Here is a 228,359-nt window from a genome sequence, read left to right as displayed (position 1 = left end):
CCAGCCGCGGTGGCCGCCGGGTCGGTCTACCTGGTTCTCATGAAGACGGTTCTCGGGCTGCCGGCGAAGTCACTGCCGCAGTCCGGTCCGGCGCTTCCCGCACCGGTACCTGCACCGAAGGTCTGAGAACACCCACGTCCATAACCGATGAGAGAAGGGCCGGGAACCGGCCCTTCTCTCATCGCGTCGTCGGCTGGACTGAATCAGGTCACCGTGCCGGAGATCCGCCTGCCTCATCCGGGAATCGGCCCATGCTGTACTCGGCCCAGATGGCCCGGTCTGGTGGTCCCCATACGACGATGAGCCGCAACGAGCCCTCGCCGACGTTGCGGACATCGTGCTCGGCTCCGACCTTGGCCAGCAGCGCATCCCCGGCGCCCATCCGGGTGATGCGGCCGTCGATCATCACCTCGGCGTCACCCTCGACGACGATGTACAGCTCTTCGAGAGGGCGCCCGGGGTGATGAACATGCGCACCCTCAGACGCCCCGGGCGCGATAGTCCACGCCTGAACAGCGACGGGCAGCTCGGTCTGTTTCCGGAAATACCACTGAACTGGGACCGTCCCGCCCGCGTACACCGGCCAGTCGAAGGTGCCGTCGTCGCGTCGCTCGATCATCTCTGCTCCCGTCACCCGCAATCCGTCACCGAGCGATGTAGTACAGCCGCTTGTTCGTGAACTCATCGATGCCGAGCGCACCCAACTCCCGACCGAACCCCGACGCCTTGGCACCGCCGAACGGCATGTCGGCTGCCTCGGCCGAGTAGGTGTTGACATGGGTCATGCCGACGTCAAGACGTTCCGCGACCGCCGCGGCACGCTTCTCGTCGGTCGCAAACACCGAACCGCCGAGACCGAACCGCGTATCGTTCGCCAGTCGCACGGCGTCATCGTCACTGTCGACCGCGTAGACCACGGCGACCGGGCCGAAGACTTCCTCGTGGTAGATCTCCATGTCTCGGGTCACGCCGGAAATGACCGCAGGGGCGATGTAAGCGCCCGGGCCGTCGATGACAGTGCCGCCCACGTGAAGTGTTGCGCCCTTGTTGACGGCGTCAGAGATCTGGTCCGCGATGGTGAGCGCTGCTGCGCGCGACACCACCGGGGCGAACTCGTCGGCCCCGAGGTTTGTCGGGTCTCCGGGCTTCAGCCCAGTCGCCGCGTCGATCAGCGCGGCCAGGAATTCATCGTAGGAGTCTCGCCCCACGATGAGCCGCTTGTTCGAATTGCAGGCCTGGCCCATGTTGGACATCCGGATGCGCCACGCGGCTCGGGCCGCAGCTGCGGGGTCTTCGGCGTCCAGAACCACGTAGGGATCCGAGCCGCCGAGTTCCAGCACGACCCGGGTGAGGTGCTGTCCGGCCTGGGCTGCCACGGCTGCACCGGCTCGCTCGGAGCCGGTGACCGAGACCCCCTGAATGCGAGAATCTGCGATAAGTGCGCCGACTTGTTCGAAACTGGCGTACAGGTTCGTATACGCCCCCGCGGGGAGTCCGGCTTCACTGAGCAGAGCAGCGATCGCAGCTGACGACCACGGGCAGTTCTCTGCGTGTTTGACCAGCACCGTGTTGCCGACGAGCAGATTCGGTGCCGCAAACCGCGCCACCTGGTAATAGGGATAGTTCCACGGCATGACACCGAGGACGACGCCGATCGGGCGCTGCTGGATCACGGCTTGGTCGTCGCCGGGTGCCACGATCGGCTGGTCGGCAAGCAGGGCAGGCCCTTCGGCGGCGTAGTAGCGGAAGATCGCGGAAGCGAAGCGTGCCTCGCCCTCGGCGGAGCTGATCTTCTTGCCCATTTCCGTGGTCACCAGCTTGGCGAGCTCGTCGGCCTTGGCGTCGAAGTAGTCCGCGGCGGCGGCCAGGACCCGGGCGCGCTCGTCGATCGACGTTGCGGCCCAGGCGTTTTGCGCATCAACTGCGGACAGGAGCGCCTGCTCGACGTCGGCATCGGTGGCAGTGGGAATGGTGGCGAGGAGTTCCCCGGTTGCGGGATTCGTCACCTGATACGGCGGTTGGTGTGACACGAATATGACCTCTCTGCGGCGGTTGTTTCGAGTGGGACGGATGTGGGGGTGTGGCTGCCGAGGTCAGCCGGGCGGGAGCACCGGGCCCAACAGGCGGATGCGCTCAGCGGTCCGGCCGGTGCGGTCTTCGTGGCGGTCGGCTCCGTTGAGAATCCGGACGATTGCCGTTGCCGCCAGATACCGCAGGGGTTCGGGCTCCCACCGTCGACTGCGGTGCCCAACCCACGCGGCCGCGCTGTAGTCGGTGTGGTGTCCGGTGACGAGGTCGGCGAGCCCTCGACCGGCAGCGTAGGCGGCGACGATGCCATGCCCCCCGTACCCGCCGGCAGTGCCGACGCGCGTGTCCGGATTCCAGGCGACCGACATACTCCAATCTCGCGGCACCGCCAGTGCCCCGCCCCATCGATGGGTTATGGCAGCGCCGCGGACCTGCGGAAAATGCGCCCTCAGTGTCTCTTCGAGGCGTCGCCACACCGGGCGGTCACGCTCACTGAACTCGGCTAGGGGGTCGCGGAGGCGGTAGGGCGCACCGCGGCCGCCGATCGCAATGCGGTCGTCCGCGGTGCGTTGGGCGTAGAAGAACAGATGGCGCCGGTCACGGATGGTCAGCCCGTGTGGCCAGCCCAGCTCGTCCCAGACGGTGCTGGGCAGTGGCTCGGTGGCGATCATCATGGACGTGAGGGGGAGATACGGCGCTCCACTTCGTGGCAGCTGGCCAGTCCAGGCTTCGGTGGCGCGCAGCACGGTGTCGGCACGCACCGCGCCGAGCTGCGTGCGGGCCAGCCCCGACTCGATCGACGTGACCGAGCTTTGTTCGTGAATCACCACTCCGCGACGTACACATGCTTCGGCGAGCCCACGAACCAACCTGGCGGGCTGGAATCGTGCGCAATGGGGTGTGAAGAGTCCCCCAGAGACGCTCGGAGTGCGAACCATCGCCCGTACCTCGTCTGCAGACAAGAGCCGCGCTCCGGGCTCGGCGAGGCCGGAGCGCACCGCTGCGGCGTGGCTGTTCTGGAGTCTGGCCCACTGAGGTTCGGTCGTGGCGACGACGAGCGTGCCGCCTTTGACGAAGTCAGCGGCAATGCCCTCTTCGTCGATGACGCGGCCGATTTCGTCGATCGCGGTCTCGAAGAGCCGTGCACCGTCGAGTGTCCGTTTCCAGCCCGCGCTCTTTGCGTAGAGTTTCGCGCTGCCCGCGAGGCCGGCACCGCACCAGCCGCCGTTGCGGCCTGCGGCGCCGAAACCGACGACGTGCCGCTCGAGTACGACGATCCGAGCGTCCTGACGCCTCTTGGCCAGATGCAGGGCGGTCCACAGACCGGTGAACCCGCCGCCGATGATGACGATATCGGCGGTCGTGTTACCGGTCAGCGGTGGCCGGGGCGCGATATCGCCCAGCTGATCAAGCCACAACGACCGTGACCGGATGTCGAAGGATTCGCCGGCGCCCGTGGTGATCTGTGCACCGGTCATGGGATGTCCACCACGATGCGGCCGGAGGTGGCGCCGGCAGCCATGCTGGCGAATGCCTCGTTGATGTCGGTCAGAGCGACGCGGTCACCGATCAGTCGATCCAGGGGGAGCAACTGACGTGCATACATGTCGAGGATGCGCTGGAAGTCGATCGATGGACGCGCCGAGCCGTAGTTGCTGCCGGTGAGGGTCAACTCACGGCCCGACATCCGCATCGGATCGATCGAGATCCGCTCGCCCGAGGCGACTTGGCCGACCACCACCGCGGTCCCGCCGGGGGTCAGGCACTCGTAGGCCTGTTCCACCGCCCGCGCACGGCCCGTCGCCTCGTAGGCCACCTCGACTCCGCGACCGTTGGTGATGTCGCCAACGGCATCGACCACGTCGTGTTCGCTGGCGTTGATCGTGTGAGTTGCGCCCAGCTCCTTGGCGAGATCGAGCTTGTCCTGGGCGAGGTCGACGACGATGAGACTGCCCGGCGACTGCAGCCGCGCGCCCATCACCACCGACAGTCCCACCCCGCCGGCCCCGATGACCAATACATTGTCCGAGGCTTCGGGGGAGTGGGTGTTGATGGCCGCTCCCACGCCGGTGGTCACTGCGCACCCGACAAGGGCGGCGACGCCGGGATCGACATCACCGGCGATCTTGATGGCGCCGTACGCGGGCACCACGGCGTACTCGGCGAATGATCCGACCGACAGATAGCTGTGGACGTTCTCGCCGGCGCTGGAGCGTATCCGAGTGCTGCCGTCGGGCAGGACGTTGCGGTAGGCGGTCGACGCGGCGACCTGGCAGAGCTGAGGTCGACCCGAGGCGCAGTAGCGGCAGAGGCCGCATGACGGAGTCCAGGACAGGACGACGTTGTCACCCGGCGCGAGGGTGGTGACTCCGGACCCGACAGACTCGACGACACCGGCGCCCTCGTGACCGAGTACGACGGGCGGGTTGGCACTCCAATCACCGGTGAGCACGCGGTAGTCGCTGTGACAGACGCCTGCGGCGCTGATCTTCACCCGAACTTCTCCGTCGTCCGGCTCGGCGAGGTCGACTTCTTCGAAAGTGAGCGGCGCGGAGGGCGATCTGAACACTGCGGCTTTCATCTGCATGGCACCGAACCTAGGTTCGCGTGATCCATGCCTCCATAGGGTCTTCCGGCGCCGACACGGTAGGACCCCTCCCGGCAGCTGCCGTCACCGTGATCAGAGGAACTGGACTGCCTGCGTTCGGCTGGTCACGCCTAGCTTCCGGTAGATGGAGGTGAGGTGATTCTGGAGCGTCTTTGGGGAGATTCCGAGGTTGGCCGCGATCTCCCGATTCGAGGTGCCCAAAGTGAGCCCTTCGAGCACGCGACGCTCACGCGGAGTGAGCGACTGTACGGTCGGCCGCGCGAGCGCGATGGGCAGGACGATGCGTGTACCCGGGTTCCCGGCCGAGTCCACCGCTTGTTCGAGCGTGCCTGAAAGGCCGCGGACCGTCACAGCGGTGTCGGCGGGTAGCTCAGTGAGTGTGTCGGCAGATGGCGCGCGGGGCCGGTCGTCGCACACTTGAATCCACATATGGTCGCCGCGACGACCGAGGTGCAGGGTGACCTCACCCTCCGCGGCGAGGACGGCGGACTGTACTAGCGCGTGCATCAGTAGATAGAGGCGCGTCGTGAGCTCCAGCGGCAGGCTGGTGGGCCACTCAGCGACTTCGAAATGGATCTGCTTTCCGGCATGTTGGGCAAACCGCTCCGTGATGGCCTCACGAACCAGTGGAACCATGTCGACCCATTCCACAGTGGACTCTTCGAGCTCACTCGCGAGCGCCCGGAGCCGGTCGCCGAACTCTCTTCCGGGTTCGCCGGGCTGCTCGGCTTGCTCGCGGAGCAGGCGGGCGACCTCGCGGCGTTGGGTGTCTGCGGCAGTAAGTGCCTGAGTGGTCCACTGACGAAGTACCTGAGCCCGTTCCTCACGCAGAAAACGCAGTTCATCGACCATCAGAAGGCTCTCGACGACCGAACTGACGAACGACGCGATCAATTCGATCGATTCGACTTCAGACACCGAGAATGTGCGTGGCTCCTTGTCGAAGACCTCGATGATCCCGAGGCGCCGCTGGCCGCGGAGCAGCGGCACGCACACGTATCCGCGAAGGTGCTCCTCACGTACGACGCTCCTCGGGACCTCGCGGCTGGCGCTGAGATCGGTGACGGTCAGCGGCTCACGCAAACCGAAAGCCTGACCGGCGAGCCCCTCGTGCAGCGACCAGGTGGTGATGCCTTCCACGTAGGTCTCGGACAGCCCACGACTGGCTGCGAGGACGTAGCGTTGCGTCGACAGATCCGCGTAGGAGAGCGCCCCGATCCGGGCGTCCACCATCTCCAGCGCGGTGTCGAGCGCGGCGCTGAGACTGGTGCCGGCGTCCCCCGCGTAGCGCAGCAGATGAGCGAGCCGGCGCAGAATCCGATAGTTGCGGGAGTCGTCTTGCATGCTCAGGAGAGTCTAGGACTTGGCGGGCGGGATGTGCCTGAGGTCGCCGGCAGCCATGATGGTCCGCAGGTACGCCGGATCGATTCCGGCCAACCCGTCGACGACGGCTCCGTTCACGTCGGTGTCGAGCACGTGGTCATTGGGTGCAGCGAGTACCCGGCAACCGGCGGCGGCGGCGCTGACGATTCCCGTTGTGGAGTCCTCGATCGCCAGGCAGGTGGTCGGCTCAAGTCCCAATGCACGCGCCGCGGCGAGGTAAGGCGCCGGGTGCGGCTTGGGATGGTCGACCTCATCCCCGGTGACCACGACCGCGAAGGTATCCGGCTCGAGGTGCTCCAGCACAGGCTCGACGAGACGGCGATAGGACATGGTCACGAGCGCGCACGGAATGGATTCGGCGCGGATGGCGTCCAGCAGTTCGCGGGCGCCGGCCCGCCAGGGGACGCCTGCGCGGAGCCGGGCAGCCACGCCCGACACCATTTCAGCTACCAGCGCGTGGGTGTCCTCACCGGTGTCGAAGTGCGCGGCGATGACTTGCGCCGTATCGAGCAGGCCCAGCCCCACGAGTTCACGGGTGCGCGCATCGTTCCAGGAACGACCGCGTCGCTCGGCCATCTCGGTCCACGTCGCCGTCCATTGGTCATGACTGTCGACCAGAGTGCCGTCGAAGTCCCAGAGCACCGCCGCCGGGACGCCGGTCACCACGCAGTAGCCAGCTGGCGCGCGGCGTCCAGGCCTGGGCGGCCGGCCGGAAGGTGGTGTGCGACTGCTGTTCCGTCGCGTGGCGAGTACATCTCGTTGAACTCCTCATGGATTTCTGCTGCCGTGGCCCGGTCAGAGTAAGCAGGGCGCGGCATCCACAACCATGGGAGATTCGTGCACGCGTCATCTGGGACCCCTCCTGGGCCATCGGGTCTCGTTGGCCCGACCAACCTGCTGCGCGGTCGGCGTCTCGGTGGATCGAGTGTTGGCTCCACCGCACAGAACTCCGCACATAAGACAATCGCCGCAACCTCTCGAAGAGGTTGCGGCGATTGTTCGAGCTCGACGGCGGGGCCGTCAGTCAGGCTAGGGGAGTGGTCAGTGATGACCGTTGGTCTCCCCGTTGCCGTTTCGCTCCTGCTGTTCGCGCAGAGCGGTCAGGGCCTTGTGCTCGGAGGCGTGTGCAGCCTCGGTGAGCGCGTCGTGCTCGACCGCCGGATCGGCGAACAAGAAGCTGCCGGTGCCGGGCGAGCCGGCCGAACCGAGCTTGTTCATCCGTTTCGGCAGGGCAGCACCCTGGTACTCCAGCGGGATCGGGTGACCGTGATCGTCGACCGGTCCCAGCGGCTGGTGCAGCTCCACGTAGGCACCGTGCGGCAGGCGCTTGATGATGCCGGTCTCGATGCCGTGCTCTAGAACCGCACGGTCGCTGCGCTGCAACGAGATTGCCCATCGGTAAGCGATGAAGTACACGATGCCCGGCAGCACCACCATGCCGATACGGCCGATCCACGTGGTCGCGTTCAGCGAGATGTGGAACTTGAGCGCGATGATGTCGTTCATCGCGGCCAGGGTCAGCACCATGTAGAACGCGATCGCCATGGAACCGATCGCGGTACGCACCGGCACGTCGCGCGGACGCTGCAGCAGGTTGTGGTGTGCGTCGTCGCCGGTGACCTTCCTCTCGATGAAGGGGTAGGCGATCAGCAGACCGAAGACACCGCCCATGATCAACGCGACCCAGACCACCGCGGGGATGGTGTGGCCGAAGGGGTAGAACTCCCAGGCCGGCCAGATACGCGCCAGGCCTTCGGTCCACATCATGTAGAAGTCGGGCTGGCTACCCGCCGAGATCTGAGACGGCTTGTACGGGCCCAGATTCCAGATCGGGTTGATCGTCAGCAGGCCGCCCATGAGGCCGAGCACACCGGTGATCATCGCGAAGAACGCACCGGACTTCACCGCGAACACCGGCATGACGCGCACGCCGACCACGTTGTGCTCGGTGCGGCCGGGGCCGGGGAACTGGGTGTGCTTCTGGAACCACACCAGCGCCATGTGTGCGCCGATGAGGGCCAGGATGATGCCCGGGATCAGCAGGATGTGCAGTGCGTACAGACGCGGGATCAGGATCTCGCCGGGGAAGTCCCCACCGAACAGCGCCCAGTGCAGCCAGGTTCCGATGATCGGCATGCCCAGGGTGATCGAGGACAGCGCGGCGCGCAGGCCGATGCCGGACAGCAGGTCGTCGGGCAGCGAGTAACCGAAGTAACCTTCGAACATCGCCAGGATGAGCAGCAGCGAGCCGATCACCCAGTTGGCCTCACGCGGGCGGCGGAACGCACCGGTGAAGAAGATGCGCGCCATGTGCACCATGATCGACGCGGCGAACATCAGTGCGGCCCAGTGGTGGATCTGGCGGACGAACAACCCGCCGCGCACCTCGAAGCTGATCTGCAGCGCGGACTCGTAGGCCCGCGACATCTGAACGCCCCGAAGCGGTTGGTACACACCGTCGTAGGTGACGTGTGCCATCGACGGATCGAAGAACAACGTCAGCCAGACACCGGTGATCAGCAGCACGATGAAGCTGTACAACGCGATCTCACCCAGCAGGAAGGACCAGTGGGTGGGGAACACCTTGTTCAGCTGGCGGCGTACCGCGGCCGAGGGGTGGTAACGGGAATCGATCGCATCGCCTTGTGCCGCTGCGATCTTGGCAAGGTCAGGGCTCATGATTTGCGCTCCCAGAATGCCGGTCCGACGGGCTCTACGAAGTCGCCGTTGGCGACCAGGTAGCCGTCTTTGTCGATGGTGATGGGCAGCTGCGCCAACGCGCGCGCAGCCGGACCGAATATGGGCTTTGCGAAGTGCAACGCGTCGAACTGCGACTGGTGGCACGGGCAAAGGATGCGGTAGGTCTGCTGCTCGTACAGTGACGAGGGGCAGCCCAGGTGCGAGCAGACCTTGGTGTAGGCGAACAGCTCACCAAAGTTGAAGCTCTCCTGGCCCTTCCGCTTGACCACGCGGGGCATGTCGGCCGGCTTGATGCGGATCAACATGACCGGGTTGCGGACACCCATCGAGATCGTGGTCAGGTGATGCTCGGACTCGACGGTGGTGCCGTCGCCGTCCGACTCCCGCCAGGGGAAGACGGTTTCCATGCCACCGGCGTCGAGATCCTCGGGCCGCATCTTCACGAACGGAGATGAGCCGGGCCGACCCGTCGCGCGGGCCAGGTAGATGGTCTCGCCGTGGAACCGGGGCGTCCACCCCGAGGTCCACAACACGGCCTTCTTGCCGTCGGCGGTGGGCACCACGGGCTTCCACGGGTTCTTGATCAACCCGCCGATGAAGGCCACCAGGGTGCCGGCCCCGAAGGCGCCGAGGCCGATGCCCAGCGACAAGCCGATCAGCTTGCGGCGCTTGACGGTCGAGCCTTCGAGAGCGTCGGTCAGGTTGGCTGCGATGGTCTTGCGGTGCAGCTCGGGGGAGCGCCCGTCATGGCGGTCCTGGACCGAGATCTCCTCGGGGATGAACTTCTTCTGGAACAGCACCGCGCCGATGCCGATCGCCAGGATCGACAGGCCGAAGGTGAGGCCGTACAGCGGGGTGGCCAGCGAGTAGAGGAACTCGCCCTCCGAACCGAAGGGCTGGTACTCCCACGGCCAGAACAGGAAGACCAGCAGCAGCGCCAGGCCCGAGAGCCCGCCGAGGAGGAGCCAGTACGCGACCAGCCGCTCGGTGCGCTTCTCGGCCTTGGTGCCGGGGACCGGCCAGCGCGGCTCCTTGAAGATGGTCTCGACGCCGTCGATCTTGCCGCCGAGCTCAACGAGGTCCTCACGCGACATCGAAGCCAGCTCGTCATCGCTGGGAATCTTCGGTGCGTTGTCGGTCATGCTCGTGCCCCGATCCACATTGCCACGCCGATAGCGGCGACCATTCCGATTATCCACATCGCCATGCCCTCGGGAGCGGGGCCGAAGCCGCCGAGCCCGTAGCCGCCGTAGCTGGGAGTCTCAGCCGACTCGCGGACGTAGGCGACGATGTCGCGCTTCTCTTCCGGCGACAGCTGACGGTCCGAGAACTTGGGCATGTTCTGCGGGCCGGTCTGCATCGCGGTGTAGATCTGGGCCGGCTTGGTGTCGCCGAGGTCCGGCGCGTACTTACCGGAGGACAGGGCGCCGCCCTTGCCGGTGAAGTTGTGGCAGGACGCGCAGTTCAGCCGGAACAGGTCGGCGCCGCGGGCCACGTCGGACCCGATCAGCGACTCCTGGGCAATGGCGCCGTTCGCGTCGCGGATCACCGTCGGGCCGCCGCCGTTGGCCTGAACGAACGCGCCGAGCGCGTCGATCTGGTTCTCGTCGAAGTGCTCGGGCTTGGACGGTGCCTGGGCCTCACCGCGCATCGCGGGCATGCGACCGGTCGAGACCTGGAAGTACACCGCGGCCTCGCCGGTGCCGATCAGGCTGGGCCCGCGGTCGGGCACACCCTGCAGGTTGGCGCCGTGGCATGACACGCACGACGTCTCGAACAGTTGCTTACCCGTGCGCAGCAGTGCCGACTGAGATTCGTCGGCGACTGCGACCTGCGGTGTGGGTGTCAGCGTGGCCGCAACACCACCTGCGACTGACAGGCCGACCAACAGCAGGAGACCTGCTGACAGTCGTCGGCGCAGTCGTCGGCGCGACTTGCTGGTCATCGAACCCCTTCTCATCGAGTCGATCATCGGCCAGCCGATCATCGGACAAAGTAGATGGTGGCGAACAGCGCAATCCAGACGATGTCGACGAAGTGCCAGTAGTACGAGACGACGATCGCTGCGGTGGCCTGCGCGGGCGTGAACTTACTCATCTTGGTGCGGGCCAGCAGCAAGATGAACGCAACTAGTCCGCCGATCACGTGCAGGCCGTGGAAACCGGTCGTCAGATAGAAGACCGATCCGTAGGCACTGCCCGGGATGGTGGTGCCCTCCTTCACCAGGTGGATGTACTCGTACCCCTGGCCCATTACGAAGAACAGGCCCATCAGGAACGTGATCACATACCACCGGCGCAGGCCGAACACGTCGCCGCGCTCGGCGGCGAACACGCCCATCTGGCAGGTGAAGGATGACGCGATCAGAACCAGCGTCACCGGAACAGCAAGGGCCAAATTGAGTTCGGTCGGCTCGGGCGGCCAGTTGCCACCGGCTTGCGCGCGCGCGGTGAAATACATCGCGAAGAGTCCAGCAAAGAACATGAGTTCACTGGAAAGCCACACGATGGTGCCGACACTGACCATATTTGGTCTGTTCAGCGAATGAACGCGCGACGTGATTGCCGTTCCCGAGGTACCTACAGCGCTCGTCACATCCGCAAGTATGACGCTTTGTAGTTGTCGAACTCCACCCGGGTCGAGCAATTGATCTTCAAACGCGTCGCCCTCGGGTCGGCTGCACGGCGCCGGGGCGCCGGTGTCATGGCCGCGCAGCGATAACATTCGGCGGTGGCTCCTGCATCTTCTTCTCAGTTCTCATCCGCGTCCGCCTCGGTGGCGGCGCCGTCGTGGCCGCTCATTCTCGGGCGCCTGACCACTGAGCAGAGCCTGCCCAACGGCTACGCGGGATGGGCCATGGACCAGATCATGACCGGCGTGGCGACCCCGGCTCAGATCGCCGGCTTCGCGGTGGCGATGAAGATGAAACGGCCGACCTCGACCGAAGTTGGGGAGCTGGCCGACATCATGCTGTCGCACGCCCGCCGGGTGCCCACCGATCAGATCGGTCACGAGACCGTCGACATCGTCGGTACCGGCGGCGACGGGGCCAACACGGTGAACCTGTCGACCATGGCGGCCATCGTGGTGGCGGCCTGCGGAGTCCCGGTGATCAAGCACGGCAACCGCGCGGCGTCGTCGCTGTCGGGCGGTGCGGACACCCTGGAGGCGCTCGGGGTGCGGATCGACCTGGGTCCCGACGAGGTGGCCCGCAGTGTCGCCGAGGTCGGCATCGGGTTCGCCTTCGCTCCGCAGTTCCACCCGTCGTACCGGCACGCCTCGGTGGTGCGTCGGGAGATCGGGGTTCCCACGGTCTTCAATCTGCTTGGACCGCTGACCAATCCGGCCGCACCCCGGGCCGGCCTGATCGGCTGTGCGTTCGACGACCTGGCCGAGGTGATGGCCGGGGTGTACGCCGCCCGCGGTTCCAGCGTGTTGGTCGTGCACGGCGACGACGGACTCGACGAACTCACCACCACGACCACCAGCACCATCTGGCGAGTGCAGGCCGGCACGGTGGACCGGTTGAAGTTCGACCCCGCAGCCTTCGGCTTCAAGCGTGCCGACATCAGTGAGTTGGTCGGCGGTGACGCCACGGCCAACGCGGCATCGGCGCGCGCCGTGCTGGGCGGGGCCAAGGGGCCGGTGCGGGACGCGGTGGTGCTCAACGCGGCAGGCGCGATGGTGGCCCATGCCGGTCTAGCCAGCGACGCCAAGTGGGTGCCGGCGTGGGAGGCCGGTCTGGCGCGGGCCACCGAGGCCATCGACTCTGGTGCGGCCGAACAACTGCTCGCGCGTTGGGTGCGGTTCAGCCTGCAGTTCTGAGTTCTGCTGCTGGGCCGCGGCCAATCGGGCCGAGCGGGCCGTGGCCGCCCACTGTGCGTAGCGGCCTGCCGCCCCGATCGGTGTCGTGTATCCGCCGTCGGCGCGCACGATGCGCACTCCGGGTGCTGCCAGCCAGCGGGCGATGAGCGCGGTCTCCTCCACCAGTGCGCCGCCCAATGGTGTTGCGGTGGGCAGGATTACCTGCGCGGCCGCGCAGATCGCCTCGACCACCGGCATCGGCGGCACGCCGCGCCGGGCGGTGCCTGCCCCGGCCAACTGGCCGTAGCGGACCACCGCGAAATGCCAGCCGCCGTTACCGTCGCCGCGTGCGGCCACGAGTTCGGGCAGATCGGCCAGGGCGCGTAACCGCTGGCCCCGCCACAGCGCCTCGATGGCCACCGCGGTGTGATCGCGCAACCGGGCGGCGGTCTCGTACCGGCGGGCCGCGGCAAGTTCTCCGATGTGGGCCAGTGTCGCCGCCAGCGCGGTGTGGTCGGTGCCGTTGATCAGCGCGGTGGCACGTTGGACCGCGGCCGCGTACTGTCCGGCATCGACGTCTTGGGGGGCCGGGCACGGTGAGAGTTCGACTTCGGGGCAGTGGTGGGTCGCCGCCGCGCCGAAGCGGGCCGTGCAGGTGCGCACCCCGGTGAACCGGGCCAGCAGGATTGCCGACTGCACGGCGTCGGACCGGGCCGAGAACGGCCCGAAAGCGGTGCGGCGCCCGGGGTTTCGCACCGCCGACAACCTCGGGAAGGCCTCCTCGGTCAGGGCCACCCACCACCATCGTTGCGGGAACTTGGAACGCCGGTTGTACGGCGGTGCGTGGGCCGCGAGCAGTCGCAGCTCGCGCACCCCGGCCTCCAGATCGTGGGCGCATTCGACGTGGTCGACAACCCGCGCCAGCGAGGCCATCTCCTTCATCCGGGTCCGCGGATCGGCGCCGGTGAAGTACTGCCGGACCCGCCGCCGCAGATCGACCGCGGTGCCCACATAGAGCACTTCGTCAGAGGGGCCGCGGAACAGGTAGACGCCAGGGCTGTTGGGCAGCCGGTCGGCCAGTGAGCGGTTGCGGCGCTGGGCGGGCGTGACGTCGGGCAGGTAGTTCTTGAGGTCGGCGAAGGTGTGGATGCCCTGGTTGCCGACTCGCTCGATCAGTCCGTGTAGGACGTCGACCGTGGCGCGGGCGTCGTCGAGGGCACGGTGGGTGGGCGTGGTGGACGCACCGAACAGCCGGGCCAGTGCCGACAGCTTCACGCTGGGCGCCTCGTCCCGGGTCAGTACGCGGCGCGCGAGTTTCACCGTGCACAGCACCGGGGGCCGCGGCCAGCCGAGCTCCGCCCGCTGAGCGGCCGCGCGCAGGAAGCCGATGTCGAACCCGGCGTTGTGGGCGACGAGCACCGCGCCCCGACAGAACTCCAGGAATGCCGGCAGCACCGACTCGATACGCGGCGCGTCGCGCACCATCGCCGTGGTGATCCCGGTGAGCTCGACGATCTGCGGTGGGATGGCGCGGCCCGGATCGACGAGGGTGGCCAATTCGCCGAGCACTTCGCCGCCACGGATCTTCACCGCACCGATCTCGGTGATGGCGTCGTAACCGTCGCCGGGTGCCTTCGCGGTGGCTCGCCCCCCGGTGGTCTCCAGGTCCACCACGACGAAGGTGGTCTCGGCGAGGGAGAGAGCGACATCGGGGTCGACGCCTGTGCCCAAGCTCAAGGCCAGCTGCCCGGCGTCGGGGATGTTGCGCTGGCCCATGGTGATGACGGTAGGCACTGCCACTGACAACATCAGGCAAGCTCGCCGCCGCTGCGCCCGGGTTTGTCGGGTCGTCGCTCCAATCCGCTGCGCTCTTTGTCGGGTCGTCGCTCCAATCCACTGCGCTCCTTGTCGGTGCCCGGCGTTACGGTGCGCGCAACACCGATCGAGAGGACGGTCAAGATGAGCGGAGTGCGGCAGGACACCTGGTCCTGGGCCGACGAGCCTTGCCCCGACCAGCCGGACACCGGCAGCGTGACCATCGACTGCGACGATTGCGCGGTACGCGGGCCCGGATGCCAGGACTGCGTAGTGAGTGTGTTGCTCGGGGTTCCCGAAACTTTGCTGGATGACGAGCGTCAGGCATTGGAAGTGCTCGCTGACGTGGGCCTTGCGCCGCGGCTGCGACTCGTTCCGATTCACCGGGACGGTAGATCGGGAGTCGCCTGACGACACGCAGCGGTTCGTGCACAGGAAAATATTCAGGGACGGCTGTTAAATTTGCAGCTTCCGTTGGACAAGCCCGATGCCGTTTCGTAACCTATCTGAGACCTAAGAGCAGTTCGAGGCGGCTCGCCATCGCCAGTTGTGAGGACGAATACTTGAGGCACGACCGCGCGCACCGGCCCACAAGTCGTGTCAAGCGACCCATTGCAGGTGCAATAGCGGGCTTGACCTTGATATCCGGACTCCTGGCTACGAGTTCGCACGCCGATCCCGGTGATGATGCCCTGGCAAAGCTCAATGAGCTGTCCCGTCAGGCTGAGCAGACCACCGAGGCGATGCACTCCGCGCAGCTCGACCTGAACAATAAGCTTGTCGCACAGGAGACTGCGGAAAAGAAGCATGCCGACGACACCGCGGCGATCGATCAGGCCAAGTCGCAGCTGGCAATCTTTCAGACTTCGGTCAACAAGGTAGCTGCGGCCCAGTACATGGGGGGCCGCACCTCCGGTGTCGACGCAATCCTGACGGCCAGCTCGCCGCAGCAGTTGATCGAACAACTCGCGGTGCAGCGGGTGATGGCGACCGAGATGTCGGCACAGATGAAGAGCTTCCGCTCGGTGGGCGAGAAGGCCGCTCGGGCTGAGCAGGAGTCGGCGAAATCGGCCGCCGAAGCCAAGACCGCCGCCGAGCAGGCCGCCGCGGTGCGCGCCGATCTGCAATCCAAGCAAAGTCAGCTTCAGGTGCAGATTGCGGTCGTCAAGTCGCAGTACCAGGCCCTGAGCCCGGCCCAGCGGGAAGCGATGACGGCCCTGCCGCCGACGCCGCCGGTGCCTGCGCCCGAGGCGTTGCCGGCGCAGGATCCCGCCGTATTGGCCGACCCGCCGAACGGGATTCCGCCCGGTGATGTCGCCCCGCCGGAAGGCGCCCTCGCGGGTGGGGACAGCGGCCACTCCGGCGCTGTCATCCAGGCGGCGCTGAGCCGCATCGGCTCGCCCTACTCCTGGGGCGCGGCAGGCCCCAGCTCCTTCGACTGCTCGGGTCTGGTGATGTGGGCGTTCCAGCAGGCGGGCATCTCGCTGCCGCATTCGAGCCAGGCGCTGGCCCGCGGTGGTCAGCCGGTCTCGTCGGATTCGATGCAACCGGGTGATCTGGTGACCTACTACTCCGACGCCTCCCATGTGGGCATCTATATCGGTGACGGAATGATGGTGCACGCGTCGACCTACGGCACCCCGGTTCGGGTCGCCCCGGTCAACAATGCGCCGATCTACAACGTCCGTCGGTACTGAGCGTCCCGATAGGGCGGCCAGTTTCACGCTGATCGCCGGCCGGCGGCTGCTGACAGCGGTCTTGCTGGTCGAACTGATTCTGGCGGCGGCCCTGTTGTGGAAGTCGCCGCCGACCCCACCTCCGGATGCGTCGTCCGGCGCCACCGTCGCCTCGACGCTGCGCAAACCCGAACCCGTCACCACGATGGTGTTGCCGGACGGGCGCACCGCCCGGCTGCTGGCCCTGGGCGGATCGCAGTCGCAGGCCCTGTTGGGCCGCCTGGGATCCGAACTCGGTGCGGCGGCCGCCACGGTGACCGCATTCTGGGGTCCGGACTGGCCGAGAGACATCGAGATCGCGGTCGCGGGGTCCGATCAGCAGTTCCGGGTACTGGCCGGCGGAGCCCCCGACATTGCCGCGACCACCACCGCGGCGCGGATCATGTTCGCTCCGGGCGCCGCCGACATGAGTCCTGCCGCGTTACGAATCGTGCTGCGCCACGAGCTGTTCCATTACGCGGCCCGGTCGGCGACCGCGGCCGATGCACCGCGTTGGCTGACCGAGGGCGTGGCCGACTATGTCGGTCGGCCGCCCACCGCGGCACCGGCGCAGGCGGCGGAGCTGGCCCAGCTGCCCACCGATGCGGATCTCGACACACCCGGCGCCGCCCGCAGTCTGGCCTATGACCGGGCGTGGTGGTTCAGCCGCTACGTTGCCGACGCCTACGGGGTTCCGAAGCTGCGTGAGCTGTACCTGCGCGCATGTGGCCCCGGTCATCCGGATGTGGCCACTGCAGTGCGGGAGACGCTGGGCGCCGACCTCGACGGCGTGGTTGCCGGTTGGCGCCGCTGGCTGACCGGATAGCCTGTCGCCGATGGGGAGCAGACGGAGCGCAGACGGGTCGCGCCAGAGCGGTCAACCGCGATGACGCGGGTTTTGTTGGTCACCAACGACTTTCCGCCGCGCCGCGGCGGTATCCAGTCGTACCTGGAGGCGTTCGTCGGTGAGTTGGTGCGCGACCGCTCGCACGAGCTCACGGTGTATGCACCGAAATGGAAGGGCAGCGCAGACTTCGACGACGCGGCCGGGTACCGCGTCGTGCGGCATCCCACCACGCTGATGGTGCCGGAGCCGACCGTGGCGTCCCGTATGCAGCGGTTGATCGCCGAGAACGACATCGAGACGGTGTGGTTTGGGGCGGCCGCGCCGCTGGCGCTGCTGGGCCCGCTGGCCCGGCGAGCCGGAGCCAGGCGCGTGGTGGCGAGCACCCACGGCCACGAGGTCGGCTGGTCGATGCTGCCGGTGGCACGGAGCGCACTGCGCCGCATCGGAGACGACGCCGACGTCGTGACGTTCATCAGCCGCTACACCCGCGGCAGGTTCGCCTCGGCGTTCGGTCCCCGTGCGGCGCTGGAACATCTGCCGCCCGGCGTCGACACCGACCGCTTCGTGCCCGACTCGGTGGCCCGGGCGGAGTTGCGGGCCCGCTACGGGCTGGGGCAGCGCCCGGTGGTGGTGTGCCTGTCCCGACTGGTGCCGCGTAAGGGGCAGGACATGCTCATCCGGGCGTGGCCGGCCATCCGGCGCCGCGTCCCCGATGCGGCGTTGGTCATCGTCGGTGGGGGACCGTATCTGCAGAGCTTGCAACAACTCGCACACACCCACGATGTGGCCGCCGACGTCCACTTCACAGGTGCGGTGCCGAGTGCGGAACTGCCCGCCCACCATGCGATGGCCGACGTGTTCGCCATGCCGTGCCGTACCCGGGGGGCGGGCCTGGATGTCGAGGGACTGGGCATCGTCTACCTGGAGGCGTCGGCCTGCGGCGTACCTGTGATCGCCGGAACCTCTGGCGGGGCACCGGAAACCGTGCTCGACGGTCAGACCGGCACCGTGGTGGACGGCACCGATGTGGCTGCGGTCGCGACGGCCGTGGGCGACGTGCTGGCCGATCCCGGCCGCGCTGCCGCGATGGGCGTGGCAGGACGGCACTGGGCGGTCGACAACTGGCAGTGGCGCTCTCAGGGCGCCCGCCTGACCGGGCTGCTCTCCGGCTGAGCCCGAGGGATCAGCCGTACAGCGCCGCGATGTCGGTGGCGAACTTCTCGGCCACCACCTTGCGCTTGACCTTCAGCGTCGGGGTGAGTTCACCGGTGTCCTCGGTGAAGTCGACGGGCAGGATCCGGAACTTGCGGATCGACTCAGCATGCGACACAGCCTGATTGGCCTCCTTGACCGCCAGGTCGATCTCGGCCAGCAGGTCCGGGTCGTCGGCCAGATCAGCCACCGAGGCGCCCGCGTCCTTCCCGTTGCGCTGCTTCCATCCCGGGAACGCCTCGGGGTCGATGGTGATGAGCGCGGCGATGAACGGCTGCTTATCGCCGACGGCCATCGCCTGGCTGATCAACGGGTGGGCCCGCAGCCGATCCTCGAGCAGTGCGGGTGCGACGTTCTTGCCGCCCGCGGTCACGATGATCTCTTTCTTGCGCCCGACGATGGTCAGGAAGCCGTCGTCGTCGATGGCGCCCAGATCGCCGGTGTGGAACCAGTCGTCGGTGAAGACCGCGTTGGTCTCGGTCTCATTGCCCCAGTAGCCGCTGAACACCACGCCGCCCTTGACGAGCAACTCGCCGTCCTCGGCGAGGCGCATGCTGTTGCCGGGCATCAGCTTGCCGACCGAGCCGACCTTGAGGTCGTTGACCCGGTTCACGGTGATCGCCGCGCTGGTCTCGGTGAGGCCGTAGCCCTCGTAGATGCTCAGTCCCACACCGCGATAGAAGTGGCCGAGCCGCGCGCCCAGTGGTGCGCCGCCGGAGATCGCCGCCCGGCATTCACCGCCCAGGGCCGCCCGGAGCTTGCCGTAGACCAGCTTGTCGAACAGCGCATGCTTGGCCCGCAGCAGCAGCCCGGCGCCGCCCGTGTCCTGGGCCTTGCTCCACTCGATCGCGGTGTCGGCGGCGATCGCGAAGATCTTGCCCTTGCCGTCGTTTCGGGCGTTCTGCTCGGCGGTGTTGTAGACCTTCTCGAACACGCGGGGCACCGAGACCACCAGGGTCGGCTTGAACACGCCGAAGGTCGGGACCAGGCTCTTGATGTCGCTGGTGAAGCCGAGGGTGACCTTGTTGGTGAAGGCGGCGATGGTGATGGCCCGGGCCAGCACGTGGGCCAGCGGCAGGAACACCAGCATCCGTTCGCCCGCGGCCAGCTCAGTGGGGAAGCAGGCCTTGGCTCCCCGGATCTCGTAGAGCAGGTTCGAGTGGGTCAGCTGGCAGCCCTTGGGCTGTCCGGTGGTTCCGGAGGTGTAGATCAGGGTGGCCGGGTCGGCCGAACGGATCCCGGCCAGGCGCGTGTCGATCTCGGCGGCGTCGACCGCTTTACCGGCTTCGGCCATGGCCTCCAGCGCGGGTGTGCCGGTGCCTTCGATCCGCAGCACCTTCTGCAATTCGGGCAACTGGCCGCGGAGCTGTTCCACGGTCTCGGCGTGCGTGTCGGTCTCGGCGAAGACGATCCGCGCCGCGGAGTTGTCGAGGACAAACCGCACCTGTTCGGCCGAGGAGGTCTCGTAGATCGGCACGGTCACCGCGCCGACCGACAGGATCGCGAAGTCGATGATCGGCCATTCGTACCGGGTGGCCGACAGGATCGCCACGCGGTCACCGGGCTGGATGCCCTCGGCGATCAGGCCCAGGGCGACCGAACGAATCTGGTCGGCTGCTTCGGCGCAGGTCACGTCGGTCCAGGTGCCGTTGACCAGGCGCCGGAAGATGACGTGGTCAGGGCTGTCGGCCGCGTGCGCGGCTACCGAACTGACGATGTTGTCGTGCTCGTCGACGGTGAACGACGCGGCAACACTGAACTCACGCACGATCTTGCCCTCCCAGGCTTGTGGTACCGACTTTGCGGGTCAGCCTAGTCCGCGTCAGGCGCTCACCCAGAGCACGGGTTTGGATTCTGTCGTCGTCGATCCGGCCACACCGCCCGGTGCGGTAGCACCCTGATGGCCGGCGCACCGGCCACGAGCGGGGTGGCCGTGCGAAGGGCGATGGTCATCGTTGCTTCTCCCGGCTGTGTGCGGTGGTCATCACACATATGTGAAGCTAGTCCGCATGAACAGCATTCAGATCGCAGACGAGACATTCGTCTGCGCCGATCCTGTCGCGGTCGGCGCCGCGGTTGCCGATCCCGCCAGCTGGCGGCGGTGGTGGCCCGACCTGGTGCTCAACGTCGTCGAGGACCGCGCCGAGAAGGGCCACCGCTGGAACGTGACCGGTGCGTTGACCGGCACGATGGAGGTCTGGCTCGAGGAGGTGATGGACGGTGTGGTGCTGCACTACTTCCTGCATGCCGAACCGTCCGGCGCCACGGCCAAACAGTTGGCCGAGATGGATCTGGCAAAAATGAACCACCAACGCCGCGTGGCGGGCAAGGTGATGTCCTTCGGGATCAAGCAGCGGTTGGAGTCGGCTCGCCCGGTCGGGGTGTCCCGACTGGCCTGACCACGTTTGTTCACGGGAGGGTAGATTTCTCGGCGAGAGCCAGGGCATCCCCGCGGGGCAGGGGAGCACGGCAGCCCCGTGGGGCGGGGAGAAGGGCGACGCGGTGGCCGACAAGACGACACAGACCATCTATATCGACGCAGATCCGGTAACGGTGATGGATGTCATCGCCGATATCGGCTCCTACCCGCAGTGGGTCGCCGAATACAAGGAAGCCGAGGTCCTCGAGACCGACGCGCAGGGCAATCCCAAGACCGCCCGGATGGTGCTCGACGCCGCGGTGCTCAAGGACACCATGGTGCTGACCTATGTGTGGCCCGCCGATCGCACCTCGGTGACCTGGTCATTGGTATCCAGTTCGCTGCTGCGGTCGCTGGAGGGGGCATACCGCTTGGCGCCCAAGGGATCCGGTACCGAGGTGACCTATGAGCTGTCGGTCGATCTCATCATCCCGATGATCGGTCTGCTCAAGCGGAAGGCTGAGCGGCGGCTGACTGACACCGCGCTCAAAGACCTGAAGAAACGAGCAGAGGCTGAGTGACTTCGCCGGACGGGAGCGCACGGACCCCTGCGAGGATCAGCCTGTTCGTCGGCAAGGGCGGCGTAGGTAAGTCGACGCTGGCGACGGCCACCGCGGTTCGTGACGCCGCGTCCGGTCAGCGGGTGCTGATCGTGTCCACCGATCAGGCTCATTCCACGGGCGATGTTCTCGGGATCGCGCTCGCCCCAACCGGTCAACGTGCCCCCACCCGGGTGCTCAGCGATCTGGACGCCGGACTGACGGAAGCGGGTGGGGTGCTGGACGCCCTCGCGCTCGACACGCTGGCCCTACTCGGTGCGCGCTGGGTCGAGACGGCCGGGCCGCTGGCGGCCCGCTTCCCCGAATCGGATCTGGGAGACGTTGCCCCCGAAGAACTTTCGGCGCTTCCGGGGATCCAGGAAGTGCTCGGGCTGCACGAGGTCGGGGAGCTCGCCGATTCCGGACGCTGGGATCACGTGGTGGTGGACTGTGCCTCGACCGCCGATGCCTTGCGGATGCTCACGCTGCCCGAGACCTTCGGCCTGTATCTGGAGCGGGCCTGGCCACGGCACCGCAGGCTGTCGGGCTCACCGGATGCGGTCAGCGCGGCCATCGTCGCCCTGATCGAACGCGTGGATTCGGGCATCCGCAGGCTGGGGACCTTGCTCACCGACGGGTCCCGGGTGAGCGCCCATCTGGTGCTCACCCCCGAACGGGTGGTGGCGGCCGAAGCATCGCGGACGCTGGGATCGCTTGCCCTGATGGGCGTCGAGGTGACCGAGATCATCGTGAATCAGATTTTGGTGCAGGATGATTCGTTCGAGTACCACAACCTTCCGGCCCATCCCGCGTTCGACTGGTACACCGAGCGGATCGCCGAACAGCAGTCGGTGCTCGACGATCTCGATGCCACCATCGGCGATGTGCAGCTGGTGCTCGTACCGCACGTGCCGGGGGAGCCGATCGGCGCCAAGGCGCTGGGGGAGCTGATCGACAGCGCGCGACGCCGTGACGGGTCGCCGCCACCGGGCCCATTGCGGCCCGTCGTCGACCGGGAGTCGGGATCTGGACTCGAAGCCGTGTACCGGTTGAGGCTAGAGTTACCGCAGATCGATTCGGCCGGCCTCACGCTGGGTCGTGTCGATGACGACTTGATCATCGGTGTCGCGGGTATGCGGCGCCGGGTGCGGTTGGCCTCTGTCCTGCGTCGGTGCACCGTGGCAGATGCGCAATTGCGGGGTAGCGAACTGACGGTACGTTTTCGTCCGAATCCGGAGGTGTGGCCGGCATGACGGGGTCTCATCCCGAGTTGGGTTCGGAGTTGCGGCAGTTGGCGCAGGAAATCCTGGACCGGCTGGATCCGGCGGTGCGGTTGGTAGCGGCCAATTTCGCGGCGTCGGCCGATGACAGCCCGGGTAAGTGCCAGCAGGTGTGGTGCCCGGTGTGTGCGTTGGCCGCGGTCGTCAACGGTGAGCAGCATCCGCTGTTGTCGGTGATCGCCGAGCACAGTGTGGCCCTGCTGACGGTGATTCGCGCGATCCTCGATGAGGGGGCCGATGGGTCCGGCGGTGGTGGGGATAGCGGTCCCGGCGGAGGTAGCCCGACGCCGGACGGGGGACCGGATGCACCGCCGCCCGACGATTACCCGCCCCCGCCGCCTCCGGGGCGCTACCAGCACATCCCGGTCACGGTCGAAGACTGAGGCATCGCTGAGACTCAGCAGGCATCCAGGGCTTGCTGTGGTAGCCACAACATGGCCTGGGTACAGTTGTCGCAGAGCATTGCGCGGTGCGCACAAGGTGGAGGGTCCATGTGGTATTGGCTGTTCAAGTACGTCCTGTTGGGCCCCTTGCTGGCCGTCCTCGGCCGGCCCAAAATCACTGGGCTGGAACATCTTCCGACCGACGGTCCGGCCATCCTGGCCAGTAATCACCTGGCGGTGATGGACAGCTTCTACCTGCCGCTGGCGGTCAGCCGCCGAATCACGTTCCTGGCCAAACAGGAATACTTCACCGGTACCGGGATCAAGGGCCGGTTCCTGGCCTGGTTCTACACCGTCGTCGGACAGGTGCCGATCGACCGCACCGATGCGGATTCGGCGCAGGCCGCTCTGACCACCGCCAAGCGCATCCTGGGTGAGGGCAAGCTGCTCGGTATGTATCCCGAGGGCACCCGCTCCCCGGACGGCCGCCTCTACAAGGGCAAGACCGGGTTGGCCAGGTTGGCCCTGGAGACCGGTGTGCCGGTGATCCCGGTGGCCATGGTCGGCACCGATGTGGTCAACCCGCCGGGGTCGAAGGGGCTGCGGTTCGGCCGGGTCGAGGTCAGGTTCGGCAAGCCCATGGACTTCAGCCGGTTCGACGGCCTGGCCGGTAACCGCTTCATCGAGCGCGCGGTGATCGACGAGGTGATGTACGACCTGATGGACCTGTCCGGTCAGGAGTACGTCGACATCTATGCCGCCGCCATCAAGGAGAGCGCGCAGCAGACCAACGGCCAGCCGGTCGACGCGAGCAAGCCCGCGTCCCGGCTGCCGCACGCCGCAGCGGGCTAGGACGTTTCGCCGCCGGTCAACCGGACCAGTGGGGCGGCGGGCTCAGCGGTGGTCTGACCCGCCCGGGCGGCGCACGCGAAGCCGATGACCGCGATGACCGCGAGTGCCCACCACAGGTAGGCGTCACCGGCCAGCTGCCGCATCAGCGACGCGGCGGTCTCGTGGTGGGGCGTCAACAATGCGATGGGCGTCCACACCATCAGGGCGAGTCCGATCAGGGTCACCAGGGCCAGCGACAGCGCGGCCAGGGGGATCTTGCGCATCCGGTAGGCGAGCACACCGGTCACCACCAGGGTCGGCAGGGTCCAGACCCAGTGATGTGACCACGACACCGGTGACACCACCAGGCCGAACATCGCCACACAGATCAGTGCGACCACAGGGGCCTCATCGGTGCCGGAGCGCAGGGCCCGCCGGGCTGCCCAAACCGTGAGGGCCAGCACCGCGAAGCAGAGGGCCACCCACAACAGGAACCGCGGCCCCTCGGACAGGCCGAGCCGGGCCAGCGTGCCCGCGATGTTCTGGTTGGTGTTGAGCGTGGCCGTACCGATCCGGTCGGTGTTGCGCACCGTCTCGGTCCAGTACTCGATCGAATCCGTCCAGGCCAGCACGAATCCGGCGATCGTCGCCACCACTGCGGCCGCGGCGGTCCGTAGCAGGGTGTGGACGTCGCGGCGCAGCAGGAAATACAGAAGGAAGACCGCGGGAGTCAGCTTGAGGGCGATCGCCAGGCCCAGCAGCACACCGCGTGGCCACGGCGTCCGGCGCGGTACGCAATCGGCGACCACCAGCGTCATCAGCACCACGTTGATCTGGCCGAACTCGAAGTTCGACCGGATCGGCTCCAGCCAGAAGACCGCAGGCACCACCAGCGCGGTCGCCAGCCAGCAGCGGCGCAGCCAGACCGGCTCCGAGGTGATCGTGGTCTCCGGCCAGACGTTCAGCCGGGTGAGCACGATGACCAGCGAGACGATCAGGAGCACCAGAGTGGTGGCGGTGATCGCCACACTGGCCGCAGGCAGAGAGAGCCAGGCGAACGGCGCGAACATGATCGCCGCGAGCGGCGGATACGTGAACGGGAGGTCGAGGCCGCCCTGGGTGTGGAAGATGGCGCCGTCGGCGTACAGCGGTTGGTTGTCCAACCAGGCCCGTCCGCCCATCCGGTACACGTCGATGTCGATGCGATAGGGCACGTGGCCCAGCAGCCGCCAGCCGACCAGGATCAACCCGGCCACTGTGAGCAACTGAAAAAGCCGCCACCCGATCGTCGGTGCCCAACCAACTCCGCCGGGCGACTGCCGCTTACTCATGTTCTCAACAGACTATCGGGGGTGACCCGCCGACGGCGCATCCGCTCTCGCGCCGCGCGCCGGTCGGCGTAAGTTCTCTGTGCGTGCACGCGACCGTTCACCTCGATTTCCTCACCCAGGATCGTCTGCCTTTGCTGTGCTGCCTGGTGGCGTTCATTCTCACGTTCTTCGTGACCCGCATCGTGGTGCGTTACATCCGCCGGAATGCCGACAGCGAACGCCCGCCCAAGTGGTGGCAGCCCCGCAACATGGGACACGGTTCCGTGCACATTCACCACATGGTGATCGGGGTCGTGCTCGTGATGGTGTCGGGCGTGACGATGGTGACGTTGGCAGTCAACGGCGGTGTAGCGGAGTTCACCGTTGCCGCGGTGTTCTTCGGCATCGGTGCGGCCCTGGTGCTCGACGAGTTCGCGCTGATCCTGCACCTTTCGGATGTGTACTGGGCCGAGGACGGCCGCACCTCGGTGGATGCGGTGTTCGCGGCCGTGGCGGTCGCGGGGCTGTTGATCCTGGGTTTCAACCCGCTGTCATTCTTTGATATCGGTATCTGGCGCGAGGACCAGTCGTTGGCCATCCGCGTACTCGTGGTCATGGTGGCGGTACTGACTCTGCTGCTGGCGGTGGTGGTCCTGCTCAAAGGCAAGGTGTGGACTGGATTGGTGGGCATGTTCATAACCCCGTTGTTGTTCGTCGGGGCGGTTCGGCTGTCGCGGCCGCACGCACCGTGGGCACGCTGGCGCTACACGAGTCGTCCCCGCAAGATGCACCGCGCGCTGGAACGGGAGCGCTGGCTGCGCCGGCCCGTGGTGCAGGCCAAACTGTGGTTGCAGGACGCGATCACCGGCATGCCGAAGTTCCCCGACGACGCCGCCGTCGACGCGGAGCTCGATCGGGAGATCCACGCGGCCCCCGCCCCGGTCACAGTGCCGGACACGAAGACGGAGCAGATCGCCTGATGCGCTATTTCTACGACACCGAGTTCATCGACGACGGTCGCACCATCGAGTTGATCTCGATCGGCGTAGCCGCCGAGGACGGACGCGAGTACTACGCGATCTCGACCGAGTTCAATCCGGACCGCGCGGGTCGGTGGGTACGCAAGCACGTGCTGCCCAAGCTGCCGTCCCCGTCCTCGCAACTCTGGCGGTCGCGGCGACAGATCCGGTCGGAACTGGAGGATTTCTTCGACATCGACGGTGACGAGCCGATCGAGTTGTGGGCCTGGGTGGGTGCCTATGACCACGTCGTGCTCTGCCAGCTGTGGGGCCCGATGACCGATCTGCCTCCGGCGATGCCGCGATTCACCCGCGAGCTGCGGCAGTTCTGGGAGGACCGCGGATCACCGCGGATGCCACCGCGGCCGACCGAAGCGCATGACGCGCTGGTCGACGCACGGCACAACCTGCACCGGTTCCAGCTGATGACGGGCCTTGGGCCGGCGCCGGCGCGGGAATCCGACACCACGCAACCGGCGAAAACGGCCGTTCACCGGCGGCTACCATGAATGGGTGAACTGGACCGTTGACATCCCCATCGACGAGCTGCCGCCGCTACCACCGCTGAGCGACGAGCTGCGTCAGCGGCTCGAGTCAGCGCTGGCCAAGCCGGCCGTGCAGCAGCCCAGCTGGGACGCGGACGAGGCGAAAGCCATGCGCACCGTGCTGGAGAGCGTGCCGCCGGTCACCGTGCCGTCGGAGATCGAGAAGCTCAAGAGCCTGCTGGCCGACGTCGCGCGGGGCGAGGCGTTCCTGCTGCAGGGTGGCGACTGCGCCGAGACGTTCGTCGACAACACCGAGCCGCACATCCGGGCCAACATCCGCACCCTGCTACAGATGGCGGTCGTGCTGACCTACGGCGCGAGCATGCCGGTGGTCAAGGTGGCCCGGATCGCGGGCCAGTACGCGAAGCCGCGGTCGGCCGATCTGGATTCGCTGGGCCTGAAGTCCTACCGCGGTGACATGATCAACGGGTTCGCCCCGGATGCCGCTGTGCGCGACCATGATCCGTCGCGGCTGGTGCGGGCCTACGCGAATGCCAGCGCCGCCATGAACCTGGTGCGCGCGCTGACCTCGTCCGGGCTGGCGTCATTGCACCTGGTGCACGACTGGAACCGCGAGTTCGTCCGGACCTCGCCCGCCGGGGCCCGCTACGAGGCGTTGGCCGGGGAGATCGACCGCGGCCTGAAGTTCATGTCCGCCTGCGGGGTGGCCGACCGCAATCTGCAGACCGCCGATATCTTCGCCAGCCACGAAGCGCTGGTCATCGACTATGAACGCGCGATGCTGCGCCTGTCCGACCCGGCGGAGAACCCGGACGGACCACCCAAGCTGTACGACCAGTCCGCGCACTACCTGTGGATCGGTGAGCGCACGCGTCAGCTCGACGGTGCCCACGTCGCGCTGGCCGAGGTGATCGCCAACCCGATCGGGATCAAGCTGGGGCCGACCACGACCCCGGAGCAGGCGGTCGAATATGTCGAGCGGCTGGACCCGAACAACGAGCCCGGCCGGCTGACCCTGGTGACGCGGATGGGCAACAACAAGGTGCGCGATCTGCTGCCTGCGATCATCCAGAAGGTCGAGGCCACTGGCCACAAGGTGATCTGGCAGTGCGACCCGATGCACGGCAACACCCACGAGTCGTCGACGGGCTACAAGACCCGGCACTTCGACCGCATCGTCGACGAGGTGCAGGGGTTCTTCGAGGTGCACAACGCTCTGGGCACCCACCCCGGTGGCATCCATGTCGAGATCACCGGCGAGAACGTGACCGAATGTCTCGGTGGGGCACAGGACATCTCGGATTCGGACCTGTCCGGCCGCTACGAGACCGCCTGCGATCCACGGCTCAACACCCAGCAGAGCCTGGAGTTGGCGTTCCTCGTCGCCGAGATGCTGCGCAGCTAGAGCAAAGCGCTGACGTTGCTGCCGATCGTCCAGGCCGCGGCGGCGACAAGGCCGGTCAGCGTGATGATCGCGATCAACCAGAACGCGAGTACCCGTTTGGCGCGGTGGCGGGCCCAGTAGAACTCACTCATCTCGATACCGGCGAATTGTCCTGCGCGGCTCGGCGAGATCATGGACGCGGGTTGCGGCCAGGTGCTGTGCTGACTGCTGCGGAGCGGGCACCCGGAACGCCGGCAGGCCGAGGTCGTCGACGATCGCGTGGAGTTCGGCCCGCATGTCATCGGCGTCGGCGAATCGCTGCGCGGCGTCGCGGGCGGTGGCCCGGCGCACGAACTGGTCGAATTGTGTTGGTACCCCTGCGATTACCGCGCTGGGTGCGGGCACGTCATTGTCCATCCGCTGGTAGGCGACCGTGAGTGCGGAGTCTCCGGTGAACGGTGTGACGCCGGTGAGAAGTTCGTAGGTGAGGATGCCGACCGCGTACACATCGCTGCGCGGGTCGGCGTCACCGGTGCTGACCTGCTCGGGGGACAGGTAGGCCGCGGTGCCCAGGATCACGCTGGTCGATGTGATCTTGGCCTCGGCCACGGCACGTACCAGACCGAAGTCGGCGATCTTGACCTCGCCGTCGTCGGAGATCAGCACGTTCTCGGGCTTGATGTCGCGGTGTACGAGTCCGGCGCGGTGTGCCACCGCCAGCCCGCCGAGCACCGGCTCCAGCACCGCGGCGACCGCATGCGGCGGCATCGGACCACGTTCGGCCAGTAGTTCGCGCAGCGTTCCGCCCTCGACCAGTTCCATCACGAGAAAAGGTGACTGGCCGCCGGGGCCTCCGCCGCCCTGGTCGTACACCGCGACCAACCCGGGATCCTTCAGCCGGGCCACGGCCTTGGCCTCACGGCCGAACCTGGTCAGGAAATGGCTGTCGCCGCTGTAGCGGGAGTCCATCACCTTCAGGGCCACAGGACGGTCCAGGCGGACGTCAAGGCCGCGGTAGACCGTGGACATGCCGCCGGTGGCGATGGGCGTGTCCACGCGATAACGCCCGTCGAGCATCGTGCCGACGAGTGGATCCGATTGCTGCCCCACCGGACACATGTTACGAGTTTCGGCCGAGGTCCTAGAATCGATGCGGTGAGCAGCATTCCAGCGGCCGATGACGTTCTGGCCCCCGACGAGGCCGTCTATGACCTACCCACAGTGTCGGATTTGCTCGGCATCCCGGTCACCAAGGTGCACCAACAGTTGCGCGACGGGCAGCTGATCGCCGTGCGCCGCAACCGCGCCCTGGTGGTGCCGAAGATCTTCTTCGACGGCAACGGTCACGTGGTCAAGCACCTGCCCGGTCTGCTGGTCGTGCTGCGCGACGGCGGCTACCGCGACACCGAGATCGTGCGCTGGTTGTTCACCCCGGACGAGTCGCTGACGATCACCGCCGACGGCCGCACCGAGCAGGTGCCCAATGCCCGCCCGGTCGACGCGCTGCATTCCCACCAGGCACGCGAGGTCCTGCGCCGCGCGCAGGCGCTAGGTTACTGACGGCTGGCCCTGCGCCTCGGGCGTCGTCTCGGGTGTGCGGTAGAGCGAGTACCACGCCACCACTGCGCATGCCGTGGTCAGCAGGACATGTGCCCACGAGTACATGCCGTGTGCCCCATCGGGTTTCCACATCACCATGATCCAGGTGGAGAATCCGGCGACCGCGGCGATGGCCGGCCGGGTCTGGATCAGGGCGGCAGCCACCGCCAGCGGCCAGGTGTAGTACCAGGGCAGGGCGGCCGGAACGAACAGCACGACGACCACCATGGCCAGGGCGATGCCGGTGAGGGCTTCGCGGTCGGTGTGGCGGTAGCGCCACCACAACAGTGGCAGGGCGATCACGATGGTGAGGATGCCGATGATCCGGGCGACCTCGAGCACTGCGTAGAAATTGACCGGAAAGATCAGGCCGCCAATGGCATTGATCAGGTTGGCGGCCGCCGTGGGCACGGTGAGCCAGTTGATGATCTTGACCGACCCGGCCAGCGCCGTCAGCCAGCCGAGGCCGACGCCGGCCAACAACGACGTCACCGCGAACACCGCCACGAAGATCAGCACCGAGGCGGCCGTGGCGAGGGCGAACGCCCGCAGGGCGGGCATGCTTCGCTTTTCCCGTAGTTGGCGCATCCATACCCAGACCAGGAACGGCAACGCAAGCCCGGCGGTCGCTTTGACCGCGACGGCGATCGCGATGAGGCTGACCCCGATCACCGGCCGGCCCGCGAAGGTCAGTGCGATCGCCGCCATCATCAGGCCGACCATCAGCATCTCGTTGTGTACGCCGCCCATCAGGTGCACGATCACCAGCGGATTGAGCACGCAGATCCACAGCGACGCAGCCCCGTTGGCACCGACGTGGCGGGCCACCCGTGGCGCCGCCCAGATCAGCAACAGGAGGCCGGGCAGCATGCACAACCGCAGCAGCATGGTGCCGGCCACCACGTCGTCGCCCACCAGGATCGTGACGAACTTCGCGACCAGGATGAACGCCGGTCCGTACGGTGCGGTGGTCGTCGTCCAGATCGGACTCACGTTGTCCAGCAACGAGTTCGGATTCTCGACCGGGCCCACCACATAGGGGTCGAAGCCGTCGCGCAGCAGGGCGCCCTGGGCGAGGTATGAGTACGTGTCGCGGCTGAACAGCGGCACGCTCAGCAGCAGCGGAGCCAACCAGAACCCGGTGGTGGCCACCATGGTGTATTCGGTGGCGGTGCCGTCGATCACGCGCCGGCCCAGCCACAGCCAGGCGATCAACATCACAGCGACGCCGACCCACAGCAGGATCGAGGACAGCACCAGACCGTGCCCGAACCGCAACCACGACAGGTGCAGGGACTCCAGCAGCGGGTCGTGCAGTCGGGTGCTGCCCGCGCCCAGACCACCGATCGTCAGCAGGGCTGCGCCCAGGCACCCCAGCCGGGCCGGCCGGGCCTCGGCGGACACCGCGAATGCGGCAAAGCGCGAGATATGTTGTGCGACCCCGGTGCTCGGGGTCTCGGTAGGCAAGGGCGTCATGAGGGAGCTGTCATGTCGTGGTGACGGCGTTCTACGCCGACCGGTTCGCCGCGAACCGGGCGATTTCGGCCAGGCCGGTCTTCGCCTGGTCGTGGATCGGTGCGGCCGCCAGCGTATCCAGGGCGCGGTGGGTGAGCAGTTCGATGTGTGCTTCGACCGCGGCCAGCGCGCCGACCGATTCGATGGCCCGGCACAGGTCACCGACCTGTTCATCGGACAGCTCCGTGCCCACCGAGGTGCGCAGCAGCTCGGCGGCGCCGGGATCGGATTTGTCGGCCAGCTCGAGTGCCTCGGCCAGCAACACGGTGCGCTTGCCGGATCGCAGATCGTCACCGGAGGGCTTGCCGGTCACCGCCGGGTCTCCGAACACCCCGAGGACGTCGTCGCGAAGCTGGAAGGCGACGCCGAGATCGTTACCGACCTGGTGGAAGATCTGCTGCACGTCGGGCCGGTCGGCGGCGGCCGCCGCGCCCAGCTGTAGTGGCCGGGCAACCGTGTAGGACGCGGTCTTGTAGGTGTTGACGTTCATCGCCGAGGCCACCGATTCGGCACCGCTGGCTTCGGCGACGATGTCGAGGTACTGGCCGCCGAGCACCTCGGTGCGGATGTGCCGCCAGACCTGCTGGACGCGGCGCTGCGCGTCAGCCGGGATGTCGGCCGCGGCGACGATGTCGTCGGCCCAGGACAGGGCCAGGTCGCCGGCCAGGATGGCCGCCGACAGGCCGAACTGCTTGGACGAGCCGTGCCAGTTGCGGTCGCGGTGCCGGTCGGCGAACAGCCGGTGCACGGTGGGCAGGCCACGCCGGGTGGCTGAATCGTCGATGACGTCGTCGTGAACCAGGGCGCAGGCCTGCAGCATTTCCAGCGCGGCGAACAGCCTCAGCACGTCGGGACCGGCCGGGCGGTCGGCCGGATCGATCACCGCGCGCCAGCCCCAGTAGGCGAAGGCCGGGCGCATCCGCTTGCCGCCACGGAGCACGAACTCCTCGAGGGCCTCGGTCAGCTCGGCGTAGTCGGTTCCGATGTATTCGCAGTCGCGGCGGCGCTCACGCAGGTAGTCGCGCAATTGGTCGGTGACGGCTCCCGCCAGCTCGACGGTTGACGGAGCCGATGTTTGCACGCTCAGCGCCCGCCCCTTTCTGTGTCAACGATGTGTCCCCGAGTGCACTCAGCGTAGAGCGTGCCACGCGTTTTGTACCAAGCGAGTGCGGCGTAGCTGTGAGCTCGGCCGGGACGGTCCGCTCAGTCGCTGCCGGCGACGGGGTCACCCGGCTTGGGCGAGGTGTCGCGGCTCATCCAGGCCAGGGCACCGATCACTCCGGCCACCAGGAACGCGCCGATGACGAGCCAGATGGTCGCGGTGGTGAACGACCGGGCACTCGGGTCGGTGTAGCGCGCCTGGGCGTTCATCGTGCTGACGACGCCCGGCCGCAGTTTCCATTCCACGATCGAGGAGCTCACCTGATCGCCGTTGGTCGAGGTCACTTCGCCGGGGAACGACACGGTCAACAGGACATCGGCTTGTGGATCGGACAGTGAGGTGAGGTCGACCCGGCCCTCCAGGATCACCAGGTCACCGGCGCGGCGCAGGGAGATGTCGACTCCGGCGGCATCGCGGCTCATGCCGGCCAGCTGGGGCAGCTCGGCGAAGGTGAGGTCGGAGAACACCGCCTGGGAGCCGACGAAATCGTCGCGGCTGTATTCCGAGACCGCGACCTTCGTGGCGAACGGGAGGTTGTTCAGCAGCTGGGGGCCCTTGTCGTCGGCGTCCCGGGGTTTTGCCGCGGCGATGATCTGGCCGGACACCCGGTCGTCGGGGGACACCGTGATCGAGGTGCGGACCCGGACACAGCCCACCGCCATGGGCAGGATCAGCAGCAACATCACCAGGGTGAGGACGCGGGTCCGTCGGCTACGTCTGGGAAGGCGGCTCGGTGGTCGGACGTGCACGCTGGTCATCGTGCCAGATGTCACAGCGGCAGTGGGCGACCGAGGATGGCGAATGGCCGGGGATCACCGGCGAAGTGGTATCCGCGGATCACGTCGGTGAAGCCGAGTCGCCGGTACAACCGCCACGCGCGATTGGCCTCGCCGTTGATCTCAGGGGTCGACAACAGCACGTGAGATTCGGCGCGTCCGGCCAACAGTCGCCTGGTCAGGGCCTCGCCGAGGCCCTGACCCTGTGCGCCGGGCGCGATGTGCAGCTCGGTGAGTTCGAAGTAGCTGGCCATCAGGTCGGCGATGTGTCCGGGGCTGGCGCCCACCCGCTGGAGGCCGGAGATGACCTGCTGTTGCCACCATTGATCGGGCGCCCCGCTGTAGCCGTAGGCGATTCCCTGCAGCGGAGCGTCGTTCACGTCGGCGCTGTCGGGCGCGGCCGCCGGGTCGGCGACCTCGACGGCGGCCACGCATTTCCAGCCTGCGCGGCGGGTGTGTTCGAGCCAGAGCGCGGCGCGCTGTTCCTCGGTTCCGCGTGGGTAGCGCATCGCGTCGACGTACACGCGCAGCGCCTCGGGGAGCCGGCGCTTCATGTCGTCCGGCGACAGATCGATGAGATACGTCGCCAATGCCCTCGCCTTTCGCCCGCCCGGTGTCTGCCGAGCTCATTATCTTCAGCATTATCCGGCTGTGAGGCGGTCGGTCCCCTCGACCGGGGTGATCTCGGAACGACCTACAATCGAGGGCGAACAAGGTGGTACGGCTCGGATCGACCTCGTATCATTAGGGTTAGGTGCCCGTGATTGCGGGCATGTGAAATTTTGAAAAGCGACGGCGGCGTCGGCAAGGAGGGACGAATGCCACTCTCCGATCATGAGCAGCGCATGCTCGATCAGATCGAGAGCGCGCTCTATGCCGAGGATCCCAAGTTCGCCTCGAGCGTTCGTGGTGGGACCTTGCGCGCGCCATCGGCTCGGCGCAGGCTGCAGGGCGCGTTTTTGTTCGTACTCGGTTTGGCGTTGTTGGTTGTCGGTGTCGCGGTGAAGTCGCTGTGGCTCGGTGGTTTCCCGGTTCTGTCGGTGTTCGGCTTCGTGGCGATGTTCGCCGGCGTGGTGTTCGCCGTCACAGGCCCGCGTGTCACCGGTGCTCGCGACCGTGCGGCCCAGGGTTCCGGCAACGCGCCGCGTCAGCGTCGTCAGCGCGGCGGCTCGTTCACCACTCGCATGGAAGATCGGTTCCGTCGCCGGTTCGACGACTGAGCCGGTCGACGGTGTCAAGGGGTAGCCCGTAACGGGCTGCCCCTTTTTTTGCGCTTTCCCAGGCCCGGCGTCGGGGTGCCCAGCGACACGCCGAGTAGTTCCTTCGCGCAGCTGCGTGGGGCGGTGTGGGGGAAGGCATCAGATTCTCAGGGATTTTTGCCCCACAACGCCCCACCTTCTCGCTGCGGGGTTCTACCTGCGTTTTTCCGTTTTCCGCTGCCCGGAACCGGCGTTTTCGTGCGCGCTGCGAGCCGTTCTGGGGGGCGCGGGTGGGGAGAAAACCCAAACTGGACGGAGTAAATGGAGCAAAGTGGGGGATCGTGGGGTAAAGTGGCGGCCAACGGGGAAATCGGAGCCCCGTTCGGAGGGCAGAAGGCGAAGCGACCCGGGATCCGAACCGGGTGGCGGGAGGTGTCCAGATGTTTCTGGGTACCTACACGCCCAAGCTCGACGACAAGGGGCGGCTCACGCTGCCCGCCAAGTTCCGCGACGCACTGGCAGGAGGGTTGATGGTCACCAAGGGCCAAGATCACAGCCTTGCCGTGTATCCGCGCGACGAGTTCGAAAAGGTGGCCCGGCGCGCTGCTGACGCATCGCGAAGGAACCCCGACGCTCGGGCGTTCCTGCGTAACTTGGCGGCCGCCACCGATGAGCAGCATCCCGACGCGCAGGGCCGGATCACCCTGTCGGCGGATCACCGTCGCTACGCGAGCCTGTCCAAGGAGTGCGTGGTGATCGGGTCGGTCGACTACCTGGAGATCTGGGACGCCGAAGCATGGGAGTCCTACCAGCAGTCCCACGAAGAGAACTTCTCCGCGGCCACCGATGAAGCTCTACGCGACATCCTCTGATGCGGCCCATCAACCGGCGGCTGGCCTGGACCTAGCCCGTGCAACGAGGCCTCTGCCCGAATTGGCCCTGGCGTACTTCCCCAACGCCAGGTCCGTTAATTCGGACAGAGACCCCGGTGCAGGGGCCATTCCGAGCGGAGGTGTTTCAGCGGTGCCAGATTCCCCAGATCACTCAGACTCCCAGGACCACGGTCATATCCCGGTGCTGCTCGACCGCTGCGTCGAGCTGCTGGCCCCCGCACTGACCCGCCGTCATGACGACGGAACCGGTGCGGTTCTGGTGGATGCCACCCTCGGTGCCGGCGGCCACTCCGAACGCTTTCTGACCGACTTTCCCGGCCTGCAGGTCATCGGCCTGGACCGGGACCCCAATGCGCTCGGCATCGCCGGTGCCCGTCTGGCTCCGTTCGGCGACCGGATGCGGTTGGTGCGGACCCGCTATGACGGAATTGCCGGGGCCATCGCCGAATCCGGCTTCCGCCAGATCGACGGTGCGCTGTTCGACCTCGGGGTGTCGTCGATGCAGCTGGATCAGACCGATCGCGGCTTCTCCTACTCCGCGGACGCACCGCTGGACATGCGGATGGATCCCGATGCGCCGCTGACCGCCGCGGACATCCTCAACACCTACGACGCCAAGTCGATCGCCCGGATCCTGCGCGATTTCGGCGAGGAGCGCTTCGCCAGCCGAATCGCCGACAAGGTCGTCAAACGGCGTGCGCAGCACCCGTTTTCCACCACCGGAGAGCTGGTGGAGCTGCTCTACGAGGCGATCCCGGCGCCGGCGCGGCGCACCGGTGGGCATCCGGGCAAGCGAACATTCCAGGCACTGCGGGTGGCGGTCAACAGCGAACTGGATTCGCTGCGTGCGGCGCTGCCCGCCGCCCTCGCAGCTTTGGTCGACGGTGGACGGATCGTGGTGATGTCCTATCAGTCGCTCGAAGACCGGATCGTCAAGCAGGCGTTCACCGCGGCCACCGCATCGCGGACACCGCCCGGCCTGCCCATCGAGTTGCCCGGCCACGAACCCGAATTCGTCACGCTGACCCGCGGCGCCGAGAAGGCCCGCCAGGCAGAGATCGATCGCAATCCGCGTAGCGCTCCGGTGCGGCTGCGGGCACTGGAAAAGGTGGGGGAAGGGGGCAACTCATGAAGGTGAAGCGACCCGAACAGCTGCGTGAGGCAGATCGCAGGCGTCCGGTGCGTCAACCCGCGCGAGGTGGCGGGCGGCGCGCCGAGCAGGCTCCGCCGCGCAAGCGTCGGCCGGGCGCCGAGCAGCGCCCCGCGCGGACCGCACCGAGTGCCGGACCGATTCAGCGTCCGGGCACCCGGCCGGCCCGGCCCAAGAGCACCAGCCAGGCGAAGGCCCGGGCGAAGGCGCGTAAGGCCAAGGCTCCCAAGGTTGTCCGCCCGCCACTGCGGGTCCGGCTGCGGGAACGTCTTCTGGTCCGGCTGGCCTCGATCGAGCTCAATCCGCGGGTGCTGATCTCCCGGGTCCCGTTCGTCGTTCTGGTGATCGCGGCGCTGGGCGTCGGACTGGCGGTCACCCTGTGGCTGTCCACCGGTTCGGCCGAGCGGTCTTACCAGCTGGGCCACGCTCGCCTGGTGAATCAGGGCCTGCTGCAACAGAAAGAGGCGCTGGAACGCGATGTGCTCGAGGCGCAGGCCGCTCCGGCGCTGGCTGAGTCTGCCCGCAACCTGGGGATGATCCCGTCGCGCGACACCGCACATCTGGTGCAGGATGCGGCCGGTAACTGGACCGTCGTCGGGACCCCCAAGCCTGCCGAAGGCGTGCCGCCGCCTCCGCTGAACACGCCGCTGCCGGAGGAGGCCCCGCCGGCCCCGCCTGCACCTCCGGCGCCGCGGGTGCTCGATCCACGCGAGCTGACAGTACGGACGCCCCGTGCGGGTTCCCCTGCGCTACCGGGTATTCCGGTTCCTCAGGCCGACGCGCCCCACGGGGTGCCGGGTGCCGTGCCGCCGGTGCCCGGGCCCGTCCCGGTGGGCCCGTCGGCCGGTCCCGCACCGGACGTGCTCGCGGCTCCTGCGCCGGCTCCGCTGGCAGCCCCCGCGCCGGGGCCTGTTCCCGCTGACCCGGCGCAGCTCGCACCGCAGGTGGTGACCGATCCGACGCATCTGCCCGCCGCCGGTGTACCGATCCTGCCCGGACCGGCCGCGCCGGCACCGGCCGCACCGGGACCCGCGGTCCCGCTGGAACAGTTCAGCCCGCCGGCGGCGCCGGCGGTGCATGCCCCGGCCGTCGCCGTCAGCGCCCCGGCGCCCGCCGCATGAACCGCCGCCCGGGCCGCCAGGGCCAGTCGCCGAAGCCGCAGCGGGCCAAGAAGGCCTCGCCCGGGCCGGGGCATGAGGCCGGGGTTCGCCGCACCCGGGTTGCCGCACCCGAAACAGGTTTGCGCAGTTCGTCTTTCGTGTTCCGGCACCGTACCGGCAACCTGGTCATGCTTGCGGTGTTGGTGATCGCGGCCGCGCAGTTGTTCAGCCTTCAGGTGCCCAGGGCGGCGGGTCTGCGCGCCGAGGCGGCCAGCCAGCTCAAGGTCACCGATGTGAACCCGGCCATGCGGGGGAGCATCGTCGATCGCAACGATGACAAGCTGGCATTCACCATCGAGGCCAAGGCGCTGACCTTCCAGCCGGTCCGGGTTCGCAAGCAACTCGCCGAGGCCAAGGCCAAATCGAGTGAGGCACCCGATCCGGATCACCGGCTCACCGAGATCGCCAAGGAGATCGCCACCCGGCTGGACAACCGGCCCGATTTCAAGACCGTGCTCAAGAAACTCAGGAGCAACGAAACCTTCGTCTATCTGGCCCGCGCGGTCGATCCCTCGATCGCCGGCGCGATCATGGACAAGTTTCCCGAGGTCGGTGCCGAGCGTCAGGATCTTCGGCAGTACCCGGGCGGTTCGCTGGCTGCCAACATCGTCGGTGGGATCGACTGGGATGGCCACGGTCTGCTCGGGTTGGAGGATTCGCTCGACGCGGTGTTGGCCGGCTCCGACGGTTCGGTCACCTACGACCGCGGTTCGGACGGCGTGGTGATCCCGGGCAGCTACCGCAATCGGCACGACGCGGTCAACGGATCCACGGTGCAGCTGACACTCGACGACGACATCCAGTACTACGTCCAGCAGCAGGTGCAGCAGGCCAAGGACGCCTCCGGGGCGAAGAATGTCTCCGCGGTGGTGCTGGATGCGAAATCCGGTGAGGTGCTGGCGATATCGAACGACAACACGTTCGACCCGAGCCAGGATCTGGGTCGGCAGGAGAGCCGGCAGATGGGCAACCTGCCGGTGTCCTCGCCGTTCGAACCCGGTTCGGTGAACAAGATCATCACCGCCTCCGCGGCGATCGAGTACGGGCTGGCCAATCCGGACGAGGTCCTGCAGGTGCCCGGCTCGATCGACATGGGCGGCGTCACGGTCCGCGACGCGTGGAACCACGGCGTGATGCCGTACACGATGACCGGGGTGTTCGGGAAGTCGTCGAACGTCGGCACCCTGATGCTGGCTCAGCGGGTCGGCCCCGATCGGTTCTACGACATGGTCCGCCGGTTCGGGCTCGGTCAGCGCACCGGTGTCGGTCTGCCCGGTGAGAGCTCGGGCCTGGTACCGCCCATCGACCAGTGGTCGGGCAGCTCATTCTCCAACCTGCCGATCGGGCAGGGTCTTTCGATGACGCTGCTGCAGATGACCGGGATGTATCAAGCCATCGCCAATGACGGGGTGCGGATACCGCCGCGGATCATCAAGTCCACCATCGCGCCGGATGGCACCCGCACCGATGAGGCGCGCCCGGAAGGGGTCCGGGTGGTGACACCTGAGACGGCCCGAACGGTGCGGAACATGTTCCGCGCCATCGTGCAGCGCGACCCGATGGGCTATCAGCAGGGCACCGGCCCGCAGGCCGCGGTCGAGGGTTACCAGATCGCCGGCAAGACGGGTACCGCACAGCAGATCAATCCGGCGTGCGGCTGCTACTACGACGACGTCTACTGGATCACCTTCGCCGGCATGGCGCCTGCGGACGATCCGCGCTACGTCGTCGGCATCATGATGGACGCGCCGCACCGCGCGGCGGACGGCTCGCCGGGATCCTCGGCGGCGCCGCTGTTCCACAACATCGCCTCGTGGCTGCTGCAACGTCACAACGTTCCGTTGTCGGCTGATCCGGGGCCGCGGTTGACCCTGCAGGCGACCTGACCGGGATAGTCGTGGGTGGTGCGGTCGGCGGACCGCAGATGGGTACTGTGGCATGGCCATGAAGCTGCGTCCCAGCCGTCCCGCCGGCCAATACCTCGTGCCGCTCGCCGAACAGGTTCAAGCGGTAGCCGCTACCGGAAATCCCCTACCGGAACTTCGGGTTACAGGAGTGACCCTGCGGGGTCAGGACGCCCAGCCGGGGGATCTTTTCGCCGCGCTGCCAGGTGCGGCGGTGCACGGCGCACGCTATGCGGCCGACGCGGTCACCGCCGGCGCGGTGGCGGTGCTCACCGACGCTGCCGGCGCCGCTGAACTTGGTGGGCTCGACGTCCCGGTCATGATTCACCCTGACCCTCGTTCGGTGCTCGGTGAGGTGGCGGCGGAGGTGTACGGGCGTCCTTCCGAGCGGTTGACGGTCATCGGGGTCACCGGAACCTCGGGAAAGACCACCACGACCTATCTGGTCGAGGCCGGGCTGCGGGCCGCGGGCCGGGTGGCCGGACTGATCGGCACGGTGGGGGTGCGCATCGCCGGACGCGATCTGCCGAGCGCGCTGACCACCCCGGAGGCGCCGGATCTGCAGGCGCTGTTGGCCGTGATGGTCGAAAGCGGCGTCGACACCGTGGTGATGGAAGTGTCGAGCCACGCGCTGACGCTGGGCCGCGTCGACGGGATCGTATTTGCGCTCGGCGGGTTCACGAACCTCTCGCGCGATCACCTGGATTTCCATCCGACGATGCAGGACTACTTCGAGGCCAAGGCCCGGCTGTTCGATGCCGGTTCGCGCAACCACGCCGCGGCGGCGGTGGTCTGTGTCGACGACGACGCGGGCGCGGCGATGGCCCGCCGGGCCGAGAAGGTGACAACCGTCAGCGCCACGGGCGCCGCGGCTGACTGGCAGGCCCGGGACATCACGGCGGTCGGCGTCGGATCTCAGGAGTTCACCCTCGTCGACCCCGCCGGGGTGTCCCACGAGCTTCGGATCGGGCTGACCGGCGGATACAACATCGCCAACGCGGCCCTGGCGGTCGCACTGCTGGACGGGGCCGGGGTGTCGCCCGAACATGCGGCTCCGGGACTGAGTACGGCGACCGTGCCGGGCCGGCTGCAGCCGATCGACCGTGGGCAGCCCTTCCTGGCTCTGGTCGACTACGCGCACAAACCCGGCGCACTGCAGGCAGTGCTGGAGACCCTCCGGGGATCGGGCCCGCAGCGCATCGCGGTGGTGTTCGGGGCCGGGGGCAACCGGGATACCGGCAAGCGCGCGCCGATGGGGCGGGTCGCGGCCGAACTCGCGGATCTCGTCGTCGTCACCGACGACAATCCCCGGGACGAGGACCCCGCACTGATTCGGGCGGCGATCGTGGCCGGCGCGGCCGAAGCAACCGCCGGTGCCGAGATCGTGGAGGTCGGTGACCGGCGCGCGGCGATCGAGCGTGCGGTGGCCTGGGCCGGTCCCGGCGACATCGTGCTGATCGCCGGAAAGGGCCACGAGAGCGGGCAGACCGGTGGCGGCCACACCCGGCCGTTCGATGACCGAGACGAGTTGGCGGCGGCGTTGGAGGCACTCAAGTCAGGGGAGTCGGGCACGTGATCGAGATGACCATCGCCAGGATCGCCGAGATCGTCGGCGGCGAGTTGGCCGACATCACTGCCGAAGAGGCCGCTGCGACCCGCATCACCGGCACCGTCGAATTCGACTCCCGCGCGATCGGCCCGGGCGGATTGTTCCTGGCGTTGCCCGGCGCACGCTCCGACGGCCATGACTTCGCCGCCTCGGCGGTGGCGTCCGGGGCCGCTGCGGTGCTGGCCGCACGCCCGGTCGGGGTGCCTGCCATCATCGTGAAGAAGCCCAGCGGCTCCGCCGGGGGCGTCGATGTTTCTTCGGGCGCTTTGGAATTCGATACCGACGGTTCCGGTGCCGCGGTGCTGGCCGCGCTGGCCAAGCTCGCGGCGGCGGTGGCCGCCGAGCTCGTCGCCGGCGGCCTGACGATCATCGGGGTGACCGGATCCTCCGGCAAGACCTCGACCAAGGATCTACTGGCCGCGGTGCTGGAGCCGCTCGGGCAGGTCATTGCGCCGCCGGGCTCGTTCAACAACGAGCTGGGGCATCCGTGGACGGTGCTGCGCGCCACGCCCGAGACCGATTACCTGATCCTGGAGATGTCGGCCCGGCACCCGGGCAATATCGCCGCCCTGGCCGCGATCGCTCCGCCGCAGATCGCGGTGGTGCTCAACGTGGGCACCGCCCACCTCGGCGAGTTCGGCTCGCGTGAGGCCATTGCGAACACCAAAGCCGAGTTGCCGCAAGCTGTTCCGGCCTCTGGCGTGGTGATCCTCAACGTCGACGACACCGCCGTCGCGGCGATGGCCGGTAAGACCGCGGCCCGCGTGGTGCGGGTGTCGCGTGAGCCCGGCTCCGAGGTCGACGTGTGGGCCGGCCCGGTCGCCCTCGATGCTCTGGCGCGTCCGCGGTTCACCCTGCACGCCGGCGGCGAACAGACCGAAGTGGCACTGGCGGTGCACGGCGATCACCAGGTCGGCAATGCGCTGTGCGCGGCGGCGGTCGCGCTGCAGTGCGGCGCCGGCCTGGATCAGGTGGCCACGGCGCTGGGCGGCGCCGGCCCGGTCTCGCGGCACCGGATGCAGGTCGCCACCCGTGCCGACGGTGTGACGGTGATCAACGATGCCTACAACGCCAACCCGGATTCGATGCGCGCCGGTTTGAAGGCACTGGCGTGGATGGCGCGCCGGCCTGCCGGAGATGCAGCAGGTGAACTCGCCGGTGAGGCGGGTGGGAAGCGCCGCAGCTGGGCAGTGTTGGGCGAGATGGCTGAACTCGGCGACGACGCCATAACCGAGCACGACGCCATCGGACGGTTCGCGGTGCGCTTAGATGTGTCTCGGTTAATCGTCGTCGGAACCGGGAGGACTATGAACGCCATGCACCATGGCGCGGTGATGGAGGGTTCGTGGGGATCTGAGTCCACGATGGTCGACGACGCCGATGCCGCGCTGGCCCTGTTGCAGGCTGAACTGCAGCCGGGGGACGTGGTGCTGGTGAAGGCATCCAACTCGGTGGGATTGGGTGCCCTCGCAGACTCGCTGGTTGCCGCGGCCGGTCCGGACGCAGACGGGGATGCCGCCCTATGAAGCTCATTCTGATTGCCGTCGGCATCGCTCTGACGGTCTCGATCCTGCTGACTCCCGCGTTGATCCGGCTGTTCACCAAGCGTGGGCTCGGCCATGAGATCCGCGAGGACGGTCCCGCCAGTCACGCCAAGAAGCGCGGGACGCCGTCGATGGGTGGCGTGGCCATCGTGGCCGGCATCTGGGCGGGATACCTGGGCACCCATCTGGTCGGGGTGGCGCTGGGCGGCGACGGCCCGTCGGCATCGGGGCTGCTGGTGCTGGGGCTGGCCACGATGCTCGGCCTGGTCGGTTTTGTCGACGACCTGATCAAGCTCCGGCGCTCGCGCAATCTGGGTCTGAACAAGACCGCCAAAACCGTCGGGCAGCTGACCGCGGCGGTGTTGTTCGGCGTGCTGGTGCTGCAGTTCCGCAACGGGAACGGGCTCACCCCGGGCAGCCCGGAACTGTCGTATGTCCGTGAGATCGCCACGGTGACATTGGCGTCGTGGGTGTTCGTGCTGTTCTGCGTGGTGATCGTCAGTGCCTGGTCCAACGCGGTGAACTTCACCGACGGTCTGGACGGACTGGCGGCGGGCGCGATGGCGATGGTCACGGCGGCCTACGTGTTGATCACGTTCTGGCAGTACCGCAACGCCTGCGCGACGGCGCCGGGCCTGGGCTGCTACAACGTGCGCGATCCGCTGGACCTGGCGATCATCGCGGCCGCGACGGCGGGCGCGTGTATCGGCTTCCTGTGGTGGAATGCCGCGCCGGCCAAGATCTTCATGGGCGACACAGGCTCGCTGGCTCTTGGTGGCATCATCGCCGGGCTGTCGGTGACGAGCCGCACCGAGATCCTCGCGGTGGTGCTGGGCGCGCTGTTCGTGGCCGAGGTGACCTCGGTGGTGGTGCAGATCCTGACGTTCCGCACCACGGGCCGCCGGGTGTTCCGGATGGCGCCGTTCCATCACCATTTCGAGTTGGTGGGTTGGGCCGAGACCACGGTCATCATCCGGTTCTGGCTGCTGACGGCGATCGCCTGCGGTCTGGGTGTGGCCCTGTTCTACAGCGAGTGGCTCACCGCAGTCGGGGCCTGACATGGCCGGCCCGATGGACGGTGACGACCAGGGGCTTCCCGCACGCGAGGAGGAAGAGGGGTTGTTGTCGCTGCTGACCCCTGGGGCTCCGGTGTTGGTCGCCGGTGCGGGGGTTACCGGACGCGCCGTATTGACCGCGCTGGCACCGCTGGGGGTCGCTGCGACGTTGTGCGATGACCGTCCCGAGGCCCTGCAGGTGTACGCCGAGCAGGGCACCGCGGTCACTGATCCGGCCGGGGCCATCGCCGGTATCGCCGACTACGCACTCGTGGTGACCAGCCCGGGTTTCCCGCCTACCGCTGCTGTCCTGGCCGCCGCGGCCGAGGCCGGTGTCCCGATCTGGGGCGACGTCGAGCTGGCCTGGCGGTTGGACGCCGCAGGCCGCTACGGTCCGCCCCGGCGTTGGTTGGTGGTCACCGGCACCAACGGCAAGACCACCACCACCTCGATGCTGCACGAGATGCTGCTGGCCGATGGACGACGAAGCCTGTTGTGCGGCAACATCGGTGATCCCGTTCTGGCGGTGCTGGATCAGCCCGCGGAGTTGCTGGCCGTCGAGTTGTCGAGTTTCCAGTTGCACTGGGCGCCCTCGCTGCGCCCGGATGCCGGTGTGGTGCTGAACGTGGCCGAGGACCACCTGGACTGGCACGGTTCGATGGCCGCCTATGCCGCCGACAAGGCCAGGGCGCTTACCGGCCGGGTGGCTGTGGTGGGTCTCGATGATCCGGTGGCGGCCGGACTGCTGCCCACCGCGACGGCCGCGGTTCGGGTCGGATTCCGCCTGGGCGAGCCCGCCGACGGCGAGCTCGGCGTCCGCGCCGGCAAGCTCGTCGACCGCGCTTTCGGTGTCGATGTCGAGTTGGCTGATGCCGCGTCGATCAGCGTGGCCGGGCCGGTCGGCGTGCTCGACGCGCTGGCGGCCGCGGCGCTGGCCCGTGCCGTCGGGGTGGCCCCGGAATCAATTGCCGCCGCGCTGGCGTCGTTCCAGGTCGGCAGGCACCGCGCCGAGTTGGTCGGGGAGGCCGACGGGGTGCGCTACGTCGACGATTCCAAGGCCACCAATCCGCACGCCGCGCAGGCCTCGATCGCCGCGTTCGACCGGGTGGTCTGGATCGCCGGGGGCTTGCTGAAGGGTGCTTCCGTCGATGAGTTGGTGCGCCAGGTGGCGAATCGGCTGGTTGCGGTCGTGCTGATCGGGCGGGATCGGCAAATGGTTGCCGATGCGTTATCGCGACACGCCCCGGATGTCCCGGTCGTCGAGGTTGTGACGGGGGAGGATTCTGGGGTGCTTGAGGCAAATGAGTCTATTGATGATCATGTGACTCGTGTGATCGAAGTCGCAGACCGTCCGGTCTCCGACGCGGTCATGACGGCGGTCGTCGATGTCGCCCGCGGCCTGGCCGCCTCGGGCGACACCGTGTTGCTGGCCCCGGCAGGCGCGTCCTTCGATCAGTTCAGCGGCTACGGCCAGCGCGGCGATGCGTTCGCCGGCGCCGTCCGCGCCGCAATCGGGTAGTCGAGGTGGCCAGCATCCTGGCCCGGTTGCGCCGCCGTGGCGATGACGCAACCGGCGATACCTCCGCTGCCGAGGGCGGATCGGCCGAGGCGAGTTCCACGTCGACGGCCACCGCTCCGCGCACCCGGTTCGGCGCCTGGCTGGGCCGGCCGATGACATCGTTCCACCTGATCATCGCGGTCACCGCGTTGCTCACCACGCTGGGACTGATCATGGTCCTCTCGGCGTCGGGGGTGTACTCCTACGACTTCGACGGGTCACCCTGGGCGGTGTTCGGCCGCCAGGTGATGTGGACGGTTGTCGGACTGATCGCGTTCTACCTGGCCCTGCGGATATCGGTGCGCACCCTGCGCCGGCTGGCGTTCCCTGGGTTCGCCTTCACCATCGTGCTGCTGGTCCTGGTGCTCATCCCCGGAATCGGCAAGGTGGCCAACGGTTCCCGCGGCTGGTTTGTCGTCGCCGGGTTCTCGATGCAGCCCTCGGAGCTGGCCAAGATCGCCTTCGCCATCTGGGGTGCGCACCTGCTGGCGGCCCGGCGCTTGGAGCGGGCCTCGCTGCGCGAGATGTTGATCCCGCTGGTGCCCGCCGCGGTGATCGCGCTGGCGTTGATCGTCGCCCAGCCCGACCTCGGCCAGACCGTCTCGCTGAGCATCATCCTGCTCGGCCTGCTCTGGTACGCGGGCCTGCCGCTGCGGGTGTTCCTGTCCTCCCTGCTGGCGGCGGTGTTGGCGGCCGCGGTGCTGGCGGTCTCCGCGGGCTACCGGTCGGATCGGGTGCAGTCCTGGCTGGACCCGGCGGCCGATGGTCAGGGGATCGGTTATCAGTCCCGGCAGGCCCGGTTCGCCCTGGCCAACGGCGGCATCTTCGGTGACGGGCTCGGCCAGGGCACCGCCAAGTGGAACTATCTGCCCAACGCGCACAACGACTTCATCTTCGCCATCATCGGCGAGGAGCTGGGGTTCGTCGGCGCCCTGGGGCTGCTGGCGCTGTTCGGGCTGTTCGCTTACACGGGAATGCGCATCGCCCGGCGTTCGGCAGATCCGTTCCTGCGCCTGCTCACTGCGACCACCACGCTGTGGATCGTCGGTCAGATGTTCATCAACGTCGGCTATGTGGTGGGTCTGCTGCCGGTCACCGGGCTGCAGTTGCCGCTGATCTCTGCCGGTGGATCTGCGCAAGCCACAACACTTCTGATGATGGGGCTGATCACCAACGCGGCCCGGCACGAGCCGGAGGCGGTGGCGGCGCTGCGCGCCGGGCGCGACGACCGGATGACCCGGCTCCTGCGGCTGCCACTGCCCGAGCCGTACGTCCCGACCCGGTTGGAAGCCGCCCGCAACCGGCTGCACGACCGCCGGAAGTCGCCCTCGGGCAGCGCGGGCAAGCCCAACGGCAAGGCCGGTGCGAAGCCGGCCGGCAAGCAGGCGGGCAAGCAGGCCAGAGCCAAACAAACGGGCGCCAGACAGGCGGCCACGCGCCGCTCGCCGCACGGCGCCGACCGGCCGGTGCGCCGGTCGGGTCGCGCTGCCGGTCAGCAGCCGGCCGGGGGCGGGAGGTCCTCGGTCCGATATCCTGCAGGCCAGCGGAAACAGGGTCAACGGACCCGGACTTTGGAAGGTCAGCGTTACGGGTGAGCGACGGTAAGACGGACCGGTGGATATCTGGTCCTCGGGGGCAGGAGCGTGGCGAGCGCGGGATATCTGGTCCTCGGGGGCAGGAGAGTAGCGACCGGGGGATATCCATCGTTCTCGCCGGTGGCGGCACGGCGGGTCACGTCGAGCCGGCCATGGCGGTGGCCGATGCACTCCGTGAACTCGATCCGCAGGTGCGGATCACCGCACTCGGAACCGCCCGCGGGTTGGAAACCCGGCTGGTGCCACAGCGCGGCTATGACCTCGAGCTGATCACCCCGGTGCCGCTTCCGCGCAAGCCGTCGGGAGACCTCGTGCGGTTGCCGCTGCGCGTGCGCACCGCAATCCGGCAGACCCGTTCGGTCCTGGCCGGTGTCGAGGCCGACGTGGTGATCGGGTTCGGCGGCTACGTCGCGCTGCCGGCGTACCTCGCCGCCCGTGGCGGCTTCGGCCTGCACGGTCGTCGTCGTGCCATCCCGGTGGTGGTCCACGAGGCCAACGCCAGCGCCGGCCTGGCCAACCGCGTCGGCGCGGTATCGGCACGACGTGTGCTCTCGGCGGTGCCCGAGCCCGGACTGCGCAAGGTCGAGGTGGTCGGAGTGCCCGTGCGCGCGGCGATCACCTCACTGGACCGGGCCGCCTTGCGGGCCGAGGCCAGGGCATTCTTCGGATTCACCCCCGACGCCAAGGTGCTGTTGGTGTTCGGTGGGTCGCAGGGGGCGCAGTCGATCAACCGTGCGGTGTCGTCGGCTGCCGAAGCCCTTGGTGCGGCGGGAGTTTCGGTTCTGCACGCGCACGGGCCGAAGAACACGCTCGACCTGCCGCCGGCTGCGGCGGGCGCACCGGCCTACGTCGCGGTGCCGTACCTGGACCGGATGGACCTGGCCTATGCCGCGGCAGATCTGGCGATCTGCCGTTCCGGAGCGATGACGGTGGCTGAGGTGACCGCCGTCGGACTGCCTGCGGTGTACGTCCCGCTGCCGATCGGCAACGGTGAGCAGCGGCTCAACGCGCTACCGGTGGTGTCGGCGGGTGGCGGCATTGTCGTCGACGATGCCCAGCTCACCGGCGGATTCGTGGCCGATACGGTGGCAAGCCTGATGACCGACGACGCGCGGTTGGCTGCGATGACGGCCGCTGCCTCGTTGTCGGGTCATCCCGACGCCGCGAGGCGGGTGGCGCAGGTCGCCCTAGATATCGCCCGTGCTCAACGAAAGAAGCTGCAGTGAACGGTAATTCACTTCCGGCTGAATTGCAGCGGGTGCACATGGTCGGGATCGGGGGAGCCGGGATGTCGGGCGTGGCCCGCATCCTGCTGGACCGGGGTGGCCTGGTGTCCGGCTCGGACGCCAAGGAGTCGCGTGGCGTGGTGGCCCTGCGGGCCCGCGGTGCCGAGATCAGGATCGGCCACGACGCGTCGTCGCTGGATCTGTTGCCCGGCGGGCCGACCGCGGTCGTCACCACCCACGCCGCGATCCCCAAGACCAACCCGGAACTGGTCGAGGCCCGGCGCCGCGGAATCCCGGTGATCCTGCGCCCGGTGGTGCTGGCCAAGCTCATGGCCGGTTACACCACGTTGATGGTGACGGGCACCCACGGTAAGACCACCACCACGTCGATGCTCATCGTGGCGTTGCAGCACAGCGGTTTCGACCCGTCCTTCGCCGTGGGCGGTGAACTGGGCGAGGCAGGCACAAATGCCCATCACGGCAGCGGGAAGTGCTTTGTCGCCGAGGCTGACGAGAGTGACGGCTCGCTGCTGGAGTACACCCCGAATGTCGCGGTGGTCACCAACATCGAGGCCGACCACCTGGATTTCTTCGGCAGTGAGGAGGCCTACACCGCGGTGTTCTCCGCGTTCGTCGACCGCATCGCGCCGGGCGGTGCCCTCGTGGTGTGTACCGATGATCCGGGAGCCGCTGCCCTCGCCGAACACACTGCCTCACTGGGTATCCGGGTGTTGCGGTACGGCAGCACGCCCGCCGACGATCTGGCCGGCACCTTATTGAGCTGGGAGCAGCAGGGGACCGGGGCGGTGGCCCACATCCAGCTCGCCGGTGAGCCGCACCCGCGCGCGATCCGGCTCGCGGTGCCCGGCCGGCACATGGCGCTCAACGCACTCGGTGCGCTGCTGGCCGCCATCGAGGTGGGCGCACCCGCGGAGGCCGTTCTCGACGGACTGGCCGGATTCGAGGGTGTGCGGCGGCGTTTCGAGCTGGTGGGCTCACTCGGCGGTGTCCGGGTCTTTGACGACTATGCGCACCATCCCACCGAGGTGCGGGCCACCCTCGAGGCGGCCCGGACCGTGGTGGACCAGACCGGCGGCCGCGTCCTCGTCGCCTTCCAACCGCATTTGTACTCGCGCACAGCGACTTTCGCGACCGAGTTCGGATCGGCGCTGAGCGCTGCCGACGAGGTCTTCGTGCTCGACGTCTACGGCGCGCGTGAGCAGCCACTGCCCGGCATCAGCGGCGCCACCGTCGCCGAGCATGTCAGCTCGGCGGTCACCTATGTTCCGGATTTCTCGGCGGTCGCCGCCGCGGTGGCGGCTTCCGCGCGCCCCGGTGACGTGGTGCTCACCATGGGTGCCGGCGACGTGACCATGCTGGGCAAGGAGATCCTGACCGAACTCGGCATCAAGGAGAACCGCAGTGCCCCGGGCCGTCCCCCGATGGGTGCGCCGTGACCGAGACGGGTTCTGACGGTCCCGAGGAGGCGACCGACGTTCCCGGCGAGGCTTCGACCGAGGCTTCCGCATCCGGCCCGGCTGGGTCCGATGTGCCGCCCGCGACTGAGACCGATACGCCGCCCGAGGCGGAAGGCGATTTCGAAGGCCCGCGCCGGCGTGCCCGGCGCGAGCGCGCGGAGCGACGAGCCGCGCGGGACCGGGCAGTGGCGATCGAACATGCCCGCCGTGAGGCCAAGCGCAAGGTGGTCGGGCAGTCTGCAGACGCTCCGAATGCTGTGACCCGCAGCACTATTCGTGGCCTGAAGGTGTTGCTGTGGTCTGCGCTGGCGAGTGTGGTCGCGGTGGCGTTGGGTCTGGTTCTGTACTTCACGCCGGTGATGTCGGCGCGGAATGTCGAGGTCAGTGGTGCGGCCGCGGTGCCGCAGGAGCAGGTGCTGGCCGCTGCCGCGGTGGCACCGGGCACGCCGCTGTTGCAGGTCAACACGGACGCGGTCGCCGAGCGGGTGGCCACGATCCGCCGCGTCGCCACGGCACGGGTCCAGCGTGAGTATCCCTCGACGCTGAGGATCACGGTCGTCGAGCGGGTTCCGGTGGTGGTCAAGGACTATCCCGACGGTCCTCACCTGTTCGACCGCGACGGTGTGGATTTCGCCACCGAGCCGCCACCGCCGACGCTGCCGTACCTGGACGCCGACAATCCGGGCCCGACGGATCCGGCGACCAAGGCCGCGCTCGAGGTGATGTTGGCCCTGCCGCCCGATGTCGTGGCACAGGTGGGCCGGATTGCCGCGCCGTCGGTGGCCTCGATCGCGCTGACGCTCGCCGACGGCCGAGTGGTGGTGTGGGGGACCAACGATCGGACCGACGAGAAGGCGCTGAAGCTGGCGGCCCTGCTGACCCAGCCGGGTCATACGTATGACGTGTCCAGCCCGGATCTGCCGACTGTCAAGTAGATCCGCGGAAAATTGCCGCGCGGCGCGTCGGCGCGCCTGCCGCGATCACCGGCGTCGGCCCCCTACCGTTCTGTTTGCGCGGAACTACTTGACATAACTCTAAGCCTATGGTTGAGGTTGAGGGTTTGCAGGAGGAGAGTTCGGCGGCCATGAACACCCGACCTGGGAGGAAGACGATCCATGACCCCCCCGCATAACTACCTAGCGGTAATCAAGGTGGTTGGTATCGGCGGCGGCGGTGTCAACGCCGTCAACCGGATGATCGAACAGGGCCTCAAGGGCGTCGAGTTCATCGCCATCAATACCGACGCACAGGCACTGCTCATGAGCGACGCTGACGTCAAGCTCGACGTCGGCCGCGATTCCACCCGCGGACTCGGCGCCGGGGCGGACCCCGAGGTGGGCCGCAAGGCCGCCGAGGACGCCAAGGACGACATCGAGGAGCTGTTGCGCGGCGCCGACATGGTTTTCGTCACCGCGGGCGAGGGTGGCGGCACCGGAACCGGTGGCGCGCCCGTCGTCGCATCGATCGCGCGCAAGCTCGGCGCGCTGACCGTCGGTGTAGTGACGCGGCCGTTCTCGTTCGAGGGCAAGCGGCGAAGCAACCAGGCCGAGAACGGGATTCAGTCGTTGCGCGAGAGCTGCGACACCCTCATCGTCATCCCCAACGATCGGCTGCTCCAGATGGGCGATGCCGCGGTGTCGTTGATGGACGCGTTCCGCAGCGCCGACGAGGTGCTGCTCAACGGTGTTCAGGGCATCACCGACCTGATCACCACACCCGGCCTGATCAACGTCGACTTCGCCGACGTCAAGGGTGTGATGAGTGGGGCGGGCACGGCGTTGATGGGTATCGGCTCGGCACGCGGCGACGGCCGTGCGCTCAAGGCGGCCGAGATTGCGATCAACTCACCGCTGCTGGAAGCGTCGATGGAAGGTGCGCAGGGCGTGCTGCTGTCGGTGGCCGGCGGTAGCGACCTGGGTCTGTTCGAGATCAACGAGGCCGCCTCGCTGGTGCAGGATGCGGCCCATCCCGAGGCCAACATCATCTTCGGCACGGTGATCGACGATTCGCTCGGCGACGAGGTTCGGGTCACGGTCATCGCGGCCGGCTTCGACAGCGCCGGCCCCAGCCGGAAGCCGGTGGTCAGCCCCAGCGCGGCACAGACCCAGCCGATCGCCTCGGCGCGGGCGGGCAAGGTGACCACGTCGTTGTTCGAGCCGACGGACGCGGTGAGCGTCCCGGCACACACGAATGGCGCCACCGTGAGTGTCGGTGGCGACGGAGACGGCGGGATCGCCGACGACGATGTCGACGTGCCGCCCTTCATGCGGCACTGAGCCGGGCCCGGCGGCGGGTTCGGATACTGGGATTGTGAGTGTTCGTATTCGGCGGGTGACGACAACCCGCGCCGGCGGCGTCTCGGCACCGCCCTTCGATTCCTTCAACCTCGGCGACCACGTCGGCGACGATCCGAGGGCGGTGGCCCAGAACCGGCGACGGCTGGCCGCCGCCGTCGGGGCCGATGCGCTGGTCTGGATGAATCAGGTACACAGCGACCACGTGGTCACCGTGGACGGCCCGCGAGACACGGCGGTCGATAATGCCGACGCATTGGTGACGACGACGCCGCGTTTGGCATTGGTCGTGGTGACCGCCGATTGCGTCCCGGTATTAATGGGCGACGCGCGCGCCGGGGTCATCGCAGCTGTCCATGCCGGGCGGGTCGGCGCCCAGAAGGGCATCGTCGCCCGGACCCTGGAGGCGATGGTGGCCGCCGGTGCGCATCTCGGTGATATCTCGGTGCTGCTCGGCCCTGCGGTCAGCGGCGCCAATTACGAGGTGCCCGAACAGATGGCGGCCGAGGTGGAGGCCGTCCTGCCCGGCTCGCGCACCACCACCTCGCGGGGTACGCCCGGTTTGGACCTCAGAGCCGGAATTGCCCGGCAATTAACGGCTTTGGGTGTCACCGCGATTGGTGTGGACCCGCGGTGCACGGTCGCCGACCGCGCACTGTTCAGCCATCGCCGGGACGCACCGACCGGACGTCTGGCGAGTGTGGTGTGGATGGAGCAGTCCCGATGAACGATCCCAGAATGAACCTGGAGTGAGGGTGAGATGAGCACCGTGCAGCGCGGGCGTGACGCGGATCGGACGGCCGAGTTGACCGCCGCGCTCGGTGCGGCGCGGGCGCGCCTGGCGCGTGCCGCAGAATCGGTCGGGCGAAATGTCAATGAAATTGAATTACTTCCGATTACGAAATACTTTCCGGCCTCCGATGTCATTATTCTCAATCAATTAGGGTGCCTCGCTTTTGGTGAATCCCGCGAACAAGAGGCCGCCGATAAAGTCGGTTCTGTTCGCGCCGAATTGCCGGACGTGCCGATTCGCTGGCACATGGTGGGGCGCATCCAGCGCAAGAAGGCGCGGGCCGTCGCGGGGTGGGCGCACACCGCGCACTCGGTCGACAGCATGCGTCTGTTGACCGCGCTGGACCGGGCCGCAGGGGAGGCGCTGGCCGCTGGTGGGCGGGCGCAGCCTCTGCGGGTCTACATCCAGATCAGTCTCGACGGGGACACCGAGCGGGGTGGTGTCGATGTGAATGCCCCCGATCTCGTCGACGAAATCTGTGGTTCAGCGAACGCCGCCGAGGGGTTGGAGTTCGCCGGTCTGATGGGAATCCCGCCACTGGAATGGGATGCCGACGACGCGTTCGCGCGGCTGGCCGCCGAGCGGGAGCGGGTACAGCGCGACTACCAGCACCGGCTCGAACTGTCGGCGGGGATGTCCGGAGATCTCGAAAGTGCGGTCAAACACGGATCGACGTGTGTGCGTGTCGGTACCGCGCTCATGGGGCAACGCCCGCTAACGTCACCCGCAGTAGTCACTCCAGTCACATCTTCATCACAGACACCACCACCCCCACAGTCCGCAGAAGGGTCGCCGAGATGAGCACACTGCACAAGGTCAAGGCCTACTTCGGCATGGCGCCGATGGAGGACTACGACGACGAGTATTACGAGGACGACGACCGCGGAGCTGCCCGCAGCTACGCCCGGCGCCCCCGTGACGAGCGCTTTGAAGAGGACGGCTACGGCTACGAGGCCCCCGAGTACGACGAGGGCCCGGCCTATCGGGGCGGCTACCCGGGTGGTGGTTTCGCCGACGAGCAGCGGTTCGACGCGCGGATGCGCGCCCCCCGCGAATTCGACCGTCCCGCACCGCGTCTCGGTGCACTATCCGGATCTACCCGCGGCGCGCTGGCAATGGACCCCCGCCGGATGGCGGAGCTGTTCGAAGCGGGCAGCCCGCTGGCGAAGATCACCACGCTGCGGCCCAAGGACTACAGCGAGGCGCGCACCATCGGCGAACGGTTCCGCGACGGCACCCCGGTGATCATGGACCTGGTCTCGATGGACAACGCCGACGCCAAGCGGCTGGTCGACTTCGCCGCCGGTCTGGCGTTCGCGCTGCGCGGCTCCTTCGACAAGGTGGCCACGAAGGTCTTCCTGTTGTCGCCCGCAGACGTCGACGTCAGCGCTGAGCAGCGACGTCGGATCGCCGAGGCCGGCTTCTACGCGTATCAGTAGCGCGGCGACGTCCGTCGCGGCACCGTGACGCCGCTGCGCGTACCGGACGCCCAGATGGGGCCCGGGTAGGCTGGCGGCGTCGCAATATCGGTTGACCACGTCATCTGTGTGAGATGTGTCCGGCCTACGGCGACCTGTATCCAATGTCACACATCCTGCTGTAGTGAGGTCGGCTCAGTTGTCGCTGTTCTTCGAAATTCTCGGTTTCGCGCTGTTCATCTTCTGGCTGCTGCTCATCGCGCGCGTCGTCGTCGAGTTCATCCGGTCCTTCAGCCGCGACTGGCACCCCAAGGGGCTGACCGTCGTGGTGCTGGAGCTCATCATGACCGTGACCGACCCGCCTGTGAAACTTCTGCGGCGGCTCATTCCCCAGCTCACGATAGGCGCCGTGCGGTTCGACCTGTCGATCATGGTGCTGCTGCTCGCGGCGTTCATCGGGATGCAGCTGGCGTTCAACGCGGCGATGTAGACCTTCGATGTACGTGGGTCGGGCAGACGCGATCTCGGCGTTTGCCGAATGGTCCACAATTGCGTAAGAAGATTGAAATTCGTTCTTAAAAATAGGCCTCCACTGCAACCGCCGGGTCTGGTGTGACAGGATGGACTCCAGTTGCGATCAAGCAAGGCTTTACACTTTGAGATCGGTTGACGGTCCAAGACTTCAAGGGGGCAGACAATGCCGCTCACACCAGCGGACGTCCATAACGTCGCGTTCAGCAAGCCGCCCATCGGCAAACGTGGCTACAACGAGGACGAGGTCGATGCCTTTCTCGATCTGGTTGAGAACGAGCTGACTCGGCTCATCGAGGAAAACGCCGACCTCCGGCAGCGGGTGTCCGAGCTCGATCAGGAGCTGGCATCGGCGCGGGCCGGCGGTGGCGCTCAGTCCACCCAGTCCATCCCGCTCTACGAGCCGGAGCCCGAGCCGACCCCGGCGCCCCAGCCGGTGTACGAGGCCCCGCCGGTGCCGGTCGCCCCTGCCGCGCCGCCGAGCGAAGACACCGCCGTACGTGCCGCCCGGGTGCTCAGCCTGGCGCAGGACACCGCCGATCGTCTGACCTCCACGGCCAAGGCCGAGTCGGAGAAGCTGCTCTCGGATGCCCGCGCCCAGGCCGACGCCATGGTCAGCGATGCCCGCAAGACCGCCGAGACCACGGTCTCGGAGGCGCGCACGCGCGCCGACGCCATGCTGGCCGACGCGCAGACCCGCTCGGAGACCCAGCTGCGTCAGGCTCAGGAGAAGGCCGATGCCCTGCAGGCCGACGCCGAGCGTAAGCACTCGGAGATCATGGGCACGATTAATCAGCAGCGCACGGTCCTGGAGGGCCGCCTGGAGCAGCTGCGCACGTTCGAGCGTGAGTACCGGACGCGTCTGAAGACCTACCTGGAGTCTCAGCTGGAAGAGCTGGGCCAGCGCGGTTCGGCCGCGCCGGTTGATTCCAGTGCCAACAACGACTCGGCTGGTGGTTTCAGCCAGTTCAACCGCGGCAATAATTAACCGGCAAGACTGACGTCCTCGCACTGTCGTGAACCGGCCCGATCTCGGGCCCACCACACTTAGGGTTGAACGATGTTGATCATTGCGCTCGTGCTTGCCGTCATCGGCCTGGCCGCGCTGGTGACCGCTGTGGTCACCAGCAATGAGCTGATCGCCTGGGTCTGTATCGGTGCCAGCGTGATCGGTGTGCTGCTGCTGATCATCGACGCATTGCGGGAACGCTCGCGCGGAACGAAGACCGGTGACGACGAAGACGCGGTCGCGGCCGCTGATGAGGCCGGCGCCACCGAGACGACCGAGACCTTCGACGCGGTGGATGCGCCGGTGGATTATCCCGATGACCTGGTCGCCGAGCCTGAGTCAGATGTCGCCGTGGAGTCCGACGCCGCTGATGTGGACGTCGAGGCCGACGATTCCGCCGAGAAGTACAAGAACTAACTCTCGCCTGGTCCCGTGGTGGACTCAGCCAGCAGGCAGCGCACCTCGTCGTCGCTGACCTGGTGGAAATCCACGAACGCTTGACCCACCGCTTCGAACATGGGCGGGGTACTCATGCACACCACGTCGTCGGCCTCATCCCGTAGTTGATTGCTCAGGGTGGGTGGGCCGACCGGTACCGCCACCACGACCCGCCGGGCCGCCCGCACAGCGCGGACCGCGGCCAGCATGGTGGCCCCGGTGGCGATGCCGTCGTCGACCAGGATCACCGTCCTGCCGGGAAGTTCGGGCGCCGGACGTCCTCCGCGATAGGCCTGTTCCCGGCGTTCGATTTCGGCGGTCTCGCGCCGGATGGTCTCGACAATGGTGTCTTCATCGATACCGAGGCGATCCACCAGTCCGTCGTTGATCACCAGACCGCCGCCGGAAGCCACCGCACCCATGGCGAGCTCCGGCCATTGGGGCACGCCCAGCTTGCGGACCACGAAGATATCCAGCGGCGCGTGGAGGTGGGCGGCGACTTCCGCGGCGATCGGGACTCCGCCCCGGGCCAGGCCCAGGACGAGTACGTCGGGTCGGTCCCGATACGACACCAGCTGTTCGGCCAGGACCCGGCCCGCTTCGTGGCGGTCCTGGTAGATGCGATCTCTGCCGGTTCGCAGACTCCAGGCGTTCATCAGCGCTGTTGCCGGCTCTCGAAAAATTCTGCCGGCTAGATGCCAGCCTACGTCGACGGCTGCGCCCGGACCACCCGGTTCAGGAAGCCGCGGACCAGCGTGCGCAGCCGGGCGGCCGCGTCGTCGGTGAATTCCTTTGTTTGCAAGCGCAATTCATCGTGGCTGCGGCCGATGTCGGCCGCGGAGCCCTCGCGGTCGTGGGCCAACCAGACTTCCAACAGCTCCGAATCGAGTTCGGGGTGGAACTGCAGCGCCAGCGCCGTGCCCAGGATGAACGCCTGTGAGGCGTCGGGTGTCCGGGCGATCTCGGTGGCCCCGGGCGGAAGGGTCCAGCGGTCGAAATGCCACTGGAACCACGGGCCACCCGGAACCACCTGATCGTCGTCGCTGGCCACGTCGTACCAGCCGACCTCGGGCGCGGGCGACCTGCCGACCGAACCGCCGAAGGCCTGCGCGATGAGCTGTCCACCGAAGCACACCCCGAGCACGCCGACGCCGGCCTCGACCGCGCTGCGCACCATGGCCATCTGGGCTCCCACCCAGGTGTCGACCAGGGCTTCGTCATAGACCGACCAGCGAGCGCCCAGCGGAACGATCACGTCATAGCGGGTCGGGTCGGGGAGGGTCACCTCGCCGGCGGGGTCGTCGTCCCGCTCGGGGGCCACGACGTCGAACGTGTCGATGTCGAATCCGCATTCGGCGAAGACTGCGGCCAGCATGGCCTCGGTGGCCGTTCGGTCGTTGCGCAGGAACAGAACCTTCGATGTCACGCCGTCATTATCTCGGTACCCCGCCGGCGGTCGTATTTCAGGTCCAGTTTTTGGACCTTCAGGCTGCCTCGAAGGTCACGGGCAGTGAGGCGGGCCCCGTAATCCCGGTCATCGGTTTCCATCGGGCTCGGCCGACACAGCGTGGGTTGTGCAGCTTTCGGGTCAGCACGCGCAATGCCTCGGTGAGTTCGACCCTGGCCAGGTGAACGCCGAGACAGTAATGCAGCCCGCCGCCGAACGTCATCATGGCCGGCGGGCCGATCCGGTTGACGTCGAACCGGTCCGGGTCGTCGTACACCTGTGGATCGCGGTTGGCCGCAGCGAAGTTCACGACCACATGGGTTCCGGCCGGGAAGATGAGGCCGGCCAGTCCGACATCCTCGCGGGCGGTCCGGACGCTGCTCAGGGCGATGGGGGTGTGCCGAAGGAGTTCGTCGACGAAAGTTGGTGCCATGTCAGGATTCTCGGCCAGCAGGAGCCACTGGTCGGGGTAGTCGCACAGCACCTGGACAGCTGCCGCGAGTTGATTGCGGGTGGTATCCGTGCCGGCCAGCAGGACGCCACCGGCCAGCATCTGCAGCTCGGAGTGGGTCAGCCGGTCTCCATCGACCTTGGCCCGGATCAGGTCGGACAACAGATCGTCGGTGAGGGTGGTGCTTCGGTGGGTCACCATGGCGTCGACGTAATCGTCGAGTTGCAGCCAGGCCGTTTCGACCGTGTCGGCGTGGCCGCCGAGATTCCAGCTGAACATCTTGAAGATGTCATCGGCCCATCGGGAGAACAGATGCCAGTCCTGGCGCGGTGCGCCGAGCAGCGCGCAGATCACCGGGATCGGGTATTGCATGGCGATATCGGTCACCACGTCGCACCGCCCCTCGGACAGGCAGGGGTCGGTGAGCTCGGTGACGATGTCGATGCAGGCCTCCCGCAGCTTCTCGGCGCTGCGGGGTGCGAACGCCTTGGCGACCAGTCGGCGCAGCCGAGTATGTGATTCGGCGTCGATGCCCAGCAGGCTGCTGTTGGCGCGGTCCCACAGCGGGCCCGAGGTGATTCCCTGGGCAGCCAGGAACATGCCTCTGGGCACCTCGAATCGTGCGTCGCGCAGCGCGGTGCGCACGAGGTCGTAGGTCAGTAGTTCCGGGCCGTGCGGTCCCATCGCGATCGGGGCGTGGGCGCGGGCCGCTGCGATCAGCCGGTGCACTTCCTCGGGGTCGGTCTCGTGTTCGTAGTCGAGTGTGGGAAGGGCGGCGTTGGTTACCGGGGTCATGACAGCCTCCGCGTGATCGGGCCAGGACCTGCTGATGTCGATGCTGGTCTGTCGGCTGCCGCGGGTCGTGAGTAGCGCGCTACGTCAGTTCCGCGGTTCGGATGCGGTCACCTCGCCCGGTAGCGCCGCGCGGGGCGGCCGGCACCGTACTGCAACCGCAGCTCAAGCGCGCCGGTGCTCAGGTAGTACTCCAGGTAGCGGCGCGCGCTGACCCTTGAAATACCCACCAGTTCAGCGCATTCGGCGGCTGATACCTCGCCCGCGCCGCGAACCGCATCCATGACCAGTCGGCCGGTCTCGGCTCCGAGCCCCTTGGGCAGGACGGCGGCCGGCCCACCGAACAGGGCGTCGATGGTCGATTGATCCGCGCCGCCCTCAGCCGCGAGTGCCTCGGCACGCGCGGCGAAGGCCACCAGTTTCGCCTGCAGCTGATCGAAGTCGAACGGTTTGATCAGGTAGTCGGCGGCCCCGCCGTCCAGCGCGCCGCGCACCGTGTCGAGTTCGCGGGCTGCGGTCACCATGATGACGCCGACGCGGTTGCCCTCGGCGCGCAGCCGTCGCAGCACCTCCAACCCGGTCATGTCCGGCAGGTAGACGTCGAGCAGGATCAGGTCGGGACCAAGTTCGGCCGCGACCGCGAGGGCCTCGGTTCCGTTGTGTGCCACTGACACCGTGCGGTATCCGCCGACGCGGTCGACGAAGCGGCGATGTATTTCGGCGACCATGAAGTCGTCGTCGACGACAAGTACGTCACGCATGGAGCCGCACCACGAACAGCGCGCCGCCGCCTGGGGCGTCGGTCACTTCGACGTCTCCGCCGTGCTGGGCGGTCACCAGGCGTACCAGGGCCAGCCCGATGCCCCTGCCGCCGGGGACGTCGGCCTTGGAAGTGACTCCGCGGGAGAAGATGGTCTCCCGAAGATCTTCGGGCACACCGGGTCCCGAATCCGAGACGGCCAGCAGCAGCCCGGCCGAGTCGTCGATGCGCACAGTCACCTGTGCTGTTGCCGAGCCGACGGATACGTCCACGGCGTTGTCGATCAGATTGCCCAGCAGTGTGATCACGTCGGTCGCCAGGGCCGGGTCGAGCGGGCTGAGATGACTGTCGTGGGTCAGGGCGAGGGCGACCCCGCTCTCGGCGGCCAGCGACGTCTTGGCGATCAGCAGTGCGGCCACCGCGGGATCGGAAACATGTTGAGTGACAGCCGCGTTGATCTCAGCACGGCGCCGGGTCAGGGCGCCCACCAGGTCTCGCACCGCATCGAATTCGGCCAGTTGCACCAGTCCGGAGATGGTGTGCAGCTGATTGGAGAACTCGTGGGTCTGCGCCCGCAGGGTGTCGGTCACGCTTCGGTGTGAGGACAGTTGTGCCTGCAGTGCGGCGAGCTCGGTGCTGTCGCGCATGGTGGTCACGGTACCGATGCTCCTGCCCTGGCTGCGGGCCGCGCGGCGGTTGAGCGCCAGCACCCGGGTCCGGGTGGTGATCACCACGTCCGAATCGTCGGCGCGAGTTCCCTCGCCGGACAACAGGAATGACACCACCGCGGGTTCCAGACCGACCTCGTCGGCACGGCGGCCGACCGCGTCTGCGCCGATGCTCAGTAGATCGGATGCGCTGTCGTTGATCACCGTGATGACTCCCTCGTTGTTCACCGCGACCACGCCCTCACGGATGCTGTGCAACAGGGCTTCCCGGTGATCGGCCAGGCTGGCGATCTCGGCGATGTCCAGACCACGGGTGTGGCGGTTGATGCGACGCGACAACAGCCACGACGCAAGCATCCCGAGCGTCGCGCCCAGTCCGAGGTAGATCAGCAGCCGTTCGCCGGCCCCGCCCAACAACTCCCACATCGACGGGTAGCGCTCGCTGACCGAGACGATCGCCAGCACCGCACCGTCGGCGCCCAGGACGGGCACCTGGCCCACCAGTCGATGCGTGCCGTTGACGTCGGTGTCGCCGGACCAGGCGCGGCCCTCATCGGCGCGGGTGGTGCTCAGGTCGAGTCGTTGCCCGACGCGCGCCGGATCGGACGACACACGCACATTTCCGGCTGGATCGGCGATCTCGGCCAGCTCGGCGCCCGACAGCGCCACCGCGCGGTCGACCTCGGGTGCCAGCACCTGGGTGGCGAACGGGTCGTCATACCGGTCCCGGACGATCGGGGTGGACGCCATGTTCTCGGCGACCGCGATCATCCGCTGCCCGCGGACATCCCGGAACTCCCGGTTGGACTGCGCCACCGACACCGCGGCCACCGCGATCAGTACCACCGCGACGACCAGCAGTTGGAACACCAGGAAGCGCGCGGCCAGGCTGCCGCCCCGCAACAACCGTGACCGCGCGACTGGTGAACGCCCGACCGGTGAACTCAACGAACAAAACTTCCTTTGCGTCCGAATGGGTGACCTGCGTCACTTCAGGGGTCCAGTATTGCTGACCATGAGGTTTCGACGTCTAGGCGCCGCGCTGATGGTGGCCGTGGTCGCACTGATGCTGATGACGGCGTGCGGCGTCACCCGAGGTGACCAATCCCGCGGCCTGCACCGGCTGCGCATGATGGTGCCCAACAGCCCGGGCGGCGGCTATGACCTGACCGCACGCACCGCGGTGAAGATCATGGAAGACACCGATATCACCGGGCGTGTCGAGGTATTCAATGTCATCGGGGCCGGCGGCACCGTGGCGATGGCCCGGCTGATGAACGAAAACGGCAACGACGACCTCATGATGATGATGGGGCTGGGTGTGGTGGGAGCCGTGTACACGAACGGGTCCTCGGCGCGCGCCTCCGACGCCACTGCCCTGGCCAAGATGGTCGAGGAGCAGGAAGGCATTCTGGTGCCCGGGGATTCGCCGTTCCGCACCATCGGCGAGCTGGTTGCGGCATGGAAGGCCGATCCGGCCAAGGTCACGATCGGTGGCGGATCCTCGCCGGGTGGACCGGATCACCTGTTCCCGATGGAAACCGCACGCGCGGTCGGAGTCGACCCGCGCAAGGTTAACTACATCACCTACGACGGCGGCGGTGACCTGCTGACGGCCCTGCTGGGCAAGAAGATCGCGGCGGGCACCACCGGGCTCGGCGAGTTCGTCGACCAGATCGAGGCCGGGCAGGTCCGAGTGCTGGCGGTGTCGGGGGCCAAACGCGTCGAGGGGATCGATGCGCCCACCCTGACCGAGGCCGGTATCGACCTCACGTTCACCAACTGGCGCGGAATACTCGCGCCGCCAGGAATTTCAGATGAGGCGAGGGGTGCGATGGTGCGCGCCCTGACCGATCTGCACGGCACCCAGCAGTGGCGCGACGCGCTGGTGAAGAACGGCTGGAGTGACGCGTTCAGCACCGGCGCGGACTTCGAACAGTTCCTGCGTGATCAGGATAAGCGCGTCTCGACGACGCTGACCGAATTGGGGTTGTTGTGAAGGTCGACAAGGCCCAGTATCTGGTGTGCGCGGTCCTGGTGGCCGTCGGCGGATTCCTGATCTATGACGCGCTCACCTTGACCGGCGGGTTCGCCAAGGTCGATCCCGTTGGGCCGCGGGCATTTCCACTGGGGATCGGGGTCATCCTGATCGCGCTCGCGATAGTCCTCGCGCTCGCGATACCGCGCGGATCGGTCGGTGAGGCGGACGCCGGTGAAGACGTCGACCCGAACATGCCGGGGGACTGGCGCACGGTGGGACTGCTGGTCGGACTGTTCGTGCTGGTGATCGTTCTGGTCAAGCCGTTGGGATGGGCCATCACTGGTGCGCTGCTGTTCGCCGGGGCGGCAACGATTCTCGGCAATCGCCACTACACCCGAAACCTCGCGATCGGCACGGTGCTGTCGGTGGCGAGCTTCTACGCGTTCTACGCCGGGCTCGGAATTCCGCTGCCCGCAGGCATTCTGGACGGGATTCTGTGAATGGGTAACTTCGAATGGTTGCTTCAGGGGTTCGCCGAGGCCGCGACCCCGATGAACCTGATGTACGCCGTGATCGGTGTGCTGCTGGGTACCGCAGTCGGCGTGCTGCCGGGTATCGGTCCGGCCATGACGGTCGCCCTGCTGCTGCCCGTCACCTACAACGTCAGCCCCAGTGCGGCTTTCATCATGTTCGCCGGGATCTTCTACGGCGGCATGTACGGCGGGTCGACCACCTCGATCCTGCTGAACACCCCGGGTGAATCCTCGTCGGTGATCACCGCGATCGAGGGCAACAAGATGGCCAAGGCCGGCCGGGCCGCGCAGGCGCTGGCCACCGCCGCGATCGGCTCCTTCGTCGCAGGAGCGATCGGCACCGCGTTGCTGGCCGCCTTCGCGCCGCCGATCTCGCGGTTCGCGGTAACCCTCGGCGCGCCTTCCTATCTGGCGATCATGTTGTTCGCCCTGGTCGCGGTCACCGCCGTGCTCGGATCTTCCAAGCTGCGCGGCGCGATCTCGCTGTTCCTCGGTCTGGCGATCGGGGTGGTCGGCATCGACTTCCTCACCGGTCAGCCGCGCGCCACCTTCGGCCTGCCGCAGTTGTCCGACGGCATCGACATCGTGGTGATCGCGGTGGCGATCTTCGCACTCGGCGAGGCGCTGTGGGTGGCGGCGCATCTGCGCCGCCGGCCGGCCGACGTGATCCCGGTGGGGCGGCCGTGGATGAGTCGCGAGGATTTCGGCCGGTCGTGGAAGCCGTGGTTGCGTGGCACCGCCTACGGCTTCCCGTTCGGCGCGCTGCCGGCCGGTGGTGCCGAGTTGCCGACGTTCCTGTCCTACATCACCGAGAAGCGGCTGTCGGCGCACCCCGAGGAGTTCGGCAAGGGCGCCATCGAGGGTGTGGCCGGACCCGAGGCAGCCAACAACGCCTCGGCGGCGGGCACCCTCGTGCCGATGCTGTCGCTGGGGCTGCCCACCAACGCCACGGCCGCGGTGATGCTGACCGCGTTCGTGTCCTATGGGATTCAGCCCGGGCCGACGCTTTTCGAGAAGGAACCGCTGCTGATCTGGACCCTGATCGCCAGCCTGTTCATCGGCAACTTCCTGCTGCTGGTGCTCAACCTGCCGCTGGCGCCGCTGTGGGCCAAGCTGCTCCGCACACCCCGGCCATACCTGTACGCGGGCATCCTGTTCTTCGCCACCCTGGGGGCGTTCGCGGTCAACGTGCAACCCCTGGATCTGGTCCTGCTGCTGGTGTTCGGGCTGCTGGGTTTGATGATGCGCCGATTCGGATTGCCGGTGCTGCCGATGATCATCGGGGTGATCCTGGGCCCTCGCATCGAACGGCAATTGCGCCAGAGCCTGCAGCTCGGCGGCGGCGACTGGACCAGCCTGTTCACCGAGCCGGTCGCGATCATCACCTATGTGCTCATGGCCATCCTGTTGTTGATGCCGTTGGTGCTCAAGCTGATGCACCGCAGTGAGGAGACGCTGTTGATCGTCGAGGATGATGCGGATCAGCAGGAGAAGGCGGCCCAGGCATGATCGTCGTCGGCTACACCGCGGACGCCTTCGGCATTGCCGCCGTCGAGCACGGTATCGCCGAGGCCGCCCTGCGGGGCACCAGCCTGCTGGTGATCAACGCGACCTCGGGCGAGGCCTATGTGGATTCCCGGTTCGCCCGATCCGGTCAGGTCCACGATGTCGAGGAACGGTTGCGGGAGAGTGGCGTGCCGTTCGAGTTGCGCCAGCCGGTGGGGGTCGACGCGGCCACCGAACTGCTCGATGCGATGGAGGCCGCCGACGCTGAGTTGCTGGTGATCGGCATCCGGCACCGCAGCCCGGTGGGCAAGTTGTTGCTCGGCAGCGTGTCGCAACAACTGCTGCTGGAATGCCCGAAACCGGTGCTGGCGGTCAAGCCCACACATCACTGATGCACTCTGACCTGGGATGTTGCCCCTCACACGGGGCATCTACGGGTGGTGAGCATCAGTTTTCGTGGCGATAACGTCGCCGGAAAGATCCGACAACACCCTCACCAGATGATGGGGGCATGGCGGACGGCGCGGCCCCGGGTTCGGTCCCGGACAAGACACACCGGACGGCGTGTTCGTACTGTGGCGTCGGATGCGGCATCGAGGTCACTACCAGGGTCGATGACGGCCGCACGGTGATTGCCCGGGTCAGCGGCGACAAGCTGCATCCCACGAATTTCGGCCGGCTGTGCACCAAGGGGGCGATGCACGCCGAGATGATGGCCGCTGACGAAGATCGGCTCCAGTCCGCTTTGCTGCGGCCCACGCGTGCGGATGAACTGATGCCGACACCGGTGGACGACGCGGCAGCCGAGGCGGGACGCCGGCTGCGGGCCATCGTCGACGAGCACGGACCCGATGCAGTCGCGCTCTATGTGTCCGGCCAGATGACGCTGGAGGCGCAGTACCTGGCCACCAAGCTCGCCAAGGGATTCCTGCGTACCGTGCACATCGAATCGAATTCCCGGTTGTGCATGGCGAGTGCGGGCACCGGCTTCAAACAGTCGCTCGGCTCCGACGGGCCGCCGGGCTCCTACACCGACTTCGACCGGGCCGACCTGTTCTTCGTCTCCGGTGCGAATATGGCCGACTGTCATCCGATTCTGTTCCTGCGCATGGCCGATCGGCTCAAGGCCGGAGCCAAGCTGATCGTCGTGGACCCGCGCCGGACGGCGACCGCGGAACGCGCCGACCTGTTCCTGCAGATCAAGCCGGGAACCGATCTGGCGCTGCTCAATGGCCTGCTGCATCTGCTGGTCGAACGAGGCGACGTCGATCATGAGTTCATCGCCGAACACACCACGGGTTGGGACGCGATGCCGGAATTCCTGGCCGGCTACCCACCGGCCCGGGTTGCCGAGATCACCGGAATCCCCGAAGCTGACATCCGCACCGCCGCAGCGATGATCGCCGAGGCCGGGGAGTGGATGAGTTGCTGGACCATGGGTCTCAACCAGAGCACACACGGAACCTGGAACACCAACGCCATCTGCAACCTGCATCTGGCCACCGGCGCGATCTGCCGCCCCGGCAGCGGTCCGATGTCGTTGACCGGTCAGCCCAACGCCATGGGCGGCCGGGAAATGGGTTACATGGGACCGGGTCTGCCCGGCCAGCGGTCTGTGCTCGCGGCCGATGACCGTGCGTTCGTCGAGACCCGGTGGGGTGTCGAACCCGGCACCATCCGCTCCGCGGTGGGCCCGGGCACCATCGGCATGTTCGAACAGATGGAGCAGGGCCAGATCAAGGCCTGCTGGATCATCTGCACGAATCCCGTTGCCACCGTGGCCAACCGGAAGACCGTGATCAACGGCTTGGAGGCCGCCGAGCTGGTCGTCGTCCAGGACGCCTACCGGTCCACGGCGACCAATCACTACGCCGACGTCCTGCTGCCCGCTGCGTTGTGGGCGGAATCCGAAGGCGTCATGGTCAATTCGGAGCGCAACCTGACCCTGCTGTCCCCGTCGGTCGCCCCACTGGGGCAGGCCCGACCGGACTGGCAGCTGATCTGCCAGGTGGCCGCGCATCTCGGGTTCGCCGAACACTTCGCTTACCGGTCCGCGGAAGAGGTCTTCTCGGAGATCCGCGGGTTCGCCAACCCGAAGACCGGATATGACCTGCGCGGCGCCGACTACGAGCGGCTGCGCGAGACCCCGTTGCAGTGGCCGGTCCCACCGGTCGACGGCCCCGGTGGGGAGGACGACCGGCACCCCATCCGCTACCTCAACGACGGCGTGAGCCAGGACCTGTTCGTCGACGCCGACGGTAACCGGCCCCGGCTGGCCTTCCCGACGCCGTCGCGGCGGGCTGTCTTTTTCGCCCGGCCGCACATGGATGCCGCGGAACTGCCCGATGACGATTATCCGATGGTGCTCAACACCGGTCGGCTGCAACATCAATGGCACACCATGACCAAGACCGGCAAGGTGGACAAACTCAACAAGCTCAATCCCGCTCCGTTCGTCGAAATCCACCCGCTGGACGCCCTGGAGCTCGACATCGTGGAGGGGCAGCCGGTCGAGCTGACGTCCCGGCGTGGGCGCGCAGTGCTCCCCGCGATGTTGTCGGATCGGGTGCGGCCGGGCAACTGCTTTGCGCCGTTTCACTGGAACGACGAACACGGCGAGTACCTGACCGTCAATGCCGTGACCAACGATGCTGTCGACCCGGACTCGTTGCAGCCGGAGTTCAAGGTGTGCGCAGTCAGCCTGCGTCCGGTCCTGACGGTCGACGGGACCCCGGCGCTGCATCCGCTGGCGGCCGAGATGGGGTTGAGCGCCGCACACAAGCCGTCCCTGAGTCAGGACGAAAAGATCTATCTGGCCGGATTTTTCACCGGCCTGCCGGACGCCCCCGTGGGCATGCCGGTAGTTCCGGCGGCAGCGCCGCTCAGTGCCAAGGTGCGGCTGTGGGTGGACGGGATGCTGGCCGGACGCTATTCGCGGGCCGGCGGCGGTGCGCCGGGCGAGAGGTCGGTGCCCGGCGGGCCGCTGGTGTTGTGGGCCTCGCAGACCGGCACCGCCGAGGAATTCGCGGCGGGGCTGGCGGGCCGCATCGACGGGGCTTCGTTGGTCAACATGGACGACCTCGCGCTGGCCGACCTTGCCGCCGCACGCGACATCCTGGTGGTCACCAGTACGTTCGGTGACGGGGGCCCACCGGACAACGGCGCCGACTTCTGGAGCCGGCTGCAGGCCCCGGACGCCCCGCAGCTGCACGGTGTCCGCTATGCGGTACTCGGCATCGGTGACAAGTCCTACGACAACTTCTGCGGGCACGCCAAATCCCTGGACCAGCGGCTGGCCGATCTCGGTGCCACCAAGCTGCTCGAGCGCGCCGACTGCGAGGCCTACGATGACGAGCCGTTGCGGCGCTGGGCCGATTCGGTTACCACAGCGCTCGCCGGTGCCACGCCCGTCCCGGCCATCGCCGGCGGAGGTCCCGGCACCGTCATCCGCACCGAGTCTGACGAATTCACCAGGGCCAAGCCGATTTTGGCCGTACTGGCGCGCAACGAGCTGCTGACGACGTCGACCGCGGCCAAGGAGGTCCGTCAGTTCGGCTTCGACATCTCCGAGTACGACGTGAGTTATTCGGTCGGTGACTCACTGGGCGTCTATGCCAGCAACGATCCGGCCGTGGTCGACTCCTGGCTGGCGGCCACCGCACTCAACCCGGACTCGGTGATCGAGGTCGACGGTGTGGAGCAGTCGCTGCGCGATGCCCTCATCTCGTCATACGACATCTGTAGGGTGACGCCGGACCTGTTGCGGTTCGTCGCGGAGTCCTGCACGGACAAGTCCGCGGCCAAGATCCTGCGCAATTCCGGTGAGCGGCGCAGCAATTGGATGCGCAACCGCAACGGCCTCGACGTCGTGAGCGAGTTCGCGGTGCGCGCGGAGCCCGAACAGTGGCAAGAGGTTCTGGTCCGGCTGACCCCGCGCAACTACTCGATCTCGTCGAGCCCGCTGGTCAGTCCGCACGAGGTCCAGCTGACGGTGTCGGTGGTGCGCTACCGCGGTGCCGGCGGCTCGGCCCGGGGCGGAGTGTGTTCCACCTTCCTGGCCGGCCGCGCCGCGGCCGCGCCGGTGTTCCTGCAGCGGTCACCGCATTTCCGGCCGCCCGAGGACGCGGGCACGCCGATGATCATGGTCGGCCCGGGTACCGGCGTGGCGCCCTTCCGGGGATTCCTGCAGGAGCGCCGGGCGCTGGGGCACGGCGGTCGCAACTGGTTGTTCTTCGGCGATCAGCACCGCCGCGAGAACTTCTACTATCGCGACGACCTGGAGGACATGGTCGAGGACGGCTTTCTGAGCCGGCTGGATCTGGCGTTCTCCCGCGATCAGGCCGACCGGGTGTACGTGCAACACAAGATGCTCGACCGTGGGGCCGAGGTATGGCGCTGGCTCGATGACGGTGCCCACTTCTACGTCTGTGGTGACGCCTCCCGGATGGCCAAAGATGTGGACACCACGCTGACCACGATCCTGCGCACCCACGGTGCGATGTCCGAAGACGCCGCGCGCGACTACAAGCGGGAACTGGTCGCCCAGAAGAGGTACGTGCGAGACGTGTATTGAGCTCGCGTCATTGAACTCCAGTTACCGGCCCAGGTCGTTCCAGACGATCTTGGCGAGTTCATCACGGTCGGCCACGCCGAGCTTGATGCAGGCCCGGTAGATGTGTCCCTCCACGGTGCGGACCGAGACGGTGAGCCGTTCGGCGATGTCGCGGTTCGACAATCCCTGGGCCACCAGTCCGGCCACCTCGCGTTCTCGCGCGGTGACCGGCAGCGGGCGCGCGGCCGATCGGATCGCCGGGGTGGCGGCGCCGCCGCACTTGGACGCCAATTGCAGTGCGTGCGCGGCGGATTCGGTGCTGTTGCGGCGATGCCCGGCCTTGTCGTGCAGGGGCACCGCCTGAGCGGCGGCGTCAGCCGCCGACAGCAGCAGACCGACCTCCTCGAACGCGCCGGCCACCTTGTCCAGTTCGCTCGGGTCGGCGGCGGTCACGGCCGCGGCGTGTCGTGCGTAGAGGGCGGGCAGCGGCCCCTCCGTCCGGTCGACCAGGTCCTGCAGGCGGCGGGTCACGCTGCGGTCGCCGAAGCGTGCCGCGCTGTGCAGGGCCTCGGCCTCGACCGCGAACTGGCCGGACGAGTGCGCCGCATCGGCGGCCGCCCGGGCCAGGTCGATCGCCGAGCGGTGTCCGCCCTTGGCTGCGGCCAGCCAGGCCTTGGCGATCATCCGGAGGGGCTCGTGCAGTGCCATGAACTCGCCCGAGTGTTCCTTGGCATCCTCGAGCACCCGCTCGGCCTCGGCGGGGTTGCCCACCCCGGCGTATGCGCGGGCCAGTAGCAACCGGCCGGGCAGCTGCCAGGGCAGGGAGCTCTCGGCGTTCAGCGCGGCCAGGGCCTGTTCGATCGCCAGGATGGCGTCGCGGAACCGGCCGCTGTGCGTGGCCGCCACGCCTTCCATGATCTTGGCGATGGCCCAGCCGGCGAACTGGCCGGCCGAGGAGAATTCGGCGTACTCGGTGGCGCGCTGCTGGGCCAGATCCAACCGGCCGGTGTACGCCAGAGCCAGCACCTCGCCGTAGAACACCATGATCCGGACCATGCCGTCGGTGGTCTTGCGCTCGGTGCGGCACCGCGATGCGATCGGCAGGAAATCGTTGCCGCGACCGATCAACGGCATCGACAGGCCGGCCGCGAACGCCGCGAAATCCACCGCCTGCCGGGGCGCCTCAGGGTTTGCCAGCACCCGTTCGGCGATCTCCAGCCCCTCGGGAATCTTGTTCCGGTGAACGGCCATGCCCGCGCCGGTCGCATCGACGATCAGTCGGAGGGTCGGATGGGTGACCCGCTCCCGCAGGAGAGCCAGCACCTGATCCGCGCGCACCACATCGCCCATTGACCAGAAGAGGTTGGACAGTCGGGGAATGCCCCACTGCACGAGCTCCATCTCGTTGAGGTCGGCAGGGGAGAACTGCTCGAGGATGGCGTCGGCCTGTACCGGGTGGCCCTGCCACAACAGCGCGCGGGACAGTAGTGCAGCTGCGCTCAGGCCACCGCCGTGGGCGAAGGCCGCACGGGCCAGTTTCTCGCCGAGCGGAAGGTTGGACAGGAACACCGCATCCTTGGCGGCCGTGATCAGCAGTTCGATGTCGGTGCCCTGGTCGCTCTCGATGGCCAACTCGGCCAATTTGATTCGGCTGGCGGGCGAATCGAGGTTGCGTTCGTGCAGGATCTTGGCGATCCGGCCCCGCAGCTTGCGGGCCGACGCGGTGCCGACCCGGCGGCGCACCGCCTCGCCGAACAGTGGGTGGCTGAACCGAACATTGATCTGACCGTCGTCGGCGACGATCCGGATCAGGCCGCGCATCTCGGCCGCATCCACCGCTTCCTCCCCGGCCAATTCGGCCAGGGCATCGATGTCCAGGGGTTCGCACAGGGCCAGCAGTTTCAGTGCGTGCAGCACATCCTCACCGGCGTGCGCCAGGCGCTCGTCGAGCAGTTCGACCAGCCCGGACGGGATGACGGTGGGGCCGCGGAACTGCCACACCCCGTTGACCTTGGTCAACGTGCCCGCGTCGACGGCGCCCTCGACCATGTTGCGCAGGAACAGCGGGTTGCCGCCCGAGGTCTCCCACATCACGTCGGCGCTGAGCCCTTCGAGGGTTCCGCCGAGCACGGTTTCGATGAGAGCGATGCTCTGCTGCTTGGTGAACGGGCTGAGTTCGAAGCGCTGGAGGTAACCGTCTTTCCACAGTGAGGTGACGGCGTCGGGTACCGGCTCGCCGGTGCGGACCGTGGCCACCACGTGGCCGGAGCGCTCGACCGCGATCTGGTGCAGCAGCGTCGCCGACAGCTGGTCCAGCAGGTGGGCATCGTCGATTCCGACGATGGTGTCACCGTCGGCCACAAGGGATTCGCGTGCCGATCCGATGAGCGCGATGGGGTCTCGCGATCCCGACGACGACACCCAGTGGGCGAACGCGCCGAGCGGGATGCTGCGCGACGATTCGGTGCATGCGGTCCAGTGCACCTTCCGGCTCAACGATGCGGTGACGGTGCGCGCCAACGTGGTTTTGCCGACTCCGGCAGCTCCGACGAGGACGACTCCGCAGCTGTCCGTCCCGCTGAGGGCGGCCCGAATGGCCTCGTGCTCGGCGGGCCGGTCCAAAAGCTGCCACTGACCAGGCATGAATCCTGAGTCTAGGGGTACCGGGGCCGGATCGCTGCCGAACAAGGGGTCGACGGGGCGGTGTGTGTCGGCGGTGGAGGCGAATGTTCTTCCCATTGCAAGCATTTCCCGTTCGCTGAGGGTCAATCCGGAAGTTCGGCAATGTTGGCCGGCTCGTGCCGGTCGATGTGATTCATCTGGTGCCGGAAGTCGCTCGATGCCTCGTACACCTTGCGCTTCAACCGATTGATGGATCCCAGAGGCCGGTGTGCCTCGAGGCCGCGCCACGAGTTGAAGGACAGCACGTCGTCGCCGTACGCGCGGCGCAATGCGCTGTAGGGGTTCTGCTCGGGGAACACCACCTTGGCGACCGGTAGGTACGGGGATTTCCAGGGCTTCGTGGCGTCCTCGATCGGCATCTCCTTGGTGTCGAGGCACAGCTGCACGCTGAATGTGTATTCCGCGGAGTGCTTTTCGAAGAACGCCATGATCAGATCGCGGTGCTCATCCTGGCCGGGATTACGCGGAAGGGTCTGGTCGGCAAGCGCTTTCACCTCCGGTGAGGTGGGTTCGTATTTGAATCGCGCCACATAGTCGCCATAGCGGATCGGGGCGGAGGAGTAGAACGTCTCGCCCAGGATCGGACGGTTGGGCGCGACGAACACGGCCAGATTGGGCGGTATCGGCAGCCCGATCTTCTGGAGCGCGCCGAGCAGTTCACTGCCTGCCCACAGCGCGCCGTCGGACAACCGGGCCAGCAAGGTGGCGCTCAGCATCCCCAGCGTCCGGTAGGCATGGGCATCGGCGAACAGGAATTCCTCGTGGGTGACGAGCACGAAGTCCTGCGTGACATTCGGTGCATCGCCCATCGCGCGCTCGCCGTGCACGCCGATGGCTTTGATGCCGAGTCCGCGCACGCCGCGGTTCTTGTCGCTGCGCAGTACCCCCGAGGTGGTTGAGATGCGGGCGATCACCGGGAAGCTGCGCGCTTCGGCGAAAATTCCCTGGGCGAGCACCTCCGGCAGATCCGGATTGACGATGAGCTCGCCGCGCAGGATGGCGTGACTCTTGGCATGCGCGTCCCGCAGCCCGTGCTTGAACTTCTTGTACGCCCGTTCGTTGTTCTTGTGCAAGGCCTTGATGATCTTCTCGATGTCCTTGGCTTCGCCGGCCTTGGGTTGCTCGAGACTGTCGCGGTAGCGAACCGGGTCGAGGCTCTCTGCGAGGCGACGTACGTCGGCGGGGGCCATGGCTTCGGTCATGCGGATGCCTTTCTGGTGGGGGAGACGGGGTTCCAGGGGGCGAACGGGTTGGCGACCCCGGCCAGGGCCGGGGATAGTTCGGGAAAGTGGCGCAACAACACCGAGCGCATGTCGTTGTCCCGCACCCAGTTCATGCCGGCGACGGTGTAGGTCTCGTCACGGAAGTCGGTGGTGAAGAAGCGGTCGCTTTCCAGCCGACGGGTGGCCATCAGGATGAACACCCGGAACGCGGTGTCGCTGAAGCCGAATCCGGGCGGTTTGGGCTCGGCGTAGAGGCCGATCATCAGGTCGACGAGGTCCACGTCGTCGTCGTAGACCTCGCGCAGCTCGGCGGCCAGCACCGTCTCACCGGTCAGCTCCTCGAAAGTCTTCACCGGCCTGAGCCGGAACAACTCCCGGAACTGGTTGTAGCGCGGCACACCTCGTTCCCGGGACCGGATCAGGTCGATCGTGGCCAGATCCATCAGGGTGCCGTCGACGCGATGCATATGCTGCAGGTGCCGCGGGAAGTTGTGCAGCGACAACGCCCCGGGGTGGGCGCGACCGAAGGAGTAGAACAGGTCGGCCATCGGGCTTTCGGACAGCCGGGCACGCACATTGAGCACCGACAGTTCAGGAAGCTCGTGCTGAGCGGTGACGTGGTCGTCGGCCAGCGAGCGGAAGGTGAACTCGTCAGGGATCAGCGGGTGCATCCGGTACACCGCGACGAACTCCTCGGTCAACGAATACGGCACGCCGTGATGTGTGGTGGGTGAGCCGGGGATGCCGTGCAGCAGCGGACTGATGCTGATCCGACCGATGCTGTGTCGGAACCGGCGGCCCAACCGCTCGCCCAGCAGCCCGAACCAGTTGACGCGCATGGCCGTCACCGTCGTCGGGTGCGCGATGATGGCCGGCGTCCAGTCCACGGTGTGGATCTTGGCCATCAATGCGGAATTGACCAGGCGGGCCTTGTCGTAGAGCTGTTGGCCGGTGAGATAGGGGTACGCCTGGGCCAGGTGGTCGCAGATGGCGTTGTGCTCGCGCATGAACAGCGAGTGCAGCAGGGCCAGGCCCACCCAGAAGTTTCCCGCGGTGCCGGTCAGGTCGGCCGTCGCCTCGACCTCGGGCGGCGGCAGACCCGCGTCGTCGATACGCAGCTTGCCCTTATCGGGTGCGCGCAGGGCACGGGCGAATGCCGGTGTGGTCCCGTAGATCTGGGAGGCGTCCCACCAATGCGACTCCTGCGTGACGAAGGTTGGCGGCCCGACGGGACTGGGGTGGGGATCGGGCGGCGTGCGTTCGACCCGCATCGGTCGCTGGGGCCACGGGTCGTCGTCGTGCAACGGCACCACCCAGGGCTGGGTGGGGACCGAGCCGTGGGCGAACCAGTCGTGGACCTCGAACTGAATCCACGCCGCGGCCAGGAGATTCAGTGTGGTCGCGGGCTGAAAACTGTCGCGGGTCAGCAGGGTGCGGCTGATCAGCCGCGGGTTGGGTTCGAGCAGTTGCTGGGCGGATTCCGGATAGGAGTATTCGGGTGGGACGTTCCGGCCGAACCGGCAACCCACCGCACCCATCCTCGGGTCGCTGAGGTCGTTGTAGGAACCGTCGCGGGTGCGGGCGCCCAGGTAATTGCCGATGTCGACGGGTCCGCTCGGTGGGATCGGGGCAGGTTCGGCGGCATACAGATTCGACGCCCGCAGCTGGTGCCGCAGTCCGATCAGTACGGCCAGACCGACGATCTTGGGAAGGCGTGCCCAGCCCACCGACTGGTCGATGCCCTGAGCGATCCGTGCCGCGAGTGTGACCGTCACCGATCGGGACCGGGACCAGACCGCGGCGATGAACGCAGGAGCCTGTCTCGCCGTGGTCACCATTCGTTGTTTCCCTCCGGTGAGGATGTGCTGCCTCCCGAAACACGATTGTTGTTCACCGGGACAGGAATGACATGAGTAGTGGGCTACTCGATCCGACCTTGCTGATCGGTGTGCGTTTCGAGTAGTCGAATACGCGTGTATGTGCGGCTCGGCTGAGCGACGATCAATCGACGCAGGAAAACTTGGGGTGGCTGAGTATGCCGAGGAGCGCGGTGAGTTCAACGGGGGAAATCTGGGCAGATCGGGTGCTCAGTGCGCTGGGAGATCTGGAGGCGTCCGGCACCACCGCGGACATGCCGTTGTTGACCGAGACGGTCGCCGCCAAATTCGCTTCGAGATTCACCGAGCGTGACCGACAGTATGAGAACGTCAAACCATACTGGCACAACCGTGTTCATGATGCCGTCGCGGCACTGCGGAGGCGGAAGCTGATCGCGCCCAAGGCAGGGAAAAGCGCGGCGGTGCAATTGACCGAAGCCGGTCGAGGAGCCGTAGCCGATGCCCGCGAACGGGCCGAGGCTGTACCCGGGCCGGCGGTGCGGGCCGCGGCTCCTTCGGACGAACGCGCCCCCGCGCCACAGGTCGGGACTCCCGAACCCCCCAAACGCGACCCGGTTCTGGCCGGCGTCGTGACACCGCCGCTGCGCACGGCGATGGCGCGGGAGAGCAACGACACCCCGATACCGATCATGATCGAGCTCAACTTGACTTTCCAGCCGTCGGTGGCCGCCGCGATCGAAAGGGTAGAGGGGCTCTGGAAGCTGGTCGGCGGGGCGGGGATGCCCGTGCCGCTGGCCGATCAGTTCATGGCCGGGGATCTCACGTCCGACCAGATCAAGTCGATCGTGTCGGCCGATGCCGTCCCGCAGGTCTGGCCGCAGCGCGCGGTCTACCGGATCTGGCCGGACTTCGAAGTGCACCCGCAGATCGATGCCTCCTCGACCACCATCAAAGCCATCGCCGCTCAGCGATCGTTCGACAGCTTCGGTGAGGGAATCGTCTGGGCGGTGGTCGATTCCGGTATCGATGAGAAACACGCCCACTTCGCGGCGTACCACAACCTGAGTGATCCCGCGGTGGCCGATCTGCACCAAGACTTCACCGGCGGCAACGCCCCGCTGACCGACACCGACGGACACGGCACGCACGTGGCCGGGATCATCGCCGGTGGTTTGGTGGACCGTAAGCCCGAGGACATCGTGGTGGTCGAGAAGCGGCTCAACGACCCCGAGTTCGGCGGTGATCCGATCACCGCGCCGCGCACGGTGGCCGATCCGTCGCGGCTGGCGGGTATGGCGCCGAAGGCCAAGCTGGTGAGCCTCAAGGTGCTCGGGCCCGGCGATGACGCGTCGCGGGTGAGCCGGGTGATGCAGGCCCTGGCCTACGTCCGGAAGCTCAACGCCGGCAGCGAGCGGGTGCCCCGGATACATGGCGTGAATCTCAGTCTCGGCTACGAGTTCGACGCCGAGTGGTATGCCTGCGGGCAGAGCCCGATGTGCATCGAGGTCGACAAGACCGTGCGCTCGGGAGTGGTGGTGGTCGTGGCCGCGGGCAATTCCGGCTACGTGTCACTGAATACGGCGTTCAGCAAGGATTCGGTGAAGTTCACCGCCGACATGACGATCAACGATCCGGGTAACACCGAGAGCGCGATCACAGTCGGCTCCACACACCGGAGTTCGCCGCACACCTTCGGCGTCTCGTACTTCTCCTCCCGCGGCCCCACCGGGGACGGGCGGCGCAAACCCGACCTCGTCGCACCCGGCGAGCGCATCACCTCGGCAGCGGCCGGAAGCTTCCGGGACGCCGTGACCAATCAGATCGACGTCGGACCCGACGTCCCGGTGTATGTCGAGGAGAGCGGCACCAGCATGGCGGCGCCGCATGTGTCCGGCGCGATCGCGGCGTTCCTTTCGGTCCAACGCGAATTCGTCAGTGAGCCGGAGGCGATCAAACGCATCTTCGTCGACTCGGCCATCACGCTGAACCGCGACCCGGCGTTCCAGGGCAGCGGCATGGTGGACCTGATGCGTGCTATGCAATCCGTTTGACCTGAAAGGAATCCGATGACCAACGATGTGGCAGAACGGATCTGGCGACTGGTGTTCGACGCCGACGGCGACCCGGATCCGGACGTCCTGGCCGATCTGAAGACCCGGATCGGTGCGGCGGGGTTGACCGATCTGATCATCTTCTCCCACGGCTGGAACAACGACGAAGCGGCAGCGACGTCACTGTACAACCGATGGTTCGGGCTATTGGCTCCGCAACTCGATCCGGCTCACACAGTCGGGTTCGTCGGGCTGCGGTGGCCGTCCGAGCTGTGGCGTGACGAGCCGATCCCCGATTTCCCCGGGCCGGCGGCGCGCGACGCCGGGGGTGCGGCCGCGCTGGGCGACGACGTGGAGGTACCGGCCGGACCGGTGACGATCGATCCGGCTCAACTGGCCGACCTCAAGGACATGTTTCCCGACGGCAAAGAGCAGTTGGACACCATCGCCGGCCTGTTGGCCGCCCCGCCGAGCAACGAACGCCTGCCGGAACTGCTCGATGCATTGCGCGCGTTCAGCGCCGCCACCCAGACCGGGTTCAGCGATGGCGAGGCCGATAGCCCGGAGGCCGGTCCGGGAATGATCGCGCCGGACCAGGACCCGGAGAAGCTGTTCACCACCTTCGCTGACGAATTGGCGGCTGCCGGTGTGGAATTCGACGACGAAGGCGGGGGAGCAGCCGGCCTGGGCGATATCGCGGGCCGATTGTGGCAAGGGGCCAAGGAGGCGCTGCGCCAGCTCAGCTACTGGAAGATGAAGAACCGCGCCGGCGTGGTGGGCCGGCGCGGGCTGGGGCCGGTCATCGACCAGCTCCACGCTGACTTCCTCGACCTGCGGATCCACCTGGTGGGACACAGTTTCGGGGCCCGGGTGGTGTCGTATGCGCTCGCCGGGATGACCGATGTCCAACCCTCACCGGTCAAGGCGGTGACCCTGCTGCAGGGCGCGTACTCCCGGTTCAGCTTCACCGAGCGGCTGCCGTTCCGGAAGGGTGCGGGGGAGCTGGCGGGCATGCTCAATCGCATCGACGGCCCGTTGACGGTCTGCTTCTCCAGCCATGACCGGGCATTGGGGACGTTCTATCCGCTGGCCTCGGCCGCTGCGGGCGACGATGCGGCCGGAGTGGAGGATCCGTTGTTCCGCTGGCGGGCCATGGGCTCGAACGGGGCATACCAGTCGCAGACCCAGAGCCTGGGCGCCACGGGAGCGATTTACCCATTCCAGCCCGGGCAGATCCTGAACCTGGATTCTTCGGGTGTGGTGGCCAAGGATGACGGCCCGTCCGGCGCGCACAGCGACATCTTCCACGAAGAGCTGACCTGGGTTGCAGCCACCGCTGGGAAGTTGAACCCGGCCCGGGTGTGATGGCGGCTTCGCCGCTCATCACACTGCATCGGCTCAGAAATGAAGGCGAGCGTTCATTTCGCTCGCCTTCGTTGTGTGTCCGAGGGGGGACTTGAACCCCCACGCCCGTTAATAGGGCACTAGCACCTCAAGCTAGCGCGTCTGCCATTCCGCCACTCGGACTCGCCAGCCTCTCGGGCTGGGCGCTTAAGGCTAACGGATTGGGTGCCGAAGACCCAAACCGGTGCCCCGGAGGGAATCGGTGGTACCAATGGACTCTGTGACGGTCCCCGACTCCAGCGCGGACGAGGTAGTCGATCTCGTCAGTGCGCTCATCCGATTCGACACCTCCAACACCGGTGATCCGGCCACCCTGAAGCCTGAAGCAGACTGTGCGGAATGGGTAGCCGACCGGCTCCGGGAGGTCGGCTACACGACTGAATACGTCGAGGCGGGGGCTCCGGGGCGGGGCAATGTCTTCGCGCGGCTGCCCGGCGCAGACCCGTCGCGCGGCGCGCTGATGATCCACGGGCACCTCGACGTGGTCCCGGCCGAGCCCGCCGATTGGAGCGTGCACCCGTTCTCCGGTGCGATCAAGGACGGCTACGTCTGGGGCCGCGGCGCGGTGGACATGAAGGACATGGTCGGGATGACCATCGCGGTGGCCCGGCATTTCAAACGGGCCGGCATCGTCCCTCCCCGCGACCTGGTGTTCGCATTTCTCTCCGACGAGGAGCACGGCGGCACGTACGGGGCCAACTGGCTGGTGGACAACCGACCCGACCTGTTCGACGGCGTCACCGAGGCGATCGGTGAGGTGGGCGGGTTCTCCCTGACCGTGCCCCGCAAGGATGGCGGGGAGCGTCGGCTCTACCTGATCGAGACCGCCGAAAAGGGGTTGTCGTGGATGCGGCTGACCGCGCGGGGCCGGGCGGGGCACGGCTCGATGGTGCACGACGACAACGCCGTGACGGCCATCGCCGGTGCTGTTGACCGGCTAGGCCGTCACCAGTTCCCGTTGGTCCTCAATCCGGCCGTGGAACAGTTCCTCACGGCGGTCGCCGAGGAGACCGGCTACGACTTCGACGTGAATTCGCCGGACCTGGACGGCACCATCGCCAAACTCGGCGGCGTGGCCCGGATCGTGTCGGCCACCCTGCGCGACACGGCCAACCCGACCATGCTCAATGCCGGTTACAAGGCCAACGTGATTCCCGCATCGGCGGAGGCCGTGATCGACTGCCGGGTGCTGCCGGGCCGTAAGGAGGCCTTCGAGCGCGAGGTCGACGAGTTGATCGGGCCCGATGTAACCCGCAGCTGGGAGCGGGATCTGCCGTCCTACGAGACGACGTTCGACGGTGATCTGGTGGACGCCATGAACGCGGCGATCCTCGCGCTCGATCCGGAAGCCCGCACCGTGCCCTACATGATGTCGGGCGGAACCGACGCGAAGTCGTTCCAGCGGTTGGGGATTCGATGCTTCGGATTCGCGCCGCTGCGGTTGCCGCCGGAACTGGACTTCGCGGCGCTGTTCCATGGTGTCGACGAGCGGGTGCCGGTGGACGCGCTGCAGTTCGGTGCGGGGGTTCTGGAACACTTTCTGCGGAACTGCTGACCGCACGAGCCGGTTACACGAGCCACGACGAGAGGGAACCATGAGCACATCTCCGTACGACAGCCTGCCGAAGCTGCCGACGTTCACCCTGACCTCCGAATCGGTCACCGACGGACAGCCGCTGGCCAATGATCAGGTCAGCGGGATCATGGGGGCCGGCGGTTCGGACGTCTCGCCGCAGCTGAGCTGGTCGGGCTTCCCGGCCGAGACCAAGAGCTTCGCGGTCACGGTGTACGACCCCGATGCCCCGACCGCCTCGGGTTTCTGGCACTGGGCGGTGGCTGATCTGCCCGCGACGGTGACCGAACTGCCCGCCGGTGCCGGTGACGGTGGCGACCTGCCCGGTGGGGCGGTCACGCTGACCAACGACGCGAGCCTGAAGCGCTACCTCGGTGCGGCCCCGCCGGCCGGTCACGGCCCGCACCGCTACTACATCGCGGTGCACGCCCTGCCGGTCGAGTCGTTGGGGCTGCCCGAGGGTGCCACCCCGGCCTACCTGGGCTTCAACCTCTTCGGCCAGGCCATCGCCCGCGCCGTCATCCACGGCACCTACGAGCAGAACTAGTTCGCGGCGCGCGGTGGGTCAGCGTGCAGCTGAACCCACCGCGTCGGTCAGCGAGGCGAACCCGCCGGCGTGCAGCCGTTCGGCGATGCCGTCGTGAATCTGTTTGGCCCACAACCCGCCGCCGTAGATGAACCCCGTGTAGCCCTGCAGCAGCGTGGCCCCGGAGACGATTCGCTCCCATGCGTCGTCGGCGGTTTCGATGCCGCCGACGCTGATCAGCACGAGCTTGTCGCCCACCCGGCGGTACAACCGGCGCAGCACCTGCAGGGACCGGTGTGCCACCGGGCGCCCCGAGATCCCACCGGTGCCCAGGTCTGCGACACCGGGGGTTGCCAGCCCGTCACGCGAGATGGTGGTGTTGGTGGCGACGATCCCTGCCAGCCCCAATTCGACTGCCAGGTCCGCGATTTCGTCGATATCGGTATCGGAGAGATCGGGGGCGATCTTGACCAGTACGGGCTTGTCGGTCTCGGCCTTGACCGCGGCCAGGATCGGCCGTAGCGATTCGACGGCCTGCAGATCCCGCAACCCGGGGGTGTTGGGTGAGCTCACGTTGACGACGACGTAGGCGGCCAGCGCGCTCACCAACCGGGTGCTCTCGGCGTAGTCGGCTACCGCGTCCTCGGGCGGGGTGAGCTTGGTCTTGCCGATGTTCACCCCGATCGGCACATCGGGGGTGTGCCGGGCCAACCGGATGGCCAGCGCCCCCGCGCCCTCGTTGTTGAACCCCATCCGGTTGAGCAGCGCGTGGTCTTCGGGCAGCCGGAACAGCCGCGGCTCGGGGTTACCCGGCTGTGGCTGCGCCGTGACGGTGCCCACCTCGGCGAACCCGAAGCCGAGTGCACCCCAGGTACCCAGGCCGCGGCCGTCCTTGTCGAAACCCGCGGCCAGGCCCATCGGGCCGGCGAACCGCATCCCGAACACCGTGCTGGCCAACGCCGGATCGGTCGAAGCCAGCCGTCGCGCCAGTGCGCGCCGCAGGATCGTGGGGCCGGTGACCGCGCGCAGCAGGGCGAACACCCACAGGTGAATCCGTTCCGGGGGCACCAGGAACAGCGCCCGCCGCAGAGCCGCGTAGATCACAGCGAAGGCGCCTGGGGTGTGCCCGGCATGGATGACGCGGTCTTCTTGCGGCGCAACAGCACCCGTCGGCTCCCATCTGTATAGGCCCGCACCCGGGTCAGTTCCCAGCCGCGGTACTCGGCCTCGATCGACAAGCGGATCGAGGCGCTGATCCTGGTGACATCCGGCGGTAGCCGCAGCGGTATCCAGTCGTATTCCTCGGAACGATCCTCGGCGACGACCTTGTCCCATCCGGGAGGCATGCGGCCCTGCTGGATAGTGGTCATCGGCGGCCCGACGCGGTGCGGATCACCTGCACACCGGCTCCCGAGCCCGACACCACGTAGAGGGTGTCGGTCTTGTCGTCGTAGGCCAGGGAGTTCGGTTGCTGCACGGTTCGATAACGCACCTTTTCCACCGGTATGCCGGTGGAGAGATCGTAACCAATCACGGTGTTGGCCGCGGTCTGCGACACCCACGCCAGCTCGGCGGATCCGGCCAGGCCGTAGGGGGCGGCGGGTACCGGGTAGCGCTGGCGCATGATCAACGGCTCGGTGCCGAACACCAATAGCTCGTCGCCGCGGGTATCGGCGACCAGGACCCGTCCGCGCGCATCGGCGGCCATGGTGGTGGCACCATCACCGGCCCGCAATGCCTGGGCGGCTTTGGTCCCGCTGGGGTTGACGGCTGTCACCGAGGTTTGCCCGCGGTCCAGAACCACCGCGGTGTTTCCTTGTGTGACAAGAGAATCCACTCGGGCGAAGATCTTGAGGTGGGCGGCCACGGTGTGGTCGCTGCCCAAGGTGTAGACCGCTCCGTCGGAGGTGCCCAGCACCGGATTGCCGTCGGCGCGCAGTGCGATCGCGGTGAACTCCACACCCTGGGCGCCGTCCACGTCGATTTTGCTGGCCTTGGCCGCGGCCACGTCGACCCGGAAGTATCCACCCCGGGTGGATGCCAGGATGTCGCCCTTGCCGTCGACGCCGAGCGCCGTGGCCGCGGGCAGCAGCGTCACGTCGCGCCGCGGCTGGTTTCCGGTCAGCAGGCTCAGTGTCGACTGGCCTTCTGGGCCGGGGGTCAGGACGGCCAGCGTGCCGGTTGCTGGGTCGAATAGGGCGCTCGCGGCGTGCCCGCGTAGTTCCCGGACCTCCCCGTCTGGTTTCGCCGCCACTGGGGGTGAAACGGCGGCCTGAGCGGGCTCGATGGTCGGAGGCGGGGCATCGGCGGGGTTGGACGTGCAGCCCGCGGTGAGCAGCAGGGCCAGCGCAACGAGGCCGGCGCGAACTGGCTGACCTGCAAGGATTGGGCGCAACGGATAGCTCTCGATCGGAAATGGATGGTCGGTGACGTGCAGGAATCCAGTTTAGGCATGGCCATTGGACCGAAATGGTCGCGTCTGCAACCAACGCGGCATAAGTCGAGGTATGGTTCGACCATGACCCTCGCCGCGGACCGGGAATTGGGTAACCGAGAGTTTGCTATGGAGGATATTTCCACTGGTGTACACGCCAGTGGGTTTGGCCAAGTTGGCGATGGCCGGAGTTTTTCTTTCCACATCGAACGTCAGCAGCTCATGATCGAGGTCTACCGCCCGCGGCTGTCGGGCCCGGTTCCGGTCGACGACGACGTAGTGGCCGTGGCCACCCGCAAACTGACCGATATCGACCTGACTGATGAACGCAGTCTGTCGGCAACGGTGCGCGACGCGGTCGCCGGCGCGCAGCCGGTTTCGCGTACCGCTCGCTGACGCATCTCGGCCCGCTCGCCACGGTACGGTCATCGTCGTGACTGACGTCGGTGCCATGTCCTGGCTGCAAGTTGTCGTGCTGTCGATTGTCCAGGGGCTCACCGAGTTTCTGCCGGTCTCGTCCTCGGGACACCTCGCGATCACCTCGCGGGTGTTCTTCGACGACGACGCTGGCGCCTCGTTCACAGCGGTGACTCAGCTGGGGACCGAGCTTGCCGTGCTGGTGTACTTCGCCCGGGACATCGGACGCATCATCAAGGCCTGGTTCAGTGGACTGTTCAACGCGGCGCACCGGTCGGCCGACTACTGGCTGGGCTGGTGGGTGATCATCGGCAGCATTCCGATCGGCGTGTTCGGGCTGCTGTTCAAGGACGAAATCCGTACCGGCGCACGCAATCTGTGGCTGGTGGCCTCGGCGCTCATCGTGTTCTCGGCGGTGATCGCAGCGGCCGAGTACTACGGCAGGCAGGTTCGCCGCGTCGAGCAGCTGACCTGGCGCGATAGCATCATCGTCGGCCTGGCCCAGTGTCTGGCCCTGGTGCCGGGGGTCTCCCGCTCGGGCGCGACCATCAGCGCCGGGCTCTTCCTGGGCATGGAGCGCGAGCTGGCTGCCCGGTTCGGCTTCCTGCTGGCGATCCCCGCGGTGTTCGCCTCGGGCATCTTCTCCCTGCCCGATGCCTTTCACCCGGTCGGGGAGGGGATGAGCGCCAGCGGGGCCCAACTGCTGGTGGCCACCGTGATCGCGTTCGTCGTGGGCTTGGCCGCCATCGCCTGGTTCCTGAAATTCCTGGTGTCGCACAGCATGTACTGGTTCGTCGGCTACCGGGTGGTGCTGGGCGTGGTGGTGCTGGCGCTACTGGGTACCGGGGTGGTCGCCGCGCAATGATCCAGACCGGGAGGGCATGGCCGATGACCGACGAGCGCTCGCACGAGGAGTCGAAATGACCGTGATCCTGCTGCGCCACGGCCGGTCGACGTCGAACACCGCGCATACCCTCGCCGGCCGCAGTGAGGGTGTCGAACTCGACGAGCGCGGCGCCGAACAGGCCGCAGGCCTGGTCGCGCGAATCGGAGAATTACCGGTGACCGCGATCGTGCACTCGCCGCTGTTGCGCTGCGAGCGCACGGTGGCGCCGCTGGCCGAGGCGCTCGCGTTGCAGCCGATCGTCGATGACCGGCTCACCGAGGTGGATTACGGCAGCTGGACCGGCCGTGCCATCGGCGAGCTGGTCAAGGAACCGCTGTGGGCGGTCGTGCAGCAGCAGCCCAGCGCGGCGGTGTTCCCCGACGGTGAGGGATTGGCCCAGGTGCAGGCTCGTGCCGTCGCCGCGGTGCGGGAACGCGACCGCGCGTTGGCCGAACAGCATGGTGCCGACGTGCTTTGGGTCGCCTGCACCCACGGTGACGTGATCAAGGCGGTGCTGGCCGATGCCTTGGGCGTGCATCTGGATGGATTCCAGCGCATCACCGCCGATCCCGCGTCGATGAGCGTGATCCGCTACACCGACCTCCGCCCATTCGTGATGCACATCAACCACACTGGCGCGCAGTTGAGCGCCGGGCTGGCGGCCAAACCCGCCACCGACGCCGTGGTGGGTGGGTCCACCAACTGACCCGCGGTACTGCTACCGGTATTTTGGAAGGTGCCATGGCCCGCGCAATTCATGTTTTCCGTACTCCCGACCGCTTTGTGGCCGGGACTGTCGGCCAACCCGGTAACCGCACCTTCTACCTGCAAGCTGTCCATGACAAGCGAGTGATCTCGGTGATCCTGGAAAAGCAGCAGGTCGCCGTGCTGGCCGAGCGGATCGCCGCCCTGTTGACCGAGATCAACCGCCGCTTCGGCACACCGATCCCGCCGGAAACCGGCGAGGTGAGTGACCTGCTGCCCCTGGTCACCCCGGTCGACGCCGAGTTTCGCGTCGGGACGATGGGCCTGGGCTGGGATTCGGAAGCGCAGACCGTCGTGGTGGAGCTGCTTGCGGTCTCCGAAGGCGAGTTCGACGCGTCGGTGGTCCTCGACGATGCCGAGGACGGCCCCGACGCCGTGCGGGTGTTCCTCACCCCGGAGTCGGCACGGGAGTTCGCCACCCGGTCCAACCGGGTGATCTCGGCCGGACGCCCGCCGTGTCCGCTGTGTGATGAGCCGCTGGATCCCGACGGTCACATCTGTGTGCGTACCAACGGCTATCGGCGCGGTGAGGTGGCCGGGTCCGAAGATGACGCAGAATCCTGACGGAACCCCGGCCCGGTCCAGAACTGATGGCGCGGTGCTGGCCGACGGCGAACTGACGGTGATCGGCCGGATCCGGTCAGCCAGCAACGCCACCTTCCTGTGTGAGGCGACCTCCGGTGAGCGGCAGGTCCATTGCGTGTACAAGCCGATCCGGGGCGAGGCGCCGCTGTGGGATTTCCCCGACGGCACATTGGCGGGCCGCGAGCTGAGTGCATATCTGGTGTCGGCCGCTTTGGGCTGGAACATCGTGCCCCACACCATTATTCGTGACGGGCCGGCCGGGCCGGGCATGCTGCAGCTGTGGGTGGAACAGCCCGGGGATCAGGTGGGCGACGAGCCCGACTCCGGCCCCGATCTGGTGGACCTGGTGCCGGCCGGGAACCTTCCGCCGGGTTTCCTGCCGATCCTGCAGGCCTATGACTACGCCGGCGACGAGGTGACGCTGGTGCACGCCGACGATCGCCGGCTGTTCCGCATGGCGGTGTTCGACGTGCTGATCAACAACGCCGACCGCAAGGGCGGGCACATTCTGGCCGGGCTCGACGGGGGCGTGTACGGCGTGGACCACGGGGTGAGCCTGCATGTCGAGGACAAGCTGCGGACCGTGCTGTGGGGCTGGGCAGGAAAACCCGTCGACGACGAGACCCTGGCCGACGTCGCGGCGCTGCGCGACGGGTTCGGCGGTCTGGCCGAGCAGTTGTGCATACACATCACCGAGGCGGAGATCGCCGCGTTGCGGTCCAGAATCGTTGGGTTACTGCACAATCCGGTGATGCCGACGCCCGATCGGCACCGGCCGATCCCGTGGCCGGCCTTCTAGCGGGTGCGCCCGAACCTCTCGAACGGATTCCAGGACTAGCTGCCCCCTACCGCCAGTTTTTCGGCGGGGTTCTGCGCGGTCATGGACCTCCTACTGCGGCAGGGGCTTTCGCCACTGGGAAACACTGAGCTCGACGCGGCTGCGATGCGATCCCGACCATGAGGTGCCGAGGCCATAGTGGTTGGCCAGCAACACGATTCGTTCACCGACCGCGGTGTCGGTGCGCTCGGTGATTTCGGCGACTGCCGCCTCGTCGCCGGCGGCGGCAGCGCTCAGCAGCGAGTCCGGCAGCGCCGGGTGGGGCCGAAACGAACTGAAACCCAGATACAGGGTCGGCTCGGCGTCGCCCAGTCGCAGCGCATCCTGCTCGTGGAAATACGTGTAAGCCCACTCCCGATAGCGGTACCAGTCCTCGGGGTCCGGATTGGGGGAGCGCTCGTCATCGATGTCGTGGGTCGCGCAGGTGACACAGCAGGAGAAGCACATCCGCGCCAGGATGCCCTCGGATTCGAGCTGGGCGAAGGTGTACTGCAACCGGCCGTAGTCGCCCGTGTCGGCCCAGACGGCCTGCTCGGCCAGGCGCCGGCGCCACATCGAATCCACCAGTTCGACCGCTTCCCCGGGATCGACCACGCCGGAGTCATCGACCCAGGCGCGAGTCATATCGAGGATTTCGTCGTACCCCCAGAACCCGGCGACCAGGTGAGAACGGATTAACGCACTGAGCTCGTCGCGGTCACCGGTTTGCCAGTCGAGGCTGCGCATTGCCCGACCCTACTGGCACAACCGTCCCCGTCAGCGCACCAATCGGACCCGGCCCGGCTACCGCGTCGACGTAGCATTCCGTCCGCGTACCTGCGACACCACCGTGCGGATCGCATCGACGACTGCGTCAGGCCTCTCCAGCTGAATGACATGACTGGAATCGTCGAGCTTGCGATGCGTGCTCCGGGTCGACCAGGTCGCCTCCTCCACCTGCATCTCCCACCACGCCTGTTGCATTCGGTCGAACTGGTCACGGGTCATGCCGGTGCCCGCCCGCTCGGATTCGCTGTAGGCGCTCCAAGGCTTGCCCCGGGAGAGGACGGCCAGGGGCCGGTCACCCAGTTCGCGGAAGGTTCCCGCCTCCCGCAACGTGCTCTCCATCGCTTCGGCTTCGTCGAATGAGGCGGCCAGTGAGACGGGCTGATAGGCACCGATTGCGCGCACGACGTCAGGCGGTAGTTCCTTCACGGTCGGCCCGGGGATGAGCAGCCGCGGCAAGCCCGTCCAAGCCAGATACCGCAGGACTTTGAACAACGCGGGGATGCCGTCTTCCGGGCGTGCGGTCGCGGCCGCCAACCGGTCGGTCTGATCCGGGTGGGCGGCGTCGACGAAGACCAGGCCGGCTACTTCGCTCCCGAAGTACTTGGTGAAGATCATCGTGAAAGGGCCGCCGAGCGATGCCCCGACCATGACGTAGGGCGGCGATTCGTTTGCCGCCCGCAGTGTTCGCTGAAGATCGGTGACAACCGCGACGGGGTCACGTGGCCCGTCGCTGGCAGACTCGCTCCACATGAGTCCGGCGCGATCGTAGGAACACACCCGGGTGAATGTGGCCACTTGTCGATGCACCGGGAACCACAACGCGGACCCGCTCGTGTCGGCACCGGATTCGAGTACCACTGTTGGCGAGCCGTGGCCGCGACAGTCGAGATGAATGGCGCGTCCGCCGATATCGATCATCTTGCCCGGGGCTGGAAACTCCGCGGCGGCGCGGTTTCGTTCGATCTGTTCCCATGCCGCGCCCGACCCGATCACCGCGACCACAGTCGCCAGGACGCACAGCGGGATCACTTTGACGAGTCGCCTCACGCTGCCAAGTTACCGGCGCGCCAGGGCAACCCGGGCCCCGATCCGACGCCCGATGTTCGGGCCATCGATACTGGCTTGATGCACTCGACCGACGCCGACCTGGCCGCCGCAGTGGCCAAGGAGGCCGGTGAGCTGTTGCTGGCGGTGCGCGAGGAGGTCGGTTTCTACGACCCGTACTACCTCGGCGACGAGGGGGACCGGCGATCCAACGCGCTGATCCTCGATCGCCTGGCCCAGGCCCGCCCCGGTGATTCGGTGCTCAGCGAGGAGGCGGTCGACGACCTGGCCCGTGTCGAGGCCGATCGGGTCTGGATCGTCGATCCGGTGGACGGCACGCACGAGTTCTCCTTGCCCGGCCGTGAGGACTGGGCGGTGCACATCGCCCTGTGGCAGCGTTCGGTGGGTGTCGACGGAGGCCTGTCGGATGCGGTGGTGGCCCTGCCCGCCCGGAGTGAGGTGTATCGCAGCGATACGGTCACCCCGCCCGGGCCGCGGCGGCCCGGCCCCCTGTTGATCACCGCGAGTTCGAACCGCCCGCCGGCGGTGCTGTGGCGGATGCGTGAGCAGCTCGATTTCCGGATGGTGCGCATCGGCTCGGCCGGGGCCAAGGCGATGGCCGTGGTGCGCGGTGACGTCGACGCGTACATCCATGCCGGCGGGCAGTGGGAGTGGGATTCGGCTGCACCTGCGGGTGTGGTGCTGGCTGCGGGCCTGCACGCGTCCCGGCTGGACGGCTCGGAGCTGCGCTACAACCGCGCCGACCCGTACCTGCCGGACTTCGTGATGTGCCGCAAAGAGCTGGCACCCATCCTGCTGGAGGCCATCGGGGTGGCCCGGTGAGAGTTCTCCGGTGCCGGCCGAGGCGGGATGCGGGAATGAAACCGTCGGCGGCGTTGTCTGACTTGCTGAACTGTGTGGGACCGACCGGCGGGAGGCCGTCCTGAGCGAGCACCTTAGAGTCGAAGCCATGCAATCGTGGTCGGCACCGTCAATTCCGGTGCTGGAAGGGCGTGGTCCGCAACTGCGGCTGTACGACAGCGCCGACCGGCAGGTACGTCCGGTCACGCCGGGACCGACGGCCACCATGTACGTGTGCGGCATCACCCCCTATGACGCCACCCATCTGGGCCACGCCGCGACCTACCTGACTTTCGATCTGGTGCACCGGCTGTGGCTGGACGCCGGGCACACTGTGCACTACGTGCAGAACGTCACCGATGTGGATGATCCGCTGTTCGAGCGGGCCGACCGCGACGGCATCGACTGGCGGGACCTCGGTGACCGCGAAACCCAACTGTTCCGCGAGGACATGACGGCCCTGCGGGTGCTGCCCCCGCAGGACTACGTGGCCGCCACCGAGACCATCTCCGAGGTGGTCGAGTTGGTGGAGAAGATGCTTGCCTCGGGTGCGGCCTACGTCGTCGACGACGCCGAGTATCCCGACGTGTACTACCGAGCCGACGCCACGGTGCAGTTCGGCTACGAGTCGGGCTATGACCGCGACACCATGCTGCGGCTGTTCGGCGAGCGAGGCGGTGACCCGGACCGCGCCGGCAAGGGTGACGAACTCGACGCCCTGCTGTGGCGGGCTCAGCGGCCCGGTGAGCCCAGCTGGCCCTCGCCCTTCGGGGCGGGCCGGCCCGGCTGGCATGTCGAGTGCTCGGCGATCGCGCTGACCCGCATCGGCTCGGGCCTGGACATCCAGGGTGGCGGCAGCGATCTGATCTTCCCGCACCACGAGTTCTCCGCCGCGCATGCCGAATCCGTCACGGGGGAGCGGCGTTTCGCCCGCCATTACGTGCACGCGGGCATGATCGGCTGGGACGGGCACAAGATGAGCAAGAGCCGGGGCAACCTGGTGCTGGTGTCGCGGCTGCGCGCCCAGGGCGTGGATCCGTCGGCCGTGCGGCTCGGGCTGTTTGCCGGGCACTACCGCAGCGACCGGTCCTGGAGCGATGAGGTGCTTGCCGAGGCCGAGGACCGGCTGGAGCTGTGGCGCGTTGCGACCACGATGCCCGCCGGTCCGGATGCGACCGACGTAGTGGCCCGCGTTCGGCAGTACCTCGCCGACGATCTCGACACGCCGAAAGCCCTTGCGGCGCTGGATGCTTGGTCGAAGGATGCGGTGTCATACCTTGGTCATGACCGGGAGGCGCCGCGCACCGTGGCAACTGCCGTCGACGCACTGTTGGGTATAGAACTCGGGTACCCGCGACGGTATGTTGACGGTGATGGCAACCACATCTTCATCTGACAAAGTCGTCTTCATCACCGGCGGTGCACGCGGCATCGGCGCCGAGGTGGCCCGCAGGCTGCGGCGCAGGGGCGCCAAACTGGTGCTCACCGACCTCGATGAGGCGCCGTTGAGTGCGCTGGCCGCCGAACTCGGCGAGGAGCACGTGCTGACCGCGCTGGCCGACGTGCGCGATCTGGCCGCCATGCAGAAGGCCGCCGATGCGGCCGTCGAGCGGTTCGGCGGCATCGACATCGTGATGGCCAACGCGGGCATCGCCAGCTTCGGTTCGGTCATGCAGGTGGATCCCGAGGCGTTCAAGCGGGTCGTCGACATCAACGTCGTCGGGGTATTCAACACCGTGCGCGCCACCCTGCCGGCAGTCGTCAAGCGGCGCGGGTACGTGCTGGTGGTGTCCTCCCTCGCGGCATTCACCTCGGCACCCGGGCTGGCCGCCTACCACGCCTCCAAGGCCGGCGCCGAGTACTTCGCCAACACGCTGCGCCTGGAGGTGGCCCACCTCGGCGTCGACGTCGGCTCGGCGCACATGAGCTGGATCGACACCCCGCTGGTGCAGGACGCCAAGTCGGACCTGTCGGCGTTCCGGGAGATGCTGTCCAAGCTGCCGCCGCCGCTGAACCGGACCACCACGGTCGACGCCTGTGGCGCCGCCTTCGTCAAGGGCATCGAGGGACGCAAGAATCGCATCTACAGCCCGGAGTGGGTCGGGGTGTTCCGCTGGATCCGGCCGTTCGTCACCACGCCGCTGGCAGAGCGCGACATCCTCAAGTTCACCCCGACACTGCTGCCGAAACTCGACGCGGAGGCAGCCGCACTCGGCCGCTCGACGAGTGCCCGCATCGAGGCCCTGGAGAAGCCGGAGACTTAGCGGTTTCAACGCCGAGCGGCCAGTTATGACACGTGATCCGGCAGTTTCCGTGCACTAGGTGGCCACTCGGCGTGAGCCGGGAAGTTCAGCGGCCTCTGCGCCGCAGGTAGCGCTCAAACTCGGCCGCCAGCGCGTCGCCGTCGATCTTGCCGAGCACCTCGTGCATGTCGACCTCGGCGTCGCCGCGCTGTTCCAACGAGGCGACGTACTCCGCGATCTCCTCGTCTTCGGCGGTCATCTCGGTGACGGCCTGTTCCCATTCCTCGGCGGCGGCGGGCAGGTCGGCGAGTGGTACCTCGACGTCCAGCACGTCCTCGACCCGGCGCAGCAGGGCCACGGTCGCCTTGGGGCTGGGCGGCTGCGACACGTAGTGCGGCACCGCGGCCCAGAAAGTCACTGCCGGGATACCGGCCTGCACGCAGGCGTCCTGGAACACCCCGGCGATCCCGGTCGGGCCTTCGTAGCGGGTCTCTTCCAGGCCGAAGAATTTGGCCGACTCGGCTGAATAGGCCGAGCCCGACACCGGCACGGGCCGGGTGTGCGGGGTGTCGGCCAGTAGCGCGCCCAGGATCACCACGGTCTGCACGTTGAGTTTGTCGGCGATGGCCAGCAACTCGGCGCAGAAGGTGCGCCAGCGCATGTTGGGTTCGACGCCGTGCATCAACACCACGTCATGGTTGCTGCCCGGGGGACGGCAGTGCGAGATCCGCATCGACGGCCAGACCAGCTCCCGCGTGACGCCGTCGACCTGGCGGATCACCGGTCGGTTCACCTGATAGTCGTAGTACGACTCGTCGTCGATCTCGACGATCGGCTGGGCCTCCCAGATCGCATCCAGGTGGTCCAGCGCGTCACTGGCCGCGTCGCCGGCGTCATTCCAGCCCTCGAAGGCGGCCACGATCGTGGCGTCCTTCAGTTCGGGCAGGTTCAAACTCCGGCCGGCGTTCGGATACGACGGTGTCACACCTAGAGGGTAAGCCTTGTCGGGTGCCGATGAGCCCGTTGTGCACGTGGGTCGCCGCCGCGCCGATAGGCGGTGTTTGATAGACCGACTACCCTGTTCATGTGACTGTCGCTGACAAATCTGCCTACGGCACCGACCCGCTCGACACCCGGTCGAAGCGCGTAGTGGCAGGCCGCGGCGCGGTCGAGGTGAAATACGTTCGGCTGCAATCTGGTTAACCCTGGTGCCTACGACATTGCTGACAAGATCGGTGAGCTGTCAATCAAGGGCACCGCGATCGCCACGCGGGTGGGGGTCGATCGTGGCGACGGGTTGGGCGTCCAAACGTCTGTCGGATGACGACGTAGACTCTTCTGGTCGAGAGGCGTTGCAACGGTTCCGGGTTCCTGCCCGTATCCGCCACGCTCGGCAGAGTCAAGGACGCCTTCCGTTATGGAAGGAGTGCACGTGACCGCTGTTGAGTCGACGACCTTTACGCCGAACATCCGCCCTGACTGCACCGACGAACTGACGGCGGCCATGCGCGAGCGGATCATCGTGATCGACGGCGCGATGGGCACCGCGATTCAGCGGGACCGGCCCGACGAGGCCGGCTACCGCGGCGACCGGTTCACGGAGTGGCCAACCGCGCTTCAGGGCAACAATGACCTGCTCAATCTGACGCAGCCGCAGATCATCGAGGGGATCCACCGCGAGTACCTCGAGGCGGGCGCCGACATCCTGGAGACCAACACGTTCAACGCGAACGCGGTCTCGCTCAGCGACTACGACATGGCGGACCTCAGCTACGAGCTGAACTACGCGGGCGCCGCCCTGGCCCGTAAGGCCGCCGACGAGTTCAGCACCCCCGAGAAGCCCCGCTACGTCGCCGGCGCCATCGGGCCGACGACGCGGACCGCGTCGATCTCGCCAGATGTCAACGACCCCGGAGCCCGCAACGTCTCCTACGACCAGCTGGTCGCCGCCTACCTCGAAGCCGCCAACGGCCTGGTCGACGGTGGTGCCGACCTCCTCATCATCGAGACGATCTTCGACTCGCTGAACGCCAAGGCGGCGGTGTTCGCCGTCGAGACGCTGTTCGAGGAGCGCGGCCGCCGGTGGCCGGTGATCATCTCGGGCACCATCACCGATGCTTCCGGCCGGACGTTGTCCGGTCAGGTCACCGAGGCGTTCTGGAATTCGATCAGGCACGCGAAGCCGATCGCCGTTGGCCTCAACTGCGCCCTGGGCGCCCCGGAGATGCGGCCCTACATCGCCGAGATGGCGCGGATCGCGGACACCTACGTCTCCTGCTACCCGAACGCCGGCCTTCCGAACGCCTTCGGCGAGTACGACGAGTCCCCGGAGCATCAGGCCGGCTACATCGCCGAGTTCGCCGAGGCCGGCCTGGTCAACCTGGTCGGTGGTTGCTGCGGAACGGCGCCGGCGCACATCGCCGAGATCGCCAAGGTCGTCGAGGGTAAGCCGCCGCGCGAGCTGCCGGATATCCAGGTGGCCACCCGGCTCGCGGGTCTGGAGCCGCTCAACATCACCGACGACTCCCTGTTCGTGAACATCGGTGAGCGCACCAACATCACCGGCTCCGCCCGGTTCCGCAACCTGATCAAGGCCGAGGACTACGACACCGCGCTGTCGGTCGCGTTGCAGCAGGTCGAGGTCGGGGCGCAGGTCATCGACATCAACATGGACGAGGGCATGATCGACGGCGTCGCCGCGATGGACCGGTTCACCAAGTTGATCGCGGCCGAGCCGGACATCAGCCGCGTCCCGGTGATGATCGACTCCTCCAAATGGGAGGTCATCCAGGCGGGCCTGAAGAACGTGCAGGGCAAGCCGATCGTCAACTCGATCTCCATGAAGGAGGGCGAGGAGAAGTTCATCCGTGAGGCACGGCTGTGCCGCAAGTACGGCGCCGCCGTCGTCGTGATGGCCTTCGACGAGCAGGGCCAGGCGGACAACCTGGAGCGCCGCAAAGAGATCTGCGGGCGCGCCTACCGGATCCTGACCGAAGAGGTCGGCTTCCCGGCCGAGGACATCATCTTCGACCCGAACTGCTTCGCGCTGGCGACCGGTATCGAGGAGCACGCGACGTACGGGATCGACTTCATCGAGGCCTGCGCCTGGATCAAGGAGAACCTGCCCGGGGTGCACATCTCCGGCGGCATCTCGAACGTGTCGTTCTCGTTCCGGGGCAACAACCCCGTGCGCGAGGCGATCCACTCGGTGTTCCTGTTCCACGCCATCAAGGCCGGTCTGGACATGGGCATCGTCAACGCCGGTGCGCTGGTGCCCTACGACTCGATCGACCCCGAATTGCGGGACCGGATCGAGGACGTCGTCCTGAACCGTCGCGAGGACGCGGCGGAGCGGCTCCTGGAAATCGCGGAACGGTTCAACAGCAAGGACAAGGCCGAGGATCCCGCGGCAGCCGAGTGGCGCAGCCTCCCGGTGCGCGAGCGGATCACCCACGCCCTGGTCAAGGGCATCGACGCCCACGTCGACTCCGACACCGAGGAGTTGCGGTCCGACATCGCCGCGGCAGGTGGCCGCCCGATCGAGGTGATCGAGGGCCCGCTGATGGACGGCATGAACGTCGTCGGTGACCTGTTCGGCGCGGGCAAGATGTTCCTGCCCCAGGTGGTGAAGTCGGCCCGGGTGATGAAGAAGGCCGTTGCGTACCTGCTGCCGTACATCGAGGCGGAGAAGCAGCCGGGCGACGCCGACACCACCAACGGCACGATCGTGATGGCCACCGTCAAGGGCGACGTCCACGACATCGGCAAGAACATCGTCGGGGTCGTCCTGCAGTGCAACAACTACACCGTGATCGACCTCGGTGTGATGGTGCCCGCTCAGAAGATCCTGGACGCGGCCAGGGAGCACAACGCCGACATCATCGGGCTGTCCGGCCTGATCACCCCTTCCCTGGACGAGATGGTCAACTTCGCCGTCGAGATGGAACGCGAGGGGCTTCAGATTCCGCTGCTCATCGGTGGCGCGACCACCTCGCGCGCCCACACGGCCGTGAAGGTGGCACCGCGTCGCAGTGGTCCGGTGGTGTGGGTCAAGGACGCTTCCCGTTCGGTGCCGGTCGCTGCCGCGCTTCTGGACGACAAGCAGCGGCCGGCCCTGTTGGAGGCCACCGCGACCGACTACGCCGCCCTTCGCGAACGGCACGCCCAGAAGAACGAGCGGCCGATGCTGACGCTGGAGAAGGCCCGCGCCAACCGGACGCCGATCGAGTGGGACGGCTACACGCCGCCGGTGCCCGCCCAAGGCCTCGGCGTGCGGGAGTTCCATGAGTACGACCTCGCCGAGCTGCGCGAGTACATCGACTGGCAGCCGTTCTTCAACGCCTGGGAGATGAAGGGCCGGTTCCCCGACATCCTCAACAACCCGGTCTCGGGCGAGGCCGCCCGCAAGCTGTACGACGATGCCCAGCAGATGCTCGACACCTTGATCAAAGAGAAGTGGCTCAAGGCCAACGGGGTGATCGGGTTCTTCCCGGCGAACGCGGTCGGCGACGACATCGAGGTCTACACCGACGAGACCAGGACCGAGGTGCTGACCACGTTGCACAACCTGCGCCAGCAGGGCGAGCACCGGGACGGCATCCCGAACCGGTCACTGGGTGACTTCATCGCGCCCAAAGACACCGGCCTGGCCGACTACGTCGGCGCCTTCGCCGTCACCGCGGGGCTCGGCAGCCAGGACAAGATCGTGGAGTTCAAGGCGGCCCTCGACGACTACAGCGCCATCCTGCTGGAGTCGCTCGCCGACCGGCTGGCAGAGGCTTTCGCCGAACGGATGCACCAACGGGTCCGCGAGGAGTTCTGGGGATATCAGCCTGACGAGCAGCTGGACAACGACGCACTCATCGGGGAGAAGTACGTCGGCATCCGCCCCGCCCCCGGCTACCCGGCCTGCCCGGAGCACACCGAGAAGGCGACGCTCTGGGAGCTGATGGACGTCCAGAATCGGACCGGGATCGAGCTGACCGAGTCGATGGCGATGTGGCCCGGTGCTGCCGTCAGTGGCTGGTACTTCTCGCACCCGCAGTCGCAGTACTTCGTGGTCGGCCGGATGGCTCAGGACCAGGTCGCCGACTACGCGAGGCGCAAGGGCTGGACCCTGGCCGAAGCCGAGCGCTGGCTCGCCCCCAACCTCGGGTACAACCCGGAGGACTGAGCACGCCGAAACCGGGTGCGCCCGAACGGTTCACGGACGCACCCGGTCTGGCGGCTAGCCGAACAGGTCCCGATTCCGGGCCGCCCACTGCGCCATCGATTCGGCCGGTGTGCCCGTGAGCCGTTCGACGTTGTCGTTGGCGGCCTGGGGTTGCGGATCGCCCTCGAAAAGGTCGAGGTACCACTGCGCGCCGTCGCCCATGACAGGGCGCAGCAATTCTTCGGCCTCGGCCCGGCCGCACCGCTGCACCTCGACTGATTGGCCGAGCCCCGCTCCGATCTGGCGGGCGATGTCGCCGCGGCACAATGCGACCGGACCGGTGAGTTCGTACATCGCGCCGGGATGGGCGTCCGCCGGTGCCGTCAACAGATGCGCCGCGACCCGGGCGATGTCGTCCATGGATACCGGTGATTCGACGTAATCCGGATTGATGTCACGGACCGTACCGGTCTTGATCTGCGGGGCCCACATCGCGAAGTTCTCGCAGAACTCGCCGGGCCCGAGCTGGGTGTGCGCCAGTCCCGAGGCGGCGACCGCATCGGCGTGTTCGGCCCAGTGTGCACCGCCGGACAGTGCCACCACGTGTTGCACACCCGCCCGCACCATCAGCTCGAGTGTGGGCCCGACGGTGGCCGGGAACGGGGCCAGGTAAACGCGTTCGACGCCTTCGAAGGCAGCCGGCAGCGTCTCCGGCCTACCCAGGAAGCCGGTGATTGCTGTCACAGATTCCGGCAGCGCCGCCTTCGCCGGATTTGTGGTCAGTGCGCGGATGTCGTGGGCGCCCAACGTGATCAGATGATCCACGACGCGCCTGCCGATGTTCCCTGTGGCTCCCGTCACCAATATCGTCATGCTCCCACGCTAGCGACGGGGTCGGACAATGCCAGAATGGCTGTCATGCAGGCGGTGCTGTGGGACATGGACGGCACGCTCGTCGACTCCGAAAAGCTGTGGGACATCGCCATGCAGGCCCTGTATGCGCGGATGGGCGGGGTGCTGACCGCGGAGGTACGGGAATCGACGGTCGGCGGCTCTGCCGAGAGCGTGATGCGAATCGTCTATGACGATCTGGGGCTGGAACCTGACCCTGGCGCCATGGCCGAATCGGCCGATTGGTTGCACGACTACACCGGCGAGTTGTTCGAGCAGGGCCTGCCGTGGCGGCCGGGTGCCCAGGAGATGCTCGACGCTCTCACCGCGGCCCGGGTCCCCATGGCGCTGGTCACCAACACCCGCCGGGATCTCGCCGAACGCGCGTTGAACAGCATTGGCCGCCACTACTTTTCGGTGACCGTCTGCGGTGATGAGGTCGCGAGCGGCAAGCCGTCGCCCGACCCGTATCTGCGGGCGGCGGATCTTCTCGGCGTCTCCGCCGCATCCTGTCTGGCGGTCGAGGATTCAGTCACCGGGACAACATCGGCAGAGGCCGCGGGCTGCCCGGTGCTGGTGGTGCCCAACGATGTCGAGGTTCCCGCGGGCGCTGGGCGCCGGCATGTCCAAACGCTCGGCGCGCTCGATGTCTCCGACCTGCGGACAATCCACGCCGAACTGGCTGCCGGGCCGGGCGTGCGCGGCGCCTGAGGCGCATCGAATTCAGCTGCCGGATATGGCCCTAGCTGCGGGCTCTCTGTGTCAAGGTGATGATGTTCGGTCACGCAATGGCGCGGAGAGGACACGGCATGTCACACGGTCCGGTGAGTGACGGCACACCTTCGGTCCACGACGACGACTACTACTCGTCCGGACGCAGTGCCGTCCGTATCGCCGCGGTCGCCGCACTCGGCGGGTTGTTGTTCGGCTATGACAGCGCGGTGATCAATGGCGCGGTGGACGCCGTGCAGAAGCATTTCGTCATCGACAACAAGATCCTGGGCTTCGCGGTGGCCTCGGCGCTGCTGGGGGCGGCCGTCGGTGCGCTGTCGGCGGGCCGGATCGCCGACCGGATCGGCCGGATCGCGGTGATGAAGATCGCCGCGGTGTTCTTCTTCATCAGTGCCATCGGCACCGGGCTGGCGCCCAGCGTCTGGGTAGTGGTGTTCTTTCGTATCGTCGGCGGAATCGGTGTCGGTATCGCCTCGGTCATTGCCCCGGCCTACATCGCCGAAACCTCGCCGCCGGGGATCCGCGGCCGGCTGGGGTCCCTTCAGCAGTTGGCGATCGTCACCGGCATCTTCCTGTCCCTGAGCATCGACGCGCTGCTGGCGCACATCGCCGGGGACGCCACCAAGGAACTGTGGCTGGGTATGGAGGCGTGGCGGTGGATGTTCCTGTTGATGACGGTTCCCGCCGTGGTGTACGGCCTGCTGACTTTCACGATTCCCGAATCACCCCGGTATCTGGTTGCCACACACCGCATTCCCGAGGCCCGCAAGGTGCTCTCGCGGCTGCTGGGGGAGAAGAACCTGGAGATCACCCTGGGCCGCATCCAGGACACCCTCCAACAGGAGAAGCCGCCGGCCTGGCGTGATCTGCGTAAGCCGGCGGGCGGCGTCTACGGCATCGTGTGGGTGGGCCTCGGGCTGTCGGTCTTTCAGCAGTTCGTCGGCATCAACGTGATCTTCTACTACTCGAATGTGTTGTGGCAGGCCGTCGGATTCGACGAGAGCGCGTCGTTCATCATCACCGTGATCACCTCGGTGACCAACATCCTGACGACGTTGATCGCCATCGCCTTGATCGACCGGGTCGGCCGCAAGCCGCTGCTGCTGATCGGCTCGGTGGGCATGGCGCTGACCTTGGGCACCATGGCCGTGATCTTCGGTACCGCCAAAACGCACGAGGTGCTCAACACTTCGACCGGTCTGATGGAGTCGCAGCCGTTCCTCGGCGGGATCACCGGCCCGGTCGCCCTGGTCGCGGCGAACTTGTTCGTGGTGGCCTTCGGCATGTCGTGGGGCCCGGTGGTGTGGGTCCTGCTCGGCGAGATGTTCCCCAACCGCATCCGGGCGGCCGCGCTGGGCCTGGCCGCCGCCGGCCAGTGGGCGGCGAACTGGCTGATCACCGTGACGTTCCCGGAACTGCGCAATGTGTTGGGCGCGGCGTATGGGTTCTATGCGCTGTGTGCGGTGCTGTCGTTCGTGTTCGTTTGGCGCTGGGTCGAGGAGACCAAGGGCAAGAACCTCGAGGACATGCACGCAAACGCGTTGAGCGCCTAGCGGTGGTCCGGCGGAGGCCGGTAGTCGTCGGCATACGGCGCGCAGCCGACGTTGCGGGCGATCTCGACGGCCGCCTCGACCAGCTTCTCCGGCGAGATGTCCCGGTGGGCCAGATAGACCTCGCAGCGCCCAACGGCCACCCACACGCTGGACAATTGCACCTGCACCAGGGCGAACTCGTCGGGTTCGTCGCGTTGCACCTCGTACGTTCCTCGGGCGGGGTCGGCGCCGTCGCGCAACTCCTCGACCTCGGCGGCAAAGTCGTCGACCGGGTGGATCGACACGGTGAGAATCGGGGACGCGGCCGCGTCGGAGCCCCAGGATGCGGACAGGCAATCGAGCGGGAGGATCGGGTTGGCCAGGCGATTGTTCTGGACCAGGCCATCCATCGTCAGGTATCTGGACAGGATCGCGCGGATCGCCGTGACCCGGGCAGTGTAGGTCCGCAGCTCGTCGCCGACTGGTTCGCTCACCTCTCTATTGCACCCCACAAATCGACCCCCACCGAGCATGAAACAATTCATGCCTGTGAAGACCTTCGAGGCCCTGTTTGCCGAACTCAGCGACAAAGCGCGCACCAGACCTGCCGGTAGCGGCACGGTCGCCGCACTTGACGCCGGCGTCCATGGGCTCGGCAAGAAGATCCTGGAGGAGGCCGGCGAGGTGTGGCTGGCCGCCGAGCACGAGAGCGACGAGTCGCTCGCCGAGGAGGTCAGCCAGTTGCTGTACTGGACCCAGGTGCTGCTGATCTGCCGGGGCCTGACCCTCGACGACGTCTACCGGAAGTTGTGAGCCGTGGCCGATCAGATGTTGCGCGTCGCGGTGCCCAACAAGGGCTCGCTCAGCGAAGCGGCCGGCGAGATCCTCGCCGAGGCCGGGTACCGGCGCCGTCGTGACCCCAAGGATCTGACGGTCGTCGATCCGGTCAACAACGTCGAGTTCTTCTTTCTGCGGCCCAAGGACATCGCGATCTACGTGGGTTCGGGTCAGCTCGACCTGGGCATCACCGGACGGGACCTGGCCGCCGATTCCGACGCCCCGGTGCGGGAGCGCCTGTCGCTGGGCTTCGGTGGCTCCACCTTCCGCTACGCCGCTCCGGCCGGCCGGGAGTGGAGCCCGAATGATCTGGCGGGCAAGCGGATCGCGACGTCGTTTCCGAACCTGGTTCGCAAGGACCTTGCGGCGCAGGGGATCGAGGCTTCGGTCATCCGGCTGGACGGCGCCGTCGAGATCTCGATCCAGCTCGGGGTCGCCGACGTGATCGCCGACGTGGTCGGCTCGGGTCGCACTCTGGGACTGCACGGACTGGTGGCGTTCGGTGCGCCGCTGTGCGAGTCGGAGGCCGTGCTGATCGAACGCGACGGGGCCGAGGGGAATGGCAGTACGTCCGCGCGGGATCAGCTGACGGCGCGCGTGCAGGGCGTGGTGTTCGGCCAGCAGTACCTGATGCTGGATTACGACTGCCCGCGTACGGTTTTGGACCAGGCCACCGCGGTGACGCCGGGACTGGAGTCACCGACCATCGCGCCGCTGGCGGATCCCGATTGGGTGGCGGTGCGGGCTTTGGTACCGCGCCGCGACGTCAACGCCATCATGGATGAGATCGCCGCGATCGGTGCCAAAGCGATACTCGCATCGGATATTCGCTTCTGCCGCTTCTGATCAGCGAGTGCGGCGCTTTATAGCGTGTTAGCGTCCGGGTGATCATTCCAGTCCTCGGAGGTTGCCATGACGCATTTTCTGGTTCTGTTGTTGGCTTTGTTCATCGGTGTGGTGGCGGGATTGCGGGCCCTCACCGCACCGGCCGCGGTGGCGTGGGCCGCAGCATTGAGCTGGATCAACCTCGACGGCACCTGGGCGCAGTGGGTGGCGCACCCGATCACGGTCACCGTGCTGACCATTCTGGCCGTGGTGGAATTGGTCACCGATCAGCTGCCGAGCACTCCGAGCCGTAAAACCCCGGTGCAATTCGTCGCCCGACTGGTCACCGGCGCCTTCGCCGGTGCGGTGATCGGCACCGCGTGGGGCTACACATTCGGCGGGCTGGGCGCGGGTGTGGTCGGCGCGGTGCTGGGAACCCTGGGCGGATACGAGGCACGCAAGCGTCTGGTCGCGGCCAACGGAGGCCATGACCTGCCGATCGCCCTGGTGGAGGATGCCGTTGCGGTACTCGGCGGCTTCGCCATTGCCGCGTTGACCGCAGTCGTCTGACCCATGGCGCCCGCGCAAAGTTTCGACGCAATCGTCATCGGCGCGGGTCAGGCCGGACCGCCGCTGGCCGGTCGGTTGACCGCGGCGGGGCAGACCGTCGCGGTGATCGAACGCAAGCTGGTCGGCGGCACCTGTGTCAACACCGGCTGCATCCCCACCAAAACCCTTGTGGCCAGTGCCCATGCCGCCCACCTCGCTCGGCGCGGTGCCGATTTCGGTATCGGCACAGGTGAAGTCGACGTCGACATGGCCAAGGTCAAAGCCCGCAAGGATGCGATCATGCTGGCCGATCGCCGTGGTGTCGAGGACTGGTTGCAGGGCATGGATGGTGCCAGCCTGATCCGGGGCCATGCCCGTTTTGTCGACCCCCACACCATCGAGGTCGACGGCGAATTGCTGCGGGCCGATCGGATCTTCCTCAATGTCGGTGGCCGCGCCGTGGTTCCGGAATTTCCCGGCCTGGACGGTATCGACTACCTCACCAACGTCGGGATCCTGGACCTGAACCTTGTCCCCGAGCATCTGGTGATCGTGGGCGGCAGTTACATCGCGCTGGAGTTCGCACAGATGTACCGCCGGTTCGGTGCCCGGGTGACGGTGATCGAGAAGGGGCCACGGCTGACCTCGCGTGAGGACGAGGACGTATCCGCCACCATCGCCGAGATCCTCCGGGCCGAGGGGATCGACGTGGTGCTCAATGCCACCGGCATCCGGTTTGCCAAGCGGGACGGCGGTTTCGAGGTGACGCCTCGCGACGGTGCCGATCCGATTGCCGGAACGCACCTGCTGCTCGCGGTGGGGCGGGCGCCCAACACCGACGATCTCGGGTTGGAGAACGCCGGCGTGGACGTCGACGGACGTGGCTATGTCGTGGTCGACGATCAGCTGCGCACCACGGCCGAGCACATCTGGGCGATGGGGGACTGCAACGGCAAGGGCGCCTTCACCCACACGTCCTACAACGACTTCGAGATCGTCGCCGCCAATCTGCTCGACGATGATCCGCGTCGCGTGAGCGATCGCATCGCCACCTACGCGCTCTACATCGATCCGCCCCTGGGCCGGGCCGGGATGACGGTCGATCAGGTCCGGAAGTCCGGCCGAAAAGCGTTGGTGGGCAAGCGTCCGATGACCAGGGTAGGCCGTGCGGTGGAGAAGGGTGAGACACAGGGCTTCATGAAGGTGGTGGTGGATGCCGAGACCGAGGAGATTCTGGGGGCGTCGATCCTCGGTGTCGGCGGCGACGAGGTGGTGCACTCGATCCTCGACGTCATGACGGCGAAACTGCCCTACACCGCGATTTCACGCACGATGCACATCCACCCCACCGTCAGCGAGCTGGTGCCTACGATGCTGCAGGAGCTGAAGCCGCTGGACTGAGCGTGCGGCCGATGTTGAGCTGACGCGTCACCAGCGCGACACGATGCCCGAGGTGGCGGCAGGTCTGGAGATCCGCCGGGTGCATCTGGTCGGGCCCAGCGTCGACATCGGTGGCTGCCGCGGCACCCAGCCAGAACCCGAGTCGGTTCAGGTCATGCTCGCTGCCGCCCGCGCTGTTCCAGCCGGCTCCCAAACCCAGGTTCACCCAATGCATATGGTGCTGGGCGGCGAAGATCGCAAGGGAGTTCAACGTGGCGAGTTTGTCTCCGCTCTTGGCTCCGGAGTTCGTGAACCCGGCCGCGATCTTGTCGCGCCACCTGCCTTCCATGCACCGCCGGCCGGTCTTCTCGGCAAAGGTCTGAAATCCTGCTGACACGTTGCCCATGTAGGTGGGGCTGCCGAAGATCATGGCGTCGATACCGTCCAGCACGTCCCAATCCTGGTCGGTCACGGCCTCGACGTGCATGACGGTGACGTCGGCTCCGGCGTCAGCGGCTCCGGCCGCGACCGCATCGGCCAGGGTCGACGTGTGACCGAACCCGGAGTGGTAGACCACCGCGACTGTGGGTGCGGCGACGTCAGTTCCGTTGCGATGCATGGTCGTTTCCTGTCTCCGGGGTCCATTGGGTTCCGAGTGTTTGAGCGACTTCCTGATAACGCTGGGCCCAGTCGGGCAAGGGTTGCCCGCCGAGATAGGCCTCCAGTCGGTCCAGATAGGCGTGGGTGCCGGGGTGGAATCCCTGACCGTCGGAGACCGTCAGGCCGCGGTGCGTGAATCGGAGCAGGGTGCCCTCGCCATCCGGGATGAGTTCGTAACGCACGACGCCGGATTCGGGGGCGGACAGGACGGGCTGGTTCCACTCGTGTTCGAAAACCCGTGGCGGGTCCCACACCCGGATCCGTCCGGTCATCTTCTTCTGTTGCGCCGGGATCGGCGGAGAGTGCGGAATCATCTCGATCGCGCCGCCTTCGCGGGCGTCGATCATCGTTTCGCCCATCCATTGGTCGCGTTGTGCGGGATCGGTGATGGCGGCCCACACCGCCTCGACCGGATAAGGCAGGCGCCGCTCGAAGTTCAGGGCGGCCCGGTCGCCCTCGACTGTGAGTTTGCCTTCACGGCTGGTCATTTCGTCTCCTTGTGGGTCGCTTTGAGATGACGTTCCAGGGCGTCCAGGTGATCCGACCAGTAGCGGCGGTACCGCTCGATCCACTCGTCGATCTGCACCAGGCCGTCGGCGCGTAAGGCGTAGATGCGGCGCTGTGCGTCGGGTCGCACCTCGACCAGACCGACCTCCCGCAACACCCGCAGGTGCCGTGACACCGTCGGCTGGGTCAGCCCCGGCAGGGTGGCCACCAACTCGCCTGCGGTGCGTTCACCGTCGACGAGGGCGTCGAGCAATGCGCGTCGGCTGGGTTCGGCGACTGCTTCGAACACGTCCATGGGTCGAGTATTGCACTACATCTATATAGACACAAGAGAATATATCTCGGGGTGAAGTGCAATCTCAGCGACACCGCACACGGGTATCGAGGGGTTGAAGCCACCCCCTGGCGCCGGCGATCGGATCCCCCGCTGAACCGATCGGACGTGCCGACGTTCGTACTCCTCAAGGCGGCCCGCCAAGACCTACGCGCAACCCGCTACTGCACGGTCGCGTAGATTCTCTGAGGATCAATCCGAGCACCTAACGCAGCATTCAACGAAGGCCATCATGTCCGAGGACCAGAACGTAGACGTTCCACCGAATCATCTCTCCATCGACCCGCGCAGCCCCTTCTATAGCGAAGAGGTGCTCCGCCGCGACGTGGGTATTCGCTTTAATGGCGTCGAGAAAACCAATGTTCACGAATACAACGTGGCCGAGGGTTGGGTGCGTGTTGAAGTCCCTACCGCGAAGGATCGCCGCGGAAATCCTATGGTCGTCAAGATCAGTGGCACGGTTGAACCTTATTTTCGCTGAGCAAAAGAGCGGGCGCGCTTGGACTTCCGGCGCGGCTGTCGACCGGCCCCGGCGGTCAGCTTGTGGCTCGAGTGGCAGCCATCAGCTACAACGAGTACTGGTTCGCAAAGGCCCAGCGGCTCTTTAGCGCATCCGCGCGAGCCAGGCGAGAATTGAACCAGCCGACGGCCGTTGAGCGGCGAGACTCTCAATGATGGTGTCAACTGCGAAGGCGCCGAGTCCACTGTTTCGTCGGCGCGGCCGGTCGAGGCGCTCAGGTCAGGTTGTGTTGGCGTCGGGCATTCGAGATTGCAGTGACGCTGCATTTGCCGGCTGGTCCGAGGTGATCGAAGAGGGTTGCGGTTCCGACGGCGATGCCGCGGCTGGTGAGTTGGTCGTCGGCGCGTAGGCCAATGCCCTGGCCGGTGGGAAGCCGGGTGAGCGTGAGGGTCATATCGGTGTTGATATATCCCGGTCCGTGGGTGCCCCAATTGCAGATCAGGCTGGTGTTCTCAGCGATCAGGGCGGCGTTCTGAAAGGGGCTGAGGGGTTCGTCGTCGACGAGCGTCGGGAAGAGCTGCCAGATCGTCTTGCGCTCGGCGTTGTTGTGGGCGGAGAAGTCGGTGGTCCAGTCGCTATCGCCGCTGGTGATCATCGGTGGGCCGGCCTCGGTGCGGTCGTCGAACGGGGGTGCGGAGATGGGGTCCGCGCGGTGCCATACCTGTCCGGGTGGGTCTTCGGTCGTTGGGAGGTAGAGGGCGGTCGCGCGTGCTCTAGGCTCTCCCGCTTGCGTCACGGTGGCATCGGTCATGATGATTCGGTTTCCGCGGCGAATGATGGCACTACGCATGGTGAGCGGCTCGGTTCGGACCGGTTTGAAGAGGTCCACCGTCAGTCGGGCCGGTATGAATCCTGGCGCATTGGTGGTCTTTTCGATCTCACGCGCGAGTGCCCCGCAGACGGCGTATCCGCCAATCTGCGTGTCCGACCAAACGCTGACCGAGATGTCTTGCGGTGTCAATGCACCGGTGTCGTCGGAGGTGAAGAATGATGTCACGGCATTAGTCCTCCCGGAGATGACGTTAGCTCAACCCGTTGCATTTGAACGTGCTGCCGGTGGTCTTATGACCATGGGCAGGCCGCGGTGCAGCGGCAAGATGTCGATCAGTTTCGCGAATGTCTGCGGCATCCCCTTCGACCGAAGTGGTGCGGTCCCAAGTGCTTCGTGGGAATCGGGTGGCGTTTAACTCCCGAAGCGAGACATCAGCGCAGTCAGGCCGCGGCGGGGGTTGCAGGCTAGTCGAGCGTGAATTCTCGGCCGTCGCGCAGCAGTGCCCACAGCGCGTCGACAAGGCGCCGCGCCAGGGCGAGCAACGCCTGGCTATGGACGAGGCGTTCACCGCGTTTGCGGTCATAGAACTGCCGAGACGGTCCGCCGGTGCGCAGGATCGACAGCGCCGCCAGATAGAACACCCGCCGCAGGCGGCGGTTGAAGCGTTTCGGCCGGCGAAGATTGCCGCTGACGCGACCCGAATCTTGGGGCACCGGAACCAATCCGGCATACGACGCCAGCCGCCCAGCTGTGGTGAACGATGCCAGGTCGCCGCGGGTTACGACGAGGAATTCAGCCCCAGGTTGGGTCCGAAGCCAGGCGGGGACTCGGTGATCCGGGCGTACGGGTGATCGCGGAAACGCTCAGCGATCGTCTTGTCGAGGTCCTTGATCTCGCGATCCAGCTCGAGCAGCTTGGCCGCGGTCTTGGCGATCCCAGGTGCCCACCCCTTATTGGCAGCCAGGTGAGCCGTGACGCCCTCGGTGCCGGCGGCTCGGATTTCCGCCGGGGTGTATAGCCCGGCCACCAGGATGAGTGGTGTGCGGGCGGAATAGTCGAACACCGCTTCCAAAGCGGGGAAGATCGACCCCCGCAGCGACCGCAGCCGGTTGATGCCGCGGACCCAGTCGGCCATCACGTCGGTGCGGTAGCCGGTCAGCTGGGTCAACTCCACCACCAGATCCTCGGGCATCGTCACGTCGGCGAGATCGGTTCGCATTCGGGCGGTTTGGGCGATCCCCCGGGCGTCCTTGGCGTCAGTCTTGCATTCGCCGCGAAACGCGTTCGTTATGGTGTTCACCACCCGGCCAGGCACGTAGACCACCGACTCGCCGGCAGCCAGCAGCACCGTGATCAGCATCGAAGCGATCGGACTGGTCAGATCGATTGCCCACTGCACCCGCTCGGCAGACTTCTGCGCACGCTCAATCATCGCCTCGATCGCACGCTGTTCATTGGCGAGTTTCTGCGTCCACACCACCTTGCCGGTCTCATCCACCGCGCATGCGTGATGGCCGAGCTTGCCGACGTCGATTCCGATCCACACCTGTGGTCGCACCGTCACCGTTGTTCTCCTGTGCTCGCAGGTCACGCCCGTGGACAGCTCCACCGTCATGTCCCTAAACAGCGACGATTCGCATCAGCTCTCAATCAGCGGTCAGAGCGTCCAGCACGGTGGGGCAGCCAGCCTCGCGAAGCCACACGTCCGGCAACCAGATCTCAGCTACACCCCGCCCTGGGCATCTGAGGCACCAACCCCAGACGTCTACGACCTTAGGGGCAAGATCTGGACAACCGTGTGGTTCTAGGATCCGTCACCGAAAGCGGAATCTGTTGTCCGCCATCATGAGCGGAATTTCGGAAAGTCTCAGGAAGCGGCAATGGGATCCGCCATCTGAAATCGGCACACGCAGCGTGCGGCGGACCCGGATCGAGCCGTGCGGCCATGCCCTGTGGGACTACAGTGGGCAGGGGACGGGGTTACTTGCTCGAGGCTATGCCGGAGGTGGGGTGTGATCCGTTTGAAGAATCTTGGAAAGTTGGCCGTCGGCCTTGGCGTAGTGGCGGTGCCGATCGGGGTCGCGGTTGCCGGGGCGGGGTCGGCATCGGCCGATCCGGGCCTGTGCGTGAGTGGTCCATATGGTTTCGCGCATGCTTGCGTGGACACGCCCGGCTGGTACAACGGTTGGTACGACGGTCCGCGTTGGCGCGGTGATTGGCATGGCGGTGACGGCAACAGCCAGGGCGAGGACGATTAGTCGCCGGTTCGGCTCACCGCTCGCAGCAGGCGCAACTGGCCGATCTCCGCGGCGTTCTTCGTCAGCTCGACGTTCAACCAGAGGACTGTGTCGGCCAGCGAACGGCCGCTATCCGGCCCCCACGGAAACGTCGCGGGGGCAACAAGATCGGTGTCGGTCAACGAGTCCAGCAGGCCGCTCCAGCGTGCGCTGAGCACTCTGATCCGCTGCACCGCGGCCGCGGGGCCGGGCCAGTCGATCTCGGAGCGCGGTGGTGGCGGCCGTCCGTCGACGTGCGCCAGCGCGCTCGTCCACCAGAAGATCATGTGCCAGGTCAGCCAGCCGATGGTCGGAACGGGAATCGGGTCGGGCTCGGTATCCGCCCAGTCCGGCCACCACCGGCCCGACGAATCCTCGTGCACGGTCCATACCGACGGACCCGGTTCCCACAGGTGATCCTCGTCGGCCAGCGCCGACAGGTGCAGGTCGGTCAGCGCCCAGGCCAGGTCGAACTGGCGACGCAATTCGACGATCACGGCACCCGCATCACCAGCAGGGTCTGGGCCGAGGTCCCGATAAACCCTTGGCGGTCAAAGATTTCCGCCGTCGTCACGCCGATACCGTCCGGTCCGATCGAACCACGGGCTCGCACCGCGAAGTCCGACCCCTCCGGAAGCCGGTGCAGATGCACCGCGGTATCGGTGTTCATGAACACGAACTTCTCCGGATCGAGCGCCGCGCCGATGCCGTTCGCCGAATCCACCACCAGCGCCAGGCGCTGCAGGGCCGTCGTCTCCTCGTCGTCGACCACCGGCGTCAACGGACTCATCCAGGCCACCGCGGACTCACCGTCGGTCGCGTTCTGCCGACGCCACGACACGCTTTCCAGATAGCCCGGTGCGCCTTCCCAGTTGTGCGCCACGTCGGCCGCCTCGCCCTCCACCAATGGCGGGAAGCGGTCGGTGACCACGTCGCTGGTGTCGCTGGGAGCCAGCAGCCAGGCGGTGACCCGCGCCACCGCGCGCCAGGTGCCGTCGGGTCGAGCGGCCTCCATCTCGGAGACGACCATCGAGATCCGTGACCCCGGCCGGTCCACCCAGGCCCGAACCCGCACCGGCGCAACGGGAATCGCGCCCAGGATGTCGAGCGTCAGCCGCCCGATCCGCAGGTCTGAGTCGGCGGCCAACTCCTCGATCGCCTTGGTCAACAGCGCCAGCGGCGGCGAGCCGTGCTGGATCGCCGGATCCCAGTTGCTCCGGGTATCGGCGGTGGATTCGAACAGCTGGTACTCACCATCGGAACCAAGCCGATGGTAGTGACACCCGATCATGCAGCTCCTGATTCTGGCCACCCGGGATACGGCGGCGGGGTGCCGCCGAACGCCGGACACAAACTCTGATGTGCGCACCACGAGCACAACTTCGACGGGTTGGGCCGGAAGTCGCCGGTGGCCCCGGCCACCTGGATGGCCTTCCAGATCGCCATCAGCGTGCGCTCGAACCGCAGTAGCTCGTCGTGCTCGGGGGAGTAGTCGAGCACCTGACCGTCGGCCAGATACAACAACCGCAGCCGCGACGGCATCACCCCACGCGAGCGCAGCAACGCCACCGCGTAGAACTTCATCTGGAACATCGCCTTGAACTCGGCCTGCGCCCGCGCCTCGGGCGGGGCCTTGCCCGTCTTGTAATCGACGACGCGTAACTCGCCGGACGGTGCGACATCGATCCGGTCGACGAATCCGCGCAGCACCGTGCCGTCGGTCAGTTCGACCTCGAGCCGGTGCTCGCAGCACTGCGGATCGAACCGGGTCGGATCCTCCAGGCGGTAGTAGCCGGACAACAGCGCCCGGGCCTCGGCGAGCAGCGTGGCCGGATATTCGGTATCGGCCAGCTCGGGCTCGGCGGCGACGACCTGCTCCCAGGCCGGCTCGACCAGCGTCAGCGCGGTGTCATGCACCCGCTCGGCCGCAGGCAGGCCGTAGAGCTGCTCCAACGCGGCATGCACCAGCGATCCACGCAGCTGGGCGGTGGACCGCGGCTCGGGGAGCCGGTCGATGGCGCGGAACCGGTACAGCAGCGGGCACTGTTTGAAATCGCCGGCCCGCGACGGCGACAGCGCCGGGCGGCGCGGCGTCGGGGTCGGTTCTTCGCTCACACCCGTAAGCCTAGGACGGAGCCCCGACAAACTTGCGGAACCCCGGGCACCCGGCCCGGTGGGGCTACTGGCAGGCTGGACGTCCGTGGCAGGGAAGAGACCGACCGGACCGTTTGCCGTTGGCGACCGGGTGCAACTCACCGACGCCAAGGGCCGGCGCTACACGATGGTGCTCAACCCCGGCGGTGAGTTCCACACCCATCGAGGCATCATCGCCTTCGACAACGTGATCGGGCTGCCGGAGGGCAGCGTGGTCAAATCCACCAACGGCGATCAGTTCCTGGTGCTGCGACCGCTGCTGGTCGACTACGTGATGTCGATGCCCCGCGGTGCGCAGGTGATCTATCCCAAGGACGCCGCGCAGATCGTCCACGAGGGTGACATCTTCCCGGGCGCCCGGGTGTTGGAGGCCGGTGCCGGATCCGGTGCGCTGACCTGCTCGCTGCTGCGGGCGGTCGGCCCCGAGGGCCGGGTGACGTCGTACGAGATTCGCGACGATCACGCGCCGACCGCGGAGAAGAACGTGATCACGTTCTTCGGTGAGCGGCCCGACAACTGGGACCTGGTGATCGCGGACCTCGCGGACTACGACGGTCCGGAGATGGACCGCGTGGTCCTGGACATGCTGGCGCCCTGGGAGGTGCTGCCCGCAGTCTCCAAGGCGCTGGTCGCCGGCGGTGTGCTGATGGTCTACGTCGCCACCGTCACCCAGCTGTCGCGGGTCGTGGAGGCGCTTCGCGAGCAGCAGTGCTGGACCGAGCCGCGGGCCTGGGAGAGCATGCAGCGCGGTTGGCACGTGGTGGGCCTGGCGGTACGCCCGGAACACAACATGCGCGGACACACTGCCTTTCTGGTCAGTGCGCGCAAATTGGCGCCGGGCGCGGTGGCGCCGGTCCCGCTGCGCAAGAAACGTCATCTGGCCGTCGAGTCCGCCGTCGAGTCTCAGCCGGGCGCCTGACGGCTCAGTCGTCGGCGTTTTCTACCGCACGGCTGCTCGCCGGCGAGGACTACCGCCCTCCGGTAGAAACCGGTGCGTCCGACTCGGCCTAGTCGTCGCTGTGGTGCAGGCCCCTGCGGGTGGAGAGCAGTTCGAGCTCCGGGTGGCCCGCAACCATCCGTTCGGCGGCATCGAGCACGTCCACCACGTGAGCCCGGTCAGCGGCGACCAGGGCGACGCCGATGCCGGTGCGACGGTGCAGATCCTGGGTCGCGGTCTCGGCTGCCGACACCGCGAGCTTGCGGTGCAGTTCGGCGATCACCGGCCGGATCACCGAACGCTTCTGCTTGAGCGAGTGCACGTCACCGAGCAGCACGTCGAACTCCAACCAGCCGATCCACATGGCGGATCAGCGGGGCGGTGTGGGAGCGTTCGAGGAACCCGCCGCCGATCCCATGACCAGCAGCAGATCGGCGGTGTGCCGGGTCAGCTGCCAGCCGTCGCCGTGCGGGGTGAATTCCATCGGGAAGCTGAAGTTGCGGGCCGAATTCTCGCCGCCCGCGGTGACCTTGACGTTCGCCACCACGTTGTTCGGCTCGGTTTGAGACCAGGCCAGATCGGTGGCCTCGAAGGTCAGCGGGGTGAATCCGTTGTCGGCCAAGGCCCGGCCGAACTTGTCCAGCGCGGCGGCGTCATCGGCGGTGCCCTGTTCGACCAGGACAACCTTGTCGGCGCCGGGCACGTTGACGTCGGCCAGCTGGTCCAGCACGCCGGTCAGAGCTTCGGGGGCCGGTAGCGGTGCGGTGGGCGGTGCGGCCGGTGTCGTGGTGGTCAGCACGCTCGTGGTCGGGTGCGAGCGGTTCGCCGGACGATCTCCGCTGCTGCACCCACAGAGCCCAAGTGCCGCCACGATCGTGGCGGCACTCAGGACTGCGATTCGGGTGCGGTTCAATTACCTACTCAGCCGACAGAGGACAGCAGGGCCATGGCCGATCCCTTGGAGATCTGCCAGCCGGTCGGGCTCGGGCCGGCCACGAACTGGATGTTCTGGGTGGCGGTGCCGCCGGTGGCCGAGGTGGCGGTGACATCGGCAAACGCCACGCCGCCCTGGTCATCGATGTTGGCGATGTTGAAGGTCAGCGGGAACTTCCCTTCAGCGGCGGCCTTGCTGTAGGCGCGGTCGGCGGCGATGCTCTCGATACGGCCGATGCCGCCCTGGATGTAGGGGGCCTTGCCGCTGAACGAGCCACCGTTGGCGAGCGCCTGCAGGGTCTGCACCAGTGGCGACGCCAGGTCCGGTGCCGGCGTGGCCGGCAAAGGCGCGCCGAAGACCACCGGCTGGATGGCCGGCGAGGTCGACATGCCGCTGGATGCAATAGAAGTCACACCCGCCGCTGCTCCGCCCACCACGGCGGCGGCTGCAGCTGCGGTGATAAAGCCGGTAACGAGGGTTTTCAAGGCCACGATTGTCCTTTCGATCGGACCAACTGAACTAAGAGGCTAACAGTGGTGCTGGTGTGTCTCGTTCCTAGAGCGCACACAATGGCTGAATCGCCGGTAGCGTTGAAGTTGTTACTGCACCAACTTGCGGTGCGGGAGGGAGCGCAATATGAGTGAGTCAGAGCGTTCGGAGGGCCACGCCGAGAGCTTCTCGGCGGGCTTCTCGCAGCCCATGTCCAGCGATGATGCCGCCGAGTTGGAATCGCTGCGCCGTGAGGCCGCGGTTCTGCGTGAGCAGCTGGAGAATGCAGTAGGGCCTCAGAGCGGATTGCGCAGTGCCCGAGACGTGCACCAGCTGGAGGCGCGGATCGACTCGCTCGCCTCGCGCAACGCCAAGCTCATGGACACCCTGAAGGAAGCACGTCAGCAACTCCTCGCCCTGCGCGAGGAGGTCGACCGGCTGGGGCAGCCGCCCAGCGGGTACGGCGTGCTACTGGGTACCCATGAGGACGACACCGTCGACGTGTTCACCTCGGGCCGCAAGATGCGACTCACCTGCTCCCCGAACATCGAGACCGCGTTGCTCAAGCAGGGCCAGACGGTTCGGCTCAACGAGGCGCTCACAGTGGTCGAGGCCGGCAACTTCGAGGCGGTCGGCGAGATCAGCACGCTGCGCGAAATCCTGGCCGACGGCCACCGGGCACTGGTGGTCGGGCATGCCGACGAGGAGCGCATCGTCTGGCTGGCCGAGCCACTGGTCGCCGTCGAGGATCTGCCGGAGGATTCCGAAGCCGCTCTCGACGACGACCGTCCGCGCAAACTGCGGCCCGGCGATTCGCTGCTGGTCGACACCAAGGCCGGGTACGCCTTCGAGCGCATCCCCAAGGCCGAGGTCGAGGACTTGGTGCTCGAAGAGGTGCCCGACGTCAGCTACAACGACATCGGTGGATTGGGCCGCCAGATCGAGCAGATACGCGACGCCGTGGAGCTGCCCTTCCTGCACAAGGAGCTCTACCGCGAGTACTCACTGCGGCCGCCCAAGGGTGTGCTGCTCTACGGCCCGCCCGGTTGCGGTAAGACGCTGATCGCCAAGGCGGTGGCGAACTCGCTGGCCAAGAAGATGGCCGAGGTTCGTGGCGACGACGCCCGCGAGGCGAAGAGCTACTTCCTCAACATCAAGGGCCCCGAGCTGCTGAACAAGTTCGTCGGTGAGACCGAACGTCACATCCGGCTGATCTTCCAGCGGGCCCGTGAGAAGGCCTCCGAGGGCACCCCGGTGATCGTGTTCTTCGACGAGATGGACTCGATCTTCCGTACCCGCGGCACCGGTGTCAGCTCCGATGTCGAGACAACCGTTGTGCCGCAGCTGCTTTCGGAGATCGACGGCGTGGAGGGGCTGGAGAACGTCATCGTCATCGGCGCGTCCAACCGTGAGGACATGATCGACCCGGCGATCCTGCGGCCCGGCCGCCTGGACGTCAAGATCAAGATCGAGCGGCCCGACGCCGAGTCGGCACAGGACATCTTCTCGAAGTACCTGACCGAGGCTCTGCCGGTGCACGCCGACGATCTGGCCGAGTTCGGCGGTGACCGGACCCTGACGATCAAGACGATGATCGAAAAGGTCGTGGACCGGATGTACGCCGAGATCGACGACAACCGGTTCCTGGAGGTCACTTACGCGAACGGTGACAAGGAAGTCATGTACTTCAAGGACTTCAACTCCGGCGCCATGATCCAGAATGTCGTCGACCGGGCGAAGAAGAACGCGATCAAGGCCGTGCTGGAGACCGGGCAGCCCGGTTTGCGTATCCAGCACCTGCTGGATTCGATCGTCGACGAGTTCGCCGAGAACGAGGACCTGCCCAACACCACCAATCCTGATGACTGGGCGCGGATCTCGGGCAAGAAGGGCGAGCGGATCGTCTACATCCGCACCCTGGTCACCGGGAAGAGTTCGTCGGCCAGCCGCGCGATTGACACCGAATCGAACCTGGGGCAGTACCTGTAGGCCCTTGGTCGAATCGGCACCCGTCCGGGCGGCGTCGGTGGCAGCATGAAGCTGTGACCACACCGGCGCTGTCCTGGGACGTGGTGTCCGTCGACAAGCCCGACGACCTCAACGTCGTCATCGGGCAGGCGCACTTCATCAAGACGGCGGATGACCTGCACGAGGCGATGGTGGGAGTCAGCCCGTCGTTGCGGTTCGGGCTGGCTTTCTGCGAGGCATCGGGTGCGAGGTTGGTGCGCCGCAGCGGTAACGATCCCGACCTGGTCGAGTTGGCCGTTCGCAATGCGCTGGCGATCGGCGCAGGGCATGTTTTCGTCATCTTCCTGCGGGACGGGTTCCCGGTGAACGTCCTCAACCCGATCAAAGCGGTCCCCGAGGTCTGCTCGATCTACTGCGCCACTGCCAATCCGGTCGACATCGTGGTCGCCGTCACTCAACTTGGCCGCGGCATCGCGGGCGTGATCGACGGGCAGCCGCCGCTGGGCGTCGAATCCGACGATGACGTCACGGCCCGCCGGGATCTGTTGCGCGCGATCGGTTACAAGCTCTGACGCGTCAGGATTCCGCCGTGTGGGTGCGGTAGCGGTCGCGGGCCACCAGTGTGAGTCGCAGATCATCGAGCAGCGGGTCGAGGAACCGGGTCCGCTGCTCGGGGTCGGATACCGCGCGGGCGCTGAGGTACATGAACGTCAGCGCCGCCAGGAACATGGTGGTCTGGATCAGCGCCTGGGGTACCGGGAACGTCATTCCCAGCAGCTGGCCGTCGGGTGATCCATTACGGGTCCAGGCGGCCAGAAGCTCGGGACTGAGCACGATCAGTCCCAGGACGAAGAAGATCAGCGCGGTCACGATCGCCACGGTGAGCACCTGGACGATCTGCGAGAGCACGAGCGCAAACACCACGTTGAGCCGTTCCGGCTTCGACAGCCGGACCCGCCGTGGCCGGTCGGGCATGTCGGCGAACGGCGTACCGGAAAGACGCCCGTCGTCCTCGGGTTCCTTGGCGCCGGGCCGCAGAATCGGCCGCACCCGCTCCAGCGTGCTGGAGACCAGGAACACCGTGGCGACCGCGAAGAGGAACATCAGAGCCAGCCAGAGACGGGTGCGGCTCAAGGTGGATGCCATCAGCCAGACGTAGGTGTTGAAGAACACCAGCACGGTCAGCAGAACTACCGGCAGCGCCCGGACGAAGAGGCTGCCGACCGACGCCAGATTGGAGGTCGTGACTTGGGCTGCAAAACCCAGGATCGATCCGATTCCTGTTGCGGTGCAGACTAATACAGCCGCGATGACGAGCAGTTCGATGATCAGGTTCACGCCGTCCCGGGCAGTCAGTCCGCCGTAGAATCCGCTCACCACGATCACCAGGCAGGCCACCGCCGACGCCGCATCGGCCGCGCGTCCGGTCGGGAGTACCGAGACCGCCCACCCGACCAGAGCGGCAGTCGGCAGCACCAGAAGCAGTACCGCCAGCACGAACCACTCGGTGCGCGTCGGGGTGCCGTCGATGGCGATGGTGTGCTTGCCGGTCAGGCCGACCACCAGCACCGAACTCAACATCACCCATGCGTAGGCGGCCAGAGCCGGCGCCGACCGCGCCCACACCGAACGGACCAGCGCTCCCGGGCGCAACACCGCGGGCAGCCCGTTGGCCAGGAACCAGCGTTCGGCCTCGATGCGGTCAGGGGATCGTGAACTCGCCACGGTTCCTCACCGCCACACCGGTGCCGCGACCAGCGTTGCGTTGCGCCTCACGAGGTTCGTCATCACGTCTACTGCACCAAGCAATCACCGGTACGGCAAGCACCGGGCGTAGTTACCGGGGCAGCGTGTCGTGGCGCACCGCGCGCGGATGTCACGTGAGCGCCGAACTGACCTCCGCGGCGATCGCCCTCAGCTCGTCGAGTACGACGGCCACCGCGGGCCGCGCGGTCGCGCCCGAGCGGGTGACCGCCTCCACCCGCCGGGCCACCGAGATGTCGATGATCGGCAATCGCACCAACTTGCGCGCGAGCCTCACGTAGCGGGGCATCAGGGCAATGCCGGTGCCCGCGTGGACCAGCTCCTCGACCACGCGGAAGTCGTTGATCCGCTGGATTATTCGCGGCTGGACGCCGGACAGTATCGTGATCGAGTTCAGCACGTCGTCGACCATCAATCCGCCTTCGACACCGAGCCAGGGTTCGTCGGCCAGGTCGGCCAGCCGCACTTGAGCGCGGCCGGCGAGGCGATGCCCGGGCGGCAGGATGACATCCAGGGGCTCCCGCAACAGTTCGGTGGATTCGAATCGCGGACCCCACGAGGACGCGTCGCGTTCGTCGCGGTGAACTACCACGACGTCGAAGTCGGCGAGTTGGGCCGGTGCCCGGGACGCAGGCACGTCGATGTCACGCCCGAGCACCTGGACTCCGTGTTCGGCTGCCCGGATGATCAACGGGGCCAGCAACATTGCCGCCCCGGAGGGGAAGAATGACACGCTGACCGTGCCGCGGGGTGTGCTGCGGTAGGCGTCCATCTCGGCCCGGGCGCAGTCCAGTGCCGCCAGCACGGCATCGGCGTGTCCGACCAGCACCTGTCCGGCATCGGTGAGGCGCACCCGCCTGCCGTCGGGTTCGATCAATGTCACACCGGCTTCGCGTTGCAGGATCTTCAGCTGCTGGGAGACGGCCGAGGGTGTCATGGACAGCACCTCAGCCACTGCGGCGACCGTGCCGTGGTCGGCGAGTTCACGCAACATCCGCAGGCGACCCGCATCCATGAAGTAATTCTACATATATAGTGAAAAAAGATTAGCTTGACTGAACTATTGGGTGGGCAACACGCTGGTGGGTATGGCCCAACGATCCACCGACCTCTGTCTGCTCGCCGTCGCTGTGGTGTGGGGATCGAGCTATCTGGCCACCAAAGAGATCGCCGCGCCCGACACGGTTTTCGCCCTTCTGGCGGTGCGGTTCGCCCTCGCCACAGTGGTGCTGGCCGCCGTCCTGTGCCGGCGGCTGACGGGATTGACCCGCGCCGAGGGGATTTCGGGTGTGGTCGGCGGGATCCTTCTGGCCGCGGTCTGTGTTGCCGAAACCTACGGCGTGACCATGACATCGGCATCGAATGCGGGACTGATCATGGCGTTGACCATCGTGGCCACACCCATGATCCAGCGCCATCGGGTGGCGCCCCGCTTCTATTCCGCGGCGGCGCTCGCGGTGGTCGGCTGCGCGTTGCTGACCCAGTCCGGCGGCCTGACCGCCCCGCGGGCGGGGGACATCGTGATCGTGATCGCCGCGCTACTGCGCGCGGTGCACGTCACCGTCATGGCGCGGATGTCAGAGAAAAGTGAGATCGACTCGGCCCGAACCACTTTGGTCCAGCTGGTCACCGTCGCCGGTGTGGCGCTCGCCCTCTGCGGGCCGTCCGGGCAATCCGTGGTGGCGACGACCGCGGCCTACGGGGTGGCGGACTGGGCCGTCATCGGGTATCTGGTGTTGGCCTGCACAGTGTTTGCCTTCCTGGTGCAGTTGCGGGCGCTGAACACAACCAGTCCGGCCCGGGTCAGCCTGCTGGTGGGTACCGAACCGCTGTGGGCCGCCATCATCGGCATCGCCATGGCCGGCGATCGCGTCACCGGCGCCGGAATCGCCGGAGCCGCACTGGTGATCGCCGGAACCACCTGGGGGCGCATGGTGCTGACGCCGCCGGCGTCAGCGTCGCTCCAACTCCAGGTAGGCGTCTCGCCCGGCCAGGCTGACCGCGACGTCCGCGACCACGTTGACCTGTTCGGCGCGTGACAGCGGGGTGCGCCGCGGATGGTGCCCGTCTGGTTTCGGCAGCGGTCGAATCCTGGCTACGGATCGCGTGGTGTTGCCCGTATCGCGATACGGCTGGCTTGCTGGATGAGTTGATTCACGGAAACCCTCCGAGCATATTCGACCGCCTAATGGGGTTGAAACCCGGCCGCGATTATTAGATTTTGATTTGAATTTCTGGGCGCGGAGTATCGGCGGATAAACCAGTGTATGGGGGCGTTCGGCATGCCGAGACAACTGTGGCGGCGGGATAGCTAGTGACTCCGAGGGTGGTACCCGCGCACCAATGTAACGATTGGATAACGGCGCTAACACTTTCCTGAGATTGACGATTGTCGGAGTTATTGCAGGTCAAGTGGGGTGATCGGAGACGAATTGTCGCTCCTCGGGCGGTGTCGGAGCTTGATCCGGGCAGAGCGGTGTGCTTACGTCGAGGGCACCGATGGCCTGAAACTGACGATGTTCGCTGAGAAGTTCGGTGGTGACTTTTAACTCGATATGCGTGTTTTAGAAAGCGTTCCGGGACGCCATTCCCGGGAAGAATTCCTGCGCCCTCCGCGGGGTACCGATGCGATTGGCATCCGCGGCCTTGTGGAAGCCACTGGGGTGCTCGATCTGAATTCCACCTACGCCTATCTGTTGCTGGCAACCGATTTTGCTGCCACGTCAATCGTGGCCGAACGTGACGGTGACCTGCACGGATTCATCACGGGTTACCACCCGCCGCCACGACCGGACGTCCTGTTTGTGTGGCAGGTCGCCGTGGCGCCGTCGGCGCAGGGCGGAGGGTTGGCCAGCACGATGCTCGACGCCCTCGTGCACCGGGTGCGGACGCAGCGCGGCGGGCGCCCGGTCACCGTGGAGGCCACGGTCTCACCCGGCAACACCGCCTCACGCGCATTCTTCGGTGCGTTCGCCCGCCGGCACGGTGTCCCGCTCGTCGAGGACCCGCATTTCGGTTGCGATCTCCTCGACGCCGACGGAGCGCACGAGGACGAGCCGATTCTGCGGATGGGGCCCATCGCCACACCGCTTTCTCGCTGAAATCAGTTATCTGATAACCATTTTGAATTGATTGGAAGGATTATCCCTTGCTGCTCGCTACGACAGCGCCGTTGTCCGAATCTGACCTTCCCGACGTTTTCAGCTCGGTCGAGTCAGAGGTCCGTAGCTATTGCCGCGGCTGGCCCACCGTCATGAACAGCGCCGCTGGCTCCTGGGTGACCGACACCTCGGGGCGTACCTACATCGACTTCTTCGCCGGAGCGGGGGCGCTGAACTACGGCCACAACAACGCCGCCCTGAAGGAACCGTTGCTGGAATACCTTGTCTCCGACGGGATCGTGCACTCGCTGGACATGGCCACCGCGGCCAAACAACGGTTCCTGGAGAGCTTCGAGCGGCTGATCCTGCGGCCGCGCGGGCTCGACTACAAGGTGCAGTTCCCCGGGCCGACCGGGGCCAACTCGGTGGAGTCGGCCCTGAAACTGGCCAGGAAGGTCACCGGACGCGAATCGGTTATCAGCTTTACCAACGCATTTCACGGCATGACACTGGGCGCGCTGTCGGTCACCGGCAACTCGATGAAGCGGGCCGGGGCAGGCATCCCGCTGGTGCACGCCACGCCGATGCCCTATGACAACTATTTCGGCGGGGTCACCGAGGACTTCCACTGGTTCGAGCGCGTGCTCGACGATTCGGGCAGCGGACTCAACCGGCCGGCCGCGGTGATCGTCGAAACCGTCCAGGGCGAAGGCGGTCTCAACGTCGCGCGGATCGAATGGCTGCAGGCCCTCGCCGAGTTGTGCCGCAAACGCGACATCCTGCTGATCGTCGACGATGTCCAGATGGGGTGTGGCCGCACCGGGCCGTTCTTCAGCTTCGAGGCCGCCGGCATCGTGCCCGATATCGTGACGATCTCGAAGTCGGTCAGTGGTTACGGCCTGCCGATGGCGCTCACACTGTTCCGCCGCGAGCTCGACATGTGGACGCCGGGGGAGCACAACGGCACCTTCCGCGGTCACAATCCGGCCTTCATCACCGCGACCGCCGCGATCGAGACATATTGGGAGAATGACCAATTCAGCGTCGACACCGCCGCCAAGGGTGAGCTGATCCGGGCGCGTCTGGAGGAGATCGCCGCTGCCCACGACGGGCTGAGCGCTCGTGGCCGCGGAATGGCCCAGGGGATCAAGTTCGACGAGCCTGACCTGGCCGGAAAGGTCTGCCGGGCCGCCTTCGACCGCGGTGCGCTGATGGAAACCAGCGGACCGTCCGACGAAGTGGTCAAACTGCTGCCGCCGCTGACCACTCTTCCGACCGAATTGTCCGAGGGACTCGACATTCTCGCCGAGTCCGTCGCAGTCACGCTGGCCTGAGGAGGCTTGAAACATGATTGTTCGCACCACAGCTGAGATCACCGGTACGGACCGTGACGTCGCCGACGGCAGCTGGCGATCCAAGCGCATCATCCTTGCCGGCGACGGTGTCGGTTTCTCGTTCCACGAGACCACCATCGAGGCGGGGTCGGTCAACGAGTTCCACTATCAGCATCACGTCGAGGCGGTCTGGGTGATCGAGGGGACCGGCACGCTGATGGATCTGGAGACCGGACAGCAGTACCCGCTCGCTGACGGCACCATGTATCTCCTCAACAACCATGACCGCCACCGCGTTACGTGCGACGAGCAGCTCCGGATGCTGTGCGTGTTCAACCCGCCGGTGACCGGGCGGGAGGTGCATGACGAGAACGGCGTATACCCGGCGCCGCAGTCGGTCGCATGACGGCACAGCGGACCGCCGAAGGCGTATCGCGTGGGAGCACGGTTGTCGAGGATCGCTACCCGACACGGCTCGAGCACGCGATCGAGCCGATACCGCGCCATGAGCCGGTGGTGTGGGGCACTGTGGCCGATGGGCCGCTGAGCCAGCATCATCTCGACGGCTTCTCCGAGTACGGCTACCTGGTCGCGCCCGAGACGGTGTCCGACGATTGGCTGCCGCTGTTGCGGCACGAAATCGACCGGGTGGCAGCGGATCTGGACAAGGACGACCCGCGGGTGATCCGTGAGCCGGGCGGCACGATCCGGTCGATCTTCGAACCGCATCTGCTGAGCGATCTGGTGGCCCAGGTGGTCCGGCTGGACACCGTGCTGCCGGTCGCTCAGCAGTTGCTCGGCGGCGACGTGTACATCCACCAGGCCAGGATCAACCTCATGCCCGGGTTCACCGGGACGGGGTTCTATTGGCATTCGGACTTCGAGACCTGGCATGCCGAGGACGGCATGCCGGCGATCCGCGCCGTCTCCTGCTCGATCGCCCTGACCGAGAATTTCCCCTACAACGGGTCGCTGATGGTGATCCCCGGATCGCACCAGACGTTCTATCCCTGCGTCGGCGCCACACCCGAAGACAACCACGACACCTCACTGGTGGCGCAGAACATCGGCGTGCCCGATCAGACGACCTTGACCAAGGCTGTCGACACCCATGACATCCACCAGTTCACCGGCCCGCCCGGTACCGCACTGTGGTTCGACGCGAATCTGCTGCACGGCTCGGGATCCAACATCACGCCGCTGCCGAGGTCGAACGTCTTCCTGGTGTTCAACTCGGTCGACAACGCGCTGACCGACCCGTTCGCCGCCCCGCGGCCGCGGCCCGAATACCTGGCGGCCCGGGGTACACAGGCCGTCACCTAGGCTGGCCACATGCAACGGATCATCGGAACAGAGGTCGAATACGGCATCTCATCGCCGTCCGATCCGACCGCCAATCCGATCCTGACCTCGACGCAGGCGGTGCTGGCGTACGCGGCGGCCGCCGGTATCCAGCGCGGGAAGCGCACCAGGTGGGATTACGAGGTCGAAAGCCCGCTGCGCGACGCCCGTGGGTTCGATCTGTCCCGGGCCTCCGGGCCGGCTCCGATCGTCGATGCCGACGAGGTCGGCGCGGCCAACATGATCCTCACCAACGGTGCCCGGCTGTATGTGGACCACGCCCACCCGGAGTACTCGGCGCCCGAGTGCACCGATCCGATGGACGCGGTGATCTGGGACAAGGCCGGTGAACGTGTGATGGAGGCCGCGGCCCGCCACGTGGCAAGCGTGCCCGGGGCGGTCAAGCTGCAGCTCTACAAGAACAACGTGGACGGCAAGGGCGCGTCCTACGGGTCGCACGAGAACTACCTGATGAGCCGTCAGACACCGTTCTCCGCGGTGATCGCAGGGTTCACGCCGTTCCTGGTGTCCCGGCAGGTGGTGACCGGTTCGGGCCGGGTCGGCATCGGTCCGTCAGGTGACGATCCCGGCTTCCAGCTGTCCCAGCGGGCCGACTACATCGAGGTCGAGGTCGGCCTGGAGACCACGCTCAAGCGCGGCATCATCAACACCCGCGACGAGCCGCACGCCGACGCCGACAAGTACCGGCGGCTGCACGTCATCATCGGTGATGCCAACCTGGCCGAGACGTCGACGTACCTCAAGGTCGGGACCAGCTCGCTGGTGCTCGATCTGATCGAGGAAGGCCCGCAGTACGGGCTGGACCTGTCCGATCTCGCGCTGGCCCGACCGGTGCACGCGGTGCACGTGATCAGCCGCGATCCGTCGCTGCGGGCCACCGTTGCGCTGGCCGACGGCCGTGAGATGACCGCCCTGGCGATGCAACGGGTCTATCTGGACCGGGTGGCCAAACTGGTCGACATCAGGGACCCCGACCCACGAGCCTCCCACGTCGTCGAGACCTGGGCCCATGTGTTGGACCTGCTGGAACGCGATCCGATGGAATGCGCCGAGATCCTGGACTGGCCGGCCAAGCTGCGGTTGCTGGAAGGGTTCCGTCAGCGCGAGAACCTCAGCTGGCAGGCGCCGCGGCTTCACCTGGTCGACCTGCAGTACTCCGACGTCCGGCTGGACAAGGGTCTGTACAACCGGCTGGTGGCACGCGGTTCGATGAAGCGCCTGGTCACCGAACAGCAGGTGATCGACGCGGTCGACAACCCGCCGACCGACACCCGCGCGTACTTCCGTGGCGAATGCCTTCGCCGGTTCGGTTCCGACATCGCCGCGGCCAGCTGGGACTCGGTGATCTTCGATCTCGGCGGCGATTCGCTCGTCCGGATTCCGACGCTGGAGCCGTTGCGCGGCAGCAAAGCGCACGTCGGCGCCCTGCTGGACTCTGTGGACAGCGCCGCCGAACTCGTCGAGCAACTCACGAACTGACCGTTTCCGGCGGTGAGCTATCCCGGGCAATCCGGGTGCCGACCGGTACTGTGGAAGGACCGGTTGGGCGGTTAGCCCAGCCGATGACAATTGCAGGAGGCAGCGATGGCTCAAGAGCAGACCAAGCGTGGCGGTGGCGGCGGCGAGGATGACGACCTCCCGGGTGCATCTGCCGCCGGCCAGGAGCGTCGCGAGAAGCTGGCCGAGGAGACCGACGATCTGCTCGATGAGATCGACGACGTGCTGGAAGAGAACGCAGAAGACTTCGTGCGCGCGTACGTCCAAAAGGGCGGCCAGTGACCTGGCACGAAAATCTGTCTTCGTCTTTGCCCAAGCCCCATACCGGTATCCCTTCTGTAGCCATGGACCTGTCGTCGTTCTCTGAACTGCTGCGTCGTCAGGCTCCCGAACTGTTGCCGGTCAACCGTGCCGCCGATGGCGCCATCAACCCGACCAACGCGGTGCCGCACGGGACGACCATCGTCGCGATCAAGTACCCCGGCGGGGTGCTGATCGCGGGTGACCGCCGCTCCACCCAGGGCAACATGATTGCCGGGCGCGACGTGCAGAAGGTGTACATCACCGACGACTACACGGCGACCGGCATCGCGGGTACCGCGGCCATCGCCGTCGAGTTCGCCCGCCTCTATGCCGTGGAACTGGAGCACTACGAGAAGCTCGAAGGCGTCGCCCTGACCTTCCGCGGGAAGGTCAACCGGCTGGCCATCATGGTGCGCGGCAATCTCGGTGCGGCACTGCAGGGTTTCGTGGCGCTCCCACTCCTGGTGGGTTACGACGTCGATGCCGCCGATGCCGAGAAAGCGGGCCGCATCGTGTCCTTTGATGCCGCGGGCGGCTGGAACATCGAGGAAGAGGGCTACCAGTCGGTGGGCTCCGGCTCGATCTTCGCCAAGTCGTCGATCAAGAAGCTCTACCCGCACGTGGTGGATGCGGATTCGGCACTGCAGGTGGCCATCGAGTCGCTCTACGACGCGGCCGACGACGACTCCGCCACCGGTGGGCCCGACCTGGTTCGTGGCATCTATCCGACCGCGGTGACCATCGGTGCCGAGGGGGCGGCGGAGATCGCCGAGGAACGCATCGCCGAGCTGGCTCGCGAGGTCATCGCGCGCCGGACCCGGACGGGCGGTGAGGGGTAAATGAGTTTCCCGTATTTCATCTCGCCTGAGCAGGCGATGCGTGAGCGCTCCGAACTGGCGCGCAAGGGCATCGCCCGAGGTCGCAGCGTTGTGACGCTGGCCTACGACAGCGGCGTGCTGTTCGTGGCGGAGAACCCGTCGCGGTCGCTGCAGAAGGTCAGCGAGCTCTACGATCGGGTCGGTTTCGCCGCCGTGGGCCGGTTCAACGAGTTCGACAACCTACGGCGCGGCGGTATCCAGTTCGCAGACACCCGCGGCTACGCCTACGACCGTCGAGACGTGACCGGCCGGCAGCTGGCCAATGTCTACGCGCAGACACTCGGCACGATCTTCACCGAGCAGGCCAAGCCGTACGAGGTCGAGCTGTGCGTCGCCGAGGTGGCGCACTACGGCGAGACGAAGTCGCCTGAGCTGTACCGCATCACCTATGACGGGTCGATCGCCGACGAGCCGCACTTCGTCGTGATGGGCGGTACCACCGAGCCGATCATCACCGCGCTGAACAACTCGTACGCGGAGAACGCCGATCTGGCCGCAGCGGTCAAGATCGCCGTCGAAGCGCTGAGCGCGAGCGGCAACGGTTCCGAGCCGCGCGCGCTGGGCCCGGCCACCCTCGAGGTGGCGGTCCTGGACGCCAACCGTCCTCGCCGGGCGTTCCGCCGGATCACCGGGGCAGCGCTGGAAGCCCTTCTGCCCGAAGCGAAGCCGGCGAAGCCGACCGAAGAGTCGTCGGAAAAGCCGAAGAAGTCAGCAAAGTAGGTGTGCGGGCCGTCATCCCAGGGCGAACCGTAGTTTCGCGACTGCGGTCTGGTTCCACACGCCGGCGGTGATCTCGTGAGGCCGTACGGCATAGGTTTCACCGCGGTGGTCGAGGACCGTCACTGCGATGCGGGACAGCACGTCGTAGCCGGCGTCGTCGTACTGCAGAGCTCCGGTGCCGGACTCGATCCGGCCGAGCACGTCGACGGTGAAGTTGTACACGAGCGTGTCCACCGCCCCGGCCGCCGCGGCGCGGGCGATGTCGCCCAGGTCGGTGGCCACCAGCCCCTTGCTGACGTCGTTGCCGAGCTCCTCGACCCACGCGTTGGCCTGTTCGGCATTCAGGGCGGGCAGCGACTCGCGGATGGCACCGTCGATCTGATCGGGCCGCAGCTCGTCGGCAGCACCGGGCACCGCCACGATCCGGCGTTTGTGGTCGAGCCCGCGGTACATATCGAGCAGCGGGTCGGTCGCGAACAGGTACAGCGGCCGGTTCGATGACGGATCGAGCTGACCCAGTTCGGCGTCCACCGCCTCGGCGACCCGCTTGGCGTACTTCTCGAGCAACACCTTCTTGCCTTCGTCGCCGACCAGGCGGCGTACATGGCCCCGGTCCCGCACGGTGGCGCGATGGGTCGCGTCGGCAACATCGGCCGCGTACTCGCCGGTGAGCTCCAACTCGTTGGCCCGCGTGCTCGCGGTGGCCTGCCACAGGTTCCAGCCGTCGGCCGACAGGGTCAGGGCGTAGGCCTCCTGCGGCGTGGTGACTGCCCGCACCAGCTGGCCGATGTCGAAATAACTGCCCACCTGCGATTGGCTCTCCAGAGCGTTGGGCAGCACGTAGACCTCGTGGAAGTCGTCGGCGATGAAGATGGCCACCGATCTGGAAAGGCTCAGCCACAGGTCCGATTCGGCGATCTCGGTCCAGCGCGACCGCAACTGTTCCTCGACGGCATGCCGTGCCCCGGACTCGCGGATCGTGCGCAGGGCCCGGTCGACTGCGCTCTTCGCGGTCAGCAGGCTCTTTTCCCGCTCGTCGGGTCCCGGTGCGGTTTCGGCGTACACCGTGATGGCGTGCTCATGAGGCTCGCCAAGGCGGATCAGGTCGGCAACATCGGGCAGTTCGTAGCGGGTCATCACCACTCCTTCGTGCGGACTGTGCTGCCAACCTTATGCCGGTGATCGCTGCTGACCAGGGTAAAAAGTCCCAGAAGGTGGCATCGCGCAGCGCGTCGACCGCGGCCTCAATCCCGGTCGGCGTCTGCTTTCACAACCGTCAGTCCGCTCAGCAGTACCGCGATGCCGAATTCGAAGGCGTCGTCGGCGCGGGCGGGCTTGGCGCTGCCGGTGGCCAGGGCGGCGGTCAGTTCCGGGCCCACCTCGGCGCCGGTGCTCCAGGGTTCGTCGGGGGCGGCGACATCCAGGGCCGAGCCCAGCACGAATGAGTCGATCAGGGTGATGGCGCGCAGCGTGTCGGCCGGGTCGAACCCGGCGCGGCTGAAGGTGAGGGCCAGGGTGTTGTACATGGTCAGGGCATGTTCGCTGTTCACCGCGTGTGCGGTGAGCAGCGGGATGAGTCGCGGATAGTGGGCGTAGCTCTGCCGGTAGGACCGCATGATGTCGGCGACCACCTCGGTCCAGGGGCGGGCCGGGTCGTCGTCGGGGAGGGTGACTTCGGACATGGCCCGCTCACGTAGCAGTTCGACGATCTGTTCGCGTCCGGCGACGTGGTTGTAGAGCGAGGACGGCCGGACCTTCAGCGCCCGGGCGAGTCGGGGGACGCTGAATCCGCCGGTTGAGTTCACCAAATCCATTGCCGCACTGGTGATGCGGTCGGGGGAGAGCAGCGGTACCGGCGGGCGTCCCATGGCACATTTCTACTACCTCTTTACAACCGCTGTAAGCGGGGTCACAATAAAACGAACACCATTCGTTTTAGGAGTCGACCGATGATCACCCTGACCGCCACCGCGCCCGAGTCGCTGTCCCGAAGCGCCGAGTCGACGCGCCCTCCGCTGCGGGTCGGGCTGGTGCAGCATCGGTGGCGGCCCGATGCGACGGAACTGGTCAGGGTGCTACGGGACGGTATCGATCGGGCGGCCGGTGCCGGTGCCGCGCTGGTCTGCCTGCCGGAGATCACCCTGCTGCGATACCCCGCGGACACCCCGGCCGGACAGAATCCCGGCGAGTCCGCCGAGGATCTCACCGGAGGCCCGACCTTTGCCCTCGCCGCCGAGGCCGCCCGCGCGAACGGCGTCTTCGTGCATGCTTCGCTGTACCAAAAAGCACCGGCCGAAGACGGATTGGGCTTCAATACGGCGATCCTGGTGACCCCGTCGGGGGAGTTGGCCGGATATACCCGCAAGCTGCACATCCCGATCTCGGCCGGCTACTACGAAGACACCTATTTCCGTCCGGGTCCGGGTCCGGGGCCGTCCGCCGACGGTGACCCCTATCCCGTGTACAACCCAGAGGGCCTGGGTGCCCGTGTCGGCCTGCCGACCTGCTGGGACGAGTGGTTCCCCGAAGTGGCGCGCAGCTACTCACTCGGCGGCGCCGAGATCGTGGTCTACCCGACGGCGATCGGTTCGGAGCCGGTGTTCCCGGCCTTCGACACCCAGCCGCTGTGGCAGCACGTGATCGTCGCCAACGGCATCAGCAGCGGGCTGTTCATGGTGGTGCCCAACCGGATCGGTGACGAGGGCAAGGTCACCTTCTACGGTTCGTCGTTCATCTCCGACCCGTTCGGCCGGGTGCTGGTGCAGGCACCTCGCGACGAAGAAGCCGTGCTGGTCGCCGACCTGGATCTGGATCAGCGCCGGGACTGGCTGGAGCTGTTCCCGTTTCTGCTCACCCGGCGGCCCGACACCTATGCCGCGCTGACCGCGCCGGTCGATGTGGCGCACCCGTACGGAGCCGGCCACGCAGCCACGGCAGTGGTGAAATGACCACTCACCGGATGCCGGCGGAGAGTGCACCTCAGGATCGCGTGTGGATGGCCTTCCCGTCCGCCGGCTATTCGCTGGGCGACTCCGAAGCCGAACACCACGAAGCGCGCACCACCTGGGCGGCGGTGGCGCACGCGGTGTTGGAGTTCGAGCCCGTGACAATGGTGGTGGACCCCGCCGAAATGGCCGCGGCCCGACGCTATCTATCCGCAGCTGTCGACATCGTCGAGGCGCCGTTGAACGACGCGTGGATGCGCGACATCGGCCCCACCTTCGTGCACGCCGAGGACGGTTCGGTGGCTGCGGTGGACTGGGTGTTCAACGGCTGGGGCGCACAGGATTGGGCACGCTGGGATCGTGACTCGAAAATCGCTGCGGCCGTGGCTGATTGGTCCGGAGTGCCGGTGGTCGACTCGAATCTGGTGAACGAAGGGGGCGGCATCCAGGTCGACGGGCTGGGTACCGTCCTGGTCACCGAGACCGTGCAACTGGACCCCGGCCGCAACCCCGGCGCCACCAAGGCGGACGTCGAGGCCGAGCTGGCCCGAACCATCGGTGCCGATCACGCGGTGTGGCTGCCGCGCGGGCTGACCCGTGACTCGCAGCGCTTCGGCACTCGCGGCCATGTCGACATCGTGGCCGCGATAGCGTCGCCCGGCCGTCTGCTGCTGCATGCGCAGGGCGCCGAGGAGCATCCGGATCACGTGGTGTGCAAGGAAATCCGCGCATCGATCGAGCAGTCCCACGACGTCACGGGAAAGCCGTGGGAGATCGTGGAGCTACCGGCGCCGGACCAGTTGACCGACGCCGACGGCTTCGTCGACTACAGCTACATCAACCACCTGGTGGTCAACGGCGGGGTGATCGCCTGTGCCTTCGGTGATCCGCGGGACGCCGACGCGGCGGCGATCCTCGCTGAACAGTATCCGGGCCGCCGTGTGCTCAGCGTCGATGCCCGCCCGCTATTCGAGCGCGGCGGCGGCATTCATTGCATCACCCAACATCAGCCTGCCGCTCTCCAGCGGTGATCAGCCGGCCGATCGCCGCGCTCACCCGGGCGCGGTTGCCGGTCCCGTTGCGCAGCACCCAGGACGTCAGGTGCTCGACCAGCTCGCGTACCTGCAGCAACGCCTGGATGCGCTGCCCCTCATCGCTGCTGCCGGCCAGTTCCGCCGCCCACAGCGCGTCCAGATCGAGGATGTCGCGCACCGTGGCGTAGGCCTGCGCCACCTGCGGCGTGGTCACCGCCAACCGCTCCTGCATGCGGTAGATGGTGCCGGGGCCGACCCGGTTGATCAGCTCGCCGGCCACCGAGGTCGCTACGATCTCACGGCGCAACGGATGGCGGCTGATCTCGGCGCGGGCATGCTGGGCGATCCCAGCGGGGAAGTAGTCCCCGAGGCGGTGCGTGAACACCTCCTGGTCCGGAATGTCGGAGGCAAGCAACTCCTGTGCCACCAGATTCTTGGATTGGGCCAGCAGCACCGCGATCTCAGGTCGGGTGAGTCCCAGTCCCATGGTGCGACGGCGTGCCAGTTCCGGCCCGGCAGGCAGCCCCTCGACTTGGGGGTCGACGCCCGCTTCGTCCCGCAGATTGCCGATCAACCTTATGTGCCGGTCCAGCAGCGAATCCGCTTCGGCGGCGGCCATGCTGATCGCCAGGATCGCCTCGGCGTTGTCGGCCAGCACCCGCGCGGCGACGTCCTCGGTCGCGTCGGAGAGCAGCGTATTGCGTTGTGCAGTATCGATGTTGCCGGAATCCAGGGCGATTTTGATGTTGACCTCGAGGTCTGAGGTCGCGACACCGGCCGCGTTGTCGATGAAGTCGGCGTTGACCCGGCCACCGTTCAGGGCGAATCCGATCCGCGCCTGCTGGGTGAGTCCGAGGTTGCCGCCTTCGCCGATCACCTTGCAGCGCAGCTGCGATGCCGTCACCCGAACGCGGTCGTTTGCCTTGTCCCGGGCGTCGGAGTCGGATTCCCCGTCGGACCTGACGTATGTGCCGACGCCGCCGTTCCACAGCAGGTCGACTGGGGCGCGCAGCACCGCCGAGATCAAGTCGTCCGGGGTGCACTCGGCCGCTTCGATGTCCAGCGCGGTCCGTGCCTGCGGTGACAGCGGTATCGACTTGGCAGTGCGGGGCCACACCCCACCACCGGCCGAGATCAGCGTCGAGTCGTAGTCCTGCCAGCTCGATGCGGGCAGATCGAACAGCCGTGTGCGCTCATCGAAGGACACCTTGGGGTCCGGGTCGGGATCGACGAAGATGTGCCGATGGTCGAACGCCGCGACGAGTTTGATGTTGTGGGACAGCAACATTCCGTTGCCGAACACGTCACCGGACATGTCGCCGATACCGGCGACTGTGAACGGCTCGACATCGATGTCGTGGCCGGCTTCGGCGAAATGCCGCCGTACCGAGAGCCACGCGCCGCGTGCGGTGATGCCCATCGCTTTGTGGTCGTAGCCGGCCGAACCGCCCGAGGCGAAAGCGTCTCCGAGCCAGAAGCCGTACTCGGCGGCAATGGAATTGGCCAGGTCGGAGAACTTCGCGGTGCCCTTGTCGGCGGCGACGACCAGGTAGGCGTCCGTGCCGTCGGGGCACACCGTCCGGTCCGGATGACGGACCGCACCATCGACGATGTTGTCGGTGACGTCGAGCAGCCCGCGGATGAATGTGCGGTAGCCGTCGGCGGGGGCGATATCGGCGTTGCGGAGCACGAACGCGCCTTTGGCGCCGGCCGGCACGATGGGGGCGTTCTTCACGGCCTGTGTCTTCATCAGGCCGAGCACCTCGGTGCGGAAGTCCTCAGGGCGATTCGACCAGCGCAGCCCACCTCGGGCGATGGCGCCGCTGCGCAGGTGTATGCCCTCGACGGTGTCGGAGCACACGTAGATTTCGCGGTAGGGGACCACCGGGCCGGTGTCGGCCAGCTGGGCCGAATCGATCTTGAAGGACAGGTAGTCCTTGGCCTGGCCATCTGGTCCGAGCTGGAACCAGTTGGTACGCAAGGTCGCCCGCACGAAGCTGTGCAGCGCGCGGCGAATACGCTCGTCGTCGAGCGAGGTCGCGGCGTCCACCAGGGCCGCCACGTCGAGATCTGCTTGGGCGGCGTCGGTGCGGTCGGTGCGGTCGGTGCGGTCGGGGTTGAAGCGGGCATCGAACAGCGCCAGCAGTGCGTTGACGAAATCCGGTGCGGCGACCAGCGAGTCGATGATGTAGTCGGACGAGAAACCCAACCCGGTCTGCCGGATGAATCGGGTGGCCGCCCGGATCAGAACTACCCGGCGCCAATCGATTCCGGCTGACGGAATGAGCGCGGCGTATCGGTCGACCTGCCAGCGTCCGGCGATCGCGGCTTCGTAGGCCCGTGCGATCAGATCGAGCGTGGATGTCGGCAGGTCGAGACCGCCGAATTCGTAGTGGTGTCCGGCGTCGCTGGCCCGATAGGAGGCGACACGCAAGCCGAAGTGTTCGAACATGGCGCAGACCTCGGCGAGCAGCGGTGGGGATCCGGTCCACTGCACCTCGGCATGGGTGCCGGCTTCGTCGGCGGCAAAAGACACTCGGGCAGAAGGGTTTTCCACAGGCCGAGTCTCGGCCATGGCGGGCCGAACGACCATCGACATTCTGGTGATCCTTACTGCGCCGGAGGCGCCATTGTGTCGAATGCCTGGCAACGACTGAGGGGTAAGCGATATCGGAGGCGCAGCACTCGGCTGTGTCTGATCGGTGCGGTCGTGACCAGTACCCGGGAATGGCGCCCCGAACACGACAAGTCAGGGGATCGGCGGCGTGTCCATGGTCAGGGTTTCGCCCCGGAAGAATGCCGGCTGGACGAAACGCAGGACGAGCATCAGGACGGCACCGAGCAGCAGAATGCCGAAGCCGAGGTAGAACACCAGGCCGACGCCGCCGATCGACGCGCCGCTGCCGCTGGCCTCCGGGTCCATGCTCACCAGAACCGACTTGACGAAAACCGACAGCAGCATGATGCCGCCGACCGCCGGGAACACCAGCTTGTAGATGATGTTCCTCGGGCTGAGGAACAGTTCTTTGCGGAAGAACCACACGCAGGCGAACGCGGTGATGCCGTAGTACCAGCAGATCATGATGCCAAGGGCGGCAATGGTATCCAGCAGTGTCCGCTCGGAAAGCAGTGTCACGACCGTGTAGAAGCAGGCGGTCACCACACCGGCGACCACGGTGCTGAACACCGGTGACAGGGATCGTGGGTTGACGCTGGCGAACCGCTTGGGGAAGGCGCCGTAGGCGCCCATCGCCAGCATGGTGCGGGCGGCCGGGAGAACGGTCGTCTGCAGGCTGGCGATCGACGATGCGAACACCGCCAGCAGCAGCAGTGGCCCGCCCCAGTCACCCAGCACCGGATAGGCCAGCGCCCCGAACACGTTCTCCGCGATCTCCTCGTTGCCCAGTCCCAGCCCGGTGTCGCCGACCCCGGCGTACATCATCACCGCGACCGCCACCAGAAGGTAGGTCAGCAGGATGGACAGGACACACAGCAATCCGGCGCGGCCGGGCACCTTGGTGGGGTCCTTGCTCTCCTCGCCCAGCGTCAGGCAGGTGTCCCAGCCCCAGAAGGCGAAGATCGAGCCGATCAGCCCAATGACGAAGGCGCTCATCGTGAGTCCGGTGAACGGGTCGAACCATTGGATGTCGAAACTCAAATGCCCCTCGACGCCGCCGGACCGCACGATGGCGACGACCGCGAACGTCAGGAGGACGGTCATCTGGAATCCGACCAGCACATACTGCACCTTCTCGCTGGTGGTGATGCCGCGGCAGGAGATGAAGGTGGCGATGGCGAGTAGCGCGACCGTCGAAACGATGTTGACGCCGACATTGTCGGCGGGGAGCATCGCGAGCGTGTCGTTGTGCAGCACCTTGCCCAGGAACTCGTAGCCGAAGAGGACGCCGATCGAGGCCAGGTTGGACAGCACGATGATGGTGGCGATCACCATGCCCCACCCGCACATCCAGCCGACGTACGGCCCGAAGGCTTTGGTGGACCAGGTGAACGACGCGCCGCAGTCGGGAGCCCGGGAGTTCAGTTCACGGTAGGCGTAGGCGGTCAGGAACATCGGGACGAAGCCGGCGATCAGGATGGCGGGCATCTTGAGCCCGACCGCCGCGACGATGAGCCCGATGCTGGCGGTCAGGGTGTAGCCCGGCGCCACCGTCGAGATGCCGAGGATCGCGCCGGTGAAGGTGCCGATCCGCCCCGGCGCCAGGCCTTTGGCGACCAGGCCCTCCTCGCGCTCGGCCCGTTCCAGTTCGGTGCTGGCCAGTTGCTCAGACATGCTCTGCCCCTTCATCTTTAGGCACCACAAACATCGGGACCTGCAGAACACGCAGCATCTTCGCCGCAGTCGACCCGAGGAACAGGCGGCGCGGCTGGGCCAGCCGGCTCGAACCGACCATGATCATGTCGCCGTCACGCCAGCCCAGTTTGTCGACCGCCTCCTCGACGGTCGGGCCGGTGGCCACCTGTGAGGAGACCGGAACATCATCCGGCAGAAAGTCTTTCGCCTGGTCCAGGGCGCGCTGTGCGTGCTGCTGGGCGGCGTCCAGCCGGCGGGCGTCATCCACGGCGACCAGCGACACCAGGCGAAGGGGCGTCTCGGTGGCCCGGCAGAACCGCAAGGCGGTGTTGAGCAACTGGGTGGCTCCGGGCCGGGTGCCGATGGCGCAGGTGACCTCCCGAATCCGCTCGTTGCGCTGCAATCGGGCGCCGCGCGGTGCGATCACCACCGGTACGGGGGAGGCATGCACCAGGTCGTTGACCACCGAGCCGAGTGACAGAGGACCGGCCATCCCGCCGCCGGCTCCACCGACCACCAGCGCATCGGCGCCCAGGCTCTCGGCCACCGCGATCAGGCCCATGGTGCTGGACTCGTCGTAGCTCAGGTGGGTGGTCACCGGCACGTCGTTGCGCACCCCCGCCGCGGCCGCGGCCAGCCAGCCGTCGGCTTCCCGGTGCAGAACATCGCCGGGGGTGGGGGCCAGCGCCGAGCGGTCACTGGGCAGGACCATGCACAGGTCGAGGCCCGCGCCCAGGGTGCGGGCGATCTGTTCCCCGACCGCGACGGCGTCGTCGCCTCCCGGTGTGGCGATGTAGGCGACGGCGATTCGTGGGCTACTCATCGACTAGTCCTCCGCAGCTGTCCAGCCGACATCCCGCACCGTCCATCTCTTGTAATTCATCAGGTCTCTGGCGGGCCAAGTGTGTCGCGGAACACATCGCAGATCATCCGACAATATGGAGATTCTCTGTGCAGGTTTTCGACACTCTGTACATTCCTGTGGGTGGCGGTCCCGGTGTCGTGGGTGATCGAGCAGTCGGATCTGCATCTGCGTCTGCTCGCCGGCGCGGCCGGTGTCGGGCGCGAGGTGAACCTGGTGCTGACCACCGAACTGGCGAATCCGGCCGAATGGCTGTCCGGCGGCGAGTTGGTGCTGACCACCGGCATCAGCCTGCCCGCAAGCGCGCGAGGTCGCCGACGTTACCTGCAGATGCTCGCCGAAAGTGGCGTCACTGCAGTGGGTTTCGGAATCGGCTTGACGTTCGATGCGGTTCCGGAAGAAGTGGTGGCAGCCGCCGATGAGCTCGGGTTGGCGCTGATCGAGGTCCCGCTTCGGACACCGTTCGCGGCAGTCGTGCAGCGGGTCGGTTCGCGCATTGCCGCGCTCGAGTATGACGCCGTGCTGCGTGCTTCCCGGGCGCAGCCGCGGATCACCCGGGCGGTGGTGAGCGACGGTCCGCGCGGTGTCGCGGCCGAACTGGGCCGCGCGTTGAAGGCCGCCGTGGTGGTGCTGGATCCGACCGGGACGGTGATCGCATCGCACCCGAGCAACCTCAGCGTCACGACGGTCAACCTGGTACGCGACTCGATCGAACCGGGAGCCGCGTCAGGCGTCCGCGTGCTGTCCGATGGCACCACCGTGGCCCAACAGGACATCCGGGTCGGCGGCCGTTCGCACGGTGTACTCGCGGTGGTCGGCCCCGGTGCCCTTAGTCCGGTCGACCAGGTTCTGTTCGGGCACGCAACATCGTTGCTGGCCTTGGACTTTGAGAAGCCGGCCCGGTTGCAGGAGGTGCAGCGGCTGCTCAATGAACAGGCGCTGGGGCTGTTGTTGGCCGGCGAACACGACCTGGATCCGGTGTATGCGCAGCTGGCGCCGGTCGCCGATGTCGAGGGCCGCATTCGGGTCCTGGTCGTCGACTTCGACGGAGAAACGAAGTCCGCGAGTCACCGGAGCCGGGCGCGGGCCGCGGTGGTGCGCGAGCTGGAGGCGGCCGGACATCCGGTGTTCGTGCACGGTGCCGATCGCCGGCTGACCGTGTTGCTGCCGGGCACAGCGACGGTTGAGAGCGCGGCCGGTCTGCTGAGCGGGCTGGACCGTTCGGTGCGCAGGTCGAGCCGCAGCGGGCTCAGCGGGATGCGGCCGTTGGCGCGGTTGATACAGGCCGTCGACGATGCCCGGCTGGCCGCATCGGTGGCCGAACGCGGCTGTTATCCATTGGAATTCGCCGCTCTGGCGGGCAGCGCACTGTTGTCCTCCGGGCCCAGCCGGGAGGTACTGATGGCGCTCGGGGCGGCGGTACTGACTCCGGTGGCCGACCACGACGCGCAGCACGGATCCGGGTTGATGGCGGCACTGCGGGCGTTCCTGGAGGCCAACGGCCAGTGGGAGGCCGCCGCGGCGGCCATCGGCGTGCACCGGCACACGATGCGCAAGCGGATCGAGATCGCCGAGGGGCTGCTGGGGTGTGATCTCGGGGTGGCCCGGGTGCGGGCCGAGCTGCTGTTGGCGATCTTGGCGCGCGGCTGACCGCGCCACTGCGGCCGCGTGCTCAGACGGTGACCGCCGCTTCGTCCGGCGCCGGCTCGCGACGCCAGCCGACGTAGGTCAACCACAAGCCCATTGCGGTCAGGAGCAGGAAGAAGATCCGCGCGACCAGTTGCAGGCCCGGGCTGGTGACCGTCGCGTTCGCCCCGGAGTCGATCGCCGACGGAATCGCCATCATCGCCAGTCCGCGCAGCGCCACGAACCAGCCGAACAGCGAGATGAGCGCCGCCGTCACGCTGTACCAGTACTGGTGGAACGCGATAACGATCAAGCCCATCATCAACATCGCCGCACCGAGGATCCAGGGCAGGACCGCGTTGTCGAAAAGTCCGCCGAGCAACCCGGTGAGGTCGGGCAGGCGAATCGCGATGATCGCGGTCGCGGCCGCGACGAACGGGCCTAGGACGCGGGCGAACGCCCGGGTGCGGCGTCGGGCTTCGGGGGTGGCTTGTGACATCTCTACTCCAATCGATAAACCGACGGACGGTCTATTTTTAGGTTAGGCTCGGGTCCGAGCAGTCGTCAATGGGAGGTGCCCGTGGCCCGTCGGGTCAAACCGGAGGAGTACGCAGCGCGGCGGCGCGAGATCCTCGATGCCGCTCTGGAGCTCATGCATGACAAGGGCTATGAACGCATGACCATCGAGGACGTGCTGTCCAAGGTGCAGATGTCCAAGGGCGCGCTCTATCACTACTTCGGTTCGAAACAGGCGCTCCTGGAAGGAATCGTCGATGCGATGGCGGAAAGTGCGTCGCTGCCCTTGCGGGCCGTGATCGCCGACGGCAGCCTCGACGCCGTCGCCAAGCTCCACGCCTACTTCGGTGCGTCGGCAGCCTGGAAGGCCGAAAACCCGGAGGTCGTGACAACCCTCATGAACCTGTGGCGGGACGAGAACGCGCTGTTCCGCCAAAAGCTGGCCAAGCAGTCGATGCGCACCTCGGTGCCCATGCTCGAAGCCGTCATCCGCCAGGGCTGCGACGAAGGCGTGTTCCACGTCGGGTTCCCGCACGAGGCCGCGATGTTCGTCGCGGGCCTGGACGGCGTGCTCGCCGATGCCTTCGCCGTCGCGATCGAGCAGGACGGATCACCCGGGATCGACGTCAGCGGACCCCGCGCACAACGTGTGATCGGCGCGTATCTACAGGCGATCGAGCGCATCCTCGGATTGCCCGACGGCTCGCTGGCGTCCGGTGCCTAGGGGCTTTCGAGACCTCACACCACGCTGGCGCGCCCGAGATCGGTGATGTCGCTACCGATCAGCTCAAGCATCTGCCCGGCGGTGTACCGCTTGTCGACGATCGCGCGCAGCTCGGCGTCGGTGGCGCCGACGAGCTGAACGAACGTGACCCGGCCATGCGGGGTATCGATCTCACCGGCCGCGTCGAGGGTGGTCAGGAAGCCGGTGAGCGCCGACCGATGCCCGGTGTCGATGCCGGCCGCCTGGCCCGTGTAGACGTACTCGTCCGGCTGGAAGACCTTGCCCGACTCGAACACGTAGCGCGCCAAGCCCTGCAGGTTGACGCAGGCGGTCCGCATCTCCTCGTCCTCGTTGGCCCCGGGTGCGAGCTTCAGCTTCAGCGTCAGCTCGATGCCGAAGCCGCTGTACGTCGGATCGGTGGATTCCTTGGCGTAGAGGTCGGAGAACCCGTATGTGACGAAGTGCATGGCCTCCGGGCTCCGGTAGATGCTGATGCCGTCGAGCGGGTCCGGGCCCCCGAAGCACCACTTGATGAGGGCGGCCATGTGCAGCGGCTCGGGCTGATCGGGATAGAGCGTGTCGAACGCCGCGGTGATCGCGTCCCAGCCAGGTGCGCTGTCGTCGTCGCCAGCAGCGACGTCAGCCGCCGGCTGCTCCGCGGCGCTGTCCTTGTGCTTCCGGCCGAACAGGCCCATGGCTCTCCCAACTCTCCGGGTCCGCCCGATCCGGGACCGACGGGCGTCGTGCCGACGAGTGTGACGGCCACGATGTCCAGATTTTGCCGCACCGTCAGCGCGCGCTTGTCCACCGTTGCGGTGAACCACCCCGTAAGCTCGTTAGCGTGCAGCGACGAATCATGGGCATCGAGACGGAATTCGGTGTGACCTGCACCTTCCATGGCCATCGCCGGCTCAGCCCCGACGAGGTTGCCCGCTATCTGTTCCGGCGGGTGGTGTCGTGGGGCCGCAGTTCCAACGTGTTCCTTCGTAATGGCGCGCGGTTGTATCTCGACGTCGGCAGCCACCCCGAGTACGCGACCGCCGAATGCGACAACCTGACCCAGCTGGTCACCCACGACCGCGCCGGTGAGCGCGTCCTGGAGGACCTGCTGATCGATGCCGAGCAACGGCTGGCCGACGAGGGCATCGGCGGTGACATCTACCTGTTCAAGAACAACACCGACTCGGCGGGCAACTCCTACGGCTGCCACGAGAACTATCTGATCGTGCGGGCTGGTGAGTTCTCCCGGATCTCCGACGTGCTGCTGCCGTTCCTGGTCACCCGCCAGCTCATCTGCGGTGCGGGCAAGGTGCTGCAGACGCCGAAGGCCGCCACCTTCTGCCTGAGCCAGCGCGCCGAGCACATCTGGGAGGGCGTCTCCAGCGCGACGACGCGGTCACGTCCGATCATCAACACCCGCGACGAGCCGCACGCCGACGCCGAGAAGTACCGCCGTTTGCACGTCATCGTCGGTGACTCCAACATGTGTGAGGCCACCACGATGCTCAAGGTGGGCACCGCCTCGCTGGTGCTGGAGATGATCGAGGCCGGCGTCCCGTTCCGTGATTTCTCCTTGGACAACCCGATCCGCGCCATCCGCGAGGTCAGCCACGACCTCACCGGGCGGCGTCCGGTGCGGCTGGCCGGCGGCCGGCAGGCCAGCGCCCTGGACATCCAGCGCGAGTACTACAGCCGGGCCGTCGAGTACCTGCAGACCCGCGAACCGAGCACCCAGATCGAGCAGGTGGTCGACCTGTGGGGCCGCCAGCTCGACGCGGTCGAGAGCCAGGATTTCGCGAAGGTCGACACCGAGATCGACTGGGTGATCAAACGCAAGCTGTTCCAGCGCTACCAGGACCGCTACAGCATGGAGCTGTCCGACCCGAAGATCAGCCAGCTCGACCTCGCCTACCACGACATCAAGCGTGGTCGCGGGGTGTTCGACCTGTTGCAGCGCAAGGGTCTGGCCGCCCGGATCACCACCGACGAGGAGATCGACGCCGCGGTCAACACCCCGCCGCAGACCACCCGGGCCAAGCTGCGCGGCGAGTTCATCAGCGCCGCACAGGAAGCGGGGCGGGACTTCACCGTCGACTGGGTGCACCTCAAGCTCAATGACCAGGCCCAGCGCACCGTGCTGTGCAAGGACCCGTTCCGGTCGGTTGATGAGCGAGTCAAGCGCCTGATCGCCAGCATGTGAGCTCTAAGCTTTCATCTCGTGGCGGTATCCAAAGTCGAGCGGTTGATGAACCTTGTCATCGCACTGCTGTCAACCGATCGTTTTCTGCCGGCAGAAAAGATCCGCAAAATCGTCCAGGGCTACGACGACAGCTCCAGTGACGAGGCGTTCTCGCGAATGTTCGAGCGCGACAAGAACGAATTGCGCGATCTTGGAATCCCGCTGGAGACCGGCCGGGTGTCGAAGTTCGACCCCACCGAGGGGTATCGGATCAACCGTGAGGCCTATGCACTGCCGGCCGTCGAGTTGACCACCGACGAGGCCACCGCCGTCGCGGTGGCCACCCAGCTGTGGCAATCCCCGGAGTTGATCACCGCGACCCAGGGTGCGTTGCTCAAGCTGCGGGCGGCAGGGGTGGACGTCGAAGGCGGCGATTCGTCCGTCGCGATCACCTCCACGACTGTGCTGCCGGGCATCAGGGGTTCGGAGAAGGTCCTGGGAACCCTGTTGTCGGCGATCGACACCGGACGGGTGGTGCAGTTCGAACACCGGTACTCGCGCAGCGATCCGTACACCACCCGCACCGTCGAACCGTGGGGCGTGGTGACGCACCGGGGCCGCTGGTACCTCGTCGGTCATGACCGGCTCCGCGACGACACCCGCACCTTCCGGCTGTCCCGCCTCGGTGACACGGTCACCGCCATCGGAGAAGCCGGTACCGTGCAGAAACCCGACGGTGTCAACTTGCGGGAGGTGGTGCAGCGCGTCGTCGCCGAAGCGCCGACCGGCGAACAGGCCCGGATCTGGGTGGCCGACGGCCGGGCAACTGCCCTGCGACGGCAGGCCATCGGGACCGTACCGCGCACGCTGGGCGGCCGCGCAGGTGAGGAGATCACCGTCGACGTCGGCGGATACGACAGATTGGCCAGGGAGATCGCGAGTTACGGGGCCGACGCCGTGGCGTTGGCGCCGCAGTCGCTGCGCGACGACGTGCTGGCGCGGTTGCGGGCGCAGGCGGACCGCGGCATGAGGGTCAGCGAGGATCGCGCATGAGTCAGGTTTCCACCCGGCTGGTCCGGATGCTGAACATGGTTCCGTACTTCCAGGCCAACCCGAAGGTCACGCGGGCCGAGGCGGCCGGGGCGCTGGGCGTCACCCGCAAGCAGCTTGACGACGACCTGCGGCAGTTGTGGATGTGCGGGTTGCCCGGGTACAGCCCCGGCGACCTCATCGACTTCGATTTCGAAGGCGACACAGTCGAAGTCACGTTCAGTGCGGGTGTGGACCGCGCGCTGCGGCTGACCTCCACCGAAGCAACCGGGATCCTGGTCGCGCTGCGGGCACTGGTCGACGTGCCCGGCATGGTCGATCCGGAAGCCGCGCGCAGCGCGATCGCCAAGATCGAATCTGCCGCGGGCAGCAAGCTGGCGGCCGTCGACGAGCCGGCGCAGACCGAAAGCGTCGCTGCCGCGGCCGTGCGGGCCGCGGTGCGCGACGGCCGGGCGGTGACGGTGGAGTACCACTCGGCGTCGCGGGATTCGCTGAGCCGACGCACGGTCGATCCGATCCGGGTCGCGCTGGTCGGTGACAACAGCTATCTGGAGGCGTGGTGCCGCACCGCCGAGGCGGTGCGGCTGTTCCGCTTCGACCGCATCGTCGACGCGCAGGTGCTCGACGAGACATCGGCACCGCCGCCACCGGCGGTACAGGCCGGCCCCGACATGTCACTGTTCGACGCGGATCCGGCCCTCCCGTCGGCCACCCTGTTGGTCGACGCGACTGCCGCGTGGGCCTTCGACTACTACCCGTTGCGGGTGGTCAACGAGCTGCCCGGCGGGGCCTGCGAAGCTGCGATGACCTACGCCTCCGACGAATGGATGGCCAGGTTCGTACTCGGTTTCGGCTCGGCGGTCACCGTGTTGGCCCCGGAGTCGTTGGCGCAGCGGGTGCGGGACGCGGCCGCCGAGGCCCTGCGTGTCTACGACGCCGACGACGCACGCGGGTAGACTCGGCACCGACGTCTGGAGGTAACCAAATTGGGTGGTCTACAACCCTGGCACTGGATCATTGTCATCGCGGTGTTCGTGCTGCTTTTCGGCGCCAAGAAGCTGCCGGACGCCGCGCGGTCGCTCGGTAAGTCGATGCGGATCTTCAAGTCTGAGATCAAGGAGATGCAGTCGGATTCTGCGGCCTCCCCGGCGGAGGCCCCGCCAGCCAAGCCGATTGCTTCCGAGCGGGTCGACGCTCCGGCTCCCGAGCAGTCCCCGGACCGCCACACGGCCTGACCGGTCCGGCATCCGATCGCGGTCATCGCCCCGCGATGCCGTGCCACGTCTACGACCAGGCCTCTAGAACACGCCAGTGACCTCCGGATTCATCAAGAAGCTCGATCCCCGCCGCCGCCGCTCGCGGGTCAACCCCGACGGCACGATGTCGTTGGTCGATCACCTGCACGAGCTGCGTAACCGTCTGCTGATCAGCGTGCTCGCTGTTCTCGTGACGACGATCTTCGGCTTCCTCTGGTACACCAACGGCTTCTTCGGTCTGCACAGCCTGGGGGAATGGCTGCGTGGCCCGTATTGCTCACTGCCCGCCTCGGCCCGCGCGACCATCGCCCCGGACGGCGAGTGCCGGCTGCTGGCCACCGGCCCGTTCGACCAGTTCATGCTGCGCCTCAAGGTGGCGCTGGCAGCCGGGCTGGTGCTGGCCTGCCCGGTGTGGCTCTATCAGCTGTGGGCGTTCATCACGCCAGGTCTGTACAAGAAGGAACGCCGCTTCGCGATGGCGTTCGTCGGCGTCGGCGCCGTGCTGTTCATCACCGGCGCGATCCTGGCCTACGTGGTCCTGGCCACCGCCCTGGGCTTCCTGCTCACCGTCGGCAGCGACGTGCAGGTCACCGCGCTGTCGGGCGAGCAGTACTTCGGGTTCCTGATCAATCTGCTGCTGGTGTTCGGCATCAGCTTCGAGTTCCCACTCCTGATCATCATGCTCAACCTGATCGGCATGCTCAGCTACGAGCGGCTCAAGGTCTGGCGCCGCGGCCTGATCTTCGGCCTGTTCGTCTTCGCGGCATTCGCCACGCCGGGCTCTGACCCGTTCACGATGCTGGCGCTGGCCTCTGCGCTCAGCCTGCTGCTGGAGTTCGCGATCCAGATCGCGCGGGTCAACGACAGGCGCAAGGCGCGGCGCGAGGCACTGGAGGTGCCCGAGGACGAGGCCGCGCCGATCCCGACAGCGGAACCGATCCAGACGCCGGAACCGGTGAGCGGACCGTCGCGAATCGACATCGACGACGATGCCACCTGATCCTGGTGAGCAACCCGGCGGTGAACTGATCAGGTTCACCGCCGAATATCCGTTCGCCCTCGACGATTTCCAGCTGCGTGCCTGCCGTGCGCTGGAAAGCGGTCACGGCGTCCTGGTGTGTGCACCGACCGGGGCGGGCAAGACCGTGGTCGGCGAATTCGCCGTGCACCTGGCGCTGGCGGCGGGCGGCAAGTGCTTCTACACCACACCGATCAAGGCGCTGAGCAACCAGAAACACAACGATCTGGTGGCCCGCTACGGCGCCGACAAGATCGGGTTGCTCACCGGAGACCAGTCCATCAACGGTGACGCCGACATCGTGGTGATGACCACTGAAGTGCTTCGCAACATGCTGTACGCGAATTCGCCTGCGTTGCATGGGCTTTCCTATGTCGTAATGGACGAGGTGCACTTCCTGGCCGACCGGATGCGCGGTGCGGTGTGGGAGGAGGTCATCCTTCATCTGCCCGAGGACGTACTGCTGGTCAGCCTGTCGGCGACGGTCAGCAATGCCGAGGAGTTCGGCGGCTGGATCCAGACCGTTCGCGGCGACACCACCGTCGTCGTCGACGAGCACCGGCCGGTGCCGCTCTCGCAGCACATGCTCGTCGGCCGGCGGCTGTTCGATCTGTTCGAGGGCACGAACAGCACGCTCGTCGACCCGGATCTGTTACGCCACATCAGCCATCGGCGCGAGGCCGATCGGCTGGCCGACTGGCAACCACGCGGAAGAGGGCGCGGAGGCGGGCGCCCGCAGCTGTACCGGCCGCCCAGCCGGCCCGACGTGATCTCCACCCTGGACGCCGAGGGGCTGCTGCCCGCCATCACCTTCGTGTTCTCGCGGGCCGGATGCGACGCGGCGGTCCAGCAGTGCCTGCGGGCGCCACTGCGGCTGACCACCGACGAGGAACGCAGCCGGATCGCCGAGATCATCGACCGGCGCTGCGCCGACCTGGCCGAATCCGACCTGATCGTCCTCGATTACCACCAATGGCGCGAAGGACTGCTGCGCGGGCTGGCCGCCCACCACGCCGGCATGCTGCCGGTGTTCCGGCACACCGTGGAGGAGCTGTTCACCGCGGGCCTGGTCAAGGCAGTGTTCGCCACCGAGACCCTGGCTCTGGGTATCAACATGCCGGCCCGCACCGTGGTGCTCGAGCGGCTGGTGAAGTTCAACGGCGAGCAGCACGTTCCGTTGACGCCGGGGGAGTACACCCAGCTGACCGGGCGGGCCGGGCGCCGCGGTATCGACGTCGAAGGCCATGCCGTGGTGCTGTGGCGGCCCGACGACAGCAACGCCGAACCCGCGGAGGTCGCCGGCCTGGCCTCGACCCGGACCTTCCCGCTGCGCAGCTCGTTCGCGCCGAGCTACAACATGACCATCAACCTGGTGCAGCAGATGGGGCCCGAACAGGCGCACAAACTGCTGGAACGCTCCTTCGCCCAGTACCAGGCCGACCGGTCGGTGGTCGGGTTGGTGCGCGGGATCGCGCGCGGCGAACGGATGATGAGCGAGCTGGCGGCCGAGTTCGGCGGCAAAGACGCGCCCATCCTCGACTACGTCCGGCTGCGGACCAAGATCGGCGACCGCGAACGCGCGCAGTCGCGGGCATCGCGACTGCAACGGCGCAGGGCCGCCACCGACGCACTGGCCGAGTTGCGCCGCGGCGACATCATCACCATCACCCACGGCCGCCGCGGCGGACTGGCGGTGGTGCTCGAGCCCGCGCAGCGCGACAGCGACGACCCGAGACCGCTGGTGCTCACCGAACACCGTTGGGCAGGCCGGATTTCGTCGGCCGACTACTCGGGTGCGTCGGCCCCGCTGGGTGCGATGACGCTACCCAAGCGGGTCGAACACCGGCAGCCACGGGTGCGTCGGGACCTGGCGTCGGCGTTGCGCTCGGCGGCCGCCGACCTCTCGGTGCCCTCGAAGCGCGCGAGCAGGGGCGCCGCGGCCCCCGAACGCGACGTCGATCCCGAACTGGCCGGCCTGCGTGACGAACTGCGTCATCACCCGGCGCATCAACTACCGGACCGCGAGGCCCAGGCCCGGATCGCCGAACGCTATCTGCGCGTCGAACGTGACAACGCCCAGATCCAGCAGAAGGTGAACGCGGCGACGAACTCGCTGGCCCGCACCTTCGACCGAATCGTGGCGCTGCTCAGTGAACGCGGCTTCATCGAAGCCGACTCTGGTGAACCCAGGGTGACCGACGCCGGTCGCCTGCTGGCCCGGATCTACAGCGAGAGCGATCTGCTGGTGGCCGAATGTCTGCGCGCCGGCCTGTGGGACGGTTTGCAGCCCGCGGAACTGGCCGGCGTGCTCTCGGCAGTGCTGTTCGAATCGCGCGGGGACTCCGCGGGCGGGGTCCTGGGAGTCGACATTCCCACCGAGAGCCTGCGCCGCGCGCTGGCCAAGACCCGTCGCGTGTCGGCGGACCTGCGCGGCGACGAGCAGCGGCACCGGCTCGCGCCGAGCCGTGAACCCGACGAAGGCTTCGTGACCGCCGTCTACCGGTGGGCGACCACCGGCGATCTGGCCGCCGCACTCGCGGCCTCAGATGTCGCTGGTTCGGGTTCTGCGCTGTCGGCGGGGGATTTCGTGCGGTGGTGCCGTCAGGTGCTCGACTTGCTCGACCAGGTGCGCAATGCCGCACCCGCAACTGCCCTGCGCAATACCGCGAAACGCGCTGTCAACGATGTTCGGCGCGGTGTTGTTGCTGTTGATGCGGGGTAATGTGTGGCAGGCGATACCGAACAGGATCAAGGAGAACCATGAGCGGACCGCAGGGATCTGACCAGGGACAGCAGTGGCCCGGTCAGCAGCCTGAGCCCACGGGGGACCAGGCGCAGGGTGCCGAGGCGTGGCAGCCACCCACCCCCGCTTCCGAGGACCCGACGCCTCACGCTCCGGCCTGGCAGCCGCCGGCGTACACGCCGCAGCAGTATCCGTCGTACCAGCCGCCTGCCCAAGGCGTGCAGCAGCCGGATTATTCGCAGCCGCAGCAGCCACAACAGCCGCAGTACCCTGGGGCCGAGCAGTACGGCCAGCCGGCGTACCCCGGCGGCCAGCCGCAGTACGGCCAGGTGCCGGGCTATGGGCAGCAACCGCAGTACGGGCAGCCCGGGCAGCCGCCGCAGTACGGCCAGCCGGGTCAATACCCTCAGCCGGGCCAGTACGGCGCTCCCGGTCAGTTCGGGCCTTACGGTGTGCCGGGCGCTTCGGGGGAATCCAAGCGTTCGCTGGCCGTGATCGGCGGCGTCGTCGGCGGCCTGCTGGCCCTGTTGCTGATCATCCTCGCGGTCACCGCGTTCTGGCTTCCGGGATGGGCGGTGACGACCAAGCTCGACATCAACAAGGCCCAGACCGGCGTCGAGCAGATCCTGACCGACAAGACCAACGGTTACGGTGCCACCAAGGTCACCGGCGTCAAGTGCAACGACGGTGAGAATCCGACGGTCAAAAAGGATTCGACCTTCGACTGCGAGGTCACCATCGACGGCACCAAGCGCAAGGTGACGGTGACCTTCAAGGACGACAAGGGCACCTACGAGGTCGGTCGACCCAAGTAAGTCAGCCCGCCGATATCTACATCAGGGTCGCTTCGCCGCGAGCGAGCGACCCTGATGTAGCGAATGGCGCGGACGGAGTCAGCCGGGCAGTCGGTCGAGGGCTGACTGCAACCGGCTGATCGACGAGGTCACCCCGTACGCCGCGGCCAGCTCGGCGACCCGCGCCGGGTCGCCGGCGGCCAACGGTAGATCGTCGGTCGCAGCAGACAACGTCACCGGGGCATCCGTGGCCACCCGGACCACCGGTTCAGCCGCGGCCATGTAGTCGGCGGCGGCCAGCAGCTTGGCCCGATGTGCTTTGGACAGTGAGGATTTCGGGTCCTCGGCGGCCGCCTGGATACCCAGCAGCGAGCCGTGCCGGGCCAGCAGCGTCGCCGCCGTCTTCTCGCCGATCCCGGCGACCCCGGGCAGCCCGTCGGACGGGTCGCCCCGCAGCAGGGCCAACTCCGCGTACGCCGGTCCGGCCCGGTCGATGGGAACCCCGTACTGTTCGGCGACCTCTTCCGGGCCGAATTTCGTGGCCTTGGCCAGTCCCCGGCCGATGTAGAGCACGCGGACGGCGGGGGCCGGCTCGTCGCGTACCAGTTGCAACAGGTCACGGTCTCCGCTGACCACCACGACCGGATCGTGCTGTTCGCGCGTGGCCAGCGTGCCGAGCACGTCGTCGGCTTCGAACCCGGGCGCCCCGGCCGTCGCGATGCCGAATGCATCGAGCAATTCCATGATCATGTCGACCTGCGGGGTGAGGTCGTCGGGAACCTCCTCGACATCGGGGATGCCGTCAGGTTGCGGCTGTTCCACCCGGTGCGCCTTGTACGACGGCACCAGATCGACGCGCCACTGCGGCCGCCAGTCATCGTCGCGGCACACCACCAGCCGGCGCGGTCGCTCCCGGGTGACCAGCGTGGCAACCGAGTCCAGGAATCCGCGTACCGCGTTCACCGGCCTGCCGTCGGGTGCCTTGATCGACGACGGCACGCCGAAGTAGGACCGGAACCACATGCTGGCGCCGTCGAGCAGCAGAACTGGGTCGCTCATCGGGTTTCCTCCATCGGACCGAATACATAGGACGCAGCCGTGACGGCTTTTCCGCCGGCACCCTCGTCATACAGCGTGGCCCGCACCGCGACGGTGCCACCCGCGCCGGGCAGTACCCGGGTGTCGACCCGGAACGGGCCGGCCTTACCGCGGGCCAGGAACATCACATGCGACGAAAGACCTTGCAGCGTATCGGTTTCTGCGGCACGGGCAGCGGCGTCCGCCGCGGCCGTCTCCAGGATCACGAACTGCGGGCCGATGTGCAGCGCGGCGTCTGGTGAGGCCACCTCGACCGCGAGCTCGGGTAGGGCCCAATGCCCGTTGTCGCGTTTGTGGCCGCCGAACACCTGCCACAGTGGCGGTAGATCCGGACCGTCGACGATGTCGATCGGGTCGACGGGCATTTTCTCCAGGCCCTCCGGGGGCGTACCGATGGAGATGCCCTGCCCCTCGGTGAGCGCGATGACCCGGTCCGGATTGTCGGCATCGACGATCACCGACCGGCTGTACGCGAGTTGCCTGCCCTGCTTGAGCACCTCGGTATCCACCCGGATGCGGGCCACATCGACGGCCGGGTCCAGCACCTGGCACGAGTGGATGACCGGGTTGGGTACGGCTTCCAGATCGCTCACGCCACCGCTGTCCGGGGAGGAGATGCCCAGTACCGCAAGCAGCAATCCGCCCGCCGGGTTTCGCATGTCGCGCCGCAACGTCACCGTGTCGTCGACCGGACCGAGGTCCATCGAGGAATACGAGCGCCCGAGGTACCGGTAACTCAACAGGCCGCCCCAGCGCCTGCGCAGCTCAGCGGCATACGCCTCGGGATCGCCGGTGAGATCGCGGATATCACGCAACATTCCAGCGACAGTAGCGTGAGGTATGACCTTCACCGTCAACCGTATTGACCATGTCGTGGTGAACTGCCGGGACAGCGACGCCACCGTCTCGTTTTACGTGCGGGTGCTGGGCATGCGCAGGGAGGTGTTCGGTGACGGCCGTATCGCGTTGGTGTTCGGCGATCAGAAGCTCAACGTGCGGCCGACCGGTTCGGTCAACTGGGTGACCGGCGCCGTCGACGCACCGGGATCCTTGGATCTGTGCTTCATCGCAGATGTCGAACCGGAGGCCGTCGGTGAGCACCTGAGAGCCTGTGGTGTCGAGATCACCGAGGGCCCGGTTCCCAAGACCGGCGCATTGGGCCCCATGACCTCACACTATTGCCGCGACCCCGACGGCAACCTGATCGAGATCGCCAGTTATCTACCGCACCACTAGCCTCGATGCCATGACGGTCAGCCGATTCAGCACCGATGTGTACGCCCACCGCCTTTCCGCGGCAGCATCAGCTGCAGCAGAAGCCGGTCTGGCCGGACTGGTCATCACCCCCGGCTATGACCTGCGGTACCTGGTCGGCTCACGCGCGCAGACCTTCGAACGGCTCACCGCGCTGGTGCTGCCCGCCGCCGGGGACCCGACCATCGTCGTGCCGCGCCTGGAACTGGCCGCGTTGCGCGAGTCGGCGGTCACCGAACTCGGTGTGGCGGTGCGTGATTGGGTGGACGGGCAGAACCCGTACCAGATGGTCGCCGACGCCCTCGGCGGGCCGGGCAGTGCCGTCGCGGTGACGGATTCCATGCCCGCCCTGCACCTCTTGCCGCTCGCCGACCTGCTCGGTGTGGTCCCGGTACTGGCCACCGATGTACTCCGGCGCCTTCGGATGATCAAGGATCCCGCCGAGATCGACGCGCTGCGTAAGGCCGGAGCGGCGATCGACCGGGTGCACTCCCGGGTGCCCGAGTTCCTGGTGCCCGGCCGCACCGAAGCCGACGTGGCCGCTGACATCGCCGAAGCTATTGTCGCCGAAGGACACTCAGAGGTGGCGTTCATCATTGTCGGCTCCGGTCCCAACGGTGCCGACCCGCACCATGAATGCTCAGAGCGTGAGCTGAGCGCCGGTGACATCGTCGTGGTCGACATCGGCGGGCCGTACGAGCCCGGCTACAACTCCGACTCGACCCGCACCTACAGCATCGGCGAACCGGATCCCGAGGTGGCGCGGCGCTACGCGGTGTTGCAGCGCGCCCAGCAGGCGGCCGTCGCGGCCGTGCGCCCCGGCGTGACCGCCGAGCAGATCGATGCGGCCGCCCGCGACGTGCTGGCGGCCGAAGGGCTGGCCGAGGCATTCGTACACCGCACCGGGCACGGCATCGGGCTGTCGGTGCACGAGGAGCCCTACATCGTGGCCGGCAACGACCTGCCGCTGGAGGCCGGGATGGCATTCAGCGTGGAACCTGGCGTGTATTTCCCGGGGCAGTGGGGCGCCCGGATCGAGGACATCGTCGTCGTCACCGAGGACGGCGCGTTGTCGGTCAACAACCAGCCACACGATCTCGTCGTAGTGCCGGTGAACTAAGGCCCGCCGCTCTGCCGCGTTCGTAGCGTGGTGGCGGTTTTGGACTCGTTTTCCCGCCACTGCGCTACGCACGTGAAGCGGGGCCGGGCCGCCGACCCCGGAATTTAGGCCTCGCTGCGGTCCAGCAGCTCCGAGGAGCCCAGCACGCGCTCGATTCGTACCTCGATCACCACGCGACGGGGGTTCAGCCGCGGGGTGCGGTAGCGCTGGGCGTAACGCAGCTCGGCGTCACGGACGGCGTCCGGCTCGCTGCTCACCGTGGACTTGCCCTCCAGCGACAACCAGCGGGCGCCGTCGACCTGGCTGAGCACAGCGATCCCGCGCTCGTGCGCGTTCACCGCCTTCTGCGAGCCGCCGTTGGTGATGACCCGCGCGATGTGCGTCTTGGGATCGAAGGTGAAACCGACCGCCACGACGTGCGGGGAATTGTCCGAGCGCAACGTCGTGAGCATCGCCAGGTGGCGTTCGGTGAGAAACGCCAGCGCCTCGCTGGTGAGCTTGGTGGTTGCCTTGCCACGAGATGTAGCCATCGGGGTCCACGCTAGCGCAGGACATAATCGCTGCCATGGATGACACGGCTGGCACGGATCCCCGTGTCGTGGTGATTTTCGGGGGCCGCAGCGAGATCGGGATCGAACTCGCGGTTCGGCTCGCGGCCGGGGCGGTCGTCGTGCTGGCCGCACGCCGTGCCGATCAACTCGACGAGCAGGTCGCCGCGGTGCGGGCGGCCGGTGCCGCCGCGGTGCACACCTGCGAGTTCGATGCCGACGACGTCGCCGGCCACACCCGCGTGGTCGAGGCGATCGAAACCGCCCACGGGCGGATCGACACGGCAGTGCTGGCATTCGGGGTGCTGGGGGATCAGGATCGGGCCGAGGCCGATCCGGCCCACGCCGTGGCCGTCGTGCACACCGACTACGTAGCCCAGGTCAGCTTGCTCACGGTGCTGGCGCAGCGTTTGCGCGCAGCGGGCCGGGGCCGGCTGGTGGTGTTCTCCTCGATCGCCGGAGCCCGGGCCCGCCGCGCCAACTACGTCTACGGTTCGGCCAAGGCCGGCCTCGACTCGTTCGCCTCCGGCCTGACCGACGCCCTGCACGGGACCGGTGTGCAACTGTTGATCGTCCGGCCCGGGTTCGTGATCGGCCGGATGACCGAGGGCATGGAACCGGCGCCGTTCTCCAGCACACCGGCTCAGGTGGCCGAGGCTACGGCCAAGGCGCTGGCCCGCGGTAAGCGTGCGGTCTGGGTGCCGTGGGTGATCCGCCCCATGATCTTCGTGACGAGATTCGTGCCGCGGCCGATCTGGCGAAAGATGCCCCGGTGACGGGGACGATCACCGTGGTCGGCATCGGGGCCGACGGGATGGCGGGGTTGTCGCAAGCCTCGCGTGACGAGTTGGCGCGCGCCACCGTGGTGTACGGCTCGCCGCGGCAACTGGAACTGCTCGACGACAGCGTGACGTCGGACCGCCGAGATTGGCCGTCGCCGATGCTGCCGGCCCTGCCGACGCTTTTCGCCGACGGCGATGTGCACGTGGTGGCGAGCGGCGATCCGCTGTTGCACGGCATCGGCGCGACGCTGATCCGGTTGTTCGGCGCGCACCGGGTGCGGGTGCTGCCCCATGTGTCGAGCGTGACGCTGGCCTGCGCGCGGATGGGCTGGACGGTGCCCGACACCGAGGTGATCAGCCTGGTGACCGCCGCGCCGCATACCGCGGTGCGCCGTGGCGGGCGCGCGATCGTGCTGTCTCGCGATGCGCAGACCCCGGCCACGCTGGCGCGGCTGCTGAACGAATCCGGCCGCGGCGATTCGGAATTGACCGTGCTGCAGCAGCTGGGCGGGCCGGGGGAGCGCCGCCACGACGGCACCGCCCGGGACTGGGCGGCGGCCGCCCCGGTCGATATACACGACCTCAACGTGGTGGCGGTGGCCTACCGTCCCGACGAGCGCCGGGCCCAGGCGCTGCCCGACGAGGCGTTCGCCCACGACGGGCAGCTCACCAAGCAGTCCATCCGGGCGGTCACGCTGGCGGCACTGGGGCCACGGCCCGGCGAGTTGTTGTGGGATGTCGGCTCGGGGTCGGGCAGTATCGCGATCGAATGGTCGCGCAGCGTACCGGGTTGCGCCGCGGTGGCATTCGAACGCGACGAGCAGCGACGCGCGCGGATCTTGAGCAACGTCGCGGCTTTCGGGGTCCGGGTGGACGTCCGCGGCGGCGCTCCCGAGTCCCTTGACGGTGCGCCCGAGCCCGCGGTGATCTTCGTCGGCGGTGGCGTCACCCAGCCCGGATTGCTGCAGGCCTGCTTCGATCGCCTGCCCTCAGGTGGGCGGCTGGTGGTCAACGCGGTGACGTTGGAATCAGAAGTCGTTGTAGCACAATGGTATTCGAAGGAAGGCGGCGAGTTGCGGCGTTATCAGCACTACCAGGGTGGTGCGATCGGCGGATTCACCGGTTGGCGGCCGGCGCTGCCGGTGACCCAGTGGGCGGTGGTCAAGCGATGACGGTGTACTTCATCGGGGCGGGCCCGGGTGCGGCCGACCTCATCACCGTGCGCGGTGCGCGACTGCTCGGCAGCTGCCCGGTGTGTCTGTACGCCGGGTCGATCATGCCCGAAGACCTGTTGGCACTGTGTCCCCCCGACGCCAGGGTCGTCGACACCGGGCCGCTGAACCTCGACCAGATCATCGACCAGTTGGTCGCCGCGGATCGTGCGGGTGTCGATGTGGCACGGCTGCATTCCGGTGATCCGTCGATCTACAGTGCGCTCGCCGAGCAGTGCCGTCGGCTCGATGAACTGGGGATCGGCTACGAGATCGTGCCCGGTGTACCGGCATTCGCCGCGGTGGCCGCCGCACTGGGCCGCGAGCTGACCGTCCCCGGCGTCGCTCAGACCGTCACCTTGTCCCGGGTGGCGACGCTGTCCACGGCGATGCCGGACGGCGAGGACCTGCGTACGCTGTCGGCCCCCGGGGCGACGCTGGTGCTGCACCTGGCCGCGGCCCAGATCGACAACATCGTCCCGCAGCTCATCGACGGCGGATACCGCCCCGAAACCCCCTGTGCCGTCGTGGCATTCGCCAGCTGGCCGCAGGAGATCGTGTTGCGTGGCACGCTCGCCGACATCGCCGAGAAGATGCATGCCGCCGCGGTTACCAAGACCGCGGTCATCGTGGTCGGCGATGTGCTCGCCGCCGAGGGATTCTCCGACAGCTACCTGTACTCCTCAGGCCGCCGTCGCGGGGCCACCCACTGATGAAGCTCCTGCTGCTCGGTGGCACGGGTGAGGCCCGTGCCCTGGCCGCGGCTCTGCACCCGCAGGTCGACGTGATCAGCTCGCTGGCCGGGCGGGTACCGGACCCGGCGCTGCCCGTCGGTCCCGTGCGCATCGGCGGGTTCGGCGGCGTGGAGGGGATGAGGCAATGGCTGGTCGATGAGCGGGTCGACGCGGTCGTTGACGCCACCCACCCCTTCGCCGCCACCATCACCGAGCACGCAGCCCGGGTGTGCGCTGAGCTCGGCGTGCCGCATCTGGTGCTGGCCCGGCCGGCCTGGGCGCCGGGCGCCGCGATCATGGTGGCATCCGACCGGGAGGCGGCCGAAACCGTGGCGGGGAACGGTTATTCGCGGGTCTTTCTCACCACCGGGCGGTCCGGCACTCGGGTCTTCAAAGACGTCGACGCCTGGTTCTTGATCCGGGCCGTCACTCCGCCGGATCTCGACACCCTGCCTGCCGATCACCAACTGCTGCTGTCGCGCGGCCCGTACGACTACGACGGGGAGCTGGCCCTGCTGCGCGAGCACCGCATCGACGCGTTGGTGACCAAGAACAGTGGTGGTGCGATGACCGAACCCAAGCTGCGGGCCGCCGAAGCTGCGGGCGTGCCGGTGGTGATGGTGGACCGTCCGCCGCTGCCGCCCGGAGTACACACGGTGGCCACGGTCGAGGAGGCGGCGGATTGGGTTCGGGCCGAAACCGCAGGCTGAAGCCCCCGGCAGCAGTAGGCTCCACACCGTGGCGGAGACGTCATACGCACCGTGCGGCGGTCTGAGTCTCGCCTACCAGGTATTCGGCGACGGACCCGTCGAGCTCGTCTACGCCGGGTCATTCGTCAGCCACCTCGAAGTCTTCTGGACCATGCCCGAGTTCGAGGCCTTCATGGAGCGACTTTCGACGTTCTGCCGCGTCCTGCTGTTCGACAAGGCCGGGGTCGGGTTGTCGGATCCGGTGCCCCAGGTGCGCACGCTCGAGGAACGGGCGGCCGAGCTCGAGGCCGTGATGGATGCCGCAGGATTCGGGCGTGCCGTTCTGTTCGGGTTGAGCGAGGGCGGACCCGCTGCGATGTTGTTCGCGGCGACCCGGCCCGAACGCACGAGGGCATTGATCCTGAGCGGCACGTTCGCGTACTTCGGCATCACCGAGTGGGCTGACTTCGACCGTGACCCGGCCGAGCTGCACGCGCGGATCCTGGCCGAGATCGGCCAGCGCTACACACCGTCGACCGAGCAGCTCGCGCAGTTCCAGGAGTTCGGCCGGGCCAGCGGCTCGGTGTGGGGCACCGGTGCCGCACTCAAGCGTTTGTTCCCGGCGGCCGGGTCGGTGCGCCAACTCGGGATGTTCGAGAGAATGAGCGCCAGTCCCGGAATGGCCCGGGCCACCCTCGAAGCTCTGTTCCGGATCGACGCGCGACCCATTCTGTCGACCATCACGGCGCCGACCCTCATCATCCATGCCACCGGAGACCTGGTTCCGATCCAGGGCGGGCGGTATCTCGCCGACCACATCCCGGGTGCGCAGCTGCTCGAGGTCGACGGCACCGACCACGCACCCTGGATCGCCAATCCCGACGAGATCACCAGCGAGATCGAGGAATTCCTCACCGGCAGCCATGCCGCACCGTCGCAGTCCCACCGGGCCCTGCGCACGGTGCTGTTCACCGACATGGTCGCCTCCACGCAGCACGCCGCGGCCACCGGAGACGAGCGGTGGCGTGCGGTGCTCCATCGGATGGGGGAGATCACCGCAGACCTCACCGGGCGGTTCGGCGGCGTCGTGGTGAAGAGCACCGGAGACGGACACCTGGCCACCTTCGACGGGCCGACCCAGGCGATTCGCTGCGCGGAGGCCCTGCGTGATCAAACCGAGAGCTTGGGCATCGAGATCCGGGCCGGGATCCACACTGGCGAATGTGAACTGATGGACGGCGATATCGGGGGAATAGCGGTCCATATCGCGGCGCGCATCCTCGGCCTGGCCGGTGCGGGGGAAATCCTGGTGTCCAGCACCGTTCGCGATCTGGTGGTGGGCTCGGGAACCGGCTTCGAGGACCGCGGCGACGTCGAGTTGCGTGGAGTGCCGGGCACCTGGCGGCTCCTCGCGGTGGATCGCCACGGCGCGCGGGCGGGAACACCCGAGGCGGAACTGGCATCGGTGCCGACGCCGGGGCCCGGGCCTACGATGCGCCGGTCGGATCACGCCATGGCGGTGATGGCGCGGCGGATGCCGCGGATCGTGCGGGGGATCGCCCGCGTCACCCCGGGCACCCGCGTCACGGGACCGCCGGTCAGGCGCTGATCAGATCGAGTGTTCCGAGTTCCCGGATCGCCCGGCAGCCCCGCTGCGCCATCACCACCATCATGTCGTCGCCGCGCTCGGTGGAGCTGGCGAAAGCGGTGCCGAGCACCGTGATCAGCGGCGCCTGCAGCATGCCCAAACGGTAATCCTGCCAACAGGTTTCGCGATCGTATCCGGTGACGCCGTGCGACAGCAATCGGTCATGATAGGCAGTGACCAGCCCGGCTTCGGCGGCGGCGCGGACAGTCGGATCCAGGCTGGTCGCGGTGAAGTACGACAGGTCGCGCGCGGGCAGGCCTGAGCCGAGAGTCTGCCAGTCCACCACGGTGATCCGGGTGCGGTCCGGGTCGAACAGCATGTTGTCCAGGCGGTAGTCGCCGTGCAGAACGGCGAACCGGTCCGGTTCGGCCAGCAGCCACGGGGTGACGACTGACATGGCCGCGCGCATGGTGTCCTGGTCCTCGGCATCCAGGCGCGCGCCGATCTTGTCCAGGGTGATATCGGCTGCCATCTTGGCGACGTCGCCGAATCCCTTGGCGGAGTCCGGTTCCGGCTTGGGCATCGCGATACCGGGGAAGTTCGCCCACCGCGGGTCGGCCCAGGTCGGCCCGTGTAGATCGGCGAGCGCCCGGACCGCCAGGGTGGCCTCGGCCGGTGTGCACCCGGCGATCTGATCGCCTTGTTCGGCCGGCGCCATGTCCGCCAGGAGCAAGACGAAATCAGCTCCCTCACCGGCGATTTCACAGTGATGGCAGCGGGGGACCGGGATCTGCACGTGGTCGGCCACATTGGTGTAGAAGGCGTGCTCTGAGCGGTAGCCGATGGTGACGCGGTCACGCACGGTGTCGTCCTGCGATGGCAGCTTGACCGCGAACGTGCCCGGCAGGCCGGCGTCGTCGCGGTAGGTGACGGTGACGCGGTAGGTGGCACCGGTCTGGCCCGTGCCGATCGGCGCGGTCTGCACCGAATCCACCTCGGCGCCAAGGACCTGCGACAGCCATGCGGCGGTCACCTCGGCGGGCTTGCCCGGTATGGACTTGGGGATCGACCCTGCGGCGGTCATTGCACTGTCCCGTAGATCGAACCCATCCACATTGCCTCCGCGCCTTCCAATAGTTGTTGTCGCGACAGCGGTCCACCCAGGATGAACCGTTCCAGCAAGCGATCGTTGAATTCCATGAGCAGGCTCGCGAGCACCACCGGGTCGGCACCGTCGGGGGCGCGGCCTGCGGTTCGCTCGGCGGCGATCACCGTCGAGACAGTGGGGACGAAGGACTCTCGCGCGCCGTCCCACAGATCGCGCACGGCGCCGCTGGACCCGCGGGCCTCCAACATGGCCTGCACCAGATAGCGGTGATCCTCGGCGGTCCGTAGTACCGCCTCGATGGTGTCGTGCACACGGTCGCGGGGTGGCCGGGTGGTGTCGGCCAGGATGTTGTTGGCGGCGAACAATGCGTCGTACATCGGCTCGACCAGGGCTGCGACGGCCGCCGCCTTGTTCTCGAAATAGAAGTAGAACGCCGAACGGCCCACCCCGGCCTGCCGCGCCACCTCGGCGATGTTCAGCGCGTCGAAGCCGGTCTTCTGCAGGTGCTCGTTGAGCGCCGCCAGAATCGCGGTGCGCCGCTGATCACTGCGTTGCGGTTGACGTCGGTCGACCGGGGACCGTGCGGGTGCGCCCTGTGGTGCCGTAGGCATGCTGGCCGGCCCTCCCATTTTCAACGGGTGTGACGCCGGACACTATCGATCATTCTGACAGCAGTCAATGAAACTCGACGCGAGTCAGTCTGTTGGTTCAGCCGGGGTAGTGGCGGGGGGTGAACACCCGGTCCTCGGTGGTGTCGCCGGCGGCCGAACCGGTGTACCACTGCGTCTGCGACGAGCCGATGATCAGCATGGTGCGCATGTCCACCTGGGCCGGGTCCAGATCAGCCAGTCGCACCACGGTCACCCGCTCACCGGGGCCGGGCTGCGCACCGGAGACCGCACGCGCGACGATCACCGGGGTGCTCGGATCGCGATACTCCAACAGCAGTTCGCGCATGGCGCCCACCTGCCAGGTCCGGGTCTTGGAGGCCGGGTTGTAGATGGCCAGCGCCAGATCGGCCTTGGCCGCGGCGGTGAGACGCGCCGCGATCACATCCCACGGCTTGAGCCGGTCGGACAGAGAGATCACCGCGTAGTCGTGGCCGAGCGGGGCGCCCACCCGGCTGGCGACCGCCTGCGCCGCCGTCATCGCCGGAATCACCCGGACCTCGACGCCGGGCCACTGCTTGGCTTCTTCGAGCACCGCCGTGGCCATCGCGAACACACCAGGATCACCGGAGGACACCACGGCGACCGTGCGGCCTTCCTGGGCCAGCTTGCAGGCCAGCTGCGCGCGGGCCGGCTCGTCGGTGTTGTCGCTGGGGTGGTGGTGCTGCCCGGCGCGGGCCCCGACGCGATTGAGATACGGTCCGTAGCCGATCAGATCCGTGGCGGCGGAGAGTTCGCGGCGGCTCTGCGGGGTCATCCAGTCCGAGTCGCCCGGCCCGAGGCCCACGACCACGACGCTACCCTGCGGTGCGGTGGACCGGGACCGGCCGGGAACCATCGCCAGTGAGAAGTACGGCACCTTGGCATCCGTGCTGCCTTCGCCGCCCACCTCGCGGGCCGGTGACACCCGCTGCCGGTCCGTGCTGGCCCGCTCGACGTAGTACGCCTCATCCAGCCGTCCGGTCGACTCGAGGGCGTCACGCACCCGGGTGTAGGACCGGCCCAGCTTGAGTACGACGGCGGCGTCGGTGTCGGCCAGGCGGCGCTCCAGCTCCGCCGTGGGCAGGGTGCCCGGCAGGATCGTCAGCACGTCGTCGCCCTGCACCAGCGGGGTGCCGGTAGCGGCCGAGGCCGCGCTCACCGAGGTGACGCCGGGAACGATGACGGCGTCGAAGCGCTGGGTGAGCCGGGTGTGCATGTGCATGTAGGAGCTGTAGAACAGCGGATCGCCCTCGGCCAGCAGGGCCACGTCGCGGCCGGCCTCCAGATGGATGGCGATGCGGTCGGCGGCGGCGGCGTAGAAATCTTCCATCGCACCGACGTAGCCGCCGGGATGCTCGGTGGTTTCCGTGGTGACGGGGTAGACCAGGTGCTCCTCGAGCTGGCCGTCTCGAAGATAGGGCTCGGCGATGCCCCTGGCGATGCTGTGGCCGTGCTTGGCGCTGTGATACGCCACCACGTCAGCCGCACCGATCAGCCGGGCCGCCTTGACCGTCACGAGCTCGGGATCACCCGGGCCCAGCCCGACGCCATAAAGGGTTCCGCGTTTGGACGTCTCGGTGCTCACTCGCGCTCACTCGCAATCGAATTGACGGCGGCCGCGGCCATGGCGCTGCCACCGCGCCGGCCCGTCACCACCAGATAGGACATGCCACGCGGGCGTTCGATCAGTTCGTCTTTGGACTGCGCCGAGCCGACGAACCCGACCGGGCCGCCCAACACCGCGGCCGGGACGGGCGCGCCCTCGTCGAGCAGTTCCAGCAGCCGGAACAGCGCCGTCGGCGCGTTGCCGATCGCGACCACCGCGCCACCGAGGCGGTCGGCCCACAGATCGACCGCGGCCGCCGAGCGGGTGAATCCCAACTTCGCGGCCAACTCCGGGGCCCGCGGATCGGCCACCAACGAGACGACCTCGTTGTCGGCGGGCAGTCGCGAGCGGGTGATCCCGGCCGCGACCATCGACGAGTCGCACAGCACCGGGGCGCCCGCGACGAGTGCGGCATGCGCCCTGGTCACGACGTCGTCGGTGTAGGAGACATGATCGGCGACATCCACCTGGCCGCAGGTATGGATCAGCCTGACCACCACCCGCGACACATCGTCGGGGAAGCGAGACAGGTTCGCCTCGGCGCGGATCGTCGCGAACGACTGCCGGTAGATCTCGGCGGCGTCACGGATGTAGTCGAGCACGCGAACACCCTACGGGGGCGGGATACGCAGCCGGTATCCGTCCTCGGCGGCGATCAGGACCTCTCCGACGGGCGGGCTGCCGCAGGCCCGATCGCAGCCCACGAAATGCCGGTGCGTCTCCGCGGGCGTGTCGACCGCCTCGGCGGCGTCGGCACGCACATCGGCGGCGGACTTGGCGCATCCGGGACGGCCGGTGCAGGCGCTGATCCGCAGCCACGGCGAATTGGCGTCGAACACCAGTCCCAGTGGTGCCAGCACACGCAGGGAGGCGTCCGCGACGCCCTCGGGGACGTCGCACACCAGCACCGAACGCCACGGGGTGATCACCAGTGGGGCCTCGATCGCGGCCAGGAAGTGGGCGACCCGAGCCTGCAGGACCCCCAGCGGCACGGCGGCCCCCACCGCCACCCTGGCGTCCCGCTGTTCTATCCAGCCGACCGGCGGTGTCATCGTCGGCGGCCAGGTGGCGCCGGCCGGAGCGTCGGCGGTCAGACCGTCCAACAGTGCCGAATGATCATCGAGTTCGGTTATCCGCCAGGCCTTTCCGCGGATCTCTACGAACCGTCTGGCCACCTCGATCAAGGTGGCGACCGCATCGCCGGTATCCAGTCGCACCCCGGTGTCGCGCCCGGCCAGCAGCAACGCGCAGGTGCCGTCATCACGGGCGTGTACACCGGCGTCGGCGTCGATCCCGGACACGTCGCCGCGGCCGTCGTCCAGGCTGAACCAGAACCTGCCGGGCAACCCGGCCAGAGCCGGGTCGGCCTGGATGGCGCGGTCGAGGTCGGACACCTTGGGGCGGATGTCGATGACGCCGCCAGAGCGTCCGGACAACGGCGAGGCCACGATGTTGCGGGCCCGCTCATGTGTCGGTGACGGCAGCAACCCGGCGTCGGCCAGCACCGTGGCGGTTGCGTCGGTATCCGTCACCGCCCGGATCTGGATGTTGCCGCGAGAGGTCAGCTCCATTGCGGGAGAACCGAACTGCTCGGCCGCCTCGGCCAGTGCCGTCAACTGGGCCGAGGTGATCATCCCGCCGGGTAGCCGGATCCGCACCAGGGCGCCGTCGGCGGCCTGGTGCACCGTCAATGCGCCGGGGCAGGCGTCCTGGTCGCGGGTTCGGGCCACGGGGTTCATTCTAGAAACCTTGGATTCTCGTCTCGCCGGCCACGTGACGTGCGACGATTGATCGGGCGATGTCCGGTATCGACAAGCCGACACGGCGCGTGGCGATTGTGCTCGCGCTGCTGGTGACAACTGTCCTGGCACTGCGCGGCTACCTGCCCGGGGCCCGGCCCGCACCCCGACGGGCGCCGACCGATCCCACTCTGAGCCTGATCGCCGTCGTCGCGCTGGTGGCGGTGGCGCTGGCGGTGCTCGCGTTCGCGGTGCTGACCCGCCGCCCGTCCGTACCGAGCAGCGCGGAGTACCGGCCGACCGCCCGGCGCGGGGTGCCGGGGGAGCTACGCGCGAAATGGGTGTTGATCGCGCTCGGCGTACTGCTCGGGTGGCTGGTGGTCATCGTGGTGATCTCGCGGCTGGGTGTGCAGACGAGCCAACCGCCGGCAGCGAAGCCGTCGCCGGCCCGCCCGCCGCCTGGCGCGGTCGAGCCCGAACCGCCCGACTCGTTCGGCGTCGACGACCGGCTCCTGCCGTATTTCGTCGCTACGACGTTGGTCCTGCTGCTGATACTCGCAGTCGGGGCCATCGCCCAGGTCAAACGCAGGCAGCCGGCCATCCGCGTCGATGCAGGAAGCGAGCCGCCACAGCGGACCGGACCCCAAACCCTCGTGCGGGCAGCAGAACTCGGGTTGGCCGAAATGGGAGATGCCGGCCGGGACCCCAGGGCTGCGATCATCGCCTGCTACGCGGCGATGGAACGCGGACTCGCGCATGCCCCGGGTGCGGTCCCGCTCGAATCTGACACCCCGTCGGAGGTGCTGGCTCGCGCGGTGGACCATCACGCGGTATCTACCTCGGGTGCAACGGAATTGGTGCAGTTGTTCACCGAGGCGCGCTTCAGCCCCCATGTGATGACCGAGGTCCACCGCGACAGCGCCGTGGCCGCGTTGCAGGACGTTCTCGCTGAACTCCGGGGTGTGTCGTGAAAGCAACCGCCCTGGTGGGATTTCTGGTGATCCTCGTGGTGCAGGGATATGCCGCGCTGGTGGTGCCCGACCGCGCGATGGTGGGCTGGGTTGCGGGCGTGGCGGCGGCCATCGTGTTGGGATCGATGCGTTGGATGCTGCGGGAGGATCGGCAGCAACCAGCGGTGGACTCGGACGACGCCGCGGAGTTGTTGGCGCAGTGGATGACTCAAACCGGGACCCTGGTGCGGCGGGCCGACTCCACCCGGCGGGAGTGGGACCGGCATCTACGTCCCCGGTTGGCCAGGGAGTTCTCCGCAGCCACCGGCCATCGGCAGACCGGTGACCCGGCCGCATTCGCCGCGACCGGCCGCATGTTGTTCGGCCCGCAGCTGTGGCAGTGGGTGGATCCGAACAACGTGAGTGTCGAGAGGGCCGACGAGCCCGGCCCGGGCCGCGAGGTGCTCGCGGAGATCCTGCAACGATTGGAGCGGCTATGACCGGCCACGTGTCGGAGTTGGCGTCGGCGGCCGCCACGGCGCAGGTCGTGCTCGACGAGATCGAGCGGGCCGTCGTCGGCAAGCGGGAGGCGCTCACCCTCATCCTCACGACCCTGCTGGCCCGCGGGCATGTGCTGATCGAAGACCTTCCAGGGCTCGGTAAGACGCTGATCGCACGGTCGTTCGCAGCGGCCCTCGGGTTGAAATTCACCCGCGTGCAGTTCACGCCGGACCTGTTGCCGGCCGACCTGCTCGGTTCGACCGTGTACGACATGCAGTCGGGCCGTTTCGAATTCCGGCCCGGACCGATCTTCACCAACCTGCTGCTGGCCGACGAGATCAACCGCACACCCCCCAAGACCCAGGCCGCGCTGCTCGAAGCGATGGCCGAGCAGCAGGTCAGCATCGACGGCCAGACCCATCCGCTGCCCGCCCCGTTCATCGTGCTGGCCACCGACAATCCGATCGAATACGAGGGCACCTACCCGCTGCCCGAAGCCCAACTGGACCGTTTCGCCGTGCGCCTTGAGCTCAGATACCTGTCCGAACAGGACGAGACCGCGATGCTGCGCCGTCGGCTGGATCGCGGATCGGCCGCGGTGGTGGTGCACCAGGTCGTCGACCGGTCGCAGTTTCTGGCGATGCGCGAAGCCGTCGAACAGGTCACGGTGCATGATGACGTGCTGCACTACGTGGTCGCACTGGCGGCCGCGACCCGCCACCATCCTCAGGTCGCGGTGGGTGCCAGCCCGCGCGCCGAACTGGATCTGGTGCAGCTGGCCCGAGCCCGGGCAGTGCTTCTCGGGCGCGACTACGTCATCCCCGAGGATGTCAAGACCCTGGCCGTCGCGGCCATGGCGCACCGCATCAGTCTGCGGCCCGAGATGTGGGTGCGCAGCATCCACGGATCCGACGTCATGGCCGAACTGTTGCGCCGCCTACCGGTCCCGCGAGCCACCCAGGCGTGACCGTCATGAGTGGCTACGAAGTCCAATATCATTGGCGCCCATCCTCATTGACGAGGGCGCTGGCCACCGTGGTGGCGGTGGCGCTGGCGGCCGCGGCGATCGGTGCACGGTGGCAGCTCATCGTGTTCGTGGCGCCGCTGCTCGGCGTGCTGTGCTCGGTCCACTGGCAGCGGCCCGTGGCGAACGTGCGGGTCAGCTGCGAACCCCACACGGTGCGCTGCTTCGAAGGGGAGACCACCCAGATCACGCTCACCGCGACCGTCGACGGTGCCGGAACCGATTGCCTGCTCACCGTGGACACCGTCGAGGGGCTGAAACTCGACGTTGCCGACGCGGGCCGCACCCGCCTGCACGCGACCGTGTCGGGTGTGGCGCAGCGCTGGGGCCGGTATCCGGCGCGGGCTCGAGTCGACGTCCTGGCACCCGGCGGACTACGCGCGGGCTACGGCGTCGTCGATGCCGCGCAGTTCTATGTCTTCCCGCTCGCCGCCCCTCAAGACACGGCGATCCCGTACACCGAACTGCCCGACCGGCTCGGCGCGCACCTGACCCGGCACACCGGGCCGGGGGTGGAGTACGCCGACGTGCGTCCCTATGTGCCGGGCGACCACCTCCGCACCGTGAACTGGCCGGTGAGCGCCCGGCGCGGTCGCCTGCACGTCACGGAGCGGTTGACCGATCGTGGCGCCGACGTGGTGGTGCTGATCGACACGCACGATCAAGCGCCCGGTCCGGCCACCGAGGCTGGAGAACGCATTGCGAGGGGCGCCGCCCAGGTGGTGCAGAGTGCGCTACGCAACTCCGACCGCGCGGGTGTCGTCGCGCTCGGTGGCCGACAGCCGCGTTGGCTCGGTGTCGACATCGGACGACGGCAGTTCTACCGCGTGCTCGATGCGGTGCTGGCGGCCGGCGGTGGAACCGAGAGTGTCACCGGCACTTTGGCGCCCCGGGCGGCGGTTCCGCCGGGCGCGGTCGTGGTGGCGTTCTCGACACTGTTGAACACCGAGTTCGCCTTGGCGTTGATCGAGCTGTGCAAACGGGGACATCCGGTTGTGGCCGTCGACGTGCTCGACGGCGCTCCGTTCATCGGCGAGCTGGATCCGCTGATCGCGCGCATGTGGGCGCTGGGACGCTCCACGATGTACCGCGACCTCGGGACCGTCGGGATCGACGTGGTGCGGTGGCGCCCCGATACCGGGCTGGCTGACGCGATGCGGCTGATCCCCGATCGGCACCGGAGTCGAGCGTGACGGCCCAACCCGCGCCCCGGATCTTCTCGACCGCGTTCGGGCTGTTGATGGTGGCGTCATCGGCCGCTCCCGCCGACGGACCCGCACTGCTGGCCGCCGCGGTCGGGGCAGTCGCGGTGTTGGGCGCAGTGGCGGTGCGCCCCGCAGCGACCGTCGCCGTGCTCGCCACCGTGGTCGCGCTGGCTTTGTCGGAACCGGCGCCGCTGTACGCGGCCCTGTCGGGATTGTCGGCAGCGGCCTATCTGGTGATCCGGCATGCTGTCGGCGCACCCGGCGTCGTGACGACAACGCGGGCCACCGTGCTGGCCGCGATCGGGTTCACCGTCATCGGATTGGGGGCGGCTTCGGTGCCTGCCCAGGTGCGGTGGCTGCCGTTGCTGGCACCTCTCGCCGTCGCCGGGATCTACCTGTCGGTCATCCGGCCCTTCATGGAAAGCAGCAGGTGGGAAGTCGGACACCCCGGTCGATTGTGACATTCGTCACTGGTCGGGAAAGCTGTTCGCTCTCTTACACATTGACGACTTTCTCGGTGATCCGAAGTACCGTCGGACGCATACCCGGGACCGCTGGTACCGGGTTGATAACGATCGAGGAAGGGGAAGCCCATGGTTGCATTCGGTGCATTCGCTGCGCTCATTCTGGTGCTCGTCGGCGTCACCGGACGGCCCTACCGCCAGACCTGGCACAACCGGTTCGGCGAGATCCGGCCCTGACGCACTTCTGACCCGTACCGCACCGCGCTCACCGCTCAGGTAGCCGGTGCGGTACGAATGGTGCGTGGTCACCTCCAGTCCGACATCCGATCCCGCCCAGCCCCGTCCCACCATTCTTCTGCTGTCGACATCCGACACCGATCTGATCACCGCGCGCGCCAGCGGAGCGGGGTTCCGGTGGGCGAACCCGTCGCGGCTGGTCACCGGTGAACTCGAGGAGCTGCTCGACGGTGCCGACATCGCGGTGATCCGGATCCTGGGCGGCTACCGGGCCTGGCAGGACGGCATCGACACCGTGGTGGCCAGTGGCCTGCCGACGGTCGTGGTCAGCGGCGAGCAGTCGCCTGACGCCGAACTGATGGGTCACTCGACCGCCCCGCAGGGGGCTGCCCTGCAAACCCACATCTATCTGGCGCAGGGTGGTCTGGAAAACCTGGGGAATCTGCATTCCTTCCTGTCCGACACGCTGCTGATGACCGGGTTCGGCTTCGCCGCTCCGGTGGCCACCCCGAGTTGGGGTGTCCTGGAGCGGGCGGCCACCGTCACGGGTGCCGAGGGTCCGACCGTCGCCGTGCTGTACTACCGCGCCCAGCAACTGGCCGGGAACACCGCCTATGTCGAGGCGCTGTGCGACGCCGTCGAGCAGGCCGGCGGCCGCGCGTTGCCGGTGTTCTGCGCATCCCTGCGCACGGCCGAACCTGAACTTCTCGAGCTGCTGGGCACCGCGGACGCGCTGGTCACCACCGTGCTCGCGGCCGGAGGTGCCACCCCGGCAGCGGTCGGCGCGGGAGGGAACGACGATTCCTGGAACGTCGCTCACCTTGCCGCACTGGATATTCCGATCCTGCAGGGGCTCTGCCTGACCAGTTCGCGCGACCAGTGGTCCGACAATGACGACGGGATGTCGCCGTTGGACGTCGCCACCCAGGTAGCCGTTCCCGAGTTCGACGGCCGGATCATCACGGTGCCGTTCTCCTTCAAGGAGATCGACTCCGAAGGGCTGATCTCCTACGTGGCCGACCCCGAGCGCTGCGCGCGGGTGGCCGGCCTGGCGGTACGCCACGCCCGGTTGCGCGCCATACCCGCTGCGGAAAAGCGGGTGGCCGTGGTGTTCTCGGCTTATCCCACCAAGCATGCCCGCATCGGCAACGCCGTCGGCCTGGACACCCCGGCCAGCGCGGTCGCGCTGCTGCGCGCCATGCGCGATGCGGGGTACGACATCGGTGAGGCCGCCGCCCCCGGCGACCTCGCCAAGATCGGCGGATCCGGCGACCTCGCCAAGATCGGCGGATCCGGCGACCTCGCCACAATTGTCGCCTCCGGCGACGGCGACGCACTGATCCACTCCCTGATCGAGCGCGGCGGGCAGGACCCGGACTGGCTGACCGACGAGGCGCTGGCCGCCAATCCGCTTCGGGTTCCGGCCAAGGACTACCGGGCCTGGTTCGCCACACTGCCCGCCGAGCTGGCCGACGCCGTCGTCGAGCACTGGGGCCCGCCACCGGGTGAGCTCTTCGTCGACCGCAGCCGCGATCCCGACGGCGAGATCGTCATCGCGGCCATCCAGGCCGGCAACGTGGTGCTGATCGTGCAGCCGCCGCGCGGGTTCGGGGAGAACCCCGTGGCCATCTATCACGACCCCGACCTGCCGCCCAGCCACCACTACCTGGCCGCGTACCGCTGGCTGGACTCGTCGTTCCCCGGCTCGTTCGGCGCACACGCGGTGGTGCACCTCGGCAAGCACGGCAACCTGGAATGGCTGCCCGGCAAGACGCTCGGCATGAGCGCGGCCTGCGGCACCGACGCCGCCCTCGGCGACCTCCCGCTGATCTATCCGTTCCTGGTCAACGATCCGGGGGAGGGCACCCAGGCCAAGCGCCGGGCGCACGCCACCCTCATCGATCACCTCATCCCGCCGATGGCGCGCGCCGAAACCTACGGCGACATCGCCAAACTCGAGCAGCTGCTCGACGAGCACTCCACCGTCTCGGCGCTGGATCCCGGCAAGCTGCCGGCGATCCGGCAGCAGATCTGGACGCTGATGCGCGCCGCCAAGATGGACCACGATCTCGGCCTGGAGGATCGCCCCGACGAGGAGTCGTTCGACGACATGCTGCTGCACGTCGACGGCTGGCTGTGCGAAATCAAGGATGTCCAGATCCGCGACGGCCTGCATGTGTTGGGTCAGAAGCCCACCGGCGCAGGCGAACTCGACCTGGTGCTGGCAATCCTGCGGGCCCGGCAGCTGTTCGGTGGCGAGCAGACCGTGCCCGGGCTGCGCCAGGCGCTGGGCCTGATCGAGGACGGCAGTGACGACCGCGCGGCGGTCGACGCCGCCGAGGCCGGTGCCCGCGAGCTGGTGGCCGCACTGCAGGAATCCGGTTGGGACACAGGTGCCGTCGAGAAGATCACCGACAACCCCGAGGTGGCCCGCATCCTGCGGTTCGCCGCCTCCGAGGTGGTGCCCCGGCTGGCCGGCACCGCCGGCGAGATCGACCAGGTGCTGCGTGCCCTGGCCGGGGGCTTCATCGCCTCGGGGCCGTCCGGATCGCCGCTGCGCGGCCTGGTCAACGTGCTGCCCACCGGGCGCAACTTCTACTCGGTGGATCCCAAGGCGGTTCCGTCCCGGCTGGCCTGGGAAACCGGTGTGGCGATGGCCGATTCGCTGTTGGACCGCTACCGGACCGACCACGGACGCTGGCCGCAGTCGGTCGGCCTGTCGGTGTGGGGCACGTCGGCCATGCGTACCGCCGGTGACGACATCGCCGAAGTGCTCGCCCTGCTGGGTGTCCGCCCGGTCTGGGATGACGCCTCGCGGCGGGTGGTGAACCTGGAGCCGATCGGCCTCGCCGAGCTCGGCCGGCCGCGCATCGACGTCACCGTGCGGATCTCCGGGTTCTTCCGCGATGCCTTCCCGCACGTGGTCACCATGCTCGATGACGCGGTGGCACTGGTGGCCGGCCTCGACGAATCGGCCGAGGACAATTACGTACGCGCCCACTCCCAGGCCGACCTGGCCGAGCACGGTGACCAAAGACGGTCCACCACGAGGATTTTCGGCTCCAAGCCGGGAACCTACGGTGCGGGCCTGTTGCAGCTGATCGACAGCCGCAACTGGCGTGACGACGCCGACCTGGCCGAGGTGTACACCGCCTGGGGCGGATTCGCCTACGGGCGGGGTCTGGATGGCGCACCTGCCAGTGACGACATGAACCGGGCGTACCGGCGAATCGCGGTGGCGGCCAAGAACACCGACACCCGTGAACATGACATCGCCGACTCCGACGACTATTTCCAGTACCACGGCGGCATGGTCGCCACCGTGCGGGCGTTGACCGGACAGGCCCCGGCCGCTTACATCGGCGACAACACCCGCCCCGACGCGGTCCGCACCCGCACGCTGTCGGAGGAGACGAACCGTGTCTTCCGGGCCCGGGTGGTGAACCCGCGCTGGATCACCGCGATGCGCAGGCACGGCTACAAGGGCGCCTTCGAGATGGCGGCCACCGTCGACTACCTGTTCGGATACGACGCCACCGCACATGTGATGGCCGACTGGATGTACGAACGGCTCTCGGCTGAATACGTGCTCGACGACGAGAACCGCAAGTTCATGTCGGAATCCAACCCGTGGGCGTTGCACGGCATGGCAGAACGGCTGCTGGAGGCCGCCGGCCGGGGGATGTGGGCCGAACCCGAGCAGACGACCCTCGACGGGCTGCGGCAGGTGCTGCTGGAAACCGAAGGTGAGTTGGAAGGCTAGGCAGACAGTTGATTTCCGGTGGGCAGGAGCGCAGCGACCCGGGGCAGTAGATTTGACCCATGGCTCCCACCTTCGCCGATGTCGCCAAGGCCAACTACGTTCTGCTGACCACGTTCACCAAGGACGGCAGGCCCAAGCCGACCGCGATCTGGGCGGTGCCCTCCGGTGACCGGCTGCTGGTCATCACCGAGGCCGATTCGTGGAAGGTCAAGCGGATCCGCAACACCCCGCGGGTGACTGTGGCGATCTGCGATGTGCGGGGCAACCCCAAGAGCGAGCCGGTCGAGGCGCAGGCCGTGGTGCTGGAGCAGTCCCGCAACGGCGAGATCTACGACGGCATCGGAAAGCGCTACGGCCTGATGGGTAAGGGCTTCAATCTGTTCAGCAAGCTGAGGGGCGGCATGCACCGCAATGTCGGCCTGGAGTTGCGGGCCGCGGACTGAAACGGACCGCGGCGGAACCTGACGGGCATCAGCCACGTTGTACTGAACATGGCAAAGCGGCTGTTTCTGATCTACCTCCTGGTAGAGATGGCGGTGATGGTCGCCCTGGTGGCGACCATCGGGTTCGGCTACACCGTGCTGTTGCTGTTGGCCTCGTTCGTGATCGGACTGGCGCTGGCAGGTTCACAGCTCAATCGGCACATCCGCCGGTTGCGCACGGGCCTGTCCGGTGGGCTGTCCGATCCCCAGGGCGCGGTGTCCGACAGCGTGTTGGTGGCGCTGGGCACCGTGCTGGTGGTGATTCCCGGTCTGGCCAGCTCGATCGTGGGCGCGCTGTTGCTGCTGCCACCCACCCGAGCCGCCGCGCGACCGGTGCTCACCGGGCTGGTCGTCCGGCGGATGCCGCTCATCGCCGCGGCGCCTGCCGGTTTCGGTGCACCGACCGGTACCGCCGGTTATCGGCACGGGGCGGGCGACTACATTGACGGCGAAGTAATCGACGTCAATGAGTTCATCGACGTGACCGAAGTCGATCCACACCGCCTGCCTCCCAAGGCCTAACAGCCAGCAGAAACAGCTTGACCACACTTCTGATCAACGGGCGCATCCACAGCCCCAGCTATCCCGACGCGACCGCATTCGCCGTGCGCGACGGCGTAGTGGCGTGGCTCGGTACCGACGAGGTCGGCCGGTCCCAGTTTCCCGAAGCCGAGATCGTCGACCTGGCCGGCGGCTTCGTCGCACCCGCATTTGTCGACAGTCACGTCCACCTGACCGCCACCGGGCTCAACCTGGACGGTCTGGACCTCCGTGCGGCCACCTCACTGCAACACTGCCTGCGTCTGGTGGACGAGTACGCGCGCCGGCATCCGGACGGGCCGGTGTGGGGACACGGCTGGGACGAGTCGGGCTGGCCGGAGCACACCGGCCCGAGCACCGGGGACCTCGACGGGGTCCTGGGGGATCGGCCCGCCTATCTGGCCCGGGTGGACGTGCATTCGGCCGCCGCAACCTCCGCACTGCGCCGGTTGGTGCCCGCACTGGCCGAGGTCGCCGGGTTCGACCCGCAGCGCCCGCTGACCGCCGAGGCACATCACCTGGTGCGCGCTTCGGCGCGTGAACAGCTGACCCCGCAGCAGCGGCACGACGCCCGCGTCGCGGCGCTCGATCATGCCGCCGCGATGGGCATCGCCGCGGTCCATGAATGTGCCGGCCCGCAGATCGGCGGTCTGCTCGACTGGCAGGAGCTGCGCGCCCTGGAGCACGGCGTGGAGGTCGTCGGCTATTGGGGCGAGCCGGCCCGTGACGCCGAGCATGCCCGCCACCTGATTGCCGAGACCGGCGCCCGCGGCCTGGCCGGAGACCTGTTCGTCGACGGTGCCCTCGGCTCGCACACCGCATGGCTGAACGCGCCCTACCACGACGCTCCCGATACGTGCGGCAACTGCTATCTCGACGTCGAGGCCATCACCAGGCATGTGCAGGCCTGCACCGAGGCCGGCATCGCGGCCGGGTTCCATGTGATCGGCGACGCTGCCGTCTCCGCTGTCGTCGAGGGATTCGCCAGCGCGGCACAGCGACTGGGCGGCCCGGCGGTGGCCCGCTGCGGCCACCGTCTCGAGCATCTGGAGATGGTCACCCCCGAACAAGCCGCCCAATTGGGGACCTGGGGCGTGATGGCCAGCATGCAGCCCAACTTCGACGCCCTGTGGGGCGGCGCAGAGGGTATGTACGCCCAACGTCTCGGGCTTGATCGAGTTCACCAGCTCAACCCGTTCGCGCTGTTAGCATCCGAAGGCGTGCCCCTCGCCTTCGGCTCCGATACCCCGGTCACCAGCATGAACCCCTGGCAGACCGTGCGCGCCGCGGTCTTGCACCGGAGCCCGGGCAGTGCCATCTCGGCCCGTGCCGCGTTCGCTGCGGCCACCCGCGGCGGCTGGCGCGCCGGTGGGGTGCGCGACGGCGCCAGCGGGACACTCACACCTGGGGCCCCGGCCAGCTATGCGGTCTGGGAGGCCGACCACCTGGAGGTCAGCGCGCCGGCCAACGCCGTTCAGCGATGGTCCACGGATCCGCGCTCACGGGTGCCCGCATTGCCGCGGTTGACCGCTGATGCGGAGCTGCCGCGTTGCCGTCAGACCGTTCACCGGGGTGTCGTCATCCATGGGCAGTGACCGTCCCAGAGAGCGTTTCGGCCACCCGCGGCCGGGGCCCAACGAGACCACCGACGTGATCCCGGCCATCGAGGACGACGAACTCGCCGAGCTGGACGAGCTCGACGACGATTCCTACGACGAACTGGACGAGGACGTCACCGGCGATCCGGTGGCCGACATCGATCCCGACGAGGAACCCGAGGAGCGTGGGTATCGCCTGACCGCGGCGGGCACCCCCGACCGCTGGTCTGTGGTGGCTGCCTGGGCGTCGCGATTCGGCCGGGCCGCGGCTGTGCGGTGGGCGCAGTTGAGCGCATCGGTCGGCGGCGGGCTCGCGTTGTGCCTGAGCTATCCGCCGACCGGCTGGTGGTGGGCGGCGTTCATCGGGCTGGCGTTGATCGGCTGGGTGCTGACCCTTCGCTCCACCACCCGCGCCGGCGGCTTCGGATACGGATTCCTGTTCGGCCTGGCGTTCTATGTCCCGTTGCTGCCATGGATCAGCGGACTGGTCGGGGCGGTGCCGTGGCTGGCCCTGGCCGCCATGGAAGCACTGTTCTGCGGGATCTTCGGCCTGGCGGCGGTTGTGGTCAGGCGATTGCCCGGGTGGCCGCTGTGGTTCGCCGCGCTGTGGAGCACCCAGGAGTGGCTCAAATCGACCGTGCCCTTCGGCGGATTCCCTTGGGGTGTCCTCGGATTCGGTCAGACCAACGGACCGCTCCTGGCCCTCGCGCGATGGGGTGGCGCGCCGCTGTTGTCGTTCGCGGTGGCGCTGGTCGGCTTCAGCGCCACGCTGTTGGTCCTGGAGATCGTGCAGTGGTGGCATCACGGACACAAGCCGGGTTTCCAGGCGCCCGCGGTCATGCTGCCGGGTCTGAGCATCACGGTGGTGCTGCTGGCCACCGCCGTGCTGTGGCCCCAGGTCCGTTCCTCCGGCACCGGCGCGGGGGATGAGCAGACCGTCACCGTAGCCGCCGTGCAGGGCAACGTGCCCCGGCTCGGCCTGGAGTTCAACGCCCAGCGCCGTGCGGTGCTCGACAACCACGTGAAGCAGACGCAGCGGCTGGCCGACGACGTGCGCGCCGGAAGGGCTCCGCAGCCCATGTTCGTGGTCTGGCCCGAGAACGCCTCTGACATCGATCCACTGACCAACGCCGACGCGGCCGCACAGATCACCGCGGCGGCCGATGCCATCGGCGCGCCGATCCTGGTGGGCACCGTTGTCAAGGCCGACGGCTACACCCCGGACAATCCGGTGGCCAACAACACCGTGATCGTCTGGGATCCTGACCACGGTCCCGGTGAGCGCCACGACAAGAAGATCGTGCAGCCGTTCGGCGAGTACCTGCCGTGGCGCAGTTTCTTCAAACACCTGTCGTCGTATGCGGACCGGGCCGGCTACTTCGTGCCTGGTGAGGGCAACGGCGTCGTGCACGCGGCCGGTGTTCCGATCGGGGTGACCACCTGCTGGGAGGTCATCTTCGACCGGGCTGCGCGGGAATCGGTGCTCAATGGCGCCCAGGTGCTGACGGTGCCCACCAACAACGCGACGTTCGACGAGAACATGAGCGCCCAGCAGTTGGCGTTCGGCAAACTGCGGGCCGTCGAGCATGACCGTTACCTCGTGGTCGCCGGGACCACGGGCATCAGCGCGGTGATCGCCCCGGACGGGCGCGAGATGGCCCGCACCGAGTTCTTCCAGCCCGCCTACCTGGACAGCCAGATCAGGCTGAAGTCAGATGTGACGCCGGCCACCGAGTGGGGGCCGGCCCTGCAGGTGGCGCTGGTCACGCTTGGTATTGGGGCACTGGTTGCCGCGATACTGCACAATGGAGGGTTCGTGCAAAGAATGTTGAGGCGTCGCACCGGCGAAGGCCCGCGACGATGAAGGAGCCACATGACAGTCCCTGGTGACGGAGCGCAGCGGCAGGGGGAATCCAGCCCTCGCCAGGACGGTGAACGCCCGAGTCAGCGCACTCTGGTGATCATTCCCACCTACAACGAGCGGGAGAACCTGCCGCTGATCGTCGGACGTGTGCACCACGCCAGCCCCGAGGTGCACATCCTGGTGGTCGACGACGGCAGTCCCGACGGCACCGGCCAGTTGGCCGATGAGCTGGCCCTGGCCGACCCGGATCGGGTGCACGTGATGCATCGGACCAGCAAAGCGGGCCTCGGTGCGGCCTATCTGGCCGGCTTCGCGTGGGGGCTGGGCCGCGGGTACTCGGTCCTGGTCGAGATGGACGCCGACGGCAGTCACGCACCGGAGGAGCTGAACCGGCTCCTCGATGCGGTCGACGCCGGGGCGGATCTGGCCATCGGTTCGCGGTATGTCTCCGGCGGCACGGTGCGCAACTGGCCGGTTCGACGGCTGGTGCTGTCGAAGACCGCCAACACCTACTCCCGGCTCCTGCTGGGTGTCGGCATCCACGACATCACTGCAGGGTACCGCGCCTACCGTCGCGAGGTGCTGGAGAAGATCGACCTGTCCGCGGTCGATTCGAAGGGCTACTGCTTCCAGATCGACCTGACCTGGCGTGCGATCAACAACGGGTTCAAGGTCGTCGAGGTGCCCATCACGTTCACCGAACGTGAACTCGGGGTCTCCAAGATGAGTGGCTCCAACATCCGCGAGGCGATGTTCAAGGTCGCGGAGTGGGGTATCCGCGGGCGCTTGGACCGCGCCCGGGGTGTGGTCCGCTAACCGGCAGACGAAAAAACCGCGATACGCCCACGGAGGGCGTATCGCGGTTTTTTGTACGGTTCAGCTGCCGCGACGCTTGGTCTTGATCAGGTCGAGGCGCTCCTTGAGCAGCTCCTCGAGTTCCTCGACGGAGCGACGCTCGAGCAGCATGTCCCAGTGGGTGCGCGGCGGCTTGACCTTCTTGGGCTCGGGCACGTCACCGTCGATCAGGGTGCCCTCGAGCCCGTTCTTGCACGGCCAGGTGCCAGGGATCTCGGCGTCGTCGGCGAACGGGACGTCGAACACCTCGCCGTTATCGGTGCGGTAGCGCGCGACCTGACGCGGCGCCAGGTCATGGTTGCGGTCGGTCTCGTAGCTCACGGCTCCGAGGCGACTGCCTCTCAGGACACGATCAGCCATCGTCAACACTCCTTATTTGGCGTTTTGGTCCGGATGTATCAACGCTGCACGGCGTTGCCAAGTTCCCGACTCGACCATTGATGATACGCGGGTCGAGGCGTCGGGCAGTCTACAGTCGTGACCCATGGCGCACCACCGCAGACAAAGCCGTCCCCAGCCGTGTCGGTGGTGCGGTCGTGAGGTCGCCGATGCGCAGATGGGCCGCCGTCGCCAGTACTGCAGGCAGTCCTGCCGGCAGCGGGCCTACGAACAACGCGCCATGGTCAAGGGCACCTCGCTGGCCCCGGATTCGGTGGTACTCAGCGCCGACGAGGCGGCCCAGCTGTCCGACCGGGTGTACCAGGTCAGGTGTGCGGCCGAGGATGTCGCGATCGCGGTCGACGAGGGCGCCGGAATAGACGAACTGCGGCAGTTGTGCGATGCGTTGATAGAGGCCGCGAAGGCGGCCGACGGCTGGCGCTAGCTGCCGGTATCAGGGGTGCGTGGCTCCTGGCCGCGTTCGGCGAAGACCGCCATGACCTCACCCCTGGCCTCTTCGATGTGCGCGGCCATCGCCGCCGCCGCGGCATCCGCATCGCGATTCTTGATGGCGGCGATGACGTCGGCGTGGCCCCGGTTCGACGATTCGTAGATCACTGGGAAGTTGCTGCGGTCCAGTCGGGAGAACACTGACGCCCGGGTGTCCTCGATGACCTGACTCAGCATGGTGTTACCGCTCATCCTGGCGACGGCCAGGTGAAAGTTGGAGTCTGCCCGGCGGAACGCGTGGATGTCGGTGCTCGATTCCAGGGCTTCCTGGCAGGAATCCAGCCATTGCAGATCGGCTGGTGTGCCGCGTTCGGCGGCCAGCCGGGCGGCCATGGTCTCCACCGCCAGACGGACTTCGAAGACTTCAGCGGTCTTGCGGTCGTAGTCGTCGGTGAGGTCAGCCGCCATCACTCCGGGCGACACGGTTGTGCCACTGCTGCCGCGTTTGGTCAGCAGCAGGCCCTCGCCCTGCAGAACTCGCAGGGCCTCCCGCACCGTGACGCGCGAGACCTGCATTCCCTCGGCCAGTGAGCGTTCAGACGGCAGGCGGTCGCCGGGCAGGAGCACCCCGAGGGTGACTGCCCGGCGGATGCGGTCGACGACCGCGGCATAGGCCGGCGGGGCTTCGAGCGGGCGAAGTAAAAAGTCGTCTGACATCCCTTGCAGAGTACTCCGCGTGGCCCTATTGTCCTAAGGTATGAAATCCATACCATGGTGCACCGAATGCGCCCACTGATAGGGATCTGCGGCGTCTCGACCACGGCGACGTGGGGATTCTGGCGCCAGGATGCGGTGCTGGCGGCCCAGACCTACCTCGATGCGGTGGAGTGCTCCGGCGGGCAGTCGCTGGTGCTGGTGCCCTCGCTCAACACCGATGCCGGACGAGTGCTCGACGTGCTGGACGGTGTGCTGCTGGCCGGCGGTACCGACATCGAGCCCGAGTACTACGGCGCAGGAGCCACCGAGCGGATGGAAGAGACCAACTCGATCCGCGATGAATTCGAATTGCGGATCGCCGCAGCGGCTTTGGAGCGTGACATCCCTGTTCTGGGGATCTGTCGGGGCCTGCAGATCCTCAATGTGGCCACCGGGGGCACGCTTCATCAGCACCTGCTGGACGTCGGGTTCGCCGAGCACCGCCCGGCGCCGGGCCGATTGGACCAGGCGACCCATCACGCGATCGAGGTGGACGTCGACTCCCTGCTCGGTCACGCCGGGCTGGCCGGTGTGTCGGAAGTGAATTCGCATCACCATCAGGGTGTGGCCGAGGTGGGTGGCGGAGGGCGCATCACCGCCCGGTCGATACCCGACGGGGTGATCGAGTCGATCGAATGGCCGGATCGGCACTTCGCGCTCGGCGTGCAGTGGCATCCCGAATATCAGCCCATGAAGCAAATTTTCGATTCGTTCGTCGGGGCGGCAGCCCACGCGAACTCGTCACGTATGGAGAGGTTGTGATGAAGGGTCAGGTTCTGGAACCGGCAACCGGTGGGGTGCTCGCAGAGGTACCGTGGGCCACCGCCGCTGAAGTCGACGAGGCAGTGCGCAGAGCCGCACGTGCCCAGCGCGATTGGAGTCGCGCCGATCCCGCCCACCGGGCCGAGGTGTTGCTCGCGATCGCCGACGCGGTACGCGCGGAGGCCGAGGACCTGGCTCGGTTGGAGGCCCGCAATGTCGGGATGCCGATCGCCGACGCGCGCGGTGCGATGGCCGGGGTGGCCGGCACCTTCCGCTATTACTCGGCGACCCCGGAACGTCTGTTGGGCCACACGATCCCGGTCTCGGGCGGGCTGGACATGACCTTCCACGAGCCGTTCGGTGTGGTCGGTTTGATCACTCCCTGGAACTACCCGTTGTCCATCGCGGCGTGGAAGGTCGCTCCGGCGCTCGCGGCCGGGAACGCGGTCGTACTCAAGCCCTCTGAACTCACCCCGCTCACCGCCCTGGAATTGCAGCGCATCGCCGTGGCGGCCGGGCTGCCCGAGGGGTTGCTCAACGTGGTGGTCGGGCCGGGCGACCCGGTCGGCCGGATGCTGGTCGACCACCCTGACATCCGCAAGGTCGGATTCACCGGATCCACTGCGGTCGGCCGCGATATCGCCAGGCGGGCCGGGGACCGGCTCAAGCGGGTGACGCTGGAACTCGGCGGCAAATCGGCCGCCCTGGTGTTCGCCGACGCCGATTTGCAGGCTGCCGCAGCCGGATTGGCCGGAGGTGTCTTCGGCAACTCCGGTCAGGACTGCTGCGCGCGATCGCGAGTGTTCGTCGAACGCCCGGCCATGGAGGAGTTCCTGACCCACCTCAAGGACACCACGACCGCGTTGCGGGTCGGTGATCCACTCGACGAGAACACCCAGATGGGCCCGTTGATCTCGCAGCGCCAACGTGAGCGGGTCGCATCGTATGTCAGTCAGGCGCCGGTGCTGTTCGAGGGAAGCGCCCCGGACGGGCCGGGCTTCTGGTACCCGCCCACGGTGCTGCACCCGGTCGGCGACGAGCACCCGGCGGCCCGTGACGAGATCTTCGGGCCGGTGGTCTGTGTGCTGCCGTTCGATTCCGAGGACGAGGCGGTCCGGCGAGCCAACGACACCCGCTACGGACTGGCCGGATCGGTCTGGTCGCTGGACGGGGCGCGTGCGTTGAGGGTGGCCAGGGCCATGGAAGCCGGTGCGCTGGCGGTCAATTCGTACAGCTCGGTGCGGGTGAACACGCCGTTCGGCGGGTTCAAGGATTCCGGATTGGGCCGCGAACTGGGTCCCGACGCGCCACTGGCCTACACGGAACTGAAGAACATCTTCGTCAAGACCTAATCGCACACCGACCGTTGCCACCGACAAACCACCCTGGAGCGCCGTGACCAATCAGCCCATCGCCCCCTTCAACAACCACCTCCCCGTCCGGATCTCGTTCGGAGAGGGTAAGTCCCACGAACTACCCGATCTACTGCGGGCATCCGGCGCCGGCCGGGTACTCGTGCTGACCGACGAGGACATCGATGCCCACAACCCCGCGGTGGCGGACCTGCTTGCCACTTTGGAGGGCTCGGGACTCGACATCACCCGGATCGACAAGCCCGCCGGTGAACCGACCATCGACATGATCGACGCGGCCACCGCCGCGATGACACGCGCGGGGGCCGAGGCCGTGGTGGCCCTCGGCGGCGGGTCGGTGATCGATACCGCAAAAGCGGCGCGGCTGTGCTACCAGAACGGGATGACCTTCGCTGAATTCCTGGATTCCACACGGGAGTTCGCCGAACCGGCAGTGCCGTTGTTCGCGGTTCCGACCACCGCGGGCACCGGCTCGGAGGTCTCCGGTGGTGCGGTGGTCTCCGACCCGGAGGCGGGCCGCAAGGCCGGCATCGCCCACCCCAACCTGCGCGCCCAATATGCCGTTGTCGACCCCGTGCTGACCTGGAGCATGCCGCCGTCGATGACGGCCAACACCGGGATCGACGCACTGGCGCAGGCCATCGCCGCGGTTGTGGCCAAGGTGCACACGCCGATCGGGGACGCGATCGCCCTCGAGGCGGTCCGGCTGATGGGCACATCGCTACTGCCCGCCTACCGTGACGGCACCGACACGGTAGCCCGGTCCAACATGGCCTGCGGGTCGATGCTGGCCGGGTTGGCAATGAACATCTCCGACTGCGCGGCCGAACACTCATTGGGGCAGGCGATCGGCGGGCTCACCGGCGTGCCCCACGGTCTCACCATCGGACTGGTGCTGGCCGAGACACTGGACCGGGAACGGCGTTTCGTGCCGCAGGCAATGGAACGGGTGGCCGACGCATGGGGACTGCCCGACGACGGCAGCGGAGACGGCAGCCGGGTGGTGGAGGCGGTGCGTTCATTGCTGGCCGATCTGGACTTCCCGGTGCTCGCCGACATCGGGCTGTCCGCATCCGATCTGGACCGGCTCACCGATCTGGCCCTGGCTGACTACTTCATCACCATGGCGCCCGAACCGTGGCAGCGATCAGAGGTTCACGACCTGTTCGCCGCGGCGCTGGGTCTGTCGGCGCGCGAGTTGACCACCGCATAGGGAGAGGAGCGAAATGCATCGCACTGCGGCTTCGGGACCCGATCCCGATGAGCGCTTCGACGTCCTGATCGTCGGGGCCGGGTTCGCCGGTCTGTACATGCTCTACCGCGCCCGCCAACTCGGCATGCGGGCCCGCATCCTGGAACGGGCCGACGACGTCGGCGGCACCTGGTACTGGAACCGCTATCCGGGTGCCCGCTGCGACATCGAGAGCATCGACTACTCGTATTCCTTCGACGAGTCGCTGACCCGGGACTGGCGGTGGAGCGAGCGCTACGCCGCGCAGCCGGAGATCCTGTCCTACATCGGACATGTCGCGGAACGCTTCGACCTGCGTGCCGATATCGAGTTCGACACCACCGTGAGATCGGCGGTATGGGAGGAGGACACCAACGAGTGGGTGCTGTCGTGTGAAACGTCCGCCGGCGGGACCCGGACCGTTCGTGCCACCTTCTGTGTGATGGCCACCGGCTGCCTGTCGGTGGCCAAGGCGCCGGACTTTCCGGGCCTGTCCGACTTCACCGGCGACTGGTATCACACCGGGCAATGGCCACACCGTCCGGTGGATTTCACCGGTCGGACGGTGGCGGTGGTCGGCACCGGATCATCTGGTATCCAAGCTATTCCGAACATCGCGCGCCAGGCCGGTCAGCTCTACGTGCTACAGCGGACCCCGAACTACAGCATGCCGGCGCAGAACCGGTCACTGGGCGAAGGTGAGCTCGAGGCGGCGGTCGTCGAGTTTGCCGAGCGGCGGCAGGTGTGCCGGGAATCCGACGCCGGGACGCCCCATCCGCCACCCACACAGGCCACTTTCGATGTCACCGAGGCCGAACGCGCGGAGCGATATGAAGAGGGCTGGCGCCGCGGCGGGATCAACTCGCTGTCTGCGGCGTTCACCGACTTCTTCACCGACGAGCAGGCCAATCTCGCGGCTCAGGAGTTCGCCCGGGGCAAGATCCGCGAGACCGTCCGTGACCCGGAAACCGCCGAGCTGCTGAGTCCGCGGCATCACATCGGCACCAAACGGACCTGCACCGACATCGGGTATTTCGAAACGTACAACCGTGACAACGTCGAGCTGGTCGATGTGCGCGCAGACCCGATCGAGAACGTCACCGACACCGGTATCCAGCTGCGCGACCGGCACATCCGCGTGGATGCCATCGTGTTCGCGATCGGTTTCGACGCGATCACCGGCGCACTGACCGATGTCGACATCCGCGGTGTCGACGGCGTTCCGCTGAGTGAGAAATGGGCGCACGGTCCGCGCACGCTGCTGGGCCTGCAGTCCGCCGGATACCCCAATCTGTTCATGGTCACCGGTCCGGGAAGCCCATCGGTGCTGAGCAACATGCTCATTTCCATCGAGCAGCACGTCGACTGGATCGCCGATTGCCTCGACCATCTGCGCAGCCACCAGCTGGACCGGATCGAGGCGACCGTGGCGGCGGAGGAGGCGTGGATGTCACATGTCGCCGAGATCGCCGCCGACACCCTGTATCCGAAGGCGCAGTCGTGGTACCTGGGCGCCAACATCCCCGGCAAGCCAAGGATTTTCATGCCTTATGTCGCCGGGTGTGGGCCATACCGGCAGGAATGCGACGCGGTGGTGGCGCGCGGGTACGCCGGATTCGTGCTGGGACACAGCGGAACGGAGCAGGTATGTCAGGGATGACCTCAACGCAGTTGCTGGCCGAACTGCGGGACCGGCAGATCACCACGGTGATCCTCGGCGGGTGTGACACCCATGGTGTCATGCGCGGCAAGCGGATCCCCGTGGCGCAGTTACCCGAATTCCTCGACCACGGCCTGCCGATCTGCGATGTGTTCTGGGTGCTGCACGTCGATGAGTCGGATCTGGTGCAGCGGCCGGCGGGACACACCGGTTACTTTCCCACCGAGCGGCAGGGGTATCCGGACATCCATGCCAAACCGGATCCGTCCACCCTGCACATCGTGCCGTGGCACGCTGATACCGCACTTTTGTTGTGCGACTGGTACCTACCCGACAACACCACGATGGTGCCGATCTCGCCGCGAGGAGTGCTGCGTCAGGTACTCGGTAAAGCCGAAGCGATGGGCTACACCCCGCTCAGCGCACTTGAGCTGGAGTTCTACCTGCTGCGCGAAAAACCGGGCACACCGCACCGCAAGCGTCCCGAGGAACTGACCCCGTTACAGGAGACGACGAGCACCTACGGAGTGGTGTTGGGGTCTCTGCAGGAGGATGTCGGGGCGCTGATCCGCAACCAGATGCTGGATTACGGCCTGCCGATCGAGGCGTGCAACCCCGAAACCGGGCCCGGCCAGTTCGAGATCACGCTGCACTACGGACCCAGCCTGAAGGCCGCTGACGATGCCTTCCTGTTCAAATCCGGGGTCAAGGAGCTGGCGGCGCAGCGCGAGTTGCTGGCCAGCTTCATGGCCAAGCCGAACAGCGAGTGGGCGGGCAACAGCTGCCATGTGCACATCAGCCTGCAGGATCTGGACGGGCGCGGAGTGTTCTTCGATCCGGCTGCGCCGGAGCAGCTTTCGCAAACCATGAGGTACTTCGCCGGGGGCATTCTGAGCACGATGCGCGAATTCAGCGCGTTGATGGCCCCCACGCCGAACTCGTACCGCCGCTACGTGCCGTACTCCTGGGCCGGGACCACCGCCACCTGGGGAGTCGACAACCGGTCGGTGGGGCTGCGCGCGATCCGGGCCGGGGAACACGGAACCCGGCTTGAGCACCGGCAGCCCGGCGGTGACGCGAATCCCTATGTCGTGACCGCGGCCACCCTCGCCGGTGGCCTGCACGGGATCAAACATGCCATCGAGCCCAGCGAACTCGTATGCGGCGATGTGTACGGGATGCCCGACGATCAGGCGGTCGCGCTGCCCGCCAACCTCGGTGAAGCGGTCGACCTGCTGGAGAACAGCGGCGTCGCCCGGGAGTGGTTCGGCGACGACTTCGTCGACCATTTTGTGGCACTGAAACGTGCCGAGCTGCAAGCCCAATCCAAAGCGGTGACCGACTGGGAGGTCGCCCGCTACCTCGAAACCATGTGAGAGGAACCAGGTCAGCATGACTGAACAGATCACCCCCGAGCCGACGCTGCGCCGGGACGCCATCGACTGGAAGCAGGTGGCGATCCTGTCGGTCGCCGGATGCGGACCCGCCTCGGTGATCGCGTTGAACTTGCAGTTCATGGGTCAATTCGCCGGATCTGCACTGGTTTTGGCGTTTCTGTTGGTGTGGCCGGGCATCCTGTTGCTGGTCAATACGTTCGCGGAGTTCTCCAAGCGGCTGCCCACCTCCGGTGGCCTGTACACCTGGAACTCCAAGGCGTGGGGCCCCAGCGTCGGATTCGTCTACGGCTGGATGTTCATCGGCGCGTACATGGTGTTCTCGGCGGCGGGTTTCGCGGTGTTCGGGGGCTGGGTCCAGCAGTGGCTGGATACGCAGTTCGGCGTGCAGGTGCCGTGGTGGGCCTTCACCTTCGCGGCGCTGGCCTACGTCTGTGTGCTGGCCTATCTGGGGATCAGCCAGTCGCTGCACGCCGCCCTCGGGCTGCTGGGCTTCGAGATGGTGGTCCTGCTGGCGTTGGCGTTGTGGATCTTCGTCACCGGACCGCAGTCGGGCAGTGGCTTCGGCACTGCACCGTTCGAGGCGTCTTCGGCCGGCGCAATGGGCTGGGGTGCGGTCGGTCTCGCGATGACCTACGCGGTGTTGTCCCACGTCGGCATCGAGGAGGGCGCGACGTTGGGTTTGGAGGTGCGTGACCCGAAACGCCATATCCCGCGCGGATTGTGGGCCGCTGCCATCGTGGTGCCTGTCTTCTACGTGGTGATCGCGTACGCAATGGTGTACGGCTACGGAATCGACCGGATGACCGAGTTCGGCGAGGATCCGGCGCCGCTGCAGACGATCGCCGAGACTTATTGGGGCAAGCTGGGGCTGACCGTGGTGGTGTTGGCCACCCTCAGCAGCATCCTGGCGTTCAGCCAGACGGCGTTCATCGCGGGTGCCCGGGTGCTCTACACCCTGGGCCGCGAGCGGGTGCTGCCGCGGCGACTCGGCGAGGTGTCGTCACGGCAGACACCGGCCGTGGCGATCGCGGTGATGGGCGTGATCTCGATGGCCCTCGGCGTGCCGCTCGCGTTCCTCGTCGGCCCGTTCAACGTGTGGGGCTACTTCGGCTTCCTGATCTCGATCGCATTCCTGGTGTCCTACATCGTCACCAATTTCGGCATGGTTCGCTACATGATCCGGATCGGCGAGTTTCGCTGGTTCCGGCATGGGGTGCTGGGGCTTGCCGGCTCCCTGGTGTTCCTGTACCCGCTGTACAAGACGGTGTGGCCGCTGCAGAGCGGGATCTACGGCGCATTGCCGTTCGTGTACCTGGCCTGGATCGCACTCGGTGTCGGGTTACTCGTGCACACGCTGCGCCGCAGGCCTGAGGTGATGGATCGGATCGGGTCGTCGCTGGCCGAGGGGGACCACCCGTAACCGCGGATCAATCGGGCGGGCAGCTGAGCTGGCGTCCGACGCCCACAGGCGGCGGGACCGGCTTCAGACAGCCCAGCGGTTCGACGCCGGAGGAGTTCAGCAGCACCCCGGACTGGTGGGCGTAGTTGACGCACACCAGTGAGGTGGCGTCGGCCCGGCACCGGTAGTCACCGAACGCCAGCGACTTGCCCTCGGTCAGTTCGGCGCCGTCGCCGTCGTTGAACGGGCCCGGATCCCCGTGCAGTGAGCCGATATCCACAGTTTCCCCGGTGAAATCCACCCAGCCGGAGATCCACTGGCCCTCCACGTCGGACGGCTTCGACGGCAGGTCGTCGGCCTTGATCAGGCACGCCAATTGACCTTCGGCGTACTTGTTGGTGGCGCAGCGAGCGGTGCCCGAAGGCGCGACGAACGCGATGCCGTCGCCGAGACTCGTGGAATGGCCGTCGCGGGTGGCGGTGTGGAAACCGGACTGATCGGCCGCGGTACCTGCCTCGACCCACTTGATCACCCGGCTCATCGGGGTGCCTGGGGCCGGTGCCGTGGTGGGCAGTGGCGAGGTCGTCGTCGTGGTGGGCGTGGTGGTCTTGGTGTGTGGGGCGCCGGCCGGCATCGACATCCGGGGCTGCGAGCTCGACTGCGACTCGTGTCCCCCTCCCGACGAGCAGGCCGCCACGAGGGCCGCCGAAAGCACAGCAGCCCCAACAGTCACAACGGTGCGCATACCCGCAAGGCTAGCGGGCGCGTGTCAGGCCCACCGCCTGTCCGCCCGCACCGGTGTAGTTCGATACGGTCGGTTCATGCACGAGCGGACTGTCCGGGCAAAGATCAGTACCGGCATCATCGAGGGATTCACGCGCGACGGCGTACATCGTTGGCGTTCGATCCCTTACGCCAAGCCTCCGGTCGGCCGGCTGCGTCTGCGGGCACCCGAACCGGCCGAGCCGTGGCCCGGTGTGCGCTACTGCCACGGGTTCGGTTACTGCGCGCCCCAGCAAAATCGCTACACGCTCGTCGGCCTGGGCAAGCACCAGCCGATGAGCGAGGACTGTCTGACGCTCAATGTGGTCGCGCCGGAGAAGCCTGACTCAGATGGTCCGCTGCCGGTGATGTTCTTCGTACACGGCGGCGGCTACATCCTGGGTAGCTCGGCAACTCCCATCTACGACGGTGCCGCGCTGGCCCGTCGCGGTTGTGTGTTCGTCTCGGTCAACTACCGGCTGGGCATGCTCGGGTGTGTCGAGCTGTCGTCGCTGGCGACGCCGGAGCATCCGATCGACGACAACCTGTTCCTGCGGGATCTGGTGTTGGCGCTGCAATGGGTACGCGACAACATCGCCGTGTTCGGCGGGGACCCCGACAACGTGACGATCTTCGGTGAGAGTGCCGGTGCGCACGCGGTCGCGACCCTGCTCGCCGTGCCCGATGCCGAGGGGTTGTTCGCCCGGGTGATCTCGGAGAGCCCGGCCAGCGGGATGGTCAGCTCCGCGGGTGCTGCCGCTCGTATCGCGGACCAGCTCTCCCAATTGGTCAGTCCCGGTGGGGGATCAGCGGCCGCAGCGCTGATGTCCGCCCGCCCGGCCGAGCTGGGCCGGGCCCTGGAAGAACAGATCATGCGCGGCCAGACCGATATGCCCGGCGCGTTTCCGGTCGGCCCGACCTTCGGTACCGAATACCTGCCGGTCGATCCGGTCACCGCAATGGCCGAGGGCAGTGCACACCGGGTCCCGTTGATCGTCGGCAACAACGCCGACGAGGGGCGGCTGTTCACCCGGTTCCTCCAGTTGCTGCCGACCAACGAGCCGATGATCGAGAAGCTGTTCGCCGGTGCCGACCCCGAGGAGCGCCGCCGGATCGTCGCGGCCTATCCGGACTATCCGAGCAGCGCGGCCTGTGTGCGGCTCGGTGGTGATTTCGCGTTCGCATCGGCCACCTGGCAGATCGCCGAGGCACACAGCCGGCACGCGCCCACCTATGTGTACCGCTACGACTACGCGCCGCGCACCCTGCACTGGGCGGGGCTGGGGGCGACGCACGCGATGGAACTGCTCGCGGTATTCGACACGTACCACACGAGTTACGGCGCGTTGCTGACGGCCGTGGGCGACCGCGCGTCGGCCCGGCGGGTCAGCCGGGACGTGCAGCGGCGATGGCGTGAGTTCAGCCGGACCGGTGAGCCGGGCCCGGGCTGGCCGGCCTATGACAGTTCCGAGCGGGCGGTTTTCGTGTTCGACCGCCGGCCACGCGTGGAGTACGACCCGCGGGCGGTGCGGCGTCAGGCCTGGGAAGGGTTCACGCTCGCCGAGCACTGAGTCGGTCGGAGTTCGGCTGATTCACTCTGGGCGATTTGCTGCACGGAATCCTCCGGTGTGGTTGCGTATTTGGTGTGGACTATCCCTTGGATCCGCTGTCCGCCGACGAGTTTCGCGCGGTGGCAGCGATATTGCGGCGTGAGCACGGGGTCGGGGAGGGCTGGCGGGTCGCCTCGGTGGAACTCGTCGAACCGTCCAAGGCCGAACTGGCGGCATTCGACGGCGGCGGCGCGGCACCGGGCCGCCGCGCGGCTGTCATCTGCCTGGACCGATCGGCGAACGCCACCTACAAGGGCGTGGTGTCGCTTACCGACGACCGGGTCGAGAACTTCGACCATGTGCCGGGAGTCCAGGCCAACTTCACCGTCGACGAGTTCATCGAGTGCGATGAGGTGCTGCGCAGGCATCCCGACGTGATCGCCGCACTCGCCAAACGCGGTATCACCGATCTGGACAACGTGTTCATGGACACCTGGACCTACGGTGACGCGGTCGCGCCGCCCGAGTACCGCGACCGTCGGATCGGCTGGTCGGACACCTGGTACAAGGATGCCCCGGGCGCCAATCCCTATGCCCACCCGGTCAGCGGTCTGCACTGCGTGATCGACATCAACACCATGGAGGTGCTGCGCGTCGAGGATGACGGCAGCTCCGAAAAGCCCGACGTGATGGGCGAATACGTACCGCACCACATCCCCGAACGGATTCGCGCGGCCTCGCGCCGGGAGCCGCTCAAGCCGCTGAACATCACCCAGCCCGATGGTCCGTCGTTCACCTTGGACGGCAACCTGCTGCGCTGGCAGAACTGGTCGTTGCGGGTCGGCTTCAACCACCGCGAGGGGATGACGCTGCACACCGTGCGGTACCGCGACGGCGAGGTGAATCGTTCGGTGGCCCATCGGATGTCGTTCGCCGAGATGGTGGTGCCGTATCGGGACTCCTCGGTCGATCACTACCGGCGGACCGCGTTCGACATCGGCGAGTGGGGTCTGGGGTTCATGACCACGTCGCTGGAGCTCGGCTGCGACTGTCTCGGTGAGATCCGTTATCTGGACGCGGTTCTGCACGACAGCACCGGCGAGCCGTACACCATCACCAATGCGATCTGCATCCACGAGGAAGACAATGCCGTGCTGTGGAAGCACGTCGACCACGATGCCGGCGCCGAGGTGCGCCGGATGCGCAGGCTGACACTGTCATTCCACGTCACCGTCGCGAACTATGAGTATCTGGTGTACTGGCGGCTGTACCAGGACGGCAACATCGAGTGTGAGGTCCGCGCCACCGGGATCATGGTCACCACACCGGTTCCGGCGGGGCGGCCGCATCCCAACGGCACGCTGGTCGACGAGCGCACCTATGCGCCGTTCCATCAGCACTTCCTGATCGCCCGGTTGGACCTGGACGTCGACGGCACCGACAACACGGTCTACATGACGGAGTCGTACGCCGAACCGATCGGTCCCGACAATCCGTACGGGCTGTCGCTGGTGGTGCGCAATCAGGCACTGCGCACCGAGCAGGAGGGCAAGCAGGACGTCAGCTTCGCCACCCAGCGGACCTGGAAGGTGGTCAACACCAACGTCGTCAACGGCCTCGGCGCTCACCCGTCCTACAAGCTGGTGCCCACCGGGGCGATCCCGGCGATGTTCGACCCGTCGTCGCCGGTGCTGCAACGCGCAAATGTCATCGCCCACACGCTGTGGGTGACCCCGAACCGGCCCGACGAACGCTGGCCGGCGGGGGAGTTCGTCAACCAGTCGGCGGCCGACTCCGGGTTGGGGGAGTGGACCAAGGCCGACCGGTCGATCGACAACACCGACGTGGTGCTCTGGTACGTGTTCGGTATCCACCACATCACCCGCCCGGAGGACTGGCCGGTGATGCCCGTGGACGTGGTGTCGTTCTGGCTCAAGCCGTTCGGCTTCTTCGACCGCAACCCGGCCCTGGACGTGCCGCCCACCCCGCCGGACTCCTGCGCGCACGGTCATGCCACGGCGGCACACCATTAGTTGACACCTGTCATATGTGACGCGGAACACTGCTAGGTTGCCTGTGTGCAACCGACTGGGACAGCCGTACTCGACCGCCCTGAAGACCTGACCTGCGACTGGCTGACCGCCGCCCTGGGCGCCGGGCCGGTCAGCGGATTCAGTTTCGAGCGGATCGGAACCGGCCAGATGAGCGAGTGTTATCGCGTCGCGCTGAGCTACACCGGGGAGGCGGACGGGCCGGCGTCGGTCGTGTTGAAGGTGGCCGCCACCGATCCGAACAGCCGCCAGACCGGGCTGGCGCTGGGACTCTACGAGCGCGAGGTGCGGTTCTACACCGACATCGCTCCCGCCCTGGCGCCCGGGCCGGTCGCGCCGTGCTATCACGCCGCGATCGATGTGCAGACCGGTGCTTTCGACCTGTTGCTCGGCGATGCCGTGCCCGCGGTAGTGGGGGACGAGATCCGCGGCGCGACAGCCGAACAGGCCGCGGTGGCGCTCACCGAGTTGGGTCGCATTCACGGGTCGAAGCCCGGCGCCGATGCGCTCGACCGAGCCGAATGGCTCAACCGTGAGGCACCGGTCAACCAGGGGTTGATCGCCGGCCTGTACGCGGCGTTCGTCGACCGCTACGCGGGCGTGATCACGCAGGAACAGCGGCACGTCTGTGAACGGCTCGTCGAGAGTTTCGATGCCTACCTGGCCGACGAGGGCGCGCCCGAGAGGCCGATGGGTCTGGTGCATGGCGACTATCGACTCGACAACATGCTGTTCGGGGACTCCGGTGCCGACCGGGACCTGACCGTGGTCGACTGGCAGACCGTCACCAGGGGACCGGCGTTCACCGACGTCGCTTACTTCATCGGCTGCGCCCTGCCCGTCGAGCAGCGCCGTGCGCACTACGACGGGCTGCTGGCGGCCTATCACGAGGCCCTCGGGCCGGACTCGGCGTTGACGCTCGATCAGGTGCGCGACGGTGTGCGCCGGCAGAGCTTCTTCGGCGTGATGATGGCGATCATCTCCTCGATGCTGGTGGAACGTACCGACCGTGGCGATGCGATGTTCATGACGATGCTCGACCGGCACTGCAGCCATGTGCTGGACACCCAGGCGCTGGATATCCTTGCGCCACTGGCGATCCCGGAGCCGCTGGTACCTGCTGTCGAGGACGAGTACCCGCATACCCCCACGGGCGAAGAACTGTGGAACGAGAGCTGGTATCTCGACTTCGCCGACGCCGACGCGGGTTTCGGTGGCTGGATCCGCCTGGGGCTGATACCCAATCAGGACACCGCGTGGGTCAATGTGCTGTTCTGCGGTCCGGGGATGCCGACCGTGGCGCTCAACGACTTTCACGCGGCACCGGCCGAACCGGCCTTGATCACGGGTGAGGGCGTCGAGCTGAGCCTGCAGCCGGGCGAGCCGCTCAAGACCTACCGGGTGACCGCTTCGGGTACCGGGCAGGCCCATGATGATCCCGCCGCGCTGCTGCGCGGTGAGGCGGGCCGGCCGGTTCCGGTGACCATGGACCTGACCTGGACCACGGTGGGAACGCCGTACCAGTACCGGATCACGCCCCGCTACGAGATTCCGTGCACCGTCTCGGGCACCGTGAGCGTCGGTGAGCAGACCTTCGAGATCAAGGCCGTCGCGGGCCAGCGCGACCACTCGTGGGGTGTGCGGGACTGGTGGTCGATGAACTGGGTGTGGAGTGCGATCCATCTCGACGACGGCACCCATCTGCACGGCGTGGACATCCGGATCCCCGGGATGCCGCCGATCGGTATCGGCTATTCGCAGCGCGCGGGCGAACCGCTCGTCGAATTGCAGTCGGTGACAGCGCAATACACGCTCGGCGACGACGATCTGCCGGTGTCGACGACGCTGACCCTGCAACCGGGTGACATCGAGGCGAGCATCGACATCCAGGGCCATGCGCCGGTGTTGCTGGTGGCCGCGGACGGACGGGTCAGCCAGTTCCCGCGCGCCTGGGCGAAGGTACGCACCACCGATGGGCGCACCGGTATCGGGTGGCTGGAGTGGAACCGCAACGTCAGCTCACCCGAAAACGCTTGAGCCGCGCAGTCGCCCCGGAGATCAACTCCACGCGGCTGCGCGGCACACCCAGATGCTGGGCAAGCAATTTGGTGACGGCGTCGTTGGCCTTGCCGTCGACGGCGCGTTCCTGAACGTAGATGGTGAGCGCGCCGTCGTCAGCGACCTCGACCAGCGGGCCCTTGCGGCTGCCGGGCTTGACGCGGACGACGACGGTTTCGCTCACACCGTCATTTTCTACCGCGCGACGATCACCGAGGAGCCGTGGCCGAACAGGCCCTGGTTCGCGGTCACGCCGACCTTTGCGCCCTCGACCTGACGGCCGGTGGCCTGACCCTTGAGCTGCCAGGTCAACTCGCAGACCTGCGCGATGGCCTGGGCCGGGATGGCCTCGCCGAAGCAGGCCAGACCGCCGGACGCGTTCACCGGGACACGGCCGCCGATGGTCGTCGCACCGGAACGCAGCAGCTGCTCACCTTCACCCTTGGCGCACAGGCCCAGGTGCTCGTACCAGTCGAGTTCCAGTGCGGTGGACAGGTCGTACACCTCGGCCAGGCTGACGTCCTCGGGGCCGATGCCGGCCTCGGCGTACGCCGCGTCGAGGATCTGATCCTTGAACACGCGCTCCGGTGCGGGCACCACGGCGGTGGAATCCGTTGCGATGTCCGGCAATTCGGGCAGGTGCTGCGGGTAGCGCGGCGTCACGGTGGAGATCGCGCGCACCGACGGCACACCCTCCAGCGAGCCCAGGTGCTTCTCGGCGAACGACTTGCTGGCCACGATCAGCGCGGCCGCACCGTCGGAGGTGGCGCAGATGTCGAGCTGGCGCAGCGGGTCGGACACCACCGGGCTGGCCAGCACGTCCTCGATCGAGGATTCCTTGTGGTAGCGGGCATTCGGGTTCTGCAGGCCGTGCCGGGAGTTCTTCACCTTCACCTGGGCGAAGTCCTCGGCGGTGGCACCGTAGAGGTCCATCCGGCGGCGGGCCAGCAGTGCGAAGTACACCGGGTTCATCGCGCCGAGCAGGTGGAATCGCTGCCAGTCCGGATCGTTCTTGCGCTCGCCGCCGACGGGCGCGAATGCACCCTTGGGCGTGGTGTCTGCGCCGATCACCAGCGCGACATCGCAGAAGCCGGCCAGGATCTGGGCGCGGGCGCTCTGCAGCGCCTGTGAACCCGATGCGCAGGCCGCGTAGCTCGACGAGACCGGCACACCGTTCCAGCCCAGTTTCTGGGCGAAGGTCGACCCGGCGATGAAGCCCGGGTAGCCGTTGCGGATGGTGTCGGCGCCGGCGATGAACTGGATCTGCTGCGCGTTCAGGCCGGCTTCGGCCAGGGCCGCGCGGGCGGCGACAACGCCGTACTCGGTGAAGTCGCGTCCCCACTTGCCCCACGGGTGCATGCCCGCGCCGAGGATGTACAGCGGTTCGGGAGTGCTCATGCGATCCTCCAGGCGTGGGTGGTGCGCTCGACGCCCTCGTCGTCGGTGTAGAGCGTCATGGTGGTCAGCTCCATCTCCATACCGACCTTGAGATCGGCGGCGAGGGTGCCTTCGACGACCTTGCCGAGCACGATCAGGCCTTCTTCGGCCAGTTCCACCGCGGCGATCGCGAACGGCTCGAACGGGTCGGTCTTGGGGTACGGCGACGGTGGGAGGTACCGGTTCTCGGTGTAGCTCCACACCTTCCCGCGGCGGGACAGCGGAACCAGGTCAAGGGTGTCGCTGTCGCAGGCCGGGTTGGGGCAGTTGTTCTCGCGCGGCGGGAAGACGTACGTGGCGCACTGGGTGCACTTGCCGCCGATCAGGTGGGTGGCACCGGCGTCGTCGGTGGCGAACCACCCGTCGATCGCGGGTTGCGAAGATGCTGCTGGCACGCGGCCAGCCTAAACGATCAAGACCGCAGAACTGAAACGTGTTGCAGTTTTGTCCCGCGGACCAAGATAATGGGTTGAAGAGTACGAAACGGTTTCGTACTCTTCGGACCATGGTTCGAGGTATGGAGCGTGAGCGGGCCGTGTTGGCCGCGACGGCCGAGTTACTGGTGGAACGGGGATACCAGGCATTGACGATCGATGCCGTGGCCGCGCGGGCCGGCGCCAGCAAGGCGACGATCTACCGCCGGTGGCCGAACAAGGCCCAGCTGGTCCGCGCGACCTTGGACGCCGCGGATGCCGCACGCAATGCGTCCGTACCCGATACCGGGGAGACGCGCAGTGATCTGTTCGCGGTGATGGACGCCGTCGCGGCGAACGTGGCCGACCCGCTGACCCGGGTCACCGCGGAACTCGCGACGCTCATGCGGCACGACGATCAGCTGGCCGAGGCCATCCGCGAACACCTCGACAATGAGGAGCTCTCGCCGTTCCACGATGCGCTGCAACGGGCCATCGCCCGGGGCGAGATTGCCGCCGACGCCGATGTCGAGCTCATCCACGATGTGGCCGAGGCGATGATCCTCCGCCAGGTCCACCTCGACCTGCCGGTCGACACGGCGTTCAGTGCGCGGCTGATCGATGATGTGCTGCTGGTTCTGCTCGGAGGTCCCCGGAAATGACGGTCGTGATCGCAGGCGCCGGGCCGACCGGACTGACCCTGGCCATCGAACTGGCCCGGCGTGGCGTGCCCTGCCGGGTGCTGGACAAGGCCGCGATGTTGTTCCCCGGTTCCCGCGGCAAAGGGCTGCAGCCGCGCACGTTGGAGGTCTTCGACGACCTCGGCGTGATCGGTGCCGTGCTGGCCGCCGGTGAGCCCTTTCCGCCGATGCGGCTGTACCGCGGCGCGGATGTGGTGTGGGAGAGACCGATCTACGACCTGCTCGGACTGCCCGAGTTGGAACCCACGCCGGCGGTGCCGTACCCGTACACCTGGCTGATTCCGCAGTGGCGCACGGATCAGATCCTGGCGGCGCGTTTCGCCGAACTCGGCGGGACCATCGAGTTCGACACCGAGGTAACGGGTTTCACGCAGGTCGATGACGGTGTCACGGTGCATACGCGGAGAGGATCGATCGACGCCGACTACCTGGTCGGCGCCGACGGCGGCCGCAGCACCGTCCGCAAGGCGTCCGGGGTCGACTTCCTCGGCGGTGCCCTCACCGAGGAACAGATCATCGTGGGTGACGTGCGGGCCCGCGGCCTCGATGGCCGGTGCTGTCACCTGCTGACCCGGGACGGCGACCTGTCCACGCGGTTCTCGCTGTGGAACCTGCCGGGCAGTGAGCATTACCAACTGGTGGTGACGATTGCGCCCGGCGTGGAGATTCCCGTGCTGACCCTCGACGGCATGCAGGAAGTGCTGCAGCACAGGTCGGGCCGCCGGGACGTGACACTCTCGGATCTGCGGTGGATCTCGCTGTACCGGGTGAATCTGCTTATGGCCCAACGCTTCCGGATGGGGCGGGTGTTCCTGGCCGGAGATGCCGCCCATGTGCATTCGCCGGCCGGGGGACAGGGCGTCAACACCGGGGTACAGGATGCCTATAACCTCGGCTGGAAACTGGCCGCCGTATCGGCCGGAGCGCCCGACGCCCTGTTGGACAGCTATGAGGCGGAGCGCCTGCCCGTCGCCGCCGAGGTGCTGCACCTCAGTGGTCTGTTGCACCGCCAGGGTTTCGGTGCAACCGGGCCTGCGCCGGCGGCCATCCACCAGTTGGACATCAACTACCGGGGAGGCCCGCTCGCGGTCGACACTGATCCGACCGGTGCGTTGCGGGCCGGCGACCGGGCGCCTGACGGTCTGCTGCCGGACGGCCGCAGACTGTTCGACGTCTTCCGCGGCCCGCACTGGACCGTGGTGCAATTCGGCACCGAGCCGGTCGATTTCGGGATTCCGCAGGTGAGTGTTGGGCCCAACCCCGACTACGACGTACCCGTCGGCTCCTACGTCCTGGTTCGGCCCGATGGCTACATCGCGGCGATCAGCACCCGGCCTGAAGTCATCCGCGATCAACTCGGCCAGGCTGGGGGATGCGAGCTGCTTCGAGCAGGATGCGGACGAGATCACTGTGGTTGTCGCGCATGAGGTTGTGTGCCCCGTGGAGCGAATGTGTAGTCCACGCCGGGTCGGCCCGCAGCCGCTCGTAGGTCGGCGTGAAGGGCGATTCGGTCGGCCAGCGCTGCGCGTAGACGAACGTCCGACGGATGTCCGGCGGTGCGCTGCCGAGCCGGATCGGCTGCATCAGCGACGCGAGCGGATGTGCCGTGGCACGGTTGTCGAAGAACGGCAGCGGCGGTAGTCCGTAGCCAGTGGCATCGACGCCGGCGTACCACCGGCGCTGCTCGTCGGTGGTCAGGGTCCAGCAGGAGTCGCCGTCGCGCGGCACGAACGCGTCCAGATACACCAGCGAATCAACCTGCTCCGGAATACGATCCGCGACGGCGGTGATCACCATGCCGCCGTAGCTGTGTCCGGCGAGAACCGCATGGGTCACCTGCTGGGCCTGCATTTCCGCGATCACATCGGTGATATGGGTTTCCAGGTTGACCCCGGTGTGGGCCAGGTGGGCGCGCTCGGCCACCCCGGTCAGCGTCGGTGTCAACACCCGGTGGCCTTCGGCGCGCAGCGCGGCGGCGAGGTCGTCGAAGCACCAACCGCCGTGGCACGCACCCGGTATCAGGATGAAGGTGGTCATCGGGAACTCCTGTCTGCGAGGGTGTTCCGTCGGTAGTCGGCGGTGACGCGGGCCAGATCCTGTGGATCGCCGGCATGCATCGTGCGATTGGCGTGGACGACGGCCGTGGTCTCCTGGATGCGCCGGGACTCATAGCCGGCGACGCCGCGACCGGCGGCCAGCTCGTCGGCGAGGGCGCGTGCGTCGAGGATGGCCTGTGAGCCGCCGTTGGCGCCGACGGGATACATCGGATGCGCCGCGTCGCCCAGCAACGTGACGCGTCGAGTGCCCCAGTGGGACAACGGCTCCCGGTCGACCATCGGATACTCGAACACTGCCTCGGATCGGCCCACGAGTTCGGCCGGGTCCAGCCAGTCCAGGTGCCAGCCGGACATGCGGGCCGCCACCGCCGCGGGATCGACCCGGGCGTTCCAGTTCGCGTCCCCGGGAAGCGGGCCCGGCGTCGTCTCGGTGACCTGCAGTACCCAGTTGACCTGATCGCCGCCGATCGGGTAGGTGACCAGCTCGACCCCGTCGGGCCCTTTGACGATGGCCATCGTGCGGCCGTCGAGAAACGGCCGAATACCGCTGGCGCCCCGGAACATCCGAACCCCCGACCAGGCCAGCGGGTCGGGGCCGGGATGCAATTGCCGGCGCACCGTCGAGTGCACCCCGTCGGCGCCGACGAACACCTCGGCGGTGAACTCGCCGACGCGGGTGGCCACCCGAACCCGGTCGTCGGATTCCTCGAAATCGGTGACGGCTGCGCCGGTGTGCACCGCGTCGGGGCCCAGCCGGGACCGGACCGCTTCGAGCAGCAGCATCTGCAGCCGGCCTCGGTGCACCGAGCACTGCGGGTAGCCGTATCCGCCTTCGATGCCGCGGGGCTCACGGAACAGCAGAGCGCCGTCGGAGCGGTAGAAATCGATGGCGGCCGGGGTGGCCGAGATGGCCAGCAGGGCCTCACCGAGGCCGAGGTCGGTCAGTTCGCGTACCGCGTGCGGCAGCAGGTTGATGCCCACGCCGAGGGCTCGCAGTTCGTGTGCGCTTTCCAGGATCTGGGCGCGAAAACCTCTGGCGTGCAGGGTGAGTGCGGTGGTCAGGCCGCCGATGCCGGCGCCGGCGATGACGATCGGTCGTGTGGACATGACTCCAGCCTCGTCAGCGCCAAACCATAAGTCCAATACATAGTCAGTCCACAAACTATTGTGATTCCTTATGGAATTGCGCCAGCTCGAATACTTCGTCGCGGTGGCCGAGGAAGCCAACTTCACCCGCGCGGCCGAGCGGGTGCATGTTGCGCAACCCGCCGTCAGCGCCCAGATTCGCCACCTCGAGCGCGAACTCGGTCAGCCACTGTTCGATCGCAGCCGACGTGCGGTCCGGCTGACCGCCGCCGGTGAAGCCGTGCTGCCCCACGCCCGGGCAGCGCTGGCCGCCGTCGCCGACGCCCGTACCGCAGTCGACGAACTCGGCGAGTTGGTGCGGGGCTCGGTGGTGGTGGGCACCGTGACGGCCCACGACTTCGACATGGCGGGCCTGCTCGCTCAGTTCCACGCGGCGTACCCACTGGTCGACATTACGTTGACCACCGATGAGTCTGACGCGCTGCTGGACGGCCTGCATTCGGGACGCCTCGATGCAGTCATCGTGTCGGTGGGTGCCGAACTGCCCGCCGAGTTGGCCGCCGAGGTGGTGACCGATCAGCGCATCGTCGCCGCGGTGGCGGATGCCCATCCGTGGCGTCGACGACGCACCGTCACGCTGCGCGATCTCGCGGACCATCCGGTCATCGCCCTGCCGAGCGGCGCCGGGATCCGCCACCAGTTCGACCGGGCCTGCCGCGCGGCCGGGGTGGCGGCGCGCGTCGCGTTCGAGGCGAGTACCCCGAACGCGTTGGCTGAACTCGCCGAACGTGGGCTCGGCGTGGCGGTGTTACCGGAATCGGTGGCTGTCACCCGTGCCGCGCTGCACCCATTGCCAATCACGCCTGAGCTGCGCGGCCGGTTGGTGTTCGCGTGGCGTGCGCAGGGACCGATGAATCCGGCCGCCAGGGTCTTGATCGAGATGGCTCGTCGCCGTCTGCGCGTCAGTGGCCCCGCATAGAGTGAGGGCCGTGAGCCCCGCGAAGACCGAGACGAAGAACGCGCCGAACCCCACCGCCGATGACAAACCCACACTGATGCTGCTGGATGGCAATTCGTTGGCTTTCCGGGCGTTCTACGCGTTGCCCGCCGAGAACTTCAAGACGCAGGGCGGGCTGACCACCAACGCGGTCTACGGGTTCACCTCGATGTTGATCAACCTGCTGCGGGATGAGCAGCCCAGCCATGTGGCAGCCGCGTTCGACGTGTCGCGCCAGACCTTCCGCAAGGAGAAGTACCCGGAGTACAAGGAGGGCCGGTCCGCGACTCCCGACGAGTTCCGCGGTCAGATCGACATCACCAAAGAGGTCCTCGGCGCGCTGGGCATCACGGCGCTCGCCGAACCCGGCTTCGAGGCCGACGACATCATCGCCACGCTGGCCACGCAGGCCGAGCAGGAGGGCTACCGGGTGCTGGTGGTCACCGGCGACCGTGACTCGCTGCAGTTGGTCAGCGACAACGTCACCGTGCTCTACCCGCGCAAGGGGGTCAGCGAGCTGACCCGGTTCACCCCGGACGCAGTGGTGGAGAAGTATGGGCTGACGCCGACGCAGTATCCGGATTTCGCGGCCCTGCGTGGGGACCCGAGTGACAACCTGCCCGGCATTCCGGGGGTCGGGGAGAAGACCGCGACGAAGTGGATCGTCGAGTACGGCTCGCTGCAGGAGCTCGTCGACAACGTCGAGAAGGTCAAGGGCAAGGTGGGTGACTCGCTGCGGGCCAACCTGTCCGGCGTGGTGCTCAACCGTGAGCTCACCGAGTTGGTCAAAGATGTACCGCTGGCCCAGACGCCGGACACGTTGCGGATGCAACCCTGGAACCGCGACCAGATCCACCGGCTGTTCGACGATCTGGAATTCCGCGTGCTGCGTGACCGGCTGTTCGAGACGCTGGTCGCCTCAGAGCCCGAGGTCGAGCACGGGTTCGACGTGCGTGGCCGGGCATTGGAGCCCGGTGAGCTGGCCGCGTGGCTCGCCGAGCACAGTCTGGGCAACCGGTTCGGACTGGCGGTGGTCGGCACGCATCTGGCCTACGACGCCGACGCCACCGCGCTGGCCATCGTGGCGGGCGACGGCGACGGGCGCTACATCGACACCGCCACGCTGACGCCGGAGGACGAGGAGGCGCTGGCGCGGTGGCTGGGTGATCCCGGCCCGCCGAAGGCGCTGCACGAGGCCAAACTCGCCATGCACGATCTGGCCGGGCGGGGCTGGACGCTGCGCGGGGTCACTTCCGACACGGCGCTGGCGGCCTACCTGGTGCGGCCCGGGCAGCGCAGTTTCGCGCTCGACGACCTGGCGGTGCGCTACCTGCGTCGCGAGTTGCGTGCCGAAGCGGCTGAGCAGCAACAGCTTTCATTGTTGGACGATTCCGACGGGGTCGATGAGCAAGCGGTGCAGACGCTGATCCTGCGCGCCTGCGCGGTGCTGGATCTCGCCGAGGCGCTGGACGAGGAACTGGCCCGCATCGACTCGTCGTCCCTGCTGGGCCGGATGGAACTGCCGGTGCAGCGGGCGCTGGCCGAGATGGAGTCGATCGGCATCGCCGTCGACCTGGACAAACTGCAGGAGCTGCAGAGCGAGTTCGCCGACCAGATCCGCGACGCCGCCGAGGCCGCCTATGCGGTGATCGGCAAGCAGATCAACCTCGGGTCGCCCAAGCAGTTGCAGGCGGTGTTGTTCGACGAGCTCGAGATGCCCAAGACCAAGCGCACCAAGACGGGTTACACCACCGACGCCGATGCGCTGCAGTCACTGTTCGACAAGACCGGGCATCCGTTCCTGCAGCATCTGCTGGCACACCGTGATGCCACCCGGCTCAAGGTCACCGTCGACGGCTTGCTCAACGCGGTGGCGTCCGACGGGCGGATTCACACCACCTTCAACCAGACGATCGCGGCGACCGGCCGGCTGTCCTCGACCGAACCGAACCTGCAGAACATCCCGATTCGCACCGAGGCGGGCCGCCGCATCCGCGACACGTTTGTCGTCGGGGCCGGGCCGGACGGGCCGTATGCCGAGCTGATGACCGCCGACTACAGCCAGATCGAGATGCGGATCATGGCGCACCTGTCGAGAGACGAAGGCCTGATCGAGGCGTTCAACACCGGTGAGGACCTGCACTCGTTCGTGGCGTCGCGGGCGTTCTCGGTGCCGATCGACGAGGTGACCCCGGAGCTGCGCCGGCGGGTGAAGGCGATGTCATACGGTCTGGCCTACGGGTTGAGCGCCTATGGGCTCGCCAGCCAGCTCAAGATCTCCACCGAAGAGGCCAAGGTGCAGATGGAGCAGTACTTCGACCGGTTCGGCGGGGTGCGCGACTATCTCCGTGATGTGGTCGATCAGGCTCGCAAGGACGGGTTCACCTCGACCGTGCTGGGCCGTCGCCGCTACCTGCCCGAGCTGGACAGCACCAACCGCAACGTGCGCGAGGCCGCCGAACGGGCCGCACTCAACGCACCCATTCAGGGCAGTGCCGCCGACATCATCAAGGTGGCGATGATCAACGTCGACGCCGCGATGAAAGAGGCGGGGCTCAAGTCGCGGATGCTCCTGCAGGTTCACGACGAGCTGTTGTTCGAGGTGGCCGATGGCGAGCGCGAGACCTTGGAGGCCCTGGTCCGCGAGCACATGGGCAACGCCTATCCGCTGGACGTGCCGTTGGAGGTGTCGGTCGGGTACGGCCGGAGCTGGGACGCCGCGGCACACTAGCCGCCCTACGGAGGGGTCAGCCGACGGCTAGCCGGCGTCGGCGCCCAGCCCCACGCCCAGCGCCACCAGCGCGGCCCCCATCACGCGTTCGATTCGGCGACGAATATGGGCGCGATTCAGGACGTCGCGTGCGCGATGGGCGGCCAGCACGACGCCGACGCACCACGTGGTGTCCACTACCAACTGGATGACCGCGAGCACCAGCAATGTCGGCAGCACGGGGCCGCTGGTCGGCAGAAACTGGGGGAGCACCACGATGCCGAAGGCCGCCGCCTTTGGGTTGGCGGCGATGGACACCAGTGCCGCGCGAAACGCCGCTGCGGGGGTCCGTCCGCGGGGTGGCAGCGCCACTTCGACGTCGCCGGCACCTTTGGCGCTGCGCCAGGCGCTGATGCCCAGCCAGACCAGGACGGCGGCTCCGATGATGTGCAGCGCCAGTGACAGCATCCGGTTGGCCGTCAGCAGCATCGACAGTCCGCCGCCACCGGCCAGCGTCCATCCGCAGATACCGATCTCGTTGCCCACGACCGCCGCCAGCCCCGCCGTACGGCCGTCCCGCACCGAGCGGTGCAGGAACAGCACCGTCGCCGGTCCGGGCAGCGCGGCGAGAATCACCGCAGCGATCAAGAACGCCGGCAGGACGTCGAGAATGTGGGCGAGCATGCATGGAGTATCGCTGACCAGTGCAAATCGATATCGTCGCGTGCTCGACGGTGGAACGCCGGCTGGTCAGTAGCGGACGGGCGCCTGGTAGTTGGCCAGCCAGTGCAGGATCGGTGCGGCCGACCGCGCGGCGGTCACGGAGTACACCTCTTCCTGTTGCAGCGCATATACCTGTGCATCGCCGAAGCCGCGGTCGATGCGGTCGCGGACGAAGGCAAGTTCGACGACGGCGGCGGCGAATGCCGCGACGGCCTTGCCCGCGGGCCGCCCACCGGCCAGCGTGGCCTGCTTGATCGCGCCGTGGCGGGTCTTCAACGACCCGAGCCAGGTGGCTTCGTTGTGGGTGATCAATCCGGCGGTGACCATGCCCGGCAGTTTGGCGGCCACCACGCGCTGTTCGCGTCGACGGCTGGTGACGGCCACCACGATCATCGTGACGAAGATCGGCACCATCCAGACCGCGTACACGACGAAGTAGGTTCCGGCGCCGACGAGCGAAGAACCGTTCCACAGCCCGTGCATGAACACCGCACCCAGGTAGCCGGCCAGGATGCACAGCGCCTTGGCGCCGGCGCTTCGTCGCTGCAGTGCGAAGTAGACCCCGATCGCGGTCATCGTGGTGAACAGCGAGTGGGCGAACGGCGCCATGATGAGGCGCATCGCCGCGGTGAGCAGCGATCCCGCCAGTGAATCGGCGCTGGAGATGTACATGATGTCTTCCAGCCAGGCGAAGCCGAGACCGACCAGGCCGGCGTACACCAGGCAGTCGGTCAACGAGTTGAGCTCGTTGCGGCGGCGTCCGGTCATCATGATCAGCAGGAACAGGCCCTTGGCGGCCTCTTCGATGAACGGTGCCCGGATCGCCACCGAGGCGAAACTGTGCGCCGATTCAGCCGAGTCGACACCGGGTGCCAACAAGGCATCGGTGAACAGGCTCAGCACGAGGGACAACACGACGGCGACGGCGGCACCCCAGCCGAAGGCCAGCAGCAGGAGGCGGGGTGGTTCCGGCTCCCAGCGGTCCAGCCACAGGTAGGCGAACACCGCGCCGGTCATCACGAGGCTGGACAGCGTGAACCCGATGATCGCGCCGGCCGGGTTGAGTGCGGTGAACAGCAGTACCAGCGCACCGATGACGACGCCGCAGGCGATGATCGCGGCCAGCGGGGCGCCGACCTTGCGGACCGGCCTGGGTAATGGAGCGGTGACCGGAAACCACTGGCGATGGGTCGGTCCGGGGGTCGGGTAGTACGCCACCTGCAGAGCGTAGCCGCGGGCCGGCTCGATTCCTGGCACAAATTCGGACGACGGTCCGGTGAGCCCGACTGCCCGGGCCGCGGGGGCGGTTTGTCCTGCGTGTGCCTGGTCGAGTACCCTCGTTACGTATCTGTGTGCACAGCTTGACACCGTCTGGTCACTGCCACGGATCAGCACGACCGCAATAAATGCTACAAAACTGTCCCTACTAGTAAACCTGTCCGGAGCAACCCACCACATGCCAAGTCCCTCCGTCACGTCCCCGCAAGTTGCCGTCAACGACATCGGCTCCGCGGAGGATTTCCTCGCCGCCATCGACAAGACCATCAAGTACTTCAACGATGGCGACATCGTCGAAGGGACCATCGTCAAGGTGGACCGCGACGAGGTTCTGCTCGATATCGGCTACAAGACCGAAGGTGTCATCCCTTCGCGCGAACTCTCCATCAAGCACGACGTCGACCCCAATGAGGTCGTTTCCGTGGGCGATGAGGTCGAGGCCCTCGTTCTCACCAAGGAGGACAAAGAAGGCCGCTTGATCCTGTCCAAGAAGCGCGCTCAGTACGAGCGCGCCTGGGGCACGATCGAGGAGCTCAAGGAGAAGGACGAGGCCGTCAAGGGCACCGTCATCGAGGTCGTCAAGGGCGGCCTGATCCTCGACATCGGTCTGCGCGGCTTCCTGCCCGCATCGCTGGTCGAGATGCGTCGTGTCCGCGATCTGCAGCCGTACATCGGCAAGGAGATCGAGGCCAAGATCATCGAGCTGGACAAGAACCGCAACAACGTGGTGCTGAGCCGCCGCGCTTGGCTGGAGCAGACCCAGTCCGAGGTCCGCAGCGAGTTCCTCAACCAGCTGCAGAAGGGTGCCATCCGCAAGGGTGTCGTCTCGTCGATCGTCAACTTCGGCGCCTTCGTCGATCTTGGCGGTGTCGACGGCCTGGTGCACGTCTCCGAGCTGTCCTGGAAGCACATCGATCACCCGTCCGAGGTGGTTCAGGTGGGCGACGAGGTCACCGTCGAGGTGCTCGACGTCGACATGGATCGCGAGCGGGTTTCGCTGTCGCTCAAGGCGACTCAGGAAGATCCGTGGCGTCACTTCGCCCGCACTCACGCGATCGGTCAGATCGTGCCGGGCAAGGTCACCAAGCTGGTGCCGTTCGGTGCGTTCGTCCGCGTCGAGGAGGGCATCGAGGGTCTGGTGCACATCTCGGAGCTGTCCGAGCGCCACGTCGAGGTCCCGGACCAGGTGGTCCAGGTCGGCGACGACGCGATGGTCAAGGTCATCGACATCGACCTGGAGCGTCGCCGGATCTCGCTGAGCCTCAAGCAGGCCAACGAGGACTACACCGAGGAGTTCGACCCGTCGAAGTACGGCATGGCCGACAGCTACGACGATCAGGGCAACTACATCTTCCCCGAGGGCTTCGACGCCGAGACCAACGAATGGCTCGAAGGCTTCGACAAGCAGCGGGAGGAGTGGGAGGCTCGCTACGCCGAGGCCGAGCGCCGGCACAAGATGCACACCACTCAGATGGAGAAGTTCGCCGCGGCCGAGGCCGAGGAAGCTGCCCGTCCGGTGTCCAACGGGTCCTCGCGGTCGGAGGAGTCCACCGGTGGCACGCTGGCCAGCGACGCACAGCTGGCCGCTCTGCGTGAGAAGCTCGCAGGCAACGCCTAACAAGTACGACAACGAACGCCCCGGCCCATTGGGTCGGGGCGTTCGTCGTTCCGGGGGCCTGACAGACTGTGGGGCGTGCTTCGCATCGGGTTAACCGGCGGTATCGGCGCCGGGAAGTCAACAGTGTCGGCCACATTCAGCGATCTCGGCGGCATCATCGTCGACGGCGACGTCATCGCACGTGAGGTGGTCGAGCCGGGAACCGAGGGACTGGCCAAGCTGGTCGCGGCGTTCGGCGATGGGATCCTGCTGCCCGAGGGGGCGTTGAACCGTCCTGCTCTGGCCACCGTCGCCTTCAGCGACGACGAGAAGCGGGCCACCTTGAACGGCATCGTGCATCCGCTGGTGGCGCACCGCCGATCGGAGCTCATTGCCGCGGCCCACGAAGACGCGGTGATCGTCGAGGACATCCCGCTGTTGGTGGAATCTCAGATGGCGCCGATGTTCCCGTTGGTCATCGTGGTCAACGCCGACCCGGAGCTACGCGTCAAGCGGCTCATCGAGTACCGCGGATTCACCGAGGAGGACGCCCGCGCCCGAATCGCCGCACAGGCCACCGAGGAGCAGCGCCGTGCCGTTGCCGATGTGTGGCTGGACAACTCGGGCAACCCCGGTGCAGTCGTCGAGCAGGCTCGGGCGCTGTGGCATGAGCGGATCCTGCCGTTCGCGCACAACCTGCAGATCCGACAGCCCGCCCGCCGCCACCCCGCCGTGGTGCCCTACGACCCGACCTGGCCGGACCAGGCCCGCCGGATCGTGGCGCGACTGAACACCGCATGCGGACACCGCGCGGTGCGCATCGACCACATCGGTTCGACCGCCGTGCCCGGGATGGATGCCAAGGATGTCATCGATGTGCAGGTGACGGTCGAGTCCCTCGCGGTCGCCGACGAACTCGCCGAAGCGCTGTTGACGGCCGGCTATCCGGTGGTGCCGGACATCACCGCCGACACCCCGCACGATGACGATCCGGCGGTGTGGCACAAGCGTTTCCACGCCTCGGCGGATCCGGGCCGACCCACCAATGTGCACATCCGGGTGGATGGTTGGCCCAACCAGCGGTTCGCTCTGATGTTTGTCGACTGGCTACGGGCGAACCCGGGTGTGCAGGCCGACTATCTGGCTGCCAAGCATGCCGCGCTCACGACACCGGACTACGCCGTGGCCAAAGAGCCGTGGTTCCTGGATGCCTACCACCGCGCCTGGAAGTGGGCGGACGCGACGGATTGGCGGCCCTAGCGCGGCCAATCCGCCGCGTCCGGTGGTTCAGGACAGCCGGACCCCGATGCGGCGCAGCAGCTTGGTGGCCGCGATGTATGCGGTCGCCCCGAACGGCCATTGCGAGACGATCCGCCCACTGCCGGCCTGGAAGTAGTTGTTGACCTGCGCCCAAACCGTTTTCGACAGCCGGTCCTGGATCCACTCGTTGTAGAGGGCGAATGCGGAGCGGCGGACCTCGATCGTGGTGGCGCCGGTCGCCGCCGCCCGGGCGATCAAGCTGGCAGTGAAGGCGGCCTGTGCCTCGTAGAAGGACACCAGCGGGATGGAGTTCGTGTTGGGTCCGTACATGATGAAGAAGTTGGGGAACTTCGGCACCATCATGCCCAGGAACGCCTCGGGCTCACCCTGCCACTGGTCGTGCAGTTCGGCGCCGCCGCGGCCGTGGACGCGGTAGTTGCCGAGATAGTTCGCGGCGTCGAATCCCGTTGCCAGCACGATGATGTCGAGGTCGTGCTCGTCGCCGTTGGCATCGACAGCTCCGGTCTTGGTGAGACCCTTGACCGCATGGGGGACAAGGGTCACCTTCGGACTGTGCAGCGAGGCGTAGTAGGTGTCGCTGACGACGGTGCGCCGGCCCTCGAAGGGGAACTTCGGGGTGGCCAGCTCCAGTAGATCCGGCCGGTCGCCGAGCTCGCGATTGAGGAACTCCACTGCGGCCTTGTGTTTGCGCCGGTTGGTGTGGCCGGTGGATTTGGCGTGACTGGAGCCGTACTGCCGGACGTCATAGCCCAGGTACAACTTCAGCCGCCGCCATGCGTAGACCGGTGCCAACCGGTTGAGTTGGCGCTGCAGCGGGGTGAAGTCGTGACTGTTCTTGGGCAGCAACCAGTTCGGCTCGATCTGGAAGATCTTGACCTCGGTCCCGACGCGTTCCGCCTCGGTGACCACCTGTACCGCTGACGAGCCGGTGCCGAGCACGCCGATCGACTTGCCGGCCATGTCCAGGCCGTCGATCCAGCGCGAGGTGTGGCAGATCGCGCCACCGAAGTCACCCTGCTCCCGGGCGAAGGGCGGGATCAGCGGGATGTTCAGGAAGCCCACGGCGCTGATCACCGCGGTGAATCGGCCGTGGTCGGTACCCGATTCGGTGCTGAGTGTGTACGTGTGGTCGGTGTCGGACCAGGTGACGTCCTCAACCTTCTCGCTGAACCGGATGCGCCGCGGTAGATCCCACTTCGTCGCGACATGGTTGAGGTACTCGCCGAGTTCTTGCCAGCCCGCATGGGTGCGGGTCCAGTCGTACCGCTCGTAGGAGAACGAGTAGATGTGCGATTCCAGGTCGACCTCGGCACCCGGATAGCGGTTGTGGTACCAGGTACCGCCGAGTGCTGGGGCCTGCTCGAAGATGACGAAGTCCTCGATGCCCTTCTTGCGCAAGGCGATCGCCGCGGCGATGCCGCTGAAGCCGGATCCGATTATTGCGACGCGCGGTTTTGCTGGCCGGCTCATCCTGTCTCCCGTCTAAAGAACTATAGGTCCAGTATTTAGACCAATAATGAGGTTGTCAATGCCCCACGGTCGGTTGGGGCGGTGGGTTTGGTTACTTGATCTGCGCGGTCCAGCCACCGTCGACGACGAGGTCGGTGGCGGTGACGAACGACGCGTCTTCGGACAGCAGAAACGCTATGGCGCCGGCGATTTCGTCGGGCATGCCGAGGCGCCGAAGTGGTGTCCGGTTTTCCATATCGGCCCGGCGGGCCGCATTGTCGACGTAGAGGTAGTCGATCATCGGGGTGAGGATCGCCCCGGGGCAGACCGTGTTGACCCGGATGCCTTCCGGCGCGAGTTGCAGGGCCAGGGCCCGGGTCAGCGACACCACCGCGGCTTTGCTCACCTGGTAGGCGTCCAGCGGGGAGTCCATACCGCGGATACCCGCGGTGCTGGCGACGTTGACGACGCTCTTGCCGGTGCCGCGACGCAGATGCTCGACGGCGGCCCTGGTGACCTTGCGCAGGCCGTGCAGGTTCACCCCGAGGGTGATGTCCCAGACGGACTCGTCGATGTCGAGCATGGAGCCGTCCCGGTCGAACAGGGCCACCCCGGCGGCATTCACCAGGTAGTCCAGCCCCTGACCGTCCAGCCGGCCGAACAACTCTTCTGGATCCCCGTTGAGGAGGTCGAACGCGACGTAGTCGACCTCCGGTGGCAGGGCAGCTGCCCGCTCACCGAGGTCGCTGGCGATGACATGCACCCCGTCGGCCACCAACCGGGCCACGGTGGCCGAGCCCATGCCGCCGCAGGCGCCGGTGACAACCGCGGTGCGCGTCATCGGGCCGGCTGCTCGGTCAGCGCCAGTGCGTCGGCCAGCCGCTGCCCGGCGAAGGTCATGGCGGGGGTGGCGGTCGGGAACACCTCGTCGAGACCGAAGAATCCGTGCACCATGCCCGGTGTCCGGTGACTGCAAACCGCTACCCCGGCGGCACGCAGCGCGCTTTCGTACAGCTCGCCCTGCGGGCGGATCGGATCGCATTCGGCCAGGACGATGGTGGCGGCGGGGAGTCCGGACAGGTCGGCGTCGAGGACGTTGACCCGCGGGTCCGACGCGGCGTCCGCACCGGGCAGGTAATTGTCCTGATGCCATTGCAGCTCATCGCGTTCGAGCATCACGCCGTCGTATTCGGGGTCCATACCGCGGACCAGGTCGGTGGTGGTGACGGGGTAGACCAGCAGCTGATGGCGCAGCACCGGGTCCCCGGCGTCGCGGTAGTGCAGCGCGACCGCCGCCGCGAGATTGCCGCCCGCGCTGTCGCCGGCCACCGCGATCCGGCTGACATCGACGCCGAGTCCGGACTGCGGGTTGCGGGCCCATTCGACGGCGTCGATCGCGTCGTTGACGGCGGTGGGGAAGCGTGCTTCGGGGCCGCGCCGGTAGCCGACCGAAAGCACGGCACTGCCCGAGGCATTGGCCAGCAGCCGGGTGGCGGCGTCATGGGAGTCCACGCTGCCCAGCAGCCAGCCGCCGCCGTGGTAGTACACCGTCAGGGGCAGGTCGGCGGCATCCGTGGGCAGATAGAGCCGGCCGGGGATGCCTACGCCGTCACGGGTTCCGATGGTGAGGTCCACGACGCGGTGCACGGCGGGTTTGGCCAGTGCGGCGAAGGTGTTCTCGAAGTTCTCCCGGGCGGTGGGCACCGGCAGCAGGTGGGCGTTGGGGCGGCCGGAGGCCTTGGAGTCGTCGAGCATCTTCTGGGCGATGGGGTCGATCGGCATGGTTCTCCTGTGTGTCGGTGGGTTGGCGTACTAGACGCGTTCGTAGTAGCGGCGGGACTCCCAATCGGTCACGGTGTGGGAGTCGAAGGCCTCCAATTCGCTTTGGGCAGAGGCCAAGAGGTGCTCGAAGACCTCGTCGCCGAAGGCCGCGCGGGCCATCTTGCTCTCGGCGAACAGGTCGATGGAGCGGTGCAACGAGGTGGGCACGGTGCGGATGTCGTCGCCGGTCCAGGCATTCCCGTTGAAGATCTCGGGAACGGCCATCTCATGATCCAGCCCGTCGAGGCCCGCCGCGATGGTGGCGGCGTAGGCGTAGTAGGGGTTGACGTCGGCGCCCGGGATCCGGTTCTCGACCCGGTACGACGGACCGGAGCCGACCAACCGGAACGCGCACGAACGATTGTCCTCGCCCAGCGCAATGGCGGTCCCGGCGAACTGGTCGGGCTGGAATCGCTTGTAGGAGTTGATGGTCGGCGCGAACATCAGACTGATCTCGGCCGCGTGATGCAACTGGCCCGCGACGAACGAGCCGAACCGTTGCGACATCCCGTGCCGGTCGTCGGCCCAGCACAGCGGCTCGGAGCCGTCGGCGGACCACAGGCTGACGTGGAGGTGACAGGACGAGCCGACCTCGTCGATCTTGGGCTTGGCCATGAAGGTGACCGTCAGATCGGCCGCGTGTGCCAGCTGCTTGACGCCGTACTTGAACAGGACGTGCCGATCGGCCATCTCCAGCGCGTCGCAGTAGTCGAGGGTGACCTCCTGCTGCCCCAAACCCCACTCGGGCTTCGAGGACTCCACGGACACACCGAATTCCGGCATCTGGTTGCGGATCCGCTCGATGAACCAGTCGTCACGCGCGGACTGGATCATCTGATAGTCCGAGCGGTAGTCCGACATCATCTTGAGGTTCTGATAGCCCAGCTCCCAGGCCTGCCTCGGCGGCGTGGCGGCCAGATAGAACTCGAGCTCGGAGGCGAACTTGAACGACAGCCCGTGCTGCCGGGCCCGGGCCAGCTGGTTGCGCAGGATGGTGCGCGGTGCCACGGCGAGCGGCTCGTCGGAGTCCATGGGATAGGCGTCGCAGATCACCAGGGCGGCCGACGGCTCCCACGGGACCCTGCGCAGCGTCGCCAGATCCGGAACCAGCCGGATGTCCACCCAGCCGTTGTCGGCGTTGGACACCGGAAGGTCCAGCGGGTTCATCTCCAGATCGACCCCGAAGATGAAGCTGCTGGCGTTGACGCCGCTGCCCTGCAGGCCCAGGCTCCGGAAGGCCGGAATGGTCAGCCGCTTGCCGACCAGGCGCCCGTAGGGGTCGGGCGCGGCGCAGATCACCGTGGTGATCTCGCCGGCGGCGGCCAGCTCCTCGAACCGGTCGAGGGTCAACACGGATGGCGTGGTGCTCATTGGTGCTCCAGGTGTCGATGCAGTTCCCATGTGGTGATCGTGGTGCGCAACCACTGTTCATAGCGTTCCATCTCGGCTCGCCGGGTGGCGGCGAAGGAGGTGCAGAACGTCTTGCCCAGCAGGTCAGCCGCCCAGGCGGAGTTCTCGAACTGGGCCAGCGCGCTGCCCAGGTCCCCGGGCAGCTCGGCAGGTTCGGCGTCGGGGTCCGGTAGCGGGAGCTCGCTGGTCAGACCGTGCAGACCGGCGGCCAGCAGTGCGGCCCCGACGACATAAGGGTTGGCGTCGGCGCCGGGCCTGCGGTGCTCGACCCGGGCCGATTTCCGGTTGGGAAGCAGAACGCGGGCAGCGGTGCTGCGGTCGTCGTAACCCCAGGTGGCGGCGGTGGGGGTGAACATCTCCGGGTCGATGCGCTTATAGGAGTTGATATTCGGGTTGAGCATGAGCACGGTGTCGGCCATTCCGTCCAGCAGCCCGGCGAGGTAGTGGCTGCCCTCGGCGGACAGTGACCCCGACGGATCGGCGAAGATATTGACCCCGTCGCGGTTCAGGCTGGAATGTACGTGTCCGCCGGCCCCCGACTTGTCGGCGAAGGGCTTGGCCATGAAGCTCGCGTGCATGCCACGCTCGGCGCACAGGTCACGCAGATATTGGCGGGCTCGCACGGCGTTGTCGGCGGCCTGGACAGCGGGTGCGGGGGCCAGGGTGAACTCGAAGAATCCGGGACCGAGTTCGGTGTGGAACATCTCCACTTCGATGCCGACCTGGTCCATCCGGTTGATGAACTCTGTTGCCAGACTGTGTATCTCGGCACCTCGGGTGAGGCTGTAGGCGTTCTCGGTGCGGCCGCGGGGCGTGAAACCGGGCAGCAGGGCCGTGGGGGAGTCGCCGGCCTCGAAGATCCACATCTCGTACTCGAAGCCAAGCACCGGGTCCAGATCAAGGTCGCCGTAGCGGTCGACGAGACTACCCAGCACGGCTCGGGGCGACAGATCGAGCGGCCGGCGGTCGGCGTCGACGAGTTCAGCGATCACCGCGTCGGTCCCGGGTCGCCAGGGCAGCGCGATGCGAGTGGATTCATCGGGGACCAGCAGTGCGTCGGGATAGCCGTTGGCCGCGTTGCTGAACGGGGTATCGGTGACGTCGTCGGTGAGAGACAGCCCGTACACGATCGTGCAGAACGCCAGGCCCGACGAGCCGTAGGTCTTGGTCGAACGGATCAGCTTGCCGCGCAGTCCCAGATCGTAATCGGCGACCTCGAGCTGCGTCGTTGCCACGGTGTCAGTCATGCTGCGTACTCCTGATACTCGTTGTCGGGCTCGGTCGCACCGCTGGGTCGCGGCCGACCCGGCGGTAGACGTGGTCGGGTACGTCGGCGGGATCGTGGTAGACCCACCACGTGCACGAGGTCGCCGGCCGCTCAGGCGTCCATGTCGGCGGGTCGATGACCCGGGTGGGGTAGCCCAGCCGATCGATCGGCATCACCTCGTTCAGCTGGCAGCAGTGCACGCAGTACGAACAGATGCCGACGGTGTTCCAGGCCCAGTCGTGCGGCTCGGTGGTGACGGCGTATTCGAACGGGGCGCCGGACCGCGGGACGCCATCGGTGATGCGGCCGTCCAGCGCCCGGCCGCCCGATCCGCAGGGAGCGAAGCGGAAACCGGTGCGGCCGGGTTCCTCGATCAGCTCGATGTCGCCCTGGCGGCCCGTTCCGGTCAGGTGCGCGTGGAAACCGTCGACAATCGCCACCATCAGCTGGTGCGCCGAGTCAGTCCACGGTTGGTTGTCCAATGAGTAACGGCGGGCATGGATTTCGTACCAGTCACCCATCAGGAAGTCCCACAGCTGCCCGAGAGAGGATTCGCCGACCAGCTTGACCGCGATGTCGACCATGCCGGCCACCCGGTCCACGGCCCGGTCATGGATCTGCTGCCACACCCGTCGCGCGGACTCGATCAGATCGCCGGCGGCGGGATCCTGATCCCGGCAGGCGCCGGCAGCCCGGGCGACGGCGTCGGTGTAGTCCGGCCACTCGGCCCCGATTCCGGCCATCGCCCGAGGCCCGACCAGACCGGCGAGCCGGGCCACCGCGGCATCCAGGTCGGTCTGGGCGACCCGGTGGTCGAGGATCCACTGCGATGTGGCCTCGGGCCAGCGGTCGTAGATGTCGCGCAGTTCGTCGGCTTCGACGGCCGAGACCTCGACGAGTTGCGCCGCGGCCTCCCAATCCTGGCGCTGCACATGCTCGATGGCGGTGCGGAAGGTGCCGCGGGCCAACTCGGCCCAGCTTCCGGCGCGGGCATTGCGGCGAAGCGAGGGTTCGTAGAATACGACCGCCGGTTTCGGGGACGGGGCGTTCACGTCAGTTCGAACCCGCCGTCGACCCGCAGGTCGGACCCGGTGATGTAGGTCGCCTGGTCGCTGAGCAGAAAGGCTGCGGCCGAGGCGATCTCGTCCGGCCTCGCGAATCGGCCGGCCGGCACGCGTGTTGCCAGTGTCGGCGGCAGACTGCTCGTGTCGCCGTGGGTGGCGGCCATCGGCGTCGCCACGAAACCGGGGGAGACGCTGTTTACCCGAACTCCGTCGGCCGCCAGCGCGCGGGCACTGGTCTGGGTGAGCATCCGCAATCCGGCCTTGGATGCGGCGTACTGAGGCGTGGGGTCCGGGTCGGACAGCGCGATCACCCGGTGCGCTTCGATCGAGGTGATGTTGACGACGGCACCGGCGCCGCCGGCCCGCAGCGACGGGGTCAGGGCATCGATCAGGTTGTAGGCACCGATCAGGTTGACCTCCAGACAGCGGGTCCACTGCTCGCGGGTCACCCCGGTGAACCCGGTGTTGTCGATGATGCCCGCACAGTTGACCAGGTAGCTGATGGCTGTGGTGTCGACGCCGCGGGCCTGCAGCACCGCCACCACGCCGGGGTCGCGGACGTCGGCGGCGCAGCAGACCTGTAGGTCCTCGCCGTAGCGCGGGTCCGGGTCGGGTTGGCGGATGTCCAGCCGGATGGTCCGGATCCCGGCGGACATGAGCGTGGCTGCGGTGGCGGCTCCGATGCCTGATGCGGCGCCGGTGACCACCGCGTTGGCGCCGCTGTAGGTCAACGTCGTTGATCTACCGAGAAACGAATCACGCAGGATCCCAGCGCAATTCACCAAACCGGCCACCGTCTCACCATCGGCGATCACCGAACCCACCGCCTCGGCCACACTGCCACGGTCGGAAACATCCATCGCCACCGCGAGGGCGCCGTCGAGGCCCGCCTCGTGGAGGTCGAGTTCGTCGACGGCAGGTTTCAGATCCGCTGCCACGGGCACATAGTCGCTCTGCAGCAGGCGTCGGCAGATCGCTTGTCCGATCACGCCGGCGCCGCCCGTGACGATCACCTTGTTAGTCAATCCACGATCCCTTCGAGTGGTCAGCTGCCCTGGACTGCACCAAGTTTCATGCCAAAAGGCCTAAAGGTCAAGTATTTAGGACTTTAAAAATCCAATGGTCTATTGGGCAAGGCAAATACATTCGGCTGCCGGGGGTGGTGGGGTAGCGTTGGTGCACCAGAAGGGGGTACGCATGTCAGCAACCAAGTCAGCTTTGGGTCCGGTCCGCCAGATTCCGGCCCATGAGCTGGTCGTCGACCAGATGCGCCGGGCCCTGGAGCTCGGGCAGTTCCGTCCTGGTGACCGGTTGCCAACCGAACGTGAACTCTCCGACATGCTCGACGTCTCCCGCACCACCGTGCGCACTGCCGTCGGTGTGCTGGAACGCGAGGGGTTGATCGCGGTCCGGCGCGGACGGGGCGGTGGCTTCACCGTTCAGGCGCCGGTGTACGACCCGGCTGAGATGCGCCGGGAGATGCGCCGCAACAAGCGTGAGGTCCGCGATGCGTTCGACTACCGAATCATCGTCGAGACCGGTGCCACCCGGCTGGCCGCCGACCGCCGTCGTGCCACCGATCTGACCGAGCTCTACAAGCTGCTCAACGGGATGCAGTCCGCACTGCAGACCGCGATGGACGACCAGTCGGCTCAGCACACCACCGACTTCCAAACCCTGGACTCGGCATTTCACCTCGGTATCGCGCAGGCCGCACAGAACGACCGCCTGCTGGACGCCGTCGCGGATGCGCGCCGCAGGATGTGGCTGCCGGTCGGTGCGATCTTCGGACGCCTGGAACCCAACGCCAACGACTATCACGAGTCGATCCTCGAGGCGATCGACAACCGGGACCCGGAGTTGGCCGCCGCACGGATGGAGGCCCACATCAACGACACCCGGCATACCGTCGAGTCGTGGCTCAAGCGCTGACCCGTTCTCTGAGGAATGGGTGCGCTCGGTGCGACCCGATGGAGGGGTGGGTCGCACCGAGCGCTCGCCTGCGTCACCGGGCTGGGGGGCAATCCGGTTCGCAGGCGGGTTCGTGATCGTCGAAGATGGTGCTGCCGATGCGCTCGTACAGCTCCGGACGCGCCTTGCGTAGATACAGGGCCACCGCCATCGACCCGGCGAACAGCCCTACGACGAGATAGGGAATGGCCTTGAAGAACAACGTATCTGAGGCAGCGCCCGCGGCGGCCTGCATGTTCGAGGCCATCAGATAGATCACGTAGACCATGCCGAGGCCACCGATGATCGGGGCCAGTAGGGTCCGCCACCAGCTGGCCGTCTCGGGATGCTGCTTCTTGACGTGGAAGTAGATCACGGTCGCGATCGAACACATGGTCTGCACGATCAGCAACAGCAGCGTGGCCAGGATCGCCACCAGTACGAACAGGTCTGCGTAGGGGTCGGATCGGGTGAGTGAGCAGATGGCCACCAGCACCGCCGCGAACACGGTCTGGGTCAGCGAGGCTATCCACGGCGAGGCATGTTTGGGATGCGCCTCTCCGAGCCGGTGCCAGAACAGACGGTCACGGCCGAATGCGAACAGGTAGCGGGCCGCGGAGTTGTGGATGGCCAAGGCGCAGGCGAACGACCCGCCGACCACCAGCCACTCGAAAACCGTTACCGCCCAGGGGCCCAGATACTGTTCGGTGGGCGCGTAGAGCAGGTCGAACGGGGTTGGCCCGGATGCGAGTTCGACTGCCTTGGCCGGACCGTTGCCGACCACGACGCCCCAGGAGATGAAGGTGTAGAACACGCCGATGCCGATCACGGCGATCATGGTGGCCCTCGGCACGATGCGCTTCGGGTCCTTGGACTCCTCGCCGTAGATGGCCGTCGATTCGAATCCGACCCATGACCAGAACGCCATCAGCAGACCGAGTCCGACCACGCCGCCGGCCACTCCGTTCGTGTTGAGCGCGGTCAGCGGGCTGAGCGAGGTGAAGCTCATGCCGTCGGGATGATGGGCCAGCCCGGCGACGGCGGTGAGCGTCAGCATGCCGATCTCGCACACCAGCACGACACCGAGAACCTTTGCCGCTACCGAGATGTCGAAATGCGACAGCGCCGCGATGGCGATCAGGGCCACCACGGCGTAGATCTCCCACGGCAGGTCGAGCCCGAACTGGGCGGTGAACGCCTGATCCGCGAATGCGGAGAAGATCCCGACGAGGCCGGCCTCCATGGTCATGTAGGTGACCATGGGCATGACGCCGGCGGCCAGGCCGGGAACCTTGGACCAGGCCCTGGACACGAAGGTGTAGAACGCGCCTGCGGCCGTGATGTGACGGGCCAGCGCGACGAACCCGATGCTGAAGATGGACAGGACGATCGTGGCGATCACAAACCCGCCCGGCGCGCCCAGTCCGTTGCCGAATCCTACTGCGACAGGAAGGTTCCCGGTCATCGCCGTGATGGGCGCGGAGAACGCGACCACCATGAACACCACCCCGGCCAGACCGATTGCTCCACGTTTCAACGTGGCCGGCCGCTGCCCGGGCGCGGAGTCTGATGCTCCGGTTCCCTGGTCGTAGCTGACTGCCATCACCACCTGCCTTTCAAATCGATTGTCGGGAGACTATGAGCGAAAAGGTCTAAAGACAAGACCCATAGACCTAAAGTGTTGACGCGTGACATAACGTTTACACGAGCGGATTTCGGCGCGGACCGTTTTGGTCTAAAAAGTAGTGATTTAACTCATCGGCACCCGGCAAGCCCGGGGCAGGAGGTGGTGCATGCCCGCGACGCGACTGTTCCAGGCTTCTGAACAGCAGCTGCGAGAGCACCTGCACGCGGCCCGGATGCACGGGTGCCGAGCCGCGTCGTCCGGAACGGTGAGTCGTCAGGTGCCCGCCCTGGCGGAGGTCTCCGCGACCAGATTCGCGATGGCCGTCGCCACGGTCGACGGCGCCGAGGCTCACGTCGGCGAATCCGGTGTCGGGTTCTCCATCCAGAGCTTGTCGAAGCTGTTCGCGCTGTGCGCGCTGCTGCGGCACGAACCCGACGCCTGGTCTGCGGTGGGTTGGGGCCCGTCGGATGCCGGATACGGCTCGGTCGCCGACCTCGAGCACAACCAGTGGCGGCCGCGGAATCCGTTCGTGAATTCTGGCGCGCTGGTGGTGACCGACCGGCTGTTGATGCACAGCGGCGACGCGGTGGCCGCGACGGTTGAGCTACTCGGCGGCCCAACCGTCGCGGCATCGGACCTTCGGGTCGCGCAGTCCGAGACCGCGACCGATCACCGAAATTCGGCGATCGCCCATGTCCTGGCCGAGCACGGCCGGTTGATCAATCCGATCGATGTGTTGCTGCCGCAGTATTTTGCGCAGTGCGCGATCACCGCGTCGGTGCGGACTCTGGCGCGTGCCGCACTGTTCCTCGCCGACCGGGACGGGGACTCGGCGGTGCTGGATCCGGAGACCGTCCGTCGAGTGAACGCTGTGCTGCTGATGTCCGGGATGTACGGGGCGGCAGGCGATATCGCCTACCGAATCGGCCTACCGGCCAAGAGCGGCATCGGCGGCGGGGTGCTGGCGGTCATGCCTGGCCGTGGCACGGTGTGCGTGTGGAGCCCACCGCTGGACAGCGCCGGAAACTCGGCGGGCGGGGTCGCTGCCATCGAGGAGTTCGCGCGCCGTGCCGGTTGGTCGGTGTTCTGAGCCGTCGGGTCCTAGGTGGCCGGTGGGGCGGGTTCCGCGGGTGGCGGGACTGCGGGGTCTCCCGGCGCCAAATCGGCGGGAGCGGTGCCCGCCGGCGCGGTGTCGATGACATTGCCCGGAACCTGGGTGTTCAACGGGGCGCCACAGGGCAGGCTGCCGTAGTTGGGATCATCCTTCGGGCGGGTCAGCCGCGGTGCGACGAAGGTGTCGGCCTGGGCGACCACCTGGTCGTCCACGAGGATCTCGCAGTGCAGGTTCGCCGAGTACGGCCAGTCGATGCGCACCGCCATTCCGGCCGCCTCCGGATTCGACACCACGCCGGTGGCTTCGAAGATCCGGCCCGGCAGCATGGACGGGTCGGCGGTGTTGATGTTGGCGTCGTCGATCTTGTAGGCGATGGTCGCGTTGCGCGACACCCCGTCGATCCTGGCGCGGTAGGTGACGTTGTGTAGCTGCTGGTCGGGCAGCGGCTCGACCTGAGGCGGTGCCTCCGGGTCGGCCTGTGCCGCAGCGGGAATCAACAGTGCGCCGGTGAGCAGTCCTGCCAGCGCGGGGAGGGCTCCCCAGACGTACTTAGCTGAACTCATGAATCCCGACCTTACGCGCCTCGCCACGTGAGGGCCATTCCGTTGCCGGACAGCCACCGGTCTAGCTCATAGCCGCAGCTCGCCAGCCCCTCGATGGCGGTGGCCGCGGTTTGCACCGCCTGCTCGCCGATCTCCGGGCTCAGCAGACCGTGCCGCACCGCGGTGAGCAACTCGTCGACGTCGCACAGCTCGACGCCGCGTCCGGTGCGGATCACCAGGTCGAGGTAGTGGTCCTCGGAATGCCACCTGGTCGGGCCGGCGGTATAGCTGCCGATGTCGAGGTAGAAGTCCTGGTCACGCTCGTGGCCGGGGTTGAAATGGAACACGGTGGCCCGCAGCCCGAGCGAGGGCAGCAGCCACGATTCCAGGTAGTGGAACTGGGCCCGGCCGGGCGTCGGCCGGGCCATGTACAGGCCCCAGGGCTCGACCGTGTAGACATCGACCGCCCGCACGATGCCTTTTGGGTCGGTGTTCGTGCGGGCGACCAGGTCGAATGTCTCGTGTTTGGGCGGGTGGATGGGCCAAGCCTACGCGGGGAGCGAACGCGGGCGGAAGTTGTCGGTGCGCAGTTCTACGCTGGTGAGCATGGCCTTCGCGACCGAACACCCCGTGCTCGCGCATTCGGAGTACCGGGCTGTCGATGAGATCGTCCGCACCGGTGCCCGGTTCGAGGTGGTCAGTGAGTACGACCCGGCCGGTGACCAGCCGGCCGCGATCGACGAACTGGAGCGCCGGATCAGGGCCGGCGAGCGTGATGTCGTGCTGCTCGGCGCCACCGGCACCGGCAAGTCGGCCACCACCGCATGGCTGATCGAGCGGCTGCAGCGGCCCACGCTGGTGATGGCACCGAACAAGACGCTGGCTGCCCAGCTTGCCAACGAGCTGCGGGAGATGTTGCCGCACAACGCCGTTGAGTACTTCGTCTCGTACTACGACTACTACCAGCCCGAGGCGTACATCGCCCAGACGGATACCTACATCGAGAAGGACAGCTCGATCAACGACGACGTCGAGCGGTTGCGGCACTCGGCGACGTCGAGTCTGCTGTCCCGGCGCGACGTGGTCGTGGTGGCCTCGGTGTCCTGCATCTACGGCCTGGGCACACCGCAGTCCTACCTCGACCGTTCGGTCGAGCTGGAGGTCGGTCAGGAGGTGCCGCGCGACGGGTTGCTGCGGCTGCTGGTGGATGTCCAGTACAACCGCAACGACGTGGCGTTCACCCGTGGCACGTTCCGGGTGCGTGGGGACACCGTCGAGATCATCCCGTCGTACGAGGAGCTCGCGGTGCGCATCGAGTTCTTCGGCGACGAGATCGAGGCGCTGTACTACCTGCACCCGCTGACCGGCGACATCGTCCGCCAGGTCGACTCGCTGCGGATCTTCCCGGCCACGCACTACGTGGCGGGCCCAGAACGGATGGAACACGCGATCTCGACGATCGAGGCCGAGCTTGAGGCGCGGCTGGCGGAGCTGGAGGGGCAGGGCAAGCTGCTGGAGGCCCAGCGGCTGCGCATGCGCACCAACTACGACGTCGAGATGATGAAGCAGGTCGGGTTCTGCTCGGGCATCGAGAACTACTCACGCCACATCGACGCCCGCCCGGCCGGCTCGGCACCCGCGACGCTGATCGACTACTTCCCCGAGGACTTCCTGCTCGTCATCGACGAGTCCCACGTGACGGTGCCCCAGATCGGCGGCATGTACGAAGGGGACATGTCGCGTAAGCGCAACCTGGTGGATTTCGGCTTCCGGCTGCCGTCGGCCGTCGACAACCGGCCGCTGACCTGGGAGGAGTTCGCCGACCGGATCGGGCAGACGGTGTACCTGTCGGCGACCCCGGGCTCGTACGAGATCAGCCAGGCCGGCGGCGAGTTCGTCGAGCAGGTGATCCGCCCGACCGGTCTGGTCGACCCGCAGGTGGTGGTGAAGCCGACGAAGGGCCAGATCGACGACCTGATCGGCGAGATCCGCGCCCGGACCGAGCGCGACGAGCGCGTGTTGGTGACGACGCTGACCAAGAAGATGGCCGAGGACCTCACCGACTATCTGCTGGAGCTCGGCATCAAGGTCCGGTACCTGCATTCAGAGGTCGACACACTGCGACGGGTCGAGTTGCTGCGGCAGCTGCGGCTCGGCGAGTACGACGTGCTGGTCGGTATCAACCTGCTGCGTGAGGGTCTGGATCTTCCCGAGGTGTCGCTGGTGGCGATCCTCGATGCCGACAAGGAAGGTTTCCTGCGCTCCACGCGCAGCCTGATCCAGACCATCGGTCGCGCGGCCCGCAACGTGTCCGGCGAAGTGCACATGTACGCCGACAAGATCACCGACTCGATGCGGGATGCGATCGACGAGACCGAACGCCGTCGCGCCAAGCAGATCGCCTACAACGAGGCCAACGGGATCGACCCGCAGCCGCTGCGGAAGAAGATCGCCGACATCCTCGACCAGGTGTACCGCGAGGCCGACGATACTGAGTCGGTTGAGATCGGTGGCTCGGGACGCAACGCCTCGCGGGGCCGGCGCGCTCAGGGTGAACCCGGGCGCGCGGTCAGTGCCGGCATCGTGGAGGGCCGAGACACCGCCAACATGCCGCGCGCCGAATTGGCCGATCTGATCAAAGATCTGACCGAGCAGATGATGACTGCCGCGCGGGATCTACAGTTCGAGCTGGCGGCGCGGATCCGCGACGAGATCCAGGACCTGAAGAAGGAATTGCGGGGGATGGACGCGGCCGGCCTGAAGTGATCCGGAAGTGCCGCAAGCCGGGTGCGCGAATGATCGCCGGGAGATCAGCCGGCCGACCGCGGGTTGACGAGACCCGATTCGTAGGCGACTACCACGGCCTGGGCGCGGTCGCGCAGTGAGAGTTTCGCAAACACGTTGCCGACGTGCGTCTTCACCGTATGTTCCGTGACGAAAAGGCGATCTGCGATCTCCGTGTTCGACAGCCCTTTGGCGATGAGTTCGAGTACTTCCTGTTCCCGTGGCGTCAGTGTTGACAGCTCCCGGCTCCATGGCCGCGGTGTCGAACGGCGCTGGGCGATGTCGGCGATGAGACGGCGCGTCACGCTCGGCGCGAGGAGCGCGTCGCCGGCATCCACGATTCGCACCGCGCGGATCAGATCGTCGGCGGGTGCGTCCTTCAACAGGAATCCGCTGGCGCCGGCGCCGAGCGCTTCGTACACGTACTCGTCGATGTCGAATGTGGTGAGCATGAGCACTCGCACCGGTGGCGTCACGGTCATCGACAGGATTTCGCGCGCGGCGTCCAGGCCATTCATCTCCGGCATGCGGACGTCCATCAAGACCACATCGGGCCGCAGCCGTTTCACTTCGGAGACAGCGACGCGTCCGTTCGGTGCATCGCCGATCACGCTCATATCAGGCTGTGCAGCCAGCAGTGCCCCAAATCCCTGACGCACCATTGCCTGATCGTCGGCGATGAAGACCTTGATCGTCCGCGTCACAGCGCTCCCGGTGTCGTACGGATAGCCGCAGGAATATGAGCCCGAACCTCGAATCCGCCGTCGGGCCGGGTTTGTGCGTCAACACTGCCACCCATCGCAGCCGCCCGCTCGCGCATGCCGGCGATACCGTGCCCGCCAGAGGAATTCCCGCTTGATCCCGGCACTGCAGCCGGCCCATTGCTCACCGTCACCGCCGTGGCGTCGGGCCCGTGCTCCATCGTCACCGTGACCGGTGCGCCGGGGCAATGTCGGACCGCGTTGGCAAGTGACTCCTGCACAATCCGGTAGACGGCGACCCCGGACAGCTCGGAGATCGGCGGCGGATCCCCGGAAATGTTGAGGGACACATCAACTCCCGCGCTACGGCTGTTTTCGACCAGTTCCGTGACTCCCGCGACTCCGGGCTGCGGGCTCAGTTCTGTCGCGTCATCGTCGCTGCGCAGAACGCCGAGCACGGCCCGTATCTCATTGAGGCTGGCGCGTACGTTGGCCCCGATCGCGTCGAGCTCTGCCTTGGTTTCCTCGGTGACCGAGGTGAGGCGGTACGGTGCGCTCTGCGCCTGCACCACGACAATCGACATGTGGTGTGCGATGACATCGTGCAGGTCGCGTGCGATCCGCGCCCGCTCCTCGAGGACAGAGCGGCGTGCTCGCTCCAACTCGTTGGTCCGGCGTTGACTGGCGAGCTGTCGTCGAGACACCAACAGTCCGCGAATCAGCAACCCGATCAGCACGACCACGGTGATCCCGCCGGCGAAACCCGCACCTGTCTGGCCGGCGGCGTTCACCAGAAGCAGCAGACACGTCGACGACCAGGCCAGCAGGACCGCTGGAAGGCGGCAACGGACGGCTACTGCGAACAGCAAGGCCACCAGCACCAACAGATGAACCATCTGCCAGGGGAAGGCACCGTCGGTCGACGGATACACGAGCGGGATCGCCAACCCGGCCACTGCCGATATCGTCCAACCGAGAACGGGATTTGACCGAATGGCAACCAGCGGAAGTGCTGCCAGCGCGGCAATGACAGGTTGGACACCAGATGACACCGCATAGGTTGCATCAACAGTCGACCAAGCCATGACGAACAGAAACGTCGACATCGCGTACACGATCGCGCTGAGTATCCGATCGAGGCGTGATCGCTTCATGCTTGCCACACCTAGGACTGTAGGAAGTGCGGACCGGTGTGTCCTCATACTCTGGGATGAATCGCGCGGCCTGTTCTCAGTGCCTGGGCCACGTCTCGCGGCGACCGTAGGTGACCCGGCGGAGTGCCCATTCGATCGGACCGTATCGGTGTCGACGCGCCCACATCCGGCTACCGATGAGCTGAAGGCCGTAGACAGCCGCCGCTATGACCAGCACCTGCCAGTTCGTCAGTTGCCCGACCAGGGCGAAGCCGTATCCGGTGAAGATCACCGAGGCGATCACCGATTGGCATATGTAGTTGGTGGCCGCGAACTTCCCCGCCGCCCCGAAAGTACCAACCAGCCTGGGGCTGTTGTGAGCGAGCCGAAGGATCGTCGCCGCATACGCTGCGGCGAGCGGGAGATCGAGAAGTGCGGTGACCCCGGCCAGTTGCGGCTTGTCCACGATCGCCATCAGCAGTGAGACCGGTGCGGCGATGCCGAATCCGATCCATTGAAACCTGCGTAACAGCGGCAGATATCTGTCCGGCGTCTCGAGGAGTCGAGCCTTACCGGCGGCGAAGCCCACGAGGAACAAAGGCAGGACGTTGAGGAGCCCGAAGATCAGAAACAGGTCGAACCGCTCGAAGAAGGCCTCCCATCGATAGGACGCGGCGGTGAGCCAGCCCGCTCGGAGGCTCGCGGCCGCACGATCGTCGACGACTTCAGCCGACGGTGCGAACATGCCGTGCACGGTCAGCGCGAGGGCGAAGGTTCCATACAGGATCACTGCGCACCGGATCGCCCCAGCGGGTCGAATTCTGTTCAGAGTCAACAGGATCAATCCGAGGATCCCGTAGCCGAACAGTACGTCGCCGTCGAAGAAGAAAGCGATGTGGACCAGGCCGATAGCCATCAACGCCAGACAGCGGCGCAGCGTACGCAGTCGAGCGTCGGCGCCGTCGCGTTCGGCCGAGCGAAATTGCAGAGTCAGCGAGTAGCCGAACAGAAATGAGAACAGAACGTAGAACTTGTCGAAGAAGAACGCGGTCAGCAAGGTGCGGACGGGCCCTGCGGAAAGCCCGGAGGGATTCGACATCACCGCGATGTTCACGATGAGTATTCCGCCCAGTGCGAAGCCGCGGAGGACGTCGAGGGCCGCTATCCGTGGCACCACGTCCACGCTTCGTTGGCTGGTCATGGCGCGACGGTAGGACCAGGCAGCCCCGCGACGGATCGCTCCAAGGTCTGACAAGTGGCATTTCGACGCTCCTACCACGGGGTGATGCGTCGATGAGGAAGCTCGGCACCACCCCGGGTTGACCTCAACAGCGGTTCAGCTTCTAGCGTCGTCGATGTGACCGATACCGTGACGCCCGAGACCGGGACCTGGCGGCAATTGTTGGGTGCCCGTCATCTGGGCGCCTCTACCGTGTTGGCCGGCGGTGTGCTGCTGTATGCCACCAACGAATTCCTGACGATCAGCCTGCTTCCCAGTGCGGTGGCCGACATCGGCGGTCAGCGGTTCTACGCCTGGGTGACGACGGTGTACCTGGTCGCCTCGGTGATCGCCGCCACCACGGTCCATTCGACGCTGATGCGGCTGGGGCCCCGGAGGGCATATCTGTTGGGGCTCACGGTGTTCGGTGCCGGAAGCCTGGGCTGCGCGCTGGCGCCGAGCATGGAGGTGCTGCTCGCCGGGCGCACCGTGCAGGGCTTCGCCGGCGGCCTGCTGGCCGGCCTGGGGTATGCGGTGATCAACACCGCGCTGCCGAATACGTTGTGGACCAAGGCCTCTGCGCTGGTATCGGCGATGTGGGGGGTCGGCACCTTGATCGGCCCGGCGGCGGGCGGGCTGTTCGCGCAATTCGGGCACTGGCGGTGGGCCTTCGGCGTGCTCGTTGTGCTGACGGTCGCCATGGCCGCTCTGGTACCCGTCGCGCTTCCTGGCCGCAACGGTGCAGCATCGGCCCCGACACCCGGCATTCCGGTGCGGTCGCTGACCTTGTTGGGCGCGGCGGCCATGGCCGTGAGCGTGGCCGGTATCCCGCACGACTGGCGGGCCACGGCAGCACTGCTCGTGCTCGGGGTGGTGCTGGTGGCCCGGTTCCTGTTCGTCGACCGTCGCGCCGGGGCATCGGTCTTGCCGCCCAGCACATTCGGCCCGGGTCCGCTCAAGTGGATCTACCTGAGCCTCGGCGTGTTGATGGCCGCCACCATGGTCGACATGTACGTGCCGCTGTTCGGTCAACGGCTGGCGCACCTGACGCCGGTGATGGCCGGATTCTTCGCTGCGGTGCTCTCGGTGGGCTGGACGGCGGGGGAGATCGTGAGTGCGTCGCTGCAGAACCGGCGGGTGATCGTGCGCACGGTGGCGTTCGCGCCCGTCGTGATGGCGATCGGCCTGGCGGCCGGGGCGGTGTTGATCCGGGACGGGATGGCGCCGTGGCTGGTGGCCATGTGGGCGGCGGCGCTGGTGGTCACCGGCACCGGTATCGGTATCGCCTGGCCCCATCTGTCCGCGTGGGCGATGAGCAGCGTGGACGATCCAGATGAGGGGCCGGCCGCCGCGGCGGCGATCAACACCGTGCAACTGATCTGCGGGGCGTTCGGAGCGGGTTTGGCGGGGGTCGTCGTCAACCTCAGCGACAGTGCAGATGCGGTGCCGGCGCGTTGGCTTTTCGCCGCATTCGCGGTGCTCGCAGCGGTCGGGGTGGTCGCCTCATTCCGGTCCTTCCGGGTTGATTCACCGCAGGAGCGATGACTTTCGGTGTTGGCGCGGGTCTCACTCGTATAGGACCGACACGAGGAGTGATTCGATGACGCTGACGCTCACTGCCTACCCAGACATCGTCACCCGGGACGAGTGGCTCGAGGCACGCAAGAAACTACTGGCCGCTGAACGCGAGGTGACACACCTGCGCGACGCCGTCAACGCCCAGCGGCGCCGGCTGCCGATGGTGAAGGTGGAGAAGGACTACACCTTCGAAGCGCCCGACGGCGAAGTGCGACTGGTCGACTTGTTCGAGGGTCGCAGCCAGCTCTACATCCATCACTTCATGTGGATCGACGCGATCGATCAGGGTTGTCCGAGTTGCACGGCCGCGGCCGATCTCACGTTCACCGAGCAGGACCGGGCTCTGCTGCATTGCAAGGACGTCACCTTCGCCTGCGTGTCCAGGGCGCCGTACGCGAGCATCGCGGCATACCGAGACGCGCACGGTTGGACGTTCCCGTGGTACTCGTCGCGCGATGGTGACTTCACCTACGACTTCCACGTGACGCTCGACCCGGCCCGTGCGCCAATCGAATACAACTACAAGTCCGCCGATGAGTTGCGCGCCGACGGTTTCAGCGACGACGACCTCCGGGGTGACTGGCCGGGCGCCAGCGTCTTCCTGCGCCGCGGCGACGACGTCTTCCACACCTACTCGGCCTTCGCGCGCGGCCTCGACCACACCGCGGTGGGATATCCCTTCCTCGACCTCACCCCGTACGGGCGGCAGGAACCGTGGGAGGACTCACCGGCCGGATGGCCCCAGGGCGGGGCAGTGGTCGGCAGGCCGGTGGGGGACGCCGACGGTTAGTGATCATTGAGATCGAAACTATGGGCGGGCGCCGGAGTGCCTGGCACAGTAGCCAATCGATGCGGGTGTGTCTGAGTGGCTAGGAAGCGGCCTGCAAAGCCGTTTACACGGGTTCGAATCCCGTCACTCGCTCTGGGATCCGTTCGGAGCCGTGCAGTGTCGTCAGTTTCGACGGCGCGGCATGGCTCCGGATAGGGCAGTCAGTCTCCCCACTGCTTCCTGGTTGCGGCAGCCGGTCCCGTGACGAGCGTGTCGGGTGGAACATCCGACGCAACAACCGCACCGGCACCGACTACCGAGTTCGTGCCCACGGTGACACCGGGCAGAATCGTGACACCGGCGCCGAGCCACACGTTGTCCTCAAGCGCTATCGGCGCAGCCACGATGTACTCTCGCCGTTCTGCAGGCGGTACGGGGTGTCCGGAGGTGATGAGGTGGGTGTTCGGACCGATCATGGTTCCGTCACCGATCCAGATGCCGCCCTGGTCCATGAATCTGCATCCCTGGTTGACGAACACATTTTCGCCGAAGCCGGTGTTGAGCCCATTGTCGGTGAAGAACGGCGGATAGAGCGTGACGGTGTCCGAGAGAGGTTGTCCGAAAACCTCCGCAAGCAGCGCCGCCCGTTCCTCCGCCGCATCGAACGGCAGCAGATTGAGGCGCGATGTGAGTGTTGTGACCTGTTCTATCCGTCGGGCCACTTGAGCCCATTCAGGTGTGTCGATGTACAAGCGGCCAGATGTCAGATGAGGCATGGACAGATCCCAGCAGCGAACGTAGTCGAGCATCAAACAACTGACACGCACGCACGACGCAACCAACGGTGGGGACTGACGGTTGGACCTTGAGGGGGTGCGTACTTTCGTCGTTGCGGCTGAACTAGGCCAATTCCAAGGTGCAGCAGACGAGTTGAGCATCACGCCGCAGGCAGTGTCGAAACGCGTCGCCGCGCTTGAACGCGCGTTGGGCACCGCGTTATTCGTACGTACTGCCCATGGTGTACGCCTGTCTGCCGACGGACAGGCGTTTCTTCCGCAGGCACGTGAGTTGCTTCGCGCCGCCGAGCGCGCATGGCACTCCGTCCGGTCGCAGAAACGGGTTCTGCGCGTTGACGTCACCCATCGCCGCATCGCACCGTCGGTTGTATTCCAAGATTTCCACGTCGCGAATCCCAGCGTGCGGGTCGAAGTGGTGACCTTGCTCGACAACAACCTCAGCGGGGCGTTGTCCGCCGTCCAGTCGGGAACGATCGACGCTTCGTTTCGCGCGGTCACCCTGCCGTCCGACGACCTGCCTCGTGGTGTGGTGGCCGCTCGCGCCATCGACCACGAACTCGAAGTGCTTGTGGGGCCCGAACATTCGCTTGCTGCCGAGGACAGCCTGACGCCGAGCTGTCTACGCGGGTTCCGAATCTGGATTCCGGGTATCGTCCCCGGCGCCGAGTGGGCTGTGTTCTATGACGACCTTGCGAGAGCGTTCGGATTGTCGATTGACAGCCACGGTCCTCATTTCGGTGACGAGGCCTTGTTGGAGCGTCTGCGCGACGACCCGAGTGTGGCAACTCTGGTGGGTAGACGTGACCGCTACTTCTGGCCCGCGCAATACGGACTGCGACGGATACCCTTGCGCGACCCGACACCGATCTACCCGCACTCGTTGATCTGGCTCACGACGAACTCGAACCCCGGCTTGGCCGCGTTGCGTGCCCACCTCGGTGCAGACCGTCGGACCTCGCCGCACGAGCCGAACGTCTGGTTGCCGCGGTGGGCAGCCTCCGTCTCCGAGCTGGGGTCAGACGGTGAGCCCTGACGCTGAACTGCTCAATGGGGCCGACGAGACCCACATCGCCACCCCGTCGCAAACAGCAAGACACCGCATCGAATAATGCTGCCGTGCCCATGCTGCCCCTTGCCGACATCCTGTCCACCCTCGATCTGGTGGAGTCGGATGACGGCACCTACGTCGCCGAACAGCGGGACAACCCCAGCCATCACATCGTGGGTGGGCATATCGCGGCCCAGGCGTTGATGGCGGCCAGTCGCACCGTGCCCGGCCGATCGCCGCACAGCCTGCACGTTTATCTGCTGCGCGCTGGGGACGCCCGGTATCCGGTGCAGATGGAGGTGAACAACCTGCGGGACGGCGGCTCGCTGTCCACCCGCCGGGTCATCGGCCGACAAGGTGGCGAGGTGTTGCTGGAAGCGCTCGTCTCGTTCAGCGTCCCCATGGACGCCGCGGATTATCAGCAACCCCGGCCCGCGGTGCCCGATCCCGAAACCCTGCCCCCGGTCGAGGAACAGTTGCAGGCGTTTGCCGACGAGGCCGACGGGTTCTGGGTGCGCCCGCAGTGGATCGAGCGACGTTACATCGACCCGCCCCCGCGGCTGGCGATCGATCTGCCGGAACCGCCGGAGCGCACCCGGATGTGGTGGCGCATGGGCGAACCGGTCACCGACGATCCGATCATCAACAGCTGTCTGCTGACGTATTTTTCGGGCACCGCATTGTTGGATTCCGCCCTGTCGGCGCGGCGTGGCACCCACGTGACCGTTTTCTCGGCGTTGATCGACCTGGCCGTCTGGTTCCACCGTCCCGCCGATCTGACGGATTGGGTGCTGTCCGACCAGGTTTCACCCAGCGGTGTCAACGGGCGCGGCCTGGCCAGCGCCACCGTCTACAACCGCGGTGGGGAACTCGTGTGCTCGACGACCCAGGAGCTGTACTTCGGCCGCCGCCGCGACTGACTCAGCGCGTGGACTTGACCACCTGGGCGAAGTTGAATTGCCATCGTTCGACGATGTGGAAGCCCATGCTTTCGGGTACCTGATACGCCGGGGCGCGGTCCAGTCGCGGTCCGGGCGCCAGGCGTTGGCCGCTCTGCCTGCTGGGCACCGAAGCGTCGCGTTCGGACACGGTCCACAGCACGGTGCACCGGCGCACCTGGTCGGCGACACCCCAGATCCCGAGGTGGGCATCCCACAACCGATTTCGTTGCCAGGCCCGCTTACCCCGACCGGGGTCGACCAGGTCGGCATAGGCGGCCGGCCGAGCGGCGGTGATGGGGCGGATCGGACCCGGCTTCCACGAGGTGGTGTTGTCGAAGATCACGCAGTCGCCGGGGGATGAGTGCGCCGAGATGACGTCTGCGACCTGGCTGAAGTCCATGCCCTCCTTGGCGTATGGACCGCGTTGCACGGTGATGTAGTTCGGTGTCGCGGCCAGGGCGAACACCGCCAGAGTGGCCGTGATCCATTCCCGGCTGCGGGCCACCGCCACCACACACACGGCGAGCAGCAGCGCCATCGCCGGCGTGGTGAAGGAGAGGTACCGCGGGTAGTAAAGCGGTTGCGCCACAGCTGAATACGCCAACAGGACTGCGGTCGGCCCAACGACCCACGCCGCGGCCACGACCATCAGCCGCCGGGTGCCCTCACCGGTGGGCCGCAGCCGTCGAACCAGCAGGGGTGCGCTCAGAACGGCGGCCGCCAGTAGCGCGAAGGCCACGCTGTGGTCGAAGTACTGCTCCAAGGCGACCTCAGTGACGGTGTGCAGACCCGGCGGGGAGATCCAGCCGACCTGAAAGCTCTGCGAACGGCACCACAGGACGAACGGAACCACGACCAGCACTGCAGCCGCGGTGACCGCGGCCCAGGCGGTTCGAGTGCGACGACGGTTGCAGAGCACTGCGACGGCAACCGCGTGTGGAACCACCATCAACACCACGAAGATGTTCAGCACCGTCGAAACCGCCAGCAGCGCACCGTATGACACCCACAGTGCAGGGCGGTCGCGCCGGATCGCGACGACCAGCAGAACCGTCAGCCACACCGCCGCCAGCGTCGACCACGAATAGGAACGAGCTTCGATACCGGCCCACGTGATCCTTGGCAGCATCGCGAAAAGAACTCCGGCACAGACCGATAACGTCCGGGTGCTGAACTGCCGGCCGAGAACTACGACTCCGCCTGCGGCGCCGCCGACGGCCAGGCAGCTGGAGAACCGGGACCAGAACTCGGTTACCGGGAAGACGGTGAACCAGCCGTGCATGCCGAGGTAATAAAGCCCGTGCACGGCGTCGATATTGCCGATCATGTCCCACAGCTGCGAAACCGATCGGGTAGCCGCCGAGATGGTGGCGGCCTCGTCGAACCACAGTGATGGACGGGCCGCCCCCGCGGCACTCAGCACGACCGCAAATGCGGCCACCGC

General features: G+C 67.3%; 210 protein-coding genes, 2 tRNA genes and 3 pseudogenes (2 of these 215 cut by a window edge). 126 read left to right on the top strand and 89 right to left on the bottom strand.

Annotated elements, in window-relative coordinates; all coding sequences use genetic code 11:
- On the top strand, positions 1-126 hold the end of the coding sequence (locus EYZ64_RS19315) for a cytosine permease (RefSeq protein ID WP_135455778.1). 1,314 nt of this gene lie to the left of the window's left edge; only the last 126 of its 1,440 coding nucleotides appear in the window; its start codon lies beyond the left edge, outside the window; its stop codon occupies positions 124-126.
- Positions 127-208: 82 nt separating this feature from the next.
- Here the strand turns inward: EYZ64_RS19315 and EYZ64_RS19310 are convergent, their stop codons facing one another.
- The 10 genes from EYZ64_RS19310 to ctaE all read right to left on the bottom strand — a co-directional run bounded on the left by EYZ64_RS19310 (position 209) and on the right by ctaE (position 11,314).
- Entirely contained in the window at positions 209-619 is a 411-nt protein-coding gene (locus EYZ64_RS19310) for a cupin domain-containing protein (RefSeq protein WP_167857882.1), read from the bottom strand.
- 25 nt (positions 620-644) lie between these two features.
- Complete coding sequence (locus tag EYZ64_RS19305; protein ID WP_210115675.1) at positions 645-2,036, bottom strand: aldehyde dehydrogenase family protein; 1,392 nt, start codon at positions 2,034-2,036, stop codon at positions 645-647.
- 57 nt (positions 2,037-2,093) lie between these two features.
- Positions 2,094-3,506, bottom strand: coding sequence for an NAD(P)/FAD-dependent oxidoreductase (locus tag EYZ64_RS19300; RefSeq protein ID WP_135455772.1), 1,413 nt, complete (start codon positions 3,504-3,506; stop codon positions 2,094-2,096).
- Positions 3,503-4,615, bottom strand: coding sequence for an alcohol dehydrogenase catalytic domain-containing protein (locus EYZ64_RS19295; RefSeq protein WP_135455770.1), 1,113 nt, complete (start codon positions 4,613-4,615; stop codon positions 3,503-3,505). Before EYZ64_RS19295 ends, EYZ64_RS19300 begins: the two co-directional genes overlap by 4 nt.
- 93 nt (positions 4,616-4,708) lie before the next feature.
- Complete coding sequence (locus tag EYZ64_RS19290) at positions 4,709-5,980, bottom strand: LuxR C-terminal-related transcriptional regulator (RefSeq protein ID WP_135455769.1); 1,272 nt, start codon at positions 5,978-5,980, stop codon at positions 4,709-4,711.
- Between the two features lie 12 nt (positions 5,981-5,992).
- Positions 5,993-6,685, bottom strand: a complete 693-nt coding sequence (locus tag EYZ64_RS19285; protein WP_135455767.1) for an HAD family hydrolase — start codon at positions 6,683-6,685, stop codon at positions 5,993-5,995.
- 375 nt (positions 6,686-7,060) lie between these two features.
- A complete protein-coding gene (gene qcrB, locus EYZ64_RS19280; protein ID WP_135455765.1) occupies positions 7,061-8,698 on the bottom strand; it encodes a cytochrome bc1 complex cytochrome b subunit in 1,638 nt (545 codons plus the stop codon).
- Complete coding sequence (gene qcrA / locus EYZ64_RS19275) at positions 8,695-9,861, bottom strand: cytochrome bc1 complex Rieske iron-sulfur subunit (RefSeq protein ID WP_167857881.1); 1,167 nt, start codon at positions 9,859-9,861, stop codon at positions 8,695-8,697. Before qcrA ends, qcrB begins: the two co-directional genes overlap by 4 nt.
- Positions 9,858-10,691: a cytochrome bc1 complex diheme cytochrome c subunit gene (gene qcrC / locus EYZ64_RS19270; protein WP_210115674.1), complete on the bottom strand. Its 834-nt coding sequence runs from the start codon at positions 10,689-10,691 to the stop codon at positions 9,858-9,860. Before qcrC ends, qcrA begins: the two co-directional genes overlap by 4 nt.
- Before the next feature lie 11 nt (positions 10,692-10,702).
- The gene (ctaE, locus tag EYZ64_RS19265) at positions 10,703-11,314 is read right to left on the bottom strand and encodes an aa3-type cytochrome oxidase subunit III (RefSeq protein WP_135460124.1); all 612 of its coding nucleotides are present in this window, start codon (positions 11,312-11,314) and stop codon (positions 10,703-10,705) included.
- Positions 11,315-11,449: 135 nt separating this feature from the next.
- Between ctaE and trpD the strand changes: the two genes are divergently transcribed.
- A complete protein-coding gene (trpD, locus tag EYZ64_RS19260; RefSeq protein ID WP_286175062.1) occupies positions 11,450-12,544 on the top strand; it encodes an anthranilate phosphoribosyltransferase in 1,095 nt (364 codons plus the stop codon).
- Here the strand turns inward: trpD and EYZ64_RS19255 are convergent.
- Both EYZ64_RS19255 and EYZ64_RS32065 read right to left on the bottom strand, forming a co-directional pair.
- A pseudogene (locus EYZ64_RS19255) lies at positions 12,482-14,299 on the bottom strand (DEDD exonuclease domain-containing protein); the annotation flags it as partial. The gene trpD and the pseudogene EYZ64_RS19255 sit on opposite strands and share 63 nt — an antisense overlap.
- Positions 14,300-14,331: 32 nt before the next feature.
- Positions 14,332-14,562, bottom strand: coding sequence for a hypothetical protein (locus tag EYZ64_RS32065; protein WP_167857645.1), 231 nt, complete (start codon positions 14,560-14,562; stop codon positions 14,332-14,334).
- Here EYZ64_RS32065 and EYZ64_RS19250 point away from each other — a divergent pair.
- The 4 genes from EYZ64_RS19250 to pimB all read left to right on the top strand — a co-directional run bounded on the left by EYZ64_RS19250 (position 14,483) and on the right by pimB (position 18,073).
- Positions 14,483-14,749: a hypothetical protein gene (locus EYZ64_RS19250; protein ID WP_286175061.1), complete on the top strand. Its 267-nt coding sequence runs from the start codon at positions 14,483-14,485 to the stop codon at positions 14,747-14,749. The genes EYZ64_RS32065 and EYZ64_RS19250 overlap by 80 nt on opposite strands.
- Positions 14,750-14,901: 152 nt before the next feature.
- Positions 14,902-16,035, top strand: a complete 1,134-nt coding sequence (ripC, locus tag EYZ64_RS19245; protein ID WP_135455758.1) for a peptidoglycan hydrolase RipC — start codon at positions 14,902-14,904, stop codon at positions 16,033-16,035.
- Positions 16,004-16,879: a peptidase gene (locus tag EYZ64_RS19240; RefSeq protein WP_135455756.1), complete on the top strand. Its 876-nt coding sequence runs from the start codon at positions 16,004-16,006 to the stop codon at positions 16,877-16,879. Before ripC ends, EYZ64_RS19240 begins: the two co-directional genes overlap by 32 nt.
- A 60-nt stretch (positions 16,880-16,939) precedes the next feature.
- Positions 16,940-18,073, top strand: a complete 1,134-nt coding sequence (pimB, locus tag EYZ64_RS19235; RefSeq protein ID WP_135455753.1) for a GDP-mannose-dependent alpha-(1-6)-phosphatidylinositol monomannoside mannosyltransferase — start codon at positions 16,940-16,942, stop codon at positions 18,071-18,073.
- A gap of 10 nt (positions 18,074-18,083) precedes the next feature.
- Here the strand turns inward: pimB and EYZ64_RS19230 are convergent, their stop codons facing one another.
- Positions 18,084-19,880, bottom strand: coding sequence for an AMP-dependent synthetase/ligase (locus EYZ64_RS19230; RefSeq protein WP_135455751.1), 1,797 nt, complete (start codon positions 19,878-19,880; stop codon positions 18,084-18,086).
- Positions 19,881-20,121: 241 nt separating this feature from the next.
- Here EYZ64_RS19230 and EYZ64_RS19225 point away from each other — a divergent pair, with 241 nt between their 5' ends.
- The 5 genes from EYZ64_RS19225 (at position 20,122) to EYZ64_RS19205 (ending at position 23,585) form a co-directional block, all read left to right on the top strand.
- Entirely contained in the window at positions 20,122-20,511 is a 390-nt protein-coding gene (locus tag EYZ64_RS19225) for a polyketide cyclase / dehydrase and lipid transport (protein ID WP_135455749.1), read from the top strand.
- Positions 20,512-20,614: 103 nt separating this feature from the next.
- Positions 20,615-21,052 carry an SRPBCC family protein gene (locus EYZ64_RS19220; RefSeq protein ID WP_135455747.1) on the top strand — a complete coding sequence of 146 codons (438 nt, stop codon included), beginning with the start codon at positions 20,615-20,617 and terminating at the stop codon, positions 21,050-21,052.
- Positions 21,049-22,323: an ArsA family ATPase gene (locus EYZ64_RS19215; protein ID WP_135455745.1), complete on the top strand. Its 1,275-nt coding sequence runs from the start codon at positions 21,049-21,051 to the stop codon at positions 22,321-22,323. The genes EYZ64_RS19220 and EYZ64_RS19215 overlap by 4 nt, the downstream gene beginning before the upstream one ends.
- Entirely contained in the window at positions 22,320-22,733 is a 414-nt protein-coding gene (locus EYZ64_RS19210; RefSeq protein ID WP_135455742.1) for a hypothetical protein, read from the top strand. Before EYZ64_RS19215 ends, EYZ64_RS19210 begins: the two co-directional genes overlap by 4 nt.
- A gap of 108 nt (positions 22,734-22,841) precedes the next feature.
- Positions 22,842-23,585, top strand: coding sequence for a lysophospholipid acyltransferase family protein (locus EYZ64_RS19205; RefSeq protein WP_135455740.1), 744 nt, complete (start codon positions 22,842-22,844; stop codon positions 23,583-23,585).
- Here the strand turns inward: EYZ64_RS19205 and EYZ64_RS19200 are convergent.
- A complete protein-coding gene (locus tag EYZ64_RS19200; RefSeq protein WP_135455738.1) occupies positions 23,582-24,895 on the bottom strand; it encodes a glycosyltransferase 87 family protein in 1,314 nt (437 codons plus the stop codon). The genes EYZ64_RS19205 and EYZ64_RS19200 overlap by 4 nt on opposite strands.
- Positions 24,896-24,978: 83 nt before the next feature.
- Between EYZ64_RS19200 and EYZ64_RS19195 the strand changes: the two genes are divergently transcribed.
- The 3 genes from EYZ64_RS19195 to EYZ64_RS19185 are packed head-to-tail and all read left to right on the top strand — an operon-like array spanning position 24,979 to position 27,804.
- Positions 24,979-25,854 (top strand): hypothetical protein, encoded by an 876-nt coding sequence (locus tag EYZ64_RS19195; RefSeq protein WP_135455736.1) that lies wholly within the window; start codon positions 24,979-24,981, stop codon positions 25,852-25,854.
- On the top strand, positions 25,854-26,402 hold the full coding sequence (locus EYZ64_RS19190; RefSeq protein WP_135455734.1) for a polyadenylate-specific 3'-exoribonuclease AS: 549 nt from the start codon (positions 25,854-25,856) through the stop codon (positions 26,400-26,402). The genes EYZ64_RS19195 and EYZ64_RS19190 overlap by 1 nt, the downstream gene beginning before the upstream one ends.
- Positions 26,403-26,406: 4 nt before the next feature.
- Positions 26,407-27,804 (top strand): class II 3-deoxy-7-phosphoheptulonate synthase, encoded by a 1,398-nt coding sequence (locus tag EYZ64_RS19185; RefSeq protein WP_135455732.1) that lies wholly within the window; start codon positions 26,407-26,409, stop codon positions 27,802-27,804.
- On the opposite strand, the pseudogene EYZ64_RS19180 reads toward EYZ64_RS19185, so the two are convergent.
- A pseudogene (locus tag EYZ64_RS19180) lies at positions 27,801-28,902 on the bottom strand (protein kinase domain-containing protein). The gene EYZ64_RS19185 and the pseudogene EYZ64_RS19180 overlap by 4 nt on opposite strands.
- Positions 28,903-28,938: 36 nt before the next feature.
- Here EYZ64_RS19180 and EYZ64_RS19175 point away from each other — a divergent pair.
- Entirely contained in the window at positions 28,939-29,343 is a 405-nt protein-coding gene (locus tag EYZ64_RS19175) for an Rv2175c family DNA-binding protein (protein WP_135455730.1), read from the top strand.
- On the opposite strand, the gene EYZ64_RS19170 is transcribed toward EYZ64_RS19175, so the two are convergent.
- From EYZ64_RS19170 to EYZ64_RS19155, 4 genes are all read right to left on the bottom strand, one after another.
- Positions 29,332-30,858, bottom strand: coding sequence for an alpha-(1->6)-mannopyranosyltransferase A (locus EYZ64_RS19170; RefSeq protein ID WP_135455728.1), 1,527 nt, complete (start codon positions 30,856-30,858; stop codon positions 29,332-29,334). The genes EYZ64_RS19175 and EYZ64_RS19170 overlap by 12 nt on opposite strands.
- Positions 30,859-30,889: 31 nt before the next feature.
- On the bottom strand, positions 30,890-31,978 hold the full coding sequence (gene idsA2 / locus EYZ64_RS19165; RefSeq protein ID WP_135455725.1) for a bifunctional (2E,6E)-farnesyl/geranyl diphosphate synthase: 1,089 nt from the start codon (positions 31,976-31,978) through the stop codon (positions 30,890-30,892).
- A 122-nt stretch (positions 31,979-32,100) separates the two neighbouring features.
- Positions 32,101-32,817, bottom strand: coding sequence for an LppM family (lipo)protein (locus EYZ64_RS19160; RefSeq protein ID WP_135455723.1), 717 nt, complete (start codon positions 32,815-32,817; stop codon positions 32,101-32,103).
- 11 nt (positions 32,818-32,828) lie between these two features.
- Entirely contained in the window at positions 32,829-33,425 is a 597-nt protein-coding gene (locus tag EYZ64_RS19155) for a GNAT family N-acetyltransferase (protein ID WP_167857880.1), read from the bottom strand.
- 228 nt (positions 33,426-33,653) lie between these two features.
- On the opposite strand from EYZ64_RS19155, the gene EYZ64_RS19150 reads away from it, so the two are divergent.
- From EYZ64_RS19150 to EYZ64_RS19050, 20 genes are all read left to right on the top strand, one after another.
- Positions 33,654-34,055, top strand: a complete 402-nt coding sequence (locus tag EYZ64_RS19150; RefSeq protein ID WP_135455721.1) for an SCO2097 family morphological protein — start codon at positions 33,654-33,656, stop codon at positions 34,053-34,055.
- Between the two features lie 419 nt (positions 34,056-34,474).
- The gene (mraZ, locus tag EYZ64_RS19145) at positions 34,475-34,906 is read left to right on the top strand and encodes a division/cell wall cluster transcriptional repressor MraZ (RefSeq protein ID WP_135455719.1); all 432 of its coding nucleotides are present in this window, start codon (positions 34,475-34,477) and stop codon (positions 34,904-34,906) included.
- Positions 34,881-36,059, top strand: a complete 1,179-nt coding sequence (gene rsmH, locus EYZ64_RS19140) for a 16S rRNA (cytosine(1402)-N(4))-methyltransferase RsmH (protein WP_286175060.1) — start codon at positions 34,881-34,883, stop codon at positions 36,057-36,059. Before mraZ ends, rsmH begins: the two co-directional genes overlap by 26 nt.
- Positions 36,056-37,198 (top strand): cell division protein FtsL, encoded by a 1,143-nt coding sequence (gene ftsL, locus EYZ64_RS19135; protein ID WP_135455714.1) that lies wholly within the window; start codon positions 36,056-36,058, stop codon positions 37,196-37,198. Before rsmH ends, ftsL begins: the two co-directional genes overlap by 4 nt.
- On the top strand, positions 37,195-39,123 hold the full coding sequence (locus EYZ64_RS19130; protein ID WP_167857879.1) for a peptidoglycan D,D-transpeptidase FtsI family protein: 1,929 nt from the start codon (positions 37,195-37,197) through the stop codon (positions 39,121-39,123). The genes ftsL and EYZ64_RS19130 overlap by 4 nt, the downstream gene beginning before the upstream one ends.
- Before the next feature lie 52 nt (positions 39,124-39,175).
- Positions 39,176-40,717 (top strand): UDP-N-acetylmuramoyl-L-alanyl-D-glutamate--2,6-diaminopimelate ligase, encoded by a 1,542-nt coding sequence (locus EYZ64_RS19125; protein ID WP_135455712.1) that lies wholly within the window; start codon positions 39,176-39,178, stop codon positions 40,715-40,717.
- On the top strand, positions 40,714-42,276 hold the full coding sequence (locus EYZ64_RS19120) for a UDP-N-acetylmuramoyl-tripeptide--D-alanyl-D-alanine ligase (protein ID WP_135455710.1): 1,563 nt from the start codon (positions 40,714-40,716) through the stop codon (positions 42,274-42,276). The genes EYZ64_RS19125 and EYZ64_RS19120 overlap by 4 nt, the downstream gene beginning before the upstream one ends.
- On the top strand, positions 42,273-43,352 hold the full coding sequence (mraY, locus tag EYZ64_RS19115) for a phospho-N-acetylmuramoyl-pentapeptide-transferase (RefSeq protein WP_135455708.1): 1,080 nt from the start codon (positions 42,273-42,275) through the stop codon (positions 43,350-43,352). Before EYZ64_RS19120 ends, mraY begins: the two co-directional genes overlap by 4 nt.
- Positions 43,353-43,365: 13 nt before the next feature.
- Positions 43,366-44,868 carry a UDP-N-acetylmuramoyl-L-alanine--D-glutamate ligase gene (murD, locus tag EYZ64_RS19110; RefSeq protein WP_135460119.1) on the top strand — a complete coding sequence of 501 codons (1,503 nt, stop codon included), beginning with the start codon at positions 43,366-43,368 and terminating at the stop codon, positions 44,866-44,868.
- A 14-nt stretch (positions 44,869-44,882) separates the two neighbouring features.
- Positions 44,883-46,502, top strand: a complete 1,620-nt coding sequence (gene ftsW, locus EYZ64_RS19105; RefSeq protein WP_450070793.1) for a putative lipid II flippase FtsW — start codon at positions 44,883-44,885, stop codon at positions 46,500-46,502.
- Between the two features lie 23 nt (positions 46,503-46,525).
- The gene (gene murG / locus EYZ64_RS19100) at positions 46,526-47,728 is read left to right on the top strand and encodes an undecaprenyldiphospho-muramoylpentapeptide beta-N-acetylglucosaminyltransferase (RefSeq protein WP_502703023.1); all 1,203 of its coding nucleotides are present in this window, start codon (positions 46,526-46,528) and stop codon (positions 47,726-47,728) included.
- A 38-nt stretch (positions 47,729-47,766) separates the two neighbouring features.
- Complete coding sequence (murC, locus tag EYZ64_RS19095; protein ID WP_502703022.1) at positions 47,767-49,185, top strand: UDP-N-acetylmuramate--L-alanine ligase; 1,419 nt, start codon at positions 47,767-47,769, stop codon at positions 49,183-49,185.
- Entirely contained in the window at positions 49,182-50,141 is a 960-nt protein-coding gene (locus tag EYZ64_RS19090; protein ID WP_502702977.1) for a cell division protein FtsQ/DivIB, read from the top strand. Before murC ends, EYZ64_RS19090 begins: the two co-directional genes overlap by 4 nt.
- Positions 50,142-50,321: 180 nt before the next feature.
- Positions 50,322-51,482: a cell division protein FtsZ gene (gene ftsZ, locus EYZ64_RS19080; RefSeq protein ID WP_039321525.1), complete on the top strand. Its 1,161-nt coding sequence runs from the start codon at positions 50,322-50,324 to the stop codon at positions 51,480-51,482.
- Positions 51,483-51,516: 34 nt separating this feature from the next.
- Complete coding sequence (gene pgeF, locus EYZ64_RS19075; protein ID WP_135455702.1) at positions 51,517-52,227, top strand: peptidoglycan editing factor PgeF; 711 nt, start codon at positions 51,517-51,519, stop codon at positions 52,225-52,227.
- A 33-nt stretch (positions 52,228-52,260) separates the two neighbouring features.
- Positions 52,261-53,094 carry a YggS family pyridoxal phosphate-dependent enzyme gene (locus EYZ64_RS19070; protein WP_135455700.1) on the top strand — a complete coding sequence of 278 codons (834 nt, stop codon included), beginning with the start codon at positions 52,261-52,263 and terminating at the stop codon, positions 53,092-53,094.
- Complete coding sequence (locus tag EYZ64_RS19065) at positions 53,091-53,732, top strand: cell division protein SepF (RefSeq protein WP_135455698.1); 642 nt, start codon at positions 53,091-53,093, stop codon at positions 53,730-53,732. The genes EYZ64_RS19070 and EYZ64_RS19065 overlap by 4 nt, the downstream gene beginning before the upstream one ends.
- A gap of 178 nt (positions 53,733-53,910) precedes the next feature.
- Positions 53,911-54,201 carry a YggT family protein gene (locus EYZ64_RS19060; protein WP_036449468.1) on the top strand — a complete coding sequence of 97 codons (291 nt, stop codon included), beginning with the start codon at positions 53,911-53,913 and terminating at the stop codon, positions 54,199-54,201.
- A 207-nt stretch (positions 54,202-54,408) separates the two neighbouring features.
- Entirely contained in the window at positions 54,409-55,230 is an 822-nt protein-coding gene (gene wag31, locus EYZ64_RS19055; protein ID WP_135455696.1) for a DivIVA-like cell division protein Wag31, read from the top strand.
- A gap of 72 nt (positions 55,231-55,302) precedes the next feature.
- Positions 55,303-55,668, top strand: a complete 366-nt coding sequence (locus EYZ64_RS19050) for a hypothetical protein (RefSeq protein WP_135455694.1) — start codon at positions 55,303-55,305, stop codon at positions 55,666-55,668.
- On the opposite strand, the gene EYZ64_RS19045 is transcribed toward EYZ64_RS19050, so the two are convergent.
- The 5 genes from EYZ64_RS19045 to EYZ64_RS19025 form a co-directional block, all read right to left on the bottom strand.
- Positions 55,665-56,345 carry a phosphoribosyltransferase gene (locus EYZ64_RS19045; protein ID WP_135455691.1) on the bottom strand — a complete coding sequence of 227 codons (681 nt, stop codon included), beginning with the start codon at positions 56,343-56,345 and terminating at the stop codon, positions 55,665-55,667. The two genes, EYZ64_RS19050 and EYZ64_RS19045, sit on opposite strands and share 4 nt — an antisense overlap.
- 47 nt (positions 56,346-56,392) lie before the next feature.
- The gene (locus EYZ64_RS19040) at positions 56,393-57,115 is read right to left on the bottom strand and encodes a type 1 glutamine amidotransferase (RefSeq protein ID WP_135455689.1); all 723 of its coding nucleotides are present in this window, start codon (positions 57,113-57,115) and stop codon (positions 56,393-56,395) included.
- Between the two features lie 58 nt (positions 57,116-57,173).
- On the bottom strand, positions 57,174-58,382 hold the full coding sequence (locus tag EYZ64_RS19035) for a cytochrome P450 (RefSeq protein ID WP_135455687.1): 1,209 nt from the start codon (positions 58,380-58,382) through the stop codon (positions 57,174-57,176).
- A 107-nt stretch (positions 58,383-58,489) separates the two neighbouring features.
- Positions 58,490-59,140 (bottom strand): response regulator, encoded by a 651-nt coding sequence (locus tag EYZ64_RS19030; RefSeq protein ID WP_135455685.1) that lies wholly within the window; start codon positions 59,138-59,140, stop codon positions 58,490-58,492.
- Positions 59,133-60,755: a sensor histidine kinase gene (locus EYZ64_RS19025; RefSeq protein WP_135455683.1), complete on the bottom strand. Its 1,623-nt coding sequence runs from the start codon at positions 60,753-60,755 to the stop codon at positions 59,133-59,135. Before EYZ64_RS19025 ends, EYZ64_RS19030 begins: the two co-directional genes overlap by 8 nt.
- A 67-nt stretch (positions 60,756-60,822) precedes the next feature.
- On the opposite strand from EYZ64_RS19025, the gene EYZ64_RS19020 reads away from it, so the two are divergent.
- The 5 genes from EYZ64_RS19020 (at position 60,823) to EYZ64_RS19000 (ending at position 68,400) form a co-directional block, all read left to right on the top strand.
- Positions 60,823-61,806 (top strand): Bug family tripartite tricarboxylate transporter substrate binding protein, encoded by a 984-nt coding sequence (locus EYZ64_RS19020; protein ID WP_135455681.1) that lies wholly within the window; start codon positions 60,823-60,825, stop codon positions 61,804-61,806.
- Positions 61,803-62,288 (top strand): tripartite tricarboxylate transporter TctB family protein, encoded by a 486-nt coding sequence (locus EYZ64_RS19015; protein WP_210115536.1) that lies wholly within the window; start codon positions 61,803-61,805, stop codon positions 62,286-62,288. Before EYZ64_RS19020 ends, EYZ64_RS19015 begins: the two co-directional genes overlap by 4 nt.
- Positions 62,289-63,830, top strand: coding sequence for a tripartite tricarboxylate transporter permease (locus EYZ64_RS19010; protein WP_135455677.1), 1,542 nt, complete (start codon positions 62,289-62,291; stop codon positions 63,828-63,830).
- Positions 63,827-64,219 (top strand): universal stress protein, encoded by a 393-nt coding sequence (locus EYZ64_RS19005; protein ID WP_135455675.1) that lies wholly within the window; start codon positions 63,827-63,829, stop codon positions 64,217-64,219. The genes EYZ64_RS19010 and EYZ64_RS19005 overlap by 4 nt, the downstream gene beginning before the upstream one ends.
- A 119-nt stretch (positions 64,220-64,338) precedes the next feature.
- A complete protein-coding gene (locus tag EYZ64_RS19000; protein WP_135455672.1) occupies positions 64,339-68,400 on the top strand; it encodes a bifunctional nitrate reductase/sulfite reductase flavoprotein subunit alpha in 4,062 nt (1,353 codons plus the stop codon).
- 21 nt (positions 68,401-68,421) lie between these two features.
- On the opposite strand, the gene EYZ64_RS18995 is transcribed toward EYZ64_RS19000, so the two are convergent.
- From EYZ64_RS18995 to EYZ64_RS18985, 3 genes are all read right to left on the bottom strand, one after another.
- Positions 68,422-71,022 carry a LuxR C-terminal-related transcriptional regulator gene (locus EYZ64_RS18995; protein WP_135455670.1) on the bottom strand — a complete coding sequence of 867 codons (2,601 nt, stop codon included), beginning with the start codon at positions 71,020-71,022 and terminating at the stop codon, positions 68,422-68,424.
- A 122-nt stretch (positions 71,023-71,144) separates the two neighbouring features.
- Positions 71,145-72,251 (bottom strand): catalase family protein, encoded by a 1,107-nt coding sequence (locus EYZ64_RS18990; RefSeq protein WP_135460117.1) that lies wholly within the window; start codon positions 72,249-72,251, stop codon positions 71,145-71,147.
- 8 nt (positions 72,252-72,259) lie between these two features.
- Positions 72,260-74,122, bottom strand: coding sequence for a peroxidase family protein (locus tag EYZ64_RS18985; protein WP_135455668.1), 1,863 nt, complete (start codon positions 74,120-74,122; stop codon positions 72,260-72,262).
- Between the two features lie 212 nt (positions 74,123-74,334).
- Between EYZ64_RS18985 and EYZ64_RS18980 the strand changes: the two genes are divergently transcribed.
- Positions 74,335-76,173 (top strand): S8 family serine peptidase, encoded by a 1,839-nt coding sequence (locus EYZ64_RS18980; RefSeq protein ID WP_286175058.1) that lies wholly within the window; start codon positions 74,335-74,337, stop codon positions 76,171-76,173.
- Between the two features lie 15 nt (positions 76,174-76,188).
- Complete coding sequence (locus tag EYZ64_RS18975) at positions 76,189-77,538, top strand: alpha/beta fold hydrolase (protein WP_135455664.1); 1,350 nt, start codon at positions 76,189-76,191, stop codon at positions 77,536-77,538.
- A gap of 76 nt (positions 77,539-77,614) precedes the next feature.
- Here the strand turns inward: EYZ64_RS18975 and EYZ64_RS18970 are convergent.
- A tRNA-Leu gene (locus EYZ64_RS18970) sits at positions 77,615-77,700 on the bottom strand.
- A gap of 88 nt (positions 77,701-77,788) precedes the next feature.
- Between EYZ64_RS18970 and EYZ64_RS18965 the strand changes: the two genes are divergently transcribed.
- Both EYZ64_RS18965 and EYZ64_RS18960 read left to right on the top strand, forming a co-directional pair.
- Positions 77,789-79,132 (top strand): M20/M25/M40 family metallo-hydrolase, encoded by a 1,344-nt coding sequence (locus EYZ64_RS18965; protein ID WP_167857878.1) that lies wholly within the window; start codon positions 77,789-77,791, stop codon positions 79,130-79,132.
- Positions 79,133-79,172: 40 nt separating this feature from the next.
- Complete coding sequence (locus tag EYZ64_RS18960; RefSeq protein ID WP_135455663.1) at positions 79,173-79,697, top strand: YbhB/YbcL family Raf kinase inhibitor-like protein; 525 nt, start codon at positions 79,173-79,175, stop codon at positions 79,695-79,697.
- An 18-nt stretch (positions 79,698-79,715) separates the two neighbouring features.
- On the opposite strand, the gene EYZ64_RS18955 is transcribed toward EYZ64_RS18960, so the two are convergent.
- Genes EYZ64_RS18955 through EYZ64_RS18945 form a run of 3 tightly spaced genes read right to left on the bottom strand, consistent with a single transcriptional unit; the run spans position 79,716 to position 82,071 of the window.
- Positions 79,716-80,777 carry a quinone-dependent dihydroorotate dehydrogenase gene (locus EYZ64_RS18955; RefSeq protein ID WP_210115673.1) on the bottom strand — a complete coding sequence of 354 codons (1,062 nt, stop codon included), beginning with the start codon at positions 80,775-80,777 and terminating at the stop codon, positions 79,716-79,718.
- Positions 80,777-81,046 (bottom strand): DUF5703 family protein, encoded by a 270-nt coding sequence (locus tag EYZ64_RS18950; protein WP_077741092.1) that lies wholly within the window; start codon positions 81,044-81,046, stop codon positions 80,777-80,779. The genes EYZ64_RS18955 and EYZ64_RS18950 overlap by 1 nt, the downstream gene beginning before the upstream one ends.
- Complete coding sequence (locus EYZ64_RS18945) at positions 81,043-82,071, bottom strand: YncE family protein (protein WP_135455659.1); 1,029 nt, start codon at positions 82,069-82,071, stop codon at positions 81,043-81,045. The genes EYZ64_RS18950 and EYZ64_RS18945 overlap by 4 nt, the downstream gene beginning before the upstream one ends.
- 123 nt (positions 82,072-82,194) lie before the next feature.
- Here EYZ64_RS18945 and EYZ64_RS18940 point away from each other — a divergent pair, with 123 nt between their 5' ends.
- From EYZ64_RS18940 to EYZ64_RS18920, 5 genes are read left to right on the top strand one after another with little or no spacing between them, the layout of a single operon-like run.
- Complete coding sequence (locus EYZ64_RS18940; protein WP_135455657.1) at positions 82,195-82,506, top strand: hypothetical protein; 312 nt, start codon at positions 82,195-82,197, stop codon at positions 82,504-82,506.
- A gap of 55 nt (positions 82,507-82,561) precedes the next feature.
- Positions 82,562-83,392, top strand: a complete 831-nt coding sequence (locus tag EYZ64_RS18935; RefSeq protein WP_135460115.1) for an undecaprenyl-diphosphate phosphatase — start codon at positions 82,562-82,564, stop codon at positions 83,390-83,392.
- A gap of 55 nt (positions 83,393-83,447) precedes the next feature.
- Positions 83,448-84,119 carry a histidine phosphatase family protein gene (locus EYZ64_RS18930; protein ID WP_135455655.1) on the top strand — a complete coding sequence of 224 codons (672 nt, stop codon included), beginning with the start codon at positions 83,448-83,450 and terminating at the stop codon, positions 84,117-84,119.
- A 35-nt stretch (positions 84,120-84,154) separates the two neighbouring features.
- Positions 84,155-84,742: a DUF3090 domain-containing protein gene (locus EYZ64_RS18925; protein ID WP_135455653.1), complete on the top strand. Its 588-nt coding sequence runs from the start codon at positions 84,155-84,157 to the stop codon at positions 84,740-84,742.
- Complete coding sequence (locus EYZ64_RS18920; protein ID WP_353653681.1) at positions 84,726-85,562, top strand: SCO1664 family protein; 837 nt, start codon at positions 84,726-84,728, stop codon at positions 85,560-85,562. Before EYZ64_RS18925 ends, EYZ64_RS18920 begins: the two co-directional genes overlap by 17 nt.
- 90 nt (positions 85,563-85,652) lie before the next feature.
- Here EYZ64_RS18920 and EYZ64_RS18915 read toward each other — a convergent pair whose 3' ends face one another.
- Together EYZ64_RS18915 and EYZ64_RS18910 are read right to left on the bottom strand one after the other, a co-directional pair.
- The gene (locus EYZ64_RS18915; protein WP_135455651.1) at positions 85,653-86,327 is read right to left on the bottom strand and encodes a DUF6891 domain-containing protein; all 675 of its coding nucleotides are present in this window, start codon (positions 86,325-86,327) and stop codon (positions 85,653-85,655) included.
- Positions 86,328-86,384: 57 nt separating this feature from the next.
- Complete coding sequence (locus tag EYZ64_RS18910; RefSeq protein WP_135455650.1) at positions 86,385-87,416, bottom strand: alpha/beta fold hydrolase; 1,032 nt, start codon at positions 87,414-87,416, stop codon at positions 86,385-86,387.
- 78 nt (positions 87,417-87,494) lie between these two features.
- On the opposite strand from EYZ64_RS18910, the gene EYZ64_RS18905 reads away from it, so the two are divergent.
- The 3 genes from EYZ64_RS18905 to EYZ64_RS18895 all read left to right on the top strand — a co-directional run bounded on the left by EYZ64_RS18905 (position 87,495) and on the right by EYZ64_RS18895 (position 90,538).
- Positions 87,495-88,256, top strand: coding sequence for a 3'(2'),5'-bisphosphate nucleotidase CysQ (locus EYZ64_RS18905; RefSeq protein WP_135455648.1), 762 nt, complete (start codon positions 87,495-87,497; stop codon positions 88,254-88,256).
- Positions 88,257-88,383: 127 nt separating this feature from the next.
- Positions 88,384-89,670: a cysteine--1-D-myo-inosityl 2-amino-2-deoxy-alpha-D-glucopyranoside ligase gene (gene mshC / locus EYZ64_RS18900; protein WP_135455645.1), complete on the top strand. Its 1,287-nt coding sequence runs from the start codon at positions 88,384-88,386 to the stop codon at positions 89,668-89,670.
- Positions 89,648-90,538: an SDR family oxidoreductase gene (locus tag EYZ64_RS18895; RefSeq protein WP_135455642.1), complete on the top strand. Its 891-nt coding sequence runs from the start codon at positions 89,648-89,650 to the stop codon at positions 90,536-90,538. Before mshC ends, EYZ64_RS18895 begins: the two co-directional genes overlap by 23 nt.
- A gap of 85 nt (positions 90,539-90,623) precedes the next feature.
- Here EYZ64_RS18895 and EYZ64_RS18890 read toward each other — a convergent pair whose 3' ends face one another.
- A complete protein-coding gene (locus EYZ64_RS18890; protein WP_135455640.1) occupies positions 90,624-91,502 on the bottom strand; it encodes a PAC2 family protein in 879 nt (292 codons plus the stop codon).
- 432 nt (positions 91,503-91,934) lie between these two features.
- Here EYZ64_RS18890 and metH point away from each other — a divergent pair, with 432 nt between their 5' ends.
- The gene (gene metH / locus EYZ64_RS18885) at positions 91,935-95,690 is read left to right on the top strand and encodes a methionine synthase (RefSeq protein WP_135455638.1); all 3,756 of its coding nucleotides are present in this window, start codon (positions 91,935-91,937) and stop codon (positions 95,688-95,690) included.
- A 54-nt stretch (positions 95,691-95,744) separates the two neighbouring features.
- Here metH and EYZ64_RS18880 read toward each other — a convergent pair whose 3' ends face one another.
- Positions 95,745-96,542 carry an SDR family oxidoreductase gene (locus EYZ64_RS18880; protein WP_135455636.1) on the bottom strand — a complete coding sequence of 266 codons (798 nt, stop codon included), beginning with the start codon at positions 96,540-96,542 and terminating at the stop codon, positions 95,745-95,747.
- Positions 96,543-96,587: 45 nt separating this feature from the next.
- Between EYZ64_RS18880 and EYZ64_RS18875 the strand changes: the two genes are divergently transcribed.
- Positions 96,588-97,271 (top strand): HAD family hydrolase, encoded by a 684-nt coding sequence (locus tag EYZ64_RS18875; protein ID WP_135460113.1) that lies wholly within the window; start codon positions 96,588-96,590, stop codon positions 97,269-97,271.
- A 98-nt stretch (positions 97,272-97,369) separates the two neighbouring features.
- Positions 97,370-98,845, top strand: a complete 1,476-nt coding sequence (locus EYZ64_RS18870; RefSeq protein WP_167857877.1) for a sugar porter family MFS transporter — start codon at positions 97,370-97,372, stop codon at positions 98,843-98,845.
- Here EYZ64_RS18870 and EYZ64_RS18865 read toward each other — a convergent pair.
- Positions 98,842-99,318: a DUF7956 family protein gene (locus EYZ64_RS18865; RefSeq protein WP_135455631.1), complete on the bottom strand. Its 477-nt coding sequence runs from the start codon at positions 99,316-99,318 to the stop codon at positions 98,842-98,844. The two genes, EYZ64_RS18870 and EYZ64_RS18865, sit on opposite strands and share 4 nt — an antisense overlap.
- A 37-nt stretch (positions 99,319-99,355) precedes the next feature.
- Between EYZ64_RS18865 and EYZ64_RS18860 the strand changes: the two genes are divergently transcribed.
- The 4 genes from EYZ64_RS18860 to EYZ64_RS18845 all read left to right on the top strand — a co-directional run bounded on the left by EYZ64_RS18860 (position 99,356) and on the right by EYZ64_RS18845 (position 102,436).
- Positions 99,356-99,637, top strand: a complete 282-nt coding sequence (locus EYZ64_RS18860; protein WP_135455629.1) for a phosphoribosyl-ATP diphosphatase — start codon at positions 99,356-99,358, stop codon at positions 99,635-99,637.
- A 15-nt stretch (positions 99,638-99,652) separates the two neighbouring features.
- Positions 99,653-100,507, top strand: coding sequence for an ATP phosphoribosyltransferase (gene hisG / locus EYZ64_RS18855; protein ID WP_135460112.1), 855 nt, complete (start codon positions 99,653-99,655; stop codon positions 100,505-100,507).
- Positions 100,508-100,573: 66 nt separating this feature from the next.
- The gene (locus EYZ64_RS18850; RefSeq protein ID WP_135455627.1) at positions 100,574-101,056 is read left to right on the top strand and encodes a DUF4126 family protein; all 483 of its coding nucleotides are present in this window, start codon (positions 100,574-100,576) and stop codon (positions 101,054-101,056) included.
- 3 nt (positions 101,057-101,059) lie between these two features.
- On the top strand, positions 101,060-102,436 hold the full coding sequence (locus EYZ64_RS18845) for an FAD-containing oxidoreductase (protein ID WP_135455625.1): 1,377 nt from the start codon (positions 101,060-101,062) through the stop codon (positions 102,434-102,436).
- Here the strand turns inward: EYZ64_RS18845 and EYZ64_RS18840 are convergent.
- Genes EYZ64_RS18840 through EYZ64_RS18830 form a run of 3 tightly spaced genes read right to left on the bottom strand, consistent with a single transcriptional unit; the run spans position 102,402 to position 103,877 of the window.
- Complete coding sequence (locus EYZ64_RS18840) at positions 102,402-103,034, bottom strand: flavodoxin family protein (RefSeq protein ID WP_210115535.1); 633 nt, start codon at positions 103,032-103,034, stop codon at positions 102,402-102,404. The genes EYZ64_RS18845 and EYZ64_RS18840 overlap by 35 nt on opposite strands.
- Positions 103,015-103,563, bottom strand: coding sequence for an SRPBCC family protein (locus EYZ64_RS18835; protein ID WP_135455623.1), 549 nt, complete (start codon positions 103,561-103,563; stop codon positions 103,015-103,017). Before EYZ64_RS18835 ends, EYZ64_RS18840 begins: the two co-directional genes overlap by 20 nt.
- Positions 103,560-103,877: an ArsR/SmtB family transcription factor gene (locus EYZ64_RS18830; RefSeq protein ID WP_054602559.1), complete on the bottom strand. Its 318-nt coding sequence runs from the start codon at positions 103,875-103,877 to the stop codon at positions 103,560-103,562. The genes EYZ64_RS18835 and EYZ64_RS18830 overlap by 4 nt, the downstream gene beginning before the upstream one ends.
- Positions 103,878-104,148: 271 nt before the next feature.
- On the opposite strand from EYZ64_RS18830, the gene EYZ64_RS18825 reads away from it, so the two are divergent.
- Positions 104,149-104,397 carry a DUF3297 family protein gene (locus EYZ64_RS18825; protein ID WP_135455621.1) on the top strand — a complete coding sequence of 83 codons (249 nt, stop codon included), beginning with the start codon at positions 104,149-104,151 and terminating at the stop codon, positions 104,395-104,397.
- A 253-nt stretch (positions 104,398-104,650) separates the two neighbouring features.
- Here the strand turns inward: EYZ64_RS18825 and EYZ64_RS18820 are convergent, their stop codons facing one another.
- Entirely contained in the window at positions 104,651-105,433 is a 783-nt protein-coding gene (locus EYZ64_RS18820; RefSeq protein ID WP_135455619.1) for an acyl-CoA thioesterase domain-containing protein, read from the bottom strand.
- A gap of 239 nt (positions 105,434-105,672) precedes the next feature.
- Positions 105,673-106,772: pseudogene (locus EYZ64_RS18815) on the bottom strand (IS110 family RNA-guided transposase).
- Positions 106,773-107,220: 448 nt separating this feature from the next.
- Between EYZ64_RS18815 and EYZ64_RS18810 the strand changes: the two are divergent.
- On the top strand, positions 107,221-107,466 hold the full coding sequence (locus tag EYZ64_RS18810; RefSeq protein WP_135455617.1) for a hypothetical protein: 246 nt from the start codon (positions 107,221-107,223) through the stop codon (positions 107,464-107,466).
- On the opposite strand, the gene EYZ64_RS18805 is transcribed toward EYZ64_RS18810, so the two are convergent.
- The 3 genes from EYZ64_RS18805 to EYZ64_RS18795 are packed head-to-tail and all read right to left on the bottom strand — an operon-like array spanning position 107,463 to position 109,599.
- Positions 107,463-107,981 (bottom strand): DinB family protein, encoded by a 519-nt coding sequence (locus EYZ64_RS18805; RefSeq protein ID WP_135455615.1) that lies wholly within the window; start codon positions 107,979-107,981, stop codon positions 107,463-107,465. The genes EYZ64_RS18810 and EYZ64_RS18805 overlap by 4 nt on opposite strands.
- On the bottom strand, positions 107,978-108,775 hold the full coding sequence (locus tag EYZ64_RS18800) for a thioesterase family protein (RefSeq protein ID WP_135455614.1): 798 nt from the start codon (positions 108,773-108,775) through the stop codon (positions 107,978-107,980). Before EYZ64_RS18800 ends, EYZ64_RS18805 begins: the two co-directional genes overlap by 4 nt.
- A complete protein-coding gene (locus tag EYZ64_RS18795; RefSeq protein WP_135455611.1) occupies positions 108,772-109,599 on the bottom strand; it encodes a RecB family exonuclease in 828 nt (275 codons plus the stop codon). Before EYZ64_RS18795 ends, EYZ64_RS18800 begins: the two co-directional genes overlap by 4 nt.
- A gap of 85 nt (positions 109,600-109,684) precedes the next feature.
- Between EYZ64_RS18795 and EYZ64_RS18790 the strand changes: the two genes are divergently transcribed.
- Positions 109,685-110,557 carry a tRNA (adenine-N1)-methyltransferase gene (locus EYZ64_RS18790; protein ID WP_135455608.1) on the top strand — a complete coding sequence of 291 codons (873 nt, stop codon included), beginning with the start codon at positions 109,685-109,687 and terminating at the stop codon, positions 110,555-110,557.
- Between the two features lie 88 nt (positions 110,558-110,645).
- Here the strand turns inward: EYZ64_RS18790 and EYZ64_RS18785 are convergent, their stop codons facing one another.
- From EYZ64_RS18785 to EYZ64_RS18775, 3 genes are read right to left on the bottom strand one after another with little or no spacing between them, the layout of a single operon-like run.
- Positions 110,646-110,939: a DUF503 domain-containing protein gene (locus EYZ64_RS18785; protein ID WP_135455606.1), complete on the bottom strand. Its 294-nt coding sequence runs from the start codon at positions 110,937-110,939 to the stop codon at positions 110,646-110,648.
- Between the two features lie 6 nt (positions 110,940-110,945).
- Positions 110,946-111,488 (bottom strand): lipoprotein LppK, encoded by a 543-nt coding sequence (lppK, locus tag EYZ64_RS18780; protein WP_135455604.1) that lies wholly within the window; start codon positions 111,486-111,488, stop codon positions 110,946-110,948.
- Positions 111,489-111,496: 8 nt separating this feature from the next.
- Positions 111,497-112,000 (bottom strand): MTB12 family secreted protein, encoded by a 504-nt coding sequence (locus tag EYZ64_RS18775; protein WP_135455602.1) that lies wholly within the window; start codon positions 111,998-112,000, stop codon positions 111,497-111,499.
- A gap of 145 nt (positions 112,001-112,145) precedes the next feature.
- On the opposite strand from EYZ64_RS18775, the gene arc reads away from it, so the two are divergent.
- Together arc and EYZ64_RS18765 are read left to right on the top strand one after the other, a co-directional pair.
- A complete protein-coding gene (gene arc, locus EYZ64_RS18770; RefSeq protein ID WP_135455600.1) occupies positions 112,146-113,987 on the top strand; it encodes a proteasome ATPase in 1,842 nt (613 codons plus the stop codon).
- A gap of 53 nt (positions 113,988-114,040) precedes the next feature.
- Positions 114,041-114,538, top strand: a complete 498-nt coding sequence (locus tag EYZ64_RS18765; RefSeq protein WP_135455598.1) for an adenosine-specific kinase — start codon at positions 114,041-114,043, stop codon at positions 114,536-114,538.
- Between the two features lie 4 nt (positions 114,539-114,542).
- On the opposite strand, the gene EYZ64_RS18760 is transcribed toward EYZ64_RS18765, so the two are convergent.
- Positions 114,543-115,691 (bottom strand): hypothetical protein, encoded by a 1,149-nt coding sequence (locus EYZ64_RS18760; RefSeq protein WP_135455596.1) that lies wholly within the window; start codon positions 115,689-115,691, stop codon positions 114,543-114,545.
- A 151-nt stretch (positions 115,692-115,842) separates the two neighbouring features.
- Entirely contained in the window at positions 115,843-116,745 is a 903-nt protein-coding gene (locus EYZ64_RS18755; protein WP_135455593.1) for a LysR family transcriptional regulator, read from the bottom strand.
- Positions 116,746-116,818: 73 nt separating this feature from the next.
- Here EYZ64_RS18755 and EYZ64_RS18750 point away from each other — a divergent pair, with 73 nt between their 5' ends.
- From EYZ64_RS18750 to prcA, 9 genes are all read left to right on the top strand, one after another.
- On the top strand, positions 116,819-117,769 hold the full coding sequence (locus EYZ64_RS18750) for a DMT family transporter (protein ID WP_135455591.1): 951 nt from the start codon (positions 116,819-116,821) through the stop codon (positions 117,767-117,769).
- Between the two features lie 516 nt (positions 117,770-118,285).
- Entirely contained in the window at positions 118,286-118,831 is a 546-nt protein-coding gene (gene ectA / locus EYZ64_RS18740) for a diaminobutyrate acetyltransferase (RefSeq protein ID WP_135455587.1), read from the top strand.
- A 47-nt stretch (positions 118,832-118,878) separates the two neighbouring features.
- The gene (gene ectB, locus EYZ64_RS18735) at positions 118,879-120,165 is read left to right on the top strand and encodes a diaminobutyrate--2-oxoglutarate transaminase (protein WP_135455584.1); all 1,287 of its coding nucleotides are present in this window, start codon (positions 118,879-118,881) and stop codon (positions 120,163-120,165) included.
- 13 nt (positions 120,166-120,178) lie between these two features.
- On the top strand, positions 120,179-120,571 hold the full coding sequence (locus EYZ64_RS18730) for an ectoine synthase (RefSeq protein ID WP_135455583.1): 393 nt from the start codon (positions 120,179-120,181) through the stop codon (positions 120,569-120,571).
- On the top strand, positions 120,568-121,488 hold the full coding sequence (thpD, locus tag EYZ64_RS18725) for an ectoine hydroxylase (RefSeq protein WP_135455582.1): 921 nt from the start codon (positions 120,568-120,570) through the stop codon (positions 121,486-121,488). The genes EYZ64_RS18730 and thpD overlap by 4 nt, the downstream gene beginning before the upstream one ends.
- A 9-nt stretch (positions 121,489-121,497) precedes the next feature.
- Entirely contained in the window at positions 121,498-123,006 is a 1,509-nt protein-coding gene (gene dop / locus EYZ64_RS18720; protein WP_135455580.1) for a depupylase/deamidase Dop, read from the top strand.
- A 105-nt stretch (positions 123,007-123,111) separates the two neighbouring features.
- Positions 123,112-123,306: a ubiquitin-like protein Pup gene (locus tag EYZ64_RS18715; protein WP_003880265.1), complete on the top strand. Its 195-nt coding sequence runs from the start codon at positions 123,112-123,114 to the stop codon at positions 123,304-123,306.
- 62 nt (positions 123,307-123,368) lie between these two features.
- Positions 123,369-124,166: a proteasome subunit beta gene (gene prcB, locus EYZ64_RS18710; RefSeq protein ID WP_135455578.1), complete on the top strand. Its 798-nt coding sequence runs from the start codon at positions 123,369-123,371 to the stop codon at positions 124,164-124,166.
- Positions 124,167-124,925: a proteasome subunit alpha gene (gene prcA / locus EYZ64_RS18705; RefSeq protein WP_135455576.1), complete on the top strand. Its 759-nt coding sequence runs from the start codon at positions 124,167-124,169 to the stop codon at positions 124,923-124,925.
- Positions 124,926-124,937: 12 nt separating this feature from the next.
- Here prcA and EYZ64_RS18700 read toward each other — a convergent pair whose 3' ends face one another.
- Together EYZ64_RS18700 and EYZ64_RS18695 are read right to left on the bottom strand one after the other, a co-directional pair.
- Positions 124,938-126,062: a baeRF11 domain-containing protein gene (locus tag EYZ64_RS18700; protein ID WP_135455574.1), complete on the bottom strand. Its 1,125-nt coding sequence runs from the start codon at positions 126,060-126,062 to the stop codon at positions 124,938-124,940.
- 107 nt (positions 126,063-126,169) lie between these two features.
- Positions 126,170-126,793 carry a TetR/AcrR family transcriptional regulator C-terminal domain-containing protein gene (locus EYZ64_RS18695; RefSeq protein ID WP_135455572.1) on the bottom strand — a complete coding sequence of 208 codons (624 nt, stop codon included), beginning with the start codon at positions 126,791-126,793 and terminating at the stop codon, positions 126,170-126,172.
- A gap of 81 nt (positions 126,794-126,874) precedes the next feature.
- Here EYZ64_RS18695 and EYZ64_RS18690 point away from each other — a divergent pair, with 81 nt between their 5' ends.
- Both EYZ64_RS18690 and EYZ64_RS18685 read left to right on the top strand, forming a co-directional pair.
- Positions 126,875-127,873, top strand: a complete 999-nt coding sequence (locus tag EYZ64_RS18690) for a nitrilase-related carbon-nitrogen hydrolase (RefSeq protein WP_135455570.1) — start codon at positions 126,875-126,877, stop codon at positions 127,871-127,873.
- Positions 127,870-128,901 carry an agmatine deiminase family protein gene (locus EYZ64_RS18685; protein WP_135455568.1) on the top strand — a complete coding sequence of 344 codons (1,032 nt, stop codon included), beginning with the start codon at positions 127,870-127,872 and terminating at the stop codon, positions 128,899-128,901. The genes EYZ64_RS18690 and EYZ64_RS18685 overlap by 4 nt, the downstream gene beginning before the upstream one ends.
- Here EYZ64_RS18685 and EYZ64_RS18680 read toward each other — a convergent pair.
- The 3 genes from EYZ64_RS18680 to EYZ64_RS18670 form a co-directional block, all read right to left on the bottom strand.
- Positions 128,867-131,503, bottom strand: coding sequence for an NAD-glutamate dehydrogenase domain-containing protein (locus EYZ64_RS18680; RefSeq protein WP_286175057.1), 2,637 nt, complete (start codon positions 131,501-131,503; stop codon positions 128,867-128,869). The genes EYZ64_RS18685 and EYZ64_RS18680 overlap by 35 nt on opposite strands.
- A gap of 150 nt (positions 131,504-131,653) precedes the next feature.
- Positions 131,654-133,195 carry an APC family permease gene (locus EYZ64_RS18675; protein WP_135455566.1) on the bottom strand — a complete coding sequence of 514 codons (1,542 nt, stop codon included), beginning with the start codon at positions 133,193-133,195 and terminating at the stop codon, positions 131,654-131,656.
- Positions 133,188-134,039 (bottom strand): universal stress protein, encoded by an 852-nt coding sequence (locus EYZ64_RS18670; protein ID WP_135455564.1) that lies wholly within the window; start codon positions 134,037-134,039, stop codon positions 133,188-133,190. Before EYZ64_RS18670 ends, EYZ64_RS18675 begins: the two co-directional genes overlap by 8 nt.
- 174 nt (positions 134,040-134,213) lie before the next feature.
- Here EYZ64_RS18670 and EYZ64_RS18665 point away from each other — a divergent pair, with 174 nt between their 5' ends.
- On the top strand, positions 134,214-135,728 hold the full coding sequence (locus EYZ64_RS18665; RefSeq protein WP_135460109.1) for a PucR family transcriptional regulator: 1,515 nt from the start codon (positions 134,214-134,216) through the stop codon (positions 135,726-135,728).
- A gap of 22 nt (positions 135,729-135,750) precedes the next feature.
- Here EYZ64_RS18665 and EYZ64_RS18660 read toward each other — a convergent pair whose 3' ends face one another.
- A complete protein-coding gene (locus EYZ64_RS18660; protein ID WP_135455562.1) occupies positions 135,751-136,203 on the bottom strand; it encodes a hypothetical protein in 453 nt (150 codons plus the stop codon).
- A gap of 81 nt (positions 136,204-136,284) precedes the next feature.
- On the opposite strand from EYZ64_RS18660, the gene EYZ64_RS18655 reads away from it, so the two are divergent.
- Positions 136,285-136,944, top strand: coding sequence for a TetR/AcrR family transcriptional regulator (locus EYZ64_RS18655; RefSeq protein WP_135455560.1), 660 nt, complete (start codon positions 136,285-136,287; stop codon positions 136,942-136,944).
- Positions 136,945-136,958: 14 nt separating this feature from the next.
- On the opposite strand, the gene EYZ64_RS18650 is transcribed toward EYZ64_RS18655, so the two are convergent.
- Positions 136,959-137,639: a suppressor of fused domain protein gene (locus EYZ64_RS18650; protein WP_135455558.1), complete on the bottom strand. Its 681-nt coding sequence runs from the start codon at positions 137,637-137,639 to the stop codon at positions 136,959-136,961.
- Positions 137,640-137,785: 146 nt separating this feature from the next.
- Between EYZ64_RS18650 and pafA the strand changes: the two genes are divergently transcribed.
- From pafA to EYZ64_RS18615, 7 genes are all read left to right on the top strand, one after another.
- Positions 137,786-139,144: a Pup--protein ligase gene (pafA, locus tag EYZ64_RS18645; RefSeq protein ID WP_135455556.1), complete on the top strand. Its 1,359-nt coding sequence runs from the start codon at positions 137,786-137,788 to the stop codon at positions 139,142-139,144.
- 18 nt (positions 139,145-139,162) lie between these two features.
- Positions 139,163-140,176 carry a helix-turn-helix transcriptional regulator gene (locus EYZ64_RS18640; RefSeq protein WP_135455553.1) on the top strand — a complete coding sequence of 338 codons (1,014 nt, stop codon included), beginning with the start codon at positions 139,163-139,165 and terminating at the stop codon, positions 140,174-140,176.
- Entirely contained in the window at positions 140,173-141,129 is a 957-nt protein-coding gene (locus tag EYZ64_RS18635) for a helix-turn-helix transcriptional regulator (protein ID WP_135455551.1), read from the top strand. Before EYZ64_RS18640 ends, EYZ64_RS18635 begins: the two co-directional genes overlap by 4 nt.
- A 30-nt stretch (positions 141,130-141,159) precedes the next feature.
- On the top strand, positions 141,160-141,408 hold the full coding sequence (tatA, locus tag EYZ64_RS18630; protein WP_135455549.1) for a Sec-independent protein translocase subunit TatA: 249 nt from the start codon (positions 141,160-141,162) through the stop codon (positions 141,406-141,408).
- Between the two features lie 76 nt (positions 141,409-141,484).
- Complete coding sequence (gene tatC / locus EYZ64_RS18625; protein ID WP_135455547.1) at positions 141,485-142,429, top strand: twin-arginine translocase subunit TatC; 945 nt, start codon at positions 141,485-141,487, stop codon at positions 142,427-142,429.
- A complete protein-coding gene (locus tag EYZ64_RS18620) occupies positions 142,419-145,169 on the top strand; it encodes a DEAD/DEAH box helicase (RefSeq protein WP_135455545.1) in 2,751 nt (916 codons plus the stop codon). The genes tatC and EYZ64_RS18620 overlap by 11 nt, the downstream gene beginning before the upstream one ends.
- 38 nt (positions 145,170-145,207) lie before the next feature.
- Positions 145,208-146,005, top strand: coding sequence for a DUF4333 domain-containing protein (locus tag EYZ64_RS18615; RefSeq protein WP_135455544.1), 798 nt, complete (start codon positions 145,208-145,210; stop codon positions 146,003-146,005).
- A 78-nt stretch (positions 146,006-146,083) separates the two neighbouring features.
- Here EYZ64_RS18615 and EYZ64_RS18610 read toward each other — a convergent pair whose 3' ends face one another.
- Positions 146,084-147,043 (bottom strand): 5'-3' exonuclease, encoded by a 960-nt coding sequence (locus EYZ64_RS18610; RefSeq protein ID WP_135455542.1) that lies wholly within the window; start codon positions 147,041-147,043, stop codon positions 146,084-146,086.
- The gene (locus EYZ64_RS18605) at positions 147,040-147,900 is read right to left on the bottom strand and encodes a hypothetical protein (RefSeq protein WP_135455540.1); all 861 of its coding nucleotides are present in this window, start codon (positions 147,898-147,900) and stop codon (positions 147,040-147,042) included. Before EYZ64_RS18605 ends, EYZ64_RS18610 begins: the two co-directional genes overlap by 4 nt.
- A gap of 22 nt (positions 147,901-147,922) precedes the next feature.
- Here EYZ64_RS18605 and EYZ64_RS18600 point away from each other — a divergent pair, with 22 nt between their 5' ends.
- Positions 147,923-148,318: a VOC family protein gene (locus tag EYZ64_RS18600; protein WP_135455538.1), complete on the top strand. Its 396-nt coding sequence runs from the start codon at positions 147,923-147,925 to the stop codon at positions 148,316-148,318.
- A 10-nt stretch (positions 148,319-148,328) separates the two neighbouring features.
- Positions 148,329-149,456, top strand: coding sequence for a M24 family metallopeptidase (locus EYZ64_RS18595; RefSeq protein ID WP_135455536.1), 1,128 nt, complete (start codon positions 148,329-148,331; stop codon positions 149,454-149,456).
- Between the two features lie 104 nt (positions 149,457-149,560).
- Here EYZ64_RS18595 and EYZ64_RS18590 read toward each other — a convergent pair whose 3' ends face one another.
- The gene (locus EYZ64_RS18590) at positions 149,561-149,986 is read right to left on the bottom strand and encodes a F420-dependent biliverdin reductase (RefSeq protein ID WP_135455533.1); all 426 of its coding nucleotides are present in this window, start codon (positions 149,984-149,986) and stop codon (positions 149,561-149,563) included.
- A gap of 35 nt (positions 149,987-150,021) precedes the next feature.
- On the opposite strand from EYZ64_RS18590, the gene dprE2 reads away from it, so the two are divergent.
- From dprE2 to EYZ64_RS18565, 5 genes are read left to right on the top strand one after another with little or no spacing between them, the layout of a single operon-like run.
- Positions 150,022-150,780, top strand: a complete 759-nt coding sequence (dprE2, locus tag EYZ64_RS18585) for a decaprenylphospho-beta-D-erythro-pentofuranosid-2-ulose 2-reductase (protein WP_135455531.1) — start codon at positions 150,022-150,024, stop codon at positions 150,778-150,780.
- The gene (cbiE, locus tag EYZ64_RS18580) at positions 150,777-151,958 is read left to right on the top strand and encodes a precorrin-6y C5,15-methyltransferase (decarboxylating) subunit CbiE (RefSeq protein ID WP_135455529.1); all 1,182 of its coding nucleotides are present in this window, start codon (positions 150,777-150,779) and stop codon (positions 151,956-151,958) included. Before dprE2 ends, cbiE begins: the two co-directional genes overlap by 4 nt.
- Positions 151,955-152,710 carry a precorrin-4 C(11)-methyltransferase gene (gene cobM / locus EYZ64_RS18575; protein WP_135455527.1) on the top strand — a complete coding sequence of 252 codons (756 nt, stop codon included), beginning with the start codon at positions 151,955-151,957 and terminating at the stop codon, positions 152,708-152,710. Before cbiE ends, cobM begins: the two co-directional genes overlap by 4 nt.
- A complete protein-coding gene (locus tag EYZ64_RS18570; RefSeq protein ID WP_135455525.1) occupies positions 152,710-153,441 on the top strand; it encodes a cobalt-precorrin-6A reductase in 732 nt (243 codons plus the stop codon). Before cobM ends, EYZ64_RS18570 begins: the two co-directional genes overlap by 1 nt.
- A gap of 28 nt (positions 153,442-153,469) precedes the next feature.
- Positions 153,470-155,029, top strand: a complete 1,560-nt coding sequence (locus EYZ64_RS18565; RefSeq protein WP_135455523.1) for an adenylate/guanylate cyclase domain-containing protein — start codon at positions 153,470-153,472, stop codon at positions 155,027-155,029.
- Here EYZ64_RS18565 and EYZ64_RS18560 read toward each other — a convergent pair.
- The 5 genes from EYZ64_RS18560 to cobG form a co-directional block, all read right to left on the bottom strand.
- Positions 155,019-156,092, bottom strand: coding sequence for a phosphotransferase family protein (locus EYZ64_RS18560; protein ID WP_135455521.1), 1,074 nt, complete (start codon positions 156,090-156,092; stop codon positions 155,019-155,021). The two genes, EYZ64_RS18565 and EYZ64_RS18560, sit on opposite strands and share 11 nt — an antisense overlap.
- Entirely contained in the window at positions 156,089-156,727 is a 639-nt protein-coding gene (locus tag EYZ64_RS18555; RefSeq protein WP_135455519.1) for a TetR/AcrR family transcriptional regulator, read from the bottom strand. The genes EYZ64_RS18560 and EYZ64_RS18555 overlap by 4 nt, the downstream gene beginning before the upstream one ends.
- A 97-nt stretch (positions 156,728-156,824) precedes the next feature.
- Entirely contained in the window at positions 156,825-158,351 is a 1,527-nt protein-coding gene (locus tag EYZ64_RS18550; RefSeq protein WP_135455517.1) for a precorrin-2 C(20)-methyltransferase, read from the bottom strand.
- Positions 158,348-158,974, bottom strand: a complete 627-nt coding sequence (locus EYZ64_RS18545; protein WP_135455515.1) for a precorrin-8X methylmutase — start codon at positions 158,972-158,974, stop codon at positions 158,348-158,350. The genes EYZ64_RS18550 and EYZ64_RS18545 overlap by 4 nt, the downstream gene beginning before the upstream one ends.
- A 9-nt stretch (positions 158,975-158,983) precedes the next feature.
- Positions 158,984-160,102 carry a precorrin-3B synthase gene (cobG, locus tag EYZ64_RS18540; protein WP_135455513.1) on the bottom strand — a complete coding sequence of 373 codons (1,119 nt, stop codon included), beginning with the start codon at positions 160,100-160,102 and terminating at the stop codon, positions 158,984-158,986.
- A gap of 68 nt (positions 160,103-160,170) precedes the next feature.
- On the opposite strand from cobG, the gene EYZ64_RS18535 reads away from it, so the two are divergent.
- The 11 genes from EYZ64_RS18535 (at position 160,171) to EYZ64_RS32785 (ending at position 173,555) form a co-directional block, all read left to right on the top strand.
- Positions 160,171-161,082 (top strand): DUF4129 domain-containing protein, encoded by a 912-nt coding sequence (locus EYZ64_RS18535; protein ID WP_135455511.1) that lies wholly within the window; start codon positions 160,171-160,173, stop codon positions 161,080-161,082.
- Complete coding sequence (locus EYZ64_RS18530) at positions 161,079-161,561, top strand: hypothetical protein (RefSeq protein ID WP_135455509.1); 483 nt, start codon at positions 161,079-161,081, stop codon at positions 161,559-161,561. Before EYZ64_RS18535 ends, EYZ64_RS18530 begins: the two co-directional genes overlap by 4 nt.
- Complete coding sequence (locus tag EYZ64_RS18525; protein ID WP_135455507.1) at positions 161,558-162,529, top strand: AAA family ATPase; 972 nt, start codon at positions 161,558-161,560, stop codon at positions 162,527-162,529. The genes EYZ64_RS18530 and EYZ64_RS18525 overlap by 4 nt, the downstream gene beginning before the upstream one ends.
- A gap of 5 nt (positions 162,530-162,534) precedes the next feature.
- Positions 162,535-163,779, top strand: coding sequence for a DUF58 domain-containing protein (locus EYZ64_RS18520; RefSeq protein WP_135455505.1), 1,245 nt, complete (start codon positions 162,535-162,537; stop codon positions 163,777-163,779).
- A gap of 47 nt (positions 163,780-163,826) precedes the next feature.
- Positions 163,827-164,252 (top strand): hypothetical protein, encoded by a 426-nt coding sequence (locus EYZ64_RS18515; protein ID WP_135460108.1) that lies wholly within the window; start codon positions 163,827-163,829, stop codon positions 164,250-164,252.
- Positions 164,253-164,556: 304 nt separating this feature from the next.
- Positions 164,557-168,255 (top strand): cobaltochelatase subunit CobN, encoded by a 3,699-nt coding sequence (gene cobN, locus EYZ64_RS18510; RefSeq protein WP_135455503.1) that lies wholly within the window; start codon positions 164,557-164,559, stop codon positions 168,253-168,255.
- Positions 168,256-168,314: 59 nt separating this feature from the next.
- Positions 168,315-168,698: a PPOX class F420-dependent oxidoreductase gene (locus tag EYZ64_RS18505; RefSeq protein WP_135455501.1), complete on the top strand. Its 384-nt coding sequence runs from the start codon at positions 168,315-168,317 to the stop codon at positions 168,696-168,698.
- 48 nt (positions 168,699-168,746) lie between these two features.
- Positions 168,747-169,259, top strand: coding sequence for an FxsA family protein (locus EYZ64_RS18500; RefSeq protein ID WP_135455498.1), 513 nt, complete (start codon positions 168,747-168,749; stop codon positions 169,257-169,259).
- Between the two features lie 17 nt (positions 169,260-169,276).
- Entirely contained in the window at positions 169,277-170,872 is a 1,596-nt protein-coding gene (locus tag EYZ64_RS18495; RefSeq protein ID WP_135455496.1) for an amidohydrolase, read from the top strand.
- The gene (gene lnt, locus EYZ64_RS18490; protein ID WP_135455494.1) at positions 170,862-172,739 is read left to right on the top strand and encodes an apolipoprotein N-acyltransferase; all 1,878 of its coding nucleotides are present in this window, start codon (positions 170,862-170,864) and stop codon (positions 172,737-172,739) included. The genes EYZ64_RS18495 and lnt overlap by 11 nt, the downstream gene beginning before the upstream one ends.
- 9 nt (positions 172,740-172,748) lie before the next feature.
- Positions 172,749-173,555: a polyprenol monophosphomannose synthase gene (locus EYZ64_RS32785; RefSeq protein WP_075919998.1), complete on the top strand. Its 807-nt coding sequence runs from the start codon at positions 172,749-172,751 to the stop codon at positions 173,553-173,555.
- Between the two features lie 60 nt (positions 173,556-173,615).
- On the opposite strand, the gene rbpA is transcribed toward EYZ64_RS32785, so the two are convergent.
- The gene (rbpA, locus tag EYZ64_RS18480) at positions 173,616-173,954 is read right to left on the bottom strand and encodes an RNA polymerase-binding protein RbpA (RefSeq protein WP_135455492.1); all 339 of its coding nucleotides are present in this window, start codon (positions 173,952-173,954) and stop codon (positions 173,616-173,618) included.
- Positions 173,955-174,078: 124 nt separating this feature from the next.
- Here rbpA and EYZ64_RS18475 point away from each other — a divergent pair, with 124 nt between their 5' ends.
- The gene (locus EYZ64_RS18475; protein WP_135455490.1) at positions 174,079-174,417 is read left to right on the top strand and encodes a hypothetical protein; all 339 of its coding nucleotides are present in this window, start codon (positions 174,079-174,081) and stop codon (positions 174,415-174,417) included.
- Here the strand turns inward: EYZ64_RS18475 and EYZ64_RS18470 are convergent.
- Positions 174,414-175,139, bottom strand: coding sequence for a FadR/GntR family transcriptional regulator (locus tag EYZ64_RS18470; protein ID WP_135455488.1), 726 nt, complete (start codon positions 175,137-175,139; stop codon positions 174,414-174,416). The genes EYZ64_RS18475 and EYZ64_RS18470 overlap by 4 nt on opposite strands.
- A gap of 66 nt (positions 175,140-175,205) precedes the next feature.
- On the opposite strand from EYZ64_RS18470, the gene EYZ64_RS18465 reads away from it, so the two are divergent.
- The 6 genes from EYZ64_RS18465 to EYZ64_RS18440 are packed head-to-tail and all read left to right on the top strand — an operon-like array spanning position 175,206 to position 183,021.
- Positions 175,206-175,940, top strand: a complete 735-nt coding sequence (locus tag EYZ64_RS18465; RefSeq protein ID WP_286175056.1) for a gamma-glutamyl-gamma-aminobutyrate hydrolase family protein — start codon at positions 175,206-175,208, stop codon at positions 175,938-175,940.
- Positions 175,937-177,292 carry an aldehyde dehydrogenase family protein gene (locus EYZ64_RS18460; RefSeq protein ID WP_210115532.1) on the top strand — a complete coding sequence of 452 codons (1,356 nt, stop codon included), beginning with the start codon at positions 175,937-175,939 and terminating at the stop codon, positions 177,290-177,292. The genes EYZ64_RS18465 and EYZ64_RS18460 overlap by 4 nt, the downstream gene beginning before the upstream one ends.
- A 43-nt stretch (positions 177,293-177,335) precedes the next feature.
- Positions 177,336-178,526, top strand: a complete 1,191-nt coding sequence (locus EYZ64_RS18455; RefSeq protein ID WP_135455481.1) for an iron-containing alcohol dehydrogenase family protein — start codon at positions 177,336-177,338, stop codon at positions 178,524-178,526.
- 13 nt (positions 178,527-178,539) lie between these two features.
- Positions 178,540-180,204 carry a flavin-containing monooxygenase gene (locus EYZ64_RS18450; RefSeq protein WP_135455479.1) on the top strand — a complete coding sequence of 555 codons (1,665 nt, stop codon included), beginning with the start codon at positions 178,540-178,542 and terminating at the stop codon, positions 180,202-180,204.
- A complete protein-coding gene (locus EYZ64_RS18445; RefSeq protein ID WP_135455477.1) occupies positions 180,192-181,580 on the top strand; it encodes a glutamine synthetase family protein in 1,389 nt (462 codons plus the stop codon). The genes EYZ64_RS18450 and EYZ64_RS18445 overlap by 13 nt, the downstream gene beginning before the upstream one ends.
- Positions 181,581-181,596: 16 nt before the next feature.
- Entirely contained in the window at positions 181,597-183,021 is a 1,425-nt protein-coding gene (locus EYZ64_RS18440) for an APC family permease (protein WP_135455475.1), read from the top strand.
- A 7-nt stretch (positions 183,022-183,028) separates the two neighbouring features.
- Here EYZ64_RS18440 and EYZ64_RS18435 read toward each other — a convergent pair whose 3' ends face one another.
- Positions 183,029-183,745 (bottom strand): hypothetical protein, encoded by a 717-nt coding sequence (locus tag EYZ64_RS18435; protein ID WP_167857875.1) that lies wholly within the window; start codon positions 183,743-183,745, stop codon positions 183,029-183,031.
- Between the two features lie 76 nt (positions 183,746-183,821).
- On the opposite strand from EYZ64_RS18435, the gene EYZ64_RS18430 reads away from it, so the two are divergent.
- From EYZ64_RS18430 to EYZ64_RS18420, 3 genes are all read left to right on the top strand, one after another.
- A complete protein-coding gene (locus EYZ64_RS18430; RefSeq protein ID WP_135455473.1) occupies positions 183,822-185,333 on the top strand; it encodes a carboxylesterase/lipase family protein in 1,512 nt (503 codons plus the stop codon).
- Positions 185,334-185,407: 74 nt separating this feature from the next.
- Positions 185,408-187,345 carry a primary-amine oxidase gene (locus tag EYZ64_RS18425; RefSeq protein ID WP_135455471.1) on the top strand — a complete coding sequence of 646 codons (1,938 nt, stop codon included), beginning with the start codon at positions 185,408-185,410 and terminating at the stop codon, positions 187,343-187,345.
- Positions 187,346-187,390: 45 nt separating this feature from the next.
- A complete protein-coding gene (locus EYZ64_RS18420; protein WP_135455469.1) occupies positions 187,391-189,400 on the top strand; it encodes a DUF7064 domain-containing protein in 2,010 nt (669 codons plus the stop codon).
- On the opposite strand, the gene EYZ64_RS18415 is transcribed toward EYZ64_RS18420, so the two are convergent.
- From EYZ64_RS18415 to EYZ64_RS18405, 3 genes are read right to left on the bottom strand one after another with little or no spacing between them, the layout of a single operon-like run.
- A complete protein-coding gene (locus tag EYZ64_RS18415; protein ID WP_044524007.1) occupies positions 189,378-189,605 on the bottom strand; it encodes a DUF167 domain-containing protein in 228 nt (75 codons plus the stop codon). The two genes, EYZ64_RS18420 and EYZ64_RS18415, sit on opposite strands and share 23 nt — an antisense overlap.
- Positions 189,606-189,616: 11 nt before the next feature.
- Positions 189,617-190,819, bottom strand: coding sequence for a lipid-transfer protein (locus tag EYZ64_RS18410; RefSeq protein ID WP_135455467.1), 1,203 nt, complete (start codon positions 190,817-190,819; stop codon positions 189,617-189,619).
- Complete coding sequence (locus EYZ64_RS18405; RefSeq protein ID WP_135455465.1) at positions 190,816-191,253, bottom strand: Zn-ribbon domain-containing OB-fold protein; 438 nt, start codon at positions 191,251-191,253, stop codon at positions 190,816-190,818. Before EYZ64_RS18405 ends, EYZ64_RS18410 begins: the two co-directional genes overlap by 4 nt.
- 110 nt (positions 191,254-191,363) lie before the next feature.
- Between EYZ64_RS18405 and EYZ64_RS18400 the strand changes: the two genes are divergently transcribed.
- Positions 191,364-191,933, top strand: coding sequence for a TetR/AcrR family transcriptional regulator (locus EYZ64_RS18400; RefSeq protein WP_135455463.1), 570 nt, complete (start codon positions 191,364-191,366; stop codon positions 191,931-191,933).
- Positions 191,930-193,399, top strand: coding sequence for an FAD-dependent monooxygenase (locus EYZ64_RS18395; RefSeq protein ID WP_135455461.1), 1,470 nt, complete (start codon positions 191,930-191,932; stop codon positions 193,397-193,399). Before EYZ64_RS18400 ends, EYZ64_RS18395 begins: the two co-directional genes overlap by 4 nt.
- Here EYZ64_RS18395 and EYZ64_RS18390 read toward each other — a convergent pair.
- The gene (locus EYZ64_RS18390) at positions 193,314-194,009 is read right to left on the bottom strand and encodes an alpha/beta fold hydrolase (protein WP_135455459.1); all 696 of its coding nucleotides are present in this window, start codon (positions 194,007-194,009) and stop codon (positions 193,314-193,316) included. The two genes, EYZ64_RS18395 and EYZ64_RS18390, sit on opposite strands and share 86 nt — an antisense overlap.
- A complete protein-coding gene (locus EYZ64_RS18385; RefSeq protein WP_135455457.1) occupies positions 194,006-195,136 on the bottom strand; it encodes an FAD-dependent monooxygenase in 1,131 nt (376 codons plus the stop codon). The genes EYZ64_RS18390 and EYZ64_RS18385 overlap by 4 nt, the downstream gene beginning before the upstream one ends.
- A 70-nt stretch (positions 195,137-195,206) precedes the next feature.
- Here EYZ64_RS18385 and EYZ64_RS18380 point away from each other — a divergent pair, with 70 nt between their 5' ends.
- Together EYZ64_RS18380 and polA are read left to right on the top strand one after the other, a co-directional pair.
- Positions 195,207-196,094: a LysR family transcriptional regulator gene (locus EYZ64_RS18380; protein ID WP_135455455.1), complete on the top strand. Its 888-nt coding sequence runs from the start codon at positions 195,207-195,209 to the stop codon at positions 196,092-196,094.
- A gap of 76 nt (positions 196,095-196,170) precedes the next feature.
- Positions 196,171-198,843 (top strand): DNA polymerase I, encoded by a 2,673-nt coding sequence (gene polA / locus EYZ64_RS18375; RefSeq protein WP_210115672.1) that lies wholly within the window; start codon positions 196,171-196,173, stop codon positions 198,841-198,843.
- A gap of 27 nt (positions 198,844-198,870) precedes the next feature.
- Here polA and EYZ64_RS18370 read toward each other — a convergent pair whose 3' ends face one another.
- A complete protein-coding gene (locus tag EYZ64_RS18370; protein WP_135455451.1) occupies positions 198,871-199,506 on the bottom strand; it encodes a LysE family translocator in 636 nt (211 codons plus the stop codon).
- Positions 199,507-199,572: 66 nt separating this feature from the next.
- Positions 199,573-200,763, bottom strand: coding sequence for a PrsW family intramembrane metalloprotease (locus EYZ64_RS18365; protein WP_135455449.1), 1,191 nt, complete (start codon positions 200,761-200,763; stop codon positions 199,573-199,575).
- 238 nt (positions 200,764-201,001) lie between these two features.
- Between EYZ64_RS18365 and rpsA the strand changes: the two genes are divergently transcribed.
- Positions 201,002-202,441 carry a 30S ribosomal protein S1 gene (gene rpsA, locus EYZ64_RS18360; protein ID WP_135455447.1) on the top strand — a complete coding sequence of 480 codons (1,440 nt, stop codon included), beginning with the start codon at positions 201,002-201,004 and terminating at the stop codon, positions 202,439-202,441.
- A 75-nt stretch (positions 202,442-202,516) separates the two neighbouring features.
- Complete coding sequence (gene coaE, locus EYZ64_RS18355) at positions 202,517-203,680, top strand: dephospho-CoA kinase (protein ID WP_135455445.1); 1,164 nt, start codon at positions 202,517-202,519, stop codon at positions 203,678-203,680.
- A 27-nt stretch (positions 203,681-203,707) separates the two neighbouring features.
- On the opposite strand, the gene EYZ64_RS18350 is transcribed toward coaE, so the two are convergent.
- From EYZ64_RS18350 to EYZ64_RS18320, 7 genes are all read right to left on the bottom strand, one after another.
- On the bottom strand, positions 203,708-205,171 hold the full coding sequence (locus EYZ64_RS18350; RefSeq protein ID WP_135455444.1) for a flavin-containing monooxygenase: 1,464 nt from the start codon (positions 205,169-205,171) through the stop codon (positions 203,708-203,710).
- Positions 205,172-205,262: 91 nt separating this feature from the next.
- A complete protein-coding gene (locus EYZ64_RS18345; RefSeq protein ID WP_135455442.1) occupies positions 205,263-205,991 on the bottom strand; it encodes an SDR family NAD(P)-dependent oxidoreductase in 729 nt (242 codons plus the stop codon).
- The gene (locus EYZ64_RS18340; protein ID WP_135455440.1) at positions 205,988-206,932 is read right to left on the bottom strand and encodes an alpha/beta hydrolase; all 945 of its coding nucleotides are present in this window, start codon (positions 206,930-206,932) and stop codon (positions 205,988-205,990) included. Before EYZ64_RS18340 ends, EYZ64_RS18345 begins: the two co-directional genes overlap by 4 nt.
- 30 nt (positions 206,933-206,962) lie before the next feature.
- A complete protein-coding gene (locus EYZ64_RS18335; protein WP_135455438.1) occupies positions 206,963-208,342 on the bottom strand; it encodes a glutamine synthetase family protein in 1,380 nt (459 codons plus the stop codon).
- Entirely contained in the window at positions 208,339-209,628 is a 1,290-nt protein-coding gene (locus tag EYZ64_RS18330) for a glutamine synthetase family protein (RefSeq protein WP_135455436.1), read from the bottom strand. Before EYZ64_RS18330 ends, EYZ64_RS18335 begins: the two co-directional genes overlap by 4 nt.
- Positions 209,621-210,700, bottom strand: a complete 1,080-nt coding sequence (locus EYZ64_RS18325) for a hypothetical protein (RefSeq protein WP_135455433.1) — start codon at positions 210,698-210,700, stop codon at positions 209,621-209,623. Before EYZ64_RS18325 ends, EYZ64_RS18330 begins: the two co-directional genes overlap by 8 nt.
- A complete protein-coding gene (locus tag EYZ64_RS18320) occupies positions 210,697-211,737 on the bottom strand; it encodes an SDR family NAD(P)-dependent oxidoreductase (protein ID WP_286175055.1) in 1,041 nt (346 codons plus the stop codon). The genes EYZ64_RS18325 and EYZ64_RS18320 overlap by 4 nt, the downstream gene beginning before the upstream one ends.
- A gap of 172 nt (positions 211,738-211,909) precedes the next feature.
- On the opposite strand from EYZ64_RS18320, the gene EYZ64_RS18315 reads away from it, so the two are divergent.
- Positions 211,910-212,644, top strand: coding sequence for a FadR/GntR family transcriptional regulator (locus EYZ64_RS18315; RefSeq protein WP_135455432.1), 735 nt, complete (start codon positions 211,910-211,912; stop codon positions 212,642-212,644).
- 73 nt (positions 212,645-212,717) lie between these two features.
- Here EYZ64_RS18315 and EYZ64_RS18310 read toward each other — a convergent pair whose 3' ends face one another.
- The gene (locus tag EYZ64_RS18310; RefSeq protein WP_210115531.1) at positions 212,718-214,265 is read right to left on the bottom strand and encodes an APC family permease; all 1,548 of its coding nucleotides are present in this window, start codon (positions 214,263-214,265) and stop codon (positions 212,718-212,720) included.
- Positions 214,266-214,455: 190 nt separating this feature from the next.
- Here EYZ64_RS18310 and glsA point away from each other — a divergent pair, with 190 nt between their 5' ends.
- Positions 214,456-215,379: a glutaminase A gene (gene glsA / locus EYZ64_RS18305; protein ID WP_210115530.1), complete on the top strand. Its 924-nt coding sequence runs from the start codon at positions 214,456-214,458 to the stop codon at positions 215,377-215,379.
- A gap of 11 nt (positions 215,380-215,390) precedes the next feature.
- Here the strand turns inward: glsA and EYZ64_RS18300 are convergent, their stop codons facing one another.
- Positions 215,391-215,966 (bottom strand): hypothetical protein, encoded by a 576-nt coding sequence (locus EYZ64_RS18300; protein ID WP_135455428.1) that lies wholly within the window; start codon positions 215,964-215,966, stop codon positions 215,391-215,393.
- A gap of 11 nt (positions 215,967-215,977) precedes the next feature.
- Complete coding sequence (locus EYZ64_RS18295; protein ID WP_210115671.1) at positions 215,978-216,484, bottom strand: ribonuclease FAU-1 family protein; 507 nt, start codon at positions 216,482-216,484, stop codon at positions 215,978-215,980.
- 67 nt (positions 216,485-216,551) lie between these two features.
- Here EYZ64_RS18295 and uvrB point away from each other — a divergent pair, with 67 nt between their 5' ends.
- Positions 216,552-218,711 carry an excinuclease ABC subunit UvrB gene (gene uvrB, locus EYZ64_RS18285; protein ID WP_135455424.1) on the top strand — a complete coding sequence of 720 codons (2,160 nt, stop codon included), beginning with the start codon at positions 216,552-216,554 and terminating at the stop codon, positions 218,709-218,711.
- A 44-nt stretch (positions 218,712-218,755) separates the two neighbouring features.
- Here the strand turns inward: uvrB and EYZ64_RS18280 are convergent, their stop codons facing one another.
- The 3 genes from EYZ64_RS18280 to EYZ64_RS18270 all read right to left on the bottom strand — a co-directional run bounded on the left by EYZ64_RS18280 (position 218,756) and on the right by EYZ64_RS18270 (position 221,764).
- The gene (locus EYZ64_RS18280; protein ID WP_286175054.1) at positions 218,756-219,433 is read right to left on the bottom strand and encodes a response regulator; all 678 of its coding nucleotides are present in this window, start codon (positions 219,431-219,433) and stop codon (positions 218,756-218,758) included.
- Entirely contained in the window at positions 219,430-220,584 is a 1,155-nt protein-coding gene (locus EYZ64_RS18275; RefSeq protein ID WP_286175053.1) for a sensor histidine kinase, read from the bottom strand. The genes EYZ64_RS18280 and EYZ64_RS18275 overlap by 4 nt, the downstream gene beginning before the upstream one ends.
- 76 nt (positions 220,585-220,660) lie before the next feature.
- Complete coding sequence (locus tag EYZ64_RS18270; protein ID WP_135455420.1) at positions 220,661-221,764, bottom strand: DUF418 domain-containing protein; 1,104 nt, start codon at positions 221,762-221,764, stop codon at positions 220,661-220,663.
- Positions 221,765-221,920: 156 nt separating this feature from the next.
- Between EYZ64_RS18270 and EYZ64_RS18265 the strand changes: the two genes are divergently transcribed.
- The 3 genes from EYZ64_RS18265 (at position 221,921) to EYZ64_RS18255 (ending at position 224,282) form a co-directional block, all read left to right on the top strand.
- The gene (locus tag EYZ64_RS18265) at positions 221,921-223,327 is read left to right on the top strand and encodes an MFS transporter (protein ID WP_135455418.1); all 1,407 of its coding nucleotides are present in this window, start codon (positions 221,921-221,923) and stop codon (positions 223,325-223,327) included.
- Between the two features lie 55 nt (positions 223,328-223,382).
- Positions 223,383-224,150 carry a DUF899 domain-containing protein gene (locus EYZ64_RS18260; RefSeq protein ID WP_135455415.1) on the top strand — a complete coding sequence of 256 codons (768 nt, stop codon included), beginning with the start codon at positions 223,383-223,385 and terminating at the stop codon, positions 224,148-224,150.
- A gap of 61 nt (positions 224,151-224,211) precedes the next feature.
- Positions 224,212-224,282, top strand: a tRNA-Cys gene (locus EYZ64_RS18255).
- Between the two features lie 68 nt (positions 224,283-224,350).
- Here the strand turns inward: EYZ64_RS18255 and EYZ64_RS18250 are convergent.
- Positions 224,351-224,938, bottom strand: coding sequence for a DapH/DapD/GlmU-related protein (locus EYZ64_RS18250; protein WP_286175300.1), 588 nt, complete (start codon positions 224,936-224,938; stop codon positions 224,351-224,353).
- Between the two features lie 64 nt (positions 224,939-225,002).
- Between EYZ64_RS18250 and EYZ64_RS18245 the strand changes: the two genes are divergently transcribed.
- Complete coding sequence (locus EYZ64_RS18245; protein ID WP_286175052.1) at positions 225,003-225,959, top strand: LysR family transcriptional regulator; 957 nt, start codon at positions 225,003-225,005, stop codon at positions 225,957-225,959.
- Between the two features lie 89 nt (positions 225,960-226,048).
- On the top strand, positions 226,049-226,894 hold the full coding sequence (locus EYZ64_RS18240; RefSeq protein WP_135460101.1) for an acyl-CoA thioesterase: 846 nt from the start codon (positions 226,049-226,051) through the stop codon (positions 226,892-226,894).
- Position 226,895: 1 nt separating this feature from the next.
- Here EYZ64_RS18240 and EYZ64_RS18235 read toward each other — a convergent pair whose 3' ends face one another.
- Positions 226,896-228,359: the 3' portion of a glycosyltransferase family 39 protein gene (locus EYZ64_RS18235; RefSeq protein WP_135455411.1), read on the bottom strand. Its footprint extends 75 nt past the window's final position; 1,464 of the gene's 1,539 nt are visible here — the last part of the coding sequence; the start codon falls outside the window, past its right edge; it ends in the stop codon at positions 226,896-226,898.

The organism is Mycobacterium sp. DL99 (genome assembly GCF_004762045.1).
Classification (GTDB): domain Bacteria; phylum Actinomycetota; class Actinomycetes; order Mycobacteriales; family Mycobacteriaceae; genus Mycobacterium.
This window is presented reverse-complemented; position numbering and strand designations above follow the sequence as displayed.

What these genes read in the sequence shown, in the direction of transcription:
- EYZ64_RS18875 (WP_135460113.1), top strand. Translation starts at nt 96,588, where the DNA reads ATGCAGGCGGTGCTGTGGGACATGGACGGCACGCTCGTCGACTCCGAA.
- murD (WP_135460119.1), top strand. Translation starts at nt 43,366, where the DNA reads ATGGACGGTGACGACCAGGGGCTTCCCGCACGCGAGGAGGAAGAGGGG.
- rsmH (WP_286175060.1), top strand. Translation starts at nt 34,881, where the DNA reads ATGAAGCTCTACGCGACATCCTCTGATGCGGCCCATCAACCGGCGGCT.
- EYZ64_RS19020 (WP_135455681.1), top strand. Translation starts at nt 60,823, where the DNA reads ATGAGGTTTCGACGTCTAGGCGCCGCGCTGATGGTGGCCGTGGTCGCA.
- EYZ64_RS18400 (WP_135455463.1), top strand. Translation starts at nt 191,364, where the DNA reads ATGGTTCGAGGTATGGAGCGTGAGCGGGCCGTGTTGGCCGCGACGGCC.
- EYZ64_RS18830 (WP_054602559.1), bottom strand. Translation starts at nt 103,877, where the DNA reads ATGGACGTGTTCGAAGCAGTCGCCGAACCCAGCCGACGCGCATTGCTC.
- EYZ64_RS19190 (WP_135455734.1), top strand. Translation starts at nt 25,854, where the DNA reads ATGCGCTATTTCTACGACACCGAGTTCATCGACGACGGTCGCACCATC.
- EYZ64_RS18870 (WP_167857877.1), top strand. Translation starts at nt 97,370, where the DNA reads ATGTCACACGGTCCGGTGAGTGACGGCACACCTTCGGTCCACGACGAC.
- prcB (WP_135455578.1), top strand. Translation starts at nt 123,369, where the DNA reads ATGGACCTGTCGTCGTTCTCTGAACTGCTGCGTCGTCAGGCTCCCGAA.
- EYZ64_RS18985 (WP_135455668.1), bottom strand. Translation starts at nt 74,122, where the DNA reads ATGGTGACCACGGCGAGACAGGCTCCTGCGTTCATCGCCGCGGTCTGG.
- EYZ64_RS18275 (WP_286175053.1), bottom strand. Translation starts at nt 220,584, where the DNA reads ATGAAGCGATCACGCCTCGATCGGATACTCAGCGCGATCGTGTACGCG.
- EYZ64_RS18615 (WP_135455544.1), top strand. Translation starts at nt 145,208, where the DNA reads ATGAGCGGACCGCAGGGATCTGACCAGGGACAGCAGTGGCCCGGTCAG.
- EYZ64_RS19065 (WP_135455698.1), top strand. Translation starts at nt 53,091, where the DNA reads ATGAGCACACTGCACAAGGTCAAGGCCTACTTCGGCATGGCGCCGATG.
- EYZ64_RS18950 (WP_077741092.1), bottom strand. Translation starts at nt 81,046, where the DNA reads ATGACCACTATCCAGCAGGGCCGCATGCCTCCCGGATGGGACAAGGTC.
- EYZ64_RS19290 (WP_135455769.1), bottom strand. Translation starts at nt 5,980, where the DNA reads ATGCAAGACGACTCCCGCAACTATCGGATTCTGCGCCGGCTCGCTCAT.
- EYZ64_RS19160 (WP_135455723.1), bottom strand. Translation starts at nt 32,817, where the DNA reads ATGACCAGCGTGCACGTCCGACCACCGAGCCGCCTTCCCAGACGTAGC.
- EYZ64_RS18430 (WP_135455473.1), top strand. Translation starts at nt 183,822, where the DNA reads ATGCACGAGCGGACTGTCCGGGCAAAGATCAGTACCGGCATCATCGAG.
- EYZ64_RS18975 (WP_135455664.1), top strand. Translation starts at nt 76,189, where the DNA reads ATGACCAACGATGTGGCAGAACGGATCTGGCGACTGGTGTTCGACGCC.
- EYZ64_RS18685 (WP_135455568.1), top strand. Translation starts at nt 127,870, where the DNA reads ATGACCACTCACCGGATGCCGGCGGAGAGTGCACCTCAGGATCGCGTG.
- EYZ64_RS18475 (WP_135455490.1), top strand. Translation starts at nt 174,079, where the DNA reads ATGGCGCACCACCGCAGACAAAGCCGTCCCCAGCCGTGTCGGTGGTGC.
- EYZ64_RS19240 (WP_135455756.1), top strand. Translation starts at nt 16,004, where the DNA reads ATGCGCCGATCTACAACGTCCGTCGGTACTGAGCGTCCCGATAGGGCG.
- EYZ64_RS18695 (WP_135455572.1), bottom strand. Translation starts at nt 126,793, where the DNA reads ATGGGACGCCCGCCGGTACCGCTGCTCTCCCCCGACCGCATCACCAGT.
- EYZ64_RS18315 (WP_135455432.1), top strand. Translation starts at nt 211,910, where the DNA reads ATGTCAGCAACCAAGTCAGCTTTGGGTCCGGTCCGCCAGATTCCGGCC.
- EYZ64_RS18525 (WP_135455507.1), top strand. Translation starts at nt 161,558, where the DNA reads ATGACCGGCCACGTGTCGGAGTTGGCGTCGGCGGCCGCCACGGCGCAG.
- hisG (WP_135460112.1), top strand. Translation starts at nt 99,653, where the DNA reads ATGTTGCGCGTCGCGGTGCCCAACAAGGGCTCGCTCAGCGAAGCGGCC.
- EYZ64_RS19050 (WP_135455694.1), top strand. Translation starts at nt 55,303, where the DNA reads ATGTTGATCATTGCGCTCGTGCTTGCCGTCATCGGCCTGGCCGCGCTG.
- EYZ64_RS18715 (WP_003880265.1), top strand. Translation starts at nt 123,112, where the DNA reads ATGGCTCAAGAGCAGACCAAGCGTGGCGGTGGCGGCGGCGAGGATGAC.
- EYZ64_RS18310 (WP_210115531.1), bottom strand. Translation starts at nt 214,265, where the DNA reads ATGGCAGTCAGCTACGACCAGGGAACCGGAGCATCAGACTCCGCGCCC.
- EYZ64_RS19125 (WP_135455712.1), top strand. Translation starts at nt 39,176, where the DNA reads ATGGCCATGAAGCTGCGTCCCAGCCGTCCCGCCGGCCAATACCTCGTG.
- EYZ64_RS18920 (WP_353653681.1), top strand. Translation starts at nt 84,726, where the DNA reads ATGACGCAGAATCCTGACGGAACCCCGGCCCGGTCCAGAACTGATGGC.
- EYZ64_RS18635 (WP_135455551.1), top strand. Translation starts at nt 140,173, where the DNA reads ATGAGTCAGGTTTCCACCCGGCTGGTCCGGATGCTGAACATGGTTCCG.
- EYZ64_RS18370 (WP_135455451.1), bottom strand. Translation starts at nt 199,506, where the DNA reads ATGCTCGCCCACATTCTCGACGTCCTGCCGGCGTTCTTGATCGCTGCG.
- EYZ64_RS18990 (WP_135460117.1), bottom strand. Translation starts at nt 72,251, where the DNA reads ATGGCCCCCGCCGACGTACGTCGCCTCGCAGAGAGCCTCGACCCGGTT.
- EYZ64_RS18440 (WP_135455475.1), top strand. Translation starts at nt 181,597, where the DNA reads ATGACTGAACAGATCACCCCCGAGCCGACGCTGCGCCGGGACGCCATC.
- EYZ64_RS32065 (WP_167857645.1), bottom strand. Translation starts at nt 14,562, where the DNA reads ATGGTCACGCTGCCGGTGTCCGGCTGGTCGGGGCAAGGCTCGTCGGCC.
- EYZ64_RS32785 (WP_075919998.1), top strand. Translation starts at nt 172,749, where the DNA reads ATGACAGTCCCTGGTGACGGAGCGCAGCGGCAGGGGGAATCCAGCCCT.
- EYZ64_RS19310 (WP_167857882.1), bottom strand. Translation starts at nt 619, where the DNA reads ATGATCGAGCGACGCGACGACGGCACCTTCGACTGGCCGGTGTACGCG.
- EYZ64_RS18650 (WP_135455558.1), bottom strand. Translation starts at nt 137,639, where the DNA reads ATGGGCCTGTTCGGCCGGAAGCACAAGGACAGCGCCGCGGAGCAGCCG.
- EYZ64_RS18915 (WP_135455651.1), bottom strand. Translation starts at nt 86,327, where the DNA reads ATGCGCAGCCTCGACTGGCAAACCGGTGACCGCGACGAGCTCAGTGCG.
- EYZ64_RS18470 (WP_135455488.1), bottom strand. Translation starts at nt 175,139, where the DNA reads ATGTCAGACGACTTTTTACTTCGCCCGCTCGAAGCCCCGCCGGCCTAT.
- EYZ64_RS18410 (WP_135455467.1), bottom strand. Translation starts at nt 190,819, where the DNA reads ATGAGCACTCCCGAACCGCTGTACATCCTCGGCGCGGGCATGCACCCG.
- EYZ64_RS18560 (WP_135455521.1), bottom strand. Translation starts at nt 156,092, where the DNA reads ATGACCGCCGCAGGGTCGATCCCCAAGTCCATACCGGGCAAGCCCGCC.
- EYZ64_RS19295 (WP_135455770.1), bottom strand. Translation starts at nt 4,615, where the DNA reads ATGCAGATGAAAGCCGCAGTGTTCAGATCGCCCTCCGCGCCGCTCACT.
- EYZ64_RS18450 (WP_135455479.1), top strand. Translation starts at nt 178,540, where the DNA reads ATGCATCGCACTGCGGCTTCGGGACCCGATCCCGATGAGCGCTTCGAC.
- EYZ64_RS18845 (WP_135455625.1), top strand. Translation starts at nt 101,060, where the DNA reads ATGGCGCCCGCGCAAAGTTTCGACGCAATCGTCATCGGCGCGGGTCAG.
- EYZ64_RS19005 (WP_135455675.1), top strand. Translation starts at nt 63,827, where the DNA reads ATGATCGTCGTCGGCTACACCGCGGACGCCTTCGGCATTGCCGCCGTC.
- EYZ64_RS18880 (WP_135455636.1), bottom strand. Translation starts at nt 96,542, where the DNA reads ATGACGATATTGGTGACGGGAGCCACAGGGAACATCGGCAGGCGCGTC.
- EYZ64_RS18690 (WP_135455570.1), top strand. Translation starts at nt 126,875, where the DNA reads ATGATCACCCTGACCGCCACCGCGCCCGAGTCGCTGTCCCGAAGCGCC.
- EYZ64_RS18750 (WP_135455591.1), top strand. Translation starts at nt 116,819, where the DNA reads ATGGCCCAACGATCCACCGACCTCTGTCTGCTCGCCGTCGCTGTGGTG.
- mraZ (WP_135455719.1), top strand. Translation starts at nt 34,475, where the DNA reads ATGTTTCTGGGTACCTACACGCCCAAGCTCGACGACAAGGGGCGGCTC.
- EYZ64_RS19200 (WP_135455738.1), bottom strand. Translation starts at nt 24,895, where the DNA reads ATGAGTAAGCGGCAGTCGCCCGGCGGAGTTGGTTGGGCACCGACGATC.
- EYZ64_RS19205 (WP_135455740.1), top strand. Translation starts at nt 22,842, where the DNA reads ATGTGGTATTGGCTGTTCAAGTACGTCCTGTTGGGCCCCTTGCTGGCC.
- EYZ64_RS18395 (WP_135455461.1), top strand. Translation starts at nt 191,930, where the DNA reads ATGACGGTCGTGATCGCAGGCGCCGGGCCGACCGGACTGACCCTGGCC.
- EYZ64_RS18620 (WP_135455545.1), top strand. Translation starts at nt 142,419, where the DNA reads ATGCCACCTGATCCTGGTGAGCAACCCGGCGGTGAACTGATCAGGTTC.
- qcrC (WP_210115674.1), bottom strand. Translation starts at nt 10,691, where the DNA reads ATGATCGACTCGATGAGAAGGGGTTCGATGACCAGCAAGTCGCGCCGA.
- murC (WP_502703022.1), top strand. Translation starts at nt 47,767, where the DNA reads ATGGTCGGGATCGGGGGAGCCGGGATGTCGGGCGTGGCCCGCATCCTG.
- EYZ64_RS18835 (WP_135455623.1), bottom strand. Translation starts at nt 103,563, where the DNA reads ATGACCAGCCGTGAAGGCAAACTCACAGTCGAGGGCGACCGGGCCGCC.
- EYZ64_RS19070 (WP_135455700.1), top strand. Translation starts at nt 52,261, where the DNA reads ATGAGCACCGTGCAGCGCGGGCGTGACGCGGATCGGACGGCCGAGTTG.
- EYZ64_RS18965 (WP_167857878.1), top strand. Translation starts at nt 77,789, where the DNA reads ATGGACTCTGTGACGGTCCCCGACTCCAGCGCGGACGAGGTAGTCGAT.
- metH (WP_135455638.1), top strand. Translation starts at nt 91,935, where the DNA reads ATGGAAGGAGTGCACGTGACCGCTGTTGAGTCGACGACCTTTACGCCG.
- cobM (WP_135455527.1), top strand. Translation starts at nt 151,955, where the DNA reads ATGACGGTGTACTTCATCGGGGCGGGCCCGGGTGCGGCCGACCTCATC.
- EYZ64_RS19130 (WP_167857879.1), top strand. Translation starts at nt 37,195, where the DNA reads ATGAACCGCCGCCCGGGCCGCCAGGGCCAGTCGCCGAAGCCGCAGCGG.
- EYZ64_RS18570 (WP_135455525.1), top strand. Translation starts at nt 152,710, where the DNA reads ATGAAGCTCCTGCTGCTCGGTGGCACGGGTGAGGCCCGTGCCCTGGCC.
- EYZ64_RS18800 (WP_135455614.1), bottom strand. Translation starts at nt 108,775, where the DNA reads ATGATCGGGTGTCACTACCATCGGCTTGGTTCCGATGGTGAGTACCAG.
- uvrB (WP_135455424.1), top strand. Translation starts at nt 216,552, where the DNA reads ATGGCCTTCGCGACCGAACACCCCGTGCTCGCGCATTCGGAGTACCGG.
- lnt (WP_135455494.1), top strand. Translation starts at nt 170,862, where the DNA reads ATGGGCAGTGACCGTCCCAGAGAGCGTTTCGGCCACCCGCGGCCGGGG.
- EYZ64_RS18925 (WP_135455653.1), top strand. Translation starts at nt 84,155, where the DNA reads ATGGCCCGCGCAATTCATGTTTTCCGTACTCCCGACCGCTTTGTGGCC.
- EYZ64_RS18465 (WP_286175056.1), top strand. Translation starts at nt 175,206, where the DNA reads ATGCGCCCACTGATAGGGATCTGCGGCGTCTCGACCACGGCGACGTGG.
- thpD (WP_135455582.1), top strand. Translation starts at nt 120,568, where the DNA reads ATGACGGCACAGCGGACCGCCGAAGGCGTATCGCGTGGGAGCACGGTT.
- EYZ64_RS18505 (WP_135455501.1), top strand. Translation starts at nt 168,315, where the DNA reads ATGGCTCCCACCTTCGCCGATGTCGCCAAGGCCAACTACGTTCTGCTG.
- EYZ64_RS18340 (WP_135455440.1), bottom strand. Translation starts at nt 206,932, where the DNA reads ATGCCGATCGACCCCATCGCCCAGAAGATGCTCGACGACTCCAAGGCC.
- EYZ64_RS18935 (WP_135460115.1), top strand. Translation starts at nt 82,562, where the DNA reads ATGTCCTGGCTGCAAGTTGTCGTGCTGTCGATTGTCCAGGGGCTCACC.
- qcrA (WP_167857881.1), bottom strand. Translation starts at nt 9,861, where the DNA reads ATGACCGACAACGCACCGAAGATTCCCAGCGATGACGAGCTGGCTTCG.
- EYZ64_RS18995 (WP_135455670.1), bottom strand. Translation starts at nt 71,022, where the DNA reads ATGCCTGGTCAGTGGCAGCTTTTGGACCGGCCCGCCGAGCACGAGGCC.
- ftsL (WP_135455714.1), top strand. Translation starts at nt 36,056, where the DNA reads ATGAAGGTGAAGCGACCCGAACAGCTGCGTGAGGCAGATCGCAGGCGT.
- EYZ64_RS18660 (WP_135455562.1), bottom strand. Translation starts at nt 136,203, where the DNA reads ATGTCACAAGCCACCCCCGAAGCCCGACGCCGCACCCGGGCGTTCGCC.
- EYZ64_RS18895 (WP_135455642.1), top strand. Translation starts at nt 89,648, where the DNA reads ATGGCAACCACATCTTCATCTGACAAAGTCGTCTTCATCACCGGCGGT.
- EYZ64_RS18590 (WP_135455533.1), bottom strand. Translation starts at nt 149,986, where the DNA reads ATGGCTACATCTCGTGGCAAGGCAACCACCAAGCTCACCAGCGAGGCG.
- mshC (WP_135455645.1), top strand. Translation starts at nt 88,384, where the DNA reads ATGCAATCGTGGTCGGCACCGTCAATTCCGGTGCTGGAAGGGCGTGGT.
- EYZ64_RS18350 (WP_135455444.1), bottom strand. Translation starts at nt 205,171, where the DNA reads ATGAGCCGGCCAGCAAAACCGCGCGTCGCAATAATCGGATCCGGCTTC.
- EYZ64_RS18250 (WP_286175300.1), bottom strand. Translation starts at nt 224,938, where the DNA reads ATGCTCGACTACGTTCGCTGCTGGGATCTGTCCATGCCTCATCTGACA.
- EYZ64_RS18345 (WP_135455442.1), bottom strand. Translation starts at nt 205,991, where the DNA reads ATGACGCGCACCGCGGTTGTCACCGGCGCCTGCGGCGGCATGGGCTCG.
- EYZ64_RS19150 (WP_135455721.1), top strand. Translation starts at nt 33,654, where the DNA reads ATGCCACTCTCCGATCATGAGCAGCGCATGCTCGATCAGATCGAGAGC.
- EYZ64_RS18940 (WP_135455657.1), top strand. Translation starts at nt 82,195, where the DNA reads ATGACCCTCGCCGCGGACCGGGAATTGGGTAACCGAGAGTTTGCTATG.
- dprE2 (WP_135455531.1), top strand. Translation starts at nt 150,022, where the DNA reads ATGGATGACACGGCTGGCACGGATCCCCGTGTCGTGGTGATTTTCGGG.
- EYZ64_RS18380 (WP_135455455.1), top strand. Translation starts at nt 195,207, where the DNA reads ATGGAATTGCGCCAGCTCGAATACTTCGTCGCGGTGGCCGAGGAAGCC.
- EYZ64_RS18270 (WP_135455420.1), bottom strand. Translation starts at nt 221,764, where the DNA reads ATGACCAGCCAACGAAGCGTGGACGTGGTGCCACGGATAGCGGCCCTC.
- EYZ64_RS18435 (WP_167857875.1), bottom strand. Translation starts at nt 183,745, where the DNA reads ATGCGCACCGTTGTGACTGTTGGGGCTGCTGTGCTTTCGGCGGCCCTC.
- rpsA (WP_135455447.1), top strand. Translation starts at nt 201,002, where the DNA reads ATGCCAAGTCCCTCCGTCACGTCCCCGCAAGTTGCCGTCAACGACATC.
- EYZ64_RS18515 (WP_135460108.1), top strand. Translation starts at nt 163,827, where the DNA reads ATGGTGGCGTCATCGGCCGCTCCCGCCGACGGACCCGCACTGCTGGCC.
- EYZ64_RS18335 (WP_135455438.1), bottom strand. Translation starts at nt 208,342, where the DNA reads ATGAGCACCACGCCATCCGTGTTGACCCTCGACCGGTTCGAGGAGCTG.
- EYZ64_RS18605 (WP_135455540.1), bottom strand. Translation starts at nt 147,900, where the DNA reads ATGTTGCGTGATATCCGCGATCTCACCGGCGATCCCGAGGCGTATGCC.
- glsA (WP_210115530.1), top strand. Translation starts at nt 214,456, where the DNA reads ATGCCCGCGACGCGACTGTTCCAGGCTTCTGAACAGCAGCTGCGAGAG.
- EYZ64_RS19250 (WP_286175061.1), top strand. Translation starts at nt 14,483, where the DNA reads ATGAGCGGAGTGCGGCAGGACACCTGGTCCTGGGCCGACGAGCCTTGC.
- EYZ64_RS18730 (WP_135455583.1), top strand. Translation starts at nt 120,179, where the DNA reads ATGATTGTTCGCACCACAGCTGAGATCACCGGTACGGACCGTGACGTC.
- EYZ64_RS18930 (WP_135455655.1), top strand. Translation starts at nt 83,448, where the DNA reads ATGACCGTGATCCTGCTGCGCCACGGCCGGTCGACGTCGAACACCGCG.
- EYZ64_RS18330 (WP_135455436.1), bottom strand. Translation starts at nt 209,628, where the DNA reads ATGACTGACACCGTGGCAACGACGCAGCTCGAGGTCGCCGATTACGAT.
- EYZ64_RS18535 (WP_135455511.1), top strand. Translation starts at nt 160,171, where the DNA reads ATGTCCGGTATCGACAAGCCGACACGGCGCGTGGCGATTGTGCTCGCG.
- rbpA (WP_135455492.1), bottom strand. Translation starts at nt 173,954, where the DNA reads ATGGCTGATCGTGTCCTGAGAGGCAGTCGCCTCGGAGCCGTGAGCTAC.
- EYZ64_RS18555 (WP_135455519.1), bottom strand. Translation starts at nt 156,727, where the DNA reads ATGCCTACGGCACCACAGGGCGCACCCGCACGGTCCCCGGTCGACCGA.
- ftsZ (WP_039321525.1), top strand. Translation starts at nt 50,322, where the DNA reads ATGACCCCCCCGCATAACTACCTAGCGGTAATCAAGGTGGTTGGTATC.
- EYZ64_RS19035 (WP_135455687.1), bottom strand. Translation starts at nt 58,382, where the DNA reads ATGACCCCGGTAACCAACGCCGCCCTTCCCACACTCGACTACGAACAC.
- EYZ64_RS18670 (WP_135455564.1), bottom strand. Translation starts at nt 134,039, where the DNA reads ATGAGTAGCCCACGAATCGCCGTCGCCTACATCGCCACACCGGGAGGC.
- EYZ64_RS18260 (WP_135455415.1), top strand. Translation starts at nt 223,383, where the DNA reads ATGACGCTGACGCTCACTGCCTACCCAGACATCGTCACCCGGGACGAG.
- EYZ64_RS18300 (WP_135455428.1), bottom strand. Translation starts at nt 215,966, where the DNA reads ATGAGTTCAGCTAAGTACGTCTGGGGAGCCCTCCCCGCGCTGGCAGGA.
- EYZ64_RS18240 (WP_135460101.1), top strand. Translation starts at nt 226,049, where the DNA reads ATGCTGCCCCTTGCCGACATCCTGTCCACCCTCGATCTGGTGGAGTCG.
- EYZ64_RS18445 (WP_135455477.1), top strand. Translation starts at nt 180,192, where the DNA reads ATGTCAGGGATGACCTCAACGCAGTTGCTGGCCGAACTGCGGGACCGG.
- dop (WP_135455580.1), top strand. Translation starts at nt 121,498, where the DNA reads ATGCAACGGATCATCGGAACAGAGGTCGAATACGGCATCTCATCGCCG.
- arc (WP_135455600.1), top strand. Translation starts at nt 112,146, where the DNA reads ATGAGTGAGTCAGAGCGTTCGGAGGGCCACGCCGAGAGCTTCTCGGCG.
- EYZ64_RS18785 (WP_135455606.1), bottom strand. Translation starts at nt 110,939, where the DNA reads ATGTGGATCGGCTGGTTGGAGTTCGACGTGCTGCTCGGTGACGTGCAC.
- wag31 (WP_135455696.1), top strand. Translation starts at nt 54,409, where the DNA reads ATGCCGCTCACACCAGCGGACGTCCATAACGTCGCGTTCAGCAAGCCG.
- EYZ64_RS19000 (WP_135455672.1), top strand. Translation starts at nt 64,339, where the DNA reads ATGGCGGACGGCGCGGCCCCGGGTTCGGTCCCGGACAAGACACACCGG.
- EYZ64_RS18595 (WP_135455536.1), top strand. Translation starts at nt 148,329, where the DNA reads ATGACGGTCAGCCGATTCAGCACCGATGTGTACGCCCACCGCCTTTCC.
- prcA (WP_135455576.1), top strand. Translation starts at nt 124,167, where the DNA reads ATGAGTTTCCCGTATTTCATCTCGCCTGAGCAGGCGATGCGTGAGCGC.
- EYZ64_RS19300 (WP_135455772.1), bottom strand. Translation starts at nt 3,506, where the DNA reads ATGACCGGTGCACAGATCACCACGGGCGCCGGCGAATCCTTCGACATC.
- EYZ64_RS18610 (WP_135455542.1), bottom strand. Translation starts at nt 147,043, where the DNA reads ATGAGCGACCCAGTTCTGCTGCTCGACGGCGCCAGCATGTGGTTCCGG.
- EYZ64_RS18960 (WP_135455663.1), top strand. Translation starts at nt 79,173, where the DNA reads ATGAGCACATCTCCGTACGACAGCCTGCCGAAGCTGCCGACGTTCACC.
- EYZ64_RS19210 (WP_135455742.1), top strand. Translation starts at nt 22,320, where the DNA reads ATGACGGGGTCTCATCCCGAGTTGGGTTCGGAGTTGCGGCAGTTGGCG.
- EYZ64_RS18390 (WP_135455459.1), bottom strand. Translation starts at nt 194,009, where the DNA reads ATGACCACCTTCATCCTGATACCGGGTGCGTGCCACGGCGGTTGGTGC.
- EYZ64_RS18680 (WP_286175057.1), bottom strand. Translation starts at nt 131,503, where the DNA reads ATGTCGATGGTCGTTCGGCCCGCCATGGCCGAGACTCGGCCTGTGGAA.
- pimB (WP_135455753.1), top strand. Translation starts at nt 16,940, where the DNA reads ATGACGCGGGTTTTGTTGGTCACCAACGACTTTCCGCCGCGCCGCGGC.
- EYZ64_RS18600 (WP_135455538.1), top strand. Translation starts at nt 147,923, where the DNA reads ATGACCTTCACCGTCAACCGTATTGACCATGTCGTGGTGAACTGCCGG.
- EYZ64_RS18825 (WP_135455621.1), top strand. Translation starts at nt 104,149, where the DNA reads ATGTCCGAGGACCAGAACGTAGACGTTCCACCGAATCATCTCTCCATC.
- EYZ64_RS18385 (WP_135455457.1), bottom strand. Translation starts at nt 195,136, where the DNA reads ATGTCCACACGACCGATCGTCATCGCCGGCGCCGGCATCGGCGGCCTG.
- EYZ64_RS19010 (WP_135455677.1), top strand. Translation starts at nt 62,289, where the DNA reads ATGGGTAACTTCGAATGGTTGCTTCAGGGGTTCGCCGAGGCCGCGACC.
- EYZ64_RS18700 (WP_135455574.1), bottom strand. Translation starts at nt 126,062, where the DNA reads ATGACCCGCTACGAACTGCCCGATGTTGCCGACCTGATCCGCCTTGGC.
- EYZ64_RS19170 (WP_135455728.1), bottom strand. Translation starts at nt 30,858, where the DNA reads ATGACGCCCTTGCCTACCGAGACCCCGAGCACCGGGGTCGCACAACAT.
- EYZ64_RS18520 (WP_135455505.1), top strand. Translation starts at nt 162,535, where the DNA reads ATGAGTGGCTACGAAGTCCAATATCATTGGCGCCCATCCTCATTGACG.
- EYZ64_RS18840 (WP_210115535.1), bottom strand. Translation starts at nt 103,034, where the DNA reads ATGCATCGCAACGGAACTGACGTCGCCGCACCCACAGTCGCGGTGGTC.
- EYZ64_RS18755 (WP_135455593.1), bottom strand. Translation starts at nt 116,745, where the DNA reads ATGGATGCGGGTCGCCTGCGGATGTTGCGTGAACTCGCCGACCACGGC.
- EYZ64_RS18850 (WP_135455627.1), top strand. Translation starts at nt 100,574, where the DNA reads ATGACGCATTTTCTGGTTCTGTTGTTGGCTTTGTTCATCGGTGTGGTG.
- EYZ64_RS19225 (WP_135455749.1), top strand. Translation starts at nt 20,122, where the DNA reads ATGAACAGCATTCAGATCGCAGACGAGACATTCGTCTGCGCCGATCCT.
- EYZ64_RS19030 (WP_135455685.1), bottom strand. Translation starts at nt 59,140, where the DNA reads ATGCGTGACGTACTTGTCGTCGACGACGACTTCATGGTCGCCGAAATA.
- polA (WP_210115672.1), top strand. Translation starts at nt 196,171, where the DNA reads ATGCTGCTGGATGGCAATTCGTTGGCTTTCCGGGCGTTCTACGCGTTG.
- mraY (WP_135455708.1), top strand. Translation starts at nt 42,273, where the DNA reads ATGAAGCTCATTCTGATTGCCGTCGGCATCGCTCTGACGGTCTCGATC.
- EYZ64_RS18905 (WP_135455648.1), top strand. Translation starts at nt 87,495, where the DNA reads ATGCACTCGACCGACGCCGACCTGGCCGCCGCAGTGGCCAAGGAGGCC.
- EYZ64_RS18675 (WP_135455566.1), bottom strand. Translation starts at nt 133,195, where the DNA reads ATGTCTGAGCAACTGGCCAGCACCGAACTGGAACGGGCCGAGCGCGAG.
- ectA (WP_135455587.1), top strand. Translation starts at nt 118,286, where the DNA reads ATGCGTGTTTTAGAAAGCGTTCCGGGACGCCATTCCCGGGAAGAATTC.
- EYZ64_RS18860 (WP_135455629.1), top strand. Translation starts at nt 99,356, where the DNA reads ATGAAACAATTCATGCCTGTGAAGACCTTCGAGGCCCTGTTTGCCGAA.
- EYZ64_RS19045 (WP_135455691.1), bottom strand. Translation starts at nt 56,345, where the DNA reads ATGAACGCCTGGAGTCTGCGAACCGGCAGAGATCGCATCTACCAGGAC.
- qcrB (WP_135455765.1), bottom strand. Translation starts at nt 8,698, where the DNA reads ATGAGCCCTGACCTTGCCAAGATCGCAGCGGCACAAGGCGATGCGATC.
- EYZ64_RS18500 (WP_135455498.1), top strand. Translation starts at nt 168,747, where the DNA reads ATGGCAAAGCGGCTGTTTCTGATCTACCTCCTGGTAGAGATGGCGGTG.